The sequence below is a fragment of the Shimia ponticola genome (assembly GCF_007995215.1).
Lineage (GTDB): Bacteria > Pseudomonadota > Alphaproteobacteria > Rhodobacterales > Rhodobacteraceae > Shimia_B > Shimia_B ponticola.
On record NZ_VCDK01000002.1, the window covers coordinates 115344 to 338399 of the forward strand.

The 223056-nt window shown below is 58.5% G+C and carries 228 protein-coding genes, 3 tRNA genes, 1 other RNA gene and 1 riboswitch (2 of these 233 running past the window's edge); of the genes, 132 read left to right on the top strand and 100 right to left on the bottom strand.

The features are described 5' to 3' along the window. Both FE702_RS01820 and FE702_RS18505 read right to left on the bottom strand, forming a co-directional pair. A protein-coding gene (locus FE702_RS01820; protein WP_147124514.1) for a beta strand repeat-containing protein crosses the window boundary here: on the bottom strand, positions 1-929 show its 5' portion. 1690 nt of this gene lie to the left of the window's left edge; the window shows 929 of its 2619 coding nt (coding positions 1-929); the start codon lies at positions 927-929; its stop codon lies off the left edge, out of view. An 80-nt stretch (positions 930-1009) separates the two neighbouring features. Then, positions 1010-3721 carry a beta strand repeat-containing protein gene (locus tag FE702_RS18505; protein ID WP_186826954.1) on the bottom strand — a complete coding sequence of 904 codons (2712 nt, stop codon included), beginning with the start codon at positions 3719-3721 and terminating at the stop codon, positions 1010-1012. A 274-nt stretch (positions 3722-3995) separates the two neighbouring features. Here FE702_RS18505 and FE702_RS01830 point away from each other — a divergent pair, with 274 nt between their 5' ends. From FE702_RS01830 to FE702_RS02035, 42 genes are all read left to right on the top strand, one after another. Next, the gene (locus FE702_RS01830) at positions 3996-5159 is read left to right on the top strand and encodes an isovaleryl-CoA dehydrogenase (RefSeq protein WP_147124515.1); all 1164 of its coding nucleotides are present in this window, start codon (positions 3996-3998) and stop codon (positions 5157-5159) included. Continuing rightward, positions 5156-5644 (top strand): hypothetical protein, encoded by a 489-nt coding sequence (locus FE702_RS01835; RefSeq protein WP_147124516.1) that lies wholly within the window; start codon positions 5156-5158, stop codon positions 5642-5644. The genes FE702_RS01830 and FE702_RS01835 overlap by 4 nt, the downstream gene beginning before the upstream one ends. Continuing rightward, positions 5641-5988 carry a hypothetical protein gene (locus tag FE702_RS01840; protein WP_147124517.1) on the top strand — a complete coding sequence of 116 codons (348 nt, stop codon included), beginning with the start codon at positions 5641-5643 and terminating at the stop codon, positions 5986-5988. Before FE702_RS01835 ends, FE702_RS01840 begins: the two co-directional genes overlap by 4 nt. Then, the gene (locus tag FE702_RS01845; RefSeq protein ID WP_147124518.1) at positions 5985-7541 is read left to right on the top strand and encodes a carboxyl transferase domain-containing protein; all 1557 of its coding nucleotides are present in this window, start codon (positions 5985-5987) and stop codon (positions 7539-7541) included. The genes FE702_RS01840 and FE702_RS01845 overlap by 4 nt, the downstream gene beginning before the upstream one ends. Before the next feature lie 76 nt (positions 7542-7617). Further along, positions 7618-8034: an ASCH domain-containing protein gene (locus FE702_RS01850; RefSeq protein WP_147124519.1), complete on the top strand. Its 417-nt coding sequence runs from the start codon at positions 7618-7620 to the stop codon at positions 8032-8034. Then, positions 8027-8473, top strand: coding sequence for a hypothetical protein (locus FE702_RS01855; RefSeq protein WP_147124520.1), 447 nt, complete (start codon positions 8027-8029; stop codon positions 8471-8473). Before FE702_RS01850 ends, FE702_RS01855 begins: the two co-directional genes overlap by 8 nt. Further along, the gene (locus FE702_RS01860; protein ID WP_147124521.1) at positions 8470-10407 is read left to right on the top strand and encodes an ATP-binding protein; all 1938 of its coding nucleotides are present in this window, start codon (positions 8470-8472) and stop codon (positions 10405-10407) included. The genes FE702_RS01855 and FE702_RS01860 overlap by 4 nt, the downstream gene beginning before the upstream one ends. Next, entirely contained in the window at positions 10404-11060 is a 657-nt protein-coding gene (locus FE702_RS01865) for a glutathione S-transferase family protein (RefSeq protein WP_147124522.1), read from the top strand. The genes FE702_RS01860 and FE702_RS01865 overlap by 4 nt, the downstream gene beginning before the upstream one ends. Continuing rightward, on the top strand, positions 11057-11944 hold the full coding sequence (locus FE702_RS01870; RefSeq protein WP_147124523.1) for a hydroxymethylglutaryl-CoA lyase: 888 nt from the start codon (positions 11057-11059) through the stop codon (positions 11942-11944). The genes FE702_RS01865 and FE702_RS01870 overlap by 4 nt, the downstream gene beginning before the upstream one ends. Next, positions 11931-12707, top strand: coding sequence for a crotonase/enoyl-CoA hydratase family protein (locus tag FE702_RS01875; RefSeq protein WP_255449552.1), 777 nt, complete (start codon positions 11931-11933; stop codon positions 12705-12707). Before FE702_RS01870 ends, FE702_RS01875 begins: the two co-directional genes overlap by 14 nt. A gap of 147 nt (positions 12708-12854) precedes the next feature. Continuing rightward, a complete protein-coding gene (locus FE702_RS01880; protein ID WP_147124525.1) occupies positions 12855-13196 on the top strand; it encodes a DUF3140 domain-containing protein in 342 nt (113 codons plus the stop codon). A gap of 122 nt (positions 13197-13318) precedes the next feature. Next, complete coding sequence (locus tag FE702_RS01885; RefSeq protein ID WP_430303138.1) at positions 13319-13675, top strand: NADH-quinone oxidoreductase subunit A; 357 nt, start codon at positions 13319-13321, stop codon at positions 13673-13675. After that, positions 13666-14199 (top strand): NuoB/complex I 20 kDa subunit family protein, encoded by a 534-nt coding sequence (locus FE702_RS01890; protein WP_147124526.1) that lies wholly within the window; start codon positions 13666-13668, stop codon positions 14197-14199. Before FE702_RS01885 ends, FE702_RS01890 begins: the two co-directional genes overlap by 10 nt. Positions 14200-14202: 3 nt before the next feature. Continuing rightward, entirely contained in the window at positions 14203-14820 is a 618-nt protein-coding gene (locus FE702_RS01895) for an NADH-quinone oxidoreductase subunit C (RefSeq protein WP_147124527.1), read from the top strand. 3 nt (positions 14821-14823) lie between these two features. Continuing rightward, entirely contained in the window at positions 14824-15699 is an 876-nt protein-coding gene (locus FE702_RS01900) for a sulfotransferase (RefSeq protein ID WP_147124528.1), read from the top strand. Positions 15700-15768: 69 nt separating this feature from the next. Next, positions 15769-16986 carry an NADH-quinone oxidoreductase subunit D gene (locus FE702_RS01905; RefSeq protein ID WP_147124529.1) on the top strand — a complete coding sequence of 406 codons (1218 nt, stop codon included), beginning with the start codon at positions 15769-15771 and terminating at the stop codon, positions 16984-16986. A gap of 44 nt (positions 16987-17030) precedes the next feature. After that, complete coding sequence (locus FE702_RS01910; protein ID WP_147124530.1) at positions 17031-17249, top strand: hypothetical protein; 219 nt, start codon at positions 17031-17033, stop codon at positions 17247-17249. Between the two features lie 15 nt (positions 17250-17264). Further along, positions 17265-18488: an NADH-quinone oxidoreductase subunit E gene (locus FE702_RS01915; protein WP_147124531.1), complete on the top strand. Its 1224-nt coding sequence runs from the start codon at positions 17265-17267 to the stop codon at positions 18486-18488. A 148-nt stretch (positions 18489-18636) separates the two neighbouring features. Continuing rightward, complete coding sequence (locus tag FE702_RS18995; protein ID WP_430303136.1) at positions 18637-19521, top strand: endonuclease; 885 nt, start codon at positions 18637-18639, stop codon at positions 19519-19521. Between the two features lie 159 nt (positions 19522-19680). Beyond that, positions 19681-20625 (top strand): helix-hairpin-helix domain-containing protein, encoded by a 945-nt coding sequence (locus FE702_RS01925; protein WP_147124532.1) that lies wholly within the window; start codon positions 19681-19683, stop codon positions 20623-20625. Further along, complete coding sequence (locus tag FE702_RS01930; RefSeq protein ID WP_255449553.1) at positions 20622-20846, top strand: DUF5337 domain-containing protein; 225 nt, start codon at positions 20622-20624, stop codon at positions 20844-20846. Before FE702_RS01925 ends, FE702_RS01930 begins: the two co-directional genes overlap by 4 nt. 53 nt (positions 20847-20899) lie before the next feature. Beyond that, positions 20900-22186: an NADH-quinone oxidoreductase subunit NuoF gene (nuoF, locus tag FE702_RS01935; RefSeq protein WP_147124533.1), complete on the top strand. Its 1287-nt coding sequence runs from the start codon at positions 20900-20902 to the stop codon at positions 22184-22186. A gap of 28 nt (positions 22187-22214) precedes the next feature. Then, on the top strand, positions 22215-22616 hold the full coding sequence (locus tag FE702_RS01940) for a hypothetical protein (protein ID WP_147124534.1): 402 nt from the start codon (positions 22215-22217) through the stop codon (positions 22614-22616). Between the two features lie 76 nt (positions 22617-22692). Beyond that, positions 22693-22986, top strand: coding sequence for a hypothetical protein (locus FE702_RS01945; RefSeq protein WP_147124535.1), 294 nt, complete (start codon positions 22693-22695; stop codon positions 22984-22986). 26 nt (positions 22987-23012) lie between these two features. Continuing rightward, a complete protein-coding gene (locus FE702_RS01950) occupies positions 23013-23486 on the top strand; it encodes a DUF3291 domain-containing protein (RefSeq protein WP_147124536.1) in 474 nt (157 codons plus the stop codon). A gap of 92 nt (positions 23487-23578) precedes the next feature. Then, positions 23579-23983, top strand: coding sequence for a hypothetical protein (locus FE702_RS01955; protein ID WP_147124537.1), 405 nt, complete (start codon positions 23579-23581; stop codon positions 23981-23983). A 105-nt stretch (positions 23984-24088) separates the two neighbouring features. Then, positions 24089-24502 carry a DUF5333 family protein gene (locus FE702_RS01960; protein ID WP_147124538.1) on the top strand — a complete coding sequence of 138 codons (414 nt, stop codon included), beginning with the start codon at positions 24089-24091 and terminating at the stop codon, positions 24500-24502. 121 nt (positions 24503-24623) lie between these two features. Next, the gene (locus FE702_RS01965; RefSeq protein ID WP_147124539.1) at positions 24624-25022 is read left to right on the top strand and encodes a DUF5333 domain-containing protein; all 399 of its coding nucleotides are present in this window, start codon (positions 24624-24626) and stop codon (positions 25020-25022) included. Between the two features lie 7 nt (positions 25023-25029). Beyond that, positions 25030-27045, top strand: a complete 2016-nt coding sequence (nuoG, locus tag FE702_RS01970) for an NADH-quinone oxidoreductase subunit NuoG (protein WP_147124540.1) — start codon at positions 25030-25032, stop codon at positions 27043-27045. Positions 27046-27058: 13 nt separating this feature from the next. Next, positions 27059-27469 carry a hypothetical protein gene (locus tag FE702_RS01975; protein WP_147124820.1) on the top strand — a complete coding sequence of 137 codons (411 nt, stop codon included), beginning with the start codon at positions 27059-27061 and terminating at the stop codon, positions 27467-27469. After that, the gene (gene nuoH, locus FE702_RS01980; protein WP_147124541.1) at positions 27466-28503 is read left to right on the top strand and encodes an NADH-quinone oxidoreductase subunit NuoH; all 1038 of its coding nucleotides are present in this window, start codon (positions 27466-27468) and stop codon (positions 28501-28503) included. Before FE702_RS01975 ends, nuoH begins: the two co-directional genes overlap by 4 nt. Positions 28504-28518: 15 nt before the next feature. Then, entirely contained in the window at positions 28519-29007 is a 489-nt protein-coding gene (locus FE702_RS01985; protein WP_147124542.1) for a hypothetical protein, read from the top strand. Between the two features lie 77 nt (positions 29008-29084). Beyond that, positions 29085-29579, top strand: a complete 495-nt coding sequence (gene nuoI, locus FE702_RS01990) for an NADH-quinone oxidoreductase subunit NuoI (RefSeq protein WP_147124821.1) — start codon at positions 29085-29087, stop codon at positions 29577-29579. Positions 29580-29784: 205 nt separating this feature from the next. Beyond that, positions 29785-30156 carry a carboxymuconolactone decarboxylase family protein gene (locus FE702_RS01995; protein ID WP_430303139.1) on the top strand — a complete coding sequence of 124 codons (372 nt, stop codon included), beginning with the start codon at positions 29785-29787 and terminating at the stop codon, positions 30154-30156. Continuing rightward, positions 30153-30761, top strand: coding sequence for an NADH-quinone oxidoreductase subunit J (locus FE702_RS02000; protein WP_147124544.1), 609 nt, complete (start codon positions 30153-30155; stop codon positions 30759-30761). The genes FE702_RS01995 and FE702_RS02000 overlap by 4 nt, the downstream gene beginning before the upstream one ends. Positions 30762-30888: 127 nt before the next feature. After that, entirely contained in the window at positions 30889-31194 is a 306-nt protein-coding gene (gene nuoK, locus FE702_RS02005; RefSeq protein ID WP_147124545.1) for an NADH-quinone oxidoreductase subunit NuoK, read from the top strand. A 6-nt stretch (positions 31195-31200) separates the two neighbouring features. Next, positions 31201-33303, top strand: coding sequence for an NADH-quinone oxidoreductase subunit L (nuoL, locus tag FE702_RS02010; protein ID WP_147124546.1), 2103 nt, complete (start codon positions 31201-31203; stop codon positions 33301-33303). 4 nt (positions 33304-33307) lie between these two features. Continuing rightward, on the top strand, positions 33308-34858 hold the full coding sequence (locus FE702_RS02015) for an NADH-quinone oxidoreductase subunit M (RefSeq protein ID WP_147124547.1): 1551 nt from the start codon (positions 33308-33310) through the stop codon (positions 34856-34858). A 9-nt stretch (positions 34859-34867) separates the two neighbouring features. Beyond that, positions 34868-36304, top strand: a complete 1437-nt coding sequence (gene nuoN / locus FE702_RS02020) for an NADH-quinone oxidoreductase subunit NuoN (protein ID WP_147124548.1) — start codon at positions 34868-34870, stop codon at positions 36302-36304. A gap of 110 nt (positions 36305-36414) precedes the next feature. Continuing rightward, positions 36415-37113 (top strand): biotin--[acetyl-CoA-carboxylase] ligase, encoded by a 699-nt coding sequence (locus FE702_RS02025; RefSeq protein ID WP_147124549.1) that lies wholly within the window; start codon positions 36415-36417, stop codon positions 37111-37113. A gap of 10 nt (positions 37114-37123) precedes the next feature. Continuing rightward, positions 37124-37894, top strand: a complete 771-nt coding sequence (locus FE702_RS02030) for a type III pantothenate kinase (RefSeq protein WP_147124550.1) — start codon at positions 37124-37126, stop codon at positions 37892-37894. 51 nt (positions 37895-37945) lie between these two features. Then, positions 37946-39559 carry a ribonuclease J gene (locus FE702_RS02035; RefSeq protein ID WP_147124823.1) on the top strand — a complete coding sequence of 538 codons (1614 nt, stop codon included), beginning with the start codon at positions 37946-37948 and terminating at the stop codon, positions 39557-39559. 20 nt (positions 39560-39579) lie between these two features. Here FE702_RS02035 and FE702_RS02040 read toward each other — a convergent pair whose 3' ends face one another. The 9 genes from FE702_RS02040 to FE702_RS02080 form a co-directional block, all read right to left on the bottom strand. Beyond that, the gene (locus tag FE702_RS02040; RefSeq protein ID WP_147124551.1) at positions 39580-40986 is read right to left on the bottom strand and encodes a DEAD/DEAH box helicase; all 1407 of its coding nucleotides are present in this window, start codon (positions 40984-40986) and stop codon (positions 39580-39582) included. A 159-nt stretch (positions 40987-41145) separates the two neighbouring features. Beyond that, positions 41146-42672 carry a hypothetical protein gene (locus FE702_RS02045; protein ID WP_147124552.1) on the bottom strand — a complete coding sequence of 509 codons (1527 nt, stop codon included), beginning with the start codon at positions 42670-42672 and terminating at the stop codon, positions 41146-41148. A 90-nt stretch (positions 42673-42762) separates the two neighbouring features. Then, the gene (locus FE702_RS02050; protein WP_147124553.1) at positions 42763-43527 is read right to left on the bottom strand and encodes a hypothetical protein; all 765 of its coding nucleotides are present in this window, start codon (positions 43525-43527) and stop codon (positions 42763-42765) included. After that, a complete protein-coding gene (locus FE702_RS02055) occupies positions 43524-45122 on the bottom strand; it encodes a peptide chain release factor 3 (RefSeq protein ID WP_147124554.1) in 1599 nt (532 codons plus the stop codon). The genes FE702_RS02050 and FE702_RS02055 overlap by 4 nt, the downstream gene beginning before the upstream one ends. A 79-nt stretch (positions 45123-45201) precedes the next feature. Then, the gene (gene ubiG / locus FE702_RS02060) at positions 45202-45915 is read right to left on the bottom strand and encodes a bifunctional 2-polyprenyl-6-hydroxyphenol methylase/3-demethylubiquinol 3-O-methyltransferase UbiG (RefSeq protein ID WP_147124555.1); all 714 of its coding nucleotides are present in this window, start codon (positions 45913-45915) and stop codon (positions 45202-45204) included. After that, positions 45893-46738 (bottom strand): methyltransferase family protein, encoded by an 846-nt coding sequence (locus tag FE702_RS02065; protein ID WP_147124556.1) that lies wholly within the window; start codon positions 46736-46738, stop codon positions 45893-45895. Before FE702_RS02065 ends, ubiG begins: the two co-directional genes overlap by 23 nt. Then, positions 46731-48068 carry an ABC1 kinase family protein gene (locus tag FE702_RS02070; protein ID WP_147124557.1) on the bottom strand — a complete coding sequence of 446 codons (1338 nt, stop codon included), beginning with the start codon at positions 48066-48068 and terminating at the stop codon, positions 46731-46733. Before FE702_RS02070 ends, FE702_RS02065 begins: the two co-directional genes overlap by 8 nt. A gap of 573 nt (positions 48069-48641) precedes the next feature. Further along, complete coding sequence (locus tag FE702_RS02075; RefSeq protein WP_147124558.1) at positions 48642-49076, bottom strand: 6,7-dimethyl-8-ribityllumazine synthase; 435 nt, start codon at positions 49074-49076, stop codon at positions 48642-48644. Positions 49077-49150: 74 nt separating this feature from the next. Then, positions 49151-49299, bottom strand: a riboswitch (FMN riboswitch). Between the two features lie 137 nt (positions 49300-49436). Then, entirely contained in the window at positions 49437-50462 is a 1026-nt protein-coding gene (locus tag FE702_RS02080; RefSeq protein ID WP_147124559.1) for a Hint domain-containing protein, read from the bottom strand. 157 nt (positions 50463-50619) lie between these two features. On the opposite strand from FE702_RS02080, the gene FE702_RS02085 reads away from it, so the two are divergent. The 4 genes from FE702_RS02085 (at position 50620) to FE702_RS02100 (ending at position 54872) form a co-directional block, all read left to right on the top strand. Continuing rightward, positions 50620-51396: an SDR family oxidoreductase gene (locus tag FE702_RS02085; protein WP_147124560.1), complete on the top strand. Its 777-nt coding sequence runs from the start codon at positions 50620-50622 to the stop codon at positions 51394-51396. 77 nt (positions 51397-51473) lie between these two features. Then, complete coding sequence (locus FE702_RS02090; RefSeq protein ID WP_255449554.1) at positions 51474-52595, top strand: DNA alkylation repair protein; 1122 nt, start codon at positions 51474-51476, stop codon at positions 52593-52595. A gap of 90 nt (positions 52596-52685) precedes the next feature. Further along, positions 52686-53726 carry a methyltransferase domain-containing protein gene (locus FE702_RS02095; protein WP_147124562.1) on the top strand — a complete coding sequence of 347 codons (1041 nt, stop codon included), beginning with the start codon at positions 52686-52688 and terminating at the stop codon, positions 53724-53726. A gap of 66 nt (positions 53727-53792) precedes the next feature. Continuing rightward, positions 53793-54872 (top strand): ABC transporter ATP-binding protein, encoded by a 1080-nt coding sequence (locus tag FE702_RS02100; protein ID WP_147124563.1) that lies wholly within the window; start codon positions 53793-53795, stop codon positions 54870-54872. On the opposite strand, the gene FE702_RS02105 is transcribed toward FE702_RS02100, so the two are convergent. Both FE702_RS02105 and FE702_RS02110 read right to left on the bottom strand, forming a co-directional pair. Then, a complete protein-coding gene (locus FE702_RS02105; RefSeq protein ID WP_147124564.1) occupies positions 54869-55546 on the bottom strand; it encodes a helix-turn-helix transcriptional regulator in 678 nt (225 codons plus the stop codon). The two genes, FE702_RS02100 and FE702_RS02105, sit on opposite strands and share 4 nt — an antisense overlap. Before the next feature lie 27 nt (positions 55547-55573). Beyond that, the gene (locus FE702_RS02110; protein WP_147124565.1) at positions 55574-55900 is read right to left on the bottom strand and encodes a hypothetical protein; all 327 of its coding nucleotides are present in this window, start codon (positions 55898-55900) and stop codon (positions 55574-55576) included. Between the two features lie 246 nt (positions 55901-56146). Between FE702_RS02110 and FE702_RS02115 the strand changes: the two genes are divergently transcribed. From FE702_RS02115 to FE702_RS02130, 4 genes are read left to right on the top strand one after another with little or no spacing between them, the layout of a single operon-like run. Next, positions 56147-56377 carry a twin-arginine translocase TatA/TatE family subunit gene (locus FE702_RS02115; protein ID WP_147124824.1) on the top strand — a complete coding sequence of 77 codons (231 nt, stop codon included), beginning with the start codon at positions 56147-56149 and terminating at the stop codon, positions 56375-56377. A gap of 12 nt (positions 56378-56389) precedes the next feature. Continuing rightward, positions 56390-56869, top strand: a complete 480-nt coding sequence (tatB, locus tag FE702_RS02120) for a Sec-independent protein translocase protein TatB (RefSeq protein WP_147124566.1) — start codon at positions 56390-56392, stop codon at positions 56867-56869. Then, entirely contained in the window at positions 56866-57744 is an 879-nt protein-coding gene (tatC, locus tag FE702_RS02125; RefSeq protein ID WP_147124567.1) for a twin-arginine translocase subunit TatC, read from the top strand. Before tatB ends, tatC begins: the two co-directional genes overlap by 4 nt. Then, positions 57734-58579 carry an ATP-binding protein gene (locus tag FE702_RS02130; protein ID WP_147124568.1) on the top strand — a complete coding sequence of 282 codons (846 nt, stop codon included), beginning with the start codon at positions 57734-57736 and terminating at the stop codon, positions 58577-58579. The genes tatC and FE702_RS02130 overlap by 11 nt, the downstream gene beginning before the upstream one ends. Here the strand turns inward: FE702_RS02130 and FE702_RS02135 are convergent. The 15 genes from FE702_RS02135 to pyrC all read right to left on the bottom strand — a co-directional run bounded on the left by FE702_RS02135 (position 58576) and on the right by pyrC (position 72539). Continuing rightward, positions 58576-59745 (bottom strand): LysM peptidoglycan-binding domain-containing M23 family metallopeptidase, encoded by a 1170-nt coding sequence (locus tag FE702_RS02135; RefSeq protein ID WP_147124569.1) that lies wholly within the window; start codon positions 59743-59745, stop codon positions 58576-58578. The genes FE702_RS02130 and FE702_RS02135 overlap by 4 nt on opposite strands. Positions 59746-59809: 64 nt before the next feature. Continuing rightward, on the bottom strand, positions 59810-60451 hold the full coding sequence (locus tag FE702_RS02140) for a protein-L-isoaspartate(D-aspartate) O-methyltransferase (protein WP_147124570.1): 642 nt from the start codon (positions 60449-60451) through the stop codon (positions 59810-59812). A gap of 26 nt (positions 60452-60477) precedes the next feature. Next, positions 60478-61263, bottom strand: a complete 786-nt coding sequence (gene surE, locus FE702_RS02145) for a 5'/3'-nucleotidase SurE (protein ID WP_147124571.1) — start codon at positions 61261-61263, stop codon at positions 60478-60480. A gap of 90 nt (positions 61264-61353) precedes the next feature. After that, a complete protein-coding gene (locus tag FE702_RS02150) occupies positions 61354-61995 on the bottom strand; it encodes an SDR family NAD(P)-dependent oxidoreductase (protein ID WP_147124572.1) in 642 nt (213 codons plus the stop codon). A 31-nt stretch (positions 61996-62026) separates the two neighbouring features. Beyond that, entirely contained in the window at positions 62027-62284 is a 258-nt protein-coding gene (locus FE702_RS02155; protein ID WP_147124573.1) for a hypothetical protein, read from the bottom strand. A gap of 137 nt (positions 62285-62421) precedes the next feature. Beyond that, positions 62422-63915 (bottom strand): amidophosphoribosyltransferase, encoded by a 1494-nt coding sequence (gene purF / locus FE702_RS02160; protein WP_255449555.1) that lies wholly within the window; start codon positions 63913-63915, stop codon positions 62422-62424. 105 nt (positions 63916-64020) lie between these two features. Further along, positions 64021-64575 carry a CvpA family protein gene (locus FE702_RS02165; RefSeq protein ID WP_147124574.1) on the bottom strand — a complete coding sequence of 185 codons (555 nt, stop codon included), beginning with the start codon at positions 64573-64575 and terminating at the stop codon, positions 64021-64023. A gap of 26 nt (positions 64576-64601) precedes the next feature. After that, complete coding sequence (gene radA, locus FE702_RS02170) at positions 64602-65984, bottom strand: DNA repair protein RadA (RefSeq protein ID WP_147124575.1); 1383 nt, start codon at positions 65982-65984, stop codon at positions 64602-64604. A gap of 4 nt (positions 65985-65988) precedes the next feature. Beyond that, positions 65989-66444, bottom strand: coding sequence for a paraquat-inducible protein A (locus tag FE702_RS02175; RefSeq protein WP_147124576.1), 456 nt, complete (start codon positions 66442-66444; stop codon positions 65989-65991). Beyond that, positions 66441-67187, bottom strand: coding sequence for an ABC transporter ATP-binding protein (locus FE702_RS02180; protein WP_147124577.1), 747 nt, complete (start codon positions 67185-67187; stop codon positions 66441-66443). The genes FE702_RS02175 and FE702_RS02180 overlap by 4 nt, the downstream gene beginning before the upstream one ends. Continuing rightward, on the bottom strand, positions 67184-67960 hold the full coding sequence (locus FE702_RS02185) for an MlaE family ABC transporter permease (protein ID WP_147124578.1): 777 nt from the start codon (positions 67958-67960) through the stop codon (positions 67184-67186). The genes FE702_RS02180 and FE702_RS02185 overlap by 4 nt, the downstream gene beginning before the upstream one ends. Next, entirely contained in the window at positions 67960-68988 is a 1029-nt protein-coding gene (alr, locus tag FE702_RS02190) for an alanine racemase (protein ID WP_147124579.1), read from the bottom strand. Before alr ends, FE702_RS02185 begins: the two co-directional genes overlap by 1 nt. A gap of 44 nt (positions 68989-69032) precedes the next feature. Beyond that, a complete protein-coding gene (locus FE702_RS02195; protein WP_147124580.1) occupies positions 69033-70529 on the bottom strand; it encodes a replicative DNA helicase in 1497 nt (498 codons plus the stop codon). 254 nt (positions 70530-70783) lie between these two features. Next, a complete protein-coding gene (locus tag FE702_RS02200; RefSeq protein ID WP_147124581.1) occupies positions 70784-71458 on the bottom strand; it encodes an orotate phosphoribosyltransferase in 675 nt (224 codons plus the stop codon). Positions 71459-71501: 43 nt separating this feature from the next. Beyond that, on the bottom strand, positions 71502-72539 hold the full coding sequence (gene pyrC, locus FE702_RS02205; RefSeq protein ID WP_147124582.1) for a dihydroorotase: 1038 nt from the start codon (positions 72537-72539) through the stop codon (positions 71502-71504). 145 nt (positions 72540-72684) lie between these two features. On the opposite strand from pyrC, the gene FE702_RS02210 reads away from it, so the two are divergent. The 10 genes from FE702_RS02210 to ureG all read left to right on the top strand — a co-directional run bounded on the left by FE702_RS02210 (position 72685) and on the right by ureG (position 78750). Continuing rightward, entirely contained in the window at positions 72685-73497 is an 813-nt protein-coding gene (locus FE702_RS02210; RefSeq protein ID WP_186826955.1) for an urease accessory protein UreD, read from the top strand. 10 nt (positions 73498-73507) lie between these two features. Next, a complete protein-coding gene (locus FE702_RS02215) occupies positions 73508-73810 on the top strand; it encodes an urease subunit gamma (RefSeq protein ID WP_147124584.1) in 303 nt (100 codons plus the stop codon). A 16-nt stretch (positions 73811-73826) separates the two neighbouring features. After that, entirely contained in the window at positions 73827-74099 is a 273-nt protein-coding gene (locus tag FE702_RS02220) for a hypothetical protein (RefSeq protein WP_147124585.1), read from the top strand. After that, on the top strand, positions 74099-74404 hold the full coding sequence (locus tag FE702_RS02225; RefSeq protein WP_147124586.1) for an urease subunit beta: 306 nt from the start codon (positions 74099-74101) through the stop codon (positions 74402-74404). The genes FE702_RS02220 and FE702_RS02225 overlap by 1 nt, the downstream gene beginning before the upstream one ends. A 69-nt stretch (positions 74405-74473) precedes the next feature. Further along, positions 74474-76171, top strand: a complete 1698-nt coding sequence (gene ureC / locus FE702_RS02230) for an urease subunit alpha (RefSeq protein WP_147124587.1) — start codon at positions 74474-74476, stop codon at positions 76169-76171. Further along, positions 76168-76716, top strand: coding sequence for a hypothetical protein (locus tag FE702_RS02235; RefSeq protein WP_147124588.1), 549 nt, complete (start codon positions 76168-76170; stop codon positions 76714-76716). Before ureC ends, FE702_RS02235 begins: the two co-directional genes overlap by 4 nt. A gap of 117 nt (positions 76717-76833) precedes the next feature. Next, positions 76834-77046, top strand: coding sequence for a DUF1127 domain-containing protein (locus FE702_RS02240; RefSeq protein WP_147124589.1), 213 nt, complete (start codon positions 76834-76836; stop codon positions 77044-77046). Between the two features lie 19 nt (positions 77047-77065). Further along, complete coding sequence (locus FE702_RS02245) at positions 77066-77518, top strand: urease accessory protein UreE (RefSeq protein WP_147124590.1); 453 nt, start codon at positions 77066-77068, stop codon at positions 77516-77518. Further along, a complete protein-coding gene (locus FE702_RS02250; RefSeq protein ID WP_147124591.1) occupies positions 77508-78128 on the top strand; it encodes an urease accessory protein UreF in 621 nt (206 codons plus the stop codon). Before FE702_RS02245 ends, FE702_RS02250 begins: the two co-directional genes overlap by 11 nt. 13 nt (positions 78129-78141) lie before the next feature. Then, positions 78142-78750 carry an urease accessory protein UreG gene (gene ureG / locus FE702_RS02255; RefSeq protein ID WP_147124592.1) on the top strand — a complete coding sequence of 203 codons (609 nt, stop codon included), beginning with the start codon at positions 78142-78144 and terminating at the stop codon, positions 78748-78750. Between the two features lie 6 nt (positions 78751-78756). Here the strand turns inward: ureG and FE702_RS02260 are convergent, their stop codons facing one another. Together FE702_RS02260 and FE702_RS02265 are read right to left on the bottom strand one after the other, a co-directional pair. Continuing rightward, a complete protein-coding gene (locus tag FE702_RS02260; protein WP_147124593.1) occupies positions 78757-79692 on the bottom strand; it encodes a phosphoadenosine phosphosulfate reductase in 936 nt (311 codons plus the stop codon). Between the two features lie 107 nt (positions 79693-79799). Next, a complete protein-coding gene (locus FE702_RS02265; RefSeq protein ID WP_147124594.1) occupies positions 79800-81020 on the bottom strand; it encodes an acyl-CoA dehydrogenase in 1221 nt (406 codons plus the stop codon). A gap of 121 nt (positions 81021-81141) precedes the next feature. Here FE702_RS02265 and FE702_RS02270 point away from each other — a divergent pair, with 121 nt between their 5' ends. The 5 genes from FE702_RS02270 to FE702_RS02290 are packed head-to-tail and all read left to right on the top strand — an operon-like array spanning position 81142 to position 85687. Beyond that, complete coding sequence (locus FE702_RS02270) at positions 81142-82038, top strand: AAA family ATPase (RefSeq protein ID WP_147124595.1); 897 nt, start codon at positions 81142-81144, stop codon at positions 82036-82038. Further along, positions 82035-82415 carry a VOC family protein gene (locus tag FE702_RS02275; protein WP_255449556.1) on the top strand — a complete coding sequence of 127 codons (381 nt, stop codon included), beginning with the start codon at positions 82035-82037 and terminating at the stop codon, positions 82413-82415. Before FE702_RS02270 ends, FE702_RS02275 begins: the two co-directional genes overlap by 4 nt. 41 nt (positions 82416-82456) lie before the next feature. Further along, positions 82457-83710 carry a vWA domain-containing protein gene (locus FE702_RS02280; protein WP_147124596.1) on the top strand — a complete coding sequence of 418 codons (1254 nt, stop codon included), beginning with the start codon at positions 82457-82459 and terminating at the stop codon, positions 83708-83710. Between the two features lie 49 nt (positions 83711-83759). Continuing rightward, positions 83760-84695, top strand: coding sequence for an XdhC family protein (locus FE702_RS02285; RefSeq protein ID WP_255449557.1), 936 nt, complete (start codon positions 83760-83762; stop codon positions 84693-84695). Then, positions 84692-85687: a molybdopterin-binding protein gene (locus tag FE702_RS02290; protein ID WP_147124598.1), complete on the top strand. Its 996-nt coding sequence runs from the start codon at positions 84692-84694 to the stop codon at positions 85685-85687. The genes FE702_RS02285 and FE702_RS02290 overlap by 4 nt, the downstream gene beginning before the upstream one ends. Positions 85688-85754: 67 nt before the next feature. Here the strand turns inward: FE702_RS02290 and infC are convergent, their stop codons facing one another. Beyond that, on the bottom strand, positions 85755-86405 hold the full coding sequence (gene infC, locus FE702_RS02295; protein ID WP_147124599.1) for a translation initiation factor IF-3: 651 nt from the start codon (positions 86403-86405) through the stop codon (positions 85755-85757). Positions 86406-86501: 96 nt separating this feature from the next. Between infC and FE702_RS02300 the strand changes: the two genes are divergently transcribed. Both FE702_RS02300 and FE702_RS02305 read left to right on the top strand, forming a co-directional pair. After that, complete coding sequence (locus FE702_RS02300; protein WP_147124600.1) at positions 86502-87701, top strand: hypothetical protein; 1200 nt, start codon at positions 86502-86504, stop codon at positions 87699-87701. A 139-nt stretch (positions 87702-87840) separates the two neighbouring features. Continuing rightward, entirely contained in the window at positions 87841-88233 is a 393-nt protein-coding gene (locus tag FE702_RS02305) for a hypothetical protein (RefSeq protein ID WP_147124601.1), read from the top strand. Positions 88234-88272: 39 nt separating this feature from the next. Here the strand turns inward: FE702_RS02305 and FE702_RS02310 are convergent, their stop codons facing one another. The 6 genes from FE702_RS02310 to cysG form a co-directional block, all read right to left on the bottom strand. Next, positions 88273-89115 carry a ferredoxin--NADP reductase gene (locus FE702_RS02310; RefSeq protein WP_147124602.1) on the bottom strand — a complete coding sequence of 281 codons (843 nt, stop codon included), beginning with the start codon at positions 89113-89115 and terminating at the stop codon, positions 88273-88275. A 158-nt stretch (positions 89116-89273) separates the two neighbouring features. Further along, the gene (locus FE702_RS02315; RefSeq protein ID WP_147124603.1) at positions 89274-89681 is read right to left on the bottom strand and encodes a DUF934 domain-containing protein; all 408 of its coding nucleotides are present in this window, start codon (positions 89679-89681) and stop codon (positions 89274-89276) included. 3 nt (positions 89682-89684) lie between these two features. Beyond that, complete coding sequence (locus FE702_RS02320) at positions 89685-90449, bottom strand: phosphoadenylyl-sulfate reductase (protein ID WP_147124604.1); 765 nt, start codon at positions 90447-90449, stop codon at positions 89685-89687. Between the two features lie 3 nt (positions 90450-90452). Continuing rightward, positions 90453-92114, bottom strand: a complete 1662-nt coding sequence (locus tag FE702_RS02325; protein ID WP_147124829.1) for a nitrite/sulfite reductase — start codon at positions 92112-92114, stop codon at positions 90453-90455. A gap of 99 nt (positions 92115-92213) precedes the next feature. Further along, positions 92214-92549, bottom strand: a complete 336-nt coding sequence (locus FE702_RS02330) for a DUF2849 domain-containing protein (protein WP_147124605.1) — start codon at positions 92547-92549, stop codon at positions 92214-92216. Beyond that, positions 92549-93931, bottom strand: coding sequence for a siroheme synthase CysG (gene cysG, locus FE702_RS02335; protein ID WP_147124606.1), 1383 nt, complete (start codon positions 93929-93931; stop codon positions 92549-92551). The genes FE702_RS02330 and cysG overlap by 1 nt, the downstream gene beginning before the upstream one ends. A gap of 131 nt (positions 93932-94062) precedes the next feature. On the opposite strand from cysG, the gene FE702_RS02340 reads away from it, so the two are divergent. Then, positions 94063-94527, top strand: coding sequence for an Lrp/AsnC family transcriptional regulator (locus tag FE702_RS02340; protein WP_147124607.1), 465 nt, complete (start codon positions 94063-94065; stop codon positions 94525-94527). A 37-nt stretch (positions 94528-94564) separates the two neighbouring features. On the opposite strand, the gene FE702_RS02345 is transcribed toward FE702_RS02340, so the two are convergent. After that, entirely contained in the window at positions 94565-95722 is a 1158-nt protein-coding gene (locus tag FE702_RS02345) for a cytochrome P450 (RefSeq protein ID WP_147124608.1), read from the bottom strand. An 83-nt stretch (positions 95723-95805) separates the two neighbouring features. Here FE702_RS02345 and FE702_RS02350 point away from each other — a divergent pair, with 83 nt between their 5' ends. The 5 genes from FE702_RS02350 to FE702_RS02370 all read left to right on the top strand — a co-directional run bounded on the left by FE702_RS02350 (position 95806) and on the right by FE702_RS02370 (position 101506). Beyond that, positions 95806-97524, top strand: coding sequence for an ATP-binding protein (locus FE702_RS02350; RefSeq protein WP_147124609.1), 1719 nt, complete (start codon positions 95806-95808; stop codon positions 97522-97524). Further along, positions 97521-98108, top strand: coding sequence for a response regulator (locus FE702_RS18510; RefSeq protein ID WP_186826956.1), 588 nt, complete (start codon positions 97521-97523; stop codon positions 98106-98108). Before FE702_RS02350 ends, FE702_RS18510 begins: the two co-directional genes overlap by 4 nt. Before the next feature lie 200 nt (positions 98109-98308). Further along, positions 98309-99316: a DctP family TRAP transporter solute-binding subunit gene (locus FE702_RS02360; RefSeq protein ID WP_147124610.1), complete on the top strand. Its 1008-nt coding sequence runs from the start codon at positions 98309-98311 to the stop codon at positions 99314-99316. Positions 99317-99445: 129 nt separating this feature from the next. After that, a complete protein-coding gene (locus FE702_RS02365; protein ID WP_255449558.1) occupies positions 99446-100099 on the top strand; it encodes a TRAP transporter small permease in 654 nt (217 codons plus the stop codon). Between the two features lie 3 nt (positions 100100-100102). Further along, positions 100103-101506, top strand: a complete 1404-nt coding sequence (locus FE702_RS02370) for a TRAP transporter large permease (RefSeq protein ID WP_147124612.1) — start codon at positions 100103-100105, stop codon at positions 101504-101506. A 221-nt stretch (positions 101507-101727) separates the two neighbouring features. On the opposite strand, the gene tpiA is transcribed toward FE702_RS02370, so the two are convergent. Both tpiA and FE702_RS02380 read right to left on the bottom strand, forming a co-directional pair. Continuing rightward, entirely contained in the window at positions 101728-102468 is a 741-nt protein-coding gene (tpiA, locus tag FE702_RS02375) for a triose-phosphate isomerase (protein ID WP_186826957.1), read from the bottom strand. A 51-nt stretch (positions 102469-102519) separates the two neighbouring features. Further along, complete coding sequence (locus FE702_RS02380; RefSeq protein ID WP_147124613.1) at positions 102520-102885, bottom strand: HesB/IscA family protein; 366 nt, start codon at positions 102883-102885, stop codon at positions 102520-102522. A 145-nt stretch (positions 102886-103030) separates the two neighbouring features. Here FE702_RS02380 and FE702_RS02385 point away from each other — a divergent pair, with 145 nt between their 5' ends. The 3 genes from FE702_RS02385 to FE702_RS02395 are packed head-to-tail and all read left to right on the top strand — an operon-like array spanning position 103031 to position 105414. Beyond that, on the top strand, positions 103031-103843 hold the full coding sequence (locus tag FE702_RS02385) for an ABC transporter substrate-binding protein (protein ID WP_147124614.1): 813 nt from the start codon (positions 103031-103033) through the stop codon (positions 103841-103843). Next, positions 103844-104689, top strand: a complete 846-nt coding sequence (locus FE702_RS02390) for an amino acid ABC transporter permease (RefSeq protein ID WP_147124615.1) — start codon at positions 103844-103846, stop codon at positions 104687-104689. It begins immediately after the preceding gene. After that, positions 104686-105414, top strand: a complete 729-nt coding sequence (locus tag FE702_RS02395; protein WP_147124616.1) for an amino acid ABC transporter ATP-binding protein — start codon at positions 104686-104688, stop codon at positions 105412-105414. The genes FE702_RS02390 and FE702_RS02395 overlap by 4 nt, the downstream gene beginning before the upstream one ends. Here the strand turns inward: FE702_RS02395 and FE702_RS02400 are convergent, their stop codons facing one another. The 6 genes from FE702_RS02400 to FE702_RS02420 all read right to left on the bottom strand — a co-directional run bounded on the left by FE702_RS02400 (position 105415) and on the right by FE702_RS02420 (position 109200). Then, the gene (locus tag FE702_RS02400) at positions 105415-106128 is read right to left on the bottom strand and encodes a DUF3307 domain-containing protein (RefSeq protein ID WP_186826958.1); all 714 of its coding nucleotides are present in this window, start codon (positions 106126-106128) and stop codon (positions 105415-105417) included. It lies immediately after the preceding gene. Continuing rightward, positions 106125-106748, bottom strand: coding sequence for a hypothetical protein (locus tag FE702_RS18515; RefSeq protein WP_186826959.1), 624 nt, complete (start codon positions 106746-106748; stop codon positions 106125-106127). The genes FE702_RS02400 and FE702_RS18515 overlap by 4 nt, the downstream gene beginning before the upstream one ends. Before the next feature lie 113 nt (positions 106749-106861). Further along, positions 106862-107695 carry a LysR family transcriptional regulator gene (locus FE702_RS02405; RefSeq protein WP_147124618.1) on the bottom strand — a complete coding sequence of 278 codons (834 nt, stop codon included), beginning with the start codon at positions 107693-107695 and terminating at the stop codon, positions 106862-106864. 217 nt (positions 107696-107912) lie between these two features. Continuing rightward, on the bottom strand, positions 107913-108455 hold the full coding sequence (locus FE702_RS02410) for a sugar O-acetyltransferase (RefSeq protein ID WP_147124619.1): 543 nt from the start codon (positions 108453-108455) through the stop codon (positions 107913-107915). A gap of 38 nt (positions 108456-108493) precedes the next feature. Next, positions 108494-108820, bottom strand: coding sequence for a TfoX/Sxy family protein (locus FE702_RS02415; RefSeq protein ID WP_147124620.1), 327 nt, complete (start codon positions 108818-108820; stop codon positions 108494-108496). After that, positions 108820-109200: an SUF system Fe-S cluster assembly protein gene (locus tag FE702_RS02420; RefSeq protein ID WP_147124621.1), complete on the bottom strand. Its 381-nt coding sequence runs from the start codon at positions 109198-109200 to the stop codon at positions 108820-108822. Before FE702_RS02420 ends, FE702_RS02415 begins: the two co-directional genes overlap by 1 nt. A 194-nt stretch (positions 109201-109394) precedes the next feature. On the opposite strand from FE702_RS02420, the gene rpiB reads away from it, so the two are divergent. After that, positions 109395-109844 carry a ribose 5-phosphate isomerase B gene (rpiB, locus tag FE702_RS02425; RefSeq protein ID WP_147124622.1) on the top strand — a complete coding sequence of 150 codons (450 nt, stop codon included), beginning with the start codon at positions 109395-109397 and terminating at the stop codon, positions 109842-109844. On the opposite strand, the gene rimK is transcribed toward rpiB, so the two are convergent. Continuing rightward, on the bottom strand, positions 109841-111244 hold the full coding sequence (rimK, locus tag FE702_RS02430) for a 30S ribosomal protein S6--L-glutamate ligase (RefSeq protein ID WP_147124623.1): 1404 nt from the start codon (positions 111242-111244) through the stop codon (positions 109841-109843). The genes rpiB and rimK overlap by 4 nt on opposite strands. A 111-nt stretch (positions 111245-111355) precedes the next feature. On the opposite strand from rimK, the gene tgt reads away from it, so the two are divergent. Next, positions 111356-112483, top strand: a complete 1128-nt coding sequence (tgt, locus tag FE702_RS02435) for a tRNA guanosine(34) transglycosylase Tgt (RefSeq protein WP_147124624.1) — start codon at positions 111356-111358, stop codon at positions 112481-112483. Here tgt and FE702_RS02440 read toward each other — a convergent pair. From FE702_RS02440 to FE702_RS02465, 6 genes are all read right to left on the bottom strand, one after another. Further along, positions 112480-112902, bottom strand: a complete 423-nt coding sequence (locus FE702_RS02440) for a cupin domain-containing protein (RefSeq protein WP_147124625.1) — start codon at positions 112900-112902, stop codon at positions 112480-112482. The genes tgt and FE702_RS02440 overlap by 4 nt on opposite strands. Further along, positions 112899-113576, bottom strand: a complete 678-nt coding sequence (locus FE702_RS02445) for a haloacid dehalogenase type II (protein ID WP_255449559.1) — start codon at positions 113574-113576, stop codon at positions 112899-112901. Before FE702_RS02445 ends, FE702_RS02440 begins: the two co-directional genes overlap by 4 nt. Next, the gene (locus FE702_RS02450) at positions 113573-114079 is read right to left on the bottom strand and encodes a GNAT family N-acetyltransferase (protein ID WP_147124626.1); all 507 of its coding nucleotides are present in this window, start codon (positions 114077-114079) and stop codon (positions 113573-113575) included. The genes FE702_RS02445 and FE702_RS02450 overlap by 4 nt, the downstream gene beginning before the upstream one ends. A 100-nt stretch (positions 114080-114179) precedes the next feature. Further along, positions 114180-115457, bottom strand: coding sequence for a phosphopyruvate hydratase (eno, locus tag FE702_RS02455; protein WP_147124627.1), 1278 nt, complete (start codon positions 115455-115457; stop codon positions 114180-114182). A 99-nt stretch (positions 115458-115556) separates the two neighbouring features. Next, on the bottom strand, positions 115557-116426 hold the full coding sequence (locus FE702_RS02460; RefSeq protein ID WP_147124628.1) for a DMT family transporter: 870 nt from the start codon (positions 116424-116426) through the stop codon (positions 115557-115559). A 30-nt stretch (positions 116427-116456) separates the two neighbouring features. Next, entirely contained in the window at positions 116457-116870 is a 414-nt protein-coding gene (locus FE702_RS02465; RefSeq protein WP_147124629.1) for a Fur family transcriptional regulator, read from the bottom strand. 142 nt (positions 116871-117012) lie between these two features. Between FE702_RS02465 and FE702_RS02470 the strand changes: the two genes are divergently transcribed. Next, entirely contained in the window at positions 117013-117906 is an 894-nt protein-coding gene (locus FE702_RS02470; RefSeq protein WP_147124833.1) for a DMT family transporter, read from the top strand. Here the strand turns inward: FE702_RS02470 and FE702_RS02475 are convergent. The 4 genes from FE702_RS02475 to mazG form a co-directional block, all read right to left on the bottom strand. Further along, on the bottom strand, positions 117885-119285 hold the full coding sequence (locus FE702_RS02475) for a protein adenylyltransferase SelO (RefSeq protein ID WP_147124630.1): 1401 nt from the start codon (positions 119283-119285) through the stop codon (positions 117885-117887). The genes FE702_RS02470 and FE702_RS02475 overlap by 22 nt on opposite strands. Then, positions 119282-119731 (bottom strand): GNAT family N-acetyltransferase, encoded by a 450-nt coding sequence (locus FE702_RS02480; RefSeq protein ID WP_147124631.1) that lies wholly within the window; start codon positions 119729-119731, stop codon positions 119282-119284. Before FE702_RS02480 ends, FE702_RS02475 begins: the two co-directional genes overlap by 4 nt. Continuing rightward, entirely contained in the window at positions 119728-120663 is a 936-nt protein-coding gene (locus FE702_RS02485) for a nucleoside hydrolase (RefSeq protein ID WP_147124632.1), read from the bottom strand. Before FE702_RS02485 ends, FE702_RS02480 begins: the two co-directional genes overlap by 4 nt. Positions 120664-120816: 153 nt before the next feature. Beyond that, the gene (gene mazG / locus FE702_RS02490) at positions 120817-121629 is read right to left on the bottom strand and encodes a nucleoside triphosphate pyrophosphohydrolase (RefSeq protein WP_147124633.1); all 813 of its coding nucleotides are present in this window, start codon (positions 121627-121629) and stop codon (positions 120817-120819) included. 47 nt (positions 121630-121676) lie between these two features. Between mazG and FE702_RS02495 the strand changes: the two genes are divergently transcribed. Genes FE702_RS02495 through FE702_RS02515 form a run of 5 tightly spaced genes read left to right on the top strand, consistent with a single transcriptional unit; the run spans position 121677 to position 126528 of the window. Continuing rightward, positions 121677-122855 (top strand): M20 aminoacylase family protein, encoded by a 1179-nt coding sequence (locus FE702_RS02495; protein ID WP_147124634.1) that lies wholly within the window; start codon positions 121677-121679, stop codon positions 122853-122855. Continuing rightward, positions 122852-124198 (top strand): aminotransferase class III-fold pyridoxal phosphate-dependent enzyme, encoded by a 1347-nt coding sequence (locus FE702_RS02500; protein WP_147124635.1) that lies wholly within the window; start codon positions 122852-122854, stop codon positions 124196-124198. Before FE702_RS02495 ends, FE702_RS02500 begins: the two co-directional genes overlap by 4 nt. After that, positions 124198-125169: an agmatinase gene (gene speB / locus FE702_RS02505; RefSeq protein ID WP_147124636.1), complete on the top strand. Its 972-nt coding sequence runs from the start codon at positions 124198-124200 to the stop codon at positions 125167-125169. Before FE702_RS02500 ends, speB (FE702_RS02505) begins: the two co-directional genes overlap by 1 nt. Next, positions 125162-126103: an agmatinase gene (gene speB / locus FE702_RS02510; RefSeq protein ID WP_147124637.1), complete on the top strand. Its 942-nt coding sequence runs from the start codon at positions 125162-125164 to the stop codon at positions 126101-126103. The genes speB (FE702_RS02505) and speB (FE702_RS02510) overlap by 8 nt, the downstream gene beginning before the upstream one ends. Positions 126104-126105: 2 nt before the next feature. Beyond that, a complete protein-coding gene (locus FE702_RS02515; RefSeq protein ID WP_147124638.1) occupies positions 126106-126528 on the top strand; it encodes a DUF1499 domain-containing protein in 423 nt (140 codons plus the stop codon). On the opposite strand, the gene FE702_RS02520 is transcribed toward FE702_RS02515, so the two are convergent. Beyond that, on the bottom strand, positions 126505-126777 hold the full coding sequence (locus FE702_RS02520) for a hypothetical protein (protein WP_147124639.1): 273 nt from the start codon (positions 126775-126777) through the stop codon (positions 126505-126507). The genes FE702_RS02515 and FE702_RS02520 overlap by 24 nt on opposite strands. 64 nt (positions 126778-126841) lie before the next feature. Between FE702_RS02520 and prfA the strand changes: the two genes are divergently transcribed. From prfA to FE702_RS02535, 3 genes are all read left to right on the top strand, one after another. After that, complete coding sequence (prfA, locus tag FE702_RS02525) at positions 126842-127891, top strand: peptide chain release factor 1 (RefSeq protein ID WP_147124640.1); 1050 nt, start codon at positions 126842-126844, stop codon at positions 127889-127891. Next, positions 127888-128721 carry a peptide chain release factor N(5)-glutamine methyltransferase gene (gene prmC / locus FE702_RS02530; RefSeq protein ID WP_147124641.1) on the top strand — a complete coding sequence of 278 codons (834 nt, stop codon included), beginning with the start codon at positions 127888-127890 and terminating at the stop codon, positions 128719-128721. The genes prfA and prmC overlap by 4 nt, the downstream gene beginning before the upstream one ends. 169 nt (positions 128722-128890) lie before the next feature. Beyond that, a complete protein-coding gene (locus tag FE702_RS02535; RefSeq protein WP_147124642.1) occupies positions 128891-129502 on the top strand; it encodes a DUF4167 domain-containing protein in 612 nt (203 codons plus the stop codon). A 50-nt stretch (positions 129503-129552) separates the two neighbouring features. On the opposite strand, the gene rsmA is transcribed toward FE702_RS02535, so the two are convergent. Genes rsmA through lptF form a run of 6 tightly spaced genes read right to left on the bottom strand, consistent with a single transcriptional unit; the run spans position 129553 to position 136930 of the window. Beyond that, a complete protein-coding gene (rsmA, locus tag FE702_RS02540) occupies positions 129553-130389 on the bottom strand; it encodes a 16S rRNA (adenine(1518)-N(6)/adenine(1519)-N(6))-dimethyltransferase RsmA (protein WP_147124643.1) in 837 nt (278 codons plus the stop codon). Next, positions 130376-131353: a 4-hydroxythreonine-4-phosphate dehydrogenase PdxA gene (gene pdxA / locus FE702_RS02545; RefSeq protein WP_147124644.1), complete on the bottom strand. Its 978-nt coding sequence runs from the start codon at positions 131351-131353 to the stop codon at positions 130376-130378. Before pdxA ends, rsmA begins: the two co-directional genes overlap by 14 nt. Then, positions 131350-132549, bottom strand: a complete 1200-nt coding sequence (locus FE702_RS02550; protein ID WP_147124645.1) for a peptidylprolyl isomerase — start codon at positions 132547-132549, stop codon at positions 131350-131352. Before FE702_RS02550 ends, pdxA begins: the two co-directional genes overlap by 4 nt. A gap of 30 nt (positions 132550-132579) precedes the next feature. Then, a complete protein-coding gene (locus FE702_RS02555; RefSeq protein WP_186826960.1) occupies positions 132580-134712 on the bottom strand; it encodes an LPS-assembly protein LptD in 2133 nt (710 codons plus the stop codon). Next, positions 134712-135809 (bottom strand): LPS export ABC transporter permease LptG, encoded by a 1098-nt coding sequence (gene lptG, locus FE702_RS02560; protein WP_147124647.1) that lies wholly within the window; start codon positions 135807-135809, stop codon positions 134712-134714. Before lptG ends, FE702_RS02555 begins: the two co-directional genes overlap by 1 nt. Continuing rightward, the gene (gene lptF, locus FE702_RS02565; RefSeq protein WP_255449560.1) at positions 135806-136930 is read right to left on the bottom strand and encodes an LPS export ABC transporter permease LptF; all 1125 of its coding nucleotides are present in this window, start codon (positions 136928-136930) and stop codon (positions 135806-135808) included. The genes lptG and lptF overlap by 4 nt, the downstream gene beginning before the upstream one ends. A 134-nt stretch (positions 136931-137064) precedes the next feature. Between lptF and FE702_RS02570 the strand changes: the two genes are divergently transcribed. After that, a complete protein-coding gene (locus tag FE702_RS02570; RefSeq protein ID WP_147124648.1) occupies positions 137065-138534 on the top strand; it encodes a leucyl aminopeptidase in 1470 nt (489 codons plus the stop codon). Between the two features lie 8 nt (positions 138535-138542). Next, positions 138543-139007, top strand: coding sequence for a DNA polymerase III subunit chi (locus tag FE702_RS02575; protein WP_147124649.1), 465 nt, complete (start codon positions 138543-138545; stop codon positions 139005-139007). Here FE702_RS02575 and FE702_RS02580 read toward each other — a convergent pair. The 4 genes from FE702_RS02580 to FE702_RS02595 are packed head-to-tail and all read right to left on the bottom strand — an operon-like array spanning position 139004 to position 142553. Continuing rightward, complete coding sequence (locus tag FE702_RS02580; protein WP_147124650.1) at positions 139004-139585, bottom strand: retropepsin-like aspartic protease family protein; 582 nt, start codon at positions 139583-139585, stop codon at positions 139004-139006. The two genes, FE702_RS02575 and FE702_RS02580, sit on opposite strands and share 4 nt — an antisense overlap. A 28-nt stretch (positions 139586-139613) precedes the next feature. After that, on the bottom strand, positions 139614-140255 hold the full coding sequence (locus FE702_RS02585; protein WP_430303137.1) for a MarC family protein: 642 nt from the start codon (positions 140253-140255) through the stop codon (positions 139614-139616). Continuing rightward, positions 140252-142090, bottom strand: a complete 1839-nt coding sequence (locus FE702_RS02590) for an ABC-F family ATP-binding cassette domain-containing protein (protein ID WP_147124651.1) — start codon at positions 142088-142090, stop codon at positions 140252-140254. The genes FE702_RS02585 and FE702_RS02590 overlap by 4 nt, the downstream gene beginning before the upstream one ends. A 31-nt stretch (positions 142091-142121) precedes the next feature. Beyond that, positions 142122-142553 (bottom strand): VOC family protein, encoded by a 432-nt coding sequence (locus FE702_RS02595; protein ID WP_147124652.1) that lies wholly within the window; start codon positions 142551-142553, stop codon positions 142122-142124. An 89-nt stretch (positions 142554-142642) separates the two neighbouring features. Here FE702_RS02595 and ndk point away from each other — a divergent pair, with 89 nt between their 5' ends. Then, positions 142643-143065: a nucleoside-diphosphate kinase gene (gene ndk, locus FE702_RS02600; RefSeq protein ID WP_147124653.1), complete on the top strand. Its 423-nt coding sequence runs from the start codon at positions 142643-142645 to the stop codon at positions 143063-143065. A 73-nt stretch (positions 143066-143138) separates the two neighbouring features. Here the strand turns inward: ndk and FE702_RS02605 are convergent, their stop codons facing one another. The 4 genes from FE702_RS02605 to FE702_RS02620 all read right to left on the bottom strand — a co-directional run bounded on the left by FE702_RS02605 (position 143139) and on the right by FE702_RS02620 (position 145285). Next, on the bottom strand, positions 143139-143582 hold the full coding sequence (locus tag FE702_RS02605) for a DUF4112 domain-containing protein (protein ID WP_147124654.1): 444 nt from the start codon (positions 143580-143582) through the stop codon (positions 143139-143141). Continuing rightward, on the bottom strand, positions 143575-143748 hold the full coding sequence (locus tag FE702_RS02610; RefSeq protein WP_147124655.1) for a YqaE/Pmp3 family membrane protein: 174 nt from the start codon (positions 143746-143748) through the stop codon (positions 143575-143577). Before FE702_RS02610 ends, FE702_RS02605 begins: the two co-directional genes overlap by 8 nt. Positions 143749-143812: 64 nt before the next feature. Further along, the gene (locus FE702_RS02615) at positions 143813-144139 is read right to left on the bottom strand and encodes a TfoX/Sxy family protein (protein WP_147124656.1); all 327 of its coding nucleotides are present in this window, start codon (positions 144137-144139) and stop codon (positions 143813-143815) included. Positions 144140-144415: 276 nt separating this feature from the next. Beyond that, complete coding sequence (locus FE702_RS02620; protein WP_147124657.1) at positions 144416-145285, bottom strand: AraC family transcriptional regulator; 870 nt, start codon at positions 145283-145285, stop codon at positions 144416-144418. A gap of 155 nt (positions 145286-145440) precedes the next feature. Here FE702_RS02620 and FE702_RS02625 point away from each other — a divergent pair, with 155 nt between their 5' ends. The 9 genes from FE702_RS02625 (at position 145441) to FE702_RS02665 (ending at position 157665) form a co-directional block, all read left to right on the top strand. Then, on the top strand, positions 145441-146271 hold the full coding sequence (locus FE702_RS02625) for a phytanoyl-CoA dioxygenase family protein (protein WP_147124658.1): 831 nt from the start codon (positions 145441-145443) through the stop codon (positions 146269-146271). A gap of 15 nt (positions 146272-146286) precedes the next feature. Next, positions 146287-146967, top strand: a complete 681-nt coding sequence (locus FE702_RS02630) for an MBL fold metallo-hydrolase (protein WP_147124659.1) — start codon at positions 146287-146289, stop codon at positions 146965-146967. Between the two features lie 56 nt (positions 146968-147023). Next, positions 147024-148754 carry an ABC transporter substrate-binding protein gene (locus tag FE702_RS02635; protein ID WP_147124660.1) on the top strand — a complete coding sequence of 577 codons (1731 nt, stop codon included), beginning with the start codon at positions 147024-147026 and terminating at the stop codon, positions 148752-148754. A 97-nt stretch (positions 148755-148851) separates the two neighbouring features. Beyond that, on the top strand, positions 148852-149616 hold the full coding sequence (locus FE702_RS02640; protein ID WP_147124661.1) for a phytanoyl-CoA dioxygenase family protein: 765 nt from the start codon (positions 148852-148854) through the stop codon (positions 149614-149616). Positions 149617-149694: 78 nt separating this feature from the next. Then, positions 149695-150705, top strand: coding sequence for an ABC transporter permease (locus FE702_RS02645; protein WP_147124662.1), 1011 nt, complete (start codon positions 149695-149697; stop codon positions 150703-150705). Between the two features lie 3 nt (positions 150706-150708). Beyond that, positions 150709-151665, top strand: coding sequence for an ABC transporter permease (locus FE702_RS02650; protein WP_255449561.1), 957 nt, complete (start codon positions 150709-150711; stop codon positions 151663-151665). Between the two features lie 109 nt (positions 151666-151774). Beyond that, on the top strand, positions 151775-153505 hold the full coding sequence (locus FE702_RS02655; RefSeq protein ID WP_147124663.1) for an ABC transporter ATP-binding protein: 1731 nt from the start codon (positions 151775-151777) through the stop codon (positions 153503-153505). A gap of 3 nt (positions 153506-153508) precedes the next feature. After that, positions 153509-156622: an alpha-mannosidase gene (locus FE702_RS02660; protein ID WP_147124664.1), complete on the top strand. Its 3114-nt coding sequence runs from the start codon at positions 153509-153511 to the stop codon at positions 156620-156622. Between the two features lie 65 nt (positions 156623-156687). Then, positions 156688-157665 (top strand): helix-turn-helix domain-containing protein, encoded by a 978-nt coding sequence (locus FE702_RS02665; RefSeq protein ID WP_222611781.1) that lies wholly within the window; start codon positions 156688-156690, stop codon positions 157663-157665. Between the two features lie 77 nt (positions 157666-157742). Here FE702_RS02665 and FE702_RS02670 read toward each other — a convergent pair. Together FE702_RS02670 and FE702_RS02675 are read right to left on the bottom strand one after the other, a co-directional pair. Beyond that, positions 157743-157817 (bottom strand) — tRNA-Asn (locus FE702_RS02670). A 63-nt stretch (positions 157818-157880) separates the two neighbouring features. Beyond that, complete coding sequence (locus FE702_RS02675) at positions 157881-158771, bottom strand: MBL fold metallo-hydrolase (protein WP_147124666.1); 891 nt, start codon at positions 158769-158771, stop codon at positions 157881-157883. A gap of 52 nt (positions 158772-158823) precedes the next feature. Here FE702_RS02675 and FE702_RS02680 point away from each other — a divergent pair, with 52 nt between their 5' ends. Further along, the gene (locus FE702_RS02680) at positions 158824-160125 is read left to right on the top strand and encodes an ATP-binding protein (RefSeq protein WP_147124667.1); all 1302 of its coding nucleotides are present in this window, start codon (positions 158824-158826) and stop codon (positions 160123-160125) included. Between the two features lie 19 nt (positions 160126-160144). On the opposite strand, the gene FE702_RS02685 is transcribed toward FE702_RS02680, so the two are convergent. Continuing rightward, positions 160145-160221, bottom strand: a tRNA-Ile gene (locus FE702_RS02685). A 91-nt stretch (positions 160222-160312) separates the two neighbouring features. Between FE702_RS02685 and FE702_RS02690 the strand changes: the two genes are divergently transcribed. The 4 genes from FE702_RS02690 (at position 160313) to rnd (ending at position 163670) form a co-directional block, all read left to right on the top strand. Next, on the top strand, positions 160313-160714 hold the full coding sequence (locus tag FE702_RS02690; RefSeq protein WP_147124668.1) for a hypothetical protein: 402 nt from the start codon (positions 160313-160315) through the stop codon (positions 160712-160714). 76 nt (positions 160715-160790) lie between these two features. After that, on the top strand, positions 160791-161834 hold the full coding sequence (purM, locus tag FE702_RS02695; protein ID WP_147124669.1) for a phosphoribosylformylglycinamidine cyclo-ligase: 1044 nt from the start codon (positions 160791-160793) through the stop codon (positions 161832-161834). Further along, positions 161831-162436 (top strand): phosphoribosylglycinamide formyltransferase, encoded by a 606-nt coding sequence (purN, locus tag FE702_RS02700; protein ID WP_147124670.1) that lies wholly within the window; start codon positions 161831-161833, stop codon positions 162434-162436. Before purM ends, purN begins: the two co-directional genes overlap by 4 nt. 79 nt (positions 162437-162515) lie before the next feature. Then, positions 162516-163670 (top strand): ribonuclease D, encoded by a 1155-nt coding sequence (gene rnd / locus FE702_RS02705; protein ID WP_147124840.1) that lies wholly within the window; start codon positions 162516-162518, stop codon positions 163668-163670. Here the strand turns inward: rnd and FE702_RS02710 are convergent. Next, positions 163667-164134 (bottom strand): hypothetical protein, encoded by a 468-nt coding sequence (locus FE702_RS02710; RefSeq protein WP_147124671.1) that lies wholly within the window; start codon positions 164132-164134, stop codon positions 163667-163669. The genes rnd and FE702_RS02710 overlap by 4 nt on opposite strands. Before the next feature lie 134 nt (positions 164135-164268). On the opposite strand from FE702_RS02710, the gene FE702_RS02715 reads away from it, so the two are divergent. Next, positions 164269-164694 (top strand): SufE family protein, encoded by a 426-nt coding sequence (locus FE702_RS02715; RefSeq protein WP_147124672.1) that lies wholly within the window; start codon positions 164269-164271, stop codon positions 164692-164694. On the opposite strand, the gene FE702_RS02720 is transcribed toward FE702_RS02715, so the two are convergent. Together FE702_RS02720 and FE702_RS02725 are read right to left on the bottom strand one after the other, a co-directional pair. Continuing rightward, positions 164691-165326 carry a DUF1638 domain-containing protein gene (locus FE702_RS02720; protein WP_147124673.1) on the bottom strand — a complete coding sequence of 212 codons (636 nt, stop codon included), beginning with the start codon at positions 165324-165326 and terminating at the stop codon, positions 164691-164693. The two genes, FE702_RS02715 and FE702_RS02720, sit on opposite strands and share 4 nt — an antisense overlap. Before the next feature lie 108 nt (positions 165327-165434). Beyond that, complete coding sequence (locus FE702_RS02725) at positions 165435-166139, bottom strand: corrinoid protein (protein WP_147124674.1); 705 nt, start codon at positions 166137-166139, stop codon at positions 165435-165437. A gap of 205 nt (positions 166140-166344) precedes the next feature. Between FE702_RS02725 and FE702_RS02730 the strand changes: the two genes are divergently transcribed. Continuing rightward, positions 166345-167412: a PA0069 family radical SAM protein gene (locus tag FE702_RS02730; RefSeq protein ID WP_147124675.1), complete on the top strand. Its 1068-nt coding sequence runs from the start codon at positions 166345-166347 to the stop codon at positions 167410-167412. A 6-nt stretch (positions 167413-167418) separates the two neighbouring features. Here the strand turns inward: FE702_RS02730 and bmt are convergent, their stop codons facing one another. Both bmt and FE702_RS02740 read right to left on the bottom strand, forming a co-directional pair. Continuing rightward, positions 167419-168429, bottom strand: a complete 1011-nt coding sequence (bmt, locus tag FE702_RS02735) for a betaine--homocysteine S-methyltransferase (protein ID WP_147124676.1) — start codon at positions 168427-168429, stop codon at positions 167419-167421. 97 nt (positions 168430-168526) lie between these two features. Next, positions 168527-168847 carry a DUF1476 domain-containing protein gene (locus FE702_RS02740; RefSeq protein ID WP_147124677.1) on the bottom strand — a complete coding sequence of 107 codons (321 nt, stop codon included), beginning with the start codon at positions 168845-168847 and terminating at the stop codon, positions 168527-168529. Between the two features lie 133 nt (positions 168848-168980). Here FE702_RS02740 and purC point away from each other — a divergent pair, with 133 nt between their 5' ends. The 9 genes from purC (at position 168981) to denD (ending at position 179108) form a co-directional block, all read left to right on the top strand. Further along, entirely contained in the window at positions 168981-169742 is a 762-nt protein-coding gene (purC, locus tag FE702_RS02745) for a phosphoribosylaminoimidazolesuccinocarboxamide synthase (protein ID WP_147124678.1), read from the top strand. A gap of 41 nt (positions 169743-169783) precedes the next feature. Further along, positions 169784-170017, top strand: coding sequence for a phosphoribosylformylglycinamidine synthase subunit PurS (purS, locus tag FE702_RS02750; protein ID WP_147124679.1), 234 nt, complete (start codon positions 169784-169786; stop codon positions 170015-170017). Continuing rightward, positions 170014-170367 carry a cupin domain-containing protein gene (locus tag FE702_RS02755; protein ID WP_147124680.1) on the top strand — a complete coding sequence of 118 codons (354 nt, stop codon included), beginning with the start codon at positions 170014-170016 and terminating at the stop codon, positions 170365-170367. Before purS ends, FE702_RS02755 begins: the two co-directional genes overlap by 4 nt. Positions 170368-170379: 12 nt before the next feature. Continuing rightward, the gene (gene purQ, locus FE702_RS02760) at positions 170380-171048 is read left to right on the top strand and encodes a phosphoribosylformylglycinamidine synthase subunit PurQ (RefSeq protein ID WP_147124681.1); all 669 of its coding nucleotides are present in this window, start codon (positions 170380-170382) and stop codon (positions 171046-171048) included. A 59-nt stretch (positions 171049-171107) separates the two neighbouring features. Next, positions 171108-172907 (top strand): sensor histidine kinase, encoded by a 1800-nt coding sequence (locus tag FE702_RS02765; RefSeq protein WP_147124682.1) that lies wholly within the window; start codon positions 171108-171110, stop codon positions 172905-172907. Continuing rightward, positions 172907-174244 (top strand): sigma-54-dependent transcriptional regulator, encoded by a 1338-nt coding sequence (locus FE702_RS02770; protein ID WP_147124683.1) that lies wholly within the window; start codon positions 172907-172909, stop codon positions 174242-174244. The genes FE702_RS02765 and FE702_RS02770 overlap by 1 nt, the downstream gene beginning before the upstream one ends. Before the next feature lie 10 nt (positions 174245-174254). Continuing rightward, a complete protein-coding gene (locus tag FE702_RS02775; RefSeq protein ID WP_186826961.1) occupies positions 174255-174923 on the top strand; it encodes an HAD family hydrolase in 669 nt (222 codons plus the stop codon). Between the two features lie 482 nt (positions 174924-175405). Beyond that, positions 175406-178150 (top strand): Rne/Rng family ribonuclease, encoded by a 2745-nt coding sequence (locus tag FE702_RS02780; protein WP_147124685.1) that lies wholly within the window; start codon positions 175406-175408, stop codon positions 178148-178150. A 1-nt stretch (position 178151) separates the two neighbouring features. After that, positions 178152-179108, top strand: coding sequence for a D-erythronate dehydrogenase (denD, locus tag FE702_RS02785; protein ID WP_147124686.1), 957 nt, complete (start codon positions 178152-178154; stop codon positions 179106-179108). Here the strand turns inward: denD and FE702_RS02790 are convergent. Then, positions 179105-179335, bottom strand: a complete 231-nt coding sequence (locus tag FE702_RS02790) for a sulfurtransferase TusA family protein (RefSeq protein ID WP_147124687.1) — start codon at positions 179333-179335, stop codon at positions 179105-179107. The genes denD and FE702_RS02790 overlap by 4 nt on opposite strands. Before the next feature lie 94 nt (positions 179336-179429). On the opposite strand from FE702_RS02790, the gene FE702_RS02795 reads away from it, so the two are divergent. The 3 genes from FE702_RS02795 to FE702_RS02805 all read left to right on the top strand — a co-directional run bounded on the left by FE702_RS02795 (position 179430) and on the right by FE702_RS02805 (position 182788). Continuing rightward, the gene (locus tag FE702_RS02795) at positions 179430-180182 is read left to right on the top strand and encodes a cytochrome c biogenesis CcdA family protein (RefSeq protein ID WP_147124688.1); all 753 of its coding nucleotides are present in this window, start codon (positions 179430-179432) and stop codon (positions 180180-180182) included. A 63-nt stretch (positions 180183-180245) separates the two neighbouring features. Further along, the gene (locus tag FE702_RS02800; protein ID WP_147124689.1) at positions 180246-181445 is read left to right on the top strand and encodes a hypothetical protein; all 1200 of its coding nucleotides are present in this window, start codon (positions 180246-180248) and stop codon (positions 181443-181445) included. Beyond that, positions 181442-182788 (top strand): cytochrome P450, encoded by a 1347-nt coding sequence (locus tag FE702_RS02805; RefSeq protein WP_147124690.1) that lies wholly within the window; start codon positions 181442-181444, stop codon positions 182786-182788. The genes FE702_RS02800 and FE702_RS02805 overlap by 4 nt, the downstream gene beginning before the upstream one ends. On the opposite strand, the gene FE702_RS02810 is transcribed toward FE702_RS02805, so the two are convergent. The 9 genes from FE702_RS02810 to FE702_RS02845 form a co-directional block, all read right to left on the bottom strand. Next, entirely contained in the window at positions 182779-183027 is a 249-nt protein-coding gene (locus FE702_RS02810) for a ribbon-helix-helix domain-containing protein (protein WP_147124691.1), read from the bottom strand. The genes FE702_RS02805 and FE702_RS02810 overlap by 10 nt on opposite strands. Before the next feature lie 10 nt (positions 183028-183037). Continuing rightward, entirely contained in the window at positions 183038-183211 is a 174-nt protein-coding gene (locus tag FE702_RS18520; protein WP_186826962.1) for a hypothetical protein, read from the bottom strand. A 104-nt stretch (positions 183212-183315) separates the two neighbouring features. Next, positions 183316-183498, bottom strand: coding sequence for a DUF4169 family protein (locus FE702_RS02815; RefSeq protein ID WP_147124692.1), 183 nt, complete (start codon positions 183496-183498; stop codon positions 183316-183318). Beyond that, entirely contained in the window at positions 183495-184883 is a 1389-nt protein-coding gene (gene fumC, locus FE702_RS02820) for a class II fumarate hydratase (protein ID WP_147124693.1), read from the bottom strand. Before fumC ends, FE702_RS02815 begins: the two co-directional genes overlap by 4 nt. Positions 184884-184994: 111 nt before the next feature. Then, positions 184995-185501: an SspB family protein gene (locus tag FE702_RS02825; protein ID WP_147124694.1), complete on the bottom strand. Its 507-nt coding sequence runs from the start codon at positions 185499-185501 to the stop codon at positions 184995-184997. Positions 185502-185612: 111 nt separating this feature from the next. Then, positions 185613-186884, bottom strand: coding sequence for a chromate efflux transporter (chrA, locus tag FE702_RS02830; protein WP_147124695.1), 1272 nt, complete (start codon positions 186882-186884; stop codon positions 185613-185615). Positions 186885-186953: 69 nt separating this feature from the next. Then, positions 186954-187302: a transfer-messenger RNA gene (gene ssrA / locus FE702_RS02835) on the bottom strand. A gap of 41 nt (positions 187303-187343) precedes the next feature. Then, positions 187344-187706 carry a DUF4345 family protein gene (locus tag FE702_RS02840; RefSeq protein WP_147124696.1) on the bottom strand — a complete coding sequence of 121 codons (363 nt, stop codon included), beginning with the start codon at positions 187704-187706 and terminating at the stop codon, positions 187344-187346. 82 nt (positions 187707-187788) lie between these two features. Continuing rightward, positions 187789-188592, bottom strand: coding sequence for a DUF2189 domain-containing protein (locus FE702_RS02845; protein ID WP_147124841.1), 804 nt, complete (start codon positions 188590-188592; stop codon positions 187789-187791). A gap of 160 nt (positions 188593-188752) precedes the next feature. Between FE702_RS02845 and FE702_RS02850 the strand changes: the two genes are divergently transcribed. After that, entirely contained in the window at positions 188753-189160 is a 408-nt protein-coding gene (locus FE702_RS02850; RefSeq protein WP_147124697.1) for a universal stress protein, read from the top strand. A gap of 154 nt (positions 189161-189314) precedes the next feature. Here FE702_RS02850 and FE702_RS02855 read toward each other — a convergent pair whose 3' ends face one another. Then, entirely contained in the window at positions 189315-190361 is a 1047-nt protein-coding gene (locus FE702_RS02855; protein WP_147124698.1) for an ABC transporter substrate-binding protein, read from the bottom strand. A 272-nt stretch (positions 190362-190633) separates the two neighbouring features. Between FE702_RS02855 and FE702_RS02860 the strand changes: the two genes are divergently transcribed. The 11 genes from FE702_RS02860 (at position 190634) to FE702_RS02910 (ending at position 202415) form a co-directional block, all read left to right on the top strand. Continuing rightward, positions 190634-191734: a dimethylsulfoniopropionate demethylase gene (locus FE702_RS02860; RefSeq protein WP_147124699.1), complete on the top strand. Its 1101-nt coding sequence runs from the start codon at positions 190634-190636 to the stop codon at positions 191732-191734. A gap of 11 nt (positions 191735-191745) precedes the next feature. After that, positions 191746-192744: an acryloyl-CoA reductase gene (gene acuI / locus FE702_RS02865; RefSeq protein WP_147124700.1), complete on the top strand. Its 999-nt coding sequence runs from the start codon at positions 191746-191748 to the stop codon at positions 192742-192744. A gap of 104 nt (positions 192745-192848) precedes the next feature. Continuing rightward, positions 192849-194072, top strand: a complete 1224-nt coding sequence (locus FE702_RS02870) for an aminotransferase class V-fold PLP-dependent enzyme (protein ID WP_147124701.1) — start codon at positions 192849-192851, stop codon at positions 194070-194072. Between the two features lie 34 nt (positions 194073-194106). Further along, positions 194107-195528: a cryptochrome/photolyase family protein gene (locus FE702_RS02875; RefSeq protein WP_147124702.1), complete on the top strand. Its 1422-nt coding sequence runs from the start codon at positions 194107-194109 to the stop codon at positions 195526-195528. A gap of 94 nt (positions 195529-195622) precedes the next feature. After that, positions 195623-196831, top strand: a complete 1209-nt coding sequence (locus FE702_RS02880) for an SAM-dependent methyltransferase (RefSeq protein WP_147124703.1) — start codon at positions 195623-195625, stop codon at positions 196829-196831. A 4-nt stretch (positions 196832-196835) separates the two neighbouring features. Beyond that, positions 196836-197276 (top strand): TrgA family protein, encoded by a 441-nt coding sequence (locus tag FE702_RS02885; protein WP_147124704.1) that lies wholly within the window; start codon positions 196836-196838, stop codon positions 197274-197276. Beyond that, positions 197267-198394 carry an NUDIX domain-containing protein gene (locus tag FE702_RS02890; RefSeq protein ID WP_147124705.1) on the top strand — a complete coding sequence of 376 codons (1128 nt, stop codon included), beginning with the start codon at positions 197267-197269 and terminating at the stop codon, positions 198392-198394. Before FE702_RS02885 ends, FE702_RS02890 begins: the two co-directional genes overlap by 10 nt. A 70-nt stretch (positions 198395-198464) precedes the next feature. Next, on the top strand, positions 198465-199499 hold the full coding sequence (locus FE702_RS02895; RefSeq protein WP_147124706.1) for a cysteine synthase A: 1035 nt from the start codon (positions 198465-198467) through the stop codon (positions 199497-199499). Then, positions 199499-201847, top strand: coding sequence for a DUF3772 domain-containing protein (locus tag FE702_RS02900; protein ID WP_255449562.1), 2349 nt, complete (start codon positions 199499-199501; stop codon positions 201845-201847). Before FE702_RS02895 ends, FE702_RS02900 begins: the two co-directional genes overlap by 1 nt. A gap of 41 nt (positions 201848-201888) precedes the next feature. Continuing rightward, positions 201889-202284 carry a hypothetical protein gene (locus FE702_RS02905; RefSeq protein WP_222611782.1) on the top strand — a complete coding sequence of 132 codons (396 nt, stop codon included), beginning with the start codon at positions 201889-201891 and terminating at the stop codon, positions 202282-202284. A 41-nt stretch (positions 202285-202325) separates the two neighbouring features. Continuing rightward, positions 202326-202415: transfer RNA gene (locus FE702_RS02910), tRNA-Ser, on the top strand. A 114-nt stretch (positions 202416-202529) separates the two neighbouring features. Here FE702_RS02910 and FE702_RS19000 read toward each other — a convergent pair. The 6 genes from FE702_RS19000 to FE702_RS02940 all read right to left on the bottom strand — a co-directional run bounded on the left by FE702_RS19000 (position 202530) and on the right by FE702_RS02940 (position 215630). Next, positions 202530-203771 carry a translocation/assembly module TamB domain-containing protein gene (locus tag FE702_RS19000; protein ID WP_430303140.1) on the bottom strand — a complete coding sequence of 414 codons (1242 nt, stop codon included), beginning with the start codon at positions 203769-203771 and terminating at the stop codon, positions 202530-202532. Positions 203772-206278: 2507 nt separating this feature from the next. After that, positions 206279-208072: an autotransporter assembly complex protein TamA gene (locus FE702_RS02920; RefSeq protein WP_147124709.1), complete on the bottom strand. Its 1794-nt coding sequence runs from the start codon at positions 208070-208072 to the stop codon at positions 206279-206281. A 138-nt stretch (positions 208073-208210) separates the two neighbouring features. Continuing rightward, entirely contained in the window at positions 208211-209311 is a 1101-nt protein-coding gene (locus tag FE702_RS02925; RefSeq protein WP_147124710.1) for a THUMP domain-containing class I SAM-dependent RNA methyltransferase, read from the bottom strand. A 23-nt stretch (positions 209312-209334) separates the two neighbouring features. Then, the gene (locus tag FE702_RS02930; protein ID WP_147124844.1) at positions 209335-212541 is read right to left on the bottom strand and encodes a 2Fe-2S iron-sulfur cluster-binding protein; all 3207 of its coding nucleotides are present in this window, start codon (positions 212539-212541) and stop codon (positions 209335-209337) included. A gap of 331 nt (positions 212542-212872) precedes the next feature. Continuing rightward, positions 212873-215284 (bottom strand): GcvT family protein, encoded by a 2412-nt coding sequence (locus tag FE702_RS02935; RefSeq protein ID WP_147124711.1) that lies wholly within the window; start codon positions 215282-215284, stop codon positions 212873-212875. A gap of 103 nt (positions 215285-215387) precedes the next feature. After that, positions 215388-215630 (bottom strand): hypothetical protein, encoded by a 243-nt coding sequence (locus FE702_RS02940; protein WP_147124712.1) that lies wholly within the window; start codon positions 215628-215630, stop codon positions 215388-215390. Positions 215631-215744: 114 nt separating this feature from the next. Here FE702_RS02940 and FE702_RS02945 point away from each other — a divergent pair, with 114 nt between their 5' ends. Then, on the top strand, positions 215745-217421 hold the full coding sequence (locus FE702_RS02945; protein WP_147124713.1) for an ABC transporter permease: 1677 nt from the start codon (positions 215745-215747) through the stop codon (positions 217419-217421). A 127-nt stretch (positions 217422-217548) separates the two neighbouring features. On the opposite strand, the gene FE702_RS02950 is transcribed toward FE702_RS02945, so the two are convergent. From FE702_RS02950 to FE702_RS02960, 3 genes are read right to left on the bottom strand one after another with little or no spacing between them, the layout of a single operon-like run. Beyond that, positions 217549-218241, bottom strand: a complete 693-nt coding sequence (locus tag FE702_RS02950; protein ID WP_186826972.1) for a fumarylacetoacetate hydrolase family protein — start codon at positions 218239-218241, stop codon at positions 217549-217551. 5 nt (positions 218242-218246) lie between these two features. Beyond that, complete coding sequence (locus tag FE702_RS02955) at positions 218247-219290, bottom strand: succinylglutamate desuccinylase/aspartoacylase family protein (protein ID WP_147124715.1); 1044 nt, start codon at positions 219288-219290, stop codon at positions 218247-218249. Between the two features lie 39 nt (positions 219291-219329). Next, positions 219330-220568: a winged helix-turn-helix domain-containing protein gene (locus tag FE702_RS02960; RefSeq protein ID WP_147124716.1), complete on the bottom strand. Its 1239-nt coding sequence runs from the start codon at positions 220566-220568 to the stop codon at positions 219330-219332. A gap of 120 nt (positions 220569-220688) precedes the next feature. On the opposite strand from FE702_RS02960, the gene FE702_RS02965 reads away from it, so the two are divergent. Beyond that, a protein-coding gene (locus tag FE702_RS02965) for a methyl-accepting chemotaxis protein (protein WP_147124717.1) crosses the window boundary here: on the top strand, positions 220689-223056 show its 5' portion. The gene runs 581 nt beyond the window's last position; only the first 2368 of its 2949 coding nucleotides appear in the window; it begins with the start codon at positions 220689-220691; its stop codon lies off the right edge, out of view.

Here is a 223056-nt window from a genome sequence, read left to right on the forward strand (position 1 = left end):
GAACCGCTTGATGCTGTCACAGATGCCAGGATGTCGCCGGTGTTTTCGAAAGTCATCGAAGCCGTCGAACCAATACTTGACGTCACCGAACCTGTGATTGTGCCCGCGTTTACAAGGGTGTTTGATCCTCCGTAGAACAATACCAGGCCATCAATGGTGCCCAAATTTGTGAGCGTATCATTCCCGGCTGTGTTGCTGGCGTCCATCAGGATGCGGCCGATGATCTGACCGGAGTTGAATATGTAATCAGCACCGTTCGACAGAGCGTCCATCGAAATGTCGCCGTTAATCAGACCGGTGTTTTCGATCCGATCATTGCCGCCGCGCAGGGTGATCTCGCCGTAGGCTTGTCCAGAGTTATCGAAATAAACCTCTGGCACCCAACCTGAAGAGTTACCAATCGTGCGGATCAGGGTGTCGGCCTCAACGAAGCCTGCATTGTTGACGCGGGTCAGGCCAGATGTCTCTGATCCCAACAGGCGCAGGTCAAAGGCGACGCCATCATCGCCCGTCGCGACCACCGATCCCGTGCTGGTGTTGGTAAAGACAAACCCGTCGCCAATGGACCGGATACCAATGTCAAACGAGGCGATGACGCCCGCATTCGACACTTCGTTGCTTGTGCCAGAGACGCTCAAAGCAACATTTCCCAGACCGATGTTGCTATTGGGATTTGAAACGTAGCTGCTGACCTCACCACCCTGACGGATTGAGATCGACTGGTTATCTCCAGAGGAACTGACGCCCGAGCGACCGGCGATGGTACCGGCGATTGTCATGTCAAAGTCTCCGCCGGTCCCGAAGAAACCGATGCTTCCATCGCTGAAAATCGTGGTGCCCGACGCGAGGAAAAACCAGTTGCCATCGACAGCGGTGTCAAATGTGATGCCGATGCCTGGTCCGATAATGTCAGTGTTCACATAAGTCATTTAGTGCGTCTCTTTTACTGGTTAAAAAGGGCGCGCGCCTTTGTTGCGCGCGCCGCTATGCTGGGAATTGGCTTGGGTTGCTAAATGATAAAGTCGGTCGCGCTGAGCTCAGCGACCAGTGTGTTTTGCAGGGTGATCTCGATATCCAGATCGCTGGATGCCGCGCCCACGATCGGGGCGGTTGTCGTGATCATCAGCAAGGTATCTGCACCGTCCTGAATGGCCGAGACTGTGACGCGGCTGGAGGCACCATTGGTGATCCCGCCGATAGCGCCCGTTGCAACAAACCCGCCATCTTTGTTCGCTTCGAATTGCGACAGGACCAGAATGTCACCTGTGGTGACGAAGGCCGACAAGTCGATTGTGTCGGTCCCGATCTCAAAATCGGTGATGACGTCGCCATCGGTTTCGATTTGGAACACGAAGCTGTCTGCGCCAGCGCCACCGGTCAGAGTGTCAAACCCTGCACCGCCCGTCAGAGTGTCGTTGTCATCACCGCCATCTAGGGTGTCATCGCCGTCGCCACCGTCGAGCTGGTCCTCACCGGCCTCGCCGTTGAGGGCGTCGATGCCGCTATTGCCAAACAGCATGTCATCGCCACCACCTCCGTCAAACCGGTCCGCGCTTTGCGCGCCGATCATCATGTCCATGACGCCGCCGCCGCTGACTGTGCCGCTGACGCTGCCAGCGCCGGAGGCGGTGTAGACATTTGAACCACCGCCAAGATCAATGTCGCCGACAATTGTGCCAGCATTCACAACGGTGTCATTGTCATCGCCAAGGGTGACGTTGCCGACAACCGTGCCGACATTATTGACTGTGTTGTCACCGCTGGCGGAGGCCACGCCACCATTGATCTGACCCGTATTTGTCAACGTATCGGTGCCTGCACCCATCTGCAGATTGCCCTGAATGACGCCCGAATTTGTATAGCTGTCATCGCCAGAGCCACTGGATACAAAACTCGCCACGGTGCCGTCATTTATGAACGTGTTGTTCCCCGAACTGAGAAACACGCTACTGCCGATGTCGCCAGTGTTCCGGACAAGGTTGTTGCCAGCCGATCCGAAGATGCCGCCGGTGATGGTGCCAGAATTGGTGATTTCATCATTCGTGACCTCGCTTCCAACCACCGGGCCGACAATCAGCAGACCGTTGATGGTTCCGGTGTTGGTCACACGGTCAATACCATTGCCTGTGGCCACCGGGCCCATGATGCCGCTGTTGATGATGATGTCGTCACCGGCGCCGCTGAGGAACTGACCTTCGATCGCGCCTTCGTTGGTAACGGTGTTGTTTTCGTCACCCAGAGTGACCGTTGAGGCGATTGTGCCGTAGTTGGTGAGCGTCACGCGACCATCACCAAAGGTCACGTCGCTGATCGTTCCGTGGTTTTCGATGATCTTCTGCCCCGTGCCGCCAACGTCGCTGGTTGCTGTCAGTGCCGCGATGATGCCGTAGTTGAACAGGCTGTCTTGGCCGGTGCCGAGGGTCAGCCGCACGAGGATATCGCCGAGGTTGGTGATTACATCGTTGCCTTCGCCTGCGTCGACCTCACGCATGATGCCCTCGTTCAAGAGATTGTCATTGTCGTCGCCAAGGTCCGTCCCACCAAGGATTTCGCCGGTGTTGAGAACAAGGTCGTTTCCATCGCCGGTAGACAATTCGCCTATAAAGCCAGCGTTTTCGACAGAGTCGCGGCCAGCGCCCGTAAAGGCGTCAGTGATTTGACCGGTGGCCGAGTTCAGCCACGTGTCATCCCCGCCGGATGTGTTGATCGTTCCATCGAGAATGCCGAAGTTGCGGATTTCGTCGTCGGTCGTGCCGTTGAACGGCGACAACGAAACGTTTCCGATGATCGTGCCGGTATTGACCAGCAGGTCTTCGCCAAACGTGAACGAGACGTTGCCAAGGATCGTGCCACTGTTCTCAAGGCGTTGGGCGTCCGTGGTGAGGCCCGAAAATACGACATTGCCGTTGACTGTGCCCGCGTTTTCAAACCTGTCCGATCCATTCCGAAAGCGAACCTGACCGTTGATCGTGCCCAGATTTGTCAGGCTGTCGGTTCCTGTATCCGAAGTCAGGCTGCCATCCATCCGGATCGTGCCTGTGATGGTGCCTGAATTTACGAGCGTATCGGATCCGCCAGCGGTGGAAAGATCGAGATCAATGTCGCCGGTGATAACGCCGCTGTTGATGACGTCATTGATCAGACCAAACAGGCCGATGTCGCCCAAGATTTCGCCGCTATTGGTGAAATCGACGCGAACATAGTTTCCTAGATTGTTGGCGGCGGTTCGCACGGCGTCATCTGCCTGAATGAAGCCGGTGTTGAGCACGTCCATAAAACCAAGACCATCGCCGTCGGCCAATTCGAGGAGAAACCCGCTGCTGTTGTTTTCCGACGCAGTCATTGACCCGTGATTGATCAGGGTTGATCCGTCGCCAACCTGACGGACGCCGACCAGTTGCCCCGCAACCGTCCCAGAGTTGACGAAACGGTTGTTGGAGCCTTCGAGATAGATCGTGTCATTAGGTGCGCCAAAACTGTCGACGCGACCGGTTTCGGCGATCTCGACCGTGTTGTTGCCGCCAGTGATGCTCATCGCAATCGTCGGAGCGAGGACCGTTCCCGCAATGGTGGCATCAAAGCCGCCCCCGGACGCGACAACGGCAGACGTGCTCGTGCTCGCAGTGGTCACCCCAGCAAGTTGGTAATACCATTCGCCGAAGCTGGTAAAAAGAATGCGGACCCCAGATCCAATGGAGTCGTTTTGTTGAATAAGGCCCACCAGGCTACCCCCCCAAATAGTTGCACGCAGAAAATTCTAATCAATTAACAGAACGTTAACGCAGGATTTGCGCGTTTGTCAGTCAGGAATTCTATGCCAGATGCGGCAGGCCGATTTTGAATTAACGCATTCGCTGCGCCGGGTGTGACCGCTTCGCTCTTGGGTTGTGTTGTGTGACCGCAACCGGCGCTGGAAGGCTGCCGATTTCGAAACTGGACAGGGCGTCATGCTGACCCTATTATCTGAACAAACGTTCAATTAAGGGCGGCAACGCATGTTCACACACTCCATGACCTTCGACCTCGGCGATGACGTCAACGCGCTGCGTGACGCGACACATCGGTTCGCGCAGGATCGGATCAAGCCGATGGCAGAGCAGATCGACACCGATAACTGCTTTCCTGCAGAGCTCTGGAAAGAGCTGGGGGATATGGGGCTCTTGGGGGTCACCGTTGAAGAAGAGTATGGCGGCGCGGGTATGGGCTACCTTGCACATACGGTGGCGGTGGAAGAGGTCGCGCGCGCGTCAGCCTCTGTGTCGCTGTCTTATGGCGCGCATTCGAACCTTTGCGTGAACCAGATCCGCCTGAACGGGACCGAGGAGCAAAAGCGGCAGTATCTGCCGGGACTGGTCTCTGGCGATCATGTCGGTGCGCTTGCGATGTCAGAGGCATCGTCGGGGTCGGACGTCGTGTCGATGAAGCTGGCCGCGGAAAAGCGCAACGATCACTACCGCTTGAACGGGACCAAATACTGGATCACGAACGGCCCGGACGCAGATACGCTGGTGGTTTATGCCAAGACGGATGCAGATGCCGGGTCCAAAGGGATCACGGCGTTCCTGATCGAGAAGACGATGAAAGGTTTTTCGACCAGTCCGCATTTCGACAAGCTGGGGATGCGCGGGTCCAACACCGGCGAATTGATATTTGAGGATGTCGAGGTCCCATTCGAAAACGTGCTGGGCGAAGAAGGGCGTGGGGTTCAGGTCCTGATGTCAGGGCTGGACTATGAGCGTGTGGTTCTGGCCGGGATCGGGCTTGGCATCATCGCCGCCTGTCTGGATGAGATCATGCCTTACATGGCCGAGCGCAAACAGTTCGGCAAACCCATCGGGTCGTTCCAACTGATGCAGGGCAAGATTGCGGATATGTACACCGCGATGAATTCCGCCCGCGCCTATGTCTACGAGGTTGCGAAGGCCTGTGATCGCGGCGAAGTCACGCGTCAGGATGCGGCGGCTTGCTGCCTCTATGCCTCTGAAGAAGCGATGAAGCAGGCGCATCAGGCGGTTCAGGCCATGGGCGGTGCGGGGTTCCTGAACGACGCGCCGGTTGCGCGGATTTTCCGCGATGCCAAGCTAATGGAGATCGGCGCAGGGACGTCTGAAATCCGCCGGATGCTGGTTGGTCGCGAACTGGTCGGAGCGATGGGGTGAGGTTGGCCTTGATCCTGTCCTTGCTGGCCGCGCCTGCTTTTGCAGGGGTTGCGCAATACGAGGCCTGCATCGGGCCTGAGTTCGAAGAGCGGCTGATGGCCAATTATGCGCAGCGTTTCCCGTCCGATCCTTGCACCAGTTCGGCCACGTGCCCCGCTGCGCAGGTCGAAAGCACCACGCGCCTGACGCGCGGCCACTGCCGGGCCGAGGCGCTGGCGGATTGCGAGAGCCAGAAGTGTATCTTGGGGTTAAAGGAGAGGTGGGGCTCTGAGGCCGCTGACCTGCGGACCCAGATTGATGCGCGGTTGGCGGATGTGGATTTCGAACAACTGCCCGCCTTGCAGGCGCGCCGATTGTCGAACCCTGATCGCTGGTTCACCCCGCCCTCCTGTGTGGGCGATGCCAATGCCTGCGAGGCAGATTGGGCGGGTCAGGCGCTGGGCGATCTGGAACGGATCGCTTCTGAGGTGGAGGCGCTGCAATGAGCGACGGCTGGCACATGCCCCGCTGGATGTGGTTTCTACCGGTGTTCATGCTCGCGCTGGTCGTCGGGTACACGGGTTTGAAATTGGGTCTTGAGCGGATGAACGTGACCGAAACCGCTGTCATCAACCACTACGCAGCCCAATATGTAGAGGACCATGGCGAAGTCATCGGCGCAGGAGCCGCATTGACCGATTGTGTCGGCGTCCCCGGCACAGTCGGCACCGTCTGGATCGAAGTGCGCTGCACGCCGCCCGGCGGCGAACCCGCGTTCCTGTATGGTGCAGCTCGGAACGGTGGACTGGTTTACGCCGCAAGGGCCGGAGAAGGGGTGCCCGAGGCATGAGCCGTTCAGACCACGAAGCCGCGCTGAACCTCGTACGCGAAGCAGCTCAAACCGCCGCGCTAGGCGGCGGTGAGAAATCGCGCGCGCGGCATGTGGCGCGGGGGAAGATGTTGCCTCGGGATCGGGTGGCTGGGGTATTGGACCCTGGCAGCCCATTTCTTGAAGTTGGCGCGACGGCGGCGCACGGGATGTATGAAGGCGCGGCACCCTGTGCGGGTGTTGTGGCCGGTGTTGGGCAGGTGCATGGGCGCGACTGCATGATCATCTGCAATGATGCGACGGTTAAAGGCGGCACCTATTACCCGATGACCGTGAAGAAGCACCTGCGCGCGCAAGAGATTGCTGAGGAATGCCGTCTTCCGTGCATATACCTTGTCGATAGCGGCGGCGCGAACCTGCCCAATCAGGATGAGGTGTTTCCGGACCGCGATCACTTTGGCCGGATTTTCTACAATCAAGCGCGGATGAGCGCGGCGGGCATTCCGCAAATCGCCGCGGTCATGGGGTCGTGTACCGCCGGTGGTGCTTACGTTCCCGCGATGGCGGATGTGTCGATCATCGTGAAAGAGCAGGGGACGATTTTCCTAGCCGGGCCACCGCTTGTGAAGGCGGCGACGGGTGAGGTGGTCAGCGCCGAAGACCTCGGTGGTGGTGATGTGCATACGCGGCTGTCGGGGGTCGCCGATTATCTGGCCGAGGATGATGCGCATGCGCTGGCACTCGTGCGTGAGGTGGTGAAATCGCTTGGGCCGGTGCGTGCGGAGCACGCACCCTACGCGGCGGATGCGCCGTCGAAATCGATGGATGATCTCTTTGACGCCATCCCAGCGGATTTGCGCACGCCCTATGACATTCGCGAGGTGATCTGGCGGATCGTGGACGGATCACGCTTTGACGAGTTCAAGGCGCGGTTTGGTGAGACGCTTGTTACCGGCTTTGCCGAAATCGAAGGCATGGCCTGTGGGATCATCGCCAATAACGGCGTGCTGTTCTCGGAAGCCGCGCAGAAGGGCGCGCATTTCGTGGAACTGTGTTCGCAGCGAAAAATCCCGATCATCTTTCTGCAAAACATCACCGGTTTCATGGTGGGTCAGAAATACGAGAACGAAGGCATCGCACGGCATGGGGCCAAGATGGTGACGGCTGTGGCCACGACCTCGGTCCCCAAGATCACCATGATTGTCGGTGGCTCCTTTGGTGCAGGCAACTATGGCATGGCGGGCCGGGCCTATCAGCCGCGCTTCTTGTGGTCATGGCCCACATCGCGCACAGCGGTGATGGGTGGCGCACAGGCGGCGGGCGTTCTTGCGACGGTGAAACGCGACGCAATGGAGCGGGCGGGGCAGGAGTGGTCGGCGGAAGAAGAAGCCGCCTTCAAACAGCCCACGATTGATATGTTCGAGAAACAGTCGCATCCGCTTTATGCCTCCGCGCGGCTTTGGGATGACGGGATCATTGATCCGCGTCACAGCCGGACGGTTTTGGCTTTGTCCCTGCGCGCGGCCTTAAATGCGCCGATTGAAGACACGCGATTTGGTGTGTTCCGGATGTAGCCGGAGGCGAGCGTGCGGTTTGCGACCGCCGGAGCCTCCGGCGGAAGTGTTTTGAAGCAAGAAGATGGAGCGGGTGATGACCAGCTTGGATGTCTTGAAAGAAAGGTTTCCCGGGGCCGAGACGTTCAGGTTCGGTGATAGCGCGCGGATGTCAGCGCAGCTTTTGGCACTCGTCACCCAAGGCAAGAAGACCGCGACCTGCGGTGCCGCGCGCGATTTTGGCGAGGGTGGAGAGGCGCTCCCGGTTGTGGGGCGCAAGGATATAGCCCTGCATTGGGATGGGCGTCCTGCGGTTGTGATTGAGACGCTCGATGTGACGCGGAAGCGGTTTTGCGACATTGACGCCGCATTTGCTCTGGCGGAAGGCGAAAACGAAACGCTGGAAGGCTGGCAGGCAGATCACAAGGCCTATTTCGAGCGGCACGGTGGGTGGGACCCTCAGATGGACCTCATCTGTGAACGGTTTCGGGTCGTCGAGGTGGTCGATGGCTGATCATTCGTACCTGAGCAACGGGCGCGCCGCGAAATGGCGTCCCTTGAGGCCGGATGAAGCCGATTTGGCTGCTGGCTTTGGTGGGCTCGCGTGGATCGCGCTTTGGTTTTTCTGTGTAGCGGCGTTTGAACTGAGGGTGGCTGTCACCCATGATCTACCGCTGCCGTCACTTCTGTTCACCGGGCTGACCGTCATTGCCGCCATTGGCCTCTTGGCCAAGGCTTGGTGGGGTTTTGCGTTGGCGCTCTTGATGGCGGCGCGGCAGGTGTTTGGCGTGGTTTACCTGATCGCGTCCGGCGGCGTTGAGGTGCCGTTTCTGGCCGCTGCCTACGGCGTGGGGAATGCGGTGATCGGTGCAGTCACAATCATTTATCTGATGGAAGGCGCGCGCCCGAATGCGGTGTTCTTTGGGCGCGTGAGAAAAGAGGCAGTGCGATGATCGACACGCTTTTGATTGCCAATCGGGGCGAGATTGCCTGCCGGATCGCGCGGACAGCGCGCGCCATGGGGCTGCGGACCGTGGCGGTCTATTCGGATGCCGACGCAGGGGCCGCCCATGTTGCGGCCTGCGATCTGGCCTATCCGATTGGAGGTGCGGCGCCAGCGGACAGCTATTTGCGCGGGGATCGGATCATTGCGGCAGCGCAGGCGGCTGGAGCGCAGGCAATCCACCCTGGCTATGGGTTTTTGTCCGAAAATCCGGATTTCGTAGAGGCGGTTGAGGCCGCAGGTCTGATTTTTGTCGGGCCGTCCGCCAAGGCAATCCGCGCCATGGGTTTGAAGGATGCCGCCAAGGCCTTGATGGAGGAAGCTGGAGTGCCTGTGGTGCCGGGGTATCATGGCGCAGATCAGTCGGATGCGCTGCTGGGGGCTGAGGCCCAGCGCATTGGCTATCCGGTGCTGATCAAGGCGGTAGCTGGTGGCGGCGGAAAAGGCATGCGGCGCGTCGATAATCCATCCGATTTTGCCGATGCGTTGCGGGCGGCGCGGGCCGAGGCGCGCACAGCCTTTGGCAATGATGATGTGCTGGTTGAGAAATATGTTGGCACGCCGCGCCATGTCGAAGTTCAGGTATTCGGCGATGGGACCAAGGCGGTGCATCTTTACGAGCGTGACTGCTCTTTGCAGCGCCGCCATCAAAAAGTGATTGAAGAAGCCCCGGCGCCCGGCATGACACCCGAAATGCGCGATGCGATGGGACAGGCGGCGGTCCGGGCAGCTGAGGCCATTGGCTATTCCGGCGCAGGTACGGTTGAATTCATCGTGGATGCCACGGACGGACTGCGCCCGGATCGGTTCTATTTCATGGAGATGAACACGCGGCTGCAGGTCGAGCATCCGGTGACAGAAGCAATCACGGGTGTCGATTTGGTCGCGTGGCAATTGCGTGTGGCGCGTGGAGAGCCATTGCCGATGGCCCAAAATGACATCCCGCTCCGAGGGCACGCAATGGAAGCGCGGCTCTATGCCGAGGATGCGGCGGCTGGGTTCTTGCCAGCTATCGGGCGGCTGACGCGCTTTGATGCGCCAGAGGCGGCACGGTTGGATACCGGGGTCAGGGCAGGCGATGAGATCACGCCACATTATGACCCGATGATTGCGAAGTTGATCGTTCATGGAGACACACGGGATGAGGCGCTCTCGCGGCTTGACCGTGCGCTGTCTGACACGCGGATTTCCGGCGTGACAACCAACCTTGGATTTCTGAGGCGCTTGGCCCGCACGAACGGGTACCAGACGGGGAAGGTCGACACCGGACTGATAGACCGCGAGGGTGAGGCGTTGGCTGCTGATGCGATCCCCTGTTCGAAAACGCGGGCCTTGGCGGCAATTGCTGCGCTGGGGTTGGATCAGTCTCCGCCCGCCCATGCTGGATTTGCGCTATGGCACTCACAGGCCCAAATCGCGCGGTTGGCTTGGTCCGGGGATGCAATCGATATTCGGGTGACGACGCGCGGCGCTGATGTGTTCGACGTGCATGGCGACGATTGGCACCATGAGGTGACCCGCTTGGGCGCGACATGGCGGATCGATGGTGTGCAAACATCGGCTTGCCTGCAAGCTGATGTTGGGCGCGTGACCGTGTTTGATGGTGCGCCTTATGTCTTTGATGTTGCAGACCCGCTTGCCCGGGGTGGCGCGAGCGCGGGCGGCAACGTGATCGAGGCCCCCATGCCCGGTCTGGTCCAGACGATTTCGGCCAAGCCGGGGCAGAGCGTGCAGGAAGGCGACGCATTGGCCACGCTGGAGGCAATGAAGATGGAGCATGTCCTGCGCGCGCCGCGCGCCGGTACGGTGGCTGACGTGCTTGTTGCGGCCGGCGCGCAGGTGGCTGCCGGGGCGGCTCTTATTACTTTGGAAGACGACGCATGATCCGCTTGCACCACTGTCCGCAGACCCGTTCGATGCGCTCGCTTTGGCTGCTTCACGAACTGGGGGTCGAGTTTGAAGTTCAGGAATGGCCTTTTGACAAGACCCTGCGCAGTCCAGAGTTTCTGGCTCAGAACCCGGCAGGCCGGGTGCCTGCGCTGGACATTGATGGCCAGCAGCTATGGGAAACTGGCGCGATCACGGAATTCCTTTGCGAACGGTTCCCCGAGGTCGGGCTGGGGCGCGCGGCGGGGGATTTGGAACGCGCGGATTGGCTGATCTGGGTGCATTTCTCCGAAACGATCTCGCAGCACTCAGCAGCGCTGACACAACAGCATGTGGCACTCTATGACGACAGTATGCGCAGCCCGATCGTCATGCAGATCGAGGCAAAACGGTTGGAAAAGTGTTATGCGGCCGTCGATCAGCGCTTGGACGGGCGCGATTACCTGCTGGATGGTGGGTTCTCGGCGGCCGATGTCAGCGTCGGTCAGGCCATTTATATGTCACGCCACTTTGCTCATCTTGATGGGTTTGCGTCATTGGATCGCTGGTATTCAACCATTTCGGAGCGACCGGCGTTTCAGGCATCTTTGCCTGCGGGTGGCGCACGACTTTACACCAAGGATTTCTATCCACCATGGGACGTCGCATGAGCGAAGCCGTTGAGATCGTCGAAGTCGGGCCTCGCGATGGGCTTCAGAATGAGCCGGGGGCGATTTCGGTCGCGCAGAAGGTGGCCTTGATCGAGGCCTGTGTGGCTGCCGGGCTGCCGTCCATTGAGGTTGGCGCGTTTGTCAGCCCAAAATGGGTGCCACAAATGGCCGATACTGACCGGGTGATGGCCGCATGTGGTCCCTATCCGGACGTGAAAGCCACGGTCCTGATCCCAAATTTAAGAGGCTTGGAAGCCTTGGCGGAGGCCCGAACAACAGCGCGCTGCGAAGTGGGCGAAGTCGCGGTTTTTGTCGCTGCATCCGAAGGCTTCAGCAAGGCCAACCTCAATGCCACGCGCGCCGAGACGCTGGAACGCGCTGGGCAGGTGAGTGTCGTAGCCAAATCCATGGGCCTCGCGGTGCGGGGGTATATTAGCTGTGTCACAGATTGTCCCTTTGACGGCCCAATCGCGCCGTCAGAGGTTGCTCATACTGCGCGCGAGTTGAACCGGCTTGGGGCGGATACTCTGAGCCTCGGTGATACGATTGGCAAGGGCACGCCCGAACGTGTCTCGGCCATGCTGGACGGGGTTCTGCAAGACTGGGACGCCAGCCGGGTGGCAGGTCATTTTCACGACACCACAGGGCGCGCACTTGAGAACGTCGCGGTCAGCCTTGATGCCGGGCTGCGCACCTTTGATGCATCTGTCGGCGGGTTAGGAGGTTGCCCCTACGCGCCCGGCGCACCGGGTAATCTTGCGACCGAGGCTTTGGTGCCATTCTTGCATGCGCGTGGATTTGCGACCGGCGTTGATGAGGTCAAGCTGGCCGCGGCCGCCAAACTGGCAAGACAGATCAGGGAGGATGCCCGTGCAAACGCTTGAACTTGTGCGCGATGGGCGCGGCGTGACGACCGCCTGGCTGAACCGCCCGGAAAAGCACAACGCTTTGAATGCCCAGATGATGGATGACCTGCGGGCCATGTGCGAGGAGGTCAGCTCGGATGGAACCCGCGTCTTGGTGATTGCGGCGCGGGGCAAAAGTTTTTGTGCTGGCGGCGACCTCACGTGGATGCGGGCGCAATTCGATGCGAGCAGTGAAGAGCGGGCCAGGGAAGGATGGCGGTTGGCGGGCATGCTGCGCGCCATCAACGACCTGCCGGTCCCCGTGATCGGGCGCCTTCATGGCAACGCCTTTGGCGGCGGTTGTGGCATCGCATCGGTATGCGATGTCGCTGTGGCTGCGGATGGCATCAAGATGGGCTTTACCGAGACTAAGCTGGGCCTTATCCCCGCTACGATCGGGCCTTATGTCATGGCACGGATGGGGCCACACAAGGCACGACGTGTATTTATGTCGAGTCGGGTATTCGACGCAGCCGAGGCTGTGGACCTGAACCTTGTGTCGCGGATGGTTGATGCCGAAGACCTCGATGCGGCTGTGGAACGCGAAGTGGCGCCATATTTGACCTGTGCACCCGGAGCCGTTGCGGATGGGAAAGCGCTTGCCCGCGCGCTTTCGCCCAAGATCGACGATGCGGTCATTGAGCAAACCATTGCCGCTTTGGCAGCCCGTTGGGAAAGCACCGAGGCCCAAGAGGGGATCGCGGCATTCTTTGACAAACGCCCGCCGCCTTGGGCGGTCTAAGTATCGGCCCTTTCACATTGGTGACCATGTGCGCGTTTGAGGTCCGACACCCTTACCCAACGATTTAGACTTGCGGCAGCCGCAATTGTGGAACCGAAACGTCCCTGAGAAAGTTGTCTGCACACGTCGCAACTTTGGGGGTGGGGCATGGCATCGAGCAAGAGCCACGATGAGATCTGGGACGAATGGGGCGAATTGGTAAATATGGCCCCACAGGAGCTTGAGGATTGGCTCGAAACGGATGAGAGCAAATCCGTTGGCGACAGTGAAGAAAGTGAAAGCACCGGCCATGAATCCGGCCGCCTGATCGTCAAAATCAAGCGCACGAACAAGGCGGATCTAAGCGAGGATCAGTGGAATCACATGGCGACTGTCGTGGGATATATCAAACGTCATATTAGCCGAGGCGGGCCGGATGATGACGTCGAAACTTCGGCGTGGCGCTATTCGCTTATGAACTGGGGGCATGACCCTTTGAAAGAGGCCTGAAAAGGGTGGGATCGAAACGCCGCAGTTGGACGGTTGCGATTGACCCCCAATGTATGCGGGCGTAGACCACCGCTAATCCAATCCGCATGGAGGCAAATTCCGTGGAGCAATCACTGGCCAATATCGCCGGAGACTACCTTCCGATCCTTGTTCTGTTGGCTGTGGCCATCGGACTGGGGCTTGTTTTGTTGCTGGCGGCGGCGGTTGCTGCTGTTCAGAATCCCGACCCTGAAAAGGTCAGCGCCTATGAATGCGGGTTCAACGCATTCGATGATGCGCGGATGAAGTTCGACGTCCGCTTTTACCTTGTGGCGATCCTGTTCATCATTTTTGACCTTGAGGTCGCGTTCTTGTTCCCCTGGGCGGTCGCGTTTCAAGATGTCAGCATGGTCGGCTTCTGGTCGATGATGGTGTTCCTCGCCGTGCTGACCGTGGGCTTTGCCTATGAGTGGAAGAAAGGGGCGCTCGAATGGGAGTAGCAACCGGACTGAATGATGCAGGGTTTGACAAGGAATACGCCACGCAGACCCTGAACAAAGAGCTGCAGGACAAAGGGTTCCTCGTTACATCGACCGAGGACCTGATTAACTGGGCGCGCACAGGATCGCTGCACTGGATGACCTTTGGTCTGGCCTGCTGCGCGGTTGAAATGATGCATACGTCGATGCCGCGCTATGACGCCGAACGCTTTGGGATCGCGCCGCGCGCCTCCCCACGCCAGTCGGATGTCATGATCGTTGCAGGCACTCTGACCAACAAAATGGCCCCTGCGCTGCGCAAGGTTTATGACCAGATGCCTGAGCCACGTTATGTGATCTCGATGGGGTCCTGCGCGAATGGTGGCGGCTATTATCACTATAGCTATTCGGTTGTGCGTGGCTGTGACCGGATCGTGCCTGTCGATATCTACGTGCCGGGCTGTCCGCCGACTGCAGAGGCGCTGCTTTACGGTATCCTGCAACTGCAACGCAAAATCCGCCGTACCGGCACGATTGCGAGGTAAGCGATGAGCAAAGCCCTGAACGAACTTGGCGCGCATATCGAGGCCAAGCGCCCGGATTGCGTGCTGAAATGGGATGTCACCCACGGCGAACTGAACATTGATGTGGCCCCGGCCAACATCAAAGGGTTTGTTGAGTTCCTGCAAACGGATCGTTCCTGCCAGTTCTCGTCGCTGGTGGATATCACGGCTGTCGACTATCCGGCACGGCCTAAGCGCTTTGACGTCGTCTACCACTTTCTGAGCATGTATCAGAACCACCGCATTCGTTTGCGGCTGGCCGTGCGCGAGGATGAAATGGTGCCGTCGATCACCGATGTCACGCCGTCGGCCAATTGGTTTGAGCGTGAAGTCTTTGATATGTTCGGGATCCTGTTCTCGGGACACCCTGACCTGCGTCGTATTCTGACGGATTACGGCTTCCGGGGCTATCCGCTGCGCAAGGATTTCCCGACGACCGGCTACACCGAAGTGCGCTATGACGAAGAGCAGAAGCGCGTGGTTTATGAGCCTGTGTCGCTTACACAGGAATACCGCCAATTCGATTTCATGAGCCCATGGGAAGGCGCGGAATACGTGCTGCCTGGGGACGAGAAATCTGACGACGCGGCCAAGGGGGCCTAAGGTATGGCGGCTCCGACGCTTGTTTATGGTGTCGGCGCAACCAAGGCGGGGACGTCTTGGCTCTATACCTATTTGCAGGGGCATCCCGACACGGTTTTACAGCCGTTCAAGGAAGTGCATTTCTGGCGATTTGACGGTGCCGTGGACCCTGCTGTTGCAGTGGCCGACGCCGAACGCCTGATCGGACGAGCCACATCCAATTACGAGGCCGCGAAATCGACTGGTGACGCCAACTGGATGGCAACCACGTCGCGGAACGCCTCGGCGTTCTGGCGTCTTCTGAACATGCACCACGCGCCATCCGTCGATGCGTACCTGGCAACGTTGGACGCGATGGCCGACGGATCGCCCATCGTGGCCGATTTTACGCCGTCATATGCCTTGGCGGATACAGACACACTGGCGCGGATGCAAGATATCGGACGTCCGACGCGCTTTATCTACATGCTGCGTGATCCTATTGATCGGCTTTGGTCGCATTTCCGGATGAACCGTGGCCGCGAGGGAGAGAAATCCTGGACCCTCGCCGAGCGTTTCGAAGCGTGGATGTCCGGGAAATCCCCTGAGGTCACGGCGCGTTCGGATTACAAGGGAACACTTGGACGATTGCGCACCGCGATTCCACGGGAAAACTTGTATATCGGGTTTTTCGAGGAACTGTTTACGCAGGACGGCGTCAACGCCGTGTGTGATTTCCTTGGCCTCGCACATCACAAAGGTGATTTTGGCCACCGCGTTTGGGCATCGAAAGAAGAGGCGATGCCTGCGGACCTCCGCGAGCGCGCACGCGAGGCGCTTCGCCATCAATATACTGCCGTCGAAGCCATGCTGGGCCGTGTCCCGGCCAGCTGGGACGATGCCTATCAGAGGGCCGCATAATGCGTTTGGCCCTGATCGAAACACATGGCGGCGCCGTTGCCGCCTTTGAATTCCGCAAAGGAGACTGACATGGACGGCTCCACCTTCGAAGACGCCCTGACCGGCGAACAGAAGATCCGCAACTTTAACATCAACTTCGGGCCTCAGCACCCGGCGGCACACGGCGTGCTGCGTCTGGTGCTGGAACTGGACGGCGAGATTGTCGAGCGGTGTGACCCGCATATCGGCCTGCTGCACCGTGGCACAGAGAAGCTGATGGAAAGCCGGACCTACCTTCAAAACCTGCCATATTTCGACCGCCTCGATTACGTGGCGCCGATGAACCAGGAACATGCGTGGTGTCTGGCGATTGAAAAGCTGACTGGCATCGAAGTGCCACGTCGTGCGTCGCTGATCCGCGTTCTGTTCTGCGAAGTTGGCCGCATTCTGAATCACCTCATGAACGTCTGTACGCAGGCGCTGGACGTGGGCGCGCTCACGCCCATCACGCTGGGCTTTGAATACCGCGAACAACTGATGGTGTTCTATGAGCGGGCTTGTGGTGCGCGCCTGCACGCAGCCTATTTCCGCCCTGGCGGTGTGCATCAGGATTTGACGCCTGAGTTCCTCGATGACCTCGAGGCGTGGTGCCCGACCTTCCTTGAGTTCATGAACGACCTCGAAGGCCTGCTGACCGAAAACCGCATCTATAAACAGCGGAACGTCGATATCGGTGTGGTGACAGAGCAGGATATCAAGGATTACGGGTTCTCGGGCGTGATGGTTCGCGGGTCCGGGCTTGCCTGGGACCTGCGTCGTGCGCAGCCTTATGAATGCTACGATGAATTCGACTTTCAGGTTCCTGTCGGGAAAAACGGCGACTGCTATGATCGCTATCTGTGCCGCATGGCCGAAATGCGGGAATCGACGTCGATCATCCAGCAAGCCATCACAAAGCTGCGCGAGCCCGAAGGGCAAGGTGATGTTCTGGCGCGCGGCAAATTCACACCGCCAAAGCGCGGCGACATGAAAACCTCGATGGAAGCTTTGATCCATCACTTCAAACTCTACACCGAGGGTTTCCACGTGCCTGAGGGCGAGGTGTACTGCGCGGTCGAAGCTCCGAAGGGGGAGTTTGGCGTTTACCTCGTTGCAGACGGCACAAACAAACCCTATCGCGCCAAGCTGCGTGCACCGGGTTACCTGCACCTGCAGGCTATGGACTATATGTGCAAAGGCCACCAACTGGCTGACGTCGCCGCGATCATCGGGACGATGGACGTCGTGTTCGGTGAGATCGACCGTTAATGCACCGCGTCTGCGTCATATGTTTGGGGCTGCTTGCCCCGGTCGTGGGTCACGCGACACCTGCGCAGGACGCGTTGATCGCTGCAGTGAACGAAAGCGATTGCACTTTGACAACCGCCGAGGCGAACGAGGTTATGCCGCGCCTTGGCATTTCGCGGCCTGAGGCCATCGCATTGTCCCGCAAGTTGATGCAGGACGGTGTCGTGACCTTCGCCGATGACGAAGAAACTCTCGTGCTGCTGCCTCCAGTCTGCACAAAGTAAGAAACGGATACTGTAATGCTCCGCCGCCTACATCCTGATCAGCCAGACAGCTTTGCCTTTACGCCAGACAACCTCGCCTGGGCGGAAAAGCAGATCACGAAATACCCAGAAGGCCGCGAAGCCAGCGCGGTTATTCCGCTGCTGTGGCGTGCGCAAGAGCAGGAAGGTTGGCTGAGCCGCGCCGCGATTGAAGAAGTCGCGCGTATGCTGAACTTGGCCTATATCCGCGTGCTGGAGGTGGCGACCTTTTACTTCATGTTCCAGCTGCAACCCGTTGGCAGCGTGGCGCATATCCAAATCTGTGGTACCACGTCCTGCATGATCTGCGGGGCAGAGGACCTTGTTTCGGTTTGCAAGGAAAAGATCGCGCCAAACCCGCATCAGATCAGTGAAGACGGCAAGCTGAGCTGGGAAGAGGTCGAATGCCTCGGGTCGTGTGCCAACGCCCCGATGGCGCAGATCGGCAAGGATTATTACGAAGACCTGACGGCAGACGGTTTTGCCCAGATGCTGGATGACTTCCGCGCGGGCAAAGTTCCAACTCCGGGACCACAGAATGGACGCTACGCGGCTGAACCGCTGAGCGGCCTGACGAGCCTGAAAGAATATGACAGCGGGCGCACCCAGTATAACGCATCCGTGCAATTAGCGACGGACATCGGCGATACGGTCAAACGGATCGACGGAACTGAGGTGCCGCTTTTGGCACCTTGGGGCGACGCGCGCGGCACCGCAAATGTGCCAGCGATGCCGGATCGCCCGATGTCGGCTGTGAAGGCTGCACAAGAGAAAGACGCGCCGAAATCGAACGCGTCCGACAAGGTCCCAGCCTCAAAGACCCAACAAGCGGCCAAGCCCAAAACCAAGCCTGCCAAGGCCCCGGTCACCCCGAAAGAGGGTGCGAAGGCTTCGAACGGAACGGAAAGCCCAGAAGCAGCCGCGATCACCGAAGGCACCAAACCGCAGGGGCTGACGGAACCGCGCGGTGGCAAAGCCGATAACCTGAAAGAGATCAAAGGGATCGGGCCCAAGCTGGAACGGCTTTGTAATCGACTAGGGTTCTATCACTTTGACCAAATCGCTGCATGGACCGCCGACGAGGTCGCTTGGGTTGACCAGAACCTCGAAGGGTTCAAAGGCCGCGTGACACGCGACCAATGGGTCGAACAGGCCGGGGTTCTGGCCGCTGGCGGCGAAACTGAGTTCTCCAAACGTGTCGAGGACGGCAACGTCTACTGATACGCGCTCCGCGATTTTCCCCGCGCTACTCTGACGTGAACGCCTTAGACCTTCGCATCATTGCGAAGCGAGACAGCGTGCGCGCAACGTGTTATGGCAGTTTCACAAAGAAATGCCAAAAAGACGATGAACGGGGGAGTTCTAAGACATGAATAGAGACGAGGGAGGCGCAAGCTGCACCTGGGGATCGCTGGTGATGGCCGCATTGATTGCAGCCTTGGCCACGATCGTGATGCGGTTTTTTGCGGAACTGTCGTGGACAGGAGCCATCTTTGTGGGGGCTCTCGCCTTTGGGGTTCTGGCGCTGTTGTTCGTATGGATTTTCTGCCGCGAATTGCCTGCCTTGGGTGATGTGGAGGCTCCGGGATCAGGGCCTGCAAAGGGGTCATCGGGCGGCGCAAGTGCTGGTTCGACAACCGATGCATCCACTGCTGCCGCGGGAACTGCGGGCGCAGCAGCCGCTGGCCGTGCTGTTGCCGCCAGTCAAGACGCTTCTGCTGCATCGGCGGCAAGTGATTCTGAGGCAAACGCGGTCAGCGCTGATGGTTCTACCGATGTCAGTGTTGCTCCGGTCGTGAAATCCTCTCAATTGGCAGGCCAACAGGAATTGGCGGCCCGCAAAGGTGAGTGGAAGTATGATGGCGGCTCGGACGCCAAGGCCGCGAGTGCGCCGGCACCGGCTGTGAGTGCCGCGTCAGACGATAAGGATTACGATGGCGACGGTGTTGTCGAAGGCAAAGGCGAAGGTCAGCGCCCAGAAGGTCTGAGCGAGGCGCGCGGTGGCAAGGCCGACAACCTGAAAGAAATCAAAGGGATTGGTCCAAAGCTTGAGAAGCTGTGTAATACTCTGGGCTTCTATCATTTTGACCAGATTGCGGCATGGACGTCCGACGAGATCGCTTGGGTTGACGCGAACCTAGAAGGCTTCAAAGGCCGGGTGAGCCGCGACAAGTGGGTCGATCAGGCCAAGGTTCTGGCAGCGGGTGGAGAGACGGAATTCTCTAAACGTGTCGAGGGTGGCAAGGTCTACTAAATTAGGTCAATCGCCTGTTTCTTGGACAGGTGTTTTCGATGGGCGCGGTCGCAAGACCGCGCCCTTTTTCATGTTGCGTGACATACCCAACAATCCGGCGTACAATGCTGCAACGCAGAATATTTGCTGCACTTGCAAATTGAACAAAGGGGCGCTGCCATGACCGATTTTTCCACGTATTTTGATCAGATGGGCCGCGCGGTCGTTTCCCAGCATCAGGCCGCAATGGCATTGGCGCAGGTGCCGATGATCGCCGTAGGCCACGGTGTCGTGCAATCCGCGCAGATATTGGATGACATGCAGTTGCTTCTGGCGCCAACAGCCGCACCCAAGGCATTGCCAGCGCCAAAAACCGCGCCGAAACCGGCGGTGGCCAAGACCCAAGCAGCTCAGCAACAGAAGACCACGCCCAAGGTTGTGGCAAAAACCGATCGCCCAGTTGCGCCAAAGCCTGTTGCGAAGCCAAAACTGGAGGCTGTGGCGCCAACCAAGGCAAAATCCAAAGCCGCGAAGAAGGCTGAACCTCAAGTCGCGAAGCCTGCGGTTGAGACAAAACTAAAGGCAAAATCGAAGGCAACTGTTGTTTCGGTGACACCAGCCGGTGGCAAAGCTGTCTCGCTCGCCGCCATTCCAGATCCTGCGGAAAAGCCTGTGAAGGCGGAGAAAGCTCCGACGAAGGCGCCCGTCAAAGCAGCGACCAACACGCCAGCCAAGGAAGCAGCCCAGAAAGCGCCGGTAAAAGCGTCAACGAAAGCGGCACCCGCACCGTCCATGGCCAAAGCCGAGCCAACTGCAAAGCCGGTTGCAAACGCGGCTGCGAAGCAGTCCGCACCCGCGCCGGTTGCGAAAGCAACCGGGCCCAAACCGGCCGCGCCGCAAAAGCCAGTCACAAAGGATGACCTGACGCGCATCAAAGGCATTGGACCGAAACTGGCTCAGACCCTGAATGAAAAGGGTATCACCAGTTTCACTCAAATTGCGGCCTGGTCGGACAGGGATGTAGAGACCTTTGACGCCACGCTTGGGGCCTTCCAAGGGCGGGCGAAACGCGGTAACTGGGTCGCGAAAGCCAAAGCGATCCTAGAAGGCAAAGAGCAACCGTGAGCAAACCGTCACCAGACCAGATGTCCCGCGCCCGGCAGGGTCGCACAGCGTCGCTGGTGATTGCAGGTTCGATGTTGTTCTGGATTGCGGCCCAATGGATTGGGCCGCAGATCGGTTTGGCCGGCAACTACGCTATACTTATCGACCTGATTGTTCTTGCTGCGCTCTTTTGGGCGCTTGTGGTTTCGGTCCGATTGTGGCGAAAGAGGAACGATCCCTAAGATAGGGCGTTCGTATCTAAACCGACTCCAAACCGACAAGGGAACCGCACCCAATGCTCGCTGATCAGGACCGCATCTTTACCAATCTTTATGGCATGCATGACCGCACGCTGAAGGGCGCGCAACAGCGTGGCCATTGGGACGGAACCGCAGGACTGATTCAAAAGGGACGCGACTGGATCATCCAAGAGATGAAAGACAGTGGGCTTCGCGGACGTGGCGGTGCGGGCTTCCCGACCGGGCTGAAGTGGTCGTTCATGCCCAAAGAGAGCGATGGGCGTCCAGCATACCTTGTCGTGAACGCGGATGAGTCCGAGCCAGGTACCTGCAAGGACCGCGAGATCATGCGCCATGATCCGCACACTCTGATCGAAGGTTGCCTGATTGCGTCCTTCGCGATGAACGCGCATGCCTGCTATATCTACATTCGCGGTGAATATATCCGCGAGAAAGAGGCGCTTCAGGCCGCGATTGACGAAGCCTACGACGCGGGCCTTCTTGGCAAGAACGCTGCTGGCTCGGGCTGGGACTTCGACCTTTACCTGCACCATGGGGCAGGGGCCTATATCTGTGGCGAAGAGACGGCGCTGATCGAAAGCCTTGAAGGCAAGAAAGGCATGCCACGCATGAAGCCGCCTTTCCCGGCGGGTGCGGGACTTTATGGATGCCCGACCACCGTGAACAACGTCGAGTCGATTGCCGTTGTGCCGACGATCCTGCGTCGCGGCGGGGCTTGGTTCAAAGGCTTTGGTCGCGACAACAACCACGGCACCAAGCTGTTCGCGATCTCGGGCCATGTGAACAACCCGTGTGTTGTCGAAGAAGAAATGTCGATCAGCTTTGAAGAACTGATCGAGAAACACTGCGGTGGCATTCGTGGTGGCTGGGACAACCTTAAGGCCGTGATCCCTGGCGGATCGTCCGTCCCCTGCGTGCGCGGGGAAAAGATGAAAGACGCCATCATGGACTTTGATTACCTGCGCGGCGAGCTGGGGTCTGGCCTTGGCACGGCGGCGGTGATCGTGATGGATCAATCGACGGACATCATCAAGGCGATCTGGCGGCTGTCGAAGTTCTACAAACACGAAAGCTGTGGTCAGTGTACGCCATGCCGCGAAGGCACTGGCTGGATGATGCGCGTGATGGATCGTCTGGTGACGGGCGAGGCCGAGCCGGAAGAAATCGACATGCTTTGGGACGTGACCAAACAAGTTGAAGGTCACACGATCTGTGCGCTTGGTGATGCGGCTGCATGGCCAATTCAGGGTCTGATCCGGAACTTCCGCGATGAAATCGAGGACCGCATCAAACACAAGCGCGTTCCAATCGCCGCCGAGTAAGCCGTTTTTCCGAGTAAGAGTGTGTGAAATGAAAAAGCCTGCAGTTGTTGTGGCCGCCCTCATTGGGTTGGCCGGGTGTATGGGTCCTGTTGGGCCCGATCCATTGCCGGGTGACGAATACTTCTTGATGGCCTATCCTAAAAATGCGCCCTGCACATTGGTCGGGGATGGTATAAGGGTTGAGCAGGTCAGCAGTGCTATCGGCGCCAACTTCATCGCGCGCGGTCCAATGGATGGATCCACAATCGTTTGCCAGACCGAAACCGGTGAGCAGCTTCGGACGACGGGTCATCGGAAATATTTCACGCGCTCTGACAGTGTGACCGCAAATTTGCGGCCTATTCGCGTGGGAGAAACCAGCTTTTTCGGAACCACCGTCATCGGCACGCAGACCTACGAATTCTTCGACAACGTCGTGCTGGCGAAATAGGCGGACAATCTCACGACGCGTCTTGTCAGATTTCGCGAAACCGCGCATCCTGTGCAAAAAATTGGATGGGCAGTACATGAAGAATGCATTGATGATCGGGCTGTTGCTCGGCTCTGGGGCCATGGCCCACGCGGACGTGCTTCGCGTTGATGAGAATGGCATGACCGCTGTTTTGCTACGGACGCCTTTGAACCTTGATGCGCCTTTCCAAACGGACATGGTGACAGTGACTGTGACCCCCGCCAGCCCGGATGCGCAGGATTTCGCGACGCGGATCGCCTGTGAAGACGCCGTGGTGATGGGCGTTGATCGGAGCAGGTCTGCTGGACCGTCTGTAACCTTTTCGGTTCTGTGCGGGGACTATGACTGACACCGCAAACAAAAGGGACCGTGCCGATGCATCTGGCGCAACTGAATGTAGGGCGACTGATCGCGCCGACGGATGATCCGCGGATCAAGTCATTCATGGACAATCTGGACCGTGTAAACGGTCTGGGGCGCCGGATGCCGGGTTTTGTCTGGATGATGTCAGGATCGGGTGAGCCGGGACGCGGCTCAATAGATATCGCGATTGGCGGCGATCCGCGTTTTGTGCCGAATATGTCTGTCTGGACCGATGTCGAAAGCCTTGAGCGGTTTGTCTGGGGGACGATCCACAAACAGTTCTACGAACGTCGCGCCGAATGGTTCGAGGTGCTGGGTGAACAGCACTTTGTCATGTGGTGGATCGAAGAGGGACATGAGCCGACTCTGGAGGAAGCCTTAGAGCGACTAGAGCATCGCAAAACCCACGGCGATACCGACCATGCTTTTGGCTGGGATTGGGTCGCAGGTATCAACATGCACAAAACACACGCCTGCGTGTCCTGATTTCGGACCTTTGCGCTTGCTTGCGAATTTCGAATTTGTAACGACGCGCGCGGATCGGTCACCAGAACCGAACTTTGAAGCAGGATCAGGTCATGAAAATCTCGGCAAAATTCGCATCGGGCGCACTCCTTTTGGCGTCTGTCACTTTGGCAGGCTGCGTCACAATCAAAGGATCTTCTGCCACACCGGAAGAGGCACGAGCGGAATACCTGCGTACATCTACTCAGATTGCGCTTGCGCAAGGCGTGGCGGATCGGTGTTCCGAATATAGATTTAATTCCGAAGCCTCAGAAATGCTGTACGGGTTGGCATCTGACCTCGCCGACCGGGAATATGTCGGCGCAGATCGTCGCGCCGAGCTGCGGTTGCAGGCAAAGGCGACGGCGTCAGACGCAATCGCTTTGCAGCAGGGGCTTGGTGAAACCGAGTTGTGCAATCAGATTCCTGTCTGGATGTCTGATGGATCTATCGACCCCACTCTCTTGATCACGCTTTAGGCACAAATGCGCCCAGCCGGGTGCGATTCACCGTGTGATATTGCATAACGTGGCTGTCTCTCACCATCTCACTCAAACAAGGACCAAAAAATGAAAGAGAGCAGGATGACTCGCCCGATCAAATTCGCACTGGTGTTTATTGGCCTCAGCGCCCTGACCGCGTTGTCGCCGCAAGCCCGTGCCGAGCAGCAGGCGCCGGACTATTTCGTGGAGGTCATGTTCAACACGACAACGGCTGAAAGGCTGGCTCAGTTTTGCCCGACAGTGACCGTCAATGCCGTTCATGCACAGCTTCAATCCGAAGCGTTGGTCAACCGTCTTACCGACGAGGGATATGGGGATGTGACGTCCTTTGGCACATTGGCAGGTCTGGAAGAGGGCGTGGCAGAGTTGCAGGCGGCGTTTCTCGAAACCCATGCATTGGCCGGTGCGGGCCCTGATCGGGTTTGCGAAGTCGCTCAGGCCGAGATCGAAAATGCCACGGCACTTGGCGCGTATCTGATGGTGATCGACGGCTAACAGCGCCGGCAATGACCGCGATATCGGTCCAAATTCGCCATAACCGGGCGGTGTTATTGAATATCAGTGCGCGTGCCGCCGATGTGGCACGCAGGATGAACGAGTTTTGAAAGGATCCACCATGCGTTCGGTTTTGACCTTGGTGATGATAATGGCCCCTGCCGCGGTCTCGGTGCAGGCTTCAACGCCTGGCGACCTGCCAAAGGTGCGCGATGGTTTGGTCGCGATTGCGGCTGCCAACGAAGTACAAAAGAATTGCGACAGTATCGCACCTCGGATGGTACGGGCATATTCGGCTATGAAGTCGCTGGAAACATACGCCCGAAGCCAGGGGTACAGCGCGCAAGACGTTCAGGACTATGCCAAGAGCAACACTGCGAAGGCAGAGATTGCATCGCTGGCGCGGAACTATCTCGTGCAAAACGGAGTTGATCCCGCGCAGCCAGCAACGTACTGCACGGTTGGCTCCGCTGAGATCGAAGACGGTACCAGCGTTGGGCGGCTTTTGAAAACAAAGTGAGACCTTGATGACTGACCTCCGCAAAATCATCATCGACGGGAACGAAATCGAAGTGGATCCGGCGATGACGCTGATCCAGGCATGTGAGGAGGCAGGGATCGAAATTCCGCGCTTCTGCTATCACGAACGCCTTTCGATTGCCGGTAACTGCCGGATGTGCCTCGTAGAGGTTGTCGGAGGTCCGCCAAAGCCCGCCGCAAGCTGTGCGATGCAGGTCAAGGATCTGCGCCCCGGACCCGAAGGTCAGCCACCGGTTGTCAGGACCAATTCGCCAATGGTCAAAAAGGCCCGTGAAGGCGTGATGGAATTTCTGCTGATCAACCACCCGCTGGATTGCCCGATTTGCGACCAAGGCGGCGAGTGTGATCTGCAAGATCAGGCGATGGCCTATGGCGTCGATTTCAGCCGCTTCCGCGAAGTGAAGCGCGCGACCGAGGATCTGGATCTGGGTCCGCTGGTCGAAACCCACATGACGCGCTGCATTTCCTGCACCCGCTGCGTGCGCTTTACGACCGAGGTCGCAGGGATCACGCAGATGGGCCAGACGGGTCGCGGCGAAGACGCCGAGATTACCGCGTATTTGGGCGAAACACTCGACAGCAACATGCAGGGCAACATCATTGACCTGTGTCCGGTCGGTGCGCTCACGTCAAAACCCTATGCGTTCAACGCGCGCCCTTGGGAACTGACAAAAACCGAATCCATTGATGTCATGGATGCGCTTGGCTCGAACGTGCGCGTCGACACCAAAGGCCGCGAAGTCATGCGCTTCTTGCCGCGTAACCATGACGGCGTGAACGAAGAATGGCTGGCGGACAAGTCCCGCTTTGTCTGGGACGGTCTGCGGCGTCAGCGTCTGGATCGCCCATACATTCGTGAAAACGGCAAGTTGCGTCCAGCAACCTGGCCAGAGGCGCTGACCAAAGCGGCTGAGGCAATGAAGGGCAAAAAGCTGGCCGGTCTGGTGGGCGACCTTGCCCCAACTGAGGCTGCTTTTGCCTTGAAACAGCTGATCGAAGGTCAAGGCGGTGTTGTTGAGTGCCGAACGGACGGCGCAAAGCTGCCGTCTGGCAATCGCTCGGCCTACGTTGGAACCGCCGCAGTCGAAGACCTCGATGATGCAGAATACGTGATGCTGATCGGGACCGATCCGCGCATTGAGGCACCTGTGCTGAATGCGCGCATCCGCAAGGCATGGCTCAAAGGGGCCAATGTGGGTGTTGTCGGGCCAGCGGTAGACCTGACCTACGACTACAAACATGTCGGAGCTGACCGGGCCGCATTGCAAGGGCTCGTTGATGGCGATTACGGCTATGTTGTGGACACCAATTCGGTGGTTGTCGTCGGCCAAGGTGCATTGACGGGTGAAGACGGCGAAGCGGTTCTGGCGGCTGCCATGGCATTCACCGAGAAAACACAGTCCAAACTGTTGATCCTGCACACGGCGGCCGGCCGTGTTGGCGCGATGGATGCGGGCGCAACGAACACGGACGGTATGAACGCGGTTCAATCGGCTGAGGTGATCTATAACCTCGGCGCGGATGAGGTCGAAATCGCCGATGGGCCATTTGTGATCTACCAAGGGTCACATGGCGACCGTGGTGCGCATCGTGCGGATATCATTCTCCCCGGTGCGGCATACACGGAAGAGCAAGGGCTCTTCGTCAATACCGAAGGGCGTCCTCAGCTGGCATTGCGCGCTGGTTTTGCGCCGGGCGAGGCCAAGGAAAACTGGGCGATCCTGCGCGCACTGAGCGCAGAACTGGGTGCAACACTGCCGTTCGATTCGCTGACGCAACTGCGTCAAGCGCTGGTGGAAGAGGTTCCGCATCTCGCAGAGATCGACACGGTGCCTGAAAACGAATGGCAACCCGTCGCAACTGGTCAGCTTGGTTCAGGAGCCTTCGGCACGGCGATTGCAGATTATTATCTGACGAATCCGATTGCCCGGGCATCGGCCCTGATGGCGGAGCTGTCCGCCAACGCCAAGGCGCGCTCCGAGACACCTATCGCGGCAGAGTGATCCTGTGCGTCGGATGCTGATTGCGGCATTGGCGGTTCTCTGTGGCTGCCAATTGCCGGATGCATCGGTGAACGGGGGAATCGGCGGGGTAGGAGATGACCTTGCGTCGCCCTTTGCCCCTGAATATCGCGGTGTGCAGACGCGGCTTTTGGAAGACAATCTTGTGAGTTTTATCGTTGAAATGCGTGGCGCGCGGGATCGAAGCGACGTGGCTGACTATGCAGATTGCGCTGCGGCGCAATATGCCTTGATCCGTGGCTTCGGATTTGCGCGACATGTGCGCACAACGGCATACGAAGAGGCTGGTATTTGGCGCGGAGATGCGGTTTACACCGTCTCGCCAACACTGCCGCGTGGCACTAGAACCATCGACGCCGAAGTCAAGGTGGCCGACTGCGCGGAACAAGGGATACCGACGGTATGAGCGAATTCTTTTCGACTGGCTTGGGCACGGCAACGATCATTGTGGCGCATGCCCTTGGCATCATCGCCTTTGTCATGGTCTCGCTTCTGTTTCTGGTCTACGGCGACCGCAAGATCTGGGCAGCTGTTCAGATGCGGCGCGGTCCCAACGTGGTTGGGGCGTTTGGTCTTTTGCAGACAGTGGCCGACGCGCTGAAATACGTTGTCAAAGAGATCGTAATCCCAGCCGGTGCCGACCGCACCGTGTTCCTGTTGGCACCGCTGATTTCATTCGTGCTGGCTGTTCTGGCATGGGCCGTGATCCCGCTGAATGCTGGATGGGCGCTTGCAGATATCAACGTGGCCATTCTGTTCGTGTTCGCCGTGTCCTCGCTTGAGGTTTACGGCGTGATCATGGGTGGCTGGGCCTCGAACTCGAAGTACCCTTTCCTTGGGTCGCTCCGTTCTGCTGCGCAAATGATCTCTTACGAGGTGTCGCTCGGCCTGATTATCATTGGGGTGATCATCTCGACCGGGTCGATGAACTTTGGCGCGATTGTCGCCGCACAGGACGGGGCAGGCGGGCTGTTCAACTGGTACTGGTTGCCACACTTCCCCATGGTGTTCCTGTTCTTCATCTCGGCCCTGGCTGAAACAAACCGCCCACCGTTTGACCTGCCTGAGGCGGAATCAGAACTGGTTGCCGGTTATCAGGTGGAATACTCGTCAACGCCATTCCTGCTGTTCATGGCGGGTGAATACATTGCCATCTTCCTGATGTGTGCTCTGACGACGCTGCTATTCTTTGGTGGTTGGCTGTCGCCCATCCCGTTCCTGCCCGATGGGCCGGTCTGGATGATCCTGAAAATGGCGTTCTTCTTCTTCCTCTTCGCGATGGTGAAGGCGCTGGTGCCACGTTTCCGCTATGACCAGCTGATGCGGATCGGTTGGAAAGTGTTCCTGCCATTCTCGCTGGGTTGGGTCGTCTTTGTGGCCTTTGCAGCCAAGTTCGGCTGGTTTTGGGGCGCATTCGCCCGCTGGTCCACCGGGGCGTAAGGGGTTGAAAGACTGATGAGCATCCGCGACGCCATACTGAACGCCTCAATGAAAGAGATGTTCGACCTTGCGCAGCACATGCGCAAACACGCGTCCGTGGCGCGCGCGCCGATGCCGTCAACCGGTGATCTGATTGAACACATCTGGGTCTGGGCCAATGCTGATCCGTCGCCGGAGGCTGATGCCGCATTCGCGGACGCCATCGGGGCCAGCGAAGACGAGATCGCCGAGTTCACGGATGACGTGGATGATATCGCGGGGGACGAGGGGGTTGCGGACCTGACAGAAGAGGCCGCCTCCGCGCAGGCCGTCTTGGCCGACGAGGTCGAGATCGAGACATCGATCACCGAATTCGAACCGCTTCCTCTGTCGACTGACGTCAATACAGACGCAGACGCAGCACAAGACCGCCGCGTTCGCCGCGAGCGCAGGGCCTTGGAAGCGGCACGAAAGCAAGCAGAGGCCGTTGCAGACGCAATGGCCGCGAAAAACAAACCAGCGTGATGGCCGCGCCAGACTTGGCGCGCTGATCACAAGATGAACACACGGGCCGCATGGCTCAGAGCAATAGGAACGCAACGGTGACTCAGATCGATTACACCCGCGCAGCAAAATACTTCCTGCTGCAGGATTTCTGGAACGGCTTCAAAATCGGGATGAAGTATTTCTTCTCGCCCAAAGCCACGGTGAACTATCCGCACGAAAAGGGTCCAATCAGCCCTCGGTTCCGTGGGGAGCACGCGCTGCGCCGCTATCCAAATGGCGAAGAGCGCTGCATCGCATGCAAACTATGTGAGGCTGTCTGCCCCGCTCAGGCGATCACCATTGACGCAGAACCGCGCGCCGATGGCAGCCGCCGCACGACACGCTACGACATCGACATGACCAAGTGCATCTACTGCGGCTTCTGCCAAGAGGCTTGCCCGGTCGATGCCATCGTCGAAGGTCCGAATTTCGAATTCTCGACCGAGACACGCGAAGAGCTGTTCTACGACAAGGACAAATTGCTGGAAAACGGCGACCGCTGGGAAGCTGAGATCGCGCGCAATCTGGAACTCGACGCGCCGTACCGCTAAGAGCGCGGCAAGCCAAATCCTGACTGAGTCTTTCCGAAGTCAGGGCCAAGCCAATCCGGGCAAAACGCCCGGGAGAAGGGACGAAGGACAATGAGCGACGCGGCCGCAAACGCATCGCACGACGCGGAGGACACTGCTCTCGTTTGGCTGGGGCAGTGCGCCCTTTGCACGTTGTCGGGCTGTGTAAATGGCGGAGGTGCTGCGCGTGACTGACCTCTCGATCTTTGCAGCCATGCAAAAAGCATCCGAGGAATGGGCGAAAGCCACAGGCCCGTGGATGGAGGCGATGACGCCGACCATGCCAGCCGATGTGCTGGAAGCCTTCTTTGGGAAAGGGATCAGCCCGGATGGGCTTGATGCCAAGACGCGGCTTTTGCTGAGCCTCGGCGCGTTGACCGTGCTGGGTTCCAAGGCTGAGCCGCAAATCAAGATCACCGTGCGGAACGCTCTTGCGGCGGGTGCCACACATCAAGAAATCGCTGAAACCATTGCTCAGATGTCCGTCTTTGGCGGCGTTCCGGCAATGACCAAAGCCATGGAACTGGCCCGCGCCGTTATGGACGAGGAAACATCATGACCGTTGCGACGATTGCCTTCTACCTCTTTTCGCTATCGGCCCTGGCCGGTGGCCTGTTCACGGTGATCAGCCGGAACCCGGTCCACTCGGTCCTTTGGCTGATCCTGGCCTTTCTGTCGTCGGCAGGGCTGTTTGTTCTGCTCGGCGCTGAGTTCGTCGCGATGCTGTTGATCATTGTCTATGTCGGGGCGGTCGCGGTGCTGTTCCTCTTTGTCGTGATGATGCTGGATGTCGACTTTGCAGAGTTGAAAGCCGAGATGGCGCGGTATTTGCCGCTTGGCCTGCTGATTGGCCTCGTGATCCTAGGCCAGCTTGGCATTGCCGCAGGCGTTTGGGGCTTTTCCGAGGGGGCAGAAGGTCGTCTCGCGGCGCCGATTGCGGGCGATGTTGAGAACACCAAGGCGCTGGGTCTGCTGATCTATGACAAATACTTCCTGCTGTTTCAGGCATCTGGCCTGATCCTGCTGGTCGCGATGATCGGTGCAATCGTGTTGACGCTGCGCCATCGCAAAGACGTCAAGCGCCAAAATGTGCTGGCGCAGATGTACCGCGATCCAGCCAAGGCGATGGAACTAAAAGACGTAAAGCCGGGGCAGGGGCTCTGACATTTGAATTGAGAGGGACGTGGCCTCGGACGAAATCTGAGGCAGCGACCTGAAAGCATGAGGTCCCGGATCAGGTCCGGGACTGCGAAACAACAGAGGCACATCAAGTGCCAAAGCGAGGGACCGCATGATTGGTCTGGAACATTATCTAACGGTAGCAGCAGCGCTATTCGTCATCGGTATCTTCGGGCTCTTTCTGAACCGGAAGAACGTGATCATCCTGTTGATGTCGATCGAACTGATGCTCTTGGCGGTGAACATCAACCTGGTGGCGTTTTCGGCCTTCCTCGGTGACCTCGTCGGGCAGGTCTTTACGCTCTTTGTTCTGACGGTGGCTGCCGCCGAGGCTGCCATTGGCCTTGCCATCTTGGTCTGCTTCTTCCGCAATCGTGGCACCATCGACGTCGAAGACGTCAACGTGATGAAAGGTTAAGGCAACATGGAAACGATCCTCCTATTTGCCCCCCTCGTTGGTGCGCTGATCTGCGGGTTTGGCTGGCGTCTGATTGGTGAGACTGCCGCGCAGTGGACTGCGACGGGCCTTTTGTTCCTGTCGGCACTCCTGTCATGGATCACGTTCCTGACCTTTGATGGTCAAACGGAAAGCATTCAAATCCTGCGCTGGATCGAGAGCGGCACGTTGTCGACCGATTGGGCCATTCGCATGGACCGCCTTACGGCGATCATGCTGATCGTGATCACCACGGTGTCGGCGCTCGTACACCTCTATTCGTTCGGCTACATGGCCCATGACGATCACTTCAAGGAAAACGAGAGCTATCGCCCGCGTTTCTTTGCCTACCTGTCGTTCTTCACCTTCGCGATGTTGATGCTGGTGACCGCTGACAACCTTCTGCAGCTGTTCTTTGGCTGGGAAGGCGTGGGTGTCGCATCCTACCTGCTCATCGGGTTCTACATCCGTAAACAGTCTGCAGGCGCTGCAGCGATCAAGGCGTTTGTTGTGAACCGGGTCGGCGACTTTGGCTTCCTGCTCGGTATCTTCGGGATCTACCTGCTGACGGACTCGATCCAGTTCGACGTGATCTTTGCCAATGCTGCTGATCTGGCCTCGATCAATCTTGAGTTCCTGTGGCGCGAATGGAACGCGGCAAACCTGATTGCCTTCCTGCTGTTCATCGGTGCGATGGGTAAATCGGCGCAGTTCATCCTGCACACGTGGCTGCCTGACGCGATGGAGGGGCCAACCCCTGTGTCGGCGCTGATCCACGCGGCGACCATGGTGACGGCGGGTGTCTTCCTTGTCTGCCGGATGTCGCCGATCATGGAATTTGCGGACTGGACGCAGAACTTCATCGTCGCAATCGGCGCGCTGACTGCCTTCTTTGCTGCGACCGTGGGGCTGGTGCAGAACGACATCAAGCGCGTGATCGCCTATTCGACTTGTTCGCAGTTGGGCTACATGTTCGTCGCGGCAGGCGTCGGGGTCTATTCGGTCGCGATGTTCCACCTGCTGACGCACGCGTTCTTCAAGGCGATGCTGTTCCTTGGTGCAGGCTCGGTCATCCACGGGATGCACCACGAACAAGATATGCGGAACTATGGCGGTCTGCGCCACAAACTGCCTTGGACGTTCCGCGCGATGATGATCGGCACGCTGGCGATCACCGGTGTGGGTATCCCTCTTTTGTATGTCGGGTTCCCGGTTGGCTTTGCGGGCTTCGTGTCCAAAGACGCCATCATCGAAAGCGCCTATGCCGCGATGCCAGGTGGCTATGCCTTCTGGGTGCTGGTGGCCGCTGCTGCAATGACCAGCTTCTATAGCTGGCGTCTGATGTTCCTGACCTTCTATGGTGAACCGCGCGGCGACAAGCACACGCATGAGCACGCGCATGAAAGCCCGACGGTCATGTTGGTTCCGCTCGGTGTGCTGGCCATCGGTGCGGTTCTGGCAGGTATGGTCTGGTACAAGCCGTTCTTTGGCTCAGAGCAATCGGTTGAGGCCTACTTCGGTGTGATCGAGAAGCAAGAAAAGAAAGCCGAGATCGGCTTCACTCTGGTTGCACCTGCATACGCTGCGGGCAGCGATGATGACCACGGCGATGACCACGGCACAAGCTATCCTGATCCGCTGCCAGGGCAGGGAGCCATCTACATGGGGCCAGACAACCACGTTTTGCACGAAGCGCATCTGGTTCCGAAATGGGTCAAGGTTGCACCGTTCATCGCGATGGTGCTGGGCTTCGCGCTAAGCTGGCTGATGTACATCCGGCATCCAGGTTCGGCGGCCAAGCTCGCAGAGCAGCAGCGCCCTCTGTACAACTTCTTGCTGAACAAGTGGTACGTGGATGAAATCTATGACTTCATCTTTGTGAACCCTGCACGCCGGATTGGTCACTTCCTTTGGAAAAAGGGTGACGGAGCCACCATTGATGGCGGTCTCAACGGCGTGGCCATGGGCATTGTCCCGTACTTCACCAAAAAGCTGAACCAAGCCCAGTCGGGTTACGTCTTTCACTATGCCTTCGCCATGGTCATCGGGATTGCGATCCTTTTGACCTGGATGACGCTGACGGGGAACTAAAGCGATGGACAACCTTCTTTCCATCATCACCTTCATCCCGCTTCTGGCGGCAGCGATCCTTATGCTGTTCCTGCGCGGAGAAGATGAGGCTGCGCAGCGAAACGCCAAATGGCTGGCGATGATCGCGACGAGCGCGACGTTCTTTGTGTCCTTGATCCTGCTCTTTGGGTTCGACCCCAGCGACACTGGCTTTCAGTTCGTGGAAGAACGGGAATGGATCCTTGGCCTGACCTACAAGATGGGTGTGGACGGGATCAGCGTTCTGTTCGTCATGCTGACAACGTTCACCATGCCTCTGGTCATCGCAGCGTCGTGGAACGTCACCCACCGAGTGAAGGACTACATGATCGCGTTCCTTGTGCTGGAAACGCTGATGATCGGCGTCTTCTGCGCGCTGGACCTGTTCCTGTTCTACGTCTTCTTCGAGGCAGGTCTGATTCCGATGTTCCTGATCATCGGCATCTGGGGCGGCAAGGAACGCATCTACGCCTCGTTCAAGTTCTTCCTCTACACCTTCCTCGGCTCGGTTCTGATGCTGGTCGCGATGGTGGCGATGTTCGTGGATGCAGGCACGTCGGATATTGCTGCGCTCTTGAACCACAACTTTGGGTCCGAGACGTTCAGCATTCTGGGCATCCAGATCATTGGCGGCGCACAGACGCTGATGTGGATTGCGTTCTTTGCGTCATTTGCCGTGAAAATGCCGATGTGGCCTGTACACACTTGGTTGCCAGACGCACACGTTCAGGCGCCAACGGCTGGTTCGGTCGTTCTGGCCGCGATCCTCTTGAAAATGGGTGGCTACGGCTTCCTTAGGTTCTCGCTGCCGATGTTCCCGGTCGCTTCCGACCTGCTGGCCCCGCTGGTGTTCTGGATGTCGGCAATTGCCATTGTCTACACGTCGCTGGTCGCCCTGGCGCAGGAAGACATGAAAAAGCTGATCGCCTATTCGTCGGTTGCGCACATGGGTTACGTCACCATGGGTATCTTTGCGGCAAACCAGCAGGGCATCGACGGCGCGATCTTCCAGATGCTGAGCCACGGCTTTATCTCTGGCGCTCTCTTCCTTTGCGTGGGTGTGATCTATGACCGGATGCACACTCGTGAGATTGATGCCTATGGCGGGTTGGTAAACAAGATGCCGGCCTATGCGCTGATCTTCATGCTGTTCACGATGGCCAACGTGGGCCTGCCTGGCACCTCGGGTTTTGTGGGTGAATTCCTGACGCTAATGGGCATTTTCCAGGTCAACACTTGGGTAGCGCTCTTTGCCTGTACCGGTGTGATCCTGTCGGCGGCTTACGCGCTGTGGCTTTATCGCCGTGTCGTGATGGGTGAGCTGATCAAGGAAAGCCTGAAGTCGATCACCGACATGACCCAGCGCGAAAAGATGATCTTTGCGCCGCTGGTCGTGATGACGATCCTTTTGGGTGTTTATCCTGCGCTGATCCTCGACATCATCGGGCCATCGGTTGGCGCGCTGGTTGACCAATACAATACGTCTGTTGCGATGTTTGCTGCCGAAGCCAACACCATGACAGCTTCGTCGAATTAAGAGGGTCCCATGATCGGTTCCGACCTCTCCATCATTCTGCCGGAAATCGTCCTGTCGCTTTATGCGATGGCCGCGTTGATCGGCATTGTCTACACCGGCAAAGATGCGATGGCATCGCTGGCAACATGGGCGACAACGGCGGTCCTGGTTGCCATGGCGGTGTTTATCGCGTTGCAGCCAGCTGGTACGGATGTCGCCTTTGGCGGGATGTTCATCGATGATGGCTTTGCCCGATTTGCCAAGGTGATGATCCTGCTCGCGTCGGCTGCGGTGTTGGCGATGAGCCATGACTACATGCTGCGCCGTGATTTGCTTCGCTTTGAATACCCGATCCTCGTGACACTCGCTGTCGTTGGCATGATGCTGATGGTGTCTGCGGGTGACCTGATGGCGCTTTATGTGGGCCTCGAACTGCAATCGTTGTCGCTTTACGTCGTGGCATCGCTGCGTCGCGATAGCGTGAAGTCGACCGAAGCGGGGCTGAAGTACTTTGTGCTGGGCGCGCTGTCGTCCGGTCTGCTGCTCTATGGTGCGTCGCTGACCTATGGCTATGCCGGCACGACCCTGTTCTCGGGCATCATCGAGTCCGCGCAAGGTGATCTGTCGCTGGGCTTGCTCTTTGGTCTGGTCTTCATCAGCGCGGGCCTTGCATTCAAGGTGTCCGCGGCGCCGTTCCATATGTGGACGCCAGATGTCTACGAAGGCTCACCTGCGCCTGTGACCGCGTTCTTTGCGACCGCGCCAAAGGTGGCTGCGATGGCTCTGTTCGCTCGTGTCGTGCATGACGCATTCGGTGGGGCCGTTGGCGACTGGCAGCAGGTGATTGCGGCCCTGTCGGTCGTTTCGATGTTTGTCGGTGCAATCGCCGCGATTGGGCAAACGAATATCAAACGCCTGATGGCCTATTCCTCGATTGCGCATATGGGTTTCGCTCTGATGGGTCTGGCGGCTGGCACGCAACTGGGTGTGCAAGCGATGCTGATCTACATGGCGATCTACGTCACGATGAACATCGCCGCCTTTGCGTTTATCCTCGGCATGACACGCGACGACGCGCTGGTGACCGATATCAGCGCGCTGAACATGTATTCCAAGCGCGAGCCGCTGAAGGCTGTTGCCCTCTTGGTCATCATGTTCTCGCTGGCCGGTGTGCCACCGCTCGTGGGGTTCATTGGCAAGCTTTACGTGCTTCAGGCGGCCTATGATGCGGGTCTTGCATGGCTTGCTGTGGCTGGCGTGATCGCGTCGGTGATCGGTGCGTTTTACTACCTGCGGATCGTCTACTACATGTATTTCGGTGAAGAAGTGGACGAGCTGGACAACACCAGCAGCCCTGTTCTGAGCGGGTTTCTGTTGGCCGGCGCTGCCGCCATGGTATTCGGCATCGTGAACCTGTTCGGCATTGAAGGCATCGCGCAGGCGGCTGCTGCGACCCTGGTGAACTAAGCAAAAGCACGGCCCGGCGGCAGCGCCGGGCAGCCCCCGAGCGCACCCTCGGGCGAGGGCTTCACCCCCACGCGCGGTCGGGGCCCGCCCTCTCGAATGAAGAGGGATACATGGAAAAACTCATCCTCCAAGAAACCGACAGCACGATGGCCGAAGCGGCGCGTCGTGCGCCGACACTCACTGGCCCCGTTTGGATCCTTGCTTTGCGCCAGACCGCCGCGCGGGGCAGACGGGGCCGGGAATGGGTGAACCCTGATGGCAACTTTGCCGCGACGCTGGTGATGCCGACGCCCAACCCAATGGATGCCGCGCTGCGATCGTTCATTGCGTCGCTCGCACTCTATGACACGTTCCAAAGTCTCGGGGTGCTCAACGGGCTTGCCCTGAAGTGGCCCAACGATGTGCTCCTTAACGGGGGCAAGGTTGCGGGAATTTTGCTGGAAAGCCTGCCAAGCGGGCATCTGTCCGTTGGCATTGGGATCAACCTGAAATCTGCCCCGAGCACCGCCCAAGTTGAAGAGTGGGCCGTTGCGCCTGTGACCCTTGGGACAGATGCCAGTCCCGAAGAAGTTCTGGACCTACTTGCGCCTGCCTTTGCGGCTTGGGATGCGCAACTGACCACTTACGGCTTTGAACCCATCCGCACCGCGTGGACGGCCCGTGCGGCCAAGCTGGGAGAACCAATCCGCGCCCGCACAATGCGGGATGAACACCACGGCACCTTTGAAGGCATAGACGCCGATGGCCAGCTTATTCTATCCACGCCCAAAGGTCGGCTGACCATTGCGGCGGCGGATGTCTATTTCTAAGGGGACGCGCATGCTTCTGTGCATTGACTGCGGCAACACCAACACCGTTTTCTCGATCTGGAACGGCTCGGAATTCATCGCCAAATGGCGGGCCTCGACCGAGCATCAACGGACGGCGGACCAGTACTATGTCTGGTTGAAAACCCTGATGATGTTGAACAATGTCGAAGCGGAGATTGATGAGGTTATCATCTCGTCTACCGTCCCGCGTGTGGTGTTCAACCTGCGTGTCTTCACTGACCGGTATTTCAACACACGGCCCTATGTTGTGGGCAAACCGGAATGCGCGCTTCCTGCCGAGCCGCGCGTGGATGAAGGCACCATTGTCGGACCAGACCGGCTGGTGAATGCGGCCGGCGCTTATGACCTCTACGGCGGCAATCTGATTGTCGTGGATTTCGGGACGGCGACCACGTTCGATGTGGTGGACCATGACGGCGCCTATGTGGGTGGCGTTATCAGCCCGGGCGTGAACCTCAGCCTTGAGGCCTTGCACAACGCTGCAGCGGCCTTGCCGCATGTTGATATTACTAAGCCGCAGCAGGTGGTCGGGACAAACACCGTGGCCTGTATGCAAAGTGGCGTCTTTTGGGGCTATGTCGGCCTGATCAAGGAAATCTGCGCCCGGATCAAAGCAGAGCGTGCGCAACCGATGAAGGTGATTGCGACAGGTGGTCTTGCGCCTTTGTTTGAACAGTCAGAAGCGCTATTTGATGCGTTTGAAGATGATCTGACGATGCACGGACTGACCGTGATCCATCGCCATAATAAGGAAAACTAAGTGAGCGAGCGTTTGATTTACCTTCCCCTGGGTGGCGCAGGGGAAGTTGGCATGAATTGCTATGTCTATGGATATGGTCCGGCTGACAAAGAGCGCCTGATCATTGTGGATCTTGGCGTGACGTTTCCAGACATGGACGGCACACCCGGCGTTGACCTGATCCTCCCGGACATTTCATGGCTTGAGGAACGTCGCGAGCGCATTGACGGGCTGTTCATCACCCATGCGCACGAAGACCACGTCGGCGCGGTAGGGCATTTGTTTGAACGTCTGGGCGTGCCGATTTATGCCCGCGCCTTTACGGCGAATATCGCACGGCGCAAGCTGGACGAATACGGGATTGGGCCCGAAGCCGTGACCACGGTGTCGAAATACCCTGAAGCCGTCACCTTGGGGAACATGAAGGTGTCTTTCGTGCCGGTTTCGCATTCCATTCCAGAGAGCGCAGCTCTGCTTATCGAGACGCCCGCTGGTCGGGTCGTGCATTCTGGCGACTTCAAGCTGGATGAAACACCGGGCGTGGGCGAGCCCTTTGACCCGGATATGTGGGCCGAAATCGCCTCGGGTGGCATCCGGGCCTATGTCTGCGACTCCACCAATGTGCATTCGCCAAACCCCGGACGCTCAGAGGCCACCGTTGGCCCCGCGATCACCGAACTGGTGTCAGAGGCAAAAGGGATGGTCGTGGCGACAACCTTTGCGTCTAACATTGCGCGGGTGAAAACCCTTGCAGAGGCGGGCGAGCGGGCTGGGCGGTCAATTTGCCTTTTGGGGCGTGCCATGCGTCGGATGATCGAGGCCGGGATAGAAACAGGTGTGCTGGACGATTTTCCCAAAGTCGTCAGTTCCGACGACGCGCTGGATATTCCGCGTGAAAATCTGATGCTGATCGTGACCGGAAGCCAAGGTGAACGTCGCGCGGCCTCCGCTCAGCTGGCCAATGGCAAGTATCGCGGGATCACGATGAAAGAGGGCGACACCTTCCTGTTTTCGTCCAAGACCATTCCCGGCAACGAACGTGGCGTGATCCGTGTGATCAACCAATTCAGCGAAATGGGCGTTGACGTTGTGGATGAGAATAGCGGTGGGCATTACCACGTTTCTGGCCACGCGAACCGCCCCGACCTTGAGCGGATGCACGACATTCTGAAGCCTCAGATATTGGTCCCCTGCCATGGGGAACACCGCCACCTGCGCGAACACGCCAAGCTGGCCGATCAAAAAGGCATCGCCAATGTGGTTGCCGTGAACGGCTCCATGGTGGACCTGTCAGGCAACGCGCCGCGGATCGTCGAATACTTTGAAACGGGTCGCACCTATCTGGATGGGTCGGTCAAAGTTGGCGCGATGGACGGCGTCATCCGAGACCGCATGCGCATGGCGTTGAACGGGCATGTGATGGTCTCGGTCATCATGGACGAAGACGAGCCTGTAGGTGAACCATGGTGCGAAGTCATGGGGCTGGCCGAAACGGGTGCGTCAAACGCGCCGCTTGTCGATGTTCTGGAAGAGGATTTGAACCAGTTCCTGATGCGCGCCGGCACCAAGACTTTGATGGATGACGACCGGCTCGAGACGGAATTGCGTCGGATCACGCGCAACACCACCCAGAGTGAAATCGGCAAGAAACCGGAAGTCACCGTTGTCGTTAGTCGATTGAGCTGAGATTGCCGGAGCGGCTGGCGTCAGCTTGCCAGCCGTTCCTCAAAGCTTTTGGCGATAAAACTGGGAAGGTGATCCCCAAGACCAATCACCTTGTTGCCATCATCCCGTTGCGAACGCCCACGCGAGGATTTGCGTGGACCACGGTCACGGTGCGATGATTTCTCTTCGGCAGGCTCGGCGGCTTCGGTGGTCTTAGGCTTGGACTCTGTTTTTGGTTCGTCGGCCTTGGCCTCTGTCGCTTCGTCGCTTGATTTGCGCGACTTGCTGGGCGCCTTGGCAGGCATTGGATTGTCGAGGCGTGGAATTTCTTCCTTCACCAAACGCTCAATGTCGCCAAGGTTCTTTTCGTCACGCGGCACGCAAATCATCATCGCGGTGCCCGAGCGACCTGCACGGCCTGTGCGGCCGATGCGGTGGACGTAGTCCTCTGCATGGCTTGGGACGTCGAAGTTAAAAACGTGGCTAACAGCCGGGATATCCAGCCCGCGTGCCGCAACGTCTGACGCGACCAGAAGGCGCAACGTGCCATCGCGGAACCCGTCGAGCGTTTTCATGCGCTGGGACTGATCCAGATCGCCGTGGATCGCCGCCGCGTCATATCCATATTTTTTCAATGACTTGGCGGTGATGTCGACATCGGTCTTGCGGTTGCAAAAAATGATGGCGTTCTTGCAAGCGTCACCCTCTTTGTCGATCAAAGCGCGCAGAAGTTTCCGTTTTTCAGAGCCTTCGCGGTCCTTGCGCGAGGCTTTGAACATGACCACGCCTTGGGTGATATTCTTGTTCGTCGTTGCCGCGCGCGCAACCTCGACACGCGCGGGGGCGCTGAGGAAGGTATTGGTAATACGCTCGATCTCAGGGGCCATGGTGGCCGAGAAGAACAGCGTTTGGCGCGTAAACGGTGTCAGGCTAAAGATGCGTTCGATATCCGGGATAAAGCCCATATCGAGCATCCGGTCGGCTTCGTCCACGACCATGATCTGAACGCCGGTCAGCAACAGTTTACCGCGTTCAAAGTGGTCCAGCAGACGACCGGGCGTCGCAATAAGGACATCCACACCCCGGTCGATCAGGGCCTCCTGTTCCTTAAAGCTCACGCCGCCGATGAGCAGAGCCTTCGTCAGCTTGTGATACTTGGTGTATGCATCAAAGTTTTCAGCCACCTGTGCCGCCAATTCGCGGGTCGGGGCCAAGACAAGAGACCGTGGCATCCGCGCCCGTGCGCGTCCGCGTCCCAAAAGCGTGATCATCGGCAACGTAAAGCTGGCTGTTTTGCCTGTGCCGGTTTGGGCGATGCCCAGAACGTCTTTGCCTTCCAAAGCGGGCGGAATGGCACCAGCCTGGATCGGGGTGGGGGTTTCATAGCCGGCGTCGGCGATGGCTTTCAGGACCTTGGGGTCCAGTTTCAGGTCTGTGAATTTTGTCATGTACGTCCATTCAGGCGGCATCGGACCGCTGGGAAAAAGGACGCAACTTCCAACGCGCCCTGCGATTGGGCGCTGCTTACATCAGGTTACGCGATTGGTCAATTTCTGTGGTGTCGCGACGGGTGGCCGCGACACCGGTGTTGCTATGGTGTCAGGCGATCAATCGCTGACGTTGGCCACGTCGCCAAAGACGTGGCTTGTCCCCAAGCCGTTATCCGCGCTTGAGCTGTGGCAGAAGAAGCAGTTTTGAGCCTGAAAGGCGTTCTTGCCTGCGCCCGGAATGGTGTTGCCATCAGGGAACTGGTGGAACGTTTCCATGGTCGTGTTGGCCAGCCGATCGCCGCCTTTGATATTGTCGGTCGCGCTGGTCGGGATGTTACCCCCGGTCCAGATTGACCCGATCTGATAGTAATAGGCACGCACGTCGTCCTGCGCCGCCAATGCGGTCATCACCGTGTTGTTTAGAGACAAAAGATCGGTTGCGTCATCCGCTGCGCTGGTGCTTTGCGGCTTGAAACCCCACGGGTTGAGACGGGCCACGGGAACAAACTCAATCGTATCATTGCCCAAGGCGTTGATCGCTCCGCCCGTCGAGGACCCATCTGCCGCCTTGTACTGTGCTGTCGGCACGACGGTGGCGGGGACAGTATCTCCGGTAAACAGTGTCCAGTCGCCGTCTGTACCAGGTGTGAACAAGGTTGGTGCGGGGGCACTGGTCGATTGGTAGTAATAGGGCAGGTCCGGCGCGTTTGAGACATGTTCAAAGCTCGCCCAGATCATTTCGGGATGACCCTTTGCGCTTCCGACCACGTGCATCCCGACCAAGGCGAGTTCCTTTGGTTCCGGCGTGCCGGTCAGCGACCACTGGGTGTTGTCCGCGTTCTTTTCGATCTCGGGAACCATACCCGTGATGGTGATGTAGTTCTCTGGATGCTCCACATCGCTCGCCGCGACCCATGCGGTCTTCAGCTCCATCGTCAGGGCATCTCCATCCGGGAACGACTCGCCTGCTGGCAGGGATTGGGTCGTGATGAAATCCAATTCGGATTGTGTTGTCGGAAAATTGGTCGCCAGAAGCGGCGCTTCATCGAAATAACCGGGCTGCGATTTGGCATCGAGGTGCATCTGAGCGAACGCTGCATAGACATCGTTCACATGGACCCCGAAATAGGCTGTGTCGTTTTTCGGCGTGACGAGGACATAGCTGTCCGCCTGACCAATCTCGTCAATCGCAGGATCTTCGGATTTGACTGAACGGAGAGACGTGGGCAGGTCATCTGGATTTGCATTGCGGGTCAGGTTGAACGTGGCAAAGCCCTCGTCGTCCAGCTCGCCTGTATAGGTGGCGTCAAAGAAGACCGGACTGTTAAAGATCACCGGGCCCTGATTGGTGGGGCTGGTTAGCCACAGAAACATCTGCGCGCCCCATTTGTAGAAATTGCAATTTGTGCTGTCGTCAAAGGTTACACTGTTAGCCGGAACGACAAACCCGTTCTGCGACGGCGCAACCCCTCCGAACCAATCCTGCAGCGTGGCTGCATCGACACCGCAGGTGTTCTTGAAGTCCTGAGGAAACAGCGTCTCATGCGTGTTTGCATGGCCACCCGCAAAAACCGGGCCGGCGGCGCACAGCGCTAATGTCGCCAAGGCCGCAGCGCGACGGGTCAAATTGGAAATGGGGGTCATTGATCTTGCCTTCTGAGTATTACCAATGGGTGACACTCTTCTGGCCTTTTCAACCTATGTATGTGCGGGGCGGCACAGACACCCGATTAACTAGATGTCGGTCTCGCCGAGGTCGAGCTTGTGCCTGCGGATCCGGCGGAACAGCGTCCGGCGGTCGCGATTGATCAGTGTGAGCAAGTGGATGCAGAGCGGCTTGAGGTCGGGGCTCGTCTTGTCGGCGGTTTCCCAAATCCACATCAGCAGGTTGCGCTCCATATCGCCGGAGCGCACCGGGTAGGGGTTCAGACCCAGAACCACCTTTTGTTGACGCCGCTTGTGCCAATTGAACAGCTGGATCGGGCGTTTGCCGCTCCACAGCCGCTCGCTTTCATAAAGCTGCATCATCGATATCAGGATCACGAGCATTGATGCGGCGTTCCGGTCGACGTCGGTCTTGCCATGATCTGCAAAGGTCTTGAGCGCAGAGATCTTCCACCGCGAATTCAGCGTCTCCATCATCCAGACGTGCTCTTCCTCCCACATGCGAAAGAACAGGTTCAAAGCCTCTTGTGGCGGGTCGTTGTGCCGCGAAATGGCGATCAGCATTGCGTGCAGCAAATGCATTTCGGGCTGGCCCTCAAACTCGGGCGAGATGTCATAAACCTTGCGCGCCATGGTCTGATTTGGCGGGCGCGGCAGGTCCTTTTCGATCACGACGGTCTGCTCTTGCAGCGGAGTGAAATCACAGTCCGGAGCAGGAAGAAACTCCTCCACACCTTTGAAGGGGAACAGTCGCGTGGCGTATTTGCGGCGAAGGTAGGCCAGGCCGCCTTTGTAGGTTTCTTCTTCGTAAGGTGGCTCTGTGGGCGTTGTCACACCATCATCTCTTTCGAGGCTGTCAAAGTCAGATCGGGGTAATCCCTTACCACCCGATCAATATCCCATTGAAGCCGCGTCAGGAATACCGGATCGCCGTCATGATCCAGCGCCATGTGCTGTTTGTTGGTGTTTGAGAACGCGTCGATTTTGTCCTTGGCCCCCTGCACCCAGCGGGCCGAGGTGAATTGAGACGCCTCAAACCGGACGGGCAGACCGTATTCCATCTCGATCCTGCTGCCGAGAACCTCGAACTGAAGTTGCCCAACCACGCCGACGATAAAGCCTGAGCCGATCATCGGCTTGAACACCTTGGCGGCGCCTTCTTCGGCGAATTGCATCAACGCCTTTTCAAGGTGCTTGGCCTTCAAAGGATCGCCCGCCCGCACACCTTGCAACAGTTCCGGCGCAAAGCTTGGGATGCCGGTGACGCGAAGTGCTTCGCCTTCGGTCAACGTGTCGCCAATCCGCAGTTGCCCGTGGTTCGGAATGCCGATGATGTCACCCGCCCACGCCTCTTCCGCCAATTCGCGGTCAGAGGCGAGGAAGAGAACAGGGTTCGAAACGGCCATCGGTTTTTTGGTGCGTACATGGGTCAGCTTCATACCACGTTTGAAGTGGCCAGACGCCATACGCACGAACGCCACGCGGTCGCGGTGTTTTGGATCCATGTTCGCCTGCACTTTGAAGACAAAGCCGGAAACCTTTGTTTCCTCTGGGGAAATTTGACGTGGATCAGCGCGCTGCGGCTGTGGCTCTGGCCCGTATTGGCCGATGCCGTCCATCAATTCCTTGACCCCAAATGAATTGATCGCAGAGCCGAACCAGATCGGTGTCAGAGTGCCGTCCAGCAATGCCTGATGGTCCATAGGCGGCAGCAATTCGCGCGCCATTTCGATCTCTTCCAGGAAAACCTCCAGCAGGTCAGCGGGGACGTGCTCGGCCAGCTTGGGGTCATCGAGCCCGTTGATTTCCAGCGTTTCCGCCACCGTGTTCCGGTCCGCGCGATCCATAAGCAACAGGCGATCACGCAGCAGATCGTAAGTGCCGATGAAGTCGCGCCCGCGTCCGATTGGCCACGCGGCTGGCGTCACATCGATGGCGAGGTTTTCCTGAATTTCATCGATGATTTCAAACGTATCGCGGCTCTCGCGGTCCATCTTGTTACAGAAGGTCAGGATCGGCAGGTCGCGGAGGCGACACACCTCGAAAAGCTTCTGCGTCTGGCTCTCGACGCCCTTGGCCCCGTCGATGACCATGACGGCCGCGTCCACAGCGGTCAGCGTGCGATAGGTGTCTTCCGAGAAGTCGGAGTGACCCGGGGTATCAACAAGGTTGAACCGGAAATCATTGTAATCAAACGACATTGCCGATGCGCTGACCGAGATACCCCGATCCTTTTCCATCTGCATGAAGTCCGACCGCGTGCGCCGTGCCTCGCCCTTGGCGCGCACCTGACCAGCCATCTGGATGGCGCCGCCATACAGTAGGAATTTCTCGGTCAACGTCGTCTTGCCCGCGTCGGGGTGCGAGATAATCGCAAAGGTGCGGCGGCGGGCGATCTCAGGGGGCAGGGTCGGGCGATTGTCTAGCATGGGCGTGAGGTAGGCGGTTTTTGGGCGATGCACAATCCATACACATCCGAAGCACATCCCATGTATACGCAAACGCACATCACGCGGGTGGTTTGCGCGCGGTTCCCATGTAGATGATCGTCGTCAGCGGGAGAGGACCAAAGGTAAAATCGAGCCGCCGGTTGATGCCGCGTGGGCCAAGTCCTGTGAAATTCCCGACCGTCATCCCCGCATCCATTAGGGCGCCGCGCAACTCATCGGGTTTGATGAACATGTCTGGGTCATGTGTGCCTTTTGGCAGCAGTCGCAGGACGTTTTCTGCCATTGTGATCGTAGCGAGTTTCGAGATCGGGTTCCGATTGATCGTGTCGAACAGGAACACACCGCCGGGTTTCAAAACCCGGGTGACCTCTTTGCACACGTCACGAAGGCTTTGCACGTGTTCCAGCACATCGACGCAGACAACAATGTCAAACGATGCGTTGTCATAGGGTAGGGCCTCGCCGACGCCAACGTCGTATTGAATGGACAGACCGCTTTCGGCCGCGTGATCCTGTGCGGCGGCGATGGCTTGTGCTGCGGGGTCGATGCCAGTGACGGATGCGCCGCGTTGGGCAAGCGCCTCGGCCATGAAACCGCCCGCGCAGCCGAGGTCGAGCACCGCTTTGTCCGCCCAGTTCACATGCCTGTCGAACCATGACAGGCGCCCCGGCACCATGTTTTTCAACGTGCGGACCCATTTGATGTCGTCGGACCACCACTGATCAGCGTGGCTGTCATAGATGGTCAGATCATTTCGTTGGGCTTGAGCCATTCTCGTTACTTTCCTTCATGAGCCGGGACAGGCTCGGGATCATATAGGGGACGCTGTTTTGATAGTCTTCAAACCGGTCGCCGTAGATCTTTTTGAAACGACGCTCTTTCAGAATGGGCGCGGTGAGGCAGTAACCCGTCAGGACGCTGGCCAGAAATAGTTGATCAGGGGTCCAGACCGGAACAGTCCAGGTGGTCAGTGCAAAAGACAGGTAAATCGGCTGCCGCATGATGGCAAAAAGTCCATCTGTCGGCATGTCTGGGAATTTGGGTTTTTTGTCTTGGATAAGAGACATCCATCCCAGAGCACCCGATTGCACCTCGGCTCCGGCAGAGTAACTGGCCCAGATCAACAGGAGCCAAGACGTTGTGTAAGCGGCGCACATGGCCCAGAAAGCCCAGCCTGTCGCCTCCCACCAGATGGTGCCGGTCGGCGACCAAAACGCGAAGAGCGCAAAGAGTTGTATCGAGGCGATGATGGCGTAGGTGGTTACGCCAAGTGTCTGCCCTGTGCCTACCGGAGCAAGCTTGGTCATCCATCCCCGGCCGCGTTTGGTGAGCAGGATGGAATGAACAATCGGGAATTGAAGGACCAAGAGCAGGTTGGCCGCCCACGCCCATGGATAAGGCACGTTGCCGAAACTGCGCGACATGCCAAAGAACATGGCAAGGATCATGGCGCCCACGGCAAGCGCAAAAAACACGTGGCAAATGATCCCATAGATCAAGGCGATGATGATGCGGCGGCGACCAGGCGGCGGGCGCAAACTGCCCAGAGCAAGGTCGAGGAGGCGATAAAATGGTGTGTCTGGGCGATCAGTCATGCATAGCTCCAATCTGATCGCGGATCATCTGTTCTACCGGCAAGCGCGAACACAGCCGCGTCAAAAGCAGGAACATGCCCGCAAATTTTCGCTGCAGGTAGAGCGCGTCCATCGGCAAAGGAGGCGGAATAAAACCTTCCGCAGCAAGGGCTTGGCCCATGTCATTCAACCGTTTGGTCAGGTCTGTTTTGGCGAAATCGAACATCGGTTCCTCGCGTAACGCGGCGAAGATGAAACCGATCATGGCAAGGATTTGTTCCTGATGCCTTGGAGCAGTGTCAGGTGCGATAAACCCGATCCGCTGTACACAGATCGCCAGCTGGTCGGCATCCTGATCAAGGCCTGCGATCATTAGATCGGCATAGTCGCGCTGAATTGCTTTGCCGAATGCCCGCGTCGCGCCAAAGTCGAGCAACACGATTTTCCCTGCCTCCGCATCATAGCGATAGTTGGCAAAGTTCGGGTCTGTCTGCATCAGGCCGAATTCGAAGAGTTCCCGCAGAACCAGACGGAGCAGGTCGTGCCCGATCCGGTCGCGGACCTCTTGTGGCTCTTGTTCAGCGGCCTCAATCGGGGAACTGGGGACATATCCCATCGCAAGGATCGTGGGCGTGGTCAGGTCGGCTTCGAAACTTGGCATGACAAAGGATGGATCGTCGCCCAGCAGATCGTGGAAAGCGCTCAGGTAACGGGCCTCTTGCGCATAATCCGCCTCTTCATGCAGTTGGCGGCGCGCCTCATCCAGATAGGGGGCAAGTTCAAAGCCCTTGGGGATTAGGCCGGACATCCGGATGAGGGCGCCGACATTGGAAACGTCGCTGTCGATGCTGCGCGCTATGCCGGGGTATTGCACCTTGATCGCCAGATCACGCCCGTCGCGGGTTTGCGCGCGATGCACCTGCCCGATTGATGCTGCCGCGATTGGGCGGGTATCAAACCGCTTGAACCGCCGCATCCAATCCGCACCCCATTCGGCGGTCAGCACCTGTTTCAACTGTTTTGGTGGCATGAAATCCGCATCTGCGCGCAGACGAGCCATGATATTCGCCAGTTCCGGCGGAAGCACATCGCCCGTGTCCATCGACATCAGCTGCCCGATCTTCATCGCCGCCCCGCGCATCCGCGCCAGCTCATCAGCGATTTTCGAGATATTGCGCGGTGTCAGCAGCAGATCCCGCGACCGAGGCCGCTGACCGCGCGACAGCTCACCGAGCGCGCCGAGCGCCATATTCCCCGCGATGCCCGCTGCCATGCCCCCGATGCGGGTGGCACGGGTGGCACGTCCCGAGGGCACTGCGACGGCGCTAGGGGTGGCTGTGGGTTTTGACATGGGCGACCTCTTGGTGAGTGTCGCCAAATGGAGCATAGGTGCGGGGCGTCAATTCGAGTGGGGCAGTTGGGCGCGGGGTTCTTTCTTAGTCGTATCTGACGATTACTGATAGCTGGGGACAGCGTGCCGGGTTGGGCAATTGAGCCGAGCGGCACGCTAAAGTTACACGGTTTTGCTGGGCCACACTCGCTAGCCGGTCGCCAGCGCGGACGATTAACACGGTCTGAGGTTGAGCTTTGAGCAACATGACAACGGATACAACGCGACGCCAACGTTTCTTGGACGCGGCCTGTCGGGACTTGGGGTATTGCCGGCCGCCTAAAGTTCAAGAGAGCCTAAAGGCGAACGAAGGTCTATCTCCGATAGAGTTCCTTCGCACGGTCATAAAAGCCAAGGGGATAGAGCCGATTGACCTTGAGAGCCATGACCACTTTGGTCAGCTGATGCAGCTCTATTGCCAACACGTGTTAGAGAGCTGAGGCGGTATCCAAGCTGCGATACGACTGCTCCTTCCGCGCATATGCTCAAGAGCGATAAACAGTTCGTCGGCGGCATGTCTGCCGCCGAAACCTTTTATGCAGCCAAGGATGTCTTGAGCCTTTCCAGTTTCAGCGCTGCCTCTGCTGCCTCTTTGCCCTTTTCCACAAAATGCGCGCGGTAGATCGCGTTATGGTGATCGGTGTCTTGGTACTGGTGTGGGGTCAATGACACCGACAAGACCGGAACGCCGCTGTCCAGACCGGCCTGCATGAGGCCATTGACGACAGCCTGCGCAACGAAATCGTGGCGGTAAATTCCGCCATCCACCACAAAAGCCGCGGCAATCACGGCCCGATAGCGGCCTGATGACGCGAGATCGCGAGCCAGCAACGGCATTTCAAACGCGCCTGGAACGTCGAAGACATCGACGTTATCCTTGGGAATTTTCTGAGTGAAACCTTCAAGCGCTTTGTCCACGATGTCTGCGTGCCAGCCAGCTTTGATGAAGGCGTATTGGGTGTGTGTCATAGTGATCTCCTTATTCAGCGACACGTCACCCAAGGCGATCACATGCAGTACACCCGGCCAGCCGCCGGGCGTTTGCACGTTCTCTTTCATCCGGACTATGACCGTCGGCTCAGGAGTTTCACCTGATCTGCTGGACCCTCCACCAAATGACGGAGGCGCTCGCGGGCTTGAAACAGTGTTTCTTACCGCCGGTGGGGAATTTCACCCCGCCCTGAGAACGATGCGACCCGACGGGCCGCTGTGGATTGATATAGGATTGATCTACTTGGTCAAGACACCAACGCACGCTTGAATGCCGATTGACTTCGTTAGTCAAAATGACCGCACTTGAGAGACAAATGGGCGCGGAAGTTGGCCGCTTTACCGCGTGCTCGCGCGTTTCAGCTTTGCTGCGGCGTCTTCGTTCAAGAGGCCCTCTGACACTTCGTATCCCAAATGCTGTGCGCCTTCGTGCCCCGGAAGCGATTGAGAAAGCGCCTCGTCCACCTCCTTGGGTAGGGCGGGGCGGGTGCGGGGGTCGACCAGCAGACTTTCAGCGGCAATGCCTTCGGCATAGATGATCTGATGGTTGTCGAAGAGCAGTTGGAAATAATCCACATGCCCACCCTCCAGCCGGACGATCCCGTCGCCATTGATCAGATGCCGGACCTTGACCAAAACCTCTGAGCGGCCTGCGCCGATGGCGTCGTCGCGTTGGTAGATAAAGAGGCGATGGTCAGCTGAGACGACAAGGTCGTTTTCGTTATTCAGCACGCCTTTGCGGATCAGGACGGGGGCAAAGTCGCCGACTGCGCGGCGGGTGTTTTGACCGATCCAGCGGATTTCCTGTGGGCCGTCGTCGCGTGTCAGAACCCTGTCGCCAACTTTGAGATCCTCAATGCGGACCTGTGCGCCGGAGGCCATGGTGATATGCGTCCCGCGTGTGAACGCGACGCAGGCAATTTCGGCCAAGCGGCGGCGCGGATTGTTCGTGTCGACGCCGACAAGTGTGTAATCGACAGTCGGTTCCATCGCGGCGAGCGGGAGAAGATAAATGTCAGCCACATCGCCATCATCCAATTCCACCAAAACCAGTGCTTCGACAATGCGGCTGTCTGGCGACATCAGTGTGATGACACTGTCGATGACGATCCTGGCCCCCATGGCACCCACGTCGGAATTCGGCGCGACCTCAAGGTGTTTGCCTTTGGATGTCGTCGCGAGAACGTGTGGCTCTGCGTTTTTGGTCAGTTCGTAGACATCATCAAGGACCAGCTCGGAAGCAAAGCTGAGTTCGTCGCCAAAGCAGACCCCGGATGTCACGGAAAAGTCCTGCGCCCGATAAACGGGGAGCGCCTGAAGCGCGCGATCCTGTGCGCGATCTGTTATGCGGGCGGCATCAGACATGGCATTCATATATTCGCTAACTCATTAAAATATAACCTGTTCGATTCTTCGTTAAAGGTCGACTGAGGAGTTCGTGAGCCGGAGTTGCGGCAAGTCTGTGGCGTTGCCGGGGGCGCAGGCCGGTGGTAGCCCTATTTGGAACAAAGGGAGACACCTCATGGATTTGGGAATCAAGGGCAAACGCGCACTCGTCTGTGCGTCGTCGAAAGGGCTCGGGCGCGGGTGCGCGATGGCGCTGGCGGAGGCTGGGGTCGATCTTGTGATCAACAGTCGCGGGGCAGAGGCGCTTGAGGCGACAGCTGAAGATTTGCGCAAGACGGGCGTGTCGGTGACGACGGTGGCCTGTGATGTGACCACCGAAGACGGGCAGGCACAGGTTCTGGAGGCGGCCGGCAATCTGGATATCCTTGTGACCAATGCAGGCGGTCCGCCACCGGGCCTGTGGTCAGATTGGGGCCGGGATGATTTTATCTCGGCACTGGATGCCAACATGCTGACGCCAATTGCTTTGATGAAGGCCGCTTTGCCGGGGATGATGGATCGTGGCTGGGGCCGCGTCGTCAACATCACGAGCCAGTCGGTCAAGGCGCCGATTCCGCAACTTGGGCTGTCGAATGCCGCGCGAACCGGTTTGACTGGCTATGTCGCTGGCACGGCCCGTCAGGTTGCGCCCTTTGGCGTCACGATCAACAACATCTTGCCGGGTATTCACGCCACCGACCGCGCTGTGGCGCTGGATACGGGGGTCACGCAGGCGCAAGGTATCACGTTGGACGAAGCCCGCGCCGCGCGAGAGGCTACAATCCCTGCGCGCCGCTATGGGACTGCAGAGGAATTCGGTCAGGCCTGTGCCTTCCTGTGTTCACAGCACGCCGGCTTCATCGTGGGCCAGAACCTGCTGCTCGATGGTGGAGCGACTGTCGCAACGATTTGATCCGTGGCTCCGGGGTATGGCCGCTCCGGCCATGCCTGCGGCGCGAGTGTTTTTGAAACATAGAAGGATCAATTCGCGTGGCTGAAGAGCGGTTTTCGCTGAAAGATCATTTGTTTAATCCCGAGAGTATCGGTGATTTGGCAGATGAATTCTCGGTTTTGCCGGGCTTTGACCGAGATACCTTTCACGCCGAGGTCTGTGCGGGCTTGCAAGGCCGCGAATTGATGGAGCGGCTGGAGTGGATTGCCGATTGTCTGGAAGGACAGTTGGCGCGTGACTTTCCAAGCATGGCCGATCAGCTTGAGGCCGCAATGCCCGCGCCGCTGGACCCGACACTGCGGGACGATGATTTTGGCCGGTTTATCCATGCCGTGCCGGGGATCCTGGCGGTGCGGCATGGGTTGGAGGATCACCGCGAGCGGGCGCTGGATTTGCTTCATGTGGCGACCCAGCGCTTTTCGATGGAATTCTATATCCGGCCATTCCTGAACCGCTGGCCAGAGGAGACTCTGGAGCGGTTGCGGGTCTGGGCGCGAGACGAGAATTATCACGTGCGGCGATTGGTGAGCGAAGGAACGCGTCCGAAGCTGCCTTGGGCCAAGGCCATCAGCCTGGACCCTCTGGTGCCGCTGGAATTCCTTGATGCCTTGCATGCCGACCCCACGCGGTTCGTGACGCGCTCGGTGGCCAATCATCTCAATGACATTGCAAAAATCGCTCCGGATGTCGTGCTGACATATCTCGCCAAATGGCGAGACGCAGCGCAGCAGACACCCAAGGAACTGGCATGGATGGAGCGCCATGCGCTGCGCACGCTGATCAAGGACGGACATGCGCGGGCGATGGCGCATTTAGGTTATCGCTCTAACGCGGCGGTCTCGGTCACCGGATTGACATTAACACCCGAGGACCCGGCGATTGGCGATGTCATGGAGATTACCTTCACTCTGGAGGCAACCGAAGACAGTCCGGTTATTGTCGATTACGCCATGCATTTCCTGAAGGCCAATGGCACCACTGCGCCCAAGGTTTTCAAGATCAAGGATACGAGTGTAACCCCGAAAGCGCCGGTCACCTTGACCAAACGGCATCGGTTTAAGGGCAACGCCACGACCTTCACGCTTTATCCCGGAACGCAAAAGGTGACGGTCCACGTCAATGGCGTTGTCAAAGCAGAAGCCACATTCACGTTGCGCTGAACGTCACAAGCCTGTGACAGCCAATTGGACGGATTGCGCGACGAGAGGGCAGTCGTTAGGCCTTTCGCAACGCATCGGGAGACACCAAAGATGAAGCACGAAGTCGTTCAGGACTACTACGGTAAGGTCCTGCAATCATCGGCAGATTTGCAGACCAACGCCTGTTGCACCCCCGCTGAAATGCCTGAATGGCTGAAAGGGGTGCTGTCGAAGGTCCATGACGACGTGCTGATGCGCTATTATGGCTGTGGCCTGATTGCGCCAGATTCGTTGGAAGGCGCGCGAATTCTGGATCTGGGCTGTGGGGCGGGGCGTGATGTCTATGCCTTGTCAGCGATGGTCGGTGATACTGGTGAGGTTGTCGGTGTCGATATGACGGACGAACAACTGGATGTCGCTCGCGCGCATCAGGAGTTCCACCGTGACGCCTTCGGGTTGAGCCGCGTGAATACGGCTTTCCATAAGGGGTATATCGAAGAACTGGACAAGCTTCCGCTGGAACCGGGGTCTTTTGACGTGATCGTCTCGAACTGCGTCATCAACCTGGCGCAGGACAAGGAGGCCGTGCTGCGCGGTGTCTACAACCTGCTGAAACCTGGCGGTGAGATGTATTTCAGCGACGTGTATGCCGACCGCCGTATCCCTGAGGCACTGGCGAAAGATGAGGTTCTTTATGGTGAATGCTTGTCTGGTGCTCTCTACTGGAATGACTTTGAAACATTTGCGCGGCGGGCTGGGTTTGATGATCCGCGTCTCGTGGAGCATCGTCCGCTGACGATCGAGAACCCCAAGCTGGAAGAGAAGGTGAGCCCGATCAAGTTCACTTCAGCCACCTATCGTTTGTGGAAACTGGAGGGGCTTGAGCGATCCTGTGAGGATTATGGGCAGGCCGTGATCTACAAAGGCACGATCAAGAACAGCGAGAAGGTGTTCCGTCTGGATGGTCATCATGTGATTGAGGCGGGCAAAGTGTTCCCCGTCTGTGGCAATACATGGGCCATGCTGCACGACACGCGCCTGCGCGAGCATTTTGAGTTCATTGGAAATTTCGACACGCATTACGGCATCTTTGAGGGCTGCGGTGAGGGAAGCCCATTTGAAGCGGAAGTGGCGGACGCATCCTGTTGCTAGGCTGTTGATGTAGCGGGGCTGGCCTGTTAGAGCCTGAGCGTTTTCGTCAGGAGTGACCGCCGCCCTATGGACGTCTCAGACACGCCCCGTCTCGAAGTGCAAAACCTGATCCGCCAGTTTGGAGACATACCGGCGGTGCGGGATGTGTCGTTTCAGATTTATCCGGGGCAGGTGATGTGCCTCTTGGGGCCATCTGGTTGTGGTAAGTCCACAACGTTGCGCATCATTGCAGGCGTGGAAAAGCAGGATAGTGGGCGCATTCTCGTGGATGGGGATCTGGTCTGCGACACGATCTATCGCCTGCCACCTGAAAAGCGCGCTGTTGGTCTGATGTTTCAGGACTTTGCCCTGTTCCCGCATCTGACGGTTGCCGCCAATGTCGCCTATGGGCTGACCTGTGCGCGCGGTGAAAAGCAAGAGCGCGTTGCCGATCTATTGGCGCGGGTCGGGCTGCATGGCTATGACCAGAAGTATCCGCACCAGCTGTCTGGTGGCGAACAACAGCGTGTTGCGCTGGCGCGCGCGATTGCGCCGCAGCCCAAGGTCATGTTGATGGACGAACCTTTCAGCGGGCTGGATGAGCGGCTGCGTGATGCAGTCCGGGACGAGACACTGAAGCTTTTGACCGATGAAGGGACGGCCGTCTTGATGGTGACCCATGACCCGGTTGAAGCGATGCGCATGGGCGATGTGATCGCGCTGATGCGTGACGGGCGTGTGGTGCAGCAGGGGTCGCCCTATACGATTTACAATACCCCTGCCGATCTGCAGGCGGCACGTTTCTTTAGCGATATCAATGTAATCGAAGCGAATGTTGAGGGCGCATTGGCGGACACCCCATTTGGAAAGTTCCTGGCTCCGGGTGTCGCAGACGGCAGCAGGGTCGACATCGCGATCCGCCCGCAACACGTCCACATTGATTTTGATCGGCCAGGTCAGGCCCCGCGACCGACAGAGGCCGAAGGTCAAGCCGCCCACGCCCGTGTTGTGCGGTCACGCTTTCTTGGGCAGCAGTCGCTTGTCGATTTTCTGTTGGATGATGGACCGTCCATTACCGCGTCGGTGCCGGGTGTGTTTCTGCCAAAGGCCGGGACCGGCTTCTATCTGACCTGTCCACGCAGGCACTGTAAAATCTTCCGGCGTTAGCTATCGATGCGCGCAAGGTAATCGGCGAGCGTTTTGCCTCCTTCTTCGACAAAGGTGGCGGGCAGGGCGCGTTGGGCTTCTATCCGGTCAACGCGAAAGACCCTGAAATCAGCCTTGCTTTCGCACCACGCGGTCACCGTCCAGACGCGCCCCCAGTATTCAAGCTGCAAGGGGCGGATCACACGGGTCGAGGTTTCATTGTCGAGCGACCGATAGGTGATCTCGACCTTTTGACGGGCGCGAATAGCGCCGCGCAGACCGGGCATGTGCTGAAACCCCTTGGCGGCGTCTTTGAATGGGTAGACGGCAAAGCCAAAGCCGGTCGGCGGGGCTGTGCGATCCTCGGGTAGGACGGCGTCGATCTTGGCGGATAGGGATTTTGCCGCGCGTTGAAGTTCTTCGTCTGCGGCTTCTCCGACCACGGCCATCCCAAGATGCAACGCTTCGAGCTCTGTCGTGGTCAGGTTCAGCGGGGGCAGGGTGATCGCAGCGGTGATCATGTAGCCGACGCCACGTTCCCCCTCGACCGGGATGCCGGAGGCGGCCAGCGTTTCCATATCGCGGTAGATCGTCCTGACCGAAACCTCGAGTTTGTCGGCCATGTCCTGCGCACGGTGCAGGCGCCCGTCGCGCAGGATCTGGATCAGGTCAAAAAGGCGGTCTGTGCGGCGCATGTGGCCGTTAGAGCCTTTTCATCGGGGTTAGTCCATCTGCCAGACGACTTCAGAGTGCCGCATTGAGACGGTGGTTGGGTCAATCATCGAACCGAATGGCGCGAAGGCCGGGTCTTGCACAACTGTTTCGGCCGCTTTCAAGGCCGTATCCATGTCCTTCCAAATCACGATGTCGGTCCAAAGCCCATCTGCTGCGCAGGTCAGGTGGCGGCCAAGACAGCCGCCAAACGCGCGCACGGCTTCGGCTGTTTTGTCGGCGGCGTCCTGAAAGGTTTCGACATCGACACCGTCTTTGAGATGAAAGGACACGATTTCGGCGACGGTTTTGGGGGTGTGTTCGGTAGTGGGACGCATGTGTGATTCTCCTCTTTTCAAGCGTTCGCAGAAGGGTTTATCGAGGGCGTCCTGACATGAACCTGTCAGTTGACAGGTTTTTGTCAAAGAAAGCGCATCGAGAGCCTGAAATGCAGGTGTTTTTGCACCTGCAGCGCTTTCCACAGGGGGCTTGTCGGCGTATCAGTCACCCCTGACATGCACATGGGCGCCCGCCGAACAGTCAGGTGGCGCATAATGACGGAGACCCCGGAAATGACCGCACTGATGATGACACCGCTTTTCGTAACCAACATCCCGCCAGTTGGCTGGCTGCTGATTGCCGTTGTTGTTCTTGTCCTCTTTGGCCGTGGCAAGATCAGCTCGCTGATGGGCGAAGTTGGCAAAGGCATCACGAGCTTTAAGAAAGGCGTGCAAGAGGGCAAGGAAGAGCTGGAAGCAGCAGACGCCGAAGCGGCTCGCGATGTGACGCCAGAAGACGAAAAAGACAAAGCGTAAGGCACCTGTCGGATGGGTTGGACCGAGCTTCTGCTGATCGGCATGGTTGCGCTGATCGTTGTAGGTCCCAAGGACCTGCCAGTGATGTTTCAGGCGCTGGGCAAGATGACTGCCAAGATCAAACGCATGGCGCGTGAATTCAGCCAGGCGATGAACGAGGCGGCGGATGCCACTGGCGCAAGCGACATTGCCAAGGACCTGAAAGGCCTAAACAATCCGCGCAACTTTGGCATGGATTCATTGAAGGACGCGGCTGACCAGTTCGACAAGTGGGAGCCGGGTAAGCAGGCCAGGGCCATGGGGCCTGAAACTGCGAAGCTGGCGCAAGAGCGCGCGGAAGCGGCCCGTAAAATTCAGGAAGCTACCAAGGCCAAGGAAGATGCAAAGCGCGCGGCGGCGATTGCAGCCGATGCCGCAGAGCTTGAGGCCGAACCAGAGCCTGATCCTGAAACCGTTGCGGATGCGCCTGCCGAGGATACCAAACAGGCATGACCCAGACTGACGAACTAGAAGACACCCAGGCCCCGCTGATCGAGCACCTGGCGGAACTGCGCACGCGCCTGATCCGGTCGGCGATTGCATTTGTGATCGCGATCTTCATCTGCTTTGCAGTTTGGAACCCGATCTTCAATTACCTGACCACGCCGATCTGTCAGGCCTTGGCCGAACGTGGGCAGGAATGCGGGCTTATCCTGATCAAGCTGCAGGAAGGCTTCTTTGTCGCCATCCGAATTTCGTTGATGGGCGGCTTCGCTCTCGCATTTCCAGTGATCAGCTATCAGCTCTGGCGGTTCGTTGCTCCCGGTTTGTACAAATCAGAGCGGGGGGCGTTTCTGCCATTCCTGATCGCGTCCCCCTTTATGTTCGCGCTGGGTGCGTCGTTTGCGTTCTACGTCGTTATTCCGCTGGCCTTCGACTTCTTCCTGAACTTTCAACAGATTGCGCCAGATACAGGCGCCGCTGTGGGGTCTGAGGTTGATGGCGGTACGGCTGGTATCGCCTTCCAAGGCTCGGTTGCAGAGTACCTGTCGCTGACCATCACCTTCATCATGGCCTTCGGCCTGTGTTTCCAGTTGCCAGTGCTGCTGACGCTTTTGGGCAAAGCCGGGTTGGTGAATGCCAAAGGACTTGCTGCCGTTCGCAAATATGCCGTCGTGGCCATCCTGATCCTGGCCGGGATTGTGACGCCGCCGGATATCATCACGCAGGTCATCCTGTTCGTGGCGGTTTATGGCCTGTATGAGGTGTCGATCCAGCTTGTTGCGCGCATTGACCGCAAGCGGGAAGCCGATCTGAAGGCGCAAGGTCTTTGGGACGAAGACATTGATGGCGACGGCGCTGCCGAAGATGCCAGCGATGCCAAGTAAGGACCCGTTGGAGCGGATCGCAGAGGCGTTGGAGCGCATGGCTCCGGCGCCTGCCGCAGCCCCCGATTACGCAAGCGCAGACGCGTTTTTGTGGCATGCGGAGCCAGACGAATTGCGGCCCGTACCACGTGTGTCCCGGGTCGATCTGGGTTTGCTTGTCGGCATTGATCGGTCGAGAAACACACTTCTGGAAAATACCCGCCAATTTGCCAAGGGCCTGCCCGCCAACAATGCCCTGCTCTGGGGCAGCCGGGGGATGGGGAAATCTTCGCTCGTGAAGGCGGTCCATGTGACCGTCGTGAGCGAAGGACACACGCTGAAAATCGTTGAGGTTCAGCGCGAGGACCTACCGTCGATTGGGCGTTTGTTGGACCTGCTGCGCGTCGCGCAGGAGCAGTTTATCTTGTTCTGCGATGATCTTTCGTTTTCCCATGATGATCAACATTACAAGAGCTTAAAGGCCGTTCTTGATGGCGGAATCGAAGGGCGTCCGGACAATGTAATCCTTTATGCCACCTCGAACCGTCGCCACCTGATGCCGCGCGACATGATCGAGAATGAGCGGTCAACAGCCATCAACCCGGCTGAGGCTGTGGAAGAGAAAGTCAGCCTGTCAGACCGCTTTGGGCTGTGGCTGGGCTTCCACCCCTGTGATCAGGATGAATACCTCGCGATGATCCGGGGCTATTGCGACGCGCACGGGGTCGAGATCGACGACGACACGTTGCGCGCCGAGGCCATCGAGTGGCAGGCGACGCGTGGGTCCCGGTCGGGCCGGGTCGCGTGGCAGTACTTTACCGACCTAGCAGGGCGTCGCGGCATCAGCCTGCGCTAAATATTCAGGTAAACGCTTGGGTTGATACTTTCGAGGTCTTCGGCGCTGCGGAACTCGAAATGAACAAAGCTCGGGCTACCTGCGGCGACTTTGCCGATGGTCTGACCGCGCGAAACCCGGTCACCAACTTTGACCGTTACATCGGAAATCTGGGTGTAGACCGTCATCAACTGACCATCGTGCCGGATGACGAGCACCGGTTCGTTGTTGGCGTTGCGCTGAACGGCAACCACCGAGCCAGCACCTGCGGCCCCGACATTCGTGCCAGCGGGCGCGCCGATGTCGATCCCTTCGTTTCGGCCCTTTTGATAGGCGCGGATGATCGAACCTTGAACCGGCAGACGAAAGTCTGACTTCGCGGCGGTTTGCGTGGTTTGTCCGACGTCAGGTGTGGTGAGACCCACATCCTGTGCTTCGGGCTGTGTGGCGGTCTCTGTGACCTGCGGTGCCTGATCAGACAGAGACGTATCTTCGGCGGGCTGTGCGCGCGTGGAACTTGGCGGTGTCGGCGTCGCCGTACCTTGGCCCGGTTCGGTCACATCAGCGGCTGTGTCTGCCGTGGCGACCGGGATCAAGAGATACTGACCTTCGCGGACCGAGAGGTCAGCCGGAAGGCTGTTCCATTCTGCCAGCGAACGGACCGGCACGCCATAGAGGCGAGAGATCGAAAAGGCGGTTTCACCACGTTCGACCTGATGGCGGATCGGTTCTGGACCAGACGGCAGGGCCGTCGCCGCCACTTCGGCAGGGCGGATCGCATCGGCGGGAGCCCGCTCAATCGCGCCTGCGGCGAGGTCCGTGATGTCTGTGCGCGGGGCAACCGGCTCTGCAACACGACCGGGCAGAGCGAGGATTTCGCCGCGCCGCAGGGTCGTATCCGGTGTCAGTCCGTTGAACCGTGCCAGTTCTGCGGGTGTGAGACCGAGCCGCTCTGCGACGCTTGCAACAGTGTCATTCCGTCGTGCAACGACGACCTGATAATTTGGGTAAGAGATGATGCCGCGATCATCTGCCTCGGGGCGGGGCGCAGTGGCACGTTGGGCGGCTGACGTGGTGTCGGCGGCTCCTGCACCAAGCTGGTCGCGAAGGTCGATATCGACGCCTTCACAGGCCGAAAGCGCCAACAAAGCAACGGCGGCCACGCCGATTTTCCGAGTCACTGGCACGGGTCTACCTCATTCATAACTGCTGCGTCCCGTTTTCCGGGATCGTGTGTACCTGGTAACAGGCCTAGCTGTCGCCAAGCCCTTCGACCAGCGGGACAAATCGGACCGGGCGCAGTTCGTCGTAATCAAGGCCCGTTTCAGTGCGGGTCACCCGGATCAGACTTTGCACCGTGTCAGACTGACCAACCGGCACGATCATAATACCGCCAACCTTGAGTTGCGCCAAGAGGGGGCCGGGGGGGTCTTCGGCTGCGGCTGTCACGATGATCCGGTCAAAGGGAGCCTGGTCCGGCAGACCAAACGATCCGTCGCCCGTAATCGTGGTGATATTGGAGAGATCCATCTCTTCGAAAATCAGCCGCGCTTCGCGCACGAGGCGGCGGTGCCGGTCAACCGTATAGACCCGGCGGGCCAGTTGGCTGAGGATCGCGGCTTGATAACCAGAGCCTGTGCCGACCTCGAGCACCTTATTGCGCGGTTCGACCTTGAGCGCCTGTGTCATCAAGCCGACCACTGAGGGCTGGCTGATGGTTTGCCCGCAGGCGATGGGCAAAGGCGTGTCTTCGTAGGCGCGTTCGGCAAACAGGCCTTTGACAAATGGTCCCCTGTCGATGCGTTCCATGGCCGTCAGCACAGCCTTGTCCATCACCCCCTTGGATCGGAGCTGATAGAGAAACTGCATTTTGCGTTCAGCGATGCTGTCCATGGCCCTGCGTCTAACCTGTGTGCCGCTTAGTCTTTGAAAGCCTGTGCCACATGCGCCAGTTGATCATGCGCTGTCAGGTCCGCACGCATCGGTGTGACCGAGATATAGCCATCCAGATTTGCCGCACCATCGGTGTCAGGCGCCGTGGGTGTGCGTTGATCGCCGCCGCCAATCCAGAGGTAGTTGCGACCGTTGGGAGCCTGAGTGGTCTTGGCCGAGAAATGCACGCCCGGGCGCACACCTTGGGGCACGACACGCGTGCCTTTCACGTCGGCGGCAGGCACCGGTGGAAAGTTCACGTTATAGAACAGACCGTAGGGCGCGTCGTTGTCGAAACCGGCCTCCAGGATTTTGCGGACCGTCGCGGCCCCGTGGCTACGGGCGGCTTCGAATGGGTCCTCAAGAGTGACGTTCTCAGGGCCATAGTACTGAGACAGGGCAATCGAAGGTATGCGCTGAAGCGCGCCTTCGATCGTGGCCCCGATGGTGCCTGAATAGAGCGTGTTCTCAGCAGAGTTGTTGCCCCGGTTCACGCCGGAAAGGATCAGATCGGGCTTGGTGTCATTGAGGACCTCATAGAGGCCCGCGATCACGCAGTCGGCAGGCGAGCCGTCGACCGCAACACGCCCTGATGGCAAATAGGACACCATGAGCGGGCGCGTGTAGCTGATGCAATGGCCCACGCCCGATTGCTCGAAGGCGGGCGCGACGACGTGGATCTTGTCCTCGGTCGTCAGATCATCAGCTATGGCAAGAAGCGCCTGAAGGCCGGGCGCATTGATGCCGTCGTCGTTTGTAATGAGAATACGCATGATGGCGTGCGTATCGGCAAACCCCAGCCTCGGCAAGAATTCCAAGTGTCGGAATGCCTCCGGCGGGAGTTTTTTTGAAACATAGAAGGATCAGAGTTGCGCGATCAGTCGAGCGGCTTCTGATTTGGGATCATGGAGGCGTGTCCGGTCCTCGCCGGGATGGAAGCGGGCTCGCAAGGCGGTCGGCATGGGTGCTGGGGTCAGGATCGAGACTTTGGGGCCGGTTTTTACGGTCTCAGCAGCCCAAGCGCGGGCCAAGGTGATCTGGGCCACTTTGGATGCGCCATAGGTGCCGTGGAATTTTTCCAGCGCCGCTGGATCATCGAAAAAGATCGCTTGGCCCGTTGTGCCCAAAAGCGGAGCGACGTAGGCGATCAGGCGTTGTGTCGCTTCGGCGTTGATCTGGAGCGATTTGCTCCAGTCCTTTTCATTGATGTGGCTGGTCGGCGCGAGGGGTGCCGCGTGAATGGCCGTGTGTAGCCACATGGCAATGCCGCCCCAGCGTTCGTGGACCGAACGGCATAGCTGCTGCATGGCCTCGGGTTTGGTGATGTCCATCGGCGCCAGCGTGGCCTGACCTCCTGCCGCCTTGATCCGGTCATCCAACTCTTCGAGCGCGCCGACGGTCCGCGCGACGGCGATGATGTGATGGGTCGGCGCAAGCGCTTCGGCCAAGGCCGCGCCAAGGCCGCGAGAAGCACCGGTGATCAGGGCAACGGGAAGGTCAGTCATGGGCGCGGTTTGGCTCGGGCGGCGCGCCCCGTCAAGAGGGACCAACCAGCGCGGTCGCGGTTCCGTCGATGTTCAGGATCACCTTGCCCGGATCGATGGCGACAATGGGATGCCCTTTGAGGTCGTCGCCCACGGATTTCGAGACGATTTCACCGCCTCCGAGCCGGATCAGCGCGCGCATCTGGGACGCGCCACCGCTGGTGCCGAGAAGCATGGTCTTGGACAAATCAATATCGGCATCCAGCGTGGCATGTTTGCCCGCTGCGCCAACCGTGAGGTCTTGGGTCATGTGGTCCTATGAGAGGATTTATTGCACTGCAGCGCAGCAGATATGGCAGGGGCGTACGGAGTTAAAGCCGGGGCGCATAGTCCTTATTGCGCTCGGCAAAACGATGCCGATGCGCTGTTTGGAAAGCGGCCCAATGCCTATTCGGCGGCGGTCTTCATCTCGAACCCGGCCTCAATCTGATCGGTTGGGATCACCGGGTATTCCCCGCTAAAGCAGGCGTCGCAGTATTGAGGATGCTCGGGATCACGCCCTTCGGCTTCGCCAACCGCGCGGTAGAGGCCTTGCAGGCTGATGAACTTGAGGCTGTCGACCTTCAGGTGGTCGCGCATCTCGTCCTCGCTCATGGTGGCGGCGAGGAGTTTTTCGCGCTGCGGTGTGTCGACACCGTAGAAGCAGGGCCATGCGGTTGGCGGAGAAGCGATCCGGAAATGCACTTCGGCGGCGCCAGCGTCGAGGATCATGTCCTTGATCTTGCGCGAGGTGGTGCCGCGCACGACCGAGTCGTCAACAAGGATCACGCGTTTTCCCTGAATGAGAGCGCGGTTCACGTTCAGTTTCAGGCGCACACCCATATTGCGGATATGTTCGGACGGTTCGATGAAGGTCCGACCCATGTAGCTGTTGCGAATGATGCCCATGCCGTAGGGGATGCCAGAGGCAGCCGCGAAGCCGATGGCTGCCGGGGTGCCGCTGTCCGGCACGGGGCAAACAAGATCGGCATCAACCGGGGCTTCGCGCGCCAGCTCACGCCCGATGGCCTCGCGTGTTTCATAGACGCTGCGTCCGCCAAGGATGCTGTCGGGGCGACTAAAATAGACGTGTTCAAAGATGCAGGATCTTGGGCGTTGTGGACGGAACGGGTAGCGGGAGTCTATGCCCGTGTCGGTGATCACAACCATCTCACCGGGATGCACTTCGCGAATGAACTCGGCACCGATGATATCCAGCGCACAGGTTTCAGACGCCAGAACATGCCCATCGCCAAAGCGTCCAAGGACAAGCGGGCGCACACCCAATGGGTCGCGCACACCTATGAGTTTCGTGCGTGTCATGGCCACGACCGAAAATGCGCCTTCGACGCGGCGCAACGCGTCTTCCATCCGGTCGGGGATGGATTTTTGCAGGGACCGCGCCATCAGGTGGATGATGCATTCACTGTCAGACGACGACTGAAAGATCGAGCCGCGCTCGATCAGTTCCCGACGCAACTGCACGGCATTGGTAATGTTGCCGTTATGGGCGATTGCCGCGCCGCCCATGGAAAATTCGCCGAAGAACGGCTGCACGTCACGAATGGCCGTGTTGCCTTTGGACCCGGCGGTCGAATAGCGCACATGCCCGATCCCAATGGGGCCGGGGAGTTGATCCATGATTGCCTGAGAGGTGAACTGGTCCCGGACATAGCCAAACCGGCGGACCGAGTTGAAGCCGTGGACGGGATCATGGGTGACGATGCCACCGGCCTCTTGCCCCCGATGTTGCAGCGCATGCAAGCCAAGGGCAACAAAGTTCGCAGCGTCATGCACACCTTGAATGCCGAACACACCGCATTCTTCATGCAATTTGTCGTCATCAAATGGGGTTGAGTACCATGACGCTTCTGCGTCTGCTTGGGGCAGCTGGTCGGTCACCTGTCAGGGCCTCGCGAATCCGGGTCAGGGCTTGCGGCACGCAATAGCGCAGGGGCGCTGGCCTGTCATCAAACGATTACAATCGAACGCCGGTCAGACCGCTGCCTATTGGTCGCAGGTCCCGATCAGCGTCTCATACTGACGGGTGATCCAGCCAAGCGCTTCTTCGGGGTTTTGGTCCTGAATGTTGTCGGTAAACCGGCCAAAGACAGCCGCCGAGCGGGACTGATCAACCATGGCGATGTCCTGCGTGGTGATCACCGTTTCATAAACAAAGAATGCAATCGCGACCAAGAGCACGCCGCGCACCACGCCAAAGACGAACCCAAGCGCCTGATCGACACCACCGAGCGCGCTGCGTTGGATCAATGCCGAGAACAGCGGTGTGAAGAGGGAAACGACGACAAGGGCCACGACAAAGATCAAGCCGAAGGACGCCACAACCGACAACTCACAGCTTTCGCCAAGGAAATCTCCGACGACGGGGATTTGACGGACCAAAGGTCGGGCGACATCGACAAACATGAAGGCAAGGATCGCAGCCACGACCCACCCGGCGATGGACATTGCTTCGCGCATGAACCCGCGCGAGTAGGCCAAGAGTGCCGAGAGCACGATCAACGCCGCGACGATCCCGTCAATCAGGGTAAAGCTGTCCATAGTCTGCCACCTCGCGGAGTTGCCCGCTATTGTCTGACGGGGCCGCCCCCGAATACGTCTTCTACAAAGCCTGCCAAATCCGGCATTTGCCTCAGCGCCACACCCTGATCGCTGATGCGTTTTGACAGCGGTGGCACAATCGCGGTGGTGAAACCAAGTTTTTGGGCTTCTTTCAACCGATTTTCCGCCTGTGAGACGGGGCGGAGCGCACCTGAGAGTGAGATTTCGCCAAAGATCACGGCCTCGGGCGGCAGCGCGGTGTCCTCGCGGGCGCTGACAAGGGCGGCTGCCACGGCAAGGTCAGCCCCGGGTTCTGAGATGCGCATACCGCCTGCGACATTGAGATAGACGTCGAGGCCCTGAAACGGAACACCGCAGCGGGATTCGAGCACCGCAAGGATCATGGCCAGGCGAGAGCCATCCCAGCCCACGACCGAGCGGCGCGGTTGGGAGTGTGGAGAGGGTGACACCAACGCCTGAATTTCGCACAACACCGGGCGCGTGCCCTCGATCCCGGCAAAAACCACGGATCCGGCGGCAGGGGTGCCGCGTTCGGACAGGAAGAGGGCCGAGGGATTCTTGACCTCGATCAGACCTTTACCGGTCATTTCAAAGACACCGATCTCATCCGCGGGGCCAAAGCGGTTCTTTACGGCGCGCAGAAGGCGGAATTGGTGGCCGCGTTCACCTTCGAAATAAAGCACCGTGTCGACCATGTGTTCGACGACGCGGGGGCCTGCGATCTGACCTTCTTTGGTGACGTGGCCGACCATGATCACGGCAATACCTTTGCGTTTGGCAAAGCTGGTCAGTTCGTGGGCGGCAGAGCGCACCTGGCTGACACTGCCGGGGGCTGCCTCAACATGGTCGGCCCACATGGTTTGAATGGAATCGATGATGGCCAGATCGGGCTTTTCCTGATCCAGCGTGGTGAGGATGTCGCGCAGGTTGGTCTCAGCAGCAAGCATGACGGGCGAGTCCGTCAGGCCGAGGCGCTGAGCGCGCATGCGGACCTGCGCAGCCGCCTCTTCGCCTGAGACGTAAATCACCTTGAGCCCGTTGCGTGCGAACCGCGCGGCGGCCTGCAGGAGTAGTGTGGATTTGCCGATGCCGGGATCACCGCCAACAAGAAGGGCTGAGGCCTGAACCAGCCCGCCGCCGAGGACACGGTCGAGTTCACCAACGCCAGCTTCAGTCCGTGGCGGCGGCGCTTCTTCGGTCGATAGGTCGGTGAGTTCAAGCGTACGCCCGCGTTTACCGCCAAGACCCTTGGATGGCCCGGACGATAGCGGGCCTTCCTCAGCGATGGTGTTCCATTCTCCGCAGGCCTCGCATTTGCCGGCCCATTTGGACGTGACATTGCCGCAGTTGGTGCAGACGAAAGACGATTTCAGGGACGGTTTGGCCATGGCGCTATTTGCCTGAGCCCGCAGGCTTTGTGAAGCGCGGGGTGAGGATCGAAATGGCGAGGGACGCAAGGATGCAGGCGGTAAAGAGGTAAAGGCCCCACGCGGTCTCTACCCGGCCTACGCCGACGCCTTTGGCGATCACGATATAAAGTGCGATCAGGAAGATATCAGCCATGGCGAGTTTGCTGAGCAGGGTCAGCGCGGGTGTCAGGCGAGCGTCTGCATAGCCGAAATGGATCAAGGCAAGGCCAATGGTTTTTAGCATCGGCGCGACGAGCGCGAAGGCCGTGACGAGCAAAGCGAGGAAGACGTCCGTTTGCCAGAGCGATTGGAGGCCAGAGATCACCGAGATTTCGGAAAGGCCGAAGAGGGGCAGCAGTCCCGCGCGCAGAAGTGGGGCGAACCATGCGATGGGGAAGAGGATCAAGAGGGAGAGGTTGGCGAGTTTGAGGGCGGTCACCGAACCGCCTCAATCGGTCCCTCGGCTAACCCACCGACAAACTGCCGGACATAGGGATCATCCGTTTGGTCCAACTCCCCGATTGGACCGGTCCACTGGATCACGCCGTCATGGAGCATCGCGACCTTGTCTGCGATGGCGCGGACCGATGTCATGTCATGAGTGATGGTCATGGCGGTTGCGCCCATTTCCACTACGATTTCACGGATCAGGTCGTTGATGACACCGGACATGATGGGGTCGAGACCGGTGGTGGGTTCATCGAAAAAGATGATTTCCGGGTCGGCGGCGATGGCGCGGGCGAGGCCCACACGCTTTTGCATCCCACCGGACAGTTCCGCGGGCAGGCGGTCGGCGACGTCGGGTTTCAGGCCGACACGGCGCAGTTTTTCGATGGCGATTTCGCGTGCTTCATCTTTAGGCCGGGCCAGCGACCCGCGCAGAAGACGAAAGGCGACATTCTGCCAGACAGGCAGCGAGTCAAAGAGCGCACCGCCCTGAAAGAGCATGCCAAATCGAGCGAGAAAGGCGTCGCGGGGTTGGTTCAGGATGTCTTGTCCATCAACCGTGATCTTGCCTGCATCTGGCGTGATCAGACCCAACACACATTTGATTGTGATCGACTTACCCGTGCCGGAGCCGCCAATGATGACCATGCTTTCACCGCGCCTGACATTGAGGTCAACGCCGCGCAGCACGTGGTTGCTTCCAAAGGATTTCTTGACGCCAGAGAGTTCGATCATGCTGAGAAGAACACCTCCGTCAGGATGTAGTTTGAGGCAAGGATCAGGACGGATGCGGCGACCACAGCCGCCTTGGTCGCGCGGCCCACACCTTGAGCGCCGCGGCCGGAGTTCATGCCGTAGTAACAGCCCATCAGCGCCACCAGGAACCCAAAGACCGCACCTTTGATCAGGCCAGAGGCGACGTCCCAGAATTCGAGAAAATCGAAGGTGTTGGTCAGATAGGCATTGGAATTGAAACCAAGCCGTGAGGTGCCGACAAGATAGCCGCCCATGATGCCGATGATGTCGCCGACGCCAACAAGAACCGGGACGCAGAGCGTTGCGGCCAATACGCGAGGCACAGTGAGGTATTTCATGGGGTGGGTGGACAAGGTCACGAGCGCATCGATCTGTTCTGTCACCTTCATCGTGCCAATTTCAGCTGCGATGGACGAGGCCACGCGGGCGGCCACCATCAGGCCACCGAGCACAGGCCCCAATTCGCGCACCATGCCGATGGCCACAATGGTTGGCACCACCGCCTCGGCATTGAAACGCGCCCCGCCCGAGTAGATCTGCAGCGCCAGCGCGCCGCCGGTGAAGAGCGCCGTCAGACCGACGACAGGCAAAGAGAAATAGCCAATATTGATAACGGCTTGGCCATACTCTTTGACGTAGAATGGCGGCGTCAGCATGTGCCGGAGCGTGGCCAGCGCAAAGAGAACGACCCGCCCGACGGCAGCCAATGCCGCCAATACGCCGGCACCAATTCCTGCCAAGAGGCGCAGCATCAGACGTAGCTCCGCGCGTAGCGATTGCCGAGCGATGTCAGGATTTCATAGCCAATGGTGTCTGCGGCAGCAGCGAGGTCTTCTACACCTTGTTCCCGGCACAGAATATCGAGCATTGCCGGTGTGTGGCCCAGATCGGTCACATCAACGGTGATCAGGTCCATGGAGACACGACCGACAAGCGGACAGCGCACACCATCCGACCAAAGCGCCATGTCGCGCCCCATCGCGCGGATAAGCCCGTCGGCGTAACCTGCCGAGATCGTTGCGATTTTCGAAGGTCTATCGGCCGTCCACGTATTGCCGTAGCCGACCGTTTCACCGACCTGCAAGTCACGTGTTTGAATGACCGGGATCGACAGGCGCACCACTGGCTCAGCCGCCGAAAACGGCGCGCCGCCATAGAGCCCAATGCCCGGACGAGTCAGGTCAAAGTGGTAATCGGGGTCGAGCAGCGTGCCACCCGTAGCCGCCAGCGAGACCGGCGCATTGGTTTGGTTGATCATGTCTTTGAACGCGGCGAGTTGCTGAGCGTTCATCGGGTGTTCAGGTTCATCCGCACAGGCAAGGTGCGACATGACCAGAACCGGGTTCAAATCCGCCTGAGATGCCGCCCATTGGTCGGCCTCCATCCCGAGGCGGTTCATACCGCTATCGAGTTGCGCGCCATAGGGCGCGTCGGGCGCTTGGGTCATATGCCGCACCACCTGTTCTGGTGCGTTCAACATGGGGATAAGTCGGTGGGCAGTTATCAAAGCCGCGTCACCCTCCATGTGCCCGCCAAAGACACCAATGCGCACGCTATCGCCGACATAAGGGCGCAATGCTGCACCTTCTTCGGCGACGGCGACAAAGAAGGTTTTGCAGCCAGCGTCGCGTAGCGCAGTCCCTACTTTTGCGGCGCCCAGCCCATATCCATTGGCTTTGACGCAGGCGGCTGTTTCGACCTCTGGTGCGCTTAGCGCATCAAGGGCCTGCCAGTTCCGGCAGATTGCGCCGAGGTCGATGGTAAGATGTGCCTGTGCCATGCAGTTTCTTCGCGGGGGCGGTGGATAAGGTCAACCGCAATTCGCTAGAAGCTGTCGCCACCACCGCCATTTTGCCATGGCTTCACAAGGTTGCCAAAGCGGGTGAAGCGGCCTTCGAAGGACAGATCGACGGTGCCGATGGGGCCGTGACGCTGTTTGCCGATGATGACCTCAGCACGACCGTGCAGCTTTTCCATCTCTTCCTGCCATTTGGCCATTGCCTCAAGGTCGTGATCGCCGGGTTTTTCGCGTTCCTTGTAGTATTCCTCGCGGAACACGAACATGACGACGTCGGCATCCTGCTCGATCGAGCCGGACTCACGCAGGTCTGAAAGCTGCGGGCGCTTGTCTTCTCGACTTTCGACCTGTCGGGACAGCTGGGAGAGGGCTATCACCGGAATGTCGAGCTCCTTCGCGATCGCTTTCAGGCCCTGCGTGATCTCGGACACCTCGTTCACGCGGCTATCCTTCGCTGATGCTGGGCGCACCAGCTGAAGGTAGTCCACGATGAGAACATCAAGCCCATGGGTGCGTTTCAGACGGCGCGCGCGGGCGGCGAGCTGGGAAATCGGCAGGGCGGGGGTGTCATCAATGAAAAGCGGGCAGCTTTCGAGCGCTTTCGCGGCCTCGACAAAGCGGCGGAACTCGGCCTCGGTCATATCTCCGCGGCGAATTTGTTCGGATGGGACTTCGGACGCCTCGGACAGGATCCGGGCAGCAAGTTGCTCGGCGCTCATTTCGAGCGAGTAAAATCCCACGACGCCACCATTCACGGCCCCTTCGGAGCCATCATGGGTGATGCCCTTTTTGTAGGCCTTAGCGATGTTAAAGGCGATGTTGGTCGCAAGCGAGGTTTTGCCCATTGACGGACGCCCCGCGAGGATCAGAAGGTCAGAGCGGTGCAGGCCACCCAATTTCTTGTCCATGTCGATCAGACCGGTCGACACGCCTGCCAGACCACCATCCCGTTGATAGGCGGCATTGGCGACCTGCACCGCGTCTGTGACAGCTTTGAGAAAGCTCTGAAATCCGCTGTCGGCCTGTCCCTGTTCAGCAAGGGAATAAAGTGTCTGCTCGGCCATCACGATTTGTTCGCGCGGTTCGCTGGTCACATCCATCCGGGTGGCGCGATCTGCGATATCACGGCCTACGGCGATCAATTCGCGTCTGATGGCCATGTCATAGATCATCTGGGCATAGTCGCGCGCGGCAAAGGCGCTGATGGCGGCCCCGGCGAGGCGCGCGAGGTAGGCTGCGCCGCCAAGTTCTGCGAGCCCTGGGTCATCCTCAAGAAACGCCTTCAAGGTCACCGGTGAGGCGAGCGCATTCTTTGTGATACGCGCGGCGGCGGTTTCAAAGATTTTGGCGTGGACCGGGTCGTAAAAGTGCTGCGGTCCGATCACGGACGCGATGCGATCATAGAGGTCGTTATTCGTCAGTATCGCGCCCAACAGTTGCTGCTCGGCCTCGATCGAATGTGGCAATTGATCTGCGGGCGCGGCTGCGACAGCCGTCCCCTGAAGGGTCGCGATCGTGTTCATGCGGGCATCTCCTGTGGGGCAGGTGTTAGACCATGTGTTAACGCTTGCGAACCCGGAGCAAGTCTGTGGAAAACCCTGTGGGTCCGGCAAAGAGCCGCAACGTCAACGTCATGCATATGTCGACATCTGGTAGGAGCCATGTCCGGACTATGCCCGATCTTGTGGCTTTGGTCTACCGAATCTGTAGTTGTCCCCAGTTTCCCGCCTGTAGAGAAAATCTCGCGCGGCGTGAAAAGAAACCGGAAACCTTTTGGCTACATCCGTGCCTCTTGCCAGGCTTCGGGTGCGTTCAAAAACGCCTCGACCTCGGCTAAGGTGGCCGTATCAAAGGCGTTTTGCGCCTTGGCTTCGGCCAGCACATCCCACCACGTGCACAGGTAATGCAGTTGCACCCCATGTTCAGCGAGCGTCGGGATCGTTTTCGGGAAAATGTCATAGTAAAAGATCACGGCGGTATGGCCGCAGGTGGCCCCGGTTTCCCGGATAGCGTCAACGAAGTTCAGCTTTGATCCGCCGTCCGTCGTCAGGTCTTCGACCAAAAGAACGCTTTGGCCTTCGCTCATGTCCCCTTCGATCCGTGCGCCCTTGCCGTGACCCTTTGGTTTTTTCCGAACATAGGTCATCGGCAGTGCCAACCGTTCGGCGACCATTGCGGCATATGGGATGCCTGCAGTTTCACCACCCGCAACGTTGTCAAAGGCTTCAAACCCGGCGTCACGCATGACGGTAACGGCCAAGAAATCCATCATCGCGGAGCGGATACGCGGATGCGAGATTGGCTGACGACAGTCGATATAAGACGGAGAAGGTTTGCCCGATGACAGGATATATGGGTCCTCGGGACGAAAGTTCACGGCCTTGATTTCAAGCAGCATGCGCGCCGTCAGTCGCGCGATTTCTTCTTTGGCCGGGAACGTCGTCGGGATCATGGCTGCATCCTTCTATGTTTCGAAAATACTCGCGCCGCAGGCACTAGACCACGCGCCACTCAAGCTCAACGCCGGGATCAAAGAGTGTGATCGGCCCTGAGCCGGACGCGATCTTGTCCGGATAAGCGGCAGCTGGGCCTTTTTCTATGGTGATCGTCTCTTCATTCGCGGGCAGGCCATAAAAGGCCGGGCCGTTGAGCGAGGCGAACGCTTCCAGTTTGTCGAGCGCCCCTTCTTTTTCAAAGACGTAGGCGAGGCATGACATGGTGTTTGTTGCCGAGAACACACCTGCGCAGCCACAGCCGGTTTCTTTGGCGGCATCCACATGGGGCGCGCTGTCCGTTCCCAGAAAGAACCGCGCGTCGCCTGATGTTGCCGCCTCGACAAGGGCAAGGCGGTGGGTCTCGCGCTTGGCGACAGGCAAACAGTAGTAATGAGGACGAATACCGCCGACCAGCATGTGATTGCGATTGATGATCAGGTGGTGGGTCGTGATGGTTGCCCCCAGCCGTTCCTCGTTGCTGCGCACATAGTCGACCGCGTCTTTTGTCGTCACATGCTCCATGATCACGCGCAACTGGGGGATCGAGGTCCGCAGCGGGTCGAGCACACGGTCTATGAAAACCGCCTCGCGATCAAAAATGTCGATCTCTGCATCCGTCACCTCACCATGAACACACATCGGCATGCCGATTTCGGCCATGGTTTCCAGAACGGGTCGGATTTTTTCAAAATCACGCACGCCGGAGGCCGAATTCGTGGTGGCGCCCGCTGGATAGAGTTTTGCTGCTGTCACGATACCCGCACTGTGGGCTGCGCGGACATCTTTTGGGTCCGTGTCCTCGGTCAGATAAAGTGTCATCAGCGGTTCGAACGACATGCCTTCTGGCACAGCAGCCATGATGCGGTCACGGTAGGCCGCTGCATCGTCACCGGTGACAACCGGCGGCACGAGGTTCGGCATCACAATGGCGCGTGCAAAATGGCGGGCCGTTTCAGGTGTGACCGCCTTGAGGACTGCGCCGTCACGCAGGTGAACGTGCCAATCGTCAGGGCGGCGGATCGTGAGAGTATTGGTCATGGGTGTCTCGTAGCGCAGGCATCGGCGCAGGGCCATGGGCGAAGTTGCCTCATTTTTGGGCGATCCGCCGCCAAAGGCAGTCTTTCAGGGCGCAATCTGTTGCCGCTGTGTCATGAGGCGGACTAGGAATTGTGCGGGGGAAGGCATGTTAGATACCAGCCACTCGTCACAGGTCAAACTGCAACGCGCGCGAGGGCGCGGACATATCGGCGTGCGCCGGGTGGGTGAGACCGTCAAGGTGTGCGACCTGCATCAATCGGGGTGTGCCAAGGTGATGATCCCACGTGCCTATGGATCCACGACCGAGGCCGTTTTTTTGAACACCGCCGGTGGTGTAACCGGTGGCGACGAGATCGCCTTTTCTGCCGAGGTCGGTCCGAGCAGTGCGCTGTCCTTGACCACGCAGACCGCTGAGCGCGCCTATGCCTCAACCGGCGCGCCGGGGCAGGTTTCGATTGACCTGACCGTTGGGCAGGACGCCCATCTGAATTGGCTGCCGCAAGAGACCATCCTATTTGACCGCTCAAACCTCCGGCGCAAGACGCGGATTGACCTTCTTGGAGAAGCCACCTTGTTAGCGATCGAGATCGTGGTTCTGGGACGCGCCGCGATGGGGGAAACCCCAAAACAGTTTCAGCTATCGGATCATCGATCGATTTGGCGCAACGGGCGACCTCTTTGGATCGACCCGTTGGAACTTGATGCCGATGTGGCGGCGGCAGCTGCAGGGCTTGGCACAGCGCGTGCGGCGGTCACTTTGGTCTATGTCGGCCGCGACGCCGAAGACAAACCGCGCCCACATGTGCCGGGCCTGCATTCCAGTGCGTGGGACGGTCGACTGGTGGTGCGGGGCGCATTCGCGGATCTCTGGCCGCTGAAACAGGCGCTGCTTCCGTATTTAAAAACGTTGAAGGCCACGATTGACGGCGGGCCATTGCCCCGCGTGTGGCAGATGTGAAGGACTGTGTATGAACCTGACACCGCGTGAAAAGGACAAACTGCTGGTTAGCGTGGCCGCCATGGTTGCCCGTGGCCGCTTAGAGCGGGGCGTGAAGCTGAACCATCCCGAGGCCATCGCGCTGATCACCGACTACGTGGTCGAAGGCGCACGCGATGGGCGGTCCGTTGCTGATCTGATGGAGGCTGGCGCTCATGTCGTCACCGCGGATCAGTGCATGCCCGGTATCCCTGAGATGATCCATGACGTGCAGGTCGAGGCGACGTTCTCGGATGGAACCAAGCTGGTCACCGTGCATCACCCCATTCGCTAGTAACAGGAGTAATGAGATGCTTGCCTTTATCCTAGCCATTGCAGCGGGTTACGCGACCCCGCATGCAGAGCCGCAGGTCAAGAAATTCGTCAACGATATGACGATGGACGATATTGAGATGGATGCAGGCGACAGCCGAGCACTTACGTTCATTCTACTGATGCTGGCGGTGACGATCCTGCAGGTTCTGGCGCAAAGCAATATCTCCGCATTCGTCATTGTCGCAGGTGGTGGGCTTGGCCTGTTTGGCACGCGCATCATCGCCGCGATCAGAAAAAAGGTGGGCTGATGATCCCCGGAGAAGTTATGCCTGCCGAGGGCGAGATCGAACTGAACGAAGGCGCGCCTGTGACGGTGGTGATGGTTGCCAATACCGGGGACCGTCCGGTGCAAGTGGGCAGCCACTATCATTTCGCGGAAACCAACGCGGCTTTGGAATTCGACAGAGAGGCCGCGATGGGTCAGCGGTTGGACATTGCCGCAGGCACCGCTGTGCGGTTTGAGCCGGGGCAGCAACGCGAAGTGTCTCTTGTGCCGCTCAGCGGAGCGCGTGAAGTCTATGGGTTCAATCAGAAAGTTATGGGCCCCCTTTGAAGCACAGGTGCGTGACATCACGCACCCTACCTTTCTTGCGACCCGATCGAGGCAAAAGGAGCCGATCGCATGCCTGCAAAAATTTCCCGCGCTGCATATGCCGACATGTTCGGGCCAACGACCGGTGATCAGGTGCGGCTGGCCGATACCGACCTGATCATTGAGGTGGAAAACGACTTCACAACCTACGGAGAAGAGGTGAAGTTCGGCGGCGGCAAGGTCATCCGCGATGGGATGGGCCAGTCACAGCGCACGCGCGCCGATGGCTCGGTGGACACAGTCATCACCAATGCGCTGATCGTGGACTACACCGGCATCTACAAGGCGGACGTGGGCCTGCGTGACGGGCGCATCCATGCTATCGGCAAGGCTGGGAACCCGGATACGCAACCGGATGTGGACATCATCATCGGGCCGGGGACCGAGGCGATTGCTGGCGAAGGGCGCATTCTGACTGCCGGCGGCTTTGACGCGCATATCCATTTCATCTGTCCGCAGCAGATTGAGGATGCCTTGCATTCAGGCCTGACGACGATGCTGGGTGGCGGCACAGGCCCTGCGCATGGGACATTGGCGACCACCTGTACGCCAGGGCCATGGCATATTGGGCGGATGCTTCAGGCGCTGGATAGCGTGCCGGTGAATATCGGGTTGTCGTGCAAAGGGAACGCCTCAAAGCCCGATGCGCTGGTCGAGATGATCAGGGCCGGGGCCTGTGCGATGAAACTGCACGAGGATTGGGGAACGACACCGGCGGCCATCGACACCTGTCTGAGTGTCGCCGACGACATGGACGTTCAGGTGATGATCCACACAGACACGCTGAACGAATCCGGCTTCGTCGAAAATACGGTCGCCGCCATGAAAGGCCGTACGATCCATGCGTTCCACACCGAAGGGGCAGGCGGTGGTCATGCGCCTGACATCATCAAGGTCTGCGGTCTGGAGCATGTGATCCCATCCTCGACCAACCCGACGCGGCCCTACACGGTGAACACGCTCGAAGAGCATCTCGATATGCTCATGGTTTGCCACCACCTCGATAAGGCGATCCCCGAAGACGTGGCCTTTGCCGAAAGCCGTATCCGCAAAGAGACCATCGCGGCAGAGGATATCCTGCATGACATGGGCGCGTTTTCGATCATCGCGTCCGACAGTCAGGCCATGGGCCGCGTGGGCGAGGTCATCATTCGCACATGGCAGACCGCGCATAAGATGAAGGTGCAACGCGGGAGGCTGAGCGATGAAACCGGCGACAACGACAACATGCGCGTGCGCCGCTACATCGCGAAATACACCATCAACCCGGCCATCGCCCATGGGATCAGCCGCCAAATCGGCAGCATTGAGGTCGGCAAGCGAGCGGACCTGTGCCTGTGGTCACCTGCCTTCTTTGGAGTGAAGCCCGAGATGGTGCTGGTTGGCGGATCAATTGCCTGTGCTCAAATGGGTGATCCAAACGCATCCATCCCAACGCCGCAGCCGGTTTACACAAGGCCCATGTTCGGGGCGATGGGCCGCAACGTGGAAAACTCTGCCGTGCTATTTGTGTCCGAGGCCGCCGAGACAGATCATCTGGGCCTCGCCAAGAAGACCGTCGCAGTCGAAAACTGCCGCGGGATCGGAAAATCCTCAATGAAGTTGAACGATGCCACGCCAGAGGTCGAAGTGAACCCGGAAACCTACGAGGTCAGGGCGGATGGTGAACTCCTGACCTGCGAACCTGCTGCCGAATTGCCAATGGCACAGCGGTATTTCTTGTTTTGATCCGCCTTGTTTTTGCACTTGCTGCCTTGGCTGCGCCGGCATCGGCCTGCCCAACGGCTGCTGATCTTGACCGAGGCGTGACGTTCGTCCGCGAGGATGGCTCACGGCAGGACCATCGACGGTTAGGGACAGACTTGATCGAGATTGGACATGTCAGGCCGTCGGGTGTGCAAAACGGCTGGTCGCTGACCGCCTATGGGCTGCACGTCTTGCAAGAGGCGCAGGGAAGCCAGACGCCGACATGGAGCGTGGAAGACAGCGGAGCACCTGCGCCGCAGCTTGACGTTATGCAGCGCACCACGCGTGACACAGGTGGCCCGCTGATCTTGCAGGTTGCCACCTATACTCAGCCGATCCCTGTCACCAAGAAGATCGGACTATGCGAATTCGAAGTCTGGCGGATCGGGCAATTCACCAATGGCGCCGCGCTAGAGCATTTTCGGGCGTTCGATTGGTATCCGACGCTTGGCACTGGGGTCGTTGTTGGAATGCGCATGGGCGATGTCGAAGAAATCACAACAGCAGTGGAGTCGATGCGATGGTAGTTTGCGCCGCAATGCAGCATTTGCATAGCGGGATTGCCAAGGTGTCGGTGGTCCCCACCCAGTCAGCTTCTTACGTTTGGGGCAAGCAAAAGCCTCATATTCGTAAGGAGTTCACCAATGGCTTCGATTTCCGACGTCCCACATCAAGGCAATCTGATTGTCCGCGCTGCAACTGCATTCTGGAACGGCTTGGTCAAGCTGGGCGAAGCGGGCGCGCGCACCAAAGAGCTAGAGCGTTTGGCAATGATGAGCGACGAAGACCTCGCCAAACGCGGCCTGAGACGGGAAGACATCGTTCTTTACGTCTACCGCGACCGGATGGCGTACTGATTTTCGCCGGGGCCGCGCCATGCTGACGGCCTCGGAAGTGATTGATCACACGCATGACCCGGCGGACCGGGTCGTGCTGGACTACGCGGACCGCATGATCCGGCGCAAACGGCTGGTTGGGGTTGGCGGCACCGCATTTGTTGTCGATCTTCCCCGAGCGACGCATCTGAGCCCCGGTCAAGCCTTTCGCCTGAGCGACGGGCAAACCGTTGAAATCGACGCAGCCGAAGAGCCGTTGATCGAAATACGGGGTGATCTGGCGCGGTTGGCTTGGCATATCGGCAACCGCCATACCCCTTGTGAAATACACAGTGATTGCCTGCGCATTGCCGAGGACAAGGTCCTTTTCGACATGCTTGAGGTGCTTGGCGCCAAATTGGTCCGCGTCAATGGAACCTTCACACCTGAAGGCGGGGCCTATGGGCATGGGCGCACGATGGGGCATAGCCACGAGCATTCCCATGACCACTGATCTTCTGACGCTGACGCAATGGTTGTCTCCTGCGTTCCCGCTGGGCTCTTTTGCCTATTCGCATGGGATCGAAACCGAAATTGCAGAAGGTCGGATAACGTCGGCAGACGATCTGCAGGATTGGCTTGAAATCGTGATCCGCCGCGGCACGGGACAGAGCGACGCGGTCCTTTTGATGCGTGCGATGGCTGGCGAGGATATGCTGGCCTATGCGCGGGCCATGGCCGCAAGCAAGGAACGCAGTGAAGAGACAGAGGCGCAAGGCGCGGCATTTGCAAAGACGCTTGGCGCGCTGGGCACAGCACAGCACGCAGGTCCGCTACCTGTTGTGGTCGGCGAGGCGGCGCGCCAGCTTGACCTTGAACCAACGACAGTTGCCGCTCTCTATCTCCACGCCTTTGCGTCGAACCTTGTCAGCTGCGCGGTGCGATTTGTGCCACTGGGACAAGAAGACGGACAGCGCGTCTTGACCCGCCTGAAACCCGCGATTGCCGAGACGGTCGAAGCAGCAAAAGGTGTATCGGTCTGCGATTTGCGCAACGCAGCGTTTCTGAGCGACTGTGCGGCGATGGCTCATGAAGGCCTCGTTGCGCGGATGTTTCGGACATAAAGGGAGGCACGGTATGAACGGACCTTTGCGTGTGGGGATCGGCGGTCCAGTGGGGGCGGGAAAGACCACTCTGACCGAACAGCTATGCCGAGCGATGGCGGATCGCTGGTCCATGGCGGTGATCACGAACGACATCTACACCCGTGAAGACGCGGAATTTTTGTTGCGCGCGCAGGTGCTGCCAGAAGCGCGCATCAGAGGGGTCGAAACGGGCGGTTGCCCGCACACGGCCATTCGCGAAGATGCCAGCATCAATTTGCGCGCGGTTGCGGATCTTACGGAGAGCATTCCGGACCTCGATCTGATCCTTATAGAAAGCGGTGGCGATAATCTGGCCGCCACGTTCAGCCCAGAGCTGGCCGACATCAGCCTTTATGTCATTGATACTGCCGCCGGTCAGGACATTCCGCGCAAGAAGGGGCCGGGTGTCACGCGGTCGGATTTGTTGATCATCAACAAGACAGACCTCGCACCGCATGTGGGCGTTGATCGAGCTCTTCTGGAAACAGACGCACGTGATAATCGGGCTGGACGCCCGTTTGTCATGGCTTCGTTGAGGTCAGGTGACGGCGTGCCTGAGATCGTGTCCTTTATCGCCGAGGCGGGAGGACTGCAGAACTAGGCAGGGTTAGGTGATGTCTTCCATCACACCTTGTTCGACAAGCGAGCGCATCGCCTTTTTCATGCGCGGCATCCCTTTGCGGGGCAGCACATTGCGCACAATCATGGCAATCAATCCCACGCGGTCATTGTCTTCGACCTGTGTCAACAAGCTGCGCAGATAGGGGGCATAGTCGCGACGGGCACGGTACAGCCGTGCAAAGGTTGGGACGGACAAATCGCCGGAGCCAGCCAACAATAGCGTTTTTTCAAGAAGCTTCATGTCTTCGAGTGCGGAGGCAATGTCTTTGCCCAAGAAACGGCAGCGGAATTTGTCGACATGCGGGCGCGTGAAAAGCGCCGTGTGCATCGCGTCCAACTCTTCCTCTGGGTCGTAGAGGACAAAAACGGATTCCGCCCCTTCGATCATCTCGGGTGCAAAGCCATAGCGATCTGTGAAAGACAAACGGCGCATTGCCTGAAAACGGTGATCCCATTCCGCGACGCGAGGGTCCAGTGTTGCCTGCGGGGCGATCAAGACCACGGTTGCGCCGGGGGCAGCCACGGAAAACGCCGCAGCCGCATAGCCGCACATGCCTTCGCCGTAAAAAACGACAGAGTCGAAATCGGCGAAAAAGTCTTCGTCCACCAGCGCATCAAAATAGGCGTAAAGCGCGGGGTCACGGAACCAGGCCCGTGTCTCGGCCAATATGGTCAAGCATGCGCAATCATCGTGTTGGGCCAGAGCCACACCAAGCGGTAGCGCATTGTCGCGTGACGATCGGATATCTTCGATGAATTCGAAGGTCACAAAGAGCGTATTGCCATCGCTGTGGCTGAGAACCGTGTGCCCGGTGGTCAAGTCGCTCCACGACCCATCGGTTTCGACAGTTTGTTGGAGCCCGCGCCCCCAATCGTCGCGGTTCAGATCGGACAAGTCCGGTAGGTTCGGTAATTCAGCCATGGGTAAACACGCTCGCAATCGCAAAATAGTAAGCGTGAGGTAAACGCGCTTTGGGGCAAAATTGGGATTTGGTTGGGCCGTTTCCAAGAAACCGGCCCAAAATCCCCTTAGAAAAAGGCCTGCAGACCTGTCTGCGCGCGACCCAGGATCAACGCATGCACGTCATGCGTGCCTTCATAGGTGTTCACCGTTTCAAGGTTCATGGCGTGGCGCATGACCTGAAAATCCTCTGAAATCCCATTGCCGCCATGCATGTCACGCGCAGTGCGCGCGATATCGAGCGCCTTTCCGCAGTTGTTGCGCTTCATGATGCTGATTGTCTCTGGCGAGGCGCGACCGGCATCCATCAACTGACCCAGACGGAGCGAGCCCTGGAGACCTAGACTGATCTCGGTCTGCATATCCGCGAGCTTTTTCTGGAAGAGCTGAGTTTGCGCCAGCGGCTTTCCGAATTGCTTGCGGTCGAGGCCATATTGCCGGGCCGCGTGCCAACAGAACTCTGCCGCGCCCATGACGCCCCAGCTAATGCCATAACGCGCGCGGTTGAGACAGCCAAACGGGCCCTTGAGACCCTGAACATTTGGAAGAAGCGCGTCTTCGCCTACCTCGACACCGTCCATGACGATTTCGCCGGTGACTGAGGCGCGCAAAGACAGCTTGCCGCCGACTTTTGGCGCGCTCAGGCCTTTCATGCCTTTTTCCAGCACGAACCCGCGGATTTTGCCGCCATGATCATCTGACTTGGCCCAAACCACGAACACATCCGCAATGGGTGCGTTTGAGATCCACATTTTGGAACCGGTCAACTTATAGCCCGTTGCCGTTTTCTCGGCGCGGGTTTTCATGCCGGCAGGATCGGAGCCAGCGTCAGGTTCGGTCAGGCCGAAACACCCAATGAGTTCGCCAGAACACAGGCCGGGCAGGTATTTCTGCCGCTGCTCTTCTGATCCGTAGGCATAGATCGGATAGATCACGAGCGAAGACTGAACCGACATCATCGACCGATAGCCGCTGTCGATACGCTCAATCTCGCGCGCGATCAGCCCATAGGTCACGTAGGACGCGCCAAGCCCGCCATATTGCTCTGGCACTGTTGCGCCCAGCAGACCAGCTTGACCCATGAGCGGGAACAGGTCCGGCACGACCAGCGCCTCGCGATAGGCCTCGACAATGCGTGGGGCGAGTTCGCTTTGGGCAAAGGTTGCGGCAGCATCGCGCAACATGCGTTCATCTTCGCCCAGTTGATCTTCGATCAGGAAAGGATCGGTCCAGTCGAAAGGCGACAGGTCCGGGGCGTCTTTGGTGGTGATCTTGGATGGTGCGTTCATGGGCGTCCTCCTGACCTTCTGGCTATCGGGCTATGCGGCCCCGTTCAAGCATCTACGACATTGGTGTTAGCGTGGGCAGGGCGGCTTGCCATGTGACAAACCGGCGTTAGGGTGTCCGCTCATGACGGATATTCAAAGCATTGATGATGTTGAGGCGCTGCTCGCAGGCCAAAACTATGTGGTTGACCGCGCGCTGGCGACGGTCGTGTTCCTGTCGCTGAAACTGGGCCGGCCCCTTTTTCTGGAAGGCGAGGCAGGCGTCGGCAAGACCGAGATTGCCAAGGCGATTTCGGCAGCATTGGGTCGTCGGTTGATCCGACTGCAATGCTATGAGGGGCTGGATGCGTCGTCTGCCGTCTATGAATGGAACTTTGCCGCGCAGATGGTCGCGATCCGCACCGCAGAGGCCACGGGTGACAAGGCGGCGCTGCAGGATGAGCTGTTCAGCGACCGGTATTTGATCGAGCGTCCGCTGCTGGATGCGATGCGGCCAGACCCGGCAGGCGCGCCGGTGCTCTTGATCGACGAGCTGGACCGAACGGATGAGCCGTTTGAGGCGTTCCTGTTGGAGGCATTGAGCGATTTTCAGGTGACCATCCCGGAGATGGGGACAATCACGGCACCTGAGCCGCCGATTGTTATTTTGACATCCAACCGCACGCGCGAGGTGCATGACGCGTTGAAGCGCCGCTGTCTTTATCACTGGGTCGATTACCCGTCATTTGACCGTGAAATCGAGATTTTGCAGGCACGCGCCCCTGAGGCCTCAGAAGCCTTGAGCAAAGAGGTTGTGGCGTTTGTTCAGCATCTCCGGACTGAGGACCTGTTCAAGAAGCCGGGTGTGGCCGAGACGATCGATTGGGCGAAATGCCTGCTCGCGCTGGATGTCATCAACCTGTCGCCAGAAGTCATTGCCGACACATTGGGCGCGATCCTGAAATATCAAGACGACATACAAAAGCTTCAGGGGTCAGAGGCCAAGCGCATTCTGGACGACATGAAAGCGCCTGCTTTGTGAGTGGCTCTTTGATCACCGGGATTGATCATATTGTCCTGACTGTGCGCGATGTTGAGGCGACCGTGTCTTTCTTTCAGGCGGCGCTGGGCGTTGAGGCCGTGACATTTGCCGGAACCCGGCGGGCGCTGATCGTGGGCGACCAAAAGATCAACTTGCAAACGCTCGGTCAGGAAACGCGAAATCATGCGGTCATCGGGTCGGGCGATGTGTGTCTTTTGACCGATGCCGCGCCGGGCGAGGTGATCACCCGAGTCGAGGCCGCTGGAGGCGTGATCGTTGAAGGACCTGTAGCCAAGTCCGGTGCGCGGGGGCCGATTACGTCCGTGTATTTCAATGATCTGGATGGAAACCTAATCGAGGTCAGCCGATATGAGTAGCTTACGGGGCGTGACCCGGGACCTTGATGAGCTAGTAGCCCATGGCTGAACACATCGCGCTCGACATCCCTGAAGATGGGAAACTGACCCATAACATCACGCATTTTGCGCGGGCGTTGCGCAACGCGGGATTGCCCATCGGGCCGGGTCGGGTCCTTGACGCTATTCGCGCGGTCGAGGCGGCGGGGTTCTCGGAAAAGCGCGACTTCTACTGGACCTTGCATGCCTGTTTCGTGACGAAGCCACAGCATCGCGCTGTGTTCTCGCAGATCTTTCGGCTCTATTGGCGCGACCCGCGATACATGGAGCATATGATGTCCTACATGATCCCTGCCGTGCGCGGGGTAAATGAGGACCGAACCGCAAGGGCCGCTGAAAAACGCGCAGCAGAGGCGCTGTTGGAAGGTGTGGCGCGCGATGTGCCGGACATGCCTGAACAGGAAGAGGACGGCGGCACCGAGGTCGAGATTGACGCATCGTTGACGATGTCGACCGAAGAAAAGCTGCGCACGCTCGATTTTGAGCAAATGTCCAATGCAGAGATGGCCGAAGCAAAGCGTCTGATTGCGCAGATGTCCCTGCCTGTGCAGCCCCTCAGGTCGCGGCGGATGCAGGCTGATCTTCAAGGGACAAGGCCCGATTGGCGTAAGACGCTGCGCACTGCAGCGCGGCGAGGTGATATCTCGGCCTTTGAGAAGCGGTCACATCGCATTCGGTGGCCGAACCTTGTTGCGCTCTGTGATATCTCCGGGTCGATGAGCCAGTATTCGCGTGCTGTGCTGCATTTCCTGCATACCGTGTCGAACACAAAGGGGCAGGGATGGTCCAAGGTGCATGCCTTTACCTTTGGCACCCGGCTGACGAACATCACCCGCCACATGGGCGCGCGGGATGTCGATCAGGCGCTGGCCAATGCCGGCGCTGAGGCGCAGGACTGGGAAGGCGGCACACGTATCGGGGAGTGTCTGCAGACGTTCAACCGCGACTGGTCGCGGCGTGTTATGGGGCAGGGCGCGGTTGTGCTGTTGATTACCGACGGGCTGGATCGCGAAGACCCCGAGATGCTGGGCAAGGCGATGGAGCGGCTGCATCTGTCTTCGCGGCGCTTGATCTGGCTAAACCCTTTGCTGCGGTTTGATGGGTTCGCGCCCAAGGCGGCGGGTGTGCGGGCGATGATGCCGCATGTGGATTGTTTTCGTGCGGGCCATAACCTTGCCTCGTTTCAGGGGCTGGCGGCGGCGGTCGCAAATGCCGATGATCGCGGCGACAAAGATCGGATGATGGCTGAGCTGTAAGGTTGGGGACGCCTGCGGCGGGCGAGTATTTGGGAAACATAGAAGGATGATGTTGGACACTATTCCTGAGATTGCGTTGGAGTGGCACCGCGCAGGGCGAGGCGCGACGCTGGCCACGGTTGTGGAGACCTGGGGGTCTGCGCCGCGGCCTGTCGGGGCGCAGCTTGTCATTGATCGGGATGGCGCAATGGAGGGGTCCGTCAGCGGTGGCTGTGTCGAGGGGGCTGTCATCCTTGAGGCGATTGAGGCGCTGGGCGATGGGCAATCGCGCATTTTGGAATTCGGGGTATCAGACGACGAGGCCTTTGCCGTTGGGCTGGCCTGCGGCGGGCGTATTCGAGTGATGGTTGAGCCGGTAGGGCAAGGTGTTCCAGAGGATGTTCTGGCGGATCTCGTTGCCGCGCGCGCCAAGCGTCAGGCGGTCGCCTATGCCGTGGATACCCGCACTTGGCAGCGGCAGGTTGAACCTGTCGGGGCCGCAGTAAGCAGCGGATTTGAAGGCGATGTCTTTCGTGCGGCATACCATCCACCCCTGCGGATGATCATCGTAGGTGCTGTGCATATCGCGCAACATCTGGCCGATATGGCGGAGGCCTGTGGGTGGGATCCAATCCTGATTGATCCGCGCCCTGTGTTTGGCGCCGAGGCACGGTTTCCGGGGCGCCAGATCTCGGACGACTGGCCGGATGAGGCGCTGGATTCAATGGGTCTTGATACGCGCACGGCAGTTGTAACGCTGACCCACGATCCGAAACTCGACAATCCCGCGATTGAAAAGGTGTTGCGCTCCAATGCGCTTTATCTTGGGTGCCTTGGGTCCACGCGGACTCATGCCAAGCGGGTCGCGCATCTGGAAAGCGCGGGGTTTACGGCAAATGAGATCGCGCGCATCCATGCGCCTGTCGGGCTTAATATCGGCGCGCAGAGCCCGGCTGAGATTGCCGTGTCTGTCATGGCCGAGATCACTCAGGTCTTGCGCGGATGAAGTTTGGCCCCGTTCCGGTCGCAGAAGCGGGTGGCGCTATTCTGGCGCATTCTGTTGCCTTTGGGGGGCGTCGCCTGCGCAAGGGGCGGCGTCTGACGGCGAGTGACATCGCGGAAATGGCGGAAGCAGGGCTGTCTTCCGTGACGGTGGCGATCCTCGCTGAGGATGATGTGCACGAGGATGCCGCGGCAGAGCGGTTGGCACGGGCCTTGGTCACGTCGGAAGCGGACCTGACCTTGCAAGCGCCGCATACAGGACGAGTGAATATCCTTGCCAAGGAACCGGGCATCGTAAGGCTGAACGCGGAGGCCATTCACGCGGTGAACGCGGTTCATCCGATGATCACGGTTGCAACCGTACCGGAATGGCATCGGATGGATCCGCGTGGCATGATCGCGACCGTCAAGATCATCTCATATGCCGTCTCAGAGGCGGATTTGAGGCAAGCGGAAACGCGCGCCCATGGGGCCATAAGCTTCGCCCGGCCAGTGCGCCGCGCACCCGTGTTGTTTCAAACCGTGGTCAGTGGGGATGACGGGGCCAAAGGGCATGAAGCCACGGAGGGCCGGCTCGCGGCTTTGGGCGTCACACTTCCCCCGAAGGTGGTCGTGCCGCATCAAACAGATACCCTATGTGATGCTCTGTTGCGGCAGGTGGACAGGGACCTGATCTTGATCCTGACAGGGTCTGCTACGTCGGACCTGCATGACGTGGCGCCAGAAGCTGTGCGCGCTGCAGGCGGTACGGTCGCGCATTACGGGATGCCGGTTGATCCGGGCAACCTTTTGTTCCTTGGGGAATTGAGCGGAAGGCCCGTAATCGGCCTGCCGGGGTGTGCCCGGTCGCCAGCATTGAACGGCGCGGATTGGGTTCTGGAACGTTTGGTTTGCGGTGTGCCGGTGACGGGCCAAGATATCATGGGGATGGGCGTCGGCGGTCTTTTGAAGGAAATCCCGACACGGCCACAGCCACGAAGAAAGCGCGACGGGTAGGGCGCGCATTGGATACGGCACAAAAAAGGCCGCTCAAGGCGGCCTTTCTATCAGGTTTATGACCCGACTACTTTGGAAGTGGCCCGATCATCATGATCATTTGGCGGCCTTCCATCTTGGGCATGTTTTCGACCTTGCCGTGTTCCTTGGTGTCCTCGGCCACGCGTAGCAGCAGATCACGACCCAATTCCTGGTGCGCCATTTCGCGACCACGGAAGCGCAGGGTGACCTTCACCTTGTCGCCATTTTCCAGGAATTTGTACACGTTGCGCATTTTGACATCGTAGTCATGCGTATCGGTGTTCGGGCGGAATTTGACCTCTTTGACTTCGATGGTCTTCTGCTTTTTCCGCGCCTCAGATTCCCGTTTTTGCTGTTCATATTTGAACTTGCCGAAATCCATGATCTTGCAGACCGGCGGATTTGCGTTGGGAGAGATTTCGACCAGGTCCAGCCCTGCGTCTTCGGCCATTTCAAGAGCCCTGGAAGGCGATACAACGCCGACGTTTTCACCTTCTGCTCCGATCAGGCGGATTTCGGGTGCGCGGATGCGGTCATTGACGCGGGGGCCTGTGTCGCGCTGTGGAGGCGCGTTGTGTGGTCTGCGGGCTATTGGACTTGTCCTTCGATAATTCCGTTTTAACGAGGCCGTAAGGTAACCGCGCGGCGCGGCGCATTCAAGGCCGCAATCGGCGGGACGGTGCCTATTTTGCGGCATTTCCCCCTAGAGTTCCCCATATTTTTCACCCATGTGGAACCTTATTGATGTCAGCCGCATTCGGCTTTTGGCACGTACTTACTAAAGGGGATGAAAATGCGCGGAATTCTTTGGGGATTGGCCGTCATTTTGGTAGTTGGCGGGGTCGCCTTGTACACGGTTGAAGGGGATATCAGTCGCCTTTGGTCAGGAGCAGAAGATGAGGTCGCCGCTGTTGAAGACGCCGCTGGCGACGAGATGGATGCTGCTTCGGAAACTGCCGGTGAAGTGGCCGATGCAGCCGCTGAAACGGCTGATACAGCCGCAGAGGCCGTTGAAGGTACCGTCGAAGGTGCAACCGATGCAGTGCAGGACGCCGTTGATACGGCCACCGAGGCCGCACAGGACGCCGTCGATACAGCCACTGAAACCGCACAGGAAGCTGCGACTGCTGTGACCGAAGGCGCCAACAACCTGCTGGAAAACGCACAAGACGCGGCATCTGATCTGGTGGAAGGAGCGCAAGAGGCCGCCGAAGGCGCGCTTGAGACCGCTCAGGACACCGTGGCCGGTGCAACCGAGGCCGCAGAAGAGACCGCTGCCGAAGCCATGGAAACCACAGCTGAGGCTGCTGAAGGTGCGGTTGATGCCGTGCAAGAAACTGCATCGGACGCGGCAGAGGCGACTGGCGATGCGGCGGCCAATGTGGCCGATGCGGCAGAAGAAACCGCGACCGAAGCGATGGAAACAACCGCTGAAGCCGCTGAAGGGGCCGTCGAGGCCACACAGGACACCGCATCAGATGCAGTCGAAGCCACGGGCGACGCTGCTGCAAATGTAGCCGAAGCCGCGGAAGAGACTGCAGAAGCTGCTACTGAGACGGCAAATGAGACGGCGAACGCAGCCGCTGAGGCTGCGGAGAACACTGCCGAAGCGGTCGAAAACACAGCCGAAACCGCTGTGGATGCGACCACGGATGCGGTGGACGCAACAGTTGATGCCGTAACCGAAGGTGCAGAGGGCGCGACCGAGACAGCCGGCGAAACGGTTGAAGCCACTACTCAAGCTGCTGAGGGAACCGCTGCCGCGACTGCGGAAGGTACGCAAGAGGCGCTGGAAACCTCAAGCGAAGGCGGTATCGCCGATCTTTTGTCTGCCGAGAACTTCGACTTTGACCGCGTTGCGGAATATGTCGAGAACTCTGACCTTGGTGCGTTGCAAAAAACAACTCTGGGTGCCGCCATCGACAAGGCGCGCGAGAATCCAGAATTGCTGGATGGTTTGATCGAAAGCATTCGCAGCGCATTGGACCTGTAAATCAGGTTCAAACGCCAGCAAAATTGAGACCCGGGATGTTCGCGCATTCCGGGTTTTTCTTTTGCGGGTTTTGTCGGCAAAGGCGGAACGATCTGCAGGTGCCTTTGTTGGGTCTTTGAAACCAGCAAAGGAGACGACCATGAAATATGTTCTTTACGCCATCTTTGGATTGGTGTGCGCCATGGGCGGCTGGCAGCTGTATAAGCAATTCAGCGATCCACGTGTCGTGGAGGTTGACCGACTTCAAACAGATGAGTCTATCTCAGCGGTAGCCGAGGCCCCGAATGCTGTCAGCGCGACTGCCGATGGAACAGACCGCATCAAAGAGGCTGGCAGCTCGATGTCGATACCTGTGACAGGGGACGTTGCGGGTGAGGCCGGCGCGAGTGCGGCCACAGGCGCGGCGATCACCACACTGTCGGCAGAGACGGCGCCAGACATGGGGCCTCGCGAGAGCGCGTCAGGCAATACGGTCAGCTTGCGTGAAAGCTTTGAAGAAAGCCAAGAGAGCCAAATTCGTTCAGACGGCTAAAACGCAGCTCTAACCAGTTTCCAAAAGGGCGTTTGTCGGTCAGCCGACGAACGCCTTTTCTACGACGTAATGCTTCGGATCGGAGTTTGCGCCTTCTTCCAAGCCATAACCTTCAAGGATTTCCTTGAGATCAAGGTTCAGGCCCATGGAACCACATACCATGGCTCGATCCACATCGGCACTCATGCCATCAATGCCAAGGTCGCGGAACACGGTGCCATCTTTAAGCAGGTTTGTGATGCGGCCCATCTTTGGGCTCTCTTCGCGAGTGGTGGTCGGATAATAGACCAGCTTGGCCAAGTTCTCGGCCCCGATCAGTTCGTTAAGCATTTCGTCAGTGCGAACCTGCTCGACGATCTCGGCTCCGTATTTCAGTTCGGCCACGTCACGGCATGTGTGCGTGACGATGACCTGATCGTATTTTTCATAGGTTTCCGGGTCACGCAGAAGCGATGAGAACGGGGCAAAGCCGGTGCCTGTTGAAAAGAACCATAGCCGTTTACCCGGCAACAAAGCGTCGTGGACCAATGTGCCCACCGGTTTCGGGCGCAGAATAATCTGGTCGCCCGGCTTGATGTTTTGCAGCCGCGAAGTCAGCGGGCCGTCCTGCACCTTGATCGAGTAGAATTCCAACTCTTCGTCCCAGCTGGGTGAGGCGATGGAATAGGCGCGGAGGATTGGTTTCTGCTTGCCGGTTTCGGGGTGCGGATCACCCATCAGCCCGATCATGACAAATTCGCCCGAACGGAACCGCAGAGATGCGGGACGCGTCACGCGGAAGCGAAACAAGCGATCCGTATAGTGTTCGACCTCGGTTACGGTCTGGGCATCGGGCAGGACAGGTGTTGCGGCTTGTACATTCACGGGCTTTGTCTCGGTCATCTATGTCAACCTGGGTTTACACCCGGGCCTCTCTGGTGTCACTGGTATTTGAGTTCATGTCAACGCGACCAATGGGGCGCATTGATTTGGGTCATGTCCGTCTCGGCACGGTGCGTGTGAACACGCACTGCACCCATAGGGACGGTGATGCGACGTGCCTAACCGCGCATACGGGCCTGATAATCGTTTGCCTTCCAATCGGCGCGGAACAGCCATTGATCCTCTGGTTGGCGGGCGGCGAGTTCATCGCTGATCTCCACCTCATCAAAGCCGGACCTGCGTGCCATCGTGTATTGATCGGCGATCACATGCCCACGCGCACGCAAGCGGCCCGCGAACCCCAACCGTCGAAGCTGTGCGGCAATCGTGAAACCACGACCATCGGCAAAGGACGGAAAGTCGATGCGGATTGCCTCAACACCGTCGAGTTGATCTTTCAAAGCATCTGGGTTTGCGTCCGAGGCCAAATCCAGCGCCGCAGCAGGCGCGTCATTGGCGGCAAGCGGCACAAAGGTGCCTGTGAAATCCTCGGGTGCAAACCCAGTATCGGTGACAATCACGCTCATGTGTCAGGCGTCCTCTGGTGCTTTGGTGGGTGCAGGCCCCGTATCCGGTTGGGTGCCGCGCACGAACTTGCCGTTTTCAAAATGGATGCCGCATTCGACCTTGTCCTGACCCGCCCAGCGGCCCGAGCGCGGGTCCTGACCGGGGGCGACGGGATGGGTGCAGGGCGCACATCCAACAGAAGGGTATCCGCGCGCCACAAGCGGATGACGGGGCAAATTATGCGCATCGATATAGGCGGCGATATCTTTGGTCTCCCACGTCGCTAGTGGGTTCACCTTAAGCCGCTTGCCACCTTCGTTTTCAAACACGGGCATGTCTGCGCGCGTGGCGGCCTGAAACCGTTTGCGGCCAGTGATCCATGTTTCATAGCCGCTCAGAGCCTTTTGCAGCGGCCGGGTCTTGCGCAGGTGGCAGCAGGCGTCGGTATCCGCGCGATGTAGCAGGCCGTCGGTATCGCGCAAGAAGACCTCGTCCCGGTTGGGTTTGATCACCTGCACATTTGTCAGGCCGAGGGTCTCGGCGACTTCCGATTGGTAGCGCAGCGTTTCGGGAAAGAGCATCTCGGTGTCCAGAAACAGGATCGGGACGTCACGGTCGAGCCGTGAAACCATGTGCAAAAGTACAACCGAGTCCGCGCCGAAAGACGACACCATCGCCGTTTTGCGCGGGCCACCCAAGACGGCTTGCAGGACGTCTTGTGGTTTGGCGCGGCTCAAGAGCGCATTCAGATTTTGGGTCAGTTGGGGAAGAGGGGCGGTCCAATCCATGGCTCAAGCCGCCTTGCTCTGCGCGGGATAAAGCGCCGCCTTGAACGGGCTCATGCCAACGCGATTGAAAGCTTGCAGGAAGGTTTCATCCGCATCCGTGCGCAGGTCGAGATAGGCGTAAACGATCCGCTCAATGGCCGGAATGATCTCATCGGCTGAAAAGCCGGGGCCGGTCCGCTGACCCAGTGCCGCAACTTGTGTGGCGTCGCCGCCCAGAGTGATCTGGTAGTTTTCGACGCCCGCGCGGTCGAGGCCTAGGATGCCGATATGACCGACGTGGTGGTGCCCGCAGGCGTTGATGCAGCCCGAAATCTTGATCTTCAACGCGCCGATCTCATGCTCCAGCTTCAACTCGTCAAAGCGTGTCGCTATCTGTTGTGCGATGGGGATCGAGCGGGCGGTTGCAAGCGCGCAGTAATCCATGCCGGGGCAGGCGATGATGTCGCTTATCAGACCGATATTCGCGGTCGCGAGACCCGCGTCGCGCAGGGTGTTGTAGACCTCTGGCAGGTCCGCCTTGTGCACGTGGGGCAGGATGACGTTCTGTTCATGGCTGATGCGCAGTTCATCATGGCCAAAACGTTCCGCCAGATCGGCCATGACACGCATCTGATCCGCGCTGGCATCGCCTGGCGTTTTGCCGTGCGATTTCAGAGAGATAGAAACGATTGCATAGTTATCGTTCTGGTGATCCGTCAGGTTTGTGTCGGTCCATGCGCGGAATGCCGGGTTTGCCGCGCGATAGGCCTCAAGCGCCTCAATGGATGCGTTGCGGAAGGCGGGCAGGGCGAACTGTGCCTTGATCCCCTCCAGCATTTCTTGGTCGACGCCTGTGAAGGCTGGCTTGATCTCTGCAAAGCGCGCCTCGACCTTGTCGCGGACGGTGTCGATCCCGTTTTCGTGCACGGTGATCTTGATGCGAGATTTGTATTTGTTGTCGCGGCGACCCAACAGGTTCCAGACGCTGACGGTGGCCTCGACATAGGGCAGCAGGTCCTCGGGCGAGAGGAAATCGCGTAGGACTTTGCCGATCATCGGCGTGCGGCCCAGACCGCCACCCACAAAGATGCGGTAACCCTGCTGCCCATCCTTTTCGACGATCTGCACGGCAAGGTCATGGGCGCGCAGGACGGCGCGGTCATTTTCGGACCCAGACACGGCAATTTTGAATTTGCGCGGCAGGAATTGAAATTCCGGGTGATCCGTCGACCATTGCCGCAACAGTTCAGCGACCGGGCGCGGGTCCGCAATCTCATCCGATGCCGCTCCGGCAAAATGGTCGGCGGTCACATTGCGGATCGTGTTGCCAGAGGTCTGGATGGCGTGCATCTCGACTTCGGCCAAAGCGTCAAGAATGTCCGGCACGTCCTGCAGTTTGGGCCAGTTGAACTGGATGTTCTGGCGCGTGGTGAAGTGGCCATAGCCCTTGTCCCACTTCTCGGCGATCATGGCGAGCTGGCGCATCTGACGGCTGGAAAGCGTGCCATAGGGGATCGCCACGCGCAGCATGTAGGCGTGCAGTTGTAGGTAGAGGCCGTTCATCAGGCGCAGCGGTTTGAATTCATCCTCGGTCAGCGAGCCGTCGATGCGGCGGTTCACCTGTGCCCGGAACTGAGCATTGCGGTTGCGGACGAATTCGGCGTCGAAATCGGAGTAGGTGTACATGGCGATCTGTTCCTTCGCGTCCCGGGCTTGACCCGGGACCTCGACGAGTGGGCGATCCGCCCGGTTCATCGAGGCCCCGGATCAAGCCCGGGGCGTGGGTCAAATGGTTTCTTCTGAAGCTTCCAGTGGGCCGGGTGCTGCGCCGACCTGTTTGCCGTGGGCGTAGTTTGAAGGTCCCGTCTTGCGGAACTCTTCGCGGAAATGGGTTGGTTCCGGACCCTCCACCGACAGGGCGACCTCGGCCAGATAGGCGCCGACGGTCACGGCTGGCTGCGACTGAGCGTGCAGCAGGCGAATTTGCGCGTCTGCCTCGTCCGTTAGCACTTCGGCATCGGACAGGTTTCGCGACCATTCATCAGCGGCGGTTTGGTAGATCACATCACCGTCCAGCAGATGATTGGCTGTGACGACAGAGGGTTGGAATGGCTTGGGCATCAGGCTTGGGCCTCCAGTTTTGGGAGTTCAGCAATGGCCGCGCGGGGGGCGAGACCGTAAAGAAGGATGGCGGGGCCGTTGGCGTCCTTCAGGGCGTCGGGCAGGGCGGAGAGTGTCGTACCGATGATTTGTTGATCGGCACGGCTGACATTGGTGACGATGGTCACCGGCGTGGCGGCATCCGCGCCGAACATCATCAGGCGACCTTGGACAAACCGCGCGGCGCGTTTGGCCATGTAGATGGCGGCGACTTCGTTTGGTGCGGCGAGAGCCTTCCAGTCGTGGTCAGCAAAGCCGTCCATGTCGTGGCCAGTGATAAAGCGGAGGCCATCATTGCGGCCGCGGCGTGTGAGGCTGCGACCGATGGCGGCGACGGCCCCGGACGCTGCCGTGATGCCGGGGACGATGGTGTAGGACAGGCCAGCGGCTTCGACAGCGTCGAGTTCTTCTTCCAGACGACCAAATACTGCCGGATCGCCGGATTTCAGGCGCACGACATGCGCGCCTTGTTGGCCATGTTCTATGATCAACGCGGTGATATCGTCTTGGCTCATGGACGGGCCGAAACCGGTCTTGCCGCATTCAATCATCGTGGCTTCGCGCCGTGCAAGTTCGAGGATCTCTGGAGCGACGAGGCGGTCATACAGGACGACGTCTGCCGTATCGAGCGCGCGGCGCGCCTTCATCGTCAGAAGATCGGGATCACCGGGGCCAGCGCCGACAAAGTCGATGTGACCGGAACGGGCAGTCGCGTTCAAATGGGAGTCCAACAAAGTCTCCAAAGCGGGTTGTACCGCCTCTTCGCCGTCTTCCAGCGCCTTGGGGCCTGTGTTGAAATAGTAGTCTGCCCAGAAATCTCGGCGTTTGCGGCCCATGGGCAGCGCTTCGACCGCATGACGGAAGGTTTTGCCGATGCGGGCCAGTGTCCCGAGGCGGGCTGGCAGCGCCTCTTCCAGGTCTTTCTTGATCGCGCGGGCCAGGACCGGAGCGGCACCTTCGGTGCCAATAGCAACGGTGACAGGATCACGGTCCACAATTGCAGGGGTAATGAACTGGCTGAGTGCGAGGTTGTCGACGACATTGCAGAGCGCGCCATCGGCCTGCGCCAGTCGGGTCACCCGCAGGTCTTCTGCATCGTCTTCATTCGCCGCATAGAACAAGGCCGCGCAGGTGGCATCGCCGGGCTCAAGCGCACGGCGCACGAGGCGCAGTTTTCCGTCGGCGGCCCATTCCATAATCTCGGCTGCCGGATCGTCGGCGAAGACCGTGATCTTGGCTTCGGTCTTCATCAAGAGGCGCAGCTTTGCCAGCGCGGCGTCACCGCCCCCCGACAGAACGATCCGACGGCCTTCAACGGCCATGAAGATGGGAAAGTGTTTCATCAGCACCTCTTTCTGGGTGTAGATATAGGAAAATGTTCTGGCATTTGGCCATACAGGCTTGCAAAGAAGGAAGAATGTTCTGAATGATCGACAACATAGGCTGACCGTTTTCCAAGTGAGGTAAAAACAGAATGAATATCCGCATCGACGATCTGGATCGGAAAATCCTTGGCGAGCTTCAGGTTGATGCCTCACGCTCGCTTGATGAAATTGCGAAATCGGTGGGGTCTTCGAAGACGCCTGTGTGGAACCGGATCAAGAAGTTGCGCGAGGCTGGCGTGATCCGGAACCAGACCGTGAACCTTGATCCAGAGGCACTGGGGTTCGAGGCCTGTTTCTTCGTTCTGATCCGCACGTCAGAGCACGAAGCCGCATGGCAAGACTCCTTTTTGCGGGCCTTGCAGGAACGCCCAGAGGTGCAGGAGGCCCACCGTTTGGCAGGGGACATCGATTATATCCTTAAGGTGCGCGTTCAGAACGCGCGGGCCTATGACGCGTTTTATCAGGCGCTGATCTCAGAGGTGCGCGTCTATAACGTGACCGCGCTCTTGAGCATGGAAGAGATCAAGTCGACCAACGCCTTGCCACTGGGATGAGCGTAGGGAGTTGAGTATTTTTGAAACATAGAAGGTGTCAGGTCTGCACCATCAGGCGGGCCAGACCATGGAAATGATAGGTGTCGCCGTAGAGTGGTTGTTCCGTCAGGCGTAAGTCCGGGCAACGCGTCAGCAGGGCAGTCAGACCTGCGGTGAGTTCCAGTCGGGCGAGCGGAGCACCGACACAGAAATGAAGGCCAGCGCCAAACGCGGTGTGGGTCGGGCCGCCGCGGTCAGGTTTGAAGGTATTCGGAGCCTCGTAGACGGCGGGGTCACGGTTTGCAGCGCCAAGCACACATGCAATCTGGCTGTGCTTGGGGATCACGTGGCCACAGACCTCGATGTCATCATAGGCCCAGCGGGTGAAGATGTGCAGCGGCGGGTCATAGCGCATGATTTCTTCCACCACGGCGGGTGTGATGGTGCTCTGGCCCTCTTCAAGCAGCGCTTTGACGCCGTTCCCCATGGTGTGGACGGTTGCCTCATGTCCAGCATTCAACAACAGGATACAGGTGGTGATCAATTCATCAGTGGACAGGCGTTCGCCGTCTTCTTCTGCGCGGATCAGGTGGGTGATCAGGTCATCGGCGGGCGTCGCGCGACGCTCCTCAACATAGCCGCGCATGAACTCTGAGAATTCGCGCGCGGCTGTGTTCGCCGCGACCTCAACCTCGTGCGTGCGGCTGGTTTGGTACATCGCCACCATCTGGTTCGACCAAGACAAAAGCTGTGGCGCCATATCCTCTGGCACGCCCAGGAGTCGGGCGATGATCCGGACGGGCAGCGGTTGGGCAAATTGGGTTAAAAGGTCGAACGGCTCAGACGGAAAATCGTCAATCAACTCATCGCAAAGGGCCAGGACTTCAGGCTCCAGCGCATTGATCCGACGCGATGTGAAGGCGCGCAGGACAAGGCTGCGCAGACGAGTGTGGCGCGGGGGCTCCAGTTCAAGCATTGAGTGAGCTTCGACGGCGTAGAAATCATTTGTGTGCTGCGCGACTTCGGGTGGTGTCGGTGCCTCGCGCCCGAAGCGGCGATCTTTCAGGATAGAGGATACGGCCTTGTGTGACATGGCGGCCGGCATGCCAAAATCAGGCCAATCCACGATGTCACCCATCTCTCGGGCGCGGTCATAGGCCGGGTAGGGATTTTGTACAAAATTGGGGTCGTTGAGGGGCTGATCAAAACGCTGCATGGGGCGGACGCTGCCCCAATCGACTGGTCGGGGGCAAGCGCAAACGGCTTGACTTCGCGCCGAGCCGCGGTCTGCTAGGCGCGATGGTGCGTTTGATCCTGATAACCTCTTTGGTTCTGTCGGCTTTGCTGGCTGGTGTGGGCTATACGGTCGCTTTGCGCGGCGCGATGCAGGACGAGGTCGTGCGCGCCGAGGCGACACTCACCTTGGCGCTTGACCGGTTGCAGGCCCGAACAGAACGGTTTCGCACCTTGCCAGCGATCCTTGCGCGGTTCGACGGAATGCAGCGCCTGCTAGAGGGGCAAGAGGTCGACGTGACGGCGACGTTGTCGCGGATTGCAGATGTGGCCGGGGCGCGCCGGGCCGAGGTGATCACGCGGGATGGTGAGGTCATTGCCTCGTCAGAAGGGCGTTCTGCCGGGTCGCGTCCTGCAAATGAAAGGCCGTCATTCCAGCGGGCTTTGACGGGCGCTCTTGGCCAGTTCTACGACCTTGATCCGACAAGCGGTCAAAGAACGATTTCGTTTGAACATCCTGTTCAGGCCGACAATGGGCGCGTGTTGGGTGTGTTCGCGCTGCATGTGGATGTGGAGGAATTGGAAAGCAGTTGGCGTGCAGATGCCAAGGTGATCTTTTTCTCGGATGCCTCGGAAACAGGCTTCATTTCAAATCGAAGCGAGTTGGCCGGTCAGGTGGTTGAGGCCGAGCGGCGCATGTTGCGCCCGCCTTTTGTCCAGCAACCGGTGGAAATCTGGGACGGTATGACGGCCAGCATTGGGCAGGGCCCGTTTTTACACGTCGAACGCGACAGCGCGGCTACCGGTTTGACCGCGCATATCCTGGCGGACATTCGCGGCACCTTTCAACAGGCGCAATCCGGCGCGGTCTTGGGCGTGTTCAGCGGTGTGATCCTGTCGCTGATCGGGGCTTTGATCTGGCAAAGGCGACAGGCCCTCCGGGGACGTCTCGCGGTCAAAGAGGCGGCGGCGCGGCAACTGGAGCAAAGGGTGGAGGAACGCACACGCGACCTGTCCGCCGCCAACGCCCAATTGAAGGAAGAGATCCACGCCCGTGCGAGGTTGCAAGCCGATTTGGTGCAGGCTGAGAAATTGGCGGCACTGGGTGAAATGTCGGCTGGCATCAGTCATGAGTTGAACCAGCCATTGGCGGCGATCCGATCTTTGGCCGACAATGGCGCGACATTTCTTGAACGCGGCATGGCGCCGAAGGCAGGTACGAATTTTGAACGTATCGGGGCCATGGCCGAACGATCCGGGCGCATCCTGAAAAATCTGCGCGCCTTTGCGCGCAACGAGCAAGAGCCGCTCGCTGCCGTGGATTTGGTGGCCTGCGTGCATGCCGTTTGTCAGATGATCGACGAGCGGCTGAGCGATACCGGCGTCGAACTGGCGCTCGATCTGCCACAAGATGCGGTCTGGGTCACGGGCGGACGCGTCCGGTTGGAGCAGGTGCTCTTGAACCTCTTGGCGAATGCCGTCGACGCCATTGAGGCGGCGCGGCAACCCGCTGGGCGCATTGACGTGTCGCTTGGGCAAAGCGCGGACTTTGTCAGCTTGACCGTCACAGATACGGGGCCGGGGTTGCCAGCGCCGGAGAAGGTATTTGATCCGTTTTATACGACCAAGGCCGTCGGGGATGGACTGGGATTGGGGCTGTCATTGTCCTACGGCCTGATCCAGAGCTTTGGTGGGCAGCTTCTTGCGCGCAATCATCCGGTTGGGGGGGCTGTTTTTGAAATTCGATTGCCTCGCGCTGATGAAAAGGCGACAGCGGCAGAATGACGACACCGGTTCTTTTGGTCGATGACGACGAAGATGTGCGGACGGCCTATGGCCAGACGCTAGAGCTTGATGGGTATGACACCATTTTGGCCCGCGCGCTGATCGAGGCTGTTGATCATTTGCATGCCGGATGGCCGGGCGTTGTGGTTACAGATGTCAAAATGCCCGGCCGTGATGGATTTGATATGCTGGCGCGGGTGCGCAAGATCGACCCCGCCATTCCGGTCATTGTGTTGACGGGGCACGCAGATGTGCCAATGGCCGTGAGGGCCATGCGCGAAGGGGCGTTTTCGCTATTGGAGAAACCCTGTTCAAGCGCAGAGTTGCTGGATACCGTGCGCGCGGCAACGGCGGCCCGCGCGAGCGAAATCAAGGCAAGACGCGCCGCTGTGAAGGATGTCGCGCCTTTGACAGGTTCGCTGGTCGGTCGCATGGCAGAGGTGGAGCGGACGTTCATCATTGAAGCCTTGCAAGCCTGTGATGGTCAGGCGGCGCGGGCGGCGGAGGTATTGGGTCTGCCACGCAAGACGCTCTACGATAAGCTCAAACGCCACAATCTGACGCCAGAGGACTATCGCGGTTAGACTGCGCTGACAGGCGGAGTTGTGCGGAATTTCGGACAATCCAATCCTGCCATGGTGCGCAACTTTTCTAGAAATTGAAAAATTTCAGCGGGTTGCGCGATATTCTCAGAAATGTGATTTTTCCTGTTGGCAGGTTTGCCAGCACAGCTAGGCTTTTCACCATCGCTTGGGAGTAACCCAAGCATATGGGAGGAAAACCAATGAAATTTATCGCTGCCGCCGTCGCGGCCGTCACACTTTCTGTGTCTGCAACCGCATCCTTCGCGGCCTGTGAAGGCGACGAGATCGTCGTCAAGTTCAGCCACGTGACCAACACCGACCGTCACCCGAAAGGCATCGCCGCGACTCTCTTGGCCGAGCGCGTAAATGCCGAGATGGACGGCACCATGTGCATGGAGGTCTTCCCGAACTCCACGCTCTATAACGATGACAAGGTTCTAGAAGCGCTGCTGCAAGGCGACGTTCAACTTGCCGCGCCTTCGCTGTCGAAGTTCGAAACCTTCACCAAGCAGTTCCGCCTGTTCGACCTTCCGTTCATGTTCGTGAACATTGACGCGGTTGACCAGTTCCAGGCGTCCGAAAGCGGTCAAGCGATGCTGGACAGCATGCAGCGTCGTGGCCTGCAGGGTCTGGCATTCTGGCACAACGGCATGAAACAGATGTCGGCAAATGTGCCGCTGGTTTCGCCAACGGATGCCAATGGTCTGAAATTCCGTGTTCAGGCGTCTGACGTTCTGGTTGCACAGATGGAAGCCATCGGTGGTTCGCCACAGAAAATGGCCTTCTCGGAAGTGTATGGCGCGCTGCAGCAGGGTGTTGTGGACGGTCAGGAAAACACTTGGTCGAACATCTTTGGCCGCAAGTTCTTTGAAGTGCAGGACGGCGTGACCGAAACCAACCACGGCATCATTGACTATCTCGTCGTGACCTCGGTGGATTGGCTCGACAGCCTTGAAGACGACACCCGTGAGCAATTCCTGACGATCCTTGGTGAAGTGACCGAGACGCGCAACGCAGAAGCCTTTGCCGTGAACGAGCAGGCCAAAGCGGCGATCATCGAAGCTGGTGGCACCATTCGTCAGCTAACACCTGAGCAGCGTGAAGAGTGGGTCAACACCATGAAGCCTGTTTGGGAGCAGTTCTCTGGCGACGTGCCATCTGAACTGATCGACGCCGCGCAGGCGATTAACATGTCGATGGGCTCTTAAGCCTATCTTCGGGCTGCCCCCGGTGTTCCGTGTGGGCAGCCCGTTTTTTGCCTCGGATGCGAGGTCTTCTCAGAAAAATGAATGATCGGGGAGCGCGACGTCCAAAGGACGACGCGGAACGGTGAAGCTATGATTGATAGATTGGAAGAGGGGCTTATCAGTCTTCTCTTGGGTCTGATGACAGCTCTGACGTTTGCGAACGTCGTTGCGCGGTATGTCTTTAATTCAAACATCCTTTGGGCGCTTGAATTGACGGTGTTCATGTTTGGTTGGCTGGTTTTGCTGGGTGCGTCCTACGCAGTGAAAAAGGGCATGCATCTGGGGGTGGATGCCATCGTGCAGAACCTGATGCCGGGGCCTCGCAAGGTGCTTGGTCTCATCTCGGTCGCATGCTGCATCGCCTTCAGCTTCCTTTTGTTGAAGGGTGCCTGGGACTATTGGGCGAATTTCGCGAACTTGCCAAAGACTGAAGGGCGCTGGTTCCCGCTGGGGTTTGAGGACAAGTTCCGCGATCAGGGGTGGTACGAAGTAGACGACATCCCGATGCCCGGCGCGCTGCGCTGGATGGAGGATGTGTTCAACGAGGGTGAGGAATACGAAAAGATCCCGCGTTTGTTGCCTTACCTCATCTTGCCTTTGTCTATGGCCTTGTTGCTGCTGCGCTTTTGCCAAGCCGCGTGGGGTATCTGGACCGGGCGCATCACCCAACTTGTCGCCTCGCACGAGGTTGAAGACGACGAAATCGAAGCCGCAGCCAATGTGGCAGACGGGACAAAGGGATAAGTCATGGACGTCGCACTTCTGTTTTTCGGGGTCATCGGGCTCCTGCTGATTGGTGTGCCCATCGCGGTATCCCTTGGCCTTTCGTCAATCCTGTTCCTGCTGATGTTTTCGGACACGTCGCTTGCGTCGATTGCGCAAACCCTGTTCGAAGCCTTTGAGGGCCACTTTACGCTGCTTGCGATCCCGTTCTTCATCCTGGCTTCGTCGTTCATGTCGACAGGTGGGGTGGCCAAACGGATCATCCGCTTCTCGATCGCTTGCGTGGGCCATTTCCCGGGCGGCCTCGCGATTGCGGGCGTCTTTGCCTGTATGATGTTCGCGGCCCTGTCCGGCTCGTCGCCAGCGACTGTGGTGGCCATCGGGTCCATCGTGATCGCGGGCATGCGCCAGGTCGGCTATTCCAAGGAATTTGCGGCTGGTGTGATCTGTAACGCCGGGACGCTGGGAATTTTGATCCCACCGTCGATCGTGATGGTGGTCTATGCGGCGGCTGTTGAGGTGTCCGTTGGGCGGATGTTCCTTGCCGGTGTTGTGCCGGGTCTGATGGCAGGTCTCATGTTGATGGTGACCATCTACGTGATGGCCAAGGTCAAGAACCTGCCAAAAGGTGACTGGCTGGGCTGGTCTGAGATTGGCGCCTCGGGTGCGCAGGCGTTCTTCGGCCTGTTCCTGATCGTGATCATTCTGGGTGGCATTTACGGCGGTGTCTTTACGCCGACAGAAGCCGCTGCGGTCGCATCGGTCTATGCGTTCTTTGTGGCCACCTTCGTCTATCGCGACATGGGGCCATTGAAAGACAAGCCGCGTGCCGCCAATGGCGGTGAATTCCTGAAGAACCTGCCAAAATATGCGGTCGAGACCGTGATCTATCTGGTGCCGTCCTTCTTCCACAAGGACACGCAAAAAGCGCTGTTTGAGGCAGGCAAGCTGACGGTGACGCTGCTTTTCGTGATCGCGAATGCTCTGATCCTGAAGCACGTGCTGACAGATGAGCAGATCCCACAGAGCATCGCCAACTCGATGCTGGCGGCAGGTTTCGGCCCGGTCATGTTCCTGATCATCGTCAATGTGATCCTGTTGATCGGTGGTCAGTTCATGGAGCCATCGGGTCTGTTGGTGATTGTTGCACCGCTGGTGTTCCCGATTGCGATTGAGCTAGGGATCGACCCGATCCACCTAGGCATCATCATGGTCGTGAACATGGAAATCGGGATGATTACGCCGCCGGTGGGTCTGAACCTCTTCGTGACGTCGGGCGTGGCCAAGATGCCGATGATGGCGGTCGTGAAAGCGGCACTGCCATTCCTTGCCGTGCTCTTCGTGTTCCTGATCATGGTGACCTACATCCCGTGGATTTCCACGGCGCTGCCGAACGCGGTGATGGGGCCGGAACTCATAATCAAATAAGCGGAGCGCGCTTCGCGCGCGTTCCCTTTATGGGGACATCTGCGGATTTTCTGTAAGTCAGGGAGGGGCTGCGCGTGAGGAACGCGCGGCCCTTTTTGCTGAGAGGTCGTTTAAGGCAGACTCTGCCTTAAACAGACCATTTCAAGGGTGAGAGTGAGTCGTGTCTGCCTCAAGGACGAGCCGCTACGCGGTCGCTGCGCGATCCTTGACCCAGCCAAGACTCACGATGCCGCCTCGAGCGCCGTGATGATCGGGCTGAATTGCTCCGCCGTCAGGGACGCGCCGCCAACCAGCGCGCCGTCGACATTGGGCAGGGCGAAGATTTCGGTGGCGTTCGCGGCCTTGACGGAGCCGCCATAGAGGATTCGCACGTCAGAACCGTCAGCCATTTTGTCCTGTAGATCGATCCTCAGGGCCTCATGCACTTCTGCGATTTGCTCGGGGGTTGCGACCTTGCCTGTACCGATTGCCCAGACCGGTTCATAGGCGATCACGGTATTTGCGGCTGTTGCGCCGTCGGGCAGGGACCCGGCCAATTGTTTCGCAACGACGGAAATCGTGCTCCCCGCCTCGCGCTCTTCCAGTGTTTCACCGAGGCACACGATGGCGATGGCACCTGCGCCTATGGCGGCTTCGGCTTTGGCTTTGACCATTGCATCAGTTTCGGCGTGATCGCTGCGGCGTTCGGAGTGGCCAACGATGATTGCAGAAGCACCTGCCTCGACCAGCATCTCTGCGGCGATGTCTCCGGTATGCGCGCCAGAACTGACGGCGTGGCAGTCTTGCGCCCCGATCGCGATGCTCGCAGTGGCTGCCGCACGTGCCGGTGTGATCAAGGTTGCAGGCGGGCAGATCAGCACATCAACCGCTGGCGACGCGTGCGTTTCGCTCAACGTGCCGATCTCGGAAAGGCTGTCGCGCAGCCCGTTCATTTTCCAGTTTCCGGCAGCCAGTTTCCGCATGATCAACTCCTGAACTTGTCAGAAGTTACCAACCGTGTCTGGGCAAGGGGGTCAAGCCTTGGTGCTGAGGCTTTCGTCGAACTTGATGCTTTCGCCGCAGCCGCAGGCGTCGACGACATTGGGGTTCTTGAACTTGAACCCGCTTTCAAGAAGCGACACCTCATAGTCGATCTCGGTCCCGAACAGGAACATCTGCGCCATGGGCGCGATCATCACGCGCGCCCCGTCCTGTTCGACAACTTCATCCATCGGATCGGGCGTATCCACATAGTCCATCGTGTATTCCATGCCTGCGCAGCCCCCTTTTTTCACGCCGATGCGCAGACCGTGACGTCCGTCACGGTCCATCAGTTTGGCGATCTGTTTGACCGCTGCTGGGGTCATTTTGACGGCGGCTTGGCCGGGGATCGAGAACATGCTGCGCTCCTGTGTCTATTTGCAAGATAGGGTGGCATTGCCGCGCGCTCAAGCCCGCGATTGGGCGCAGTTTGGCGGAACGCGCTGGACAGACGGCACGAGCGGCATAAGCTGCGGGTCAGATATCCAACCGGGGGAATTCATCATGACACGTTTGATTGTAGCCGGCGCTTTGGCGTTGATGGGAACGACGGCCGTGGCAGGCGGGCACCTTTGCTACGAAGGAAAGACATTGACCGAAGGCAAGCTGACCATCGCGACTGGCAATCCTGCCTACTATCCTTGGGTCATGGACGACGCGCCGGAAAGCGGTAAGGGCTTTGAAGCGGCGGTCGCTTACGCAGTGGCCGAAGAAATGGGGCTGTCAGCCGAGAATGTTGTCTGGGTGCGGACGTCTTTTGATGAGGCGATCCAGCCGGGTGCCAAGAATTTTGACATCAACATGCAGCAATATTCGATCACGCCAGAGCGCGATCAGATGGTAGATTTTTCCGAACCGTATTATGCAGCGCCCATGGCCGCCTTGGCTGTTGGGGCTGTGTCCGAAACAGAGGCCACGCTTGATGCACTGAAGGGTCTGAAATGGGGCGCCGTTGGCAGCACGACAGGTGCGCAAAAGCTGATCAATACCATTCAGCCATCTTCGGATCCGTTGTTCTACAATGACAATAACGATGTGATTGCCGCCATGCAGGCCGGTCAGATTGATGCGGCTTTGTTTGACCTGCCGACCGCGCTTTATCTGAGCGCTGTTGTGTTGGATGGGGGCACCATTCTGGGGCAGTTTCCAGCAGATCGCGCGGACACGCCTGACCTGTTCGGCATGTTGATGGAAGAGGGCAATCCGCTGAAGGAGTGTGTTGATGCTGCGATCATGAGCCTCACTGAGTCCGGCGAACTGGCCGCGATTGAGGCTGAATGGTTGCAAGACACGACCGGCGTGCCGCTGATCCAGTAAATGACAATTGCAGACGAAGGTTCGGGCAAACCTGCCCGGACCCGCCGACAGATATATGAAGACGGGCTGCGAAAACGCAGCCTGATGATTGCAGGGACGAGCACGGTCGCTGTCGTTCTGGCAATCGTGTTGCTCGTGCCGCTCGCGCCCGGTTGGGCAGCGGTGAAGAAAAGCTTTTTCAACTGGGATGTCTTCAGCGCAACCTTTCCCAAGTTGCTGGACGCCTTTCTGATCGACGTCATGATTTTTGCCTGGTGCGCGCCTGCGATTGCGGTTCTCGGATTGCTGATTGCGCTGGCGCGGGATGTGCGGAATCCGGCGCTCTATCCACTGCGGATTTTCAGCGCGGCTTTCACGGATGTATTCCGGGGCGTTCCGGTTGTGCTCACGGTCTACCTGATCGGGTTCGGGATTCCCGGACTTGGCCTGCCGCGCCCTTGGAACAGCCCCTATATTTGGGGCTCGCTTGCGCTGATCCTGACCTATTCGGCCTATGTGGCCGAGATTTTCCGGTCAGGGATCGAGAGCATTCATCCGTCGCAACGTGCGGCGGCCGAGAGCCTTGGCCTGAGCCGTCGCGATACCATGTGGTATGTGATCCTTCCGCAGGCGGTACGTCGCGTGGTGCCTGCAAATATGAACATGCTGATTGCACTGCAAAAGGATGTCGCGCTGCTCAGCTTTATCGGACCGGTCGAGATTTTCCGGCAGGCGGGCGTGTTCAAGTCGCTCTATGCGAACTTCACGCCATATGTCGGGGCGGCAGTGATCTTCCTCGCGATCACAATTCCGGCGACGCGCTATGCGGATTACCTGATGGCTAAACAGCGGCGGGATCGGTCGTGAAGCTATCGCTGCGTGATGTGCAAAAGACCTTTGGGTCGAACCATGTCTGCAAAGGCATTTCTCTTGATGTTCAGGAAGGTGAGCTTGTTTGTCTGATCGGGGCTTCGGGGTCGGGCAAGTCGACATTTCTGCGCTGTATCAACCTTTTAGAGCCGATTGATGACGGAGCGGTCTATCTAGACGGGCAGGACATTGCCGTTCCGGGGCTGGACCCTGAACCAGTGCGTCGGCGCATCGGGATGGTCTTTCAAAGCTATAACCTGTTTCCACATATGACCGCGGTCGAGAATGCCATGCTGGCGCCGCGCCGCGTGCGCGGTGTGTCGCGTGATGCCATCCGGCCCGAGGTTTCTGCGCTTTTCGAGCGTTTTGGGCTGGGCGACCGGATGGAGCATTATCCCGATCAGCTGTCCGGCGGTCAGCAACAACGGGTTGCGATCATTCGAGCCTTGGCTATGCGGCCCGAGGTGATGTTGTTTGATGAAATCACCAGCGCGCTGGATCCGCAGTTGGTAGGCGAGGTTCTGGACGTGCTACTTGCGTTGAAAGCAGACGGGATGACGATGGTTCTGGCCACGCATGAAATGGGCTTTGCCCGCGAGGCTGCGGACAAGGTTTGTTTTCTGGCCGATGGCCGGATCGTTGAAGAAGGCCCACCTGATGTGCTGTTTACCGCGCCAAAACAGCCAGAGACGCAAGCTTTTCTTGAGCGTGCTTTGAAGTGATCAGGGTAGCCACGGCAAAGGTGGTAGGACAGACATTACGCCAAGCGAAGCAAAGGTGGCGGCCAAGGCCCACCCAAATGATGCCAGGGTTCCGATGATCACGTATTCCGTCAGTTGATCTTCGGCCTCTGGCTTGAAACGCAGAATGGATTTCGCAGCGATCAGAAAGCCGATGGCCATCGGGGCGTCTGCGAGTATCAGGATAAAGACGATACCGCGCTCTAGCTGGCCGATCAGCGCGCCACCATCGGCAAGTCCTTCGCGTTCGGTTATCTCGGCATACGGTGTCATCAGCAGCCGGATGGCAAAGCCACCTGCGCGTGTGGCGATGATGAAGCCGCTGATCAGGATCAGTGTTGATGGCAACCAGTCAAACCCATCTACCGCCCACAGGCTGCCTGACCAAAGATCGGGGGCAATGGCTGCGACGACAATAAGCGACGCGACATGGGCGGCTTGGTCGGCCATGAAGCTGGCGAAGGTGTTGGGAAGGGCGGCTGTTTTCACGACGTCTATGACCAGATGGGCACCGATGAGGATCAGCACGGCCTCATGAAGCGGCATGGTAGTGACAGCGGCCAAGGTGACCCAGACGATGGCGATGTGGGCGGCCATGCCGATAAAACGCGTTTTGGTCCGAACCATCCAGTTGGTCTGGAGTATGAAATCAGCCAGCACATGCGCAAAAAGAAGAAGGGCAAAGGTCTCGATCATTTGACAATTTCCGCTTCGAAGACATCCAAAGCCGCGTTCAAGGCACGTAGACCAGCACCGGCGAGACGGTCTTGGATGGCCTGTTGGGAAACGCCAAAGCGATTTGCGATTTCGGCTTGGGTGACGTCCTGCCGCGCTAGCGCGTGATAAAGCGCTGCGTTCTGGGCCTTGGTCCATTGTCGGGCTTGGAAATCGATGACTTCCAGCAATGCCAGGGGCCATGGACCTGCGGTTGCGGCGATCGACATGCGGCGGTGCCGTGGCATCTGTTCAAGCGCATCGCCAGCGGCCTCGAACGCCGGACCATATGCGGCGGCTAGATCACCGCTGGCTGGCAGGGTCGCTTCACCTACGGCCATGGCGATGCGGGTGCTTTGGCCTGTGCCGCCCAATCGTGTTAGGATGCGCAAGGCGGCGCGCAGGCCGGCTGATCCGTCTTGGACCCAGACCTGCCATCCATCGCCACGGTAGCGTGCCATGTGGACCGGGCAGGCGAAGTCGCGCGACAATTCATCGGCCGTTTCGTCTATATCCTGCATCACCGTCTCTAAGGTGCGCGCCGAGAGGCCGCGTGATGAGACGATGTCACCTGTCAGAATTGCGTTAATTTCAGTGGCCATGGAACAAGTTATAAGACTTGTTTGTATGTTTTACAAGTTAATGGGCTTGTTGTGCATCGGAACAAGTGGGTGAGCTTGTTTTCAACGGGTGCAAACCCGTCCTACTGTCGCCCCTATTTCGTATCTCCAAGATATCCGGCGATGGCGTCAAGCGCAGCACGAATGCCTGGGTCGAACCGGGTTTCGTGATGCGACACGAGCCAACGCGCATGAGACAACTCCGGGATCGGGTCGGACAGCCGAGTGAGACGAGGGCGGGTTTCCCCGATCATCATCGGAAACACGATACACCCCACGCCGGCTTCTGCCAGATGCATACCAAGCTTTGGATCATTGACTGTTGTAACGATTTGCGCCTCATGAGTCTTGCGCACCCATGATGCGCTTCGCGTCGCGGCAGCGTCATGGCTCGCGCCGATCCACGGCGCTGTTTCGGGGTCCATGCCCGCTTGGCCGTAAATTGCAAAATGCACATCGCCCACGGATCGCCCGGCGAGCCATGGTTGGTCAGGCCGTTTGTTGCGCAAGCCAATGTCGATCTCGCGTCTTGCGATGTCCATTTCGCCGTTTCGGTGCAGGAATTCAGGCACCCAATTGTCCGATGCCGTCCAGTACTTGGGAAGGTCCCGCGCCAAAAGAAGAGACGTCCACGTTCCGGCAGAAATGCGGACCCGAGTCGGGCCGCTGACCTTCGCCTGCCACTGAGATATCTCTGCGGCTGCCGCTTCCATGCGTTCTGCTTTGGCCAAGAGCTCTCGTCCTTCGGCGGTCGGAGCGTAGCCTTGCGCGCCATGGAGAAAGAGCCTGCGCCCCATCGACTTTTCCAAAGCCGTCATGCGTCGGCTAAGCGTCGCCGGGCTGGCCCCCGTTTCGGTGGCCGCGCGCGCCAGTTGGCCATGCCGCGCAACGGCGGCAAACAGGGCAAGGTCATTCCAGGCGGTTTTCATAATTGAAAGCCTGCATGCCCGGCGCGGCCTGTGCAAGCATGGATTGATTGATCATTGTGGCAGAGGAGATGGGCGATGAATGATACCGCAAAGTAGCGTTCCCACGATCTGATCGTGGAGGGCTTGCCATCTGTCGCGCCTTGCAAAACTGAAAGTGTGGGGGGGAGCGCTCCCACTTAGCGGGCGTTGAAAGCCTCTTTCGAATTGCCTGTCGGAGTTAAATCGGCCGCGCGGGATTTCCGACAACCGTTTGGCCCGGCGCCACATCGCGCGTGACAATCGCACCTGCGCCAACGATTGCACCGTCGCCGATGGTGACGCCCGGCAAAATAATCGCACCGCCGCCCATCCAGACATCTGCGCCGATGGTGACGGGCTTTCCAAATTCCAGCATGGCGGCGCGGTCTTCCTGCGCACGGGGGTGGTCGGCGGCAAGGATTTGACACATCGGGCCAATGGCTGTGCGATCGCCAATGGTGATCGGGCAGATATCCAGAAGCACGCAGTTGTAGTTCATGAACACATCCTGACCGAGGTGGATGTTGTATCCATAGTCGACATAGATCGGCGCGCGCAGGGCACAGCCAGCGCCTTTGGACCCGATCAATTGATCCAGAATGGGCGAGCGCAAATCATCTTCGGTCACAATGGTCTGGTTGTATTCGCGCATGAGCCGCTGGGCGCGGACCCGATCCGCAACCAGTTCGGGGTCTCCGGGGCGGTAAGGCAACCCGGCGATCATTTTTTCCTTTTCCGTCATGAACCAAGCGTAACCACAGCTTGATGTGTGGGGGAAGCCTATCGTTGGGCGTCTATTGCCCTGCGACCCCATTCCGCAGCGGCTTCGGGGTCATCAAGCGCAGACTCTGGAAGCGTCCAGTAGCCCATGGAGGCAATGCTGCCGTCCTTCCGGGTCATCTCGAAGATCACGGACCCTTCGTCATGCAATGCCTCTGCCAAAGCGCTCTCGGCTTTGACGTAGACGGTTCCTTCGGAACTCAGGATCGCAAATATCTGACCCTCTGAATAAAGGCTGAGCCCGCCCATCATCTTGCGATGGGTCAGGCCCGGAATGTCTGAGAACAGATCATAGACAAAGGCAATGTCTTCGTCCGTGACCGCCATTACATGAAGCCAAGCTCAAGCCGGGCTTCGTCGGACATCATGTCCATCCCCCAGGGTGGTTCCCATGTCAGTTCAACGTCGACCTGTTTGACACCGGGCAAAGGTTCAACAGCGTCGGCCACCCAACCGGGCATCTCACCGGCCACCGGACAGCCGGGAGCCGTCAGGGTCATGATGACTTTGACCTCGTTTTCGGTATTGATATCGACCGTGTAGACCAAGCCCAGATCATAGATATTCACTGGAATTTCAGGGTCATACACTGTGCGGATCGCCTCGACGATGGGCTCGTGCAGCGGGTGATCCACGGACGAGGGCGCGATCAGAGGCGCACCTTCCATAGGGCCGTCTGTCGGGGCGTTGGTATTGGAGTCGGTCATGTCATGTCCTGTTTTCCGACGGGGTTAGTCAGGATATAAGGAAGGGGCGCGGAAGCGTAAAGGGCAAGAGCGGCTGACAGGGCGTAGGGTGCTTCTGTTTCACGCAGGTCACCCCAGATAGTGCAGGGCTTGACGCGCCGTAGATCAACTGGTCCAAGCGCGGCAATTCCGCAGACCAGAGTGAGCGATCAGCCATGTCAGCTTCCAAACGCATCGTTTTGTCCAGCGACCACGCAGCCATTGAGCTGCGGCAGGCGGTTGCAGGACACATTCAGGCACAGGGTTGGGAGGCTGTTGATATCGGCCCGACCACGCCAGAGAGCACGCATTACCCTGATCGCGGCGCAGAAGCGGCCCGGATGGTGGCCTCGGGTGAGTGCGCTTTGGGTATTGTTCTGTGCGGCACCGGGCAGGGCATCATGATGGCCGCAAACAAAGTCCCCGGTATTCGGTGCGGTGTGTGTAGCGACACGTTTTCGGCCAAGATGATCCGCGCGCACAATGACGCCAACATGATATCGCTCGGCGCGCGCGTGCTGGGGGAGGGCCTTGCGCTCGAAATCGTGGACGCCTTTTTGAGCACAGAGTTCGAAGGTGGCCGCCACGCCACCCGCGTCGACATGATCAAGGCTCTGGAAGCTTAGGCTTTCGCGCGGCTCTTACGAAGCGGGGCTGGCCGAACACGGGTTTCGATTTCGTCAAAAAGCAAACCGGCGATATTCTTGCCGGTTGCCTTTTCGATACCTTCAAGACCGGGCGACGAGTTCACCTCGAGCAGTTTTGGGCCCTCGGCCCCGCGCAGGAGATCAACACCCGCGATACCAAGCTTGAACGCCTTGGCAGCTTTGACTGCAGCGGCGCGTTCCTCTTTCGACAGTTTGGCAAGCGTCGCTGATCCTCCTCGATGGAGGTTGGATCGAAAATCGTCACCTGCCGCCGTCCGTTTCATCGCGGCCACAACCTTGCCTGCGATCACAAGGCAGCGAATATCCTCTCCGGCGGCCTCTTTAACGAATTGCTGGACCAAGAAGTTGGCCTTCAGACCCCGGAAGGCATCAATGACGGACTGAGCGGCCTTTTTCGTTTCGGCCAGCACGACGCCCTTGCCTTGGGTGCTTTCCAAAAGCTTCACGATCAGAGGGGCAGAGCTGACAAGGCTCATCAGGTTTTCGGTGTCCTTGGGCGATGCGGCAAATGCGGTCACAGGCATCCCAATGCCGTGGCGTGCAAGAACCTGATGGGCATGAAGCTTGTCTCGGCTGGCGGTAATACCTTCGGACCCGTTCACGCAATAGGTGCCCAGCGTTTCGAACTGGCGTAGGATGGCCGTGCCATAGGGTGTGATCGACGCGCCGATCCGGGGGATCACGGCATCAAAGCGGGGAAGCCGCGCGCCATCATAATACACTTCGGGTGCTTTGGAGTTTATCGCCATATAACAACGTGTTGTGTCGATAACCTCGACGGTATGTCCGCGCGTTTCGCCTTCGATCACAAGCCGTTTCGTCGAATAGCTATTGGGTTCGCGGGACAACACGCAAATACGAAGTGACCGGGCTGGGACTGCCGTCTTGAGCTTGCGCGCGGTATAAAGGTCGTATGAGAGTTCCTCTTGCAAGAACCTGTCAGAAGGCTGAACCAGCGTGTCCTCTGTAAGCGCTTGACGTCCCAAAAGCATTCTGTTCGCCATGCCCCCGCGATCTGTGAGCGTCACTTCAATAGGCCAGCGTTTTCCTCCGACCGAAACGGGTGTTTCGATGACATAACGCAACTCCGTTTCACCGTTTGAACTGGTGACTTCGCGGCGGTCGACGACGGGTGCGGAACAGGTGATCGTCAGGTCGCGGTTGCCGGGGACGGGGTGAACACCGAAGCGAACCTTGGGTTTGCTCGCCGGTCCGAATTGTTCGATATCAAACGCATGAAGAGCCGACGTCTTGGCGCCGGTATCAATCTTGGCTCGGATAGCCGGAAGACCCAGATCAGGCAGCGCAAGCCATTCTTCCCATCCAAGCCGGATTGGGTCGTTTTGTTCTTCGGTCATGATGGTCTCCCTCGGTCGTTAGAAAGCTAACGCGCAAAGCCGCCATTTTGAACCGGATGAATTTCGGTTTTTTCCATGGTCCCCGTTCAAGGGACGGATTAGGTGGAGCAGATGGAGAGATTTTCGTTTGAACTGAAGGCCACTGATGGCCGCGCGCGGACCGGTGTGATCAGTACGCCAAGAGGCGAGATCCGCACCCCTGCGTTTATGCCTGTGGGTACGGCAGCAACGGTCAAGGCCATGATGCCGGAGAGTGTGCGCGCGACGGGTGCGGACATCCTGTTGGGCAACACCTATCACCTGATGTTGCGACCGACCGCTGAACGGATTGACCGGCTGGGGGGCTTGCACAAGTTCATGAATTGGGACCGTCCCATCCTGACTGACAGCGGTGGGTTTCAGGTGATGAGCCTCGCTGGACTACGAAAGCTGACCGAGAAAGGCGTCACCTTCAAAAGCCACATCGACGGGTCCAAACATGAGCTGACACCAGAGCGGTCAATGGAAATTCAGCGGCTGTTGGGGTCTGACATCGTCATGTGTTTTGACGAATGCCCGGCGCTGCCCGCAGATCGGGATCGGATCGCCGAAAGCATGCGTTTGTCGATGCGGTGGGCCCAGCGGTCGCGCGATGCGTTTGGCGATCGACCGGGCCACGCGCTTTTCGGTATCCAGCAAGGCGGGCTTGAAGAGGACCTGCGCGGCGAAAGCGCCGAGGCCCTGCGCGCCATTGAGTTTGATGGATACGCGGTCGGCGGCCTCGCCGTGGGTGAGGGACAGGAGGCCATGTTTGGCTGTCTGGACTATGCGCCAGAGCAACTGCCTGTCGACAAACCTCGATACCTGATGGGTGTCGGCAAGCCAGATGACATTGTGGGCGCCGTGAAACGCGGGATCGACATGATGGATTGCGTGCTGCCGTCACGCTCTGGTCGCACGGGGCAGGTGTTTACGCGCCGGGGTGTCGTGAACATCAAGAACGCCCGCCATCAGGATGATCCGCGTCCGCTGGACGAGGATTGCACATGCCCGGCCTGCCGCAACTATTCGCGTGCCTATCTGCACCACGTGTTCAAATCGCAGGAAATGATCAGTGGCATGCTGCTGACATGGCACAACCTGCACTACTTCCAAGAGATCATGCAGGGTATGCGCGAGGCGATCGCCGCAGGCACGTTTGAGGCATGGGAGGCACTTTTCCACGCGCAGCGTGCCGAGGGCGACATCGAACCGCTCTAGCGCGGGATGTCAAATCCGGGTTCGGCCAACGTGAAGCCTTCGAATTGAAACCCCGGAGACACGGTGCAGCCGACGAGCGTCCATTCGCCGGTCGTGCGCGCGGCTTGCCAATGGTCCTTGGGCACGATCCCTTGGGGGTATTGACCCGCTGCCAGGTCAGGCCCAAGCGTCACATCACGGACTGGCCCGTCGTCGGTTGCCGACATCGACAGGATCAGCGGCGCGCCCGCGTAGTAGTGCCAGATTTCAACGGCATCGACTCGGTGCCAATGGCTGCTCTCACCCGCCTTGAGCAGGAAGTAGATGCAGGTGCCAGTTGCGCGTTTCTTGGATGTGTCATCGACCCAGGTCTGCCGGTAATGGCCACCTTCGGGATGCGGTTGCAGACCCAGATGGGCGATAATGTCTTCTGCGGTCATGCCAGTTGCCTCGCAAGGTCGATGAAATCGGTGGCGATGAAATCCCAGACTTCCGAGGGCTCAAGATCGGTCATCTGATTTGTGCCATGTTCCGTCGGGCGGGAGACAAATGCGGTCTTGAGACCCGCTGAGCGTGCTGCCGCGAGATCATCATTGTGGGCTGCGACCATAACCACACGTTCTGGGCGGCATTGCAGGGCGTCGCAAGAGGCGAGGTAAGTTATGGGCTTGGGCTTGTAATCCTTTGCGATGTCAGCACCAACGATCGCATCCCAAGGTAAGCCGCCGTATTTGGCCAACCGCGTCATCAGGCCAATCGAGCCGTTGGAACAGGGCGCGATGATGTGGCTCCGTTTGATCATCGTCAGGCCCGGAACGACATCAGACCATGGGTCAAGACGTTCCCACGCACGGTTCAATTCGGTTTCATTGCGTGGCGTGACACTGAACGCCTCGCAGGTCGCGCGCAGGTTCATCAGATGCAATTCATCAAGCTTGACGTAATCGCGGGAGCCGCTCCGAATGGTTTCCATCGCCGGTTGGTAAAGGCCACGCCAATGATCCGCGAAGGCAAGCGCATCAATCTGGGGGAAGCATTCGGAAACATCGCGCGCGACCGAGTTGCGCCAATCCACACACGTGCCAAAGACGTCGAAAATCAGAGCCTCGATCACAGCAGCATCTCGAAAAATACAATTGTGTCCCGAGCATCCTCGGGGATGTCCTGATAGGGACCACACCGTTTGAAGCCGAGTTTCTCGTATAGGTTTATGGCTTGTCTCAGGTTGCGCCCGGTGTCGAGGTGAACCTTGTGCGCGCCTGTGGCGCGGCAATCGGCGATCAGGGTCTCCATGATTTGACGCCCGGCGCCAGTGCCGCGCGTCTCAGGAGAGAGGTAGACCCGTTTGATTTCGACCACTCCGGGTGACAGCGTGTGAAACATTCCGCAGCCGACCGGCTGATCGCCTAGCAGAGCAAGCCGAATACCCCCGCCGGGCGGTGCATGAACCTGATCAAGCCTGTTCATGAGGTCCTGGTAGTCGTCTGTTGGGTAGTATTTCTGGCAGACCCAACTTTCATCAGTGTCCAGCCCCAAGAGAAAACTCCTGTAGTCCCAGCAAAGCTGCCGAACCGCGTTCAGGTGTATTTCTGATTGGGGGCGAATGATGCGAAGCATGTTCGCACAATGGCCAGCGTCAGCAAGCGGTGCAACCGCCGGATGCCTCCGGCGGAAGTTATTTCAGCAAGAAGAATGGGCGGGGTTCGCCCAACTGGGCCTAGCCACGCAGGATCGAGGTGCCCGCATAAACTGCGGTTTCACCCAGCGCCTCTTCGATGCGGATCAACTGGTTGTATTTTGCCAGTCGGTCCGAGCGTGACAGCGAGCCGGTTTTGATTTGACCACAGTTGGTCGCGACTGCGAGGTCGGCAATCGTCGCATCTTCGGTTTCGCCCGAACGGTGCGACATGACATTGGTCATGCGCGCGCGGTGGGCCATGTCGACGGCTTTCAATGTCTCGGTCAGAGACCCGATCTGGTTGACTTTGACCAGCATGGAGTTGGCCGAGCCTTTCTGGATACCGGTCGCCAGACGTTCCGGGTTGGTGACGAACAGGTCGTCGCCAACCAGTTGCACGCGGTCCCCGATCGCGTCAGTCAGGGCCTTCCAGCCGTCCCAGTCATCTTCGCTCATGCCGTCTTCGATCGAGATGATCGGATAGTCGTTCGCGAGCGCTTCCAGATAGGCAACGTTCTCTTCGGAGGTCAGCGTCTTGCCTTCGCCGGACAAAACATAAGCGCCGTCCTTGTAGTATTCTGTCGCCGCGCAATCGAGGGCGAGGTAGATATCCTTGCCCGGCTCATAGCCTGCCGCCTTTATCGAGGTCAGGATGAAATCCAGCGCTTCGCGGGTGGATTGCAGGTTGGGGGCAAAGCCGCCTTCGTCACCGATGCCTGTGTTATGGCCTGCGGCAGAAAGCTCTTTTTTCAACGTGTGGAACACCTCGGAACCCATGCGGATCGCCTCGCGGATCGAGGTGGCCGAGACCGGCATGATCATGAATTCCTGAATATCGATTGGGTTGTCGGCGTGTTCGCCGCCGTTGATGATATTCATCATCGGGACCGGCAGGGTGCGTGCCGAAGTGCCCCCGATGTAGCGGTAAAGCGGCTGTTCGCAATAATCAGCGGCTGCCTTGGCCACGGCCATCGACACGCCGAGGATCGCGTTCGCGCCAAGGCGGCCTTTGTTCGGAGTGCCGTCCAGTTCGATCATCGCCTCGTCGATGGCGACCTGTTCCGTGGCGTCCATGCCAACCAGTTCTTCGGCAATTTCGCCGTTTACGGCGGCGACGGCTTCCAGCACGCCTTTGCCAAGGTAGCGCGACTTGTCGCCGTCGCGCTTTTCAACCGCCTCATAAGCACCGGTCGACGCGCCCGATGGCACGGCGGCGCGGCCCATGGTTCCGTCTTCCATTGTCACGTCCACTTCAACCGTTGGGTTGCCCCGGCTATCGAGGATTTCGCGGGCAAAGATATCAATGATCGTGCTCATGGCAGCGGCCTTTCCAAATGCGGTATTTGGCGGCGCTATAGCAGGGCGCAGGCGGGTCCAAAAGAGTGTTAGCGACCACCATGATAAAAATTGTTTGCGCTAACGGTTTCTGTGCCGTCCTTCCCGCCACAGTGTGTATATGCCCGAGGCGATGACGATGGCGGACCCGATCAACATCAGCAAGTCAGGCCGTTCTCCGAAAATCAGGACACCGATGATCAGTGCAAAGACCATGCGTGTATAGCGGAACGGCGTCACAAAGCTGACTTCGCCGATCCGGGTGGCAATCAGAATAGCGTAGTAGGCGCAGACGCCGAGAACGATGGCGATCAATGCATAAATCGCCGTGTCCGATGCAGCCGGGCGCAAAGGCGTGCCGCCCGCCAGCAAAAGAAGCAGTCCGGTGGGGATGAGCGTCGCAAATCCAAGGAAGGCAAGCTGAAGCGTATGAACGCGCGCGGGGACCTTTCGGACGATCACGTCGCGCGCCGCCAAGCCCAACATGCCGACTACGGCCCAGAGAGCGAGGGGGTCAAACCCCTGCATGCCCGGTCGGATAATCAACAGAACGCCAAAGAGCCCGATCAGAATCGCCGTCCAACGACGCCATCCGACCTGTTCACCCAAAAAGAGCGCGGCGCCGACCGTCACCACCAAAGGAGCCGATTGCAGGATAGCTGACGCTGTGGACAATGGGATCAGTGCGATGGCCGTCACAAAACCAAACGTGCCGATCAGCTCGGCCACGTTGCGCAGAATAACCGGTGCGCTGACAAGGTCGCGGTGCCATAGCGAATGGCCTTGTCGCCATGCCATCACCGCAAAGACCGGGGTGCCGCCGATGCCAAGTGCCAGCACGATTTGCCCAATGGGCCAATCGCCTGCCATGATCTTGATCATCATGTCTTCGAGCGCAAAGAGCGCCATGGCCAACGTCATCAACGCTGCGCCGCGCAAATTAGGAGTCATGTGGTTTCCAAATGGCCGAGATGGGCTCTCTCAGGATTTTTTGGCAGGCGTACCATAAAGCTCCAGCCTGTGCCCTTTGAGCGTATAGCCCAGACGCTCTGCGATCTTTTCCTGAAGCGCCTCTATCTCTAGATCGACGAATTCGATGACTTCCCCGGTGGACAAATCAATCAGGTGGTCGTGGTGGTCGCGGTCAGCGTCTTCGTAGCGCGCGCGCCCGTCGCCGAACTCCAGTTTCTCAAGTATTCCGGCCTCTTCAAACAATTTGACCGTTCTGTAGACCGTCGCCAGGGAAATGCCCGCGTCGATTTCGGCGGCGCGTGCATAAAGCTGTTCGACATCGGGATGATCGTCGGATTCTTGCAGAACCTTGGCAATGACACGCCGCTGACCTGTCATCCGCAGGCCTTTGGTTTCGCAGCGCTGAATGATGGTGTCGGTCATAGGGTCGGCGCCTAGTGTCTAAGGCTCATGGAATGAGTGTCCTGCGTGGATAGCGGGTGGGGCAGATGCGCTCAACCCCAGTTCGGCTGGAATAGGTTCGCTGACAATTGACTTCGACGCGTGCTTTCTGCACGGGGGAATGATGCAATCAAAAGACAGCCTTGATACCTTTGGCATCATCTCGCTTGTGGCGTTCGCGCTGTTGCTGGCGTTCAACCAAGTGGCCATCGCAGTTGGCGGGGATGGGTTTCAACCGGTCTTCATGGCGGGATTGCGGTCGGTTGGGGCAGCGATTGTGTTGGCTGTCTGGACGCGGTTTCGACGCATCCCGATTGCCATTTCACGGGACCTATGGCCCATCGCGGCGCTGATGGGCGCGGTGTTCGGCGGCGAATTCATTCTGTTGTTTACAGCGCTGGATTTGACGAGCGTCTCACGGGCAAGCGTCATCTTCTATTCTATGCCGTTCTGGGCGACGCTCGGCGCCCATTTCCTGTTGCGAGAGCATATCTCACGGCAGAAAATCCTTGGGTTGGTTGCGGCATTTGCGGGTGTGACCCTGGCCATTTGGGACGGGACAAACGACGCCTCCGGCAGCCTTGCAGGTGATCTTGCCGCGTTGGGCGCGTCAACGGGTTGGGCGGCCATCTTATTGATTGTGAAGGGTAGCAAGGCCCGTGATCTGCCACCAGAGGTCCAGCTGTTCTGGCAGGTGCTGGGCTCAATTCCGGTTTTAATGTTCGCTGCCCTGTTCTTTGGCCCGTTTGTCAGAGAGCTTGAGTTTGTTCACTGGGCTGTTTTGAGCTTTCAGATACTGTGTATCGCGTCTTTCGGATTTTTGTTCTGGTTTTGGTTGCTCAAGATCTATCCCGCCACAAGCGTCGCATCATTCAGCTTTCTCTCACCCGTTTTCAGCGTCGCCCTTGGGGCGATGATTTTAGGTGAAGAGGTTGGCCCGAACCTTTTGCTTGCGCTTGGTTTTGTGGTTCTGGGATTGGTGCTGATCAATCGCCGTCAGGTGCCGCAGAAGGTTTGATGCACCACTTCGTCCGGTTCGGGTGGCCGCGTGTATGTGTCATCCTGCGGTCGTTCGAATGGGCGTGAAAGAACGTGGTTCAGGTCATTGAAAGCAGACCAATTTTCCGAAACTGCGGCTTGAATGGCAGCTTCGACCAAATGGTTGCGGGGAATGACCTGAGGGTTGGCTACCGACATCTTGTCCAAGTCTGGGTTCAGGCCGCGCCACGTGGTTAGCCACTCTTTGCCATCTTCGCTTTGGAAAACCTTCTGAGTATCAGGATCGTCGCTCAGTGAATTGAAAGTATTGGTGAAATCCGCGCCATCGTTTGTCATCAAGCTCAATAGAGCACCGAGATGATCAACTCCAGCATCATCCAGTGCGCCAAGCCCGATCTTTGCGCCAAACCTCTGCCGCCATGCGGTTTGGTAGGCATCGGCAAATCCATTGACGATGGCTGTGAAATCCTCAATCGCAGCGTCACGGTCCGGCATCAGCGGCAGCAGTGCGGTCGCAAATTGCGCCATGTTCCATGCGCCGATATTGGGTTGATTGGCATAGGCGTACCGGCCGCCGTGATCGATCGACGAAAACACGCGCGCCGGATGGTAGTCATCCATGAATGCACAAGGGCCGTAATCAATCGTGTCGCCCGCCACATGCGCATTGTCTGTGTTCATGACGCCATGAATAAAGCCGACAGACATCCACTGCGCGATCAGTTCGGCCTGAGCCTGAACGACTTGGCGCAGGAGGTCTGGAATGTCGTTTGCCGTGGGGTAATGGCGATCCATGACATGGTCCGCCAGTGTGCGCAGGTCGTCGATCTGACCCCGTGCGGCAAAGACCTGAAATGTCCCAACGCGGATATGGCTGCTTGCAACGCGTGTGACGATGGCTCCGGGCAAGGGGGCCTCACGCAAAACAGTCTCTCCGGTGGTCACAAGGGCAAGCGCGCGTGTCGTCGGAATGCCAAGAGCCGCCATCGCCTCGGACACGAGGTATTCGCGCAGCGCGGGGCCGACCCAATTGCGCCCATCGCCTGCCCGGGAATAGGGCGTCGGGCCAGACCCTTTGAGTTGGATGTCCCAGCGTCCGCCATCTTGGTCCAGAATTTCGCCAAGCAAAATGGCGCGTCCGTCGCCCAGTTGCGGGTTCCAGTTGCCGAATTGGTGGCCTGCATAAAGGGCTGCGAGAGGCTCTGCACCGTCAGGCACGTCATTGCCACCAAAGATCGCGGCCCGTTCGGCCATGTCCATGTCAGGCAGGCCGAGCTGCTCGGCAAGGTCCGCGTTCCATGCACGTAACGTCGGTTCGCGTACCGGAGTCGCAGGGAGTTTGGTGTAAAACGCAGACGGGAGCCGCGCGTAGGAATTGTCAAACGCGATTTGGGTCATGTGAGCCTGCGTGTCATCAGGCCATAGCGGCCCCGCATTTGGAAACCGGTCTTTTCATACATGGCGATGGCCGTCGTGTTGTCATGGTCGACTTCTAGATGGACCGCCGTGATCTGTGCCTCGGCGAGGTAGCGCCCAACGGCGAGAAGCACCTCTGAACCCAAACCGCGACCGCGCACCTTTGGCCGAAGATAGACTTCGTCGACAAAGGCGTCCTTGCCGCCGAATTCAATGGACCAGCCATAGGTGATGACCACGTAGCCAATCGGTGCGATCCGAGGTCCGATGATAAAAACTTCGCCCAAATGGGAGCCGTCCAATAGAGGCATGAGCGCGTTGTGGCGATGTGCGTCGTCTGCCTCTGTTCCTTCTTCTGCGTGGAATGATGCCATGAGCGGCAGAATACGCGGCGCGTCCTCTGGCGTGGCCTTGTGTATGGCGGTCATAGGGTGGCCAGTCGCGTCGTCAGAAGGTCAAAGAACCGGTCGCGGTCACCATCTCCAAGGAACAGCGCGTTGGGCGCACGATCGGTGACACCCCACCAGTCTGCGACTGTCATGCCGCGCGTCAGAGGTGATGCGACCTCAATCTCGACATTGATGGTGCGCCCGCTGAACAGGGTGGGATCAAGCAGGTGCGCGATGACACAAGGGTCATGCAAGGGCGCGCCCTTGGTGCCGTATTTTGCGGTATCGAAGCGTTCAAAGAAGTCTGTCCAACCAGCGATGGCGTCGCCCACGGGTGTCTTCAGCGCGCGCAAACCGGCGATCCAGTCCTGTGACGTCAGCATCTTGTGCGTAAGATCAAGCGAGGCGACCGTAAGCTTGATCCCTGATCCAAAGACATGTGCGGCGGCCTCTGGGTCAACAAAGATGTTGAATTCTGCAGCAGGCGTGATGTTGCCAACCTCGAAATAGGCCCCTCCCATCAGGACAATTTCCTGAATGCCCTCTGCGATCTCGGGGTCTTGGATGAGTGCCGAAGCAATGTTGGTCAGCGGGCCGAGCGGGCACAAGGTAACGGAATTCGGCTCTGCGGCCCGGCAGGTTTCGATAATGAAATCAACGCCGTGCTTTTCCTGCACGGGCATTGCAGGCTCGGGCAGGTCGGCACCATCGAGACCGGTTTGCCCATGAACATGTTCGGCAGTGCGCAGATCACGCGCGATGGGGCGGTCACAGCCTGCGTAGATTTGTATGTCAGGTCGCCCAGCGAGTTCGCAGGTCACGCGGGCGTTCCGCGTCGTCAGGTCAAGCGGTACGTTCCCGGCGACGGTGGTGATGCCCAAGACCTCTAATTCAGGGGAGGCCAGTGCGAGGCAAATCGCGACGGCATCGTCTTGGCCGGGATCGGTGTCGATGATGATCTTGCGTGTCATGAGGAGTAAGTGAGGCGCGTGGCGACAAATGTCTAGCGCTTGCATGGATTTCTGCCGCTGGTCCGGCCCGGCTCGCCTTGCGGCAGCTTGGGCTGCCCTTGATCGCTGAGTGTAGCCGCCTCTCGCGCCTTTCAGAAAGACGAATGGATGAGGTTAGCGCTCGGCGGCTTTGGCTTCGTTCCAAAGTGCATCCATGTCTTCAAGACTTGCATCCTCTGGGCTTGACCCGCGCTTGGCCAAGGCGGCTTCGATGTACTCAAAACGGCGTGTGAATTTGGCGTTGGTCCCACGCAGGGCTGCTTCGGGGTCAACGCCCAGATGCCTACTGATATTGACCATCACAAAAAGCAGGTCGCCGAATTCGTCCTGAATGGCATCTGCATCCGTTGTTTCGCGCGCCGCGATCAGTTCACGTGTTTCTTCGGTAAGCTTGTCCAGAACATCCTCGGGATCGGTCCAGTCAAACCCGACACGCGCGGCACGTTTTTGCAATTTGAGCGCACGCAGTAAGGCCGGTAGGCCAAGAGCCACACCATCGAGCGTCCCTTTTTGGGCTTGGCCTGCGCGTTCAGCGGCCTTGATCGTTTCCCAGTCCGCAACCTGTTGTTCAGCAGTTTTGTCGCGGCTTTCATTTCCAAAGACATGGGGGTGGCGAGCGACCATCTTGTCGCTGATCTTGTCCGCGATTGAGGCAAAGGTGAACAGATCCCGTTCTTCTCCGATTGCGGCGTGATAGACGGTTTGCAACAGAAGATCGCCCAATTCGCCTTCCAACTCGTCCCAGGCCTCCCGTTCGATGGCGTCCGCGACCTCATAGGCCTCCTCGATTGTGTAGGGGGCGATGGTCTGAAACGTCTGTTCGATGTCCCATGGGCAGCCGGTTTCGGGGTCGCGCAGGCGGCGCATGATTTCCAAAAGCCGAGGCATGCCGCCCTTGGGGTCAAAGACCAGCTCATTTTTGTCCATTGCGGCCCTCGTTTTGGCATGGTTCGGTGGTGATAGGAGGATAGCCCATGCCCATCGTCAACCGGATAGCAGAGTTTGCCGAGGACATGACCCTTTGGCGGCGGCATCTGCATCAACATCCGGAGCTTGGCTTTGCGTGTCACGACACGGCAGAGTTTGTGGTCGCGCGCCTAAAGGAGTTCGGGATCACCGATATTCACACCGGCATCGCGACCAGCGGCGTGATTGCGGTGATCAATGGGAGGGGTGCAGGACCTGTCATTGGGTTGCGGGCAGATATGGATGCGCTCCCGATGGAAGAGACCACGGGCGCGGATTGGGCCAGTACGCGTGCTGGTGCCATGCATGCCTGTGGCCATGATGGGCATACAACAATGTTGCTGGGGGCAGCGCGTTACCTTGCCGAAACGCGGAATTTCGCCGGGCAGGTTGTGCTGATCTTTCAGCCTGCCGAGGAAAATGGGGGCGGCGCCGGTGTCATGGTCGAAGACGGATTGATGGAGCGTTTCGGCATCGAACAGGTCTATGCGCTGCACAACGCGCCCGGGTTTGAGCCCGGCGGGTTTTACACGAAAGCCGGGCCGATTATGGCGGCGGTAGATACGGTTCATGTGACGGTCAAAGGTGTTGGTGGACACGCAGCGCTACCCCATACCACCAAGGATCCGATCGTTGCGGCTGTGGCGATGGTGCAGGCGATGCAGACGATCGTTAGCCGCAATCACTATGCGCTGGATGATCTTGTGGTGTCAGTCACGCAAATCCATGCGGGCAGCGCCGACAATATCGTCCCGGAAAGCGCCTATATCTGCGCGACGGTCCGGACCTTTGACAAGTCCGTGCAGGACATGGTCGAAAAACGCATGCGCGAGATTGTTGAAGGCACGGCGGCTGCACATGGCCTGACCGCCGACCTGACATATGAGCGTGGTTATCCGGCGACGGTAAATGATGCAGGGCGCGCGGCATTTGCCGCCGAGGTCGCACGGGAGATCAGCGCCACGGTGGACGATGACATGGGACGGGAAATGGGGGCAGAGGATTTCAGCTTCATGCTCGAAGCACGACCCGGCGCTTACCTGTTCATAGGGCAGGGCGAGAGCGCCGGATTGCATCACCCGGCCTATGACTTCAACGATGAGATCGCCCCAGTTGGTGCGTCGTTTTTCGCCCGCGTCGTGGAACGGGCCGCGCCGTTGGGCGCAGATATGGAGACCGCGGCATGAATGATCTGGCGCAGATGGATTTCGCCCATGCGTTGCATCCCTGGCAGTTCACCGGGGCGGACACGCCGCCCATGGTCGTGTCGCGTGGCGAAGGCTGCTATCTTTGGGATGCACAGGGCACGCAGTATCTGGATGCCGTGGGCGGGCTTTGGTGCACCAATGTCGGCTTGGGTCGCAAGGACATGGCACAGGCCATTGCAGCGCAGGCCGAGAAACTGGCGTTTTCATCCACCTTTGTGGACATGACCAACGATCCGGCAGCCGAGCTGGCAGCGCGGCTGGCGCATCTGGCACCCACGGGCATCAATCACGTGCATTTCACGACCGGCGGCTCGACTGCCATCGATAGCGCGTACCGGATGGCCTGTTTTGTGCAGGCTGCGCGCGGCTTCAAAGGGCGAACCCACATGGTCGCGCGGCAGCACTCCTATCACGGTTCGACGTTCATCAGCATGTCTCTGGGCTTGCGCAACGGCGACCGCGCGCCGGAATTTGCCTATGAAACCGAAACGATCCACCACCTGAGCGCGCCTTATGTCTATAGGGATAATGTGACGGTCGAGGAGCTTGTCGCCGAGTTCGAGGCCAAGATTGCCGAGGTGGGCGCAGAGAAGATCGCGGCGTTTTTTGCAGAGCCTATTCAGGCGTCTGGCGGGGTGCTTGTACCGCCAGAGGGCTATCTGAAGGCGATGTGGGAGGTGTGTCAAAGGCACGGTATTCTCTTTGTTGCCGACGAGGTTGTGACTGCTTTTGGCCGTCTGGGTCATATGTTTGCATCCGAGACCCGCTATGGCGTGCGGCCCGACATCATTTGCTGCGCGAAAGGTTTGTCGTCGGGCTATCAGCCGATTGGCGCAATGCTGTTTTCCGAAGAAATCTGGGACACGCTGACGGCGAAGCCCCAGTGGTACACGTCGGGCTTCACATATTCGGGCCATCCTGTGGCCTGCGCGGCTGCGCTCAAGAATTTGCAGATTATCGAGCAAGAAGGGCTGCTGGAGAACGCGATCAAGGTCGGTGCGGTTCTGCAAGAGGGCATGGCAGGTCTGATTGACCTGCCGACCGTGGGCAATGTGCGGGGCGAGGCGCTGATTGCGTGTGTCGAGAATGTAGCTGACAAAGAAACCAAGGCCTTGCTGCCTGATGAATTGGATATCGGCAAACGCGTGTCCGACGCTGCCGAGGCGCGAGGCCTCTTGGTCAGGCCCATCGGCCATTTGAACGTGATGTCACCGCCCTTGATCCTGACCGAAGATCAGGCTGGTTTCATCGTTGACACACTGGGTGCGGCGATCATGGATGCGGCGGATGGTTTGGTCCGAGAAGGTGTGAGGTTGGGCTGATGGCATTAAAAGATGCGGCAAATGATGTGGACAATGCGCTGACGCGCGATGGCTATCGCGGGCATTCGTTTGAGAACGCTTTCGGTGGAGTGCTGTCTTTCATGCGGCGCACCTATACGAAGGATTTGACCGGGGTCGATCTTGCCGTGACGGGCGTGCCATTCGATCAGGCTGTGACCCACCGGACTGGAACACGTTTTGGCCCGCGCGCGATACGCGAGGCGTCCACCTTGCAACCCTGTGATCCGCCATACGGATGGGACATTGACCCGCTGACGGATTTCAACGTGGCTGACTATGGCGACTTGGCATTCGACTATGCCAAGACCAGCGAATTTCCAAAGGCACTGACGGACCATATTCGCGGTATTCTCGCGGCGGGCGCAGGCTCGCTCGTCCTTGGCGGGGATCACTACATTTCCTATCCAATCCTAAGGGCTTATGCCGAAAAGTTCGGGCCAATGTCCCTGCTTCAGTTCGATGCGCATAGTGATCTTTGGGTCGATGATGACTTTGACCGGATAGACCATGGCACGATGTTCTACAAAGCGGTCAAAGAGGGTTTGATCGTACCGGAACGTTCGGTGCAGGTCGGCATCCGAACGGTTGTCGAGGATTTCATGGGCATGAACGTGATTGATGCACCCGAGGTCCACGACGGGTGGAAAGAAGCGGTGAAGAAAATCAAAGAAATTCTGGGAGATAACCCGGTTTACCTAACCTTTGACATTGACTGCCTTGACCCAGCTTTTGCGCCTGGAACAGGAACACCCGTTGCCGGAGGGCTCAGTTCCGCGCAGGCGCTTGCCATGTTGCGGGCATTGCGTGGCATTAATGTCGTTGGGTGTGACGTCGTTGAGGTGTCGCCGCCGTTTGATACCACAGGCGCAACGGCGGTGGCGGGATCGCAGGTGGCGATGGAGCTTATGTGCCTATACTGTTGGAACCTCAGGAAAAAAGCCAATGCCTAACCAACCGATCAGTGGAAATGATCTGGCCCGGTTTGCCGGACCACAGACCTTTATGCGGTTGCCCGAGGCCGAGACAGCCCAAGGTCTCGACGTCGCGTTTCTGGGCATTCCGTTGGATATCGGGACAAGCTGGCGCTCTGGCACACGCTTTGGACCGAAACAGCTTCGCCAAGAAAGCGCGATGATCAGACCCTACAACATTCAGACGGGCGCGGCGCCGTTTGATGGGTTGCAAATGGCTGATTTGGGCGATGTGGCGATCAACACCTTCTCACTCTCTGATAGTATTCGCATTATTACAGAGACTTACGATCAGGTTCTGAAGCATGGCGTCATTCCCGCGACACTGGGCGGCGATCACACGCTGACGCTGCCTGTGCTGCGCGCAATTGCCAAAAAGCACGGGCCTGTTGCCCTTGTTCATGTCGATGCGCATGCAGACGTCAACGACGAGATGTTTGGCGAACGTGAGACGCACGGGACGGTATTCCGGCGCGCCTACGAGGAAAGTCTTATCGTTGCAGACAAGGTGTTTCAGGTCGGTTTGCGCGGCACCGGCTACACAGCAGAGGATTTCACCGAGGCAGCGGGATGGGGTTTCAACATGACCCTCGCACCAGACATCTGGCACAAACCTCTGGGCCCCTTGGCCGAGAAGATCCGTGAACAGATCGGAGACCATCCGACCTATATCACCTACGATATCGACAGCCTTGATCCGTCCTTTGCACCCGGAACGGGCACGCCCGAGATCGGTGGACTGACGACCTGGCAGGCGATGGAGTTCATTCGCGGGTTGCGGGGTCTGAATATCGTCGGTGTCGATTTGGTAGAGGTTTCACCGCCTTATGACCCTTCTGGCAACACGGCGTTGGTCGGCGCAAATCTGATGTTCGAGATGTTGTCGATCCTGCCCGGGGTCCCATATCGCTAGACATGAAGCTGATGATGACTGTTTTGATCCTGTTCGTGCTGCTCGTGTTGGCGGCAATGGCCTATGTACGTTTCACACCAGTGGCCGACACCGCCGCTGGCCCAAGGCCTGCTGCCGCGTTGCCGGGCGACTATCCGTCGGCCGGCGGGTTCTATGCCGTGCGCACGTTGGCTGAGTTGCCAGAGGATGTACTGGTGAAATTGGATCAGGTCATCATGAACGGACCGCGCGTGATGCGTCGCTCTGGTGGGCCGGACAACCTTCCCATGATTTACGAAACGCGGTCGCGGCTTTGGGCCTTTCCTGACATCAATACCGTTTGGGTCGAGGACGGAAATCTCCATCTCTACGCCAATTTGGTCTACGGAAAGTCCGATCTTGGCGCGAACCGGGCGCGCATCCTAGGCTGGCTTGAGCGCCTCTAGCCTGTCCAGAAGACTTGGCTCAGTCGGCGTCGCGTCACTGCTGAGACAGCCGTCTTGCAGCCTGCGCCACATCGGGTTGTTCAGTGACATCTGGCATTGGGCCATAAAGGATTTGCCATCGACGAACATGCAGATGGTTTGTCCCAGTTCCACGCGGCTCCCGGACCTATCGGTGCAATAACAGTCCACCGTCTTTCCTTCGGCACTGGTCTGAGACGCGATCAGAAGAAGAGGAAGAAGATAACGCATGGATCTAAGATACCACATTTCGCCCTCTTGACCAAAGCTCAGAGTTCGCCCAAGCCCCTGTGGCATGGTACCTCAGGATACATTGCTGCAAATCACTCAACGCTTTGAGTTTCTGGAGGCCCAGATGGCCACCGGGGAAGGTGACATTGCGGTGCTGGCCAAGGAATACTCAGACCTGCGCCCCGTGGTGGATCAAATACGCGCCTATGAGCAGGTGCAATCTGATTTGGCCGAGGCTGAGGCCATGCTTGATGATCCGGACATGAAAGAGTTGGCAGAAGAGGAATTGCCTGTCCTGCGGTCCAAGCTGCCTGAGATTGAACAGGAACTGCGCATTGCTCTGTTGCCCAAGGATGCCGCAGACGCGCGTCCGGCCATGATCGAAATCCGTCCAGGTACAGGCGGGGACGAGGCCTCCTTGTTCGCCGGTGATCTGCTGCGCATGTATCAACGCTACGCAGAAACGCAGGGCTGGAAATTCGAGATCATCGAAGAACAGGCGACCGAGCTTGGCGGGATCAAAGAGGTGACCGCCCATGTTCAGGGCGAGGGCGTCTTTGCGCGATTAAAGTATGAGTCCGGCGTCCATCGCGTTCAGCGTGTGCCAACCACCGAAAGTGGCGGACGAATCCATACATCCGCGGCCACCGTCGCCGTGCTGCCCGAAGCCGAGGACGTGGATATCCAGATTGCGCCGAACGATCTGCGCATCGACACGATGCGCGCGTCTGGGGCCGGGGGACAGCACGTCAACACCACCGACTCGGCTGTGCGGATCACGCACATTCCCAGCGGGATCGTCGTGACGAGTTCCGAGAAATCGCAGCACCGTAACCGCGAGATTGCGATGCAGGTTCTTAAAACCCGGCTATACGACATGGAACGGCAGAGGATCGATGGCGAACGCTCGGCAGATCGCAAAGCACAGGTCGGATCGGGCGACCGGTCGGAACGCATCCGCACCTATAATTTCCCGCAAGGACGGATGACCGATCACCGCATCAATCTCACGCTCTACAAGCTGGACGCCGTGATGCAGGGCGATCTGAACGAAATCATCGATGCTCTGCAGGCCGAAACTCAGGCGCGGCAACTGGCCGAGATGGAAGGATGACCATCGCCGCTGCGTTGCGGTATGGGGCAGCTGAGCTAGGAGACATGCGAGAAGCGCGGCTCCTGATGGCAGGGGCTATTGGTTGTGACGTTGGTCGGCTGACGTTGATGGCGCATGACGCGTTGCCTGATGACATCCATGCCCGGTTTCGCGATCACGTGGCGCGCCGGATTAATGGCGAACCCGTTTCTCATATTCTTGGTCAACGCGCGTTCTGGGGGCGGATGTTTCGCGTGACCCCCGATGTTCTCGATCCGCGGCCTGAAACGGAGACGCTTATTGCTGCGGCGCTTGAGGTGCCGTTCAACTCGGTGCTGGATCTTGGCACAGGCAGCGGATGTATTGCGATCACGCTTCTGGCGGAACGACCGCAGGTGACAGGGATGGCTGTTGATCTGTCTGCGGCGGCACTTGCCATAGCTTCGACCAATGCCGAACGTCATGACGTGACGGACCGGTTGTGCCTTGAGACTTCTGATTGGTTTAGCGCGGTGACAGGCACTCACGATCTGATTGTCTCGAACCCGCCTTACATTCCTGCGGATGATTTGCCCGACTTGATGCCAGAGGTGCGCGATCACGAGCCTACGATGGCGCTGACAGATGGGGCCGATGGATTGACCCCGTACCGGGTTATCCTTTCGCAGGCGTCCGATTATCTTTCAGACGGGGGTGTTGTGATGGCTGAATTCGGGGCAGGCCAGTGGCCCGATATTCAAGAAATCGCAATGGCGGCAGGGTGGGGTGATGTGACCTGCAAGACTGATCTGGACGGGCGACCGCGGGTTTTGGTGGCCCAAAACCCGCAGAAGCGGCCAATTCGCGCGTAAATTGGTTGCAAAGGGTCGAATCATGTTGCGGCAGGGCATGTGACATGCCAAACATTGCGCGTCCGCAGGGCTGAGCCTGCTCGCCGCGCGACGCCCACCAAAGATAAGTGACCACGCCACCGCAAGCCGGTCACATCATGAGCCAAGAAAACAGGCTGGACTAGATTTAATGAGATCATCGAAGTCGCGTTCGCGGTCCAAGAACCGCAATAACAACAACCGGTCTGTCGGCAACGTCGTGAACCGGGTGTTCGATAGCTCTGGCCCAGAGGGCAAGGTGCGTGGAACGCCGCAGCAAATCATCGACAAGTACAATCAACTGACCCGCGATGCGCAGTTGTCTGGCGACCGCGTTGCGGCTGAAAACTTTGCCCAACATGCCGAGCACTACACGCGACTGTTGGCCGAAGCTCAGCGCGAGCAAGAGGCCCGTCGCGAAGAGCAAGAGCGTCAGAACCGCGAACGGCAGGCCGAACGCGATCGCGAGCGTGCTGAGCGCCAGGAACGCGAAAGCAATGCCGCCCCGGATGAGGCATCCAAGGATCCTGGTGATGCACCTCAGCCTGACGTGATCGAGGCGTCCGGTGATCACGATAGCGGTTTGGTGGAAACGCCCGAAAGCGCGCCAAAGAAACCAACCAGCCGTTCGCGGTCCCGCGCGCCTGGAAACCGGTCGCGCAAACCCAAGTCGGACGCGCCAAAATCCGAAGACGCATCTGAGAACACCGAAGCATCCGACCCGGCGCCGGATGCAGGCGGGGAACAGACCGCCGCCGAATAGCCTTGTTGGTACTGAGCAATCAAGGGCCGCCGTTGAGGCGGCCTTTTTTGTTAGGTCATCAATCGGGCGAGGGCGCAGAACCTTTCCAGATCAATTTCCTCGGCCCGTGCCGTCGGCGGAATACCCGCTGCAAGCAGTCGATCCTCCATGTCCGGCGCTTGTCCCTTGAGGCTGGCGCGGAGCATTTTGCGACGCTGACCGAATGCGGCTGCGACGATCCTTGAGAGGACCTTTGCGTCCGCGGGAAATCGTGGCTCTGACAAGGCTGTGAGGTGAACAACGGCAGAATGCACCTTGGGTGCAGGTTGAAACGCCTCTGGTGGCAACGACATGACGATCCGCGCATCCGCCCGCCATTGAGCAAGGATCGCGAGCCGACCATAGGCCTTTGACCCAGGTTGCGCGACGATACGCTCCGCAACTTCCCTCTGGAACATCAGTGTCAGACTGTTCCAGAACGGGGGCCACTCCGGCGGAGTCAGCCATCGCACCAAGAGTTCGGTTCCGACGTTATAGGGCAGGTTGGCTGCAACGCGAATGGGCGGCGTCAGGTGATCAAGGACGGGAGTCGTGAGCGCATCACCATTGATCACCTCAAGCTGACCGGGATAGGCGGCGGCAATTTCCGCCAAGGCGGGCAAGCAGCGGTCGTCCTTTTCAATGGCGAGAACCTTTCGCGCCCCTTCGGCCAACAGGCCGCGCGTGAGACCGCCAGGCCCTGGTCCAACCTCAAGGACGTCACAGCCGCTTAAATCGCCTGCCTGCCGCGCGATCTTTGCCGTCAGGTTCAGATCCAGCAGAAAGTTCTGCCCAAGCGATTTCTTCGCATTCAGCCCATGGGTCGCAATGACCTCACGCAGGGGCGGCAGATCATCAATGCGTGCCACGTTTGTGTCCCATCTCTTGGGCCATACGTAACGCGGCAATCAGGCTGTCTGGGCGGGCGATGCCTTTGCCAGCGATGTCAAAGGCGGTGCCGTGATCTGGCGAGGTGCGGATAAAGGGCAGACCGAGGGTGACATTGACCCCGCCATCAAAATCGAGCGTCTTGATCGGGATCAGCGCCTGATCGTGATACATGCAGATCGCCGCGTCAAAACCTGCCCGGGCGCGCGCATGAAACATCGTGTCTGCGGGTAGGGGACCACGCAAGAGCGGGTCTTCCTGTCCTAACTCGGCGATCAGTTCGTTGATCCAGTCTTCTTCTTCGGTACCGATTTTACCCCCTTCACCTGCATGAGGGTTCAAGCCCGCAATCGCGATCCGCGGCGCCGGGATGCCAAAGTCGCGGATCAGGGCCTTGCGTGTAATGTCGATGGTGCGTCGCAACCCATCCGGGGTCAGCGCCGTTGGAACCTCGGCCAAGGGAATATGGATAGTGGCCGGTACAACGCGCATGTCGGGACTGGCCAGCATCATGACCACATCTGGAACGCCCGCCAGAGCCGCCAGAAACTCGGTATGGCCGGGATGTTCGAAATTAGCCCCGTCTTGCAGCGCCTTTTTGTGGATCGGCGCAGTACAGACCGCGCAAGCCTCTCCTGACTGAGTAACTCGGACCGCGGTTTCAATCGCGTCAATCACACCGGATGCATTGCGCGGATCGGCGTCGCCTTTGCGGCCATCACCGTCAAAGGACTGTGCCAGAACCGGCATGGCCTCGCGCGAAGCCTCCAGGGTGTCTGCGGCCGATTGGATCGGCTGCCATGGCAGGTCCAGAGGCAGGTGTCCTGGATCACCGATCCAAAAGAACGGGACGCTTTCGCGGAGTTCCGCCCACGCGAGTTGCGCGATTTCTGGCCCAATGCCTGCGGGTTCCCCACAGCTTAGCGCGATAGGTGCGTGTGTCATTGCCCGGTGATCACGGCCTCAGAGCGCAATTGCGCAAGGAAACCATCGGCATAGCCTTCCAGACGCCGCTGGCGCAGTTGCTCGCGGACATCTGCGCGTGACGCATCCGCCGTCAGGGCTGTTGTCCGGCTGCACAGCATCAGAAAGACGAGGGTTTCGCCGTTCGAACGCGTCAAAGAGGTCGAGACTTCACCGGGGTCGAGCTTGGCCAGCTCCATCGCAACATCGGATGGGATATCGGACGGTGATTTGGATCCACGCTCAAGCTGTTCGCGTGGCCATTTGCGGGCAACGCCATAAAGATCGTCGCAGGTGTCTACGCGATCCTTGATGCGATTGGCCTGCGCCAGTGCCTGATCCGACCGTCCGCCGGGCAAGTAGAGGGCGGCATAATCAATCGCGGCGACCTCTGGTGGCGGCGCGGTGGTTTCGCGGATATCGCGCAACTGGAACAGGACGATCGCGTTCGGGATCGAAATCGGGTCTGTCACCTCACCGGGACGCAAGGACAGGATGGTCCCACGCAGTGGCGCGGGCAGGCGCGACAGGTTCAACCAATCCAGCCGCCCGCTGCGCCCACGGGTTTGCGACACGGAAAGCTGCCGTGCCTGAGCCTGAAAAGCCGAAATCGATGTCAGTTGGCTGAGCCGCTCGGCCTGACGCGCAGAACGCGCGGCTTCGCCTCTAATGGGGCGGGCTGGCAAGATGATCTCATTAAGCAGGACCTCGACGCCGCCTCTGCCGCCAGATTGTGCAAGGGCACGGTCAATTTCGCTTTCTGTGATCGAGGCGCGTGGACCATATTGCGCGCGGATCACTTCGCGCCAAGTGAGGTTCACGCGCACAAAATCTTCAAGCGTTTCGCGTTCGATCCCTTGTGAGCGCAATGCCTGAACCAGTTCGTCACCCGTGATGTTTGCGCGTCCGGCAAACTCTTCGATCCCGCGATCTAGCCCACCTTGGTTCAGGTTGATCCCGGCCTGACGCGCGGCCTGCATCTTGAGCTTGTCTTCGACCAGTTGTTCACGCGCATTTTCAGGCGACCTCACGAATTGCAAGAACCGCGCCCGTTGGTCGATTTCATGCGGCGTGATTGCTGCGCCATTGACCGTGATGACCGGATCGAAACGGCTTTGAGCCACGGCGGATACCGGAACCAACAAAAGCGTCAGGATGAAAAGCAGCACAGGTTTCATGTGGATTTGCCCGTTCTCATGTCTTTGTTCTTAGCCCCGGCATGCGCGCTTGGGCCGGTTTTCCGTTGCACTCGTGCCAAAGCCTTTCAGGCCGACCGACCATGAAAACTCAGTGCTGCCATCGACATTAGCCGAAGTGCTGAAGCGGCGCGACACCGAAAAGTCGACCTCCAGACACTCGTTTTCATAGGCAAGACCAAGGCCTGCACGCGACGTTTGTTCCGCATTCCAGTCATAGCGCCAAGAGCCACTTGCCGTCAGCACGTCATTCAGGCGGTAATCCGCGTCCATCGTCAATTCGCTGACAGCATCATCGCGGTCTTCGTCAGGATCAGCGCGAAGATAGGCAAAGGCGGATGACACGGAGGCGCGCGATCCAGTCCAATCTGCGCGGATTTCATTCTTGGTCACACTCAGATCGTCCTGCACCAGCAACCGGCCCAACAAATCAATTCCGTTGGGCGTGCTGAACTGACCTGAAATCAGCCAATCGGAATTGTCGTCCCGCAAGCCAGACGAGACGGAAAAGTCGTTGTCGCCCGACAGGCGAACGACGCGTCCGAGTGTCAGACTGCTATCCATCCCGGACGGGGTCGCACGATCCCAGGTCAAACCAAGGTTCACGCGCCCCCCGACCTCGGTGTTCTCGAACCCAGGCGAACGATTGAACCGGAAGAGATTTCCTTCATCAAATTCGACGCGCGTACTGTCTTCGTTCGGGGCATCCTTGCCGGTGGTTTCGCTCCAAGCCAATTGCACGCGCGGCGTCAGAGTGTGCACGGTGCCTGATTGGCTTCGCTTGGCGACCGGATAGCTGAGCGCGAGCGCTGCCGCGCTGGTGCCTTGGCGGACATCTTGGTCGAAAGCCGGATCCTGATTGATCCAGAAAAGGTCTGCGCCAAGTTCCGCGCCGGCGTCAAAAACCAAGCCTGTTTGCTCGGACGTCCAACGACGCGACCAACCCAGCGTTGCGCTGATGCGGCTGACATCAAGCCCGTCCGAGAGCCCATCTCCATCCGCGTCAACGGTATCGTCCGAGGTGCGATACCGGCTGTGTAGGTTGAGGTTGGCATAGGCTTGGCCGCCCAGCATTTCGGGATAGAATCGCTGTTCGGTGCCGACATCAAAGACCAAGGTCGGCTGGGTCGCGTTGGATTCAGATTCCCGTAGGGTATGGAACGAGACCAAAGCGCCGGACACATGCTGATTGCGCCGCGTACGTCTGATCGCGATTTCACTATCGAGACGATCTTTGGAGGTGATGCCGTAGTCATCGGTGTAGTCATCGTCCGAGGACAGTTCGACATCAAAGGTCAGTTGATAATCGCGAATAAGGTCAAACCGGCCTTCGCCGAAGATGGCCCAACGAAATTCGTCTTCTGTCAGCTCATCATTTGTCAGGCTGACATTCCACTCGATCTCGCCTGGAACGAAGGCTTGTCGGTAGCGTGTTTCAAGTGTGCGGGTCTCTGACGAAAGATAGGGCGTGAAGGTCAGGTCGGCGTGGTCGCCAAGGCGCACAAAATACGGGATTTTGATCCCCCAGTTCAGTTCGCTGGTAAAGCGCAGGCGTGGGATCAAAAACCCTGTGGCCCGGGTCAGCGTCGGGTCCGGAAGCCGCATGCGCGGCAGATACAGGATTGGAACACCCAATAGACGGATTTGCGCCTGATCGAAGTATAGTTGCTTTTCCTCGGTATCATGCACCACGCGCTTGGCGCGGATGTGCCAGATCGGGGCGCGATTTTCGCAAATATGACAGGACGTTGCAGCGATTTTATACGCCTGCGTGTAGCGGTCATCGACTTTTTGCAATTCGACGGCCGACACCTGAACTGCGTTATCGATGATCATCCGTGCCCCGCGCATGATGCCGGTTTGCAGATCCTGATTAAGCTCCGCCCCAGAGGCCATGATGACGGTATCTTCGCCGTCTTCGAGCGTGACCGGCCCCTCAACCGTCAGAGTTTCGGTTTTGCCGTCATAGACCAGCCGCGATGTGGTCAGGCGGCGACCTTCATCGAAGATTTCGACATTGCCTTCGACAACGAGGATTTCGTCACCCGAGATCGTGACGCGGTCGGCAACCAAGGTTGATTGCGCCGTGGCGGCAAAGGGCAGCAGCAGCGCCCAAGCAAGGCAGGCAAAGAAACGCCACCTCATCAGCCGTCCTCCAAGTGCAACAACAAACCCACCGACAACGCAATTGCGGCAACGGGCGGCGCCCATGCAGCAAGCAGCACGGGCATTTGCCCGCTTTCGCCAAGGATTTGCGCGAAGTTGCGCACAAAAAACAAGCCAAATCCCAAAAGGATCGCGAAGAGGACTCTTTGACCAGTGCCGCCGCCGCGGCTGTGGCGCATGGTGAAGCCTGCACCAATCAGCAGCATCGCGATCCAGAAGGCAGGCTGCGCCATCTCCATCTGGAACCACACAAGATGCCTCCGGGCTGAGAAACCAGCATTTTCAAGTTCGTCAATGAAACCGGGCAGATCCCAGATTGCGATTGATGACGGGACCCCGAAACTGTCGCGGATGCGTTCGATGGTTAGGTCTGTTTCCACGGTGGTTGTCGGTTCGATAACCGCGCTGGCCTCCGAGTTGATTTCGCGCCCGAGAGCCCATGATTTGGCGCCGGTAAGGATCCACTGTCCATCCGTCAATCTGGCTTCGGCGGCGTTGATCCGGCGGAAGGGTTCACCGGACCCGTCCAACGTTACAAAGGTCACATTAAACAGGGTGGTGCCATCAAGGTCAGACCGCTCTGCGCGGATAACCGTTTGCTGATCCGGAGTACCTTGGCGCAGCCATAAGTTATTTGCGCCGATGGAAAGAACACTGTTGGTTTCGTCCTTGAGTTCCGCAGTTTGAACTTCGTAGGCTTTCCCTGTTGCCGCGACGATGGGATTCAAGGCCGCCACAGCCAAAGCACCAAAGAGGGCCAGCGTCACCGCAGGCGCGATCAACGCCCGAAGACCCGACCGGCCCGCCGCGCGCGTCACCACCAACTCGCTCGACCGTGCGAGCGACAAAAACAGCGTCATCGTCGCAACAAGAGCAATGAGCGGCAGGATGGCATAGACACTTTGCGGCGTAGAAAGAAGCGTCAGCCGAACCATGTCGCCGAATGTTGCCGAGGTATCGGAAAACCGTCGGACCTGCTCCATGAGATCAAGAAGGGCAAGGAGCGCCGTAAAGGCGGCGAGAACCAGAAGAAAGCTCCACGCAAAGCGACGGGCCATATAGAAATGCAACGTCATGTGAGCGCGGCTCCAACCTGTCGGACACGTCGACGCCGCCCAAGATTCCAGAGCAACGCGCCTGCACAGATCATTCCGATCACGAACGGCAGATACGCCAAGAACCAAACTGACGGATCATCTTGAATCCGCTGTGCGGCGGCGCCCTCGACAACTTTCAGCGCGATCAAGAGCGCCACTGCAATCCCGATCTGTCGCCAGACGCCGAACCGGCTAAAGCGTCCCGAAAGCAAGACAGCAAAGCCGAGCAGGGTGGTCACGACCGGGAAAAGCGAGCGTGACAGTCTTTCGTGCAATTCCTGTTTTAGCGACCCAATGCTGTGCTCGACCTCTAGGGCGTAGTCTTCGGTCGGGTTCCAAAGGTCGCGCGTGTCAAGTTCCCGAAGGGCAAGCTTGCGCCGATCCGAGTCACCCGTCAGCGTGGCAACGTCGACAACAAAATCATCAAAAGCAGTCGTGAACAGCCGGTTGGTGTCTGGGTCGCGGCTCTGGGCCAGTCCGTCAATCATGACGATCTGAGGTCCGTCGGCACCCCGGAGCAGGAAAGCGGTTTTTGACGTGTAAATCTGATCTGTTCCGTCTGCGCTGCGCTGGGACAGAAACACATCACGCAACTCACCTTCGGGCGTAAGCTCGCGCACATAGAGTGCCGAGCGATTGTTGGGATGCAAAAACTCGCCCTCGCGCAATAGCCGCGCGGTCGAGTCGTCTGAAATCTCCTGCTGCCTGTCAGCCAGCCTAGCACTACTGATCGGGACAAGGACGTGGGTAAGAACCGCCACCATCAGCGCAACCAAAAGGCTGAAATATAAAACCGGGCGGGCAAGTCGGAAGCTGCTGTATCCGGTGGCTTGCATGATCGTCAGTTCGCTGTCCGACGACATGCGGTTGGCCACCTGCAACACCGCCGCAAAGGCCGAGATCGGGAGTACCAAAAGAATGATGTAGGGCAGTTGCAGTGCAGACAGTTCAAGAAACACGCGCGCTGACTGCCCATCGGCGATGATCCGGTCAAAGAGCGCTACAGCCCTGTTGATCCAGAAGACCAGCACCAAGAGAAGCGAAAAGAATCCGAACAACAGAACGCATTCCGACAGCATATATCTGTCAAAACGAGCCACAGCTGATCCTTTCTTGCCTGAATTGGCAGTAAGTTATCTGATTTGGGCAAGGCATAAAACCGTGTTCTCGCGACGTGTCTGGCCAACACGCAAACAACGGCCTAGGTATGATGCGAAACAATGGAGCGCGCCCAATGACCACGCCAGTGTCAGTCCAATTTGCAGCTACAGATCTTGATGCCATTTCGGCACATACGGGACAGGTTGCGGTGTTTGTCGAAGCCAGTGGCAAGCTGGATCAGACAGCCCGCCGGATCAATCGTCTTACCAAAGGCGCGCTAGAGCGGTTTGCCGAAAGCGAGACCTTTGCCGATCTGTCTGTCGGGCAGGCGCATGTGCTGTCTTTCCCCGCTGGCATGGATGCGACGGCCGTGATTGTGGCCAAGCTTGATCGCAAGCCTACGACCGAAGACGCGCGCAAGGCGGGTTCGGCCATCGGCAAAGCCAAGTCGTCTGACAGCCTTTTGGTATTGGGCGGAAATATTCACAAGGCGGCTGAGATTGCTCAGGGTATTGCGCTGCGCGCCTATGATTACCGCGATCATAAGACAGGTGATGAAAAACCCGCACCGGGTGGCGTGGTGTTCATGTGTTCGCGCCCAGAAGAGGCCGGAGCCGAGGCGAGAGATCTTTTGTCTGTCGTGGATGGGGTGTTCTTTACCCGTGATCTGACCAACGCGCCTGCGAACCATCTGACCACCACCGAATTTGCGAACCAGCTTGCCGAGCTGGCAAAGCTTGGCGTCGAGGTCGAAATCCTTGAAGAGGACGCGTTGGAAGCGCTTGGCATGCGGACGCTTTTGTCGGTTGGCCAAGGGTCCGATAGCCCGTCAAAGGTCGTCGTGATGCAGTGGAAGGGCGGCAAGGATGAGGCCCCGTTTGCCCTTGTGGGCAAGGGTGTTGTCTTTGACACCGGCGGCATCAGCCTGAAACCCGCCGCAGGCATGGAAGACATGACCATGGACATGGGCGGCGCGGGTGTTGTGTCCGGCGTGATGAAGGCAGTGGCTCTGCGCAAGGCGGAGGCCAATGTGGTTGGTCTCGTGGGGCTGGTCGAAAACATGCCGGGGCCGAATGCTACGCGTCCGGGGGATGTCGTGACCTCGATGAAAGGCGACACGGTCGAGATCATCAATACAGACGCCGAAGGCCGTCTCGTTTTGGCGGATGTCCTCTGGTACGCCCAAGAGCGCTTCAAACCGGTGGGAATGATCAACCTTGCGACATTGACGGGTGCGATCATCATCGGACTTGGGCATGAAAAGGCAGGTGTCTTTTCCAACGACGATGACTTGTGCAACGCCTTCCTTGCTGCAGCAGATGCCGAAAGCGAAGGCGCATGGCGAATGCCACTGGACCCGGCCTATGACAAACAGCTGAAATCGCGCATCGCGGATATGAAAAACGTCGGCGGTCGCGCTGCAGGCTCGATCACGGCAGGGCAATTCCTGCAGCGGTTTGTTCAGGACGATATGCCGTGGTGTCACCTTGACATCGCGGGCGTTGCCAGCGTGGCGGCGGAAACGAGTTTTGCACCTAAAGGTGCGACGGGGTGGGGCGTACGTGCGCTCAACCGTTTGATCGCCGACAAATACGAGGCCTGACACCGGCCATGGGGGCAGCGTATTTCTATCATCTGACCCGTTCGCCGGTGGAAGAGACGCTGCCGATGCTGCTGGACAAGGCACGCGGCGCAGGATGGCGGATCGTCGTCAAGGGCGCGGACCTTGAGCGGTTGAAGTTCATGGATGAAAAACTGTGGCTCGGTCCCGAGGACGGGTTCGTGCCACATGGCCTTGCGGGTGGTGCCCATGACGCCGATCAACCCATCCTCCTGACGCAGTCAGATGATTGGCCTAACAATCCACAATGCGTCATGGCGCTTGATGGTGCAGACGTAGACGCGGATGCCGTGAACCGGCTGGACCGGGTGTGCATCCTTTTCGACGGGGCTGACGGTTCTGCCGTACAGCGCGCGCGGGGGCAGTGGAAATCTCTCACCGGCGCGGGGTGCGCCGCGCAATACTGGAGCCAGGAAAGCGGCCGGTGGGAGAAAAAGGCCGAGAGCGGCGCCTAGGGGATAAGTGTTAGCCGATTGCCCTGAATTTGAAGCGTGTCGAAGCGGGACAGGTAGCTCATACCCAATAGCGAGAAGCTCAATTCGCCGCCATTGACCGAGGCTCGCACATTGCGTTGCACCAAATCACCCAAGGCAACTTCTTGCAGTCGGACAGGTGCAATATCGACGGTGCCATTGGCCGTCTCGGCACGGGCCGTATAGCGCAGACTGTCGGGATTAAGGCCCACACGTGCGGCGTCGGCTTGAGATAGGACAACGTCGGTTGCGCCCGTATCCACGAGGAAATCGACTGGCGTCCCGTTAACGTCCAATTGAAGGTGGAAATGCCCATCAAAGCTGCGTTGGATGGTGATGGCATCATCTGTCACCACGGCGGCCGTGCGCGGTTGAAACTGGCTTTGCACATCTTCCCATAGCCCGTAGGCGGCGATGAACCCGACAAAGATTAGGAACCACGTTCCAAAGGTGCGCGCCGTCTGTCCCAGCGATGGGCGATTGCCTACAAAGAATGCTCCGCCGATCACCGTTAACAGGATCAGCAGGTATAGCATGGATGCAATGGTATCTCCGGTCATGGCACAGATATGGGGATTGCAGCGGGCGCTATAAAGGCCCGCTCACAAAACCGAAATCTGCCAGACCATCCAGAATGAATTGCACCGCCAATGCGGCCAGAAGCATACCAAGCAGACGGGTCACGACATTGATCCCTGTCTTACCCATGGCGCGTTCCAACGGCGTGCCAGCAAGAAACAAAACGAATGCGATCCCGATTACCGCGATCATCACGCCAAAGGTTGCAGCGGTCATCGCAAAATCGCCTTCGGTTTGTCCGGTCAGCAGGATCATTGAGGCGATGGCCCCGGGACCGGCCATCAAAGGCACGGCCAATGGAAAGACCGAAGGGTCAGGACGGTCTTCTTCCTCTTCAGCTTGATCTTCCCGGCGCTTGGTGCGGCGTTCAAAAAGCATATCGAGCGCGGTGAGAAATAGGAGAACCCCACCAGCGATCCGGAAAGCCGGCATCGAAATACCGACAAAGCTCAGAACGGCTTCGCCAAGAAGCCCGAACAATAGCAATACACCGACCGCCAAGAGCGAGGCGCGCAGGGCAATGGTCCGTCGCTGGGCCGCAGTCATACCCTGTGTCAGCGCCACAAAAAGCGGCAACAGCCCAATCGGGTCAATGATCACGAAGAGCGTTGTGAAGGCCGTGATGAGAACGGGGACATCAAGCAGGCTCATGCTTCTAACGCCTCCAGCCGTTCAAGCGCAGCCATCCATAGAGTTTCCGAGCGGACCATCGCGTCTTCGACCTCTGCGAACTTGTCTTGCCAGACCTTTAGATCGGCTTCGCGTCCCGCATCATAGAGGTCCGGCTCGGCAAGTTTGTCCTGCAATTTCGTGTGCATCTCTTCGAGTTTTGCGATCCGCTCTTCACATTTGCGCACCTCTGATCGCGCCGACAACAGATCATCGCGGCTGACCTTCTTAGGTTTTGGTTTGTCAGATTTTGCCTTTGGTTCAGGGCTTTGCAGCAGAAACCTGCGATAGGCATCAAGGTCGTCGTCATAGGGATTGACTGTGCCGTCCGATACCAGCCAAAGGCGGTCTGCCACCAATCCCAACAAGTGCATGTCATGACTGACCAACACCACCGCACCTTTGTAGGTCGTCAGCGCTTCGACCAGCGCCTCGCGGGATTCGATGTCGAGGTGGTTCGTCGGTTCGTCGAGGATCAGCATATGGGGCGCGTCCAGCGTTGCGAGCAAAAGCGACAGTCGCGCCTTTTGCCCGCCTGACAACCGTCCCACTTCAGTTTCTGCCTGATCCGGACCAAGCCCAAAGCCCGCCAGCATGGCACGCAATTTTCCGGGCAGGGCGTCGGGACGCTCGCGCCTGAGATGGTCCAAGGGCGTCTCGTTGATGTGGAGCTCGTCCACCTGATGCTGCGCGAAATAGCCAATGCGCAGTTTGGACGATTTGGTGATCTTGCCAGCTTCTGCCGTAAGCCGATCAGACAAGAGCTTTGACAGGGTCGACTTGCCCTGACCATTCTTGCCAAGCAAAGCAATTCGGTCGTCCTGATCAATGCGTAGGTTCAGGCGTCTCAGGACAGGATCGCCGCCATAGCCGACCGCGCCGCCTTCGATGCTGACGATGGGTGGCGACAGTTCATCAGGTTCTGGAAAGCTGAAAACGCGTTTCGCGGCTTCTTCCGGGGCGGCGATGACGTCCATCTTTTCAAGCGCTTTGATGCGCGATTGCGCTTGCCGTGCCTTGTCTGCCTTGTAGCGGAAACGGTCCACATAGCTTTGCAGGTGCGCGCGTTGGGCTGCTTGTTTTTTGGCGGCTGCTGCCTGCACCGCGCGCTTGGCGGCGCGGGCCCTGGCGAATGCATCAAAGGTGCCTTGGTAGAACGTGAGTTTCTTGTTCTCCAAATGAAGGACCGACCCCACCGCGCGATTCAGAAGGTTTCGGTCGTGACTGACAATGATGACTGTATGAGGGTAGCTTGCCAGATAGCTTTCGAGCCAAAGCGCACCTTCGAGATCCAGATAGTTCGTCGGCTCATCCAACAGCAACAGATCTGGCTGAGCAAACAGTACGGCGGCCAGAGCAACGCGCATCCGCCAACCGCCTGAGAAATCAGAGCAGGGCTGATGTTGTTGTGGCTCATCAAATCCCAGCCCTTTGAGGATCGTTGCGGCGCGGGCCTCTGCACTCCAGGCGTCAATATCGGCCAGTCGCGTTTGTATTTCCGCGATCCGGTTCGGGTCGTCTGTTTCCTCAGCCATCAAGGCGGCGCGTTCCGTATCGGCGGCCAGAACCGTGTCGATCAAGGAGACGTCCGATGCCGGGGCTTCTTGCGCGACGCCGCCAATCTTGGCCCCCCGCGGCACCGCAATTGTCCCGCTTTCCAAGGATAATTCGCCCCGGATCAATCGGAACAGCGTTGTCTTGCCAGTGCCGTTGGGGCCCACAAGGCCCACTTTGTGGCCATCGGGAATGACGGCGCTGGCCTCTTCGAACAGTCGGCGGCCTTCAATTGCGTAGGTGATGTCTTCGATGCGCAGCATGCGCGCGGCTTAGCAGAGCGTTTCAGTGGCGTCACGCCGTCCCGTCAGGGTATTGGCCTGGGCCTTTCAATTCGATGCGGTTGCCCCACGGATCGAAAAAGTAAACGGATTGGCCGACGCCGCGCGCTCCGCCTTGGACAAGCTCTTTTTGGATCGTTACCCCGTGCGCGGTCAGGTGATCGCGCAGAGTGTCCAGATTAATTGGTCCAACGGCCAGTCCGAGATGATCAACATTGGTGCCGCCGTCTATTGCAGGGAGCGCATATGCGGCGCGAGGATCGGTTTTGTCCCAGAGACCGATCAGAATTGATCCAAACCAAAGATGTTCCATGGCTATGTCTGGGTATTTGAAACCCCGCGTACATCCCAAGACGCGCATGTACCAATCGACGGCTTCCTCCAGTGGGCCAACCCACAGGACAACATGGTCAAGGCCAAGAGGCTGAAACGGGATCTGCGTCATATGTATTCAGGTAGTGCGGCGCGCCATGCCTTTCCAACACCGAAAACGCGTGTTAGGGGCCGCGCAAAGTTAAACCAATGGAGTGACCCATGGCTCTTGAGCGCACCTTCTCGATCATCAAGCCCGACGCAACCCGCCGCAACCTGACTGGCAAGATCAATGCCAAGTTCGAAGAAGCAGGCCTGCGCATCGTCGCACAAAAACGCATCCACCTGACCAAAGCACAGGCGGGTGAGTTTTATGCTGTCCACAAAGAGCGTCCTTTCTACGACGAACTGTGCGAATTCATGGCGTCCGAGCCAATCATCGCACAGGTTCTGGAAGGTGAAGGCGCAATTGCGAAAAACCGCGAAGTCATGGGCGCAACCAACCCAGCAGACGCGGCACCTGGTACGATCCGTGCAGAGTTCGCTGAATCCGTCGGCGAAAACTCGGTTCACGGTTCGGATGCACCTGAAACGGCAGCGGTAGAAATCGCGTATTTCTTCTCGGGTCTCGAATTGGTCGGCTAAGGCTTCCACGTTCTAGAAACAGAAAAGGCGTCCGGAGTGATCCGGGCGCCTTTTTCGTTTCGTCAGTCAGGTTTCACGCAGCGTGGCTACGTTGATCGCCCGTCAGGGTGCCTTGTGCGTTCTCGTCGGCAGGGACTTTGCCACACCGTTCAAGATGGCGGCGCAGTAAACGCGTGTTGCGCAGGTTGCCTTTCCACCCAATGTCAAACAGATCACCAAGCAGAGGGATTGAACCCAGCGCCGCGTCAACACCAGCATTAAATGTCATGCGACCAATCAATGGCCATGGTGCGCCCATGCGGCGGCTTTGGGCGATAATGTAAACAGTCGGTGCCAACGCGGCTGCGTCGCCGATCCCCGGAACAAGACCCATAATCGAGTCTGCACCCACACGGATGTTCGTGCCGGGAACACGGAACAGTGCGTCCATGTTGGTTGCGAGCCGCTCTAGCCGTTCCAAACGCCGCGAGTTGCTGGCACTTGCCCGCTTGGCCGCCTGCGGTGACCTATCAGGCATGCCGCGGCTCTTTGGCGATGATCCAGACTGCGTGCACGATGCCCGGAATGTAACCCAGCAAGGTCAGCACGATATTCAGCCAGAAATGCTTGCCCAGACCCACCTGAAAGAAAACGCCCAGCGGCGGCAGCAGAATGGAAAGAACGATACGCAGAAAGTCATTCATGACGGGCTCCTTCGGTTATTACCTACGAGAGCAACCATTGAAAGCCGCGCGTTGTTCCCGCGTTTCAGCGGCGCAGGCCTGTGCCGATGGCGTCCAATACAGGCTCGATGCCTATGTCTGTGACGGGTTTGCAGCGCTTTTTGAGGTCGTCGAATGACTTGCGCAACTGGGCTTTTTCTTCGCCCTTGCAATCATTCCAGGGCCGTCCCTGAAGCGCCATGTGCAGGACGTAATAACCAATGAAATGCGGTCGCGTCCCGCCTTCCAACAACTTTGCATAAGCTGCATCAGCGCCAAGCTCGATCAGCTCTTCTGCCGTGGTAATTCCGACGGCGGCGAATTCCCGTACCGATGCCGGTCCAAGATTCCGCAATGTGTCGATACTGGCCATGCGTGCCAGATTAGGTCCGTCTTTCCATCAAGGAAAGTGCAACGGCTTGGTCTTCATCGCGGCCCGTTCACAGAGCGGCCCAGTCCTTGAACTCAAAGCCGGGCTTTGCTGGTGCAGGCGCAGGCGCCGGTTGTGGTTGGGGGTGTTGTGGGTCCTTGGGCATTTCGTTGATCCTTGCGTTGTTACATCAACTGCAAAAGCATCCTTGCCCAAAAACATGGCAACAGCATGGCGGGACTTCTGCACCTCTGACGCAGGTGTGAAGCGCAAGTGAACCTAGACCTCGATCAAACCAGATTGCAGCGGGTCCCTGCGACGGCGGTCGCGGTATTCCTTTGGTGTGGTCCCATAGTGATCTTTGAACAGCCGATGAAAGTAGCTCATGTTGCCAAAACCGCATTCAGCCGCGATCTGGTCGAGACTGTCCGAGGTTCCGGCCATGAGCATCGCAGCATGTTGAATGCGGATGCGGTTGACGTATTGCGTCGGCGACGCGCCCAGGTGTTTGCGCGCCTGTCGGCAGACATGCTCTTGTGCCCGCCCGGCGGCCTGCACAAAGCCCGCTCCACCCGCGCGAAAAACCTCTGGGTCTTTCGCAGCCTCGCATGCGCGCAACAGCCAATCGGGGGCGGAGGGACCGATGATGGCAACCTCGTCGAGCACAAAGGTCATCATTGTCAGGAGAAAATGCTCAATTCGCACGAGGCTTCTTAGGCTCGACCGGAGCGACATGGTTGTATTTATCGCCCGTTCCAGTTGCGGTCCTTCGAGGCGAAGCGTTGTGGGGTGGGCGTCCCTAGACCAAAAGAAACGACCTGCGAACTCTTTTGGGTAGCGGGCCAATAGGTGATCGGCGCTTTCATTGCGGAACATGATGTTCAGGATGCGGCAGCCGGTCTGGGCGTCGGCCTGAAGTCCGTGGCGGTCATCAGGACGCAAAAACACCATCTGACCGGTTGTGAGCACTTCTGTTTTTCCGTTGATCCAATGGGTGACGCTGCCGTCTTCGATCAGCATGAGCTCGTGGTAATCATGGAAATGAAGCGCCCGCGGTTTGCGCGCGGTCAATTGCTTGCGGGCAAAGTGATAGGCCTCATCCTGCCGCAAGTAATTGTCAATCTGGAACACAGTAGGTGCGGCAAACATAGGCACATACCTTTATTATGCAGGTGCAGAAACCGCTTACGCGGACTGACTGAAAATCAATATAGTACATAAATATGTCAAGTTTGGACCTGCCGATCTTTTTTTGCTGTCGCTAACGTCAGTGCATCTGCTGAACACACCACCCCGAAGGCCCCATGAACACGCCGCTCCGCGATCTGAGTTTTCTACCTGCTTCACAGGCAGATTTGCTGCGTCTCAGTGAGCAGGACGTCGCGCATTACAATCGCGAAGGCTTTGTGCAGCCATTCGATGTATTCGATGCCCAAGAAATCGCCGGGATTAGATCCGACGTGGATGGGATGATGGCGGCGTTGGGCGAGGCGGGCAATTACGGGATTAATTGCTATCAAGCGCGGCTTGCTCAGATTTGGGATATCGCGACGGACGCGCGTATTCTCGATCATGTGCAAGACATCATCGGCCCGGACATCATTTGCTGGGCATCCGCCATCCTGTCGAAGAAGCCGCATGACCCCAAGCAGGTGCCGTGGCATCAAGATGCAAGCTTCTGGAGCCTCTCTCCCGCGCGCACGGTGACCGTCTGGCTAGCGATTGATGATGCGGATGAGGCAAACAGCGCGATGCGTTTCATTCCGCGGACCCACACGATGGGCGCGCTGGAGACATCAGCAACGGACGGAGCATCGGTATTTCACATTGAGACCGCTGGCGCCGACGAATTGGGGCAACCGTTTACCAACTGCCTGCGGGCCGGGCAAATTTCGCTTCACGCCGACATGCTTGTTCACGGTTCGCTGGCCAATACTTCAGATCGTCGTCGCTGTGGCCTGACACTGCGCTATTGCCCGCCAAGCGTTCGCATCGCGGATGCAAATTGGGCGCAAGGTGTCGAAGCGATCCTGTGCCGTGGGTCGGATCCGTCAGGCCATTGGACCCACCATCCGCGACCAGACAACACCGACATCACGGCGACCAACAGCCCCCATGTCATTGGCAACAACTAGGAGCGCACCCGCCATATGAAGATCAAATGGTATGGCCATGCGGCCTTCCGCATAGTTCCTGAGCAGGGGCCTGTGACGATCACGGACCCTTACACGCCCGAGGGCGTGGGCTATGCGCCGATTGCTGATCCGGCAGAATTGGTTTTGATCTCATCAGATGACGACAGTGCGCATTGCCGCGCGGATTTGATCAGCGGTGAGCCTGAGGTTCTGAACGCGTTGACGGTGGCGCAAAACGACGGGTCAGCGAGCGCGGGTGGGTTGACTGTCACTGCCATCGAAGCTGCTGAATGGGACCATCACCCAGAGCATGAAGTGCCCGGCCAAAACGGCATGTACCGGTGGGAAATGGACGGCATCAAATGCGCGCATATGGGAGACGTCGGCAATCCGCTGACCGATGCGCAGCAGGCGTTTTTCGAAGACGTCGATATTCTGTTTGCGCTGGCAGGTGGATACCTGACGATCGAGTTGCCGGATCTGATGGAAATGATCCATCGTACGCGGCCCAAACTGGTCATCCCGATGCACTTCCGGACGCTGACTTATCGGCCGCGCAACACGATGTGGATCGAGAGTTTCTTGAGCCATTTCAAGGATGAAGATGTCGATTTTGCCTTTGCGAGCGAGATCGAGATCACAAAGGAACAACTGCCTGAACGTACTCGCGTCATGGTTATGGACTACGTACGATAAGGTGATTGAACTGCGCGCCGGTCAACGTACTGACGCGCCAATTTGGGAGGAAAAACATGACTTTAACCAAACGACTTCTCGGGGCGTCTGCTGTCGCCCTTCTGGCGGCGACGGGTGCGCTGGCTCAGGATGTGGCGCGGGAAGACACCGTCATCTTTGATCTGGACCGGACAATCAAAGACCCTTCGAATTTCAACTGGTTCACCCCCGGCACCAAACGGATGCATGGTGCGCATCAGGCCATGTGGGAGCCGCTCTTCATCCTGAACTACGGCACCGGTGAGCTGGACCCGTGGTTGGCCACTGGGTTTGAGGCCAATGACGACAGCACCGAATTCACGATCAGCCTGCGCGAAGGCGTGGAATGGTCGGATGGTGCGGCGTTCACCGCCGATGACGTGACATTCACCGTGAACATGGCGCTGACGAATGAGGAAATCTCATCGCGTGAGGCAGCCACGATCCGTGCTCAGGTGGCATCGGTTGAAAAGATCGACGACCTGACCGTCAAGTTCACCCTTAACAATCCGAACCCGCGCTTCATGGTCGAAAACTTTGGCGTGCGCATCTTTGGGTCGTTCCTGATCATGCCGGAACACATTTGGAACGGTCAGGACCCGGCAACATTTGCCTTTTCGAGCCCGATTGGCACTGGGCCATACACGCTCACCAGCGCCGCAACGAACCGCGCGATCTGGGATCGGAACGACGATTGGTGGGGTGCCAAGACGGGCTTCATGGACCTGCCCGAGCCTCTGCGCCTGATTTGGCTTGAATCCGGTGGCGAAGAAAGCCGCGCGCAGTTGATGGCGACCAACCAACTGGACGCCGCACAAAACGTCAGCGTCGGCACGTTTGAAGCGATCCGCGCCCAGAACTCAAACGTGACCGCCTGGTACGACGATTTCCCGTATGCAGCCGCAGACCCTTGCGCGCGTCAGCTTGAAATCAACACCACCGTCGCGCCATGGGACAACGCCAACCTGCGCCGCGCTGTGGCGATGATCATCGACCGGACGCAGATCGCGAATGTCGCAGCAGAAGGCGCGACCGTTCCATCACGGACGATGTTTGCCGAGTACGGGTCAATGGCACCTTTCATTGATGCCGTGGTTGAGGCCGGTTTGGACCTGCCTGCACGTGGTGACATGGAAGCGGGCAAGGCCATGATCGAGGCCGAAGGCTGGTCCATGAATGGCGACGGCGTCTACGAGAAAGACGGTGAAGAACTGGCGGTCAAGATCCACGTGAATTCGGCATCGACCGAATACACACGGACCATCGACGTCATTGTTGAACAGCTGAACCGGGCAGGGATCAAAGCCTCGTCCGTGCCAGTCGAAAACGGCGTCTTCTGGGGCGAGGTACTGCCATTCGGTGCCTACGAGATGTCCTATAGCTGGCTGTCCTGCGGCTCGGTGAACGAGCCATGGGCGTCCATGGGCCGCTACACGGTCAAGGATGTTGTTCCAGTCGGCGAACGAAGCCCCGGCTTTAACAACACCGCGCGTTGGGATGGACCAGAGGCCGAAGCCTACTCGGAAATCGTGGATGGCATGGCAAACCTGCCTTTGGGCGATGAGGCCATCCCGGGCATGGTGGCAGAAGCCTATCAACATCTGGATGCAGGCATGCCTTTCATCCCGCTGGTGCAGTCGTTCAAGCTGTTGCCCATGAACGAAACCTATTGGACCGGTTGGCCGTCAAACGACAACTACTACAACCATCCGTTCTTCTGGTGGAACCATACGCACCAGATCATCCACAACCTTGAAAAGGCTGGCTAAGCCTTTTGGGTGAAATACAAATCTCGTTTGAGAGGTTTGCAAACAAAAGCGATCCGGCGGGCAGCCGCCGGGTCGTACCCCAGACAAGGAACATGGCATGGGTATCGCGGATTTCTTCACCGAACACGGCTACTATCACGCGAAGGGTGTTTTTGACGCCGAGGCGCTGCGCCCGTTGGCGACAGATTTTGAACGGATTGTATCGCAGCTAACCGCGTCTGAAGAGCAGATCGACGCCACCTGGGACGGCGATGCCACGGCGACACTCGCGCGGGCCGATGATCGGATCCTGCATACTCACAACGTACAGAAGTATTCACGCGCATGGATGGACGGCTTTTTGAGCGAAGCTTTTCTAGCGCCAGTCCGGGCAATCCTCGGCAATGACGTGATCCTGCACCATTCCAAGCTCTTTCAAAAACCTGCCGAAAACGGATCGCCGTTTCCGATGCATCAGGATTGGCCGTATTTTCCGACCGTTAATGACAGCATGATTGCCGGGATCGTGCATGTGTCCGATGCCACGGATCAGATGGGCTGTCTGCGGGTGTGGCCCGGCTCGCACCGTTTGGGGCGCGTACAGGGCGCGAATGGGCGGCAGCAGAATGACCTGCTGGATGCGCACCCAATCGAAGAGGCAACTGTCGTCGAAGCAAAGGCAGGCGACGTCGTTTTTTTCCATTACTTCACGCTGCACGGGTCGATGCCAAACCGCAGCGATCGAACCCGCAAGACTGTGCTGTGCCAGATGTATGCAGGCACGGATCGGATTGAGGATGGGAACCAGCATCCGGATGAGCGTTTGGTTTTAAGCGGTTGGAATCACAACATAAGCCGTGCCGCCGCCGGTCAGGCGATGTAGCGCTCGCGCTGAAAACAGAGGCCGTCAAGAGAGACCACAAAATGGTCCGCAGACAGACTGACAACAGGGAGGATTACCATGGGGCGCATTCCCCGCAGCTATCTGATCAACCGGTTGATCACTCTTCTGCTGACCATCTGGATCGCGGCAACGCTGATCTGGATCATCCCGCGACTGTCGCCGGTTGATCCCGCAGACATCATGCTGGGACGCATGGCCGCTGGGGCCGGGTCCGTGGCCAATGCCGATGAGATGCTTGCGCAATTGCGCGCCTCATTTGGTCTCGATCAGCCGCTGATTGTTCAATATTTCAAATATCTCGGCAACATTCTGACCTTTGATTTCGGGCTGTCGACGGCGTCCTTCCCGACCGAAGTCTCATCCCTGATCATGCGCGCGCTGCCATGGACGCTGGGACTTATGATCCTGTCGCTGATCATCACTTTCGTAATTGGTAACCTGCTAGGCGCGCTGATGGTTTGGGAGCATTCTCCGAAGTTGGCCAAGGTCGCGATCCCCGCGGCGATGGTGTTCACGTCGATCCCTCCGATCCTGTCAGGGCTGCTGCTGATGTGGATTTTCGCGGCCAAGTTACAGTGGTTCCCTTTGACCGGGGCTTACGGGCTCACGGTGGAACCAGGTTGGACGTGGGATTTCGTGCAGTCGGTCATCTGGCACGGCACGCTGCCTGCAGTGTCAATTGTGATCGTGACCTTCGGGTTCTGGGCGCTTGGGATGCGCGGTCTGATGATCACGGTACAGGGTGAGGATTACGTCACATTGGCCAAGGCCAAAGGGCTGAAAAACCGTTACATTCTCTACCGCTACATGATCCGCAACGCGATACTGCCGCAGATCACGGCCTTCGCGCTCAAGATCGGTCTGTTGATCGCTGGGCAGGTGCTGGTTGAACGCATCTTCGCCTATAACGGGATGGGCAAGCTTCTCTACGATGCGATCCTAGATCAGGATTTCCCGGTCATTCAGGGCATCAGCTACGTGATCATCCTTATGACTGCGCTCAGCGTTTTCCTTGTCGATCTTATCTATCCGTTCATCGACCCCCGCATTAAACATGAGGGGAGCTAGGCCATGGCTGAGTATTCGACAGACGACAATACCGCCGAGGCCACACACAAGATGACCCGCGCCGAGCGGCGTCAGGCACGGCGAATGCGCCGGTTTGACAACCCATGGAACAATCCCAAGCTGTTCTGGGGCGCTGGCCTGCTGCTTGGTATCATTGCTCTTGGCATCCTTGGGCGGTTGTTCTGGGACCTTGAACTGGTGTTCACCGGGTCAGGCATGCTGAAATTGCCACCCATCGGGTTCGAGAACCTGCGCGGGCAAGAGGGTACACTCGCCAATCCTTTGGGAACTGACGGTGCGGGCAGGGACATCTTGGCGTTGATCATAATTGGCGCGCCGAATTCTCTGTTTGTGGGTCTCCTTGCATCGCTCATCGGGATGAGCGCGGGGATCATGCTGGGCTTTACTGCCGGATTTGTGGGCGGGCGAACGGATGACGTAATCCGCGTTTTGTCGGACGTCATGATCACCATCCCGCCGCTTTTGATCCTTGTCGTGTTTCAGGCGTCGTTCGGGGATGTATCACTTACGATGATGGCGCTGCTGATCGCCGGATTCGTCTGGCAATCGCCGACACGCCTGATCCGGGCGCAGGTGCTTTCGATGCGGGAAAGCGGATACGTGCAGATGGCACGGCTCTCCGGGGCCTCGACATTCCACATCATGTTCAAAGAGATGCTGCCAAACCTTGTGCCGTACCTCTTTGGGTCCTTTATCGCGAATGTGACGACGTCGATTGTGACTGCCGTGGGGCTTGAGGTGCTGGGGCTGGGGCCGCAGCGGATCCCGACCCTGGGCCGCACGATCTATGAGGCGATCAATGCGGGGGCGCTGATCCAGAACCTTTGGTGGTGGTGGGGCATTCCGACGATCCTGCTGGCGGTGATGTTCATAGGACTGTTGTTGATCAATCTGGGTTTGGACGAAGTGTCGAACCCAAGGCTGAGGAAACTTTCGTGAAGGTCGCGACGCAGTCGCTTGCCAGTGCGAGGCAGGGTCTTTCGAAGAAAGGCCCGTCCGCACTCCGTTGCCGTTTCTGTTCTGCTCTTACCCCGAGGAGAGGCATCCAATGACCGATAAACCCGTCCTGACTCTCAAGGACCTGTCCATAGAATTTCCAACCCCGAAGGGCGTTGTGGAGGCGGTAAAGGCCCTCGACCTCACCATCAACCCCGGTGTCCGTGTCGGATTCATTGGTGAAAGCGGATCGGGTAAGACGACGACGGCACTTGCCGTTATGCGCATGCTGGCCAATCCGGGCCGTATCGCGGGCGGTGAGATCATGTTGGGCGATACCGACATGCGCGCGCTGGATGAAGAGGGCATTCGCAAGGCCCGTCTGTCGCGTGTGGCCTATATCCCCCAGGGGGCTATGAACTCACTCAATCCCGTCATGCGCATCGAAGATCAGCTTTGGGATGCGATCACTGCGCACGAAGGCACCACTGATCCGGCAGAGCTTAAGCGCCGCAGCGATGAGGCACTGAGCAGTGTGGGATTGCCGGATCACGTTGGGCGTCTTTACCCTCACGAATTGTCTGGCGGGATGAAACAACGGGTGTGTATCGCGCTTGGCGTGATCCTGACCCCGGAACTGATTATCGCAGATGAACCGACCAGCGCACTCGACGTGGTCACCCAACGGCAGGTCATGCACACCCTGCAGGAGGTCCAGAAAAAGATCGGATCAGGCCTGATCCTGATCGGCCATGACATGGGGCTGATGGCGCAATCGGTAGACGAACTCGCGGTTCTCAAGAACGGCGTCTTGGTTGAACACGGCACCGTAAAGCAGATCATCGAGGCTCCGAAACACCCCTATACACAAGACCTGATCTCATCCGTTCCGCTTGTCGGCGGGGACAGTTTCCTGGACCCGTCCGGCAAGACACCGAGCAACCGCGCAGGGGCCGAGCCTCTGATGGAATTTCGCGACGTGACCAAGCGATACGGACAGGTCACCGCAGTCCATCCGATGTCTTTCCAACTGGATGGCGAGGTGCCCAAGATCATCTCAATCGTGGGGCAGTCGGGGTCAGGTAAGTCGACGATGGGCAGCCTCATGCTGGGCTTTAACCCGCCTACAGAAGGTCAGGTCCTGTTCGAAGGACAGGACATTTCCAAGATGTCCGCCGCGCAAAGCCTTGAGTTTCGCAAGAACGTTCAGGCGGTTTTTCAGGACCCCTATGGCTGCTTCAACCCGTTTTACCGGGTCGATCACGCGCTGAAGTTTCCGTTTAAACAATTTGGCCTAGCCAAGTCCGAGGCCCATACGCAGCAAGCGATGGAGGAAGCCTGCGATGCCGTGGGGCTTGATCCTTCGTTGATCCTGCGCCGCTATCCGCACCAATTGTCAGGCGGGCAACGCCAGCGTCTTATCGTGGCGCGCGCGCTGATGTTGTCGCCCAAGCTTCTGATCGCGGATGAGCCCGTGTCGATGGTGGACGCGTCGCTGCGCGCGACGATCCTGAAAAACATCTACGACCTGAAGGATCGGTATGGGATCAGCATCCTCTACATCACTCATGACCTCGCCACCGCGTATCACGTCAGCGACTACGTCATGGTCCTCTACCATGGCCGCGTTGTCGAAGCTGGCCCGCCAAAAGAGGTGATCGGCGATCCACATCACCCTTACACGCGGCTCTTGATCGACTCGATCCCTTGGCCTGATCTCAATCGCGATTGGGGCACACCGGAAGAGGCCGATCGGGCCATTCACATGCTCGATACCGGACAGGTCGGCACAGAAAGCATCTTTCGCGGCGATGTGCCGGGGTTCAGCCTAAAGGTGGCCTAGGCAATGTCGCACGCCCGCCGGTTTACGGCTGAAAAGATTGGCAAACGGATCGACATGATCCGCAAATATGTGCGGGTGGACCGCCGCCCGTTTGCCCCGTTTTCTATGCAAACCTTGCCAGATGCTGCGGCTGATCCTGATCCATCCGCGCCTGCGACCGAAGTGCCGTGGAATACCTACTGGGCCGGACAGAACACGCATTTTGTGCTGCGGACGACCTTCACGGTGCCTGAGGCATGGCAAAACCCGGCCCTGCATCTGCCGATGGGTGTGGCCGGTGATATTTTCACCCACCCGGAGTCGCTGGTTCACATCGATGGTCAAGCCATCGGTTCTGCAGACAGGTATCACCATACCATCCCGCTGGATCGCGCGTTGGCCGATGGCAAACCCCATGACCTGATGTTGCAGGGTTGGACCGGGCTCGCCGGCTGGCCGCCGGACCCGAGCGATCCGGCCCAACTCTTTATGAATGAGTGCGCGGTGGTCGAGATCGACCGCGTGCTGGAAAGCTTTATCACGCTGGCTGAGGTCGCGCTTGATGTGGCGCAGCAACTGGCTGAAGGACGACCCGAAAAGCATCGGCTGCTGAATGCGCTGGACCGGGCGTTCCTGACGCTCGACACGCGGGATCTGGGGCATGACGATTTTCGTGCGTCCATGAAGGATGCCTTGCGGTCTGTCCGTATCGGTATCTCGGAGGCGGGCGTCCCGATGGACATTACGCTGCACGGGATTGGCCATGCGCATATGGATGTGGCCTACCTTTGGCCCATCAGCCAGATCAGACGTAAGAACGCGCGCACCTACTCAAACGTGCTGCGCCTCATGGATCAGTTCCCGGAATACCGCTTTAGCCACTCCCAGCCGCAGCTGTATGAATGGACCGAAGAAGACTATCCAGAGATGTTCGAGGAAATCCGAACCCGCGTGAAAGAGGGGCGCTGGGAAGTCCTTGGTGGCATGTGGGTCGAACCGGACACCAACATGCCAGGGGCCGAAGCGCTGGTGCGCCAAATCCTGTTGTCCCGCCAATACGCGCTCAAGGTCTTTGGTCAGGCAGAGACACCCGTCCTGTGGTTGCCCGACACGTTCGGCTTTGCTGCGAGCCTGCCGCAGTTGATGAAACAGGCAGGCCTGAAATGGTTTGTCACGAATAAGCTGAACTGGAACCAGACCAACCAAATCCCATCCTCCTCGACATGGTGGGAGGGCATCGACGGATCGCGGGTACTGGCGCAGTTCCTGACCACCCCTCGCGAGGTTCAGCACCTGCCGTTTCCGACGAATTACAAATCTGACCTGAGCGCCTATGAGGTGATCGGCACATGGGAACGCAACACCGCGAAGGCCCATGTCGAGGACCTGATGATCGCCTACGGCTATGGTGACGGCGGCGGCGGCCCGACCGAGGAACTGATCCGCAAAGCACGCGTTTATTCGGCTATGCCCGGCGCGCCGCGCCTCCGGCCGTCTTCGGTGCGCGAGTTCTTTGAAGCGATTGACGAGAAAAAGGATCGGCTGCCGGTCTGGCAGGGGGAGCTCTACCTCGAAGGGCATCGAGGCGTTCTGACATCTCAGGCATGGATCAAGCACGCCAATCGAACTGCAGAGTGTCTTTTGCACGATGCTGAATTTCTTTTAGCACTTGCGGGCCTGTCCGGGCAGGACCTGAGACCTGCATGGAAAATGCTCTGTACCAACCAGTTCCACGATATCCTGACCGGCACCTCAATCACCGAAGTGTTCGATGATGCGCGCAAGGATTTCGCACAGATCACGTGGGACGCTACGGCTGCCATGGATCGTGCGATTGCGACGCTTGAACCACAGCTGACCGAAGGTGCGGATGTTGTGCTGGTCGACGCGTCGCCATTGCCCGCGCCACGACTGGTCCTCATTGATCAGGTGCCGGACGGGTATCTCGACATGGACACTGGTGAGGCGCTGCCTGTGCAGACCGTAGAAGACGGCACGCTGGTTGAATTGCCAGAGCGTGTGGTGGGCTACAGCGTGAGCTGCCTCAGGGCGGTCCTGCTACCAGGACCTGACCCTCTGGACGCGGTCACGGCCACGCCCGGGCCGGATTACGTTGTTCTCGAAAACGGCATGTTGTGCGTTCAGGTTCAGGCGGATGGTACGCTGGCCAGCGTCTATGACAAACGCTCCAACCGCGAGGTCATCGAGAAAGGCGCTCGCGGCAACATCCTGCAGGCCTTTGAGGATCGACCCATCTCATGGGATGCGTGGGACATTGATCCATTCTTTGAAGATAGGGGAGAGGTGATCGGAGGCGTAACCCGGTTTGAAATCACCGAAAGCGGTCCACTTCGGGCGTGCATCGTCATAGAGCGTCAGTGGCGCTCAAGCACGATTTGCCAAAGGATCAGCTTGACCAGACGGTCACGTCGCATCGATTTCAAAACCGAAATCGACTGGCATGATCACCATTTCCTTGTGAAGGCCGCATTCCCCGTTGCGATGCGTGCGACGCGTGCGACGTATAACATTCAGTGGGGCCACATTGATCGCCCGACACACCGCAACACCAGTTGGGACGCGGCTCGGTTTGAGGTTTGCGCGCAGAAATGGGCGCATCTGGGCGAAGCAGATTACGGCGTGGCGCTACTGAATGACGGCAAATACGGGCATGACGTGAAGGATAACGTCATGCGGCTATCCTTGCTGCGTTCACCAACATCGCCTGATCCAGTGTCCGATCAGGGCAAACACAGTTTTGTATATGCTCTCATGCCCCATCCCGGCGATTGGCGGGATCATGTCCCGGCTGAGGCTTATGCGCTGAACCATCCCGTCCGCCGGTTTGCTGTGAGCAAGGCACAGGGGCAGGGGATTGAGCCTTTGGTCACCTTCGCCAACGCAAACGTCATGTTGGAAACGGTGAAGCCGTCAGAAGACGGAAACGGCACAATTCTGCGCCTGTATGAGGCGCATCGTATGCGCGGTCCGGTCAAGCTGCGGTTCCGCGAGGATATCACTTGGGTAGGTGTGTCGTCTCTTCTGGAGGATCGGTTCGATCCGGTTGAAATGGATGATCACTGCATCACGATTGATCTTGCCCCGTTCGAGATTGTGACCTTGCGCATCGGCTCCTGACATTTTGGGTCGCGCGGCCGCAGCCGCTCGGCTAGGTCATTGAAATGTTGACCTTGCCGTTGCCGATGTTTGTTGCTCTTTTGCTGGGGTTTCTTGTCGTGAGCCATTTGTGGGCAAGGGACAGGTCTGGATTGTTTCTCGCCCTCATCGCTGTTTGCGCATTGCAGGCGCTGCTCATCAGTCTCGCGCAACACTATGGCGTCGATTTTGCCCGCCTATTGCAGCCTGTGGTTGCTGTTGTGATCCCGCCTCTGGCGTGGATGACGTTTCAATCCGTGGCGCAGGGTGCGTTTGACCCGAGGCGCGCTGCGGTGCACGCCCTGCTTCCGGTCGGAATCGCCGTGTGTCTGGTCTTCCTGCCTATGGCTGTCGACGTTTTGCTGCTCATTGCGTTTCTCGGGTATGGGATCGCCATTCTGATGGCACTGCATGGACAGGGAAATCTGTCGGGCGCACGCCTGCAATCCGGTCCGCTGCCACGGCAACTTTGGCGCGGCGTCGGCGCGCTGCTGATCTTGTCTGCGCTGTCGGACGTGCTGATTGCTGGCGTCATGATAATGGGTCAACCAGCTCTGCGTCCGATCATCATCAGTATCTTCACATCCTTTACGCTGCTTGGTGTCGGCCTTCTGAGCCTGTCGCGCGATGCAGAAGGTCCTGCGCAAGCATTCGAAAAGACCGCCAATAATGCTGAGCCGGCCAAAGCCACCGTTGCGCAAACCGAGCTGATCGCCCGGCTCGACGCGTTAATGCAAAACGAACAGTTGTATCTCGACCCTGACCTTACCCTTGCCCGTCTCGCGCGGCGGCTGCACGTCCCGGTCAAATCCCTATCTTCCGCGATCAACAAAGCTAGCGGCCAAAACGTATCGCGATATGTCAACGACTACCGCATCCGCGCTGCCTGCGCCGAATTGGATCGGGGAGAACCCGTCACGCAAGCCATGCTTGCCAGTGGCTTCAACACAAAGTCCAACTTCAATCGCGAGTTCACACGCGTAACCGGAAAAACGCCGAGCCAGTACGTAAATTCAACGGCTTAGGAGGTCAGCTTCTTGTTGATAAGGAAGTGTATGCCAATCTCTAAACACAATCTGACGCAACAGATATTAGGGAAGATTGGCTCCGGCGGTAGGGATCGAACCTACGACCAATTGATTAACAGTCAACTGCTCTACCGCTGAGCTACGCCGGAACACGTTGCGCGGCTATAGCAACGCGTTTTGGAGGCGGCAAGTGGGTTTTCGCGGAAAACTGGCTATCGCAGCGTAAATTTTTCGTCCGGACCAAACGGGCCTTCGCACTTGACCATGTTGCGCGCCGTGAGGTCGATCAAATGGGCCAGAACATTGCGCTGTGCGGCGGGCCAAAGGTGCTTTGGAACCTGCGCATAGATGTGTTCTGTCAAAGCCGATGGCGTCGCCGGTCCGTCGCGCAGGGCGCTCAAGACTTCGGCCTCGCGCGTTGTGCGGTGGGTTATCAGGTCAGCGAGCCTTTGGCTCGGATCAGTGATTGCCTGACCGTGGGCGGCGTAGAGCGTTTCAAGACCCGCGTCCGCCAGCTTGCGGCACGACGCGAGAAAGTCAGACACGTCACCATCAGGCGGCGATACTAAGGTTGTCGCCCAAGCCATGACCAAATCGCCGGTAAAGGCGGTGCGCCCCCACTGATATGCCATGTGGTTGCCGTAGTGGCCCGGCGTATGTAGGGCGGTCAGGAGTTGCCCGTCATGCGCGAGTGTCTGCCCGTCAACCAAGGTTATGTCCGGCACAAACCTGTGGTCTCGACCTTCACCTCCACCGAGGTCGGCACGTTCGCCCAAATCCTGCATTACGTCTGATCGGCCAGTCCCATCTGCACCGTAGGCGTAGATTGGGGCGTCGACCCGATCGGCCAACACCCGGGCATTGGGGGAGTGGTCCAGATGGCTGTGCGTGACCAGCACCTTGGTCACCCGGGCGCCATCGGGCACAGCCGCGAGTATGTGCTCAAGGTGGTCGGGATCATCCGGACCGGGGTCAATCACCGCGATGTCGTTTTGCCCCACCAAAAAGGTATTCGTGCCAGGGCCGGTCAAAGGGGACGGGTTGTTGCACTGCAGGCAGAGCACGTCAGAGCTTAGACGGATGAGGGGCGATGTGTTGCTCATGGGAGGGTTTCTGGGGTTTTCCTTTGGCGCAGCACACCGATAGTGTCGCGTCATGATGTTTCGCTGGCTCAAGAACTACATGCCGCGGGGGCTGTACTGGCGTGCGGCCTTGATCCTGCTTTTGCCGTTTCTTGCGCTTCAGATCATTGTGTCAGTGGTGTTTATCCAACGCCACTTCGAAGATGTCACGCGCCAGATGACCGAAAATCAGATGGTCGTGATCGAGCATGTGCTGGACGTGATCGATGATGAAGGGTTGGAAATCGCCCAATTCACCGCGGGCGATCCGCTGAATATCGACGTGGCGCGCGCAGCGGATGCGCCAAGCGTGGATCGCAAGCTTTGGTACGACATTTCTGGCATCACGATCATCAATCGCCTGCGGCGTGCGTTTGACGTTCAGGCGATTGATCTGACGACAAACCGTCGTGTCATTCTGTACTTGAACGATCGCGGCCAGGATTTCCGCGTTGAATTCCCCCGTCGCACGGTGTCGGCCCGTAACCCGCATCAACTCTTGGTTTTGATGGTGTTAACGGGTCTTTTCATGTCGCTGATATCCTTTGCATTTCTTCGCAATCAGTTGAGGCCGATCAAACGTCTTGCACGTGCTTCGGAGGCGTTTGGACGCGGTCGCGTAGAAGACTATTCGCCTTCTGGCGCGGTCGAGGTGCGCGCTGCCGGCAATGCTTTCTTGGACATGCGCAACCGGATTGAACGTCAGATTGAACAACGCACCTTGCTGCTTTCTGGGGTCAGCCATGACCTGCGGACGCCGCTCACTCGGTTGCAATTGGGGCTGGCGATGATGCCCGATGACGCCGAGGTCAAAGACCTGCGAAGTGACGTGGATGACATGCGGCAGATGATCGATGCGTTTCTGGAATTCGCGCGGGAAGGGGCCGAGGATGAACCGGTTCCAACGGATGTGATCGACTTGGTCAACGACGCCGTTGACATGTGCGAGACGTCTGACAACCCGGTGACGCGTATCATTCCAGATACATCTGTCTCTGTGGCCGTTCGGCCAACAGCCATCAAGCGGGCCGTTGGCAACCTGGTGAGTAACGGCCTGAAATATGGGACGAATGTCCGCGTGAGCATCATTATCCACGGGCGGTCTGTCGTCATTCGGATCGAGGATGACGGCCCAGGCATTCCGGCATCCGACCGTGCCGCGGCCGTGCGCCCCTTCACCCGCCTCGATGCAGCGCGCAATCAAAACCAAGGTGGCTCGGTCGGCTTGGGTCTTGCTATTGTGACGGATATTGCTCGCCAACACGGCGGCTCGTTAAGCCTGTCAAAAAGCAGCGACCTTGGCGGTTTGCGTGCCGATCTTGTGTTGGCGCGATAAAGGGCAGGGCGTGGAAGTGTGGTAGGCCCGGCAGGACTTGAACCCGCAACCAAAGCGTTATGAGCGCTCTGCTCTAACCAATTGAGCTACAGGCCCACGCTCGATTGGGGTATGCGTTGGTTCAGCGGGGGTCAAGTGGGTCTTGAGCCTCTCGAATCTGTAAGTGCAAACGATCTTGAGAGAGACCATGGGAACGCATTCAGCCCTGATGATCCGCTTTTTCTGGAGGTTGCTGTTTGCCTCTGTCGCCGCGTCCGTTTTGGGGCTGGTTTTCCTGACAGTTTTTTCGGTTCAACCGCCGCCAGTTCTTGTGGCTTTGCCACCAGCCTATGCCGCATGGGACGCGGGACGCCATTACAGGCTGGTTCATGCGGCGGCGCCTGCGCAAAAGAGTGCATGGGTTTTGTCGCTCGTGTTCCTCTTTGTCTATCTCGCGACACTTGTCTTTCTATTTGGCGGCGCGATTGCGGCACAGGGTGGTACCTTGGGGTCCGTTGCTCCGTTTTTGCTTCCAGCGATCCTCTTTGCAGGGCTCTTTCTTTTGCTGATCCGCTTCATGTTTTGGCTGGGCGCGCGCCATGCGGCTTAAGCCGCAGTTGGCATTGGTGCGCACCCCTGCTACTGCCCCGCGCAAGGGATGCCTCGGGGACGAAGGAGACAGGTGAATGACCGGCAAAAACGGCCTGACATACGCGGATGCAGGCGTTGATATCGACGCGGGCAACGCACTTGTCGATCGCATCAAACCCGCTGCTGCGGCGACGAAACGGTCTGGTGTCATGTCGGGTCTCGGTGGCTTTGGCGGCCTCTTTGACCTCAGGGCTGCCGGCTACGAGGATCCAATCCTTGTGGCCGCGACCGACGGTGTTGGCACCAAACTGCGTATTGCAATCGATACCGGTGTCATGACCGGTGTTGGCGTTGATCTTGTAGCGATGTGTGTGAATGACCTGATCTGTCAGGGTGCAGAGCCGCTGTTCTTCCTCGACTACTTTGCCACCGGCAAGCTGGACAATGATCAAGCCGCCACTGTCATCGAAGGGATCGCCGCCGGATGTAAAGGCTCTGGTTGCGCGTTAATCGGCGGCGAAACCGCTGAAATGCCGGGGATGTATCCCGCAGGCGATTTTGATCTTGCGGGCTTTGCCGTTGGCGCGATGGAGCGCGGAGCAGACTTGCCGCGGGACGTGACCGAGGGTGATGTCCTTCTTGGGCTTATGTCTGATGGCGTTCACTCCAACGGCTACTCGCTGGTGCGGCGGATTGTTGAGCTGTCTGGCCTGTCGTGGGATGCGCCTGCGCCATTTGCAGAGACCACCTTGGGCGAAGCGCTTCTGACACCGACACGGCTTTATGTTCAGCCGGCCTTGGCGGCGTTGCGCGCGCATCCGGTTCGCGGCCTGATCCATGTGACGGGCGGTGGTTTGACCGAAAACACACCGCGCGCGTTGCCAGAGGGTCTGGGGGCGGAGATTGATCTCAATGCATGGGATCTGCCGCCGGTCTTTAAATGGTTGGCGGATGCAGGCGGCATTGCCGAAGCCGAAATGTTGAAAACCTTCAACGCCGGGATTGGCATGGTTGTGATCGTGCCCCAGTCCGACGCAGAGGCGACGGCAGCGACGCTGACGCAAGCGGGTGAAACGGTCGTTCAACTGGGCCGAGTCACGGCAGGTGAAGGTGTGCGTTACAGCGGATCGCTCCTTTGACCAAACGGGTTGCGATTTTTCTGTCGGGCGGCGGCTCAAACATGCGGGCGCTGGCGCAGTCCATGGTTGGGGATCACCCGGCGCGCCCTTGCGTGATCGTCTCGAACCAGCCTGACGCAGGCGGCATCGCATGGGCCAAAGAGCAGGGGCTGTCGACCCTTGTGGTCGATCACAAGCCGTTCAAAGGCGACCGCGCTGCATTCGAGGCTGAAATCCAGACGCATCTTGAAGCGCATGCGCCGGATATCATTTGCCTTGCAGGCTTTATGCGGGTTTTGACGCCGGCGTTCGTTCGTCCTTGGGCCGGGCGCATGCTGAATATTCATCCGTCTCTTTTGCCCAAATATCCGGGATTACACACCCATGCGCGCGCGCTTGAGGCCGGAGATATCCAGCATGGTTGCACGGTCCATGAGGTGACCGAGGTGCTGGATGACGGCCCAATTCTCGGACAGGCGAAATTGCAAATCGGCGGTACCGCAACGTCCGATGCGCTTGCGGCGCGGGTGTTGAAGTTAGAACATCAGCTCTACCCGCAAGTGCTGCGCAGGTTCGCGGCAGGGGACCGGACGCCCGTGATGATCCAAGACACACAAGACTAACGGTTTTGTGACACCTATAGACTCTGGCTGCATTCCAGCGCATAGCTCGGCCAACAAGACCAAGAAAGCCTATCTGCGTATGAGAACACTGACGACGACGGAAGAGCTTGCCGCGTTTTGCAAAGAGGCAGGCGAACATCCCTACGTAACAGTGGACACAGAGTTTCTGCGCGAGCGCACCTATTATTCCAAGCTTTGCCTGATACAGATCGCGCACCCCGGTGCCGAGGATGCAGCGGTTCTTGTCGATCCGCTCGCCGATGGGCTCTCTCTCGAACCTCTTTACGATCTTTTTCGGGATACATCCGTCGTTAAGGTGTTTCACGCTGCGCGGCAGGATCTCGAAATTTTTTATTTCGAGGCTGGCGTCTTTCCGCAGCCGCTATTCGACACACAGGTTGCTGCGATGGTGTGTGGCTTCGGGGAGCAGGTCGGCTACGAAACGCTTGTCCGCCGAATTGCAAAAGACAGCGTCGACAAATCGAGCCGGTTTACGGATTGGTCACGTCGTCCTTTGACAGATGCGCAAAAGGCCTATGCCTTGGCGGACGTCACACATCTTCGCCAGATCTACGAATTCCTGGCGAGTGAGTTGGACCGGACCAACCGGACACGCTGGGTGCAGGAAGAGTTGCGTATCCTGACAGACCCCGCCACCTATGAAATCGCGCCTAATGATGCATGGAAACGCGTCAAGACGCGCACCACGTCGGGCAAATTCATGGCTGCGGTCAAAGAGCTGGCCCGGTTTCGTGAGGCCTATGCTCAAACTCGAAATGTACCCCGGTCGCGCGTGTTCAAGGACGATGCGCTAATTGAATTGGCTTCGACCAAACCGCGCAATCCGGGTGATCTGTCTCGCTCGCGGCTTTTGCTGCGTGAGGCCCGCAAGGGCGAAATCGCTCAAGGCATTTTGGATGCCATTTCTGCGGCGTCTGCCTATGGGCCAGAAGATTACCCTGAAGTTGATCGGTCCCGCGACAAATTGCAGGTGAACCCGGCGCTCGCAGACCTTCTTCGCGTTCTTTTGAAAGCCAAGGCGGATCAGTCTGGCGTGGCACAAAAGCTGATCGCGACTGTGGCAGACCTCGACAGCATCGCAGGTGGTGAACGGGACGTTGCGGCGCTCAAAGGCTGGCGTCGGGAAGTCTTCGGCGATGACGCATTGCGTTTGTGCGACGGTGAGGTTGCGTTGGCCGTGCGCGGGTCTAAGGTGACGTTGGTCGCGCTTTAACGTGCGCGTCGAGACAGCGTATTCGTCGCGCTCGACACCTCGATCCGGGTGATCCCTGCAAGATCCCCATTGGACACGAATTCAGCCACACTGACCCTGCTGCCCCCGCCGCCGCCACCGGCAAACGTGCGGATTTCATAGCTGAGGACGCCGCCCGATCGGGCGCGTTGAACCAACTGGGCGCTGAAGGTTCCAGCGTTGCTGGCGACACCGGTAGCCTGAACAATGGCACCGCCGGAGGTTGGGATGACCTCAAGGGACGTGACCTGTTGAACGAGTGCGCGGTTGTCGATGCTGCGAACGACCCGTCGCTCAGGAACGAGCGGCTTAATGTCTGCCGGTGCGACAGGGGCGGTATTGTCGCGGGAAAACCAATTCATCGGATTGATCGGGCTTTCGGCCACGCGTGCGCAGCCGGCTGTCGTTGCCGCAATCAAGGTCAAAGAAATCAAAGCACGTTTCATGCAGTCGTCCCCCACAAGGTGTTCCTAGCGGGTTGATGGGGCGGTGAAAAGTCCCGGCTATGGACCTTTGATTATCAGGCACATATGTCGCTGAGGCATATGCCGCGAGAGGCAACAGAAATCCAAGGACACCCATGGCTCAGGAAAGCTTTGAAGACATCGTCGAAACCTTCGAATTCCTAGACGACTGGGAGGATCGCTATCGTGAAGTGATCGATATGGGCAAAAAGATGGATCCCTTGCCTGATGCCCTAAAGGTGCCAGCGACCAAGGTGGACGGCTGCGCGAGCCAGGTGTGGTTGCATCCGACCATCGAAGGGCAGGGCGCGGACGCACGCCTGAGCTTTGAAGGCGAAAGCGATGCGATGATTGTGCGCGGACTGATTGCTGTCCTTCTTGCACTCTATAACGGGCAATCGGCCAGACAGGTGCTTGAAACGGATGCTTTGAGTGAGCTTGGTCGACTTGGGTTGAATGACCATCTTAGTGCGCAACGATCCAATGGCCTGCGGGCCATGGTCGAACGCATTCGTGAAACCGCTGCCGCACAGGTCGGCTAGGCTGATTGCAAAGCGGTTTCCAGATCGCCGTAACCGGTGAAACGTCGTTCGAACGCCAGCCCTAACCGCGTCGCGCAATCCTGGGCCTTTTCGGTCAGGTCAGGATCATCCGTCTGGGCCTGATACACCAGCTTTTCGTAGTTTCCGAAATACATCGGAAGCAGTTCGGGGTGTTTGTCCAACCCCATCGGCCGCCACACGAAGGCATCGAACTGTTTCACCAGAAAATCGGTCAGGTAGAAGGTCGTGATGTCATCATCGCCTTTGGCCGCAAAGGCGGTATTGCCTTCAAAGAAGCTGTAGCAATGTGGACCCGCGATCATTTCGACGCCCAATTCCCTGCATTTGGTCTCTAACAATCCGCCCGTTCCGCAGTCGGCATAGGCCACGAAAATGCGATCGTATTGGTCGCGATGCTTGTGCACGGCTTCCTCGACGGCTGTGACGATTTGATCGGGATAAAGGTGAAGCTTGGCTGGCAGACAGGTCAGCGTCAGGTGTTGCCAGGCGTTCAGTTTGATCAGAGCGATGATCTCGCGCGCCAGTGCCCCGCAGGCAAGGATCAGAACACGTCCGTCGCCCGCGCGGTCCAGCCCGGTTTCGGTTAGCTCTGTGTCAGAAATCTGTGCCATGTCGCCCTTTGTTGCCCATTGATGCCCTGTGTCGATCAGTGACAAGCGAAAACAAAAATGGCGTCCAGACTGTGCCCGGACGCCATCATAACAATGATCCGCCGTGGATTAACCGGCAGCCATTTGGTTGTGTTTGCGGGCGACGAACTCTTTCGCTGTTTCCACAGCAACGGCTGCGTCGCGGCAATAGGCGTCCGCACCGATGGCCTTGCCGAACTCTTCGTTCAGCGGCGCGCCGCCGACCAGAACGATATAGTCATCACGGATGCCTTTCTCGTTCATGGTGTCGATCACGACCTTCATGTACGGCATCGTGGTCGTTAGCAGGGCCGACATGCCCAGAATGTCTGGCTCTTCGGTTTCCAGCGCTTCGAGATAGTTTTCAACCGGGTTGTTGATCCCAAGATCGACCACCTCAAACCCGGCGCCTTCCATCATCATCGACACAAGGTTCTTACCAATGTCGTGGATGTCGCCTTTGACCGTGCCGATAACCATTTTCCCGACCCGTGGTGCGCCGGTTTCGGCCAAGAGCGGCTTCAGGATGGCCATACCACCTTTCATCGCGTTCGCGGCCAAAAGGACCTCTGGCACAAACAGAATACCGTCGCGGAAGTCATTTCCGACGATGGTCATGCCGCCCACGAGCGCTTCGGTCAGGACCCGGTAAGGCGCCCAGCCGCGTTCTAGCAGGATGTTCACGCCCTCTTCGATTTCCTCCTTGAGGCCATCGTAAAGGTCGTCGAACATCTGTTGGACAAGCTCTTCGTCGTCCAGCTCTGACAGGATGATATCGTCTTCTTCGTCGGACATGGGCTCTGTTCCTTTTTGCAAGCCTCACGCACTCCGCACGCGTCGCGGAGCTTGGTATACCTGCGTGTATGATGCCTTATCGGCTTAAAACGCTGACCCAATAGCGACAAGCACAGAGCCGCAACCGACCGATGCAAATGCAGCATGAAGGTTATGAGTATTGTTTCAGTTGGATATGTTCCTATTTTGTTCTAAAAACTGCGTCATGCCGATTCAGTCAAACAAACCTAGCAGCCGAGGCACAGGGCTGAACCCATCAGGTCGTTTCTCAACGCGAGAGGACAGCGTTTTTGACGATGGTTGGGGCTTTGAAGAGGTGGCGCCAATCCGGACTGAGCTGCGCACCGAAAAAGCGCGCCGCATCATCACGCGAAACACCTCTCCTGATCTCTCGTTTGATCGGTCGGTCAATCCCTATCGCGGGTGTGAGCATGGCTGCATTTATTGTTTTGCGCGGCCCACTCACGCCTATTTGGACCTGTCTCCGGGTTTGGACTTCGAAACAAAGCTGACGGTGAAACCAAACGCGCCGGATCGGCTTGCGCGGGAACTGTCTGCCAAGGGTTACACGCCGGCGCCGATGGCGTTCGGGACCAATACAGACCCTTATCAGCCTGTCGAACTGAAGCAAAACGTCATGCGCCAATGCCTTGATGTTCTGCGGGATTTTCAGCATCCGGTTATGATCACGACGAAAGGGGCGCTAATCGAACGCGACCTTGATATCTTGTCCGATCTTGCGGCGAATTCCCTTGTGTCGGTCGGGATTTCCGTGACGACGCTGGACGCCCGATTGTGCCGCCAAATGGAACCCCGCGCGCCGTCACCCGAACGGCGATTGAAGGCGATTGAACGGCTGGCGGACGCAGGCGTTCCGGTCCGGGTGCTGGCCTCGCCCATGATCCCGGGGCTGACCGATCATGAGTTGGAGGCAATCCTCACGGCTGCGCGGGATGCAGGCGCGAGCGCGTCGTCGTGGGTTTTGTTGCGGCAGCCATTCGAGGTCGCTGAGCTCTTCAGGGATTGGTTGCAGGCTTGTGTGCCCGATCAGGCAAACAAGGTCATGGCGCGCATTCGCGAAAGCCATGGTGGCATGGACTATGACAGTAAGTGGTTCAAACGCATGCGCGGCGAAGGGCTATATGCCAAGATGATTAGCCAACGCTATAAAGTGGCGGTGCGTCGCTTGGGCCTTTCGGAAAGCGGCCCGAACCTGAGAACGGACCTCTTTCATGTGCCGCCACGGGCAGGCGATCAACTGAGCCTGTTTTGATTAGGCCTAGGCAGCGCGGCGGCGGCGTCTGGTGCGCGTCGGCGTTTTGCCTGACGTGCCATCGTCTTCGGACGAAAAGCCACCCAGTGCGGCGGCAATGGCATCAAGCGTGGGCGCGGACCCTTTTGGTGTGGTTTCGAGGGCTGCACGCATTTTTTGCAGGTGGTCCGGTGTCGTGCCGCAGCAGCCGCCAATGATGGACGCGCCGCAGTCTCGGGCAAGAACAGCGTAGTCTGCCATCAACTCAGGCGTGCCGTCATAGTGAATGTGTCCGTTGTGATATTTTGGAATGCCGGCATTGCCCTTGGCGATCAGCGGCAGTGTTGGACCCGCCGACGCAAAGCCCAGCACGGTGCGCAACAGATCGGATGCTCCAACACCACAATTCGCGCCAAAAGCCATCGGTGGATTGGGTAGTTTGTTGACCATTTTGACCATATGAGGGGCCGTCAGCCCCATCATAGTGCGTCCGGCAGTGTCAAAGCTCATCGTGCCGCACCAAGGCATGTCTGCGAGCGCAAAGGCCTCTGCCGCCGCTCTGAATTCCTCCGCGGCAGAAATCGTTTCGACCCACAGCAGGTCAGCGCCGCCTTCTTTGAGGCCCTCTGCCTGTTCGTGGAACATCTCAACAGCGGCCTCGTGGGTCAGTTCGCCCATGGGCTGCATGATTTCGCCTGTCGGTCCGACCGAGCCCGCAACAATCACAGGGCGGTCCGCTGCATCGGCGATCTCACGGCCAAGTTCAGCCGAAATGCGGCTGAGTTCGCGGGCGCGGTCGCCTGCATCATGCAGTTTGAGCCGTGCACGGTTTCCGCCGAAGGAATTTGTCAGGAAGAGATCAGAGCCCGCATCAACGGCACCCTTGTACAGCGCGCGGATCGCATCGGGTTTGGTTTCGTTCCAAAGCTCGGGCGCATCACCGGCCTCAAGGCCCATGTTGAACAGGTTCGTTCCGGTTGCGCCATCGGCCAAAACCCAGCCCTGAGTGTCGAGAAGGGTGTGAAGGATATGGGCCATGGAACGCTCCGCAGAAAACAAAAGGGGCTTCCCACTGGAAGCCCCCGCTGTTTACGCGCGCGCGAAACATGATGCAAATTCAACATTTGCATCAAGATTATGAATCATGCTCACCCATTACTTGAGCTTTGGCCTGGATTGTCAGGTCCGCAACCATTTGGCGAATACCGCCCTCATCGGTCAAATGCCCGATGTCACCGACAAGCTTGCGAATGACGTCTTCGTCACCGGCTTCCTCGAAATCCGACTTGATGACTTCGGTGACATAAGCCGCCATTTCGTCCTCGGACTTTTGCAGCATACCACCAGCCCATTCAGCCAGCATCTTGTTGCGGCGCGCGGCGACTTTGAACGCCATTTCGGCATCGTGGGCGAATTTGGCTTCGAACGCGTCAGCGCGATCTTTCATGTCAGTCATCAGGGACCCTCCTCGTGATATGACAAGATATCAAGATTGCTGCGGCATGATGCAACCCAATCTGCGCAAAATCGCGCGTTGCTGCGCCTGCACCCTTGCCTTAAGAGAAGCCATCGAAATATGGAGGCCCAAAATGGCGCGTCGCAAAAAGGTGTATGAGGGCAAGGCCAAGATTTTGTATGAAGGCCCTGAGCCGGGGACCTTGGTGCAATATTTCAAAGATGATGCCACAGCCTTCAACGCCGAAAAGAAGGACGTGATCGACGGCAAGGGGGTCTTGAACAACCGCCTGTCCGAATTCTTCATGACCGGCCTGAACCAGTTGGGCGTGCCGACCCACTTTATGAAACGCCTGAACATGCGCGAACAACTGATCCGCGCCGTTGAGGTTGTTCCGCTGGAAGTGATCGTGCGCAACTATGCGGCAGGCACTCTTGCGAAACGTCTGGGTCTGGAAGAGGGCACGATGCTGCCACGTCCGATCGTCGAGTTTTGTTACAAGGACGACTCGCTGGGCGATCCTCTTGTCGCGGAGGAGCACATCATCGCATTTGGCTGGGCTTCGCAGCAGGACCTCGACGATATGGTCGCGCTTGCCCTGCGCGTGAACGATTTCATGACGGGCGTGCTCTACGGGGTCGGCATTCGACTGGCTGACTTCAAGATCGAGATCGGGCGTGTCTGGGATGGCGACTTCCAGCGTCTGATCGTGGCCGATGAAATCAGCCCCGACAGCTGCCGCCTGTGGGATATCGAAACGGGTCGCAAGCTGGATAAGGACGTGTTCCGGCGTGATCTCGGCGACTTGGCGGACGCGTATACAGAAGTCGCTCGGCGGTTGGGTGTCCTGCCGTCGAACGCGACGCACCTGCCCAAGCCGACGCTCATCAACTGAGCCGCTGGAATTGAGTATTTTGGAAAGATGAAGAGGACATCATGCGCGCAACGGTGACTGTGATGCTGAAGAACGGCGTTCTTGACCCGCAAGGTGAAGCCGTGAAATCCGCTTTGGGCTCCATGGGTTTTGACGGTGTCGATGGGGTGCGTCAGGGCAAGGTGATCGAGCTTGATCTTGCGGACGGCACGACCGAGGCACAGGTGACCGAGATGTGCGAAAAGCTTCTCGCGAACACCGTCATCGAAAGCTACCGCGTGGAGATGGGCGGGTGAACCAGCCGCTCAGCCGCAGCACCGCGCCCCATTACGTGTGGGGTCAGGGGTGTGATGGCTGGCATCTGGAACAATCCGAGACCCTGTCCGTGATCGAAGAACGTATGCCTCCGGGAAGTCAGGAAGTGCGCCATTCGCATGGGCGGGCGCGGCAGGTCTTTTACACGCTTGAGGGCACTTTGACGCTTGAACTCAGCGGTGTGCCGCTTGAGCTTGGTCCGGGACATAGCCTGTCGATCGCGCCGGGTTGCCCACATCAAGCCATGAATGTTTCGGACAGCGATGTCCGGTTCCTTGTTATCTCAACACCGCCGGCGCAGGGCGACCGGCAGTCTGAACCACCAGTCTAAGAGAGGGTCGTCATGCGCGCTGCTGTCATCGTTTTTCCCGGGTCAAACTGTGACCGCGACATGGCCGTTGCCCTGCGTGCTGTTGGCGCCGATGTCACGATGGTCTGGCACAAGGATGCGGATCTGCCAGACGGTGTCGACCTTGTTGCTGTTCCGGGCGGGTTTTCGTTTGGCGATTACCTGCGCTGCGGAGCAATTGCTGCCCAGTCTGCCGTGACCAAGGCACTTGTGCGCCATGTTGAACGTGGCGGATACGCTTTGGGCGTGTGCAACGGATTTCAGGTTCTGACTGAAGCACAGATCTTGCCGGGTGCGTTGTTGATGAACGCTGGTTTGAAATACGTCTGTAAAACAAGCCCGCTGCGCGTCGAGACTTCTGAGAGCATCTTTACACAGGGCTACAATGCCGGCTCCGAGATTGCGATCCCGATTGCGCATCATGAGGGGAATTACACCGTCGACGACGATACGCTGTCTCGGCTGAAGGGGGATGACCGTGTGGCATTCCGGTATCTCGAAAATCCCAACGGTGCGACCGACGACATCGCAGGGGTTTTGTCCGAAAATCGCCGTGTGCTAGGCATGATGCCACATCCGGAACGTGCCGCTGATCCCGCACTTGGCAATGCGGACGGTGCCGCGTTCTTCCGTGGGATCGCAGAAGCCTTGGTAGCGGCGTAAATCGGCGCAGAAAACCCGAGCCGCTTGAGAAGCCCCCCAAGGCGCAGTACGCCTTGGGTATGAGTGTGGATGTAAACACCAAAGACGTTGACGCGGAGCAGGGCGGTTTTGGCCCGGTTTCGTGGGGTGTGCGCCTTTGGCTGGGTGTGCTTTTGGCGGTCGGATTGACCACGGTCTACCTGACCAACCAATGGCTGACCGAACGGTTCACAGAGACGACGCTGCAACGCGCGCAACTTCGGCTCGCACTCTATAGCGGCAACCTGACCAGCGAATTGCAGCGCGCCTCTATCGTGCCGCAGTTTCTCGCCCGGGACCCGGCGCTGATCGGCGCGTTGAATTCAAATGACTACCTGACAACGTCGCAGCGGCTTTTGAGCTTTGCAGAGGAAACCAATCTGCGTGGGATCATGCTGTTGGATGACGGCGGACGTGTCGTTGCCGCCAGTGAACGGGGTCGCCTAGGCGAGGTGCTGCGCAACGACGCCTATTTTGTTGCGGCGCTACGATCGTCGGACACGATTTTCACGACCTTTTCGCGCGATGGACAACCTCTGGATTTTACCTATTCGCGGCGAATTGCCATTGGTCCCGACACGCTGGGCGTGATTGTGGTCGAAGTGGACCTGCGGAAATTTGAACGCTCTTGGTCTGGGATTGCGGATGCCGTTCTGGTGACGAATTCCGAAGGCCAGATCATCCTTGCTACGGAAAGCAGTTGGCGTGGATTGACAGAAGAGCAGGCTTTGCAGCGCCGCTCTGTGCCTTCGGCCATTGAACGGGCGTTGCGTGCCACGGCTGACTGGACCGCTTTGCCGGCAGACGCCTATGTTCAAGGGCGGGCGGTGCTGCGGCAGGAACTACGCGTGCCGTTTCAGGGCTGGCGTATGGTCAGTTTCACCACCTACGCCAGCGTCCGCGAACGCGTGAACACTGTGCTGGCGCTTGAGATCATGGGATTCGCCATCCTGTTTGCACTCAGCTTTTATGGATTGAACCGCCGGACGGCCTCGCGGCTGCGCCTGTTTCAACGCGACGCGGCAGAACTTCGCCAGTTGAACACACGCCTGCAGCGGGAAATCGCCGAACGTCAAAAGGTGGAAAAGACGCTGGAAGTGGCAGAGCAGACCCTCGCGCAGTCATCGAAATTGGCCGCCTTGGGTGAGATGTCAGCGGCGGTCAGTCATGAGCTGAATCAGCCGCTGGCAGCGATGAAAACCTACCTTGCCGGAGCGCGATTGTTGCTTCAGCGCAACCGCTCGGAAGAGGCCCTGTCGTCATTCCAGCGGATCGACGATCTGATCACACGCATGGGAGCGATCACAAAGCAATTGAAGAGTTACGCTCGTAAAGGTGACGATGCCTTCGAACCCTTGGAAATAAAGGGCGCGGTGAACTCAGCTCTTGAAATGATGGAGCCGCAACTGAGGCGCAGAAACGTGCGGATTACCAAGGCTGTTCCATCGCATTCCGTGCGCATTCTGGGTGACCGATTGCGGCTCGAGCAAGTGATTATCAACCTCTTGCGCAATGCTCTGGATGCCACGCAGGGCGTCGACGCGCCAACGATTGAAGTGCTGGTGTCGGTCGGCGAAGACGTGATCCTCACAGTCCGCGACAATGGCGGGGGCATTGAAGACCTCGATGCGTTGTTTGAGCCGTTCTACACCACCAAGGCCCCCGGTGACGGGGTTGGCTTGGGGCTTGCGATCTCATCTGGCATCGTCAACGACTTGGGAGGACGGCTGACCGCGCGCAATACAGAAGACGGCGGGGCTGTATTCGAGGTCAGGCTTCCCATCTATAGCGAGGACAGCCGGGACATGCAGGCAGGCACACCAACGGAGGCGGCGGAGTAATGGCCAAAGCTATGAAAATCGCGATCGTCGATGATGAAAAAGACATGCGCCAATCGATCAGCCAATGGCTGGCATTGAGCGGATTTGATACCGAAACCTTTGCCACGGCAGAGGATGCGCTGAAGCACATGGGCCCCGACTATCCGGGCGTTGTGGTCAGTGACATCAAGATGCCTGGCATGGACGGCATGCAGTTCCTGAAAAAGGTGATGGGTCTCGACAGTGCTTTGCCAGTGATCATGATCACCGGGCATGGCGATGTTCCCATGGCAGTTGAGGCAATGCGCGTAGGTGCCTTTGATTTCTTGGAAAAACCGTTCAATCCGGACCGAATGACCGAATTGGCCAAGAAGGCCACGATCGCGCGGCGCGTCACGCTGGATAACCGAGCCTTGCGCAAAGAATTGTCCGATGGCTCGGCCTTGATGAACAAGTTGATCGGTTCAAGCCCCATCATGGAGCGCTTGAAAGAGGATATTCTCGATCTTGGTCAGGCGGACGGTCATGTCCTGATCGATGGCGAGACCGGGACCGGCAAGACCCTCGTGGCGCATGCGCTGCATGCGGTGGGCGCGCGTGCTACGAAGCGGTTCGTGCTGTGCTCTTGCGCGGCCTATGATGAAGACGAACTGGCGTCGCGGCTCTTTGGCCCGGTTGGCGAAGGGATGGATCAGCCACTGTTGGAATATGCCCGCGGTGGAACGCTCGTTCTTGAGGATATCGAGGCGCTGTCAGCAGCCCTGCAAACCCGTCTGCTGGCAGCCATAGACGCGCAGGGCAGTCCGGCGGAAACGCGCATTGTTGCCATCAGTAACCTGCAAGAGCAGGGTAAGAGTTGCGAAGACGTGCTGCGGCCGGACCTGTTCTATCGCCTCGCAGCGCTGCGGATCACGGTGCCACCCTTGCGACAACGCGGTGAAGATATCCTCGCGCTGTTCACGCGTTTGTCTGAACAGTTTGCAGACGAGTATGGCTGCGAAGCGCCCGAGGTAAGCGCGCAGGAGGCGGCACAATTGCTGCAAGCGCCTTGGCCCGGCAATGTGCGCCAATTGATCAATGTTGCGGAACGTGCGGTTCTACAAAACCGTCGTGGATCGGGAACGATTGCCTCGCTTTTGATGACCGATGCCGAAGACGAGCGGCCCGTCATGACCACCGAAGGCAAACCGCTCAAGGAATATGTCGAGGCGTTTGAAAGGATGCTGATCGACAACACGATGCGCCGCCATAAAGGGTCCATCGCATCGGTCATGGAAGAGCTGTGCCTGCCGCGCCGGACATTGAATGAAAAGATGGCGAAATACGGTCTGCAACGCGCCGATTACCTCGCGCAATAGGGCGGTTTCCATGACAACTCTGGGTGTGCTGTTCGATATGGACGGCCTATTGCTCGATACCGAACGCGTGGGGATGCAGGCGTTCCAAGAGACGGTCGCGCCCCTGGGCATGGGGTCTGTGCAGGCCGAGGCGTTCTATCTGTCATTGGTTGGCGGTACGCGCGGTGGAACCATCGACGCGATTGCCAACACCTTGACCGAACATGACGCAGATGAGGTCTATGAGTCATGGCGTGCCGCTTTCGGCCGGAAATTGAGCGACGGCGTCCCGTTGCGTCCGACAGTGCTCGAAGCTTTGTCACGGTTAGAGGCATCGGGCGTACCCATGGCGGTTGTCACCTCAACGCAAGGGGCGGATGCGCGGCATCATTTGGCCGAAGCTGGGATATTGAGGTTCTTTGTCGGGGTGATCGGTGGCGATGACGTGAAAAATGGCAAACCAGATCCCGAGCCGTATCAGCGCGGCGCGGACCTGTTGTCGATTGCGCCTGAGAAATGTGCGGCCTTTGAGGATAGTGACACTGGCACGCTTGCCGCAGTGACCGCGCGCTGTAGGACGTGGCAAATCCCCGATTTGCGCCCCGCCGGGCGCCCAATTCCAGCAATCGGGCAGGGGATGGCGAGCTCGCTCTTGGACGCTGTGTTCCAATCTGGACTGATTGACGCCAAGGTCTTGTGATCGCCGTTCCACCGCGTGTTAAGCATTTTGGGCATTGTAATTTAATCCATGCGGCCCTTATTGTGACAGTAGGCCCAGCAATATGCCTGTTGGCCTGAATGATTTTCCCACCCTTGCGTGCAGTGGTCACACCAGACCCCGCAACGGTTGGAGCGAGTTAAGCCAGATCGCGGCTTTGCTGTGACGGTTTTGAATACACCGGGGTTCGCCTCGGTCACGAATGGGTGGGGCGTGGAAATCATGCCGCACCGGAGACGAAACGCGATGCAACGCGCGCAGTGCAGCCCCGCCGGACAGCGGGAACGGACGACAACAGGACCCGAGACGTTCAGGCGTTTCTTGCGGCCAGTTGCGTCTAAGCCATCCGCGCGCATCGCTTCTAACAGACATCCACGTGAATTGGGGCCACCTGGGCCTAACCTGTTGCAACCCAACGGACTTTCTCCGGGTGGGCCTGATGCACGTCGGTGCAAGAAGGTTCTATGCCAAAAAAGATGCTTATTGATGCCACCCACGCGGAAGAAACCCGCGTCGTGGTGGTCGACGGCAACAAGGTCGAGGAATTTGACTTTGAAAGCCAAAACAAGCGCCAGCTTGCCGGGAATATCTATCTAGCCAAGGTCACACGGGTCGAACCGTCGCTTCAGGCCGCGTTTGTCGATTATGGCGGCAATCGCCACGGCTTCCTTGCGTTCTCGGAAATCCACCCGGATTACTATCAGATCCCGGTCGCTGACCGCGAAGCGCTCTTGGCCGAGGAAAAGGCCTATGCAGACGCGCAACGCGCCCAAGAGGAGCAGAAAGAAGAGGGTAAGAAATCCTCGCGCTCCCGGTCTCGATCAAAGTCGAAGTCTTCTGCGGCGGCTGCCAAGTCTGATGATCCCAAGGTGACCCAAGAGGTCGCTGATAGCGACACAATCTCGGGCATGGAAACCATCGATGTTCCGGCCGAGGATGAAGCGGAACCGATTGGCCTTGTCGATGCAGACGGTGCTCCAGATGCAGTAGAGGCTGAAGCCGAGAAGGCCGATGAAGCGGCAGAGCCAAAGGTTGCTGAAGAAGCCGCAGACCAGCCTGCAGAGGCAGCTCAAGACGCGTCAGATGCCGCGCCTGAGGCGGAAGAAACCATTTCCGATGCCGAAGAGGCCGAGACTGCGGAAGCCGCAACAAACGACGCAGATGACGAAGACGAAAAACCCTACAGCGCCAGCGACGATGCTGCTGAACGGGACGCATCCATTGAGTCGGTTGCTCAAGAAGACGATCAGGATGAGGTGCGCCCGGTCCGCAAACCGCGCCCGCGCCGCTACAAGATCCAAGAGGTCATCAAGGTCCGCCAAATTCTGTTGGTGCAGGTGGTCAAAGAAGAGCGCGGCAACAAAGGCGCCGCCCTGACGACTTATCTTTCCCTCGCAGGGCGCTACTGCGTCTTGATGCCAAACACCGCCCGCGGTGGCGGGATCAGCCGCAAGATCACCAATGCCTCTGACCGCAAGAAGCTTAAAGAAATCGCAGGGTCAATGGAGGTGCCTGATGGTGCAGGCCTGATCGTGCGGACTGCCGGGGCCAAGCGCACCAAGACCGAGATCAAGCGTGACTACGAATACTTGCAGCGTCTGTGGGAGCAAATCCGCGAACTGACGCTGAAATCCAGTGCGCCTGCCAAGATCTACGAAGAAGGCGACCTGATCAAACGCTCGATCCGTGATCTGTACAACAAGGATATCGACGAGGTTCTGGTCGAAGGGGCCGATGGCTACCGGGTGGCCAAGGACTTCATGAAGATGATCATGCCGTCGCATTCCAAGAATGTGAAACACTACACCGACGGCCTGCCGCTCTTTGCGCGCTATCAGGTCGAGGGGTATTTGGACGGCATGTTCAACCCGACCGTTCAGTTGAAGTCGGGTGGCTATATCGTGATCGGGATCACCGAGGCGCTTGTTGCGATCGACGTGAACTCTGGTCGGGCGACGAAAGAGGGCTCGATCGAAGAGACCGCGACGAAGACCAACCTTGAGGCCGCCGAAGAGGTCGCGCGCCAATTGCGTCTGCGCGATTTGGCAGGGCTGATTGTCATCGACTTCATCGACATGGAAGACCGGCGCAACAACGCCAAGGTCGAGAAGATGTTGAAGGACAAGCTCAAGACCGACCGCGCCCGCATTCAGGTTGGCCGGATCTCTGGCTTTGGCCTTCTCGAGATGTCGCGCCAACGTCTGCGCCCCGGCATGATCGAGGCAACGACGCAGCCATGCCCGTCGTGTCACGGCACCGGCATCGTGCGCTCGGACGACAGCCTTGGCTTGTCGATCCTGCGCGTGCTGGATGAAGAGGGGACACGCCGCCGCTCGAAAGAGGTGCTTGTGAAAGCACCTGTGCAGATCGCTAACTTCCTGATCAACCAGAAGCGTGAGCATTTGGCGCAGATCGAGGCGCGTCATGGTTTGAGCGTGCGCATCGAAGCGGACCCCCAACTGATTTCGCCCGATTACGCGATTGAAAAGTTCAAGACCGCGACCCGCGTTTTGCCGGACGTGCCCGTTGTGACAGGCGATGCGTCCTTGATGGCGGATTACGACGAAGAGGAAGCCGCGACCGAGGCACAGGCATCGGACGAGGCGGAAACCCCTGAGGCAGAAGACGCGCCAGCACCGAAAAAGCGCCGTCGCCGTCGTCGGCGCCGGAAGTCCACTGGCAATGGTGAAAATGCCGATGCGCAAGAGGCATCGCAGTCGACTGACGGTGAGAGCGCCGATGACGCAGCAGCGGATGCAAAGGATGCGTCCGAGGCCACCGAAGCCGACGCTGAAGAGAAGCCAAAGCCCAAAAGCCGGTCTCGTTCTCGATCGCGGTCACGTGGGTCCAAATCCAAAGCAGCGGTCGCTGAGGCGGAGGCCAAGGATGCTGCCGCCGAGGAAACTCCGGAGCCGGAAAGCGCGCCTGAAGTGGCCGCTGATGAACCGGTTGCGAAGGCAGTTGAGCCCGCACAGGACAAAGCTGAGGAAGTTCCCGCTGACGCTGCACCCGAGACTAAGTCAGACGTTGTGGCTGAGGTGAAGGAAGAGAGTTCAGCAAAGGAACCAGCGGCAGCAGAGCCTGTGCCCGCGCTTGAACCCGAGTCGGAATTGGCTGTTGCAGAGGCTGAGGCCCCCGAGCCCGAGGCCCCAAAGGTTGAAGAGCCGCCCAAGCCTAAGCGCAAGGGATGGTGGTCGCTGAGAAGCTAGGATGCGCAGCGGTGTCGTGATCACGGGCGGTGCAGGCTTTCTAGGCCTGCGCCTTGCTCAACATCTTATCCATCATGGTTTGACCCTGCCTGACGGGCACATTGCCGATCCAGATATCACCTTGGTTGATCGCCCGGGCACGCCTGACCCCGGTGTGTCTGGGACACGATTTGTCGTAGCCGATGTGACCGATGCGCGTGAGATGACGAAGATCATCACGTCAAACACAGCCGCCGTTTATCATCTGGCTGCGGTCGTCAGTGGTCAGGCCGAAGCCGAGTTCGAGCTTGGCTATACGGTTAACGTCCAAGGCGCAGAAAATACACTGAATGCCGCCCGTGCCGCTGGACCGGGTGTGCTCTTTGTCACGACATCCTCGCTTGCCGTATTTGGGGCGAACGTTCCTGAGCAGGTCACCGAAGCGACGCCCACACAGCCAAGATCATCCTACGGAATGGCCAAGGCGATGGTCGAACTACTGTGCGCCGATTACAGCCGCCGGGGTTGGGTGGATGCGCGCATTTTGCGCCTGCCGACCATTGTGATCCGGCCGGGTAAGCCAAATGCGGCGGCGTCGTCCTTTGCGTCGTCTATTCTGCGCGAACCGTTGAATGGCGAAACGGCCATTTGTCCGGTCGATCCCTCAACCGCGCTTTGGGTTGCGACACCCCGGACAGCGATCAATTCAATGGTGCATGTCGCGTCCATACCCAATGCGGACTTGCCCGATTTCCCGGTCATCAATGCACCGGGACAAACGATTGAAGTCAAAGACATGATCGCAGGGCTGACAGAAGACCAACAGGCCCTCGTGTCATACGACTATGACGCCACAATCGACCGGATCGTCGGCTCATGGCCTGCCAGGTTTGATACGACACAAGCGAAAGACCTTGGATTTCCCGCAGAGCCTCATGGCGCTGCTGCAATCATTGCTGCGTATAGCCAGACGTTTTAGCCGCCTTTGCGAATGTAGAAGGTCAGGATGCCCGACGCTTCTGCCTGATCCACCAGTTCATGGCCCGCCTCGGCACAGAAATGTGGCACATCGACAATCGCTGCCGGATCATCGGCGTCCATTTTCAAGACCTGACCAGCCGACAAGGGTTCGAGCCGCTTTCGCGCCTTCAGCACGGGCAGGGGGCAGAGCAATCCGATGGCGTCAAGTTCAGCATCATGGGTCATGACCCGTCACATAGGTTGCGCTGTTACAGAGGTCCACAGAGATGTGACAGGATGGTCCGTGACTCTTCCGCGCCGGACAGACTAAGTGAGGCATATGTTCGGACTTGATATCTTTGACGCGGCACTCTTGCCTGCCCTGATGATTGCCTTGTTTGGCGGTTTGATCAGCTTTGCGAGCCCTTGTGTTCTGCCCATTGTCCCGCCGTATCTGGCCTATATGGGCGGGGTCAGCATGGCCGATATGTCAGAAGCACGGACAGCCCGGCGAAAGGCCCTGATTGCCGCGTCGTTCTTTGTGCTGGGACTGTCGACCGTCTTTCTGCTTTTGGGCTTTACGGCTTCGGCCCTTGGGCGGTTTTTCCTGCAGGGGCAGGAATGGTTTGTGATAGGTGCGGGCGTGGTTGTCATGATCTTTGGCGCGCATTTCATTGGTGCGTTCCGGATCGGTTTTTTGGACCGGGAAATGCGCGTGGACGCAGGCGACCGGGGCGGCAGTGCCTTTGGCGCCTATGTCTTGGGGCTGGCCTTTGCATTTGGCTGGACACCCTGTCTGGGGCCAATCCTTGGCGCGATCCTTTCGATTGCTGCGTCCGAGGCCGATGCCGCGCGCGGAACGTTGCTATTGGCGTTCTACGCTTTGGGTCTTGGCGTTCCCTTCATCCTTGTCGCCGCTTTCTTTCCATCGATGACCGGTCTGATGAACTGGATGAAGCGTCACATGGAGCGCATTGAACGCATCATGGGGCTGCTCTTGTGGACCGTTGGTTTGATGATGGTCACGGGCAAATTCACAGACTTCTCGTGGTGGTTGCTTGAACAGTTCCCGGCACTTGCCGTCATCGGCTAAGCCTGTCGTAATCATATTTTTGCCCCTTTCACCAACTACCGTTCACGCGGTAGGAGGTGTGTCATGAGCCAGTTCGAAGTCGCCCGCCGCCGGGTCTTCTATATCCCCGGCTACGATCCGATCCATCCACGCCGGTACAGGGAACTGTACCGAAAGGAAGGTGCGCTTCAGGGGGATATCTCTGGCTATGATGTCGTCCTTTCCCCGAAACAGGGTGGCGGCGCCTATGGCTGGCATGTGGACGCCGACATAGAAGGGGCCGAAGTCGCCGCGGATATTGATGTGTTGGTTTGGTCCGACATTGTGCGCGGGTCCATGGAGACCGGTATCCTCGGCACTTACAAGCAACTGATCGAAACGTCGTATACTTACATCGCTTCAGGCGCATTGCGGCGGCTCATGTGGTTGCGCAAGGGCCCAGTGATCGCCGCCCTCTATCCAATCGTCATGCTGACACTGCAATTGATTCAGGCCTGTTTGGCCGCATGGGGTGTCGGGTATGTCGCCAGCTTTTTCATCGGTGGTTTCGCATGGCTGGCCGTCGGGATCGTGCCGCTGGTGCTGATGTGGTTTCGGTCCAAGGATAATCGGATCTACGCCTATTATCTGATGCATGACTATGCCTATTCGGCACAGTCCAAAGGTGCGAACCCGCCGGAACTGGAAGCGCGAATGGCTGAATTCAGGGATGAAATTGCAGACGCGCTGCATTCTGATGTCGATGAGGTTCTGGTCGTCGGACATTCCTCCGGAGCGCATCTGGGGGTATCGATCCTTGCCGATCTGATCAGGTCCGGAGAGGTCCCTGCAGGTGGGCCAAAGCTTGGGTTCCTGAGCTTGGGTCAGGTCGTTCCGATGATTTCATTTCTGCCAGAGGCACACCGGTTGCGCGGCGACTTGCAGTATCTTTCCGAACGGGATGAACTGACTTGGGTGGATGTCACCGCACCGGGAGATGGCTGCGCCTTTGCGCTATGTGATCCGGTCGCTGTCAGCGGCGTCGCCACGCCTTATAGTCGTTGGCCATTGGTCTTTTCTGCGGCGTTCACGCAGTCTCTGTCGCCGGAGAAATGGCAGCAGATGAAACGCAAGTATTTCCGCCTGCATTTTCAGTACCTTTGCGCATTCGACCGGCCGAAGGACTACGATTACTTCCAGATTACGGCAGGGCCATGGACACTGGCGACACGTTACTATGACCGGCCGCCATCGCGCAGCCGCATTGACGTTCCCGCGTCCAAATACACGTCCATCGCCGCATGATCCCGCCCAAGCCGAACGCCCGCGCCGGTCGCGTCTCGTTGCGTGAATATATGCGGTTGTTCCGGCAGGATATTCTGTCCGCGCAACCTGCGCGGCTTTACCGGGCTTGGATGGCGGAGTTTAAAACACCGTTCTTTCGATCCTATCTGATGAACCAGCCTGAGCTGGTGAAGACCGTGCTTCAGGGACGACCCGCGGACTTTCCCAAATCGACCCGCGTGAGCGAGGGATTGCGTCCATTGCTTGGCAACTCTGTCTTTTTGACCAACGGGGCCGAGTGGGAACGCCAGCGACGTATCATTGATCCGGCTTTCGAAGGTGGCCGGCTTCGCGATACCTATCCAGCCATGTGGGCAGCTGCCGATGCTGCTGTAACACGGATGAAAACGGGCAGGGTCGAGGTGGAAGAGCCTGCCAGTTTTGCCGCGGCAGATGTGATTTTCCGCACGCTGTTTTCATTGCCGATTGAGGATGAAATCGCCGCAGAAGTATTTCGTGAGTTCCGCGCCTATCAAAGGGCCCAACCAGTGGTGAACTTAGCTGCCTTTATCCCTTTGCCGCGCTGGGTTCCGAGACCACACAGGCGCGAGACACGGGCATCTGCTGCAAAGATCAGAGGCCTGATCAGACGCCTCACACAAGGGCGGATGGATCAGATCGATGCCGGTTCAGCGCCAGATGACCTTGCTACCAAGATCATGACGACCCGCGACCCTGAGACAGGTCAAACCTTTGACACCGACGAGATGATTGATCAGGTCGCGATCTTCTTTCTCGCCGGGCATGAGACATCCGCCTCAACGCTCAGTTGGGCACTGTATTTGTTGGCCATGTACCCCGAATGGCAGGACAAGGTCGCCAAAGAGGCCGAGGCCCTGAAGACCGGTGATTTTTCCGAAGTGTCCAAGCTGCGCGTCGCGCGGGATGTGTTTCGCGAGGCGCTACGCCTTTATCCGCCGGTTCCGATGATGGTGCGCGAGACCACGCGTCCTGAGTGCTTTCGCGACAGAAACCTACCTAAGGGATCGCAGGTGGTTCTGAGCCCTTGGCATCTGCATCGGCATGAACGGTTGTGGGACAAGCCAGACGAATTTGATCCTGCCCGCTGGGCGACCGAGAACGGGAAAACCTGTATGCGCGATGCGTTTATCCCGTTTTCTGCCGGCCCGCGGGTGTGTACGGGCGCGGGCTTTGCGATGGTGGAAGGTCCATTGCTATTGGCGAAACTGGTGCAGGCCTACCGTTTTCAAACGATTGCCGATCGCGTGCCTGAACCGGTCGCGCACCTGACCGTGCGTGCCAAGGACGGGATATGGCTGGATGTCTCTGCGCGTCAATCTTGATTTAAGTCGACGACCTCAGCGCGGTGTAGCGCATCTCGTAGGACGTAGAGGCGGATAGCAGACGCGAGGCCGGTATCAAGGTCACGTCCGGCGTCGATTTCAGCGGCCAAGGCGTTGATCGGTTTGCCCTGACGCGTGGCGAGGGCGCGGAAGGCGTCCCAAAACAAATCCTCCAATGACACGCTGGTTCGGTGACCGCGCAGCGTGAGGGATCGTTTCTTGGGGCGTCCATCGGTCATGTTGCGTCCATTATGCCTCTGGCAGGGTCATGATCGGGCGATCAGAGGCCTGTTGCCTGAAATAGGCGGTCATCAGCCGGCCCAACTTGGAATTCGGATCTGCGAGGTTATTGCGCGCTGTTCGCAAGGCACGTTTCTTGCGGCGGCGCTCCCGCTTTTCATCTTCGCTCAAATCCTGACGCATGGCAGCCTCTAAAACTCATTAACGCACCATGCCTAGCGCTTGATCCTGACCAAACTGGGGAAGGCGACGGGCAGTAATATGCCGAATTAGTTCGTAAAATAGGATTAATTGTTTTCAGTTTTGTGCTGATCCACATGCGCCTTCAGGCGTGTGACCGAAGCCTTGTCTGCAGCCTTTTCAGCCTTTGTGCGTCCAAATTTGACAGCGTTTTCAGACGCCCGTGCCGATTTCGCGGCACGAGCTTTGGCCTTGCGGGCCTTGTTCAGGTTGATCGGTGTCCCGCTCACTTGGGTCCAATCATCTTTTCGGGACGCACGACTTCGTCAAACCGCTCGGATGACACAAAGCCGAGGTTCAGCGCCTCTTCCTTGAGGGTCGTGCCGTTCTTGTGCGCGGTCTTGGCGACGGTCGTGGCGTTGTCATAACCGATTTCCGGAGCCAGTGCCGTCACCAGCATCAGGCTTTCCTGCATGATCTTGGCGATGCGGTCTTCGTTGGCCTGAATGCCGACGACACAGTTATCGGTAAATGCCTGCGCGGCGTCGCCCAACAGCTGCATGGATTGCAACACGTTGTAAGCCATCATCGGTTTGTAGACGTTCAGCTCAAAGTGGCCTTGCGACCCCGCAAAACCCACAGCCGCGTCGTTGCCGATCACATGCGCGCAGACCTGTGTCAGCGCCTCACACTGGGTTGGGTTCACTTTGCCGGGCATGATGGAGGAGCCCGGCTCGTTTTCGGGCAGCATCAGCTCACCCAGACCACAGCGGGGGCCGGAGCCGAGCAGGCGGATGTCGTTTGCGATTTTAAAGAGCGCGGAGGCCGTCGCCTTGAGCGCACCAGACATCGCAACCATCGCGTCGTGACCAGCGAGCGCCTCGAATTTGTTCGGGGCGGTGACAAAGGGCAAGCCGGTGATGTCAGCCATGTGGCCTGCCACGGTTTCACCCCAGCCGATTGGCGTGTTCAGGCCAGTCCCGACAGCTGTACCGCCTTGGGCGAGTTCGTAGATGTCGGGAAGCGCAGTTTCGACGCGTTCGATGCTCTTGCGGACCTGATGGGCGTAGCCGCTGAATTCCTGCGCCAGCGTCAGCGGTGTCGCGTCCATTGTGTGTGTACGGCCAATTTTGATGATGCCGTCGAACTCGGCGACCTTGGCTTCGAGCGCCGTCAGCAGATTGCGCAGGCCCGGCAGCGTCACGTCGCGAGCGGTCATTGCCGTGGCAATGTGCATCGCGGTCGGGAAGGTATCGTTTGATGACTGACCCATGTTGCAGTGGTCGTTCGGGTGAACCGGGTCTTTGGAGCCGATCACGCCGCCGAGGATTTCAATCGCTCGGTTCGCGATGACCTCATTTGCGTTCATGTTCGACTGCGTGCCGGAACCGGTCTGCCACACGACGAGAGGGAAGTGATCGTCCAGCTTGCCTTCGACGACCTCATGGGCCGCCTGCTGGATTGCTTCGCCGACACCGTCGAGCTTGCCGCGTTCGGTGTTTGCGCGTGCGCACGCCTCTTTGATCACACCAAGGGCGCGAACAATTGCGACAGGCTGTTTCTCCCATCCGATGGGAAAGTTCATCAGTGACCGCTGTGTCTGCGCGCCCCAATATTTGTCGGTTGGGACCTCAAGCGGGCCAAAGCTGTCGGTTTCGGTGCGGGTTTGTGCCATTGCGGACCTCCGTTCGTTGCAACGGGGCTTACCCGTTGCGGAGCGGTGTCTCAATGCTGTGGTTGCGCAAACGTCTGCGACATTGGTGTCTAGGATGCCGCGGCGAGTGGCCTAGCTTTTACGGAAACTGTCGAGGCTCACGACATCTCCAGATTTTTCTTCGGTGTCGCCCTCGGCTGTGTCGGCCTCTGGTTCGGGACGCGGCGTTTGGGAGGCGGCATCAACCGTGGTTAGGTGTGGGGACAGATCGCTGTCTTCGTCATCATCAACAGTTTCAAAGCGCAGCCCGAACTCAACAGATGGGTCCACGAAGGTCTTTATCGCGTCAAACGGGATATAAAGCGCCTCTGGGCTGTCGCCAAAGTTCAGTGTGACGGCAAATCCGTCTTCTTCTACGACCAGATTGTCGAACCAATGCTGCATGACGACGGTCATTTCGCCGGGATAACGGTCTGAAAGCCAATCGGCGATTTCGACATCCGGGTGCAGCGTGTCGAAGGTAATGAAGAAGTGATGGTTTCCCGGCAGCCCACGTTCAGACACATCGACTAGGACGTTATGGATCAGACTCCGCATCGCGCGGTGCATCAACGCGCCGTATTCAATGCTGTCTGACATGTACACTATCCTCGGTCTCAAGTCGTTTGTGGGGCACATCGATCAGCTTGGATGATTTACCCAATGGCAAGCATAGGGGATTCCGCGCTGAGTTAAAGGCGGGAAGGCGGCTCAGGTTGCCGCAAGCAGTCCCATTGCCGAATGAAGGACAATTGAAGCGATTGCAGCCATTGCCAGAACCAAAGGCATCGGCAGGCTGCGCCAGAGCAACAGCGCCGCAGATAGGCCGATCAATCCAAGAGCCATGGGATTGAGACCAGTGACATCAGGGACCGGGATCGCCGCTATTCCAAATGAAACTGACTCAACCGTTTTAAAGACAACATGCAGGGCGAACCAGAGAGACAGGTTCAAGATCACGCCGACAACGGCGGCGGTGATGGCCTTGAGGGCTCCGGCAAGTCGAGGGGCGGCTGTAAGCCGTTCAAGGTACGGCGCGCCCGCAAAGATCCACAGGAAGCAGGGTACAAACGTGACCCATAGCGTGATGGCACCTGCCAACACGCCATAGGCCAGCCCACCTTCGGCAGCCCCTGCAATGGTGCCTACGAATTGGGTGACAAGGATTAATGGACCAGGAGTCGTTTCTGCCAGTCCCAAGGCGTCGATCATTTGTTCGGTGGTTAGCCAGCCAAAATCACCGACCACCTGTTGTGTCATGTAGGCCAAAACCGCATATGCCCCGCCAAATGTCACAATCGCGAGTCTTGAGAAAAACAAAGCAATATCAGTTAGAAACGGCGCGTTCATCATCCACAGAAGTACGATCGGCGCCATCCAGGCAAGCGCCCATAAAGCGAGCGCTACGGGATGCGTGGGTTTCGTGGGCACTGGCTCTGCCGGTTGTACAGGATCGCTTCCAAAACGCCATGCACCGATCAGCGCCGCAACGAGCAGGATCAGCGGAAAGGGTGTGCCTAGCAAAAAGACTGCAAGAAAGGACCCAAGCGCCAGCGCCCATGCCAAGCCTCCTTTGAGAGCTTTGCCAGATAACCGGTGCAAAGCTTGCACGACGATGGTGATCACAGTGGCCTGGACGCCTAAAAACGCAGCCTGAACAATGGGTAAAGACCCATATTGAAGGTAAAGAATTGCCAGTGCAAAGATCACGAGCGCACCGGGCAGGACAAAGAGTAGTCCAGCTAGAACACCACCAAGAGTTCCGCGCAGGCGCCAACCTGCATAGGTGGCCAGCTGCATGGCTTCCGGTCCCGGCAACAGCATGCAAAACGACAGCGCGCGCAAAAAGGCGTCCTGTGTCAGCCAGTTTTTTCGTGTGACAAGCTCGTCTTCCATCAGCGCGATTTGCGCCGCAGGCCCGCCAAAGGACAAAAGCCCGATGCGGCCGAATACGCGGAACAGGTTGCCATAACTCGGTGTCATGAACTGGAGGTAACCTGTTCACGTAACAGAACAAAGCGAATGTGGTGGAAACAGCAACGAATGGATGGAAGTGCAGGCTTCTGTTGCCAGGTGCCTGCGGACCCCGCCTAACGCGGCTAGGCGCTAGGGCTTAAATTTCGATCACTCGGACTGCTTACGCAGCCATTGCGACCGGAGCACGATTGTCATTTGCAATTGTACAGTTTTCGCCGATAACGGTGGCAGACAGCCGAGACAAAGCTAACCCCTTTAGACGCTTGTCGATCCTATTTCGTCCCCATGATCGCCAAATGAACGATGTTTGGTGGAGACGCCGGGTACCGCCCCCGGGTCCAATACGTTTATTACGAGCGCGTTTATGTCCATAGTTCTTGCGAACGCTTCATATATAGGCGACCGGAAGCGGCTATGGAAGGGGCAGGAGCCTCCGGCGGAAGTATTTTCAGCAAGAAGATCGGCTTAGGTCAGGCCCAGAACGGATGCGTTGGCCCAGATGGCGGCAACGGCGACGGCAAGCTCAATGACAAAGAAATTCATCTTTTTCTGGGTGTATCCATCCAGAACAAGGCTGATCAACCGTCCGGTTGCGCCGCCACCCCAGACAAGACCCGCCATGAGGTATGCTGCAGGTGTTCCAATCAGCAGGGCGGCCATCCCGGTGATGACAAACACCCCGCCCGAGGCTGCGCGCACCTCTGATTTTCCCATGGTTGAACCGCCGTCTTTCAGGTCGACGACCTGCATCGTGTAATTGGGCGCAACCCAGCCAAAAAGGCCGAAGCCAATCGAGGAAAGCGCGACGAGGATGTTGATGATGTCCATTGGATGTCCGTTCAGTGTTTCCCTTTGAACGGGCGACACGTGGGTTTGGTTCACATTTTTTGCGTGTTCGCCAAAGGAAGCGCTACAGGCGCGGTTCAGTGCGTGGCGGTGAAACGATTGCTTGGTCTTGAAGCGGCAGGCGGTAGAGGTGCCATGTGGCATGGCCCAAGACCGGCATCACCACGAGAAGCCCCAGAAAGAGCGGCAGCATCGCAACAAAAAGAGCGCAGGCAATGACAGCGGCCCAGATCAGCGCCACGGCAAGATTTGCACTGAAGGTGCGGACTGATCGGATCATCGCCGTCACAAAATCGATGTCTTGATCGAGCAAAGCTGGAAACGACTGCCACGCCAAGGCGAAGGTGACCAACGCTGTCAATGCACCGACACCAACTTGGAAGCCGACCATCGCAAGCCCGGACCCGGTCAGGAACATATCATAGGATGTCGAGATATTTGTCAGTGTCATGCTTCCCAAAAACAGGGCGAACGACATGTGGGCAAAGAAGCTCCAGAACAAGAAGATCAGCATCAAGACGACACCCATCCACGGGATTTGTTTGCCCCGTTCGGCCCAGACCACACCGATGATTTCGGCCCAGTCCAACTGCTTGTGTGCCTCAATGCGCCGCGACACTTCGTAAAGTCCTGTTGCAGCAAACGGGGCGATGATCGGAAACCCGAGCGCAAGCGCCAACGTCCATACAAAGGTGCCCGCGCCCAAAACCAAGAGAGCGAGCCCGCCCAAGACGTAAATCAGACTGAAGACGATGCCGAAGACCGGAGCGCGTTGGAAATCAAACCATCCAAGGATCAGCGCGCGAACAAGGTCGTTGATCGAGTAACGGTAGTCGGGGGCAGTCTGGGCCTGAAGGGTCGTCGTCATCACGGCAGGTTACCTGATTTTTGAGTGCGCCGAACCAAAAGAGTTGGACCCCCCAATTTTTGCATGCGTGGCCGCAGATGTGCTTGATCCTGATCAAGGATCACATCGGGACAAGGCGGTACAAACAAGACAGGCAGAAGATGTCGAAAGGGAGAAGCCCATGTATAACAAAGTACTGGTTCCGGTGTCGCTTGATGAAAGTGATACGATCGAAAGCGCATTTGCAGCGGCTCGGCATCTTGCCTCAGAGGGTGCCGAGATCCACGTGATTCACGTTGTCGAGTCCATCCCTGCATATTTCACGACTGAAATCCCGCAGGAAATCCTGGTGGATCGTCGCAAGGAACTTGAGGCAGCATTGATCGAGGTGGCCAAAAAGATCGAAGGCGCGATCCCTCATGTGATGACCGGTAGCCCAGGCATCATGATCGTGGAATACGCCAAAAAGATTGAAGCCGACTGCATTGTGATCGCGTCGCATCGTCCTGGGTTGCAGGATTACTTCCTTGGTTCCACGGCCGCACGGGTTGTGCGCCACGCGCAATGCCCGGTTCATGTAGTGCGCTGAGGACCTGACCTCAGTTCGCTATATGCCCTATAGTCGGGCGCTCCAGAGAACGTCGGCTCACCGGGCGATAGACACAATTGGTGTCTGCATGACAAAAATGAAAAAGGGCCCATCGTTTCGATGGGCCCTTCCTTTTTGTGGTACGTGCGATGGCTTAGAAGCCGGCTTTGATCTTTTCGAATTCGGCGATCATTTGCTCGCGCAATTGGTTGTCCATCGGCAGTTGGGCCAGCAATGGCGCGTCGATTGGGCCAAGGCCAACTTCGGCCAGTGTTTCGGCATCGATGTTGGCCATGTTTGTCGCGTTCGAGTGACCGTAGCCCCATTCATTGACGATGTAGTCGGTGACGGCGGGGTTAAGCCATGCTTCCATAAAGTCATGCGCCTTGTCTTCGGAGCCGGGACCGTCAACGAGGTTCACGTAGCCGCAGAACCAAGCGGACGAGCCTTCTTTGGCCTCACGCTGGAATGCGATTGGCTGACCTTCGCCTGACATGGTGACTGGCGTCTCATTCCAAGACCAAGCAATCAGAACTTCGCCTGTGCCCATCAGCTGGGCCAATTCGGCACCATCGGCCCAATAGGCCCGGTTCAGCTGGTGCGCTTGGCGCAGCCATGCGGATGCGGCTTCAAAGTCTGCTTGGGTGGCGGTTGTCCAGTCGCTGACACCAGTGGCGAGGTAGGCCAGCGCATAAGCGTCATCGACGTTGTCGGGCAGAGAGATCCGGCCCGCATAGGCCGGGTTGTGGAATACCTGCAGGCTTTCGACGTCTTCGGCAGGGACTTGTTCTGTGTTCCAAGCGATCGCCGTCATGCCAGCGTCGGCTGGGATAAAGTAGACGCCGGTGTCATCGGCAAAGATCGGGTTTTCTTTGTAGCTGGCCTCGACCTCGGAGTAGCTTGGGATTTTGCTGATGTCCCATGGTTCGATCAAACCGGCCTGACGCCATTTGTCGACCGATTGCGAACAGGGATGCGCAACATCGGCCTCGAAACCGGAACGAAGCTTTTGGAACGCTTCTTCTTCTTCGCCGAAGAATGCGTAGCTGGGTGCGACGCCGTGCTTTTCTTCGTAGGCGACGTAGAAGCCTTCTTCTTCGAACCCGGACCAGTCAAAAACCAGCAGGTCGGGGTCTGCTGCAAAAGCTGTGGTTGCAACCGTGATCAGCGCCGCTGATCCCAGGTATTTTGCGATCGACATGTCTTCCCTCCGTGTCGTGTAGGCGTGACGACTCACTGTCGTCTCTCGTCTTGATCTACCGCATTCCGCGTTAACCGAAATGTCGCAATCTGACCGGAACGGTAGGGGGCATGTCGCTATGATACAAGTCGATTGATTTGATATCGCATGACGCAGCGTCACCATGCTCAGAAACGGTATTGCGGCGGGCCTTACTAAAGATATTGGACGCCATACCCTGTTTCGGCGCGCTTCGGAAAACAGGGCAGGTTGGGCCAAAGGGGAGAATTGGCATGGCTGTGATTGCACCGTCCCGTCGGGTACGGCGGACACCTTTTAGCGACGGCGTCGAAAAAGCAGGGGTCAAGGGCTATACGGTCTATAACCACATGCTGCTACCGACAGTGTTTGAGAACATCGTCGATGACTACCACCATCTGAAGAACCATGTTCAGGTTTGGGATGTGGCCGTTGAGCGCCAGATTGAAGTGCGCGGCCCGGATGCGGGGCGGTTGATGCAAATGCTGACGCCACGCGACCTGCGCGGGATGCTGCCGGGGCAGTGTTATTACGTGCCGATGGTCGATGAGACCGGCGGTATGTTGAATGATCCTGTTGCCGTTAAGCTGTCCGAGGACCGCTACTGGATTTCCATCGCGGATTCTGACCTGCTGTTCTGGGTCAAAGGCATTGCCTACGGGTATCGTCTGGATGTGCTGGTCGATGAACCGGACGTGCATCCTCTGGCCATTCAGGGGCCCAAGGCCGAGGATCTGATGGTGCGGCTCTTTGGCGAAGGCATTCGTGACGTTCGGTTCTTCCGCTATGGTATCTTCGATTTTGAAGGCACGTCGTTGGTCATCGCGCGCTCCGGGTATTCGAAACAGGGCGGATTCGAGATTTACGTCGACGGCTTCGACCTTGGCATGCCGATCTGGGATGCTCTGTTCGCGGCAGGCGAAGACCTGAACGTCCGGGCAGGGTGCCCAAACCTCATTGAGCGCATCGAAGGCGGTCTGCTGAGCTATGGCAACGACATGACACGCGACAACACCCCCCACGAATGTGGATTGGGTAAATTCTGTTCCACGCAGACAGCGATCGGGTGCGTTGGGCGCGACGCCTTGCTGCGCGTGGCCAAGGAAGGTCCTGTCAAACAGGTGCGTCCGATTTCGATCACGGGTGATCTGCCACCATGCGACCGGGCGTGGCGCATTCTGGCCGATGGCGAGAAGGTTGGGACGCTGACGTCAGCTGCGTGGTCGCCGGACTTTGACACCAACGTCGCAATCGGCATGGTGCGCATGACGCACTGGAAGCCGGGCACCAAGCTTGAGATCGAAACTCAGGCCGGAATGTTCGACGCGGTCGTGCAACCAAAATTCTGGATCTAAAGGAGCACTCCATGACCGATACTTTCAACGCCTTGATGGTTCGTAAAGACGAAGACGGCAAAACCAGCGCGGGGGTTGAGCAGATTGGTTTGGGTGATCTGCCCGAAGGTGACGTTGTCGTGGCCGTCGAATATTCGACGGTCAACTACAAGGACGGTTTGTGCATTGGGCCAGGTGGCGGGCTGGTGCGCAATTATCCGCATGTACCGGGTATTGATTTTGCTGGCACCGTCGAGAGCTCGGATGACGACCGTTACAAACCGGGCGACAAAGTTGTTCTGACCGGTTGGCGCGTCGGTGAAGTGCACTGGGGTGGCTATGCGCAGAAGGCGCGGGTCAAGGCCGATTGGTTGGTGCCTCTGCCGGAGGGGCTGAGCACGAAGCAGGCGATGGCTGTTGGTACCGCAGGCTTCACGTCAATGCTGGCTGTGCAGGCGCTTGAGGATCATGGGCTGACACCGGGCAATGGGCCTGTGCTCGTGACCGGCGCAGCGGGTGGTGTAGGCTCAGTCGCGACAGCCATTCTGGCGGCCAAAGGCTATGAGGTGGCTGGCGTGACAGGACGCCCTGAAACCGGTGACTACCTGAAATCGCTTGGCGCAACTCAGATCGTAGCGCGCGACGAGATCAACGAAACCACCAAACGTCCGCTGGAAGCCGAAACATGGGCCGGATGCGTTGATGCCGTTGGTGGCGCGATGCTGGCGCGGGTACTCGGTCAGATGAAATATGGGGCGTCTGTCGCAGCGGTCGGATTGGCTGGCGGGGCAGGGTTGCCGGCGACAGTGATCCCATTCCTGTTGCGCGGTGTGAATCTGCTGGGCATCGACAGCGTGATGCAACCCTATGATGCACGCGTGCGCGCATGGTCGTCGCTGGCTGAAAGCCTGCCGATGGATAAGCTGGAAGCGATGGTGAAGCCTGCGACCTTGGCTGACCTACCCGGTCTGGGGTCCGACATCCTGAAGGGGCAGGTGCAGGGCCGCGTCGTCGTTGATGTGAACGCCTGACAAACACGGACTGTCCAGTTTTTCCGCGTGGTTCTGTCAACTTATCCTGACTAAGCTGTTGAAAACGCTTGTCCGAATCCGGGCGTCATGACAGATGAAACGGTATGCAACTGGATTCCGAGTTTGTCCGCGCTCAGTTCCCAGCTTTCGCAGAGCCGTCATTGCGCGGTGCCGCGTTCTTTGAGAACGCGGGTGGCAGCTATGCCTGCCGCTATGTGATCTGGAGGCTCACGCGCTTTTACAAGGAGCGTAAGGTTCAGCCTTACGCCCCTTATCAGGCGTCTTATCTTGGCGGTCAGGAAATGGACGAAGCGCGCGAACGTATGGCGCGTTGTCTTGGGGTAACCGGCGATGAGGTCAGCTTTGGCCCATCGACCACCCAAAACGTCTATGTGCTCGCGCAAGCGTTCCGCGAATGGCTGACACCCGGTCAGGCGATCATCGTCACAAATCAGGATCACGAGGCGAATTCCGGCGCGTGGCGCAAGCTTGCCGATTACGGGATCGATGTGCGCGAGTGGCAGATCAATCCGGATACCGGCCATTTGGACATCACCGATCTAGAAGACCTGCTGGATGACAAGGTCAAGCTGGTCTGCGCGCCGCACTGTTCGAACGTCGTGGGTGAGATCAACGATATCGCCCGCATTGCGCGCATCACCCATGCGGCAGGCGCGTTTTTATGTGTGGACGGGGTAAGCTATGCGCCCCATGGTTTGCCCAATGTGAAAAAGCTTGGCGCCGATATTTACATGTTTTCGGCCTACAAGACCTTTGGTCCCCATCAGGGCATCATGGTCGTGCGACACGATCTTGGAATGGCGCTGCCCAATCAGGCGCATTTCTTTAACGGCTCAAGCCTCAGCAAACGCTTTACACCGGCGGGGCCCGATCATGCGCAAGTCTCGGCCTGCGCTGGAGTCGTCGACTATATCGATGCGATCTACAAACACCACTTCAAGGCGGGTCGCGATGGAACCGCCCGCTCAGAAGCCGTGCATGACCTGATGCGTGCCAAGGAAGTGGAGTTGATGCAGCCACTGCTCGCATTCCTGAATGACAGACCCGGTGTGCGTCTGCTTGGACCCGAAACGGCGCAGGGACGCGCACCGACGATAGCACTGGCATTGCGCGACCGTGGCGAAGATGTTGCCGCGCGCCTCGCGCATCACGGGATCATGTGTGGCGGTGGTGATTTTTATGCTGTGCGCCCTTTGCAGGCGATGGGGATCGATCCGGATCACGGTGTCCTGCGCCTGTCCTTCCTGCACTACACCAGCACGGACGAGGTTGACCGTCTGATCGACGCCCTAGATCACGAACTCTAGGGCGCGACGGAAGACGCCCGGACGAAAGGGCGCGATGTCAGAGAAACCTCCTATCCTGTTGTGGTACCGGCGTGATTTGCGCCTGAGCGATCATCCAGCCTTGTCAGCCGCATGTGCATCCGGTCACCCGGTGATCCCGGTCTTCATCAACGATGAAGGTGTCGATCGTCTGGGTGCAGCCCCGATGTGGCGGCTGGGGTTGGGCGTTGAAACGCTTGCCAAGACGCTGGAGAAAAAGGGTAGTAGGCTCATCCTTCGCAAAGGACTAGCGCAAGAGGTGTTGGAGGCGCTGGTAAAGGAAACCGGAGCCTGCGGTGTGTATTGGTCGCGGTCCTATGAGCCAGTGTTGCAGGACAGGGATGCCAACATCAAATCCGCTCTGAAGGATAACGGTGTCGAGGCGCGCAGTTTTTCCGGCCACTTGCTGTTTGATCCATGGTCTGTCCAGACCAAAACCGGCGGGTTCTACAAGGTCTACAGCCCGATGTGGAAGGCGGTGAAGGACAGCGAGATCGACGCAGCCGTAAGCGCGCCATCTTCGATCCCTGCGCCAGATACATGGCCTTCATCTGATGATCTCAGCGATTGGAGCCTTGGTGCGCGCATGAAGCGAGGGGCCGACATCGTTCGGCAACACATTGACGTCGGCGAGGAGGCGGCCCAGACGCGGTTGGGCGTGTTCATACGCTCCATCATCGACGGATATGACACCACGCGCGACTTGGTGGCCGAGGACGGCACATCACGTCTGTCCGCACATTTGTCATTGGGCGAAATCTCCCCACGCAGTTGTTGGCACGCGGGACGGCGCGCGCTGGAGGAAGGCAAAGGCGGTGCCGAGACATTCCTAAAGGAGCTTGTCTGGCGCGAATTTGCCTATCACCTCTTACATCACACGCCGCGCATCACCAGCGACAACTGGCGGGAAGAATGGGACGCGTTCCCATGGAACGAAGATGAACGATTGAAGGAAGTGCAGGCGTGGAAGCACGGGCGCACCGGCATTCAGTTTGTCGATGCAGGCCTGCGCGAGATGTACGTGACCGGCACCATGCACAACCGCGCGCGCATGATCGTTGCCAGCTATTTGACCAAACACCTGTTGTCGCATTGGAAAATCGGCTTGGCGTGGTTCGAGGACTGCCTTGTTGATTGGGACCCGGCGTCGAACGCGATGGGATGGCAATGGTCTGCGGGCTCGGGCCCGGATGCGACCCCGTATTTCCGCGTGTTCAACCCGGTCACTCAATTGGACAAGTTCGACAAGAATCGCACCTATGTCAGTCGTTGGATCGCTGAAGGTCGCTCAAATCCTTCGGATACTGCGCTTAGTTATTTTGATGCGATCCCAGAAAGTTGGAACATGTCCGCCGATGATGACTATCCAAAGCCTGTCGTTGCGGCAGATGAGGGGCGAAAGCGGGCACTGAACGCCTATGAGAAGCGCGAATTTTAATTCGTGTCTTGATAGGCTTACACGCAAAAGCGTAAACTCACGCATACGGGAAGACCAGATGCCGACAGAGCATCGACAGGGGGAAGGACTTGGGATGATCCTAAGCAGCACGTCAGGCCAGAAGGACCTGCCGCGATATTTTAGACAGGTGTTCGATATTGCGGGGCGGATCGAAAACGGTCGCATTGACTTTACCATTCCGGACGGGCGCACATTCCGTGTGGATAGCAAGCGGCCCGGGCCTGTGGCGCATCTGGAAATTCATGACAACGATGTCTTTGCCCGCCTGATCCGCGAAGGTCAGCTTGGGTTTTGCGATGCCTACCTAGATGGGCAGTGGTCAACACCGGATTTGCAGGCCTTCATGGATGTGATCCATGCCGACAATGATGAAGTCTTTGACGGCTTCAAAGGCCAGATCTTTGTGCAGTGGTACGAGCGCCTTCGCTTCTGGATGAACCGGAATACGATTGATCAGGCCAAAAAGAACATCAGCTATCATTACGATTTGGGTAATGATTTCTATGGGTTGTGGCTGGATGATACCATGACCTATTCCAGCGCTTTGTTCACGACCGGACAGGAAAGCCTTGAGGCTGCTCAGACAGCGAAATACGCGTCCATGGTCGATCAGATGGGCGCTCAGCCGGGCGATCATGTGCTTGAAATAGGCTGTGGTTGGGGCGGCTTTGCAGAATATGCCGCCAAAGAGCGCGGGCTGAAGGTGACGTGTCTGACCATCAGCCGCGAGCAGTATAACTACGCCGTGGATCGCATTGAAAAGGCGGGGCTTTCTGATCAGGTGACGTTCAAGCTGCAGGATTATCGCGATGAGCGTGGCACCTATGATGGCATCGCATCAATCGAGATGTTCGAGGCGGTCGGCGAAAAATACTGGCCTGCGTATTTCAATACCGTGCGCGACCGACTGAAGCCGGGCAAGAACGCCACGCTGCAAATCATCACCGTCCAAGATAATCGCTTTGAGATTTACCGGCAAAGTGTTGATTTCATTCAAAAATACATCTTCCCGGGTGGTATGCTGCCTTCGCCTAGCGTGCTTCGGAAGCAGGCTAAAAGCGCGGGGCTGGATGTTGTCGGATCGATTGAGTTTGGCGAGAGCTATAGCCAAACCCTGCGCCGCTGGCATGAGGTGTTCAATGATCGCTGGGATGAGGTAAAGGCCTTGGGCTTTGACGACCGGTTTCGGCGGATGTGGAATTTCTATCTGACCTCTTGCGCGTCGACATTCCATTCTGGAAACTGCGACGTGACGCAAATCACCATCGCAAAGCCAGCCTGATCTTATGCCAACTGCCGCGAAACTTGCTGCCGCTCTGCTCTTTGCAGGGCTGGCCTATCATGTCTCGGGGTTGGTTCGCCCAATATTTGCGGATGAACGTCCTTTGCCGAACCTACAGATGATCAACCTTGGCTTCGGGTTAATCATCGGCTGGGTCGTAGCCGGGAAGCGAGCGGGCGGTGGGTTGACCGGCGCGATAGGTGCAGGTCTCACAACCTCGATTTCCGTGTTTTTGGTCTGCTTGTTCTTCAATAGCGCTGCAGAAATGGTGGCGCGGTCGCTTCGCAAACACTACGACGCGCCGGTGCAGGCCGTGATTGCCGTATTCGAGCTGATGTTGGAATTCGGGCAAAGGATCATGACGCCAGAAATCATCGCGACGACACTGGGCGGAGGCGTACTTGCCTGCATCGTTGTCAATTTCGTCGGGCGGCAATGGCGGTGAGCCGTCCGCTATTCCTCTATGGAACGCTTCGCTATTTGGACCTGCTGCGGATCGTGGCGGGGGCCGAGTTGCCTTGGCAGAACGCTTGGTTGCACGGTTACGCAGTGGTTCAGGTTGCGGGTGCCGACTATCCGCGCCCGGTTGAGGCAGAAGGGACATGCGCCGGCATTCTCGTTGAGGATCCAGAAGTGCGCGCGCGGCTGGATTATTTCGAAGGTGGATTTGGGTACGGGCTGCGACGGGTGACAGTTGAAACGTCAACCGGTCCGGTCGATGCCGAGATATACTGGCCTCACGACGGGATTGTCGCGTCAGATCAAGCGTTTGATTTGGCGGAATGGATCGAAACGTGGGGCCGGATGGCCCTGCATTTTGCCAGCGAAGCGATGGAAGGGTTCGGCGCCATATCGCCCGAAGTGTTGGCATCCCGTTTCGCTCAAATTCGGGCGCGCGCTTGGTCACGTGTTTTGGCAGAGCAAGAAGCGCCGGTTCGGCAATTGCCCGGTCGTCCCGCTGGCCCAGCCGAGATTGAAACGTTTCGTCGGCCCTATTCGAATTTCTTTTCGGTGATGGAACATGACCTGACATTTCCACGGTTCGACGGCTCGAAGAGCCCAGTGGTCAATCGTGCGGCCTTGGTTGCCGCTGACGCGGTGGTTGTGTTGCCCTACGACCCGGTTCGCGACCGGGTTCTTTTGATTGAACAGTTTCGCCCGGCGATGATGTTTCGCGGTGACCCAGACGCATTTTCAGTCGAGGCAGTAGCTGGCCGCATTGATCCGGGCGAAAGCGCAGACCAGGCAGCCCGCCGCGAAGCTGTCGAAGAGGCGGGGCTGCAATTGCAGACGCTTCATAGGGTCAGCACGCACTATCCAAGCCCCGGTGCTTTCACCGAATACCTCACATTGTTCGTCGGGATCGCGGATTTGCCGGATGGCATTGAGGGCATTGGTGGGGTGGAAACCGAGGATGAAAACATTCGGTCGCATCTGTTCGACTATGCGACTTTCGAGGATTGGCTCGACCAAGATCAGTTTCGCAACGCGCCGCTGATCCTTTTGGGCCACTGGCTGGCACGGCATCGCGACGCGCTTCGGGACGCCTCGGCACAAGGCTGATTATGTCAGCCGGGGTTGAGGTCACCCCAGTGCATCCCTACACCTAAAGGACCAACACGAGAGGCCCAAGATGCAGGTTCACAACCACCTGACCGATGCAATCGGTAACACGCCCCTGATCAAGCTCCGCAAGGCGTCAGAGGAAACCGGATGCACCATACTGGGAAAGGCAGAGTTCATGAATCCGGGCCAGTCGGTCAAGGATCGCGCTGCTCTCTTTATCATTCGCGACGCCATCGCGCGCGGCGACCTCAAGCCCGGCGGGACGATTGTTGAAGGAACGGCTGGCAACACGGGCATTGGCCTAGCGTTGGTGGGGGCGTCTTTGGGCTTCAAGACTGTCATCGTGATCCCCGAAACGCAGAGCCAGGAAAAGAAGGACATGCTGCGTTTGGCTGGCGCGGAACTGATCGAGGTTCCGGCTGCACCGTATCGCAACCCAAATAACTATGTGCGCTATTCGGGGCGTCTGGCGGCGAAGCTGGCGGAAACAGAACCGAATGGTGCAATCTGGGCCAACCAGTTTGACAACACCGCCAACCGGCAGGCCCATATCGAAATGACCGGGCCGGAAATCTGGTCGCAGACCGAAGGCAAAGTGGATGGATTCATCTGTGCAGCAGGCTCAGGCGGGACCGTTGCGGGCGTCGGCATGGCGTTGCAGCCTAAGGGCGTGAAGGTGGGGCTTGCAGACCCAGACGGTGCCGCCTTGCATTCATTTTACACGACCGGGGAACTGGCCTCATCAGGAGGCAGCATCACCGAGGGCATCGGGCAGGGGCGCATCACGGCAAACCTGGAAGGATTCACGCCAGACATGTCGTTCAACATCCCCGACAGTGAGGCGATCCCGATTGCCTTTGACCTGCTGGAGCATGAAGGCCTGTGCATGGGCGGCTCAACCGGCGTCAATGTGGCGGGTGCCATGCGCATGGCGCGCGACATGGGGCCGGGCCACACCATTGTGACGATCCTGTGTGACTATGGCACACGGTATCAGTCCAAACTGTTCAATCCTGAATTCCTGCGCAGCAAGGATTTGCCGGTTCCAGCCTGGCTGACGTCGTCACGCGATATTCCGACGGTGTTTGAGGACGCCAACTGATGATGCGTTTTATTGCTGTCTTGATCCTGGCGTTGATACCGACGCTGGCATTGACGCAGGACGTCCCCGATTATGCCGAATGGTCTGAAACCGCCGCACGGGCAGAGGTCGCCGTTGAGAATGCGCGCGCTTCTGATGCAGCCTTTGGTGATTTGCGGGCCGAGGTTGCGCGCTGGCGCAGTGAGTTTCAGGATGCGCAAGGCATCAACGAAGCACGGCTTGCCACGTTGCGTGAGCAACTCACCAGCCTTGGTCCTGCGCCCGAAGAAGGAGCAACCGAAACCGCTGAAATCGCAGCGCGTCGGGCGGAACTTCAGGAACAGATCCAACGCGCCGAGGCGCCGCAACTGACAGCAGGAGAGGCTTTCAGACGCGCGAATGGCATCATTTCGGAAATCGATACGATCCTGCGCGAAAGGCAGCAGCAACAGATCCTGAATGTGGACCCAAGCCCGTTCGTCATCGGCAACTGGCCAAGCGCGTGGCGGCAACTGCAAGCCAGCTGGGCAGGGCTGCGCGACACCGTGGCCAGCTTGTGGAGCACAGAAACCTCACGCGAAATCGCACGCCAAAACCTACCTTTGATCCTTGTGCTGGTGTCGGTTGCGTTGGTGCTAGTTCTGCGCGTCCGGCAATGGAGCCAACGAGCTGCAGCCCGGATTGAAGAGCGCGGCAGCACCAGCGAACGGCAACTGGGCGCGTTCATCGTATCCTTGGGCCAATTCCTTGGCCCGGTCTTGGGTGTCGCGGCTCTGACACGTGCCATTTATCTGACCGAGCTTTCCGGTCCGCGCGGTGCATTGGTACTCGACGCGCTTGGGATAGCTGCGGCGGCGGCATTCGTCGCAGCATGGCTGGCCGGTCGGGTATTTCCATCGAACGATGCGCGCGGGGGGATATTTCAGCTAGATGCCCATTGGCGGGCCATTGGTCGGCGCATGTTGACCCTTCTTGGGGTGGCCTATGCAGGGCACCTCTTGATTACGGTCTTCTTTGATCTGGACCAATATACAGGCGCGGCACGATCGGTTCTAAGCTTTCCGATGTTGGTTGTCGCGGGGCTCAGCCTTTTCCGGTTGGGGCAGGCGATGTCGCAACACAGCCCCGAACTGGACGAAGAGGGGCAACCGGCTCCTGTGTTCTTTGATCGGTTGGTCGCGCTCTTGGCGCAAGTCGCGCGCTTGATTGGTGTAGCAGGCATCATTACTGCGGCTTTGGGGTACACCAATCTTGCCAGCTACGTGGTGTTTTCTGCCTCGGCGAGTTTCGCACTCGTCGTGCTCCTGGCGCTTTTGCAGGACGTCATCCGCGACGGCTATGCGTTGCTCCGGGGGCACGCCGACGGGCGCGAAAGCCTTGTGCCGGTTTTAGTCGGCTTTGCCGTGATCCTCGCGTCTTTGCCTGTCTTTGCGCTGATTTGGGGCACGAGACCGGCCGAGTTGCTTGAGATATGGCAAACAGCGCAGGACGGCGTTGCTTTTGGCGGTGTGCAAATCTCGATCACGTCGCTTCTGACGCTGGTTTTGGTGTTTGTCGCTGGCTTCACGTTGACACGTCTGGTGCAATCGGCGCTGCGCACGACGGTTCTGCCCAAGACCCAGCTTGATGTTGGCGGTCGCACGGCGCTGACCTCCGGCATCGGATATATCGGGATTTTCCTCGCGGCCTTGGCGGCCATTTCGGCCGCTGGGCTTGATCTGTCGTCGCTCGCGATCGTGGCCGGTGCCCTGTCGGTCGGGATCGGTTTTGGTCTTCAGACTGTGGTGTCGAACTTTGTGTCCGGGATTATCCTGCTCATCGAGCGTCCGATCAGCGAGGGAGACTGGATCGAAGTTGGGGGCAACATGGGTTATGTCCGCAAGATCAGCGTGCGGTCGACCCGGATCGAAACCTTTGATCGGACCGACGTCATCGTTCCGAATGCTGACCTGATTTCTGGTACCGTGACCAACTATACCCATGGCAATTCGGTTGGACGTGTCATCGTGCCGGTGGGCGTCGCCTACGGCACAGATACGCGCAAGGTCGAAGCAATCCTCAAAGAGGTTGCCGGGAACCATCCGATGGTTCTGCTCAAGCCGCCGCCATCCGTGGTTTTTATGGGCTTCGGAGCGGATTCGCTGGATTTCGAGATCAGGGCGATCCTGCGCGATGTGAATTGGGTGTTGTCGGTGAAATCCGACATGAACCATGCCATTGCGAAACGCTTCACCGAGGAAGAGATCGAGATTCCATTTGCGCAGCGCGATATCTGGATCCGCAATCCCGAAAGCATGCGCAAGATGGACGTGCATGACATGGAGACCGACGCAGGCGGAGACATAGGAGAGAGCGACGGCGGCGCTTAGTGCGCGACGGCACAGACCTGAACGCCGCGCTGTATTAGCCCTTGAGCATCCAATCTGTGGAGGACGCGATGTTCTGGCGAATGACATGCACGGTCAGTGCGATAGTGTTTTTGTATGTCGGTTTTGCGCTTTTGGTATTTCCGGAAAGCCACATCGCTTTTCTCGGCGCGCCTGACGGAGACGGCAGCCGGATTATGGCTGCGCGCGCGGCTCCTCTTTATGGTGGTTTGGCGATGGTGTTCCTTCTGGCCGGTGGGTTTCACAACGCCGAATTGCGGCGTCTTGTGGCGGCTGGCGCTACCGCAACATTCGTCGGGCTGATGGCTGTCGGCATGTGGCATTGGATCGGCGGGCACGTTGGTCCAGTTATTTGGCGGGCGCTTGCCGTCGAAGCCGTGCTGGCCGCGCTCTTCGCAATGCATTTATTCCGTCGCTAACCGCTTGCACCCCACCGCCGTCTAGGGATAGACCCGCTCTCGGACAGGTGGCCGAGTGGTCGAAGGCGCGCGCCTGGAAAGTGCGTAGGCGGGAAACCGTCTCGAGGGTTCGAATCCCTTCCTGTCCGCCACTTACCCCTTCACCGCGCAGATGAATTCGCATGCTTCGCTAGGACCGGGTGCCGCGTCGATCTGCGGCGCGGATCGTTTGGGATTGCGCCGTCCGCGCTTGCGCAATGCCTGTTTTAGTAGTCGCGTTCGAAGAAGATGCCGACGCCCGAGTTGCCGGAAGAATCGACATTGCCGCGCAGAGTGACCGAGGGGCTGACCGATAGGTTCAGGTTGATTTCACTTTTGCCGGTGCTGTCGACGGTCACGCCGGTATAGACGTTTTCATTCAGGTAGCGGCCAGCGCTGATAGCGGTGGTGTTGTCTTCGGTGGTGGTAACGTCGAGATCATCAAGGCCAAAGCCTTCGCGCAGTCGCCCGACGATCCCTTCACCCGCCTGACCCGACAGAACTCGGATCGCATTTGCAATTCGCAGGGCCTGAAAAGCCGAGATCTGCGAAAGCTCACGTCCGACTAGCAGACGCGCGAGGATTTCGTCTTCGGGTAGTGTGGGGGAGGATGCGAAGGAGACGTCCGGCGAGGATGCGGTTCCTTGGACAATAATGCTGATCGAGGTGTCGGCAGCTTGCGTCGTGGCCACGGCGCGAATGCGCGGATCAAAATCGCCAAGCAACTGTGCCGATGCTTCGCTCAGTGTCAGGCGCTGTCCCAGAATATCAAGCCGCCCCCGGATCAGTTCAAACCGGCCTTGGGTGATCACATCCTGGGTCGTTCCCGTCACGCGGATGCGTCCGCCAAGCTCTGCGTCCAGACCGCGCCCGCGAATAAAGACCCGGCTTGGGGCGCTGATCACCACGTTCAATGGGTAATCGGCACCCGTTCCGGCAGAGGCTTCATTCGTCTCTAAGAGACCCGCGCGGATACGTGTCCTACGCACGGCAGCAGGTTCATTCAAGTGGACAAGCCCGGTGACGTCCGCGCCCGTGGCGCCGACCGCGTCGGGAATACGGATTTCAGTCTGGCCTAGGTCAATTTGCCCGGCAATGCGGGCGCCACCCGCCAAAGGACCGCGCACGCTCAGCGCGCCGTTCAGGCTGCTTTCCACAAATCCCGGATCGCTCAGGATGATCTCACTGAGATCAATCGCAAGATCGCCGCGAAACGGATCAGTCAGACCGACCGTCCCGTCGGCCGTCACCGCTCCGCCTGACGAGACATCCGTACGGGCGTCGATCCGTGCTTGCCCCGAGGCAAGTGTGACGGTCGCGTCAATACCTGTCAGAGAGGCGGGCAATCCCGGTGCTGTGAACTGCGCGCCATTGGAACGGATAATGCCTGACAAGGACGACACATCGGGCGGGCCTAGGAGGCGCAGGTCAAAGCTGGCTGATCCGGACACAAGATTGGGCGCAATCATCGTGTTAGCCAATGCAAGAGCCGTGGAGCCAGACAGGCCAAGGTCAAAGCTGTCGAACGCTTGTGTGGCCGTGCCTGACACGCGGGCGGTGGTCCCGCCGGGGCCTGTCAGATTTGTGTCGATCTGCCATGGTCCCTGGGACGCTGAAAGCGAACCTGTTGCTGTGAGCGGGCCGCTCAGCTGGCTGACAAAAGCCCCGACGTCCCGGAGGCTCAGATCATAACGCAATGCGCTTTGCTCGGGTGCAAGCTGGCCAGATAAGGCCGCAGTCAGCTGCGCTCCCTGCAGATTAACGGCGCTTAGCGTCAGCGTGCCATCGGAGTCACGCGTGACGTTGGCTGTGATGCTGGGGTTTGTGCCAAGGGCAAGGTCAGCTTGCGCGTTGCCGGTGCGCAGGCCGCTTCCATTTGCCGTCAGGTCGGCTGAAAATACGCCGTCGGCAATATGCCCTGCAGCTGTTGCACGGGCGGTGATTGCGCCGGATATCTGTGTGCCGCTCAGACGTCTGAATGCGCTCAGGTTATCGCTGCGCAGTGTCGTCTCAATGGTGGTGTCGCCCAATGTGCCGTCGCGGAGCGTGGTGCGCCCTTGCAAAGTGGCCAGCGTGTCCCCGGGGGCCGTGGCTGATAGGTCAAAGCCGATGTTTTCATCTTGTTGGCGCAACGTCCCTGACAAGGACGCGGCTCCGGTCAACCCGTCCAAAATCCGTTCGACTTGGCCGAGCCGAGCATTCAGCGCGAGGGTGCTGGCATTTGTACCAACCTGACCCGATAGACCAAGGAAGGCATCGTCGCCCTCAACTGTCAGCGTGTCGATCCGAATGCCCGATTGATCGCGGCGCGCTTTGACAGACAAATTGGCGGTGCCGCTTACAATAGGGTCAACCTGCGCGATGCCTGTGCGCAGGTTCGTGGTCGTGCCGTTAATCACCACGTCAAAAGCCCCGCTGACCGGGCTGACATTGCCAGAAATCGCAAGATCCGCCTCACCACCAAGCTCTTGCCCGGCAAGATCGGAGAAACGTGAAAGGTCGTCCGCCTCGACGCGCAGGTCGCTTTCGATAGCCAGATCAACCGCTCCATCCACGCCAGAAATGTCAACGCTTCCGGTCGCACGATAGTCGGTTCCGCTCAGCACGATATTTCGAAGGACAAGCGGTGTGTCGGGTTGCCATGCGAACTCAAGCGCTGCGTCAAGAGCATCGCCAATGGCGGTATTGAGGGCGTCATCGTCCGTGGCCAAGGCAGCGACATTGGACGCGAGCGACCCACTCACCCTATTGCCAACCGGATCGATTACGCCACCACCGCGCAAATCCAGTGCGCCGATGGCAAGACCGGGCTGTGAGAACTGATCCACAGAAGCCGAAAGCTGCCACGTGTCACCAGCCTCTTGCGAATAACCCAGCACGAATTCCACACCGGCAACGCGCATGTCAGGATTCCCCAAAGGCAGAACGACTGTGTCGCCGGTTGGGGGCGTGATCTGGCCTGTCAGATCAATCACTTGCGGCCATCCATCGCTGGCGAGCGCGAGAGATCCTGTCAAATCCAACGCGTCGGATTGAAGGGCCAGAGCGTCGATGCGCAATGCCCCGTCAGCGCTGCGTTCGCCGGTCGTGCTCAGGGTCGCGCTTGCGCCCAGAAACGGGTGATAGCTGCTGTCTGCGACCAACGGTCTGAGGTCGCCAATGAGGTTCGCGGAAAACCGTGTCAGGTCGGATGTGGCTTCGTCAGAGGCAGTAATGCCTTGCAATGTGACTGATCCTGCGACGCGTTCTGTGCCGTCTGTCGACAACTCAATCTCGGCCTCGAAGTCATCCAGCGGCGCATCGCCCGCAACTCGCAGTTCCACTTCGGGTGTGCCGGGCAATCCGATCAGCGTTGCGGCCAACCCGTTTGGAGCCTCGTCTAGCAGGACGTCGAAGGTCAGGTTGCGAGAGCCGTTTTCAAAAGCAGCAAGAACTTCGAAGCGACCCTGAGGACCGTTGAGCCGCTCCGCATCCATAGTCAAACGCGCGGCACCGTTCGCCAATTCCGCCGCGCCTGCAAAACGTAATTCCACCGTCGAGCCAAGAAATGAGGGGCCAAGCTCAAGACGGTCTATGGACAACTCATCAATGTTGATTGCCACAGGTAATTCAGGCACCGCGATCGGCGTCGCCTCTGGGCTTGGCATGTCTGTTGCATCGGATTGGGGCGCACGGGCGATGATGATGGTTTCGGCAGTCAGTTCGCGGATTTGGATATTGCCGCGCAACACCGCAGACCGGTTCCAATCTAGTGTCGCGCCTTCAATGGTCAGCCAGACCCCAGCGTCATCAGCGACGGTCAACCGGTCCAGTTCGGCGCGACTGCTGAGCGCACCGCGAAATCCCTCGATCCTGACCTCGCGCCCGGCATCTGAGAGGTTGTCCTCGATAAATGCCTGGAGAATGCCACGGTCATCTGATTGCGCCGCGCTTGGCCCCGCGAGGACGACAAACAGGCATATGAGGAGACAGCGGATCAAAACGCTTGTCCAATGCCGATATACAGCTGAACGCCATCACCGGTATCGCCACCCGTCGGCGCCCCGATATCAACACGTAACGGGCCGATGGGTGTAAGATAGCGAACGCCCAAACCCGCGCCAGAGTGGCTATCACCGTCGGTATCCCAAAGATCGCCGTCAGTGATGTAGCCAATGTCATAGAAGGCCACCGCGCTCAGGCGGTCCCGCAACGCTACGCGCACCTCTGTGGATGCACCGGCAAAGCTACGCCCGCCAATCTCGCCGCCGCCGTCCAGTGCGACGTTCAGTGATTGGAACGGTTGCCCGCGTACCGTGTTGCTGCCGCCCGAGTAGAATAGAAAATCCGGGTGGATGTCCTCAATCGCCGCCCCAAATACGGTGCCGAACTGAAGCCGTCCGGCCAACACAATGCGTGCATCGGTGTCCAACGCGAAGTATCCGCGCGCATCAGCGTAGGCGCGCATACCGCTGGCCGTATCATCGAGACCAAGAAAGGGCGTCCCTTCAGCATTCAGGTAATAGCCAGAAGTGGGTGTCAGTGGATCGTCGCGACCGTCGTAGGTCAACGAACCAGGGAAGGATAAAAACAGGAATTCGCGGTCACCAAGATCGTCTTCGGTTCTGGAATAGTTCAGCGCGACGCCGACCTCGGCTTCGAATTGCGGAGAGTAGATACGGCTTGCGCCCGCGCCAAATGTCACCCTGTCGGAGCGAAAGTCAGGCTCATCCAGACGTTCAGCTTCGGCAAACAGGAACCCATTGGTGTCCGGGCCAAATACCGCAGGTCTGTCGATCCGGGCCGCAGCCAGCGCGTCGATACCCGAGGTGCTTCCGATGCCCGAGACGCGGCCATCGAGGCGAAGGCGTTCCGCGCCGCCAAGGTAGTTTCGGTGGAGCCAAAACGAGGATAGCGCAAGGCCCTCATCCGTTGACACCTCGGCGCCGAAGCCAAAGCGGCGGGGCTTGGCGTCGGTGACGCTGACGCCAATGTCCAAGCTGTTTCCGGGTCCAAGCGTATCGGCCTCGCTCAAAACGACCGATGAAAACGTGCCTGTGCGCTCCAGCCGCGTTGCAGCTGTTTCAAGGGTTTGCGGAGAAAACACTTCTCCTGTTGGCAGTCCCGCGATGCGTCGAATTTGTTTGGCACGCACTGCGCTGTCAGAGTTCAGGACAAGATCACCGAACACAACGCGTGGACCGGGGGCAAGTCGCGTTTCGACCGAAAGACGGCGTGCAGCGTGATTAGCGGTTGCGCGCTGGTCCGCTACACCGACCTTGGCATGGCCTGCGTCGCGCCATGCCTCGACTGCACTGTCCACGGAAGTTTGAATATCGTCTGAACGGGCGCGGTCGCCGCGTTGGGGCAGGTCCAGGTCGGCATCTGCGGGCAGGGGGGCAATGTCTACCTGACCGAAGCGAAAGGGTCTGCCGGGATCAATCACGAAACTCACGCGCCGAACATTGGACGGTAGGTTCACCAATGGGATGTCCGCAGCCTCGCGACCATTCACGCGGACGTTGACGACGCCGCTGTAATACCCGTTGCTATAGAGCGCGAGCGTCAGGTTGCGGTAATCCGAAAGGGCCGCTGACACGATCGTCTGGGGGTCTGTTTCATTGATGTCTTCCAGCTTGCGCACCGCTGAGGCCGCGTCCAGAGCATCACGAAGATCATCGTCACCGCCAAGGACGCGCAGCGAAGTCTCCAAGGCCAATGCTGGTCCGGCGCCCAACATTGAAAGGCCCAGGGCAATGGATGCTAGGTACTGGACAAGGGACGATCGCATCCTGTCCTCCAATATGGGCCAGCAAGGGCCGATACGCCGAAACTGGCTAAGTTACACGTCACACGCGATTGCGATAGATTGGGCCTGCGTGTCACAATTTGCGCAGTCAGGAAAGGCGCGATCACGCGCTGTTGCGACTCAGAGGGTATCTGTTCGGTAAAGCTGAACCTTGAGGCCACCATGGGCAATCGGGGCCTCCTTAGGCAAAAACGGCAATTGGCAGGCAGATGCGAGCGACGCATCGCTTGTGATCATGCCAACGCGCCACCCCGCAAAGCGTTCCCTCAGCACTTTGCCCATTGTTCCGTAAAGGGCAAAAAGCAGCTTCTTGTTGCCAATCCGAGCCCCATAGGGCGGGTTCATCATGACAAGGCCAGGCGTGTCGGTCGGCGGCGTCAGATCGGCAATCGCGCCTTGGGCGATTGTCACATGATCTGCCACACCCGCCCGTGCCGCGTTATCAGTGGCCATACGAGCTGCGCCGGCATCGCGATCAAAACCGTAGAATTGCAAATCGGTGTGGCTGGGTTCGGATGGCGCCATGTTTGCCCATGCAGCCTGATCAAAATTGGCAAGTGATTGAAAGGCGAACGCGCGTGATCGACCGGGGGCCAAATTCAAGGCGATCTCAACAGCCTCAATTGGCAAGGTACCAGAGCCACACATGGGATCGACGACCGGTTCTGTGCCGCGATATCCGCACGCCCGCAACAGCATTGCGGCCATCGTTTCACGAAGAGGGGCTTTGCCCATGGCCAGCTTATGCCCCCGTTTGTGCAGTGGATCGCCCGATGTATCTATCGAGAAGGTACACAAGTCATCTTCGATCCGCGCCTTGAGGGTCAAAGGTGCATCGTCGGTGACGGTGATACCCGCATGGGTCAACCCACCCACGATGCGTTGGCTGGCGGCTCCTGCATGATAGATGCGCGATTTTCGGCAAGTGACCTCAACCTTGATCGGAATGTCACCTCTCAGAGTGTCAGACCAAGGAAAGCGTTTCGAGCGTTTATCAAGCTGAGCCAGATGCATCGCGCGAAATGCGCCAAGTCGAACGAGCACACGGGTCGGCCCACGCAGCCAAAGGTTTGCGCGCCAGACATCCTCCCATGATCCTTGGAATGTCACGCCGCCGGTCCCGGCCGCCTGTGCGTCAAAGCCGTGAGCGCGGGCTTCGTCCAATACCCAGTGTTCCAAGCCTGGTGTCGCGACGAGGTAGATGTCCAAAGGGTCAGCCATTTGATGCGCTTACGGCACCAACGTCAGTCCGGCAACGCTATTTCGATGGTCCCGCCCGGCTTGGCGGCGCGGGATTGGCACAAGATGATCGAATGCTCGCGCTGTGCCTGTGAAAGCACGTAGTCGCGGTGTTCGACATCGCCTGACTTCAATTCGCAGCGGCACACACCGCATATGCCGTCGCTACACTTCACATCCACATGAATGCCGTTCTCAGCAAGGGTGTCCGTCGCAGTTTTATCAACGGGAACAGTGAATTGGCGGCCATCGTCGATCTTAAGTGTGAACTCGAGATTGACCCAATCCGGCGCTTCGGGAACTGCGAAATACTCACTGCGGCAGGCATCCTCGGGATAGCCAGCGCTGTGTGCTGCGTCTGAGACTGCGTTCATGAATGCGTCCGGTCCGCAGGTGTAGAGATGCCGCCCGTCGGCGTATGGCTTTAAGACTGCGCTTAGATCAGCGCGAGAGCCCTCGTCAGAGACGTGAAGTGTGACTTTATCCGCCCAAGCGACTTCGGCCAAGTCTGTGAGGTATCCGGCGGATACCCTTGATTTCATGCAATAATGCAGTTCAAATGAGCTGCCCAAGGCGTGCAGCCTGTGTGCCATTGCGATCAGCGGCGTGATACCGATACCGCCGCCAATCAACACGCTGTGCGACGCGTCCTCGACCAACGGAAAGTGATTGATCGGGCGCGAGACAAAGACGCGGCGGCCTTCGGAGAATATCCGATGCAGAAGCTTTGACCCGCCGCGACCTCCGTCTTCTCGCAGGACACCGATCTGGTAGCAGGATCGGTCTGCAGGGTCGCCAGACATGGAGTACTGGCGCAGGTATTCCGGGGCGACCACGATATCGAGATGCGCACCCGCCGTCCAAGCAGGCAGGTCCGAGCCATCCGGCGCGCGGAATTCGAACTTGGTCACTGTGTCCGACATGACCTCTGCCTTGGCGACGTAGAGTTCAAGAACGGGGCTGTCGGTGTCGTTGGTGTATGTGTGCGCGGGCTGTTCACCAGCGGCCTTGCGCGACTGATAATCGTCGGCAGTGATCAGGTCTTGATAAGCCTTGATCCCGGCCTCGCGATCCATCGGGAATGGGTAGGGATAGGGATGTGGTGCCAGTGGCGCAGGATAAACCGCCAAGGTCTGATCTTCGTATTTGAGATCAAGATCAGTTTGTAGCCCGCGCGCGTTGACGGGATGCCGGGTTGGGCGGTAGCCGCCGTCTTCCGACAATTCCAGGTCCCACCACCATTTCTTGACGGGGTTCAGGCCACCATTACCGGCCAGATCATCCAGTTTTGCCAAGGCTGGCGCGGCTTTGGGCAGGTTCATTGCGGCCCATCGGAACGGGCGCTCTGCAAATAGCCCTTCGAGATTCCAGGGGCACGTCTTCATGCAGCGTCCACACATCGCGCCGCCCAGCGTTCCGATGCGATAGGTCGTGCATTTTTGGCTATCTGATTTCCAGATTTCATAGCCATTGAACATCAGCTTGGGTCCGGCCGTGATGGCGCCCGAGGGGCATTCACGCGCACATTTGTTGCAGCTTTCGCAAAAATTCTGCAGGCCGAAGTCGATCGGTTTGTCGTGCGCAAGTGGCAGGTCAGTCGTGACCACCCCGGATTTCAGCCGAGGACCCAGGAAAGGGTTCAGGATAACCTCACCGATGCGCGAGACCTCACCCAAACCGGACAGCAGCAGAAGCGGCGGCTGTAGGACGTCACCATCGATCACGGTATGGGCCTTGGCGGAATATCCCAAGCGTCTGATTTGATTGGCAATCACGCCGCCAAGCAACGAAAATCGAAGGTAGGCGCGCATGGATTGGGCGACAGATATCCAGTCATCACCCGAGGCGCCTTCCATGGTCTCATAGCCTTGGTCGATGATCATGCTGATAGCGTTGTCGTGGGGTGGGTTGATCGCTGTGCCGGTGGCGTCATGGGAATACCACGCCCAATCGGGGCAGCGGGACAGGCCCACGGCGTCGACGCCGAGATAATACGACGTCGCCTTGATCAGATCGGCAGCGTCCTGTGGATCAAGCTTGTGTTGCGCAGGCGCAGGCTCGCCGTCCTGCAACAAGGTGAACGCGCCCAGCATCCGACGCTGTGCCATTGAGGGAGCGGCCTTGCGCGCATAGTAGCCTCCGGTTGCATTCTTCTGATTGGCTTTTCCCATGTCGCCAAACTGAGCACGGGCGAACATGTCCGTGCGCTTGGGCACGCGCGGAATGGCCTCTTCATCCATGTAGGTCGTGGGGGCATCGACCCGTTTCAGTGTCTCAAAAGGATGCGCGCCATCGCGAAAGCTGCGCGTCGTATAGGGATCAAGTGTCCGCGCCGATTTGGCCGAGGCCGCGCCAAGCCACCATGCCGGGCCGTGCGTCTTCCAACGTGGTTGATCGGCCAAAGGGGCAAGAGGGCGGTCATGGGTCAAATCTAGGGACGTCGTCACGACGGCAACCCCAAAGCGCGTCCCAAGGTAAGGGTTGGTGAGTTGCCCATGCTCAATGGTCGCGAGCCCGGCTGACAAGGTGCATTGGTTCAAATCGACATCGGTCGAGGTGGCTGTGTGTGCCTTGGCATCAAAGCCGAGCAATCGGATGTAATTCGCAATGACGACTGCCGTCTCTGTCGCGCGCAGGCAGGCCCGATGCGCTTGCGCGCCCTTGATCCACTCAGTCCCGCACTCATTCGGGTGCGGATCGCGAGGCATGTCATAAAGAAAGACGATGGTCGTGTGATGGTCCACGATCGTCGTGGGTGGCGCGGACATGGCATCTTTCAGGTCTGCCATGATCAGGTCGATCCCCGAGGCCAATGTCTTGGTTTGTCTGGTTTTCAGATCTTCACGCAGCCGGTCGATGGCAGGATTGCGTACTGGTGTCTGCAGGAGTGCGGTCTTTGGCAGCGGCCCGATGCCGACCTGAGCCGCGTCAGAGAAATAGCCAAAAGCCTTCAGGTGATTTGCACGCTCTTGCGGATCCTCGGGGATTTCGGACTGAACCTTGTTCACAAGCCCATCGCGAATGGTGTCCATCATCGCTTGGTATTCCGCCATCGCGTGAATGACGGAATTCTGCTCAGTCGAGGTGAACTCAAGCGGATGAAAGGGCGGGGAGGTGTCCGGCTGCGCGGTCTCAATTCGGGCCAACCGTTCCAACGGAAACGGTCCCATATGAACAGGTCTATGACGATCCGAAAAGAAGCGCGCGGCCATGAATTTGGGTCCTTCGATGCGCAGCGCGGCGGGTGCGCTCGCGGTGCTCCGATAAGGTAAGACGATTGTCATGCCGGACGAAAGCGAGAAAGCCAGAGACTGTCACAGGTAGGTCGGGCAAGAGCGCCGAATGTTGAAAAAGTGCAATCCTCTGCACAACCTTGCGTTCATTTGGCAAGTCCGAAGCCGGAAAAATGCAAGGACAATTGCACCGTCCCCGGCCGATTCATGATCCGGGCGAATAAATCCATGAACTGCGGGCTGCGCGTGGGATGCTTCAGCGCGCCCAGAGGTGTCGATGAGCCCCTAAGGGAATACCGCAAGTTCAGGGCTACGTGCGAAGGCGTTCGCCTTTCGGATCAAACGGCGGCTCAGCCAGCACAATACCGCGATGCGGTTTGCCCAGGATCATAACCTCCACCTCCGTACCGGCAGGGGCGCTTTTCAAATATCCCAACGCGAGCGATTTCCCGACTGTATATCCATAGGTGCCAGAGGTAACGCGTCCTGCCGCGGTGCCGTCCAAGAGGAAGATAGGCTCACCCCCTGTCGCATCTGCGTCATCGACATCGGTCACCTCGATCACGGAAAGAACCTCCCTAGGGGCGTTGTCCTTCAGCGCCAGGTACTTGTCCTTATTCAAAAAGTCTTTTTCCAGTTTGATAAGAGGGGCAAGCCCGGTCTCTTGCGGCCAGTATTCAGGGCTGTATTCGCGTGACCACGATCCATATCCTTTTTCGACGCGCAGGCTCATCAACGCGCGCGCGCCCACAGGACCCGCGCCAAACGCCTTACCGGCCTCAAGGAGCGCCGCGTAGAGCGCGCTCTGGTCTTCTGTCTCGCAGTGCAGTTCCCACCCAAGATCCCCGGTGAACGACACCCGCAAGGCAATCAGGTCAATGCCCGCCAACGTAATCTGTTGCGAGCGCATGAAAGGGAAATCGTCGGTGCCCAGAGATGTGTTTGTCAGCCTTTGCAGCAATTCGCGCGATTTCGGACCAGCCACGTTGAAGCCGCACATCGCCTCGGTCTGACTGGTGAAAGTGACTGTGTCAGGGCGCGGAAGCGCCTTGAAATATCTTTGATGGTACCGTTCTGCCATGCCCGATCCGATGATCAGGAACTCCTCATCCCCCAGCTTGGTGACTGTGAAGTCGCCCGCAATGCCGCCTCGGACGCTAATGAGAGGCGTCAGGCACGATCGACCCACGGCCTTGGGCATGTTGTTGGCAAAGATCGCGTTGAGCCAGTCAGAGGCGCCGTTGCCCGTGACGCGGTATTTGGCAAAGTTGGAAATGTCGATGATCCCCGCGGCATCGCGGAGCATCCGGCATTCGCGACCAACCGGTTCGAACCAGTTCTGCCGGGTAAAGCCATTGGTGTCCTGCGCACCGGGGGTGTCGGCAAACCACTGGGGATGTTCCCATCCGTAGTTCAGGCCAAAGACCGCACCCAAATCTTTTTGCATCTCGTAGGCAGGTCGTGTGCGAGCAGGGCGGCCAGCGCTGCGTTCCTCATTCGGGAAATGGATCGAAAACCGGTGCGCATACTGATCGCCGACGCGCGCCTTGGTGAATGCCGCATCTGCCCAATCACCAAAACGCGCAACGTCCCAGGCAAACATGTCCCACTCGGTCTCACCTTCGGTGATCCACTGTGCAGCCATCAGGCCCATGCCACCCGATTGAGAAAACCCCGGGATGATGCCGTTGGCACAGAAATAGTTGGAAAGCTCAGGCACCGGTCCGAAAAGGACGTTGGAATCCGGTGACCAGATCATAGGCCCGTTGATGACGCGTTTGATGCCAGCTTCGCCCACGGCAGGAACCCGTTCTATGGCGCGCATCATGTTGTCTTCGATCCGCTCAAGATCATCGGCAAACAGCTCGTGGCCAAACCCTTGTGGTGTGCCATCTTCGGCCCAAAAACGCACATCGCGTTCATAGGCCCCAACCAAAAGCCCATTGCCTTCTTGTCTGAGGTAATACTCACCATCACGATCAGCGACCGACGGCAGGCGGCGGTCCATACCCTCGATTGCTGGGATGGCTTCGGTCACGAAATACTGGTGCTCGGTTGGCTGCAACGGCAGCTTTAAACCGGCAAGGGCCGCGACTTCGCGCCCCCAAAGACCGGCCGCGTTCACCACCCATTCCGTGTGGATATCGCCCTTGGGCGTGCGCACAATCCAGGTACCGTCGGGTTGCTGCTCGGTGGCGGTGACCGGCGTAAATCGCTGGATTTCAGCGCCCATCTGCCGCGCGCCGGTGGCATAGGCATTTGTCACGCCAGACGGATCAACATTTCCGCCTGAACTTTCAAACATGATGCAGCGGATGCCATCATAGTTCACCAAAGGATGCAGGCGCTCTGCCTCGTCCCGCGAGACCTCGTGGAAATTCAGACCGTAATACTTGGCCTTCGCGGCCTGCAGGCGCAACTGGTGCTCGCGGTTTTCGGTCTGCGCCAGATAAAGCGAGCCTGGTTGGAACACCCCGCAGCTTTGGCCGGTTTCCGCCTCAAGCGCGTTGTAGAGGTCCATGGTATAGTTCTGGATGCGGGTGATGTTCGTATTGTCATGCAGCCCATGGATGTTGGCCGCAGCGTGCCAAGTTGATCCGCTGGTCAGCTCGTCCCGTTCCAATAGAACCACATCTGTCCAGCCCGCCTTGGCCAGGTGATACAGAATTGAGCACCCGATAACGCCGCCGCCAATCACGACTGCCTGTGCGTGGGTCCGCATGAGAATTGTCCCGTTTTGCCCTCTTTCCCGCAGCATGGATCAGCCAAGTTTCGCTCTGCCGCCCGTTTGCGGCACCAGCCGACCGAATTTGTCGCAGATAGTGTCAAAGGTGCTGGGACATGTCCTGGTCCCGGTTGAGGCGCACCAGACGTGCATTCAACTCGCGCGCCCGGGACGAACCGCTGCCCAGCGCAAAAACATAGGCTTGCGTCAGGTAAAAAGCCGCGCGGTCCGGATCATCCGCAACGGCATGCGCCGCCTGTTCATACAACAATGACAGGCGTGCATCGTCTCCAGCGTCATGGGCCTGCAACAGCTTGGACTCAATTTCGGACAGCGTAACCATGCACAATCCATGGGGAACGCCACGCGGATGTGCCCGCCCATATGCGACATCGCATGCCGCGCGGTGGCTGGCACTTGGCTTGCGGGGCACCATCACCTGCGATAGCCACGACCCATGACCGCAACAGACCCGCAGATCAGCCAAACAGAGCGGACCCGCACCGGGCAGGGGCGGTCATGGTCCGAGCGCGGATTGGGCGTCATCGCCATCGTCATCGCTGCGCTTTGCGTTTTGCCACATATCGCTGTCCTGCTTGCCGCGATCCTGGGCTCGACCGAGACATTGGCCTCGCTGATCGACACGGTTTTGCCGGGCTATATCGGGCGCACGATCGGTTTGGTCGCGCTTGTTGGCCTCGGCACCTTTGCCATTGGGACAGGCGCGGCGTGGCTTGTCACCATGACTGATTTTCCTGGACGGAGACTTCTTGAGATCGCACTTGTGCTCCCCTTGGCCTTTCCAGCCTATGTTTTGGCCTATTCCTATACGCACATCCTCGATCACCCGGGTATCGTACAGACCACTCTGCGCGACCTGACGGGTTGGGGGCCACGCGACTATTGGTTCCCGGAAATTCGGAGCATGGGTGGGGCGGCGGCGATGCTCACGCTTGTGTTGTATCCTTATGTCTATTTGCTGGCGCGGGCTGCGTTCGTTGCTCAAAGCGCGTCGACCTTTCTGGCCGCACGGGCTTTGGGGGCGGGCCCGATCAAGGCCATGCTGACCGTTTCGTTGCCAATGGCGCGCCCGGCTATCGCAGCCGGTGTGTTGCTTGCCGCGATGGAGACGATCGCCGATTTCGGCACCGTATCCTACTTTGGCGTTCAGACCTTTGCGACGGGCATTTACACAAGCTGGTTCTCAATTGGTGATCGGGGGGCTGCAGCACAGTTGGCGTTGGGCCTTCTGGCCTTTGCGTTGATCCTTGCCGTTCTCGAACGCTCCTCGCGGGGCGACGCGCAATACCATAGCGGCAAACGTCAGGAAGGCATGGCGCGCATCAATCTGGGCACAAAGGGGCGCTGGTTGGCGGCTCTGCTTTGTGCGTTGCCGGTGCTCTTTGGCGTCATCATTCCGGTGATCGCGCTTTGGGCCATGGCGCTCGGTTCGGAACAGGATCTGATGTCGCGCCGCTATGTCAGGTTTATTCAGAACTCTTTGACTTTGTCCGGAGTGGCCGCCGTCGTGACCGTGCTTGTGGCAATTGTCCTCGGAACATTCCGCCGGACACGCAGCGGACCAGTGTCCAACGCCGCACTCTATGTGGCCCGGTTAGGCTATGCCGTGCCGGGCGGTGTGATTGCCGTTGGTCTGCTGGTGCCGTTCGCGGCTTTTGACAATGCGCTCGACGCCTGGATGGAGGCCACCTTTGGTATTTCGACCGGGTTGCTTTTCACTGGGTCCATCTGGGTTTTGGTCCTCGCCTACATGATCCGCTTTCTTGCGGCAGCGATCGGGGCATATGAGGGTGGCATTGCCGCCGTAAGCTCAAACATCGACGCAGCCAGCCGGGTCCTGGGGCAGGGCGTTATTGGTACGCTGCGCCGTGTGCACGTCCCGATCCTCACACCCAGCCTCCTGACAGCGGCACTGATTGTCTTTGTCGATGTGATGAAGGAGTTGCCGGCAACGCTTATCATGCGTCCCTTCAATTTCGACACCTTGGCGGTGCAAGCCTATCGGTTGGCATCCGATGAACGTCTCGAAGGGGCGGCGGTCCCAAGCCTCGTGCTTGTCGGTATCGGGCTTTTGCCCGTGATCCTGCTGTGTCGTCGGGTCTCGAAGGGCTAGCTCCAGCCGCGATCCAGCTCCTTCTATGTTTTTCAAATACTCCCGCCGGAGGCCCGCCGCCGCAGGCGGCGCCCCCAGTGGTCACAGGCAGCATAGCTGCCGAAGAGGGAGGTGGGCGGGACCGATGTCAGGTTTCCGGCCCCGTGTAGCGAACCGAGACCGGCGCGCAGCCGTCGAGTGTTCCAATCAAATGATCGCCGGGTTCAACTGGCCCGACGCCAGCAGGTGTCCCGGTCATGATCAGGTCACCGGCCTGCAGGTGATACAGTGTCGACAGATGTGCGATCAGTTCGGGCAAAGACCACACCATGTCACTAAGGGGGGCGTCCTGAACACTCGCCCCATTCTGCGTCAGGCGCAGGCGTTGCGCGCCCAAAGCGCCAAAATCCGCCGCGGGCGCAAGCGGTCCCAGGACCGCTGAGTGCTCAACATCCTTGGCTGTGTCCCAGGGCAACCCCTTCTTCTTGGCCGCGGCCTGCAGGTCGCGCCGCGTCATATCAAGTCCGACTCCATAACCCCAAACCAAGTCCATGGCATCGGCTTCTGCCACCTGAAACCCGGACGATCCGATGGCTGCGACGCATTCCACCTCGTAGTGATAGCTTTCTGTTCCGGGCGGATAAGGTAAGGTTGAGCCTGCCTGCGCAACCGCATGGGGACCCTTTGTGAAATAGAACGGCGCATCGCGTTCGACCTCGTTGCCCATTTCGGCGGCATGCGCAGCATAGTTGCGACCAACGCAAAAGACGCGGTTGATCGGAAAGCGGCGGGTGTCGCCGGTTATGGGCAGACTGGGCGGGGCAGGCACATCAAAAAGCATCGTGGTCACAGGATTTCATCCTCATCAAACAGGGTTTCGGCTTCGATTTGGCCGGTTAAATGGTTCAGGACATCTTCGGCTGTGTCGGTCGAGGCCACTTCCGCCACGTGAAAGAGAGCGTCGCCTTCGTTCACGATTGGCATCACTGCACGTCCGACAATCACACCCGTCTCAATCGCGATCAGGTCATGCTCTTGATCGCCCAGCGGATCGGCAATGGTGGCCAAGACATCACCTGTTTCGACCCAGTCACCTTCGCTGCGATACATGCGCACAAGGCCGCCTGCAGGCGATCTGAGCCATGAGGAATGCACCGCCATAAGTGGCGCGGCCTTGGGTTTGCTGATGCCGCGGGCATTGATCATACCCTCATGGTTCAACACACGCAGGATCCCGGTCACGCCAGCACGCACGGACATCTCGTCAAACCGCAACCCTTCACCTGCCTCATAGAGCAACACGTCCACGCCGCGTTCTTTGGCTTCGGCGCGCAGCGAGCCTTCCCGCAACGCCGAGCGCAGAATAACCGGCGCGCCCCAAACACGCGACAGATGCAAGGTCCGCGCGTTCCCGGGTGACACCCGCATTTGCGGCAGGTTCGTGCGGTGGATTGCTGCAGAGTGCAGATCAATCCCAAGGTCGCAGCGGCTCACGATTTCATCGAGAAAAATCCGTGCCAGACGGGCAGCCAGCGATCCTTTGGACGATCCGGGAAATGACCTATTCAGGTCTCGCCGGTCAGGCAGGTACCGCGAATGGTTCAGGAAACCAAAAGTATTGACGACCGGCACGATCAAAAGCGTCCCGCGCAGGGTGTTCAGGTTAGGCGCTCGTAAGAGCCTGCGCACGATTTCCACGCCGATCACTTCGTCCCCGTGCACACCTGCGCTGACGAATACAGTCGGACCCGGACGTTTGCCATGGATGACATGGACCGAGAGCGCAGCAGGCGTGTTATCGGAATATACGCTGACAGGGATGCTGATCGTGGCTCGCGTCCCGCGCGGAACTCGCTGGTCCCCAATCTCAAAGTCCTGTGATGTGTTCATGGCCCCTTGAAGCCGCAAACGGCCCACAACGGCAAGAGCCTACATGAGCTTTGCGAATGCCTGGGTGTTCAAAAGAACGTCTGTCTTTTCACATTTGAGGGCCGTGAGTTGATCAGCCCCTGCAAACCTTGCCAGACGCCTCAGCTCTTTCCAAAGCTGGCTGCATCTGCCCTGACCCAAACGCACGCCCTTTTCCGGCCAGAAACCTTGGATGACCAGAGTGCGTGCCTTGCGATCCAGTTTCAGATCAATCCGTCCGATCATGCGCGTGCCTTCCAGCACAGGAAACACGTAATACCCGTATTTCCGTTTCGCTTCGGGGACAAAGACCTCGATCTTGTAGTCAAAACCAAACAGTTTCTCGGCACGTTTTCGGTCGCGAAGAGCGGGGTCAAAGGGCGACAGAATTCGCACACGGTCGGTTCGGGTCGGCGTTTGCTCCAGTATAGCTTCCCAATTTGCGGGAAATAGAACGCTCTGCGGCCCGCGCGTGGTGTCGATCACCCCTTGGACAATGCGTCCGTCACTCAAGGCACGGGTGGACCACTCCGCAAGCTCTGACTTTGGAAAGATTTCCCAGAACCGGGACAGCTCCGAGGCTGAGCCAAAGCCCAACCGGTGCAGCGCTCCCATGGCCGACCAATCCAGCGCTTCTTCGCGGTCCACGCGGCGGTTAAGCCATTCCGGCGGGATGACGTGTTCTGTCAGCGCATACACCTTGGTGAAGTTGCGCCTATGGCAAATGGCAAGCTCTCCGGTGCGCCAGAGATACTCCAAGGCCGTTTTGGTGGGCTTCCAATCCCACCAACCGCCTCCGTTCTGGCTTGCCCCGTCGCCCAGTTGCTTCGATGTCAAAGGTCCTTCGTCGGACAGCCGTTTCAGAACGGTGTCGAATTCTGCGGCAAATCCAGCCCGCCCATCCCGCTGATCCCACGTCGTGCTGAGCGATCTGCGCGCACTCTCGAATTGGTGCCGCCAATGCGGAAAAAAGGCGACCGGGACAATGGCCGCATCATGCGTCCAAGCCTCGAACAGGCGCCGTTCACGCTCGATAAGCGGCGGCAGATACTTGGCGCGGTAACAGGGGCGTCTGGCGTAGAGGATGTGGTCGTGCGCGCGCGCGACTGTGTTGATGCTGTCGACCTGTACAAACCCGAGATCATCGAAAACCTGCGCAAGGTCTTCACCTTTGCCCGAACCTGCCGGGCGGCAAAGAAGACCGTGCCGATCCAGAAACAATCGACGCGCTTCGTTCAGGGAGAGGTGTGGCAAGGTCATGGGGCACGCTGGAGGGTCTTTTGGAAAATCTTAGGGACGCGCCTCCGAGCTCTCAACCCGAATTAAGCGATTTCTTAAACCTCCGCCCTGATTGTTGCGCGATGTGATGCAGGGGGACACATGCGCAAACTTCAGCATTTGAGAATTCAAGTTAAGCTTCCGGTTCTGACGGTCGGACTTGTGCTGGCGTGCATTCTCTCGACCGGGATGATCGCCTACACGCACGCGCGCGATGCCCTGATCCAAACCCAAGAGCAGCGATTAAAGCAGACCTTGGCCCAAAAGGTGCAAACAGCTGAGCAATGGGCAAATGACCTGATCCAATCGACACAGATGCAGGCGTCAAATCCCTTTACGGTCACGGCTATGCGCGGGCTTAGGAAAGGGGTCAGCAAGGCCATCAGCGATGGGGCCAACCCTGAAAGCAGTCTGCCGAAGGCATTTCGCGCTGAACGCCCGGTCGATGCCTTGAATGCCGCTTCGCCGACCTACGCGATCATGCACCGTCGGTACGATCCTTTCTTTCAGGATATTGTCGCTCAAAGTGATGCTTCAGACATCTTTCTGGTCAACCGTGATGACCGGGTGATCTATGCATCGCATTCGAAAGAGGTGATCGGATCTGAACTTTCGGACACTGATGATGTCTTGGTCTCGTTGTCGCAAGCGCGGGACGCCTTGCGGGGGAGTGATAAAGGCATCGGGGTTGCGGAATTGTCGGGTGGCATTTCGGGGCAGGGCGCATCCGTTGTCGTGGCGCGGCCTATTCTTGCCGAAGACGGCGCTGAATTGGGCCTTATGGGCTTTGTTATCCCATGGAATGGTCTTTCAGAACCGCTCAGCAGGAATTGGACGCTGGGGGAAACAGGGTTCGCCAGCATGGATATCGTCAACTCAGGCGGGTGGTCGACTGTCGCAAGCGCCTCATCTGATCGGAAGCCATTTGAGCCATCGCTCACTCAGTCGTCGGAACTCTCACTCTTGAATGCAAAGGTAAGACTTAGGATCGGGCAAGAAACGCACGAGTTGCTTGGTCCCATCCTTACCGTACGCAAGGCTCTTATCCGCGATGGCGCAATTGCATTTGCCGTCGCGGGCACTCTCGCGGTGTTTCTGTCGTTGTCATTCACGCAGCCGCTTGGGCGTATTCAAACAACTTTGACCGCCATCCGAAATGAACAGCACAATGTGTCAATCAAGGATGCACGACGTAAGGACGAATTTGGTGGCATTGCGCGGGCGCTGCAGAGCTTTGCAAAAACACTTCAGGAGAATACTCGCTTGGTTGAAGAAAGCGCATTCAAGAATGCCGCTTTCGAAGCCAGTTCCGCACCTTTGGTCTTGGTCGATCGCGACATGCGCATCGCCTTTGCGAACTCTGCCTTCCAAGAGCTTGTGTCTGAAAACCTCGAAGCTTTGAATGCGATGTCCATCGACGTGCGCCCAGACGGGCTTGTTGGGCGATCCATGGATCTGTTTCAGGCAGACCCTGAACAAGTCAGGGGTATCCTGTCGGTCCCTGAACGGATGCCCTACAGAACAGAAGTCGAATTTGGTGATCGGACCATAGCGATGATGTTCAATCAGGTCCGGGAAGACCACGGGGCGCTGCTTGGTTTTGTCGTCGAGTGGGAGGATACCACCGAGAGCCGCAAGCAGGATGCGTTGCTAGAAGCGATCAACACACGTCACATCATGGCCGAATTCGACATGGAGGGTAACCTTGTCTTTGCCAATGATGCCTTCAGCGGCTTTTGCGGACACGGGGCAGGCGACATCATTGGCAAGTCCCTGGATGTCTTGTTGGCCCCGGATGACAGCAAGCCAATGGAAAATGCCGACACGGATGATCTCGGCGATATTCCAGAGCAATCGCGCTTTGTCTCGCCGCAGACAGACCATCTTATGGAAGGTGGCATGACCACCATAATGACCCGCACCGGCATGCCATCGCGCCTTTTGCTGATTGGTCAGGACATCACCCGCGATCACAAACGTCTCACCCGCGCGGAAGAGGAAAAAGAGGCGCTGATCGAAAGCCAAACCGCCGTTGTCGAGGCGCTCCGCGATGCTTTGGCCCGTCTTTCACAGGGTGATTTGGCCGAGGCCATTACAGATGAATTTCCAAGCAATTATGATGTTTTGCGTGCTGATTTCAATTTGGCGCTTGAACGGTTATCGGCGGCTTTGGGTTTGGTTGTTCAGAACGCAAACGCCATTCGCGGTGAAGCGTCCGACATTACAACGGCGGCAGACGATCTCAGCCGCCGCACCGAACGACAAGCCGCCACGCTCGAAGAAACGGCGGCCGCACTTGATCAGTTGACACAAAACCTTCGGATTGCGGCGGGCGAAGCAAAACTCGCCGATGAAGTCGTCACACGCGCCCGAGAGGACGCTGTGGAAAGCGGGCAAGTGGTCGAACAGGCCGTCGCGGCGATGGCAGAAATCGAAAGGTCTTCGAACCGTATTTCAAGGATTATGGAAG

What these genes read in the sequence shown, in the direction of transcription:
- FE702_RS02220 (WP_147124585.1), top strand. Translation starts at nt 73,827, where the DNA reads ATGCTTGCCTTTATCCTAGCCATTGCAGCGGGTTACGCGACCCCGCAT.
- FE702_RS02405 (WP_147124618.1), bottom strand. Translation starts at nt 107,695, where the DNA reads ATGAAAACCGCCTGGAATGACCTTGCCCTGTTTGCCGCCGTTGCGCGG.
- FE702_RS02665 (WP_222611781.1), top strand. Translation starts at nt 156,688, where the DNA reads ATGTTTGTTGCTCTTTTGCTGGGGTTTCTTGTCGTGAGCCATTTGTGG.
- FE702_RS02730 (WP_147124675.1), top strand. Translation starts at nt 166,345, where the DNA reads ATGCCGATTCAGTCAAACAAACCTAGCAGCCGAGGCACAGGGCTGAAC.
- FE702_RS02895 (WP_147124706.1), top strand. Translation starts at nt 198,465, where the DNA reads ATGCAGGTTCACAACCACCTGACCGATGCAATCGGTAACACGCCCCTG.
- FE702_RS01900 (WP_147124528.1), top strand. Translation starts at nt 14,824, where the DNA reads ATGGCGGCTCCGACGCTTGTTTATGGTGTCGGCGCAACCAAGGCGGGG.
- purQ (WP_147124681.1), top strand. Translation starts at nt 170,380, where the DNA reads ATGCGCGCTGCTGTCATCGTTTTTCCCGGGTCAAACTGTGACCGCGAC.
- FE702_RS02900 (WP_255449562.1), top strand. Translation starts at nt 199,499, where the DNA reads ATGATGCGTTTTATTGCTGTCTTGATCCTGGCGTTGATACCGACGCTG.
- FE702_RS02055 (WP_147124554.1), bottom strand. Translation starts at nt 45,122, where the DNA reads ATGCTAGACAATCGCCCGACCCTGCCCCCTGAGATCGCCCGCCGCCGC.
- FE702_RS01880 (WP_147124525.1), top strand. Translation starts at nt 12,855, where the DNA reads ATGGCATCGAGCAAGAGCCACGATGAGATCTGGGACGAATGGGGCGAA.
- FE702_RS02635 (WP_147124660.1), top strand. Translation starts at nt 147,024, where the DNA reads ATGACTTTAACCAAACGACTTCTCGGGGCGTCTGCTGTCGCCCTTCTG.
- FE702_RS02065 (WP_147124556.1), bottom strand. Translation starts at nt 46,738, where the DNA reads ATGACTGATCGCCCAGACACACCATTTTATCGCCTCCTCGACCTTGCT.
- FE702_RS02875 (WP_147124702.1), top strand. Translation starts at nt 194,107, where the DNA reads ATGTCAGAGAAACCTCCTATCCTGTTGTGGTACCGGCGTGATTTGCGC.
- FE702_RS02000 (WP_147124544.1), top strand. Translation starts at nt 30,153, where the DNA reads ATGACCGTTGCGACGATTGCCTTCTACCTCTTTTCGCTATCGGCCCTG.
- FE702_RS01950 (WP_147124536.1), top strand. Translation starts at nt 23,013, where the DNA reads ATGCATCTGGCGCAACTGAATGTAGGGCGACTGATCGCGCCGACGGAT.
- FE702_RS02940 (WP_147124712.1), bottom strand. Translation starts at nt 215,630, where the DNA reads ATGGTTACGCTGTCCGAAATTGAGTCCAAGCTGTTGCAGGCCCATGAC.
- FE702_RS02165 (WP_147124574.1), bottom strand. Translation starts at nt 64,575, where the DNA reads ATGGACAGCTTTACCCTGATTGACGGGATCGTCGCGGCGTTGATCGTG.
- FE702_RS02550 (WP_147124645.1), bottom strand. Translation starts at nt 132,549, where the DNA reads ATGAAACCTGTGCTGCTTTTCATCCTGACGCTTTTGTTGGTTCCGGTA.
- FE702_RS02070 (WP_147124557.1), bottom strand. Translation starts at nt 48,068, where the DNA reads ATGTCAAAACCCACAGCCACCCCTAGCGCCGTCGCAGTGCCCTCGGGA.
- FE702_RS02920 (WP_147124709.1), bottom strand. Translation starts at nt 208,072, where the DNA reads ATGCGATCGTCCCTTGTCCAGTACCTAGCATCCATTGCCCTGGGCCTT.
- FE702_RS02040 (WP_147124551.1), bottom strand. Translation starts at nt 40,986, where the DNA reads ATGACAAAATTCACAGACCTGAAACTGGACCCCAAGGTCCTGAAAGCC.
- FE702_RS02580 (WP_147124650.1), bottom strand. Translation starts at nt 139,585, where the DNA reads ATGACCGGAGATACCATTGCATCCATGCTATACCTGCTGATCCTGTTA.
- FE702_RS02465 (WP_147124629.1), bottom strand. Translation starts at nt 116,870, where the DNA reads ATGACCGACACCATCATTCAGCGCTGCGAAACCAAAGGCCTGCGGATG.
- FE702_RS01965 (WP_147124539.1), top strand. Translation starts at nt 24,624, where the DNA reads ATGCGTTCGGTTTTGACCTTGGTGATGATAATGGCCCCTGCCGCGGTC.
- FE702_RS02725 (WP_147124674.1), bottom strand. Translation starts at nt 166,139, where the DNA reads ATGTCCGACGAAGAAGACGATATCATCCTGTCAGAGCTGGACGACGAA.
- FE702_RS02415 (WP_147124620.1), bottom strand. Translation starts at nt 108,820, where the DNA reads ATGGCGGTCACGGACGAAGACATTGCCTTTGTCTATGATCTGTTCTCA.
- FE702_RS02825 (WP_147124694.1), bottom strand. Translation starts at nt 185,501, where the DNA reads ATGTCAGACAGCATTGAATACGGCGCGTTGATGCACCGCGCGATGCGG.
- FE702_RS02860 (WP_147124699.1), top strand. Translation starts at nt 190,634, where the DNA reads ATGGCTGTGATTGCACCGTCCCGTCGGGTACGGCGGACACCTTTTAGC.
- FE702_RS02315 (WP_147124603.1), bottom strand. Translation starts at nt 89,681, where the DNA reads ATGAGCGTGATTGTCACCGATACTGGGTTTGCACCCGAGGATTTCACA.
- denD (WP_147124686.1), top strand. Translation starts at nt 178,152, where the DNA reads ATGCGCAGCGGTGTCGTGATCACGGGCGGTGCAGGCTTTCTAGGCCTG.
- FE702_RS02655 (WP_147124663.1), top strand. Translation starts at nt 151,775, where the DNA reads ATGACCGATAAACCCGTCCTGACTCTCAAGGACCTGTCCATAGAATTT.
- FE702_RS02650 (WP_255449561.1), top strand. Translation starts at nt 150,709, where the DNA reads ATGGCTGAGTATTCGACAGACGACAATACCGCCGAGGCCACACACAAG.
- FE702_RS02640 (WP_147124661.1), top strand. Translation starts at nt 148,852, where the DNA reads ATGGGTATCGCGGATTTCTTCACCGAACACGGCTACTATCACGCGAAG.
- FE702_RS01840 (WP_147124517.1), top strand. Translation starts at nt 5,641, where the DNA reads ATGAGCGACGGCTGGCACATGCCCCGCTGGATGTGGTTTCTACCGGTG.
- cysG (WP_147124606.1), bottom strand. Translation starts at nt 93,931, where the DNA reads ATGAAACACTTTCCCATCTTCATGGCCGTTGAAGGCCGTCGGATCGTT.
- FE702_RS02935 (WP_147124711.1), bottom strand. Translation starts at nt 215,284, where the DNA reads ATGCGGACCCACGCACAGGCAGTCGTGATTGGCGGCGGCGTTATCGGG.
- FE702_RS02570 (WP_147124648.1), top strand. Translation starts at nt 137,065, where the DNA reads ATGACCACGCCAGTGTCAGTCCAATTTGCAGCTACAGATCTTGATGCC.
- rpiB (WP_147124622.1), top strand. Translation starts at nt 109,395, where the DNA reads ATGTCAGCTTCCAAACGCATCGTTTTGTCCAGCGACCACGCAGCCATT.
- FE702_RS02720 (WP_147124673.1), bottom strand. Translation starts at nt 165,326, where the DNA reads ATGGCACAGATTTCTGACACAGAGCTAACCGAAACCGGGCTGGACCGC.
- FE702_RS02210 (WP_186826955.1), top strand. Translation starts at nt 72,685, where the DNA reads ATGTTAGATACCAGCCACTCGTCACAGGTCAAACTGCAACGCGCGCGA.
- FE702_RS02130 (WP_147124568.1), top strand. Translation starts at nt 57,734, where the DNA reads ATGCCAAGTAAGGACCCGTTGGAGCGGATCGCAGAGGCGTTGGAGCGC.
- FE702_RS02350 (WP_147124609.1), top strand. Translation starts at nt 95,806, where the DNA reads ATGGTGCGTTTGATCCTGATAACCTCTTTGGTTCTGTCGGCTTTGCTG.
- FE702_RS01960 (WP_147124538.1), top strand. Translation starts at nt 24,089, where the DNA reads ATGACTCGCCCGATCAAATTCGCACTGGTGTTTATTGGCCTCAGCGCC.
- FE702_RS02945 (WP_147124713.1), top strand. Translation starts at nt 215,745, where the DNA reads ATGACCGCAACAGACCCGCAGATCAGCCAAACAGAGCGGACCCGCACC.
- FE702_RS01865 (WP_147124522.1), top strand. Translation starts at nt 10,404, where the DNA reads ATGATCCGCTTGCACCACTGTCCGCAGACCCGTTCGATGCGCTCGCTT.
- ndk (WP_147124653.1), top strand. Translation starts at nt 142,643, where the DNA reads ATGGCTCTTGAGCGCACCTTCTCGATCATCAAGCCCGACGCAACCCGC.
- FE702_RS01925 (WP_147124532.1), top strand. Translation starts at nt 19,681, where the DNA reads ATGACCGATTTTTCCACGTATTTTGATCAGATGGGCCGCGCGGTCGTT.
- FE702_RS02800 (WP_147124689.1), top strand. Translation starts at nt 180,246, where the DNA reads ATGAGCCAGTTCGAAGTCGCCCGCCGCCGGGTCTTCTATATCCCCGGC.
- FE702_RS02105 (WP_147124564.1), bottom strand. Translation starts at nt 55,546, where the DNA reads ATGCGCCGCACAGACCGCCTTTTTGACCTGATCCAGATCCTGCGCGAC.
- FE702_RS02140 (WP_147124570.1), bottom strand. Translation starts at nt 60,451, where the DNA reads ATGGACAGCATCGCTGAACGCAAAATGCAGTTTCTCTATCAGCTCCGA.
- FE702_RS02630 (WP_147124659.1), top strand. Translation starts at nt 146,287, where the DNA reads ATGAAGATCAAATGGTATGGCCATGCGGCCTTCCGCATAGTTCCTGAG.
- FE702_RS02330 (WP_147124605.1), bottom strand. Translation starts at nt 92,549, where the DNA reads ATGCCCAAGCCATTCCAACCCTCTGTCGTCACAGCCAATCATCTGCTG.
- FE702_RS02265 (WP_147124594.1), bottom strand. Translation starts at nt 81,020, where the DNA reads ATGAACGCACCATCCAAGATCACCACCAAAGACGCCCCGGACCTGTCG.
- tpiA (WP_186826957.1), bottom strand. Translation starts at nt 102,468, where the DNA reads ATGCGGAAACTGGCTGCCGGAAACTGGAAAATGAACGGGCTGCGCGAC.
- tatB (WP_147124566.1), top strand. Translation starts at nt 56,390, where the DNA reads ATGGGTTGGACCGAGCTTCTGCTGATCGGCATGGTTGCGCTGATCGTT.
- FE702_RS02855 (WP_147124698.1), bottom strand. Translation starts at nt 190,361, where the DNA reads ATGTCGATCGCAAAATACCTGGGATCAGCGGCGCTGATCACGGTTGCA.
- FE702_RS02710 (WP_147124671.1), bottom strand. Translation starts at nt 164,134, where the DNA reads ATGAAACGTGCTTTGATTTCTTTGACCTTGATTGCGGCAACGACAGCC.
- rimK (WP_147124623.1), bottom strand. Translation starts at nt 111,244, where the DNA reads ATGACCGAAGAACAAAACGACCCAATCCGGCTTGGATGGGAAGAATGG.
- FE702_RS18515 (WP_186826959.1), bottom strand. Translation starts at nt 106,748, where the DNA reads ATGGCCACTGAAATTAACGCAATTCTGACAGGTGACATCGTCTCATCA.
- pdxA (WP_147124644.1), bottom strand. Translation starts at nt 131,353, where the DNA reads ATGACACACGCACCTATCGCGCTAAGCTGTGGGGAACCCGCAGGCATT.
- FE702_RS01905 (WP_147124529.1), top strand. Translation starts at nt 15,769, where the DNA reads ATGGACGGCTCCACCTTCGAAGACGCCCTGACCGGCGAACAGAAGATC.
- FE702_RS02200 (WP_147124581.1), bottom strand. Translation starts at nt 71,458, where the DNA reads ATGATCCCGACGACGTTCCCGGCCAAAGAAGAAATCGCGCGACTGACG.
- FE702_RS01895 (WP_147124527.1), top strand. Translation starts at nt 14,203, where the DNA reads ATGAGCAAAGCCCTGAACGAACTTGGCGCGCATATCGAGGCCAAGCGC.
- FE702_RS02660 (WP_147124664.1), top strand. Translation starts at nt 153,509, where the DNA reads ATGTCGCACGCCCGCCGGTTTACGGCTGAAAAGATTGGCAAACGGATC.
- prmC (WP_147124641.1), top strand. Translation starts at nt 127,888, where the DNA reads ATGACCATCGCCGCTGCGTTGCGGTATGGGGCAGCTGAGCTAGGAGAC.
- FE702_RS02615 (WP_147124656.1), bottom strand. Translation starts at nt 144,139, where the DNA reads ATGGCCAGTATCGACACATTGCGGAATCTTGGACCGGCATCGGTACGG.
- FE702_RS02500 (WP_147124635.1), top strand. Translation starts at nt 122,852, where the DNA reads ATGAATGATCTGGCGCAGATGGATTTCGCCCATGCGTTGCATCCCTGG.
- FE702_RS02370 (WP_147124612.1), top strand. Translation starts at nt 100,103, where the DNA reads ATGGACGTCGCACTTCTGTTTTTCGGGGTCATCGGGCTCCTGCTGATT.
- FE702_RS02385 (WP_147124614.1), top strand. Translation starts at nt 103,031, where the DNA reads ATGACACGTTTGATTGTAGCCGGCGCTTTGGCGTTGATGGGAACGACG.
- nuoF (WP_147124533.1), top strand. Translation starts at nt 20,900, where the DNA reads ATGCTCGCTGATCAGGACCGCATCTTTACCAATCTTTATGGCATGCAT.
- FE702_RS02680 (WP_147124667.1), top strand. Translation starts at nt 158,824, where the DNA reads ATGATGTTTCGCTGGCTCAAGAACTACATGCCGCGGGGGCTGTACTGG.
- FE702_RS02955 (WP_147124715.1), bottom strand. Translation starts at nt 219,290, where the DNA reads ATGAACACATCACAGGACTTTGAGATTGGGGACCAGCGAGTTCCGCGC.
- FE702_RS02460 (WP_147124628.1), bottom strand. Translation starts at nt 116,426, where the DNA reads ATGACTCCTAATTTGCGCGGCGCAGCGTTGATGACGTTGGCCATGGCG.
- tgt (WP_147124624.1), top strand. Translation starts at nt 111,356, where the DNA reads ATGGAGAGATTTTCGTTTGAACTGAAGGCCACTGATGGCCGCGCGCGG.
- FE702_RS02585 (WP_430303137.1), bottom strand. Translation starts at nt 140,255, where the DNA reads ATGAGCCTGCTTGATGTCCCCGTTCTCATCACGGCCTTCACAACGCTC.
- FE702_RS02035 (WP_147124823.1), top strand. Translation starts at nt 37,946, where the DNA reads ATGAATTGCTATGTCTATGGATATGGTCCGGCTGACAAAGAGCGCCTG.
- FE702_RS18510 (WP_186826956.1), top strand. Translation starts at nt 97,521, where the DNA reads ATGACGACACCGGTTCTTTTGGTCGATGACGACGAAGATGTGCGGACG.
- FE702_RS01860 (WP_147124521.1), top strand. Translation starts at nt 8,470, where the DNA reads ATGATCGACACGCTTTTGATTGCCAATCGGGGCGAGATTGCCTGCCGG.
- bmt (WP_147124676.1), bottom strand. Translation starts at nt 168,429, where the DNA reads ATGGCCCATATCCTTCACACCCTTCTCGACACTCAGGGCTGGGTTTTG.
- FE702_RS02245 (WP_147124590.1), top strand. Translation starts at nt 77,066, where the DNA reads ATGCTGACGGCCTCGGAAGTGATTGATCACACGCATGACCCGGCGGAC.
- FE702_RS02185 (WP_147124578.1), bottom strand. Translation starts at nt 67,960, where the DNA reads ATGCTGCGCCTCTTGGCAGGAATTGGTGCCGGCGTATTGGCGGCATTG.
- FE702_RS02960 (WP_147124716.1), bottom strand. Translation starts at nt 220,568, where the DNA reads ATGACCTTGCCACACCTCTCCCTGAACGAAGCGCGTCGATTGTTTCTG.
- FE702_RS02810 (WP_147124691.1), bottom strand. Translation starts at nt 183,027, where the DNA reads ATGACCGATGGACGCCCCAAGAAACGATCCCTCACGCTGCGCGGTCAC.
- FE702_RS01830 (WP_147124515.1), top strand. Translation starts at nt 3,996, where the DNA reads ATGTTCACACACTCCATGACCTTCGACCTCGGCGATGACGTCAACGCG.
- speB (WP_147124636.1), top strand. Translation starts at nt 124,198, where the DNA reads ATGGCATTAAAAGATGCGGCAAATGATGTGGACAATGCGCTGACGCGC.
- FE702_RS02590 (WP_147124651.1), bottom strand. Translation starts at nt 142,090, where the DNA reads ATGCTGCGCATCGAAGACATCACCTACGCAATTGAAGGCCGCCGACTG.
- FE702_RS02440 (WP_147124625.1), bottom strand. Translation starts at nt 112,902, where the DNA reads ATGACCGCAGAAGACATTATCGCCCATCTGGGTCTGCAACCGCATCCC.
- FE702_RS02290 (WP_147124598.1), top strand. Translation starts at nt 84,692, where the DNA reads ATGAAGTTTGGCCCCGTTCCGGTCGCAGAAGCGGGTGGCGCTATTCTG.
- FE702_RS02645 (WP_147124662.1), top strand. Translation starts at nt 149,695, where the DNA reads ATGGGGCGCATTCCCCGCAGCTATCTGATCAACCGGTTGATCACTCTT.
- ubiG (WP_147124555.1), bottom strand. Translation starts at nt 45,915, where the DNA reads ATGGCTCAAGCCCAACGAAATGATCTGACCATCTATGACAGCCACGCT.
- FE702_RS02930 (WP_147124844.1), bottom strand. Translation starts at nt 212,541, where the DNA reads ATGGCCGCGCGCTTCTTTTCGGATCGTCATAGACCTGTTCATATGGGA.
- FE702_RS02840 (WP_147124696.1), bottom strand. Translation starts at nt 187,706, where the DNA reads ATGGACATCATCAACATCCTCGTCGCGCTTTCCTCGATTGGCTTCGGC.
- purM (WP_147124669.1), top strand. Translation starts at nt 160,791, where the DNA reads ATGACCGGCAAAAACGGCCTGACATACGCGGATGCAGGCGTTGATATC.
- FE702_RS19000 (WP_430303140.1), bottom strand. Translation starts at nt 203,771, where the DNA reads ATGATTGCGCCCAATCTTGTGTCCGGATCAGCCAGCTTTGACCTGCGC.
- FE702_RS02605 (WP_147124654.1), bottom strand. Translation starts at nt 143,582, where the DNA reads ATGCCTGATAGGTCACCGCAGGCGGCCAAGCGGGCAAGTGCCAGCAAC.
- FE702_RS02095 (WP_147124562.1), top strand. Translation starts at nt 52,686, where the DNA reads ATGAAGCACGAAGTCGTTCAGGACTACTACGGTAAGGTCCTGCAATCA.
- FE702_RS02420 (WP_147124621.1), bottom strand. Translation starts at nt 109,200, where the DNA reads ATGACCGACTCCAATACCAACGCCCCGACAGACGGCCCTATGGAAGGT.
- FE702_RS02345 (WP_147124608.1), bottom strand. Translation starts at nt 95,722, where the DNA reads ATGCAGCGTTTTGATCAGCCCCTCAACGACCCCAATTTTGTACAAAAT.
- ureC (WP_147124587.1), top strand. Translation starts at nt 74,474, where the DNA reads ATGCCTGCAAAAATTTCCCGCGCTGCATATGCCGACATGTTCGGGCCA.
- FE702_RS02225 (WP_147124586.1), top strand. Translation starts at nt 74,099, where the DNA reads ATGATCCCCGGAGAAGTTATGCCTGCCGAGGGCGAGATCGAACTGAAC.
- FE702_RS02340 (WP_147124607.1), top strand. Translation starts at nt 94,063, where the DNA reads ATGAATATCCGCATCGACGATCTGGATCGGAAAATCCTTGGCGAGCTT.
- infC (WP_147124599.1), bottom strand. Translation starts at nt 86,405, where the DNA reads ATGCCGCAAAATAGGCACCGTCCCGCCGATTGCGGCCTTGAATGCGCC.
- FE702_RS02155 (WP_147124573.1), bottom strand. Translation starts at nt 62,284, where the DNA reads ATGACCCAAGACCTCACGGTTGGCGCAGCGGGCAAACATGCCACGCTG.
- FE702_RS02790 (WP_147124687.1), bottom strand. Translation starts at nt 179,335, where the DNA reads ATGACCCATGATGCTGAACTTGACGCCATCGGATTGCTCTGCCCCCTG.
- FE702_RS02620 (WP_147124657.1), bottom strand. Translation starts at nt 145,285, where the DNA reads ATGTTTGCCGCACCTACTGTGTTCCAGATTGACAATTACTTGCGGCAG.
- FE702_RS02025 (WP_147124549.1), top strand. Translation starts at nt 36,415, where the DNA reads ATGGAAAAACTCATCCTCCAAGAAACCGACAGCACGATGGCCGAAGCG.
- FE702_RS02310 (WP_147124602.1), bottom strand. Translation starts at nt 89,115, where the DNA reads ATGACCGAGACAAAGCCCGTGAATGTACAAGCCGCAACACCTGTCCTG.
- FE702_RS02400 (WP_186826958.1), bottom strand. Translation starts at nt 106,128, where the DNA reads ATGATCGAGACCTTTGCCCTTCTTCTTTTTGCGCATGTGCTGGCTGAT.
- FE702_RS02300 (WP_147124600.1), top strand. Translation starts at nt 86,502, where the DNA reads ATGCGCGGAATTCTTTGGGGATTGGCCGTCATTTTGGTAGTTGGCGGG.
- FE702_RS02890 (WP_147124705.1), top strand. Translation starts at nt 197,267, where the DNA reads ATGGCGGTGAGCCGTCCGCTATTCCTCTATGGAACGCTTCGCTATTTG.
- FE702_RS02805 (WP_147124690.1), top strand. Translation starts at nt 181,442, where the DNA reads ATGATCCCGCCCAAGCCGAACGCCCGCGCCGGTCGCGTCTCGTTGCGT.
- FE702_RS02410 (WP_147124619.1), bottom strand. Translation starts at nt 108,455, where the DNA reads ATGACGGAAAAGGAAAAAATGATCGCCGGGTTGCCTTACCGCCCCGGA.
- FE702_RS02360 (WP_147124610.1), top strand. Translation starts at nt 98,309, where the DNA reads ATGAAATTTATCGCTGCCGCCGTCGCGGCCGTCACACTTTCTGTGTCT.
- FE702_RS02740 (WP_147124677.1), bottom strand. Translation starts at nt 168,847, where the DNA reads ATGACTGACATGAAAGATCGCGCTGACGCGTTCGAAGCCAAATTCGCC.
- tatC (WP_147124567.1), top strand. Translation starts at nt 56,866, where the DNA reads ATGACCCAGACTGACGAACTAGAAGACACCCAGGCCCCGCTGATCGAG.
- rnd (WP_147124840.1), top strand. Translation starts at nt 162,516, where the DNA reads ATGAGAACACTGACGACGACGGAAGAGCTTGCCGCGTTTTGCAAAGAG.
- FE702_RS02075 (WP_147124558.1), bottom strand. Translation starts at nt 49,076, where the DNA reads ATGACACACACCCAATACGCCTTCATCAAAGCTGGCTGGCACGCAGAC.
- nuoL (WP_147124546.1), top strand. Translation starts at nt 31,201, where the DNA reads ATGGAAACGATCCTCCTATTTGCCCCCCTCGTTGGTGCGCTGATCTGC.
- FE702_RS01890 (WP_147124526.1), top strand. Translation starts at nt 13,666, where the DNA reads ATGGGAGTAGCAACCGGACTGAATGATGCAGGGTTTGACAAGGAATAC.
- FE702_RS02715 (WP_147124672.1), top strand. Translation starts at nt 164,269, where the DNA reads ATGGCTCAGGAAAGCTTTGAAGACATCGTCGAAACCTTCGAATTCCTA.
- FE702_RS02110 (WP_147124565.1), bottom strand. Translation starts at nt 55,900, where the DNA reads ATGCGTCCCACTACCGAACACACCCCCAAAACCGTCGCCGAAATCGTG.
- FE702_RS02240 (WP_147124589.1), top strand. Translation starts at nt 76,834, where the DNA reads ATGGCTTCGATTTCCGACGTCCCACATCAAGGCAATCTGATTGTCCGC.
- FE702_RS02195 (WP_147124580.1), bottom strand. Translation starts at nt 70,529, where the DNA reads ATGAACACGATCGCGACCCTTCAGGGGACGGCTGTCGCAGCCGCGCCC.
- nuoG (WP_147124540.1), top strand. Translation starts at nt 25,030, where the DNA reads ATGACTGACCTCCGCAAAATCATCATCGACGGGAACGAAATCGAAGTG.
- alr (WP_147124579.1), bottom strand. Translation starts at nt 68,988, where the DNA reads ATGGCACAGGCACATCTTACCATCGACCTCGGCGCAATCTGCCGGAAC.
- lptG (WP_147124647.1), bottom strand. Translation starts at nt 135,809, where the DNA reads ATGACGTTGCATTTCTATATGGCCCGTCGCTTTGCGTGGAGCTTTCTT.
- FE702_RS02280 (WP_147124596.1), top strand. Translation starts at nt 82,457, where the DNA reads ATGGCTGAACACATCGCGCTCGACATCCCTGAAGATGGGAAACTGACC.
- FE702_RS01985 (WP_147124542.1), top strand. Translation starts at nt 28,519, where the DNA reads ATGAGCATCCGCGACGCCATACTGAACGCCTCAATGAAAGAGATGTTC.
- mazG (WP_147124633.1), bottom strand. Translation starts at nt 121,629, where the DNA reads ATGGACAAAAATGAGCTGGTCTTTGACCCCAAGGGCGGCATGCCTCGG.
- FE702_RS02045 (WP_147124552.1), bottom strand. Translation starts at nt 42,672, where the DNA reads ATGACCCCCATTTCCAATTTGACCCGTCGCGCTGCGGCCTTGGCGACA.
- FE702_RS01915 (WP_147124531.1), top strand. Translation starts at nt 17,265, where the DNA reads ATGCTCCGCCGCCTACATCCTGATCAGCCAGACAGCTTTGCCTTTACG.
- FE702_RS02880 (WP_147124703.1), top strand. Translation starts at nt 195,623, where the DNA reads ATGATCCTAAGCAGCACGTCAGGCCAGAAGGACCTGCCGCGATATTTT.
- FE702_RS02260 (WP_147124593.1), bottom strand. Translation starts at nt 79,692, where the DNA reads ATGGCTGAATTACCGAACCTACCGGACTTGTCCGATCTGAACCGCGAC.
- FE702_RS02305 (WP_147124601.1), top strand. Translation starts at nt 87,841, where the DNA reads ATGAAATATGTTCTTTACGCCATCTTTGGATTGGTGTGCGCCATGGGC.
- FE702_RS02015 (WP_147124547.1), top strand. Translation starts at nt 33,308, where the DNA reads ATGGACAACCTTCTTTCCATCATCACCTTCATCCCGCTTCTGGCGGCA.
- radA (WP_147124575.1), bottom strand. Translation starts at nt 65,984, where the DNA reads ATGGCCAAACCGTCCCTGAAATCGTCTTTCGTCTGCACCAACTGCGGC.
- FE702_RS02595 (WP_147124652.1), bottom strand. Translation starts at nt 142,553, where the DNA reads ATGACGCAGATCCCGTTTCAGCCTCTTGGCCTTGACCATGTTGTCCTG.
- FE702_RS02495 (WP_147124634.1), top strand. Translation starts at nt 121,677, where the DNA reads ATGCCCATCGTCAACCGGATAGCAGAGTTTGCCGAGGACATGACCCTT.
- speB (WP_147124637.1), top strand. Translation starts at nt 125,162, where the DNA reads ATGCCTAACCAACCGATCAGTGGAAATGATCTGGCCCGGTTTGCCGGA.
- FE702_RS02180 (WP_147124577.1), bottom strand. Translation starts at nt 67,187, where the DNA reads ATGATCGAACTCTCTGGCGTCAAGAAATCCTTTGGAAGCAACCACGTG.
- FE702_RS02365 (WP_255449558.1), top strand. Translation starts at nt 99,446, where the DNA reads ATGATTGATAGATTGGAAGAGGGGCTTATCAGTCTTCTCTTGGGTCTG.
- FE702_RS02380 (WP_147124613.1), bottom strand. Translation starts at nt 102,885, where the DNA reads ATGTTCTCGATCCCCGGCCAAGCCGCCGTCAAAATGACCCCAGCAGCG.
- FE702_RS02845 (WP_147124841.1), bottom strand. Translation starts at nt 188,592, where the DNA reads ATGACGACGACCCTTCAGGCCCAGACTGCCCCCGACTACCGTTACTCG.
- FE702_RS02770 (WP_147124683.1), top strand. Translation starts at nt 172,907, where the DNA reads ATGGCCAAAGCTATGAAAATCGCGATCGTCGATGATGAAAAAGACATG.
- FE702_RS02480 (WP_147124631.1), bottom strand. Translation starts at nt 119,731, where the DNA reads ATGACCGCCATACACAAGGCCACGCCAGAGGACGCGCCGCGTATTCTG.
- FE702_RS02475 (WP_147124630.1), bottom strand. Translation starts at nt 119,285, where the DNA reads ATGACCCAAATCGCGTTTGACAATTCCTACGCGCGGCTCCCGTCTGCG.
- FE702_RS02610 (WP_147124655.1), bottom strand. Translation starts at nt 143,748, where the DNA reads ATGAATGACTTTCTGCGTATCGTTCTTTCCATTCTGCTGCCGCCGCTG.
- nuoK (WP_147124545.1), top strand. Translation starts at nt 30,889, where the DNA reads ATGATTGGTCTGGAACATTATCTAACGGTAGCAGCAGCGCTATTCGTC.
- nuoN (WP_147124548.1), top strand. Translation starts at nt 34,868, where the DNA reads ATGATCGGTTCCGACCTCTCCATCATTCTGCCGGAAATCGTCCTGTCG.
- FE702_RS02250 (WP_147124591.1), top strand. Translation starts at nt 77,508, where the DNA reads ATGACCACTGATCTTCTGACGCTGACGCAATGGTTGTCTCCTGCGTTC.
- fumC (WP_147124693.1), bottom strand. Translation starts at nt 184,883, where the DNA reads ATGGCACAAACCCGCACCGAAACCGACAGCTTTGGCCCGCTTGAGGTC.
- FE702_RS02925 (WP_147124710.1), bottom strand. Translation starts at nt 209,311, where the DNA reads ATGGCTGACCCTTTGGACATCTACCTCGTCGCGACACCAGGCTTGGAA.
- pyrC (WP_147124582.1), bottom strand. Translation starts at nt 72,539, where the DNA reads ATGACCAATACTCTCACGATCCGCCGCCCTGACGATTGGCACGTTCAC.
- FE702_RS02675 (WP_147124666.1), bottom strand. Translation starts at nt 158,771, where the DNA reads ATGAGCAACACATCGCCCCTCATCCGTCTAAGCTCTGACGTGCTCTGC.
- FE702_RS02515 (WP_147124638.1), top strand. Translation starts at nt 126,106, where the DNA reads ATGAAGCTGATGATGACTGTTTTGATCCTGTTCGTGCTGCTCGTGTTG.
- chrA (WP_147124695.1), bottom strand. Translation starts at nt 186,884, where the DNA reads ATGACACCGAGTTATGGCAACCTGTTCCGCGTATTCGGCCGCATCGGG.
- FE702_RS02870 (WP_147124701.1), top strand. Translation starts at nt 192,849, where the DNA reads ATGCAACTGGATTCCGAGTTTGTCCGCGCTCAGTTCCCAGCTTTCGCA.
- FE702_RS01945 (WP_147124535.1), top strand. Translation starts at nt 22,693, where the DNA reads ATGAAGAATGCATTGATGATCGGGCTGTTGCTCGGCTCTGGGGCCATG.
- purS (WP_147124679.1), top strand. Translation starts at nt 169,784, where the DNA reads ATGCGCGCAACGGTGACTGTGATGCTGAAGAACGGCGTTCTTGACCCG.
- FE702_RS02780 (WP_147124685.1), top strand. Translation starts at nt 175,406, where the DNA reads ATGCCAAAAAAGATGCTTATTGATGCCACCCACGCGGAAGAAACCCGC.
- FE702_RS02690 (WP_147124668.1), top strand. Translation starts at nt 160,313, where the DNA reads ATGGGAACGCATTCAGCCCTGATGATCCGCTTTTTCTGGAGGTTGCTG.
- FE702_RS02850 (WP_147124697.1), top strand. Translation starts at nt 188,753, where the DNA reads ATGTATAACAAAGTACTGGTTCCGGTGTCGCTTGATGAAAGTGATACG.
- prfA (WP_147124640.1), top strand. Translation starts at nt 126,842, where the DNA reads ATGGTACCTCAGGATACATTGCTGCAAATCACTCAACGCTTTGAGTTT.
- FE702_RS01975 (WP_147124820.1), top strand. Translation starts at nt 27,059, where the DNA reads ATGCTGATTGCGGCATTGGCGGTTCTCTGTGGCTGCCAATTGCCGGAT.
- FE702_RS02765 (WP_147124682.1), top strand. Translation starts at nt 171,108, where the DNA reads ATGAGTGTGGATGTAAACACCAAAGACGTTGACGCGGAGCAGGGCGGT.
- FE702_RS02625 (WP_147124658.1), top strand. Translation starts at nt 145,441, where the DNA reads ATGAACACGCCGCTCCGCGATCTGAGTTTTCTACCTGCTTCACAGGCA.
- purC (WP_147124678.1), top strand. Translation starts at nt 168,981, where the DNA reads ATGGCGCGTCGCAAAAAGGTGTATGAGGGCAAGGCCAAGATTTTGTAT.
- FE702_RS02100 (WP_147124563.1), top strand. Translation starts at nt 53,793, where the DNA reads ATGGACGTCTCAGACACGCCCCGTCTCGAAGTGCAAAACCTGATCCGC.
- FE702_RS02080 (WP_147124559.1), bottom strand. Translation starts at nt 50,462, where the DNA reads ATGTCTGATGCCGCCCGCATAACAGATCGCGCACAGGATCGCGCGCTT.
- surE (WP_147124571.1), bottom strand. Translation starts at nt 61,263, where the DNA reads ATGCGTATTCTCATTACAAACGACGACGGCATCAATGCGCCCGGCCTT.
- FE702_RS02215 (WP_147124584.1), top strand. Translation starts at nt 73,508, where the DNA reads ATGAACCTGACACCGCGTGAAAAGGACAAACTGCTGGTTAGCGTGGCC.
- FE702_RS02885 (WP_147124704.1), top strand. Translation starts at nt 196,836, where the DNA reads ATGCCAACTGCCGCGAAACTTGCTGCCGCTCTGCTCTTTGCAGGGCTG.
- FE702_RS02450 (WP_147124626.1), bottom strand. Translation starts at nt 114,079, where the DNA reads ATGCTTCGCATCATTCGCCCCCAATCAGAAATACACCTGAACGCGGTT.
- FE702_RS01955 (WP_147124537.1), top strand. Translation starts at nt 23,579, where the DNA reads ATGAAAATCTCGGCAAAATTCGCATCGGGCGCACTCCTTTTGGCGTCT.
- FE702_RS01855 (WP_147124520.1), top strand. Translation starts at nt 8,027, where the DNA reads ATGGCTGATCATTCGTACCTGAGCAACGGGCGCGCCGCGAAATGGCGT.
- eno (WP_147124627.1), bottom strand. Translation starts at nt 115,457, where the DNA reads ATGAGCACGATCATTGATATCTTTGCCCGCGAAATCCTCGATAGCCGG.
- FE702_RS02795 (WP_147124688.1), top strand. Translation starts at nt 179,430, where the DNA reads ATGTTCGGACTTGATATCTTTGACGCGGCACTCTTGCCTGCCCTGATG.
- FE702_RS18520 (WP_186826962.1), bottom strand. Translation starts at nt 183,211, where the DNA reads ATGCGTCAGGATTTGAGCGAAGATGAAAAGCGGGAGCGCCGCCGCAAG.
- FE702_RS02575 (WP_147124649.1), top strand. Translation starts at nt 138,543, where the DNA reads ATGGGGGCAGCGTATTTCTATCATCTGACCCGTTCGCCGGTGGAAGAG.
- FE702_RS02085 (WP_147124560.1), top strand. Translation starts at nt 50,620, where the DNA reads ATGGATTTGGGAATCAAGGGCAAACGCGCACTCGTCTGTGCGTCGTCG.
- FE702_RS02520 (WP_147124639.1), bottom strand. Translation starts at nt 126,777, where the DNA reads ATGCGTTATCTTCTTCCTCTTCTTCTGATCGCGTCTCAGACCAGTGCC.
- FE702_RS02390 (WP_147124615.1), top strand. Translation starts at nt 103,844, where the DNA reads ATGACAATTGCAGACGAAGGTTCGGGCAAACCTGCCCGGACCCGCCGA.
- FE702_RS02115 (WP_147124824.1), top strand. Translation starts at nt 56,147, where the DNA reads ATGATGACACCGCTTTTCGTAACCAACATCCCGCCAGTTGGCTGGCTG.
- FE702_RS02150 (WP_147124572.1), bottom strand. Translation starts at nt 61,995, where the DNA reads ATGACTGACCTTCCCGTTGCCCTGATCACCGGTGCTTCTCGCGGCCTT.
- FE702_RS02470 (WP_147124833.1), top strand. Translation starts at nt 117,013, where the DNA reads ATGCAATCAAAAGACAGCCTTGATACCTTTGGCATCATCTCGCTTGTG.
- nuoH (WP_147124541.1), top strand. Translation starts at nt 27,466, where the DNA reads ATGAGCGAATTCTTTTCGACTGGCTTGGGCACGGCAACGATCATTGTG.
- FE702_RS02485 (WP_147124632.1), bottom strand. Translation starts at nt 120,663, where the DNA reads ATGACACGCAAGATCATCATCGACACCGATCCCGGCCAAGACGATGCC.
- FE702_RS02285 (WP_255449557.1), top strand. Translation starts at nt 83,760, where the DNA reads ATGTTGGACACTATTCCTGAGATTGCGTTGGAGTGGCACCGCGCAGGG.
- FE702_RS01940 (WP_147124534.1), top strand. Translation starts at nt 22,215, where the DNA reads ATGAAAAAGCCTGCAGTTGTTGTGGCCGCCCTCATTGGGTTGGCCGGG.
- FE702_RS02325 (WP_147124829.1), bottom strand. Translation starts at nt 92,114, where the DNA reads ATGTACACCTACTCCGATTTCGACGCCGAATTCGTCCGCAACCGCAAT.
- FE702_RS02535 (WP_147124642.1), top strand. Translation starts at nt 128,891, where the DNA reads ATGAGATCATCGAAGTCGCGTTCGCGGTCCAAGAACCGCAATAACAAC.
- FE702_RS02950 (WP_186826972.1), bottom strand. Translation starts at nt 218,241, where the DNA reads ATGCTTTTTGATGTGCCTGCCCCGCCCAGTCTGCCCATAACCGGCGAC.
- FE702_RS02030 (WP_147124550.1), top strand. Translation starts at nt 37,124, where the DNA reads ATGCTTCTGTGCATTGACTGCGGCAACACCAACACCGTTTTCTCGATC.
- FE702_RS02270 (WP_147124595.1), top strand. Translation starts at nt 81,142, where the DNA reads ATGACGGATATTCAAAGCATTGATGATGTTGAGGCGCTGCTCGCAGGC.
- FE702_RS02775 (WP_186826961.1), top strand. Translation starts at nt 174,255, where the DNA reads ATGACAACTCTGGGTGTGCTGTTCGATATGGACGGCCTATTGCTCGAT.
- acuI (WP_147124700.1), top strand. Translation starts at nt 191,746, where the DNA reads ATGACCGATACTTTCAACGCCTTGATGGTTCGTAAAGACGAAGACGGC.
- ureG (WP_147124592.1), top strand. Translation starts at nt 78,142, where the DNA reads ATGAACGGACCTTTGCGTGTGGGGATCGGCGGTCCAGTGGGGGCGGGA.
- FE702_RS02555 (WP_186826960.1), bottom strand. Translation starts at nt 134,712, where the DNA reads ATGAGGTGGCGTTTCTTTGCCTGCCTTGCTTGGGCGCTGCTGCTGCCC.
- FE702_RS02320 (WP_147124604.1), bottom strand. Translation starts at nt 90,449, where the DNA reads ATGGATTGGACCGCCCCTCTTCCCCAACTGACCCAAAATCTGAATGCG.
- FE702_RS01870 (WP_147124523.1), top strand. Translation starts at nt 11,057, where the DNA reads ATGAGCGAAGCCGTTGAGATCGTCGAAGTCGGGCCTCGCGATGGGCTT.
- FE702_RS18995 (WP_430303136.1), top strand. Translation starts at nt 18,637, where the DNA reads ATGAATAGAGACGAGGGAGGCGCAAGCTGCACCTGGGGATCGCTGGTG.
- FE702_RS01850 (WP_147124519.1), top strand. Translation starts at nt 7,618, where the DNA reads ATGACCAGCTTGGATGTCTTGAAAGAAAGGTTTCCCGGGGCCGAGACG.
- FE702_RS01845 (WP_147124518.1), top strand. Translation starts at nt 5,985, where the DNA reads ATGAGCCGTTCAGACCACGAAGCCGCGCTGAACCTCGTACGCGAAGCA.